Raw genomic sequence first — 227499 nt, forward strand, 5'->3', positions numbered from 1 at the left:
TGCTGACGCACGCGCACTTCGACCACCTCGGCTTCGCGGCCCACGCGTCCCGGGCCGGCGCCCGCATCTGGGCCCATCCCGGCGACCACCGGATCGCCCGTCGCCCCTACCGCTACCAGCCCGGGCGTCCGCGCCTGCTCTACCCGCTGCGCCACCCGGCCTCGGTCCTCGTCCTCGCGCGCATGGTCGCTGCCGGCGCCCTGAAGGTCGAGGGCGTCGCGCAGATCGAGAACCTCCACCCCGGGGCGGACGGTCTTCCCGCCGGCGTCGAGGTCGTCGCGACGCCCGGCCACACCGACGGCCACTGCGTGCTGCTGCTGCCCGACTCCGACGTCGTCTTCACCGGCGACGCGCTCGTCACGCTGGACCCGTACACGGGTCGCACCGGCCCGCGCATCGTGGCGCGCGCCGGCACGAAGGACGCGCGCGGTGCCCTGCGGTCGCTCGACGCGATCGCGGCCACGGGTGCCGGCACGGTGCTGCCGGGCCACGGCGAGCCGTTCCGGCGCGGCGCCGCGGCCGCCGCCGAGTCCGCGGCAGGCGCCGGAGTCGCCTAGTCGCGGTCGCGGTGACTGAACATCTCCTGCACCTGACGACGCATCACCTTGCCGATCTGCGAGCGCGGCAGGTCCTCCACGAACTCGACCCGGCGCGGCAGCGCGTAGCGCGCGAGACGCTGCTCCCCGTGCGCCCGGACCATCTCGACCGAGGGCGTCGCGGCGCCGGACTCCATCACGAACGCCGCGAGCACCTCGTGGTCGCCGGCACGCGTGCTGACGCCCACGACCGCGACGTCGGTGACGCCGGGAAGCAGTCGCAGGTGGTCCTCCACCGTGGACGGGTACACCTTGAAGCCGCCGACGATGATCATCTCCTTGACCCGGTCGACCAGCGTGACCCAGCCGGTCGCGTCGACCTCGACGACGTCGCCCGTGCGCAGCCAGCCGTCCTCGAGCAGCTGGTGGGCCGTCTCCTCGGGCCGGTTCAGGTAGCCCGTGAAGACCTGCGGACCTCGGACCAGCAGCTCGCCGCGGCGGACGCCGCTCTCGTTCGGCCCGACCTCGCGCGTGTGGTCGTCGACGTCGACGATCCGCATGTCGGTGTTGGGGAACGGGACGCCGAGCGTGCCGGGGCGGCGCGTGGGCGCGCACGGGTTGCCGAGGGCGATCGGCGCGCACTCGGTCATGCCGTAGCCCTCGATCAGCAGTCCCCCGGTGAGCCGCTCCCAGCGCTCCACCGTGGCGGGCGGGATCGGCATCGCGCCGGCGAAACCGAGCCGGCACTCCCGGAAACCCTCGGCGGGAGGCTTGCCCGAGGCCTCGGCGGTCGCGGCGATCCGGTCGAACATCGGCGCGACCCCGGCCATGAACGTGGCGGGCCGGCGGCCGAACGCCTGCACGACGGCCGCGGGATCGAAGTTCGGGAACATCACGAGGGTCGCCCCGATGTGGCCGGGCAGGTTGAGGCAGAACGTCAGCCCGAAGGCGTGGAAGAACGGCAGCACGCCGTAGACGGTCTCCTCGCCCTCCCGGAAGCCCGCCCACGCCTGGCCGTGCACGAGGTTCGCCACGAGGTTGCGGTGCGTCAGCATCGCCGCCTTCGGCGTTCCCGTCGTGCCGCCGGTGTACTGCAGCAGCGCGAGGTCGTCGGCCCGAACCGTGGCCGGCGGCACCTCGCCCTGCGCCCCGGCGACGAGATGGTGCCAGTCGGCGATGTCGGACGGCACGGTGCCGAGCAGCGCCTCGCGCTTCGCCCGAGCGGGCTTGAGCGGCAGGCGCAGGAGCAGGCGCGAGAGCATCGGCAGGTCGCGACTGACGTCGACGCTCACCACGGTCTCCAGGGGCGTCGTGGCCCGCGCCGGGAGGACCCGCTCAACGGCCTTGTGCCACACCAGCGCGTGGGTCGCGCCGCAGTCACCGAGCAGGTGCTCGAGCTCGGCCTGCGTGTACGTCGGGTTGAGGTCCACGACGACCGCACCCAGGCGCAGGACCGCGTGGTACGCCACGAGGTGGGACGGGCAGTTCGGCAGCACGAGCGCGACCCGCGATCCCGCGTGCACGCCCAGCCCACTCAGCACCACCATGGCGCGGCGCACGGCCTGCTCGGTCTCGGCGTACGTGGCGGTCGCGCCGAGGAAGTCGGTGGCGATCCGTTCCGGGAAGCGCTGCGCCGATCGCGCGAGTCCTGCCGTCACCGGCTCGTCGGGGATCTCGATCTCCGCCGGGACGCCGGGTCCGTAGTGGACGGCCCACGGGCGCTGGTCGTGCTGCTCCATCATCTCGCCTTCGGCTTCCGGCCAGACGCCCCAGCGGCCTCCGGCGAACCCTTCGAGTCTAGGGACGTCCACGGTCATCGGCCCGACCGCGTCACCGGACCGAGGGCACCCCGTGCCGAGGACACCACAAGGGCGCCGGTCCCGAGCACCAGCGCCCCTGCGGCCGAGACGTGCCTCCCTCAGGAGGCCCGGCGGAACGCCCGGTCCGAGACCTTCACGACCTGCCCGGCACCCTCGATGCCCAGGAAGCCCGCGATCGACCAGGCGGTGGAGTACAGCGACTTGCCCGAGATCACGAGGCCGGTCGGCATCGTCACCTGCGCGTACGTCCGCTTGCCCCACGGGGAGACCTTGACGATCTGCCCGACGGTGGACGGATCGAAGCCGGGTCCGGGCTCACCCTCGGGCATGCCCTCGAGGACCTCGCTCACGTAGATCGTGCCGTCGCGGCGCACCGCCACCCCGGTCGGTGACGTGAAGCCCTTGATGACACGCTTCACCTTGCCCGTCCGGGCGTCGAGCACGTACACGCGACCCTCTCCGGGTGCCTCGCCGGTCAGCGCGGACACGTAGAGCGTGTTGCGCGGACCGTAGGCCAGACCCGTCGGGACCGCGTCGCAGCCCACGGTGCTCGCGTCGTTGTTCGGCCGGCCCTCACAGGCGCCGGTGTTGACGGTCGGCGGGACGAAGAACGTCGAGACCTTGCCCTTCGCGCTCACGCGCAGCACCGCGTTGGCGCCACCGTCGGCCACGAGCACTCCCCCGTGGCGTCCGCGCTCGGCCAGCAGGCTGAAGGGGTTCGACAGCGCGTCCAGGGGCGCACCGTCGGGGCCGAACTGCGTCTGGCCGTCGGGGTTGTACTTCAGCTCGTGCGCCATCAGGTCGGCGAACACGCTCACCTTGCCCTTCTGGGCGACCAGCACCGAGGAGCCGGGGTACGGGCCCGCCGGCGCCGACGGATCGGCCTCGCCGGTCACGATGGCGATGTACTTCCCGACACGGACCGCGCCGCTGGCGGCGTTCGGCCCCAGGCCGCTCACCAGCGTGCGCACCTTGCCCCGGTGGCGCGGATCCACGGAGATGACCCGGCCGGCGCCGGACTCCATGACGAGCAGCCGGTGGCCGACGTCGCGCGAGACTTGGAACGGCCCCTCGAGGCCGTCGGCGACGACGGTGATGGGTCGGTGGGTGGGGCGGTGCTTGCCGTGCGCGGACGCTGACGGTGCGAAGGTGAGGGCGACGGCGGTCGCCGTCGTCGCTGCGGTGAGAACTCTCCATACTGGACGCATCTCGGACTCCTTGAGAGGGGACGGTTTTCCCGAGACGATAATGTGATCTATGTCACACGTATCACGGATGCCGAGCGAGGTGAACCCCTCCCTCGGACCCCAGTCCCGGGGGCGTTCGTCCCTGTAAACCGGTGTTCCCAGAGCCGTCCGCAGAGAATCGACCTAGGCTCGCCGCACGGAGGTGGAACGTGGTCAGGCTTCATGCCGAGGAACGACGCAGGCAGCTGCTGGCTGTCGCGCGCGAGGAGTTCGCGCGGGTCGGACCCGAGGGTGCGCGCATCAGCGACATCGCCAAGCTGGCGGGTGTCAACGTCGCCCTGCTCTACCGCTACTTCGAGTCCAAGGAGCAGCTGTTCGAGGAGGCCGTCGTCGAGCCGATCGACCACCTGCTGCAGGACGTCCTGGCCCAGACCGTCGCCGGGAGCATCAACGGCTCGTCCGAAGCGGTCACGATCTTCTACCGCGGCCTGCTGGAGGTCTTCGTCGAGTACCTCGACCTGTTCAACGTCGTCCTGTTCAGTGACCGCGACAGCGGCCAGGAGTTCTACCTGCGCCGCATCGCGCCGTTCATCGACTCGCTCGCCGAGCACGTACGCGGCGCCGCCGGCACCCTCTGGGCCCAGAACGCCGATCCGGCCCTCTCCTCGCCCATGTGCGTCGGGATGTGCTGGGGCATCGCGATGGACGCGCACTTCCGCGGGGTGGAGCTGGACACCGACGAGGTCGCCCGCGTGCTGACGATGATCACGGTCCAGGGGCTCCGGGGCGAGACGCCTCCGCGCTGACCCTCGCCGTCCACCCGACATCGGCTAGCGTCGCCACCATGAGTGAGAGCGAGCGCTGGCTCGACGACGACGAGGCCGAGGCGTGGCTCGCGCTGGTGTCCATCCTCGAGGTGCTCCCGGCGACCCTGGACTCCCAGCTCGGGCGCGACGCCGACTTGACGTTCTTCGAGTTCCTCGTGCTGGTGCAGCTAGCCGAGACCCACGAGGACTCGATGCGGCTGACCGACCTCGCCACCGCCATGAACACCACCCCGGCACGCCTCTCGCGCGTCGTGACCCGACTGGAGCACGACGGACTGCTGCTGCGGACGGCGAGCCCTGACGACGGACGCTCGCGGCACGCTCGCCTGACCCCGTCGGGCTGGGAGCGACTCGAGGCCGCCTCCCCCGGTCACGTGGACCTCGTCCGCGAGGTCTTCGTCAGCCGACTGACGCGTGAGCAGCTCGGCCAGGTCCGCCGGATCGGCGACCGGCTGCTGGCGGGACTGGACCCCGGTCAGCGCGTGCTCGCGGGCACACGGGGTTCGACCCGTGGCCGCCAAGGACTCTCTCGGTTCCCTGAGCGGCCTCGGGCCGAAGACTGAGATCAGCTGCGATGCACCTTCCAGACCCCGAGCAGGAAGGTCGAGATCGCGGAGGCGATCGCGAGCGCCGTCCAGACGGCGGCCTCCCCCGTGGTCGTCAGCGGTCCTTGCGCCGGCAGCCGGATGAGCTGGACCAGCGACACCACCCACAGGACGGCCATGAGGACCAGGCCGACGTTCATGACCAGCCCACCGAGCGCGGTGGGCCCACCCTCTCGGACCGCATCACCTTCGCGCGCACCTGTGCGGTCGGCCTTCTGGGCGCCACCGCGTCGACTGTGATGCAGGCTGTGTGAGAGGGCCATCCTCGGCGTCCTTCCAGAGAGCGGTAGTTGTATCTACAACTTTCTACTGCGAGTCTATCCCCGGCCGGAGGAACCCACAACCGGAGGAGACTCTCCGCTCCCGAAACCCGCGACGGGTTAGTTTTCGAGTTGTTTGAGGCGGTCGTGGACGTCGGTGGTGTGGTGGGTGTCGGTGCCGGCGGTGCGGTGGAACCAGGTGATGGCGTCTTGGGTGTTGCCGGTGGCGAGGAGGGTGTCGGCGTAGGCGTATCGCAGGCGGGTGACCCAGTCGGAGCGGTTGGTGGTGTGGAGGGGTTCGGTTTCGAGGATGTGGAGGGCGGCGTCGAGGTGTCCGAGGTCGCGGCGGGCGCCGGCGATGACGATGGACAGTTCGGTGTTGCCGGGTTCGTCGAGGTGGGCGCGGGTGGTGGGGTTGTCGTATTCGAGGGCTTTTTCGGGGCGGCCGAGGGCGCGTTCGGCATCGGCCATCATGGGGGCGTAGATGTGGCGGCCGGTCATGCGGCGGGCGGCGCGGAATTCGGCGAGGGCTTCGGCCCAGTTGCCCAGGGCGTAGGCGGTTTCGCCGGTGGCTTCGCGGACGAGGCCGACGCGCATGGCGCGGGCTCGGGCGGCGAGGGCGTGCTTGTGGGCGGTCTCGGGGTCGGTGTGCAGGAGGGTGCCGGCCATGACGAGGTGGCGGGCGACCTTGTCGGCGAGCTTGTCGGGCAGGCCGGAGAGCTCTTGGCGGGCGTGCTTGTCCAGGTCCTTGGCGGAGACGTCGTCGGGGATGGGGGGTCCGTCGTAGATCTTCTGCTCGGCGGTGCGCTCGGGGGCGCTGGGGCGGCCGCCGGAGCGTGGGGCGCCGGAGCGCGAGCCGGCGCCGGAGCGCTGGCCGGGGCCGGAGCGGGAGCCGCCGCCGGAGCGGGAGCCGCCGCCGGAGCGGGAGCCGCCGCCGGGGCGGGAGCCGCTGGTGGGCTTGCCGTCGCGGGAGCTGGGCTTGCCGTCGCGGGAGCTGGGCTTGCCGTCGCGGGAGGTGGGCTTGCCGCTGTTGCGGCTGCTGCTGGTGGGCTTGCCGCGGGTGTTGCCGGGCTTGTTGCCGGGCTTGCCGCCGCGGTTGTTGCCGCCGTTGCGGGGGTTTCGGTCCTGGGCCATGGTGCGGGTTCCTCTCGGGTGCCTGGCCTGGCGCCCGGCTGGGTGGGTGTTCGTGTGCCCCTCCACTGTGGCGGGGTCGGGGCCCGTGCGCCAGCAGGACCACCCGCTCGTTGGGGGTGGTCGGGGGGTGAAATGCAGCAAGGCCGCTCCCTGTTGGGAGCGGCCTCGCGCATCAATGGTTGTCCGGCGACGTCCTACTCTCCCACACCGTCTCCAGTGCAGTACCATCGGCGCTGAAGGGCTTGACTTCCGGGTTCGGAATGTAGCCGGGTATTTCCCCTTCGCCATGGTCGCCGAAACTCTATGGAGATATCAACAAACCTTGGAGAACACTCTCGTGTTCTTCGTGGTTCCCGATCATATCTCGGGAACCTCACAGTGGACGCGTGGCGGTCTTTGTAAGAAACAAGCCCTCGGCCTATTAGTACCGGTCAGCTCCATGCATTGCTGCACTTCTACTTCCGGCCTATCAACCCAGTGGTCTGCTGGGGGCCTTACCTCCTCGAGGGAGTGGGAAACCTCATCTTGAAACATGCTTCCCGCTTAGATGCTTTCAGCGGTTATCACTTCCGAACGTAGCCAACCAGCCGTGCTCTTGGCAGAACAACTGGCACACCAGAGGTTCGTCCACCCCGGTCCTCTCGTACTAGGGGCAGCCTTTCTCAAGTTTCCTACGCGCGCGGCGGATAGGGACCGAACTGTCTCACGACGTTCTAAACCCAGCTCGCGTGCCGCTTTAATGGGCGAACAGCCCAACCCTTGGGACCTGCTACGGCCCCAGGATGCGACGAGCCGACATCGAGGTGCCAAACCATCCCGTCGATATGGACTCTTGGGGAAGATCAGCCTGTTATCCCCGGGGTACCTTTTATCCGTTGAGCGACGCCGCTTCCACATGCCAGCGCCGGATCACTAGTTCCGACTTTCGTCCCTGCTCGAGCTGTCACTCTCACAGTCAAGCTCCCTTGTGCACTTACACTCGAAACCTGATTGCCAACCAGGCTGAGGGAACCTTTGAGCGCCTCCGTTACATTTTAGGAGGCAACCGCCCCAGTTAAACTACCCATCAGGCACTGTCCCTGATCCGGATAACGGACCTAGGTTAGATATCTAGTACGACCAGAGTGGTATTTCAACGATGACTCCACTCGAACTGGCGTCCGAGCTTCACAGTCTCCCACCTATCCTACACAAGTCGAACCAAACACCAATACCAAACTATAGTAAAGGTCCCGGGGTCTTTCCGTCCTGCCGCGCGTAACGAGCATCTTTACTCGTAGTGCAATTTCGCCGAGTTCATGGTTGAGACAGCGCCCAAGTCGTTACTCCATTCGTGCAGGTCGGAACTTACCCGACAAGGAATTTCGCTACCTTAGGATGGTTATAGTTACCACCGCCGTTTACTGGGGCTTAAGTTCTGTGCTTCGCTTGCGCTAACACGTCCCCTTAACCTTCCAGCACCGGGCAGGAGTCAGTCCATATACGGCGTCTTTCGACTTAGCATGGACCTGTGTTTTTAGTAAACAGTCGCTTGGGCCTGGTCTCTGCGGCCTTCAACGCTTCTCGGAGCAAGTCCGATGACGCATCCGGCCCCCCTTCTCCCGAAGTTACGGGGGCATTTTGCCGAGTTCCTTAACCATGATTCTCTCGATCACCTTAGTATTCTCTACTTGACCACCTGAGTCGGTTTGGGGTACGGGCGGCTCTGAATCTCGCTAGATGCTTTTCTCGGCAGCATAGGATCACTCACACTCCACTACGTGGGTGGCATCGGCTCTCAGGCATATGAGTGACGGATTTGCCTATCACTCGCCCTACGACCTTACCCGTGGACTACCATCGCCACGGTTGAGCTACCTTCCTGCGTCACACCATTGCTTGCCTACTACCAGATCGGGTCATGCGCTCTGCCGCACCGTGGTCTCCGAAGAGACGGTAGGTACGGTTTCGGGCACTTAGCATCACTGGATTCAGCATGGGCGATTCAACGCCGGTACGGGAATATCAACCCGTTGTCCATCGACTACGCCTGTCGGCCTCGCCTTAGGTCCCGACTTACCCAGGGAAGATTAGCTTGACCCTGGAACCCTTGGTCATTCGGTGGAAGAGTTTCTCACTCTTCATTCGCTACTCATGCCTGCATTCTCACTCGTGTCGCATCCACGGCTGGGTTACCCCGCCGCTTCGCTCGCGACACGACGCTCCCCTACCGATCCACACGGCTGGACCACGAAGGCCTACCTCATGTGTGAATCCCATAGCTTCGGTGGATTGCTTGAGCCCCGCTAAATTGTCGGCGCGGAATTACTTGACCAGTGAGCTATTACGCACTCTTTCAAGGGTGGCTGCTTCTAAGCCAACCTCCTGGTTGTCTCTGCGACTCCACATCCTTTTCCACTTAGCAATCGCTTTGGGACCTTAGCTGATGGTCTGGGCTGTTTCCCTCTCGACTACGGAGCTTATCCCCCGCAGTCTCACTGCTGCGCTCTCACTTACCGGCATTCGGAGTTTGGTTGAGTTCAGTAAGCTTGTAGGCCCCCTAGCCCATCCAGTGCTCTACCTCCGGCAAGAAACACGCAACGCTGCACCTAAATGCATTTCGGGGAGAACCAGCTATCACGGAGTTTGATTGGCCTTTCACCCCTATCCACAGCTCATCCCCCCAGTTTTTAACCTAGGTGGGTTCGGTCCTCCACGCGGTCTTACCCGCGCTTCAACCTGGCCATGGATAGATCACTCCGCTTCGGGTCTAGATCGTGCAACTCAAGCGCCCTATTCGGACTCGCTTTCGCTACGGCTACGGCACTCGCCTTAACCTTGCTACACAACGCTAACTCGCAGGCTCATTCTTCAAAAGGCACGCTGTCACAGTTCACAAGGAACCGCTCCAACGGATTGTATGCACACGGTTTCAGGTACTATTTCACTCCCCTCCCGGGGTACTTTTCACCTTTCCCTCACGGTACTAGTCCGCTATCGGTCATCGAGGAGTATTTAGGCTTAGCGGGTGGTCCCGCCAGATTCACACCGAATTTCAGGGGTTCGGTGTTACTCGGGATGACGCACAAGAGCCATGAGCTTACGGTTACGGGGATCTCACCCTCTGTGTCGCGACTTTCCAGTCAGCTTCACCTTCACTCATGGTTTATGACTCTTCGACTGTCCGGCAGAACAGTCAGTGCGGTCCCACAACCCCCTGGATGCAACGCCCGCCGGCTATCACACACCCAAGGTTTGGCCTCTTCCGGTTTCGCTCGCCACTACTACCGGAATCACTGTTGTTTTCTCTTCCTGTGGGTACTGAGATGTTTCACTTCCCCACGTTCCCTCCAAACGCCCTATGTGTTCAGGCGCAGGTACTCAGACTTTCCTCTGAGTGGGTTTCCCCATTCGGACATCCCCGGATCACAGCTCGGTTGTCAACTCCCCGGGGCTTTTCGCAGACTCCAACGTCCTTCATCGGCTCTCGATGCCAAGGCATCCACCATGTGCACTTAGTAGCTTGTTGTTACTACAAAGATGCTCGCGTCCACTGTGAAGTTCTCAAAATACGATCGGTCCCGTACCCGGTTCCCCGCCTGCCCCACCCCACAGGGTCGGATGGTTCGAGGAGATGTACGGTCCGAGAGATCCAGCAAGAGATGCTGATCCCTCAGGACCCAACAGTGTGCCTGAGCTGCCACCCACCACCAGGACCGAGGTTCCACGCCCACCCCAAAAGGAGAGCAGTACTGACGGCCCGAGACGGGCAGCAAGTCAAATAATCGACGATCCACTAGTGAGCTGGACCCGCGTCAGACATTCGCTGACGAACGGTGTCCGCCTGGACCAGACAAAGCTGGCCAGATGCTCCTTAGAAAGGAGGTGATCCAGCCGCACCTTCCGGTACGGCTACCTTGTTACGACTTCGTCCCAATCGCCAGCCCCACCTTCGACGGCTCCCTCCACAAGGGTTGGGCCACCGGCTTCGGGTGTTGCCGACTTTCATGACGTGACGGGCGGTGTGTACAAGGCCCGGGAACGTATTCACCGCAGCGTTGCTGATCTGCGATTACTAGCGACTCCGACTTCATGGGGTCGAGTTGCAGACCCCAATCCGAACTGAGACCGGCTTTTTGGGATTCGCTCCACCTCGCGGTTTCGCAGCCCTTTGTACCGGCCATTGTAGCATGCTTGAAGCCCTGGACATAAGGGGCATGAAGACTTGACGTCATCCCCACCTTCCTCCGAGTTGACCCCGGCAGTCTCCTATGAGTCCCCACCATGACGTGCTGGCAACATAGGACGAGGGTTGCGCTCGTTGCGGGACTTAACCCAACATCTCACGACACGAGCTGACGACAGCCATGCACCACCTGTATACCGACCACAAGGGGGCGCCTATCTCTAGGCGTTTCCGGCATATGTCAAACCCAGGTAAGGTTCTTCGCGTTGCATCGAATTAATCAGCATGCTCCGCCGCTTGTGCGGGCCCCCGTCAATTCCTTTGAGTTTTAGCCTTGCGGCCGTACTCCCCAGGCGGGGCGCTTAATGCGTTAGCTGCGGCACGGAGACCGTGGAAGGTCCCCACACCTAGCGCCCAACGTTTACGGCATGGACTACCAGGGTATCTAATCCTGTTCGCTCCCCATGCTTTCGCTCCTCAGCGTCAGGTAATGCCCAGAGAACCGCCTTCGCCACCGGTGTTCCTCCTGATATCTGCGCATTCCACCGCTACACCAGGAATTCCGTTCTCCCCTGCATACCTCTAGTTTGCCCGTATCGTAAGCACGCTCAGGGTTGAGCCCTGAGTTTTCACTCCCGACGCGACAAACCGCCTACGAGCCCTTTACGCCCAATAATTCCGGACAACGCTCGGACCCTACGTATTACCGCGGCTGCTGGCACGTAGTTGGCCGGTCCTTCTTCTGCAGGTACCGTCACTTTCGCTTCGTCCCTGCTGAAAGAGGTTTACAACCCGAAGGCCGTCATCCCTCACGCGGCGTTGCTGGATCAGGCTTTCGCCCATTGTCCAATATTCCCCACTGCTGCCTCCCGTAGGAGTCTGGGCCGTGTCTCAGTCCCAGTGTGGCCGGTCACCCTCTCAGGCCGGCTACCCGTCGTCGCCTTGGTGAGCCGTTACCTCACCAACAAGCTGATAGGCCGCGAGTCCATCCCACTCCGCCGGAGCTTTCCACCACCAGAAGATGCCTTCGATGGTCATATTCGGCATTAGCCAGCGTTTCCACTGGTTATTCCGAAGAATGGGGCAGGTTACTCACGTGTTACTCACCCGTTCGCCGCTCGTGTACCCCCGAAGGGGCCTTACCGCTCGACTTGCATGTGTTAAGCACGCCGCCAGCGTTCGTCCTGAGCCAGGATCAAACTCTCCGTTGAAAAAATCCCAGACACCCGAAAGCATCCGGTCAACAACTAGACAGTTCAACACTGACAAGATCTGACTGCTGGACAGTCATTAATTGTCGGAATTGTCCCTGCAACCCTGCGCGAAACCAACCAAAGGCCGGAATCCTTCAGAGTCGCCGGGGTACTGATAAAAAATTCGTCGACTTTTGACACACTGTTGAGTTCTCAAGGATCAGACGCACACCCACAACCACACCGTCACCGGCACAACCACAGGGGCTCATCCACATTACATCGCCGTTTTCCACCAGGTCAAACCCAGCTCGGTCACGATGCCAGCGCAACGTTTTCCCGCGGCCAGTTTCCGGCTCCCCACAGGGCTCCTGGCGTTAACCGCTTCGGTCTGCGCTTCCCGTTCCCCCGCCGTGCGGAGCAACAAGAAGAACATTACACACACGTCTCCAACCTTGGCAAACCGCCCCCTACGCGTCCTACGTCACACCTGGAATTGCCGGGAAAAACGACTGTCGTCGGCATCGAGGGCCCGAAGGCCCCGCGATGCCGACGACACGGGTGTCATTTCACCGCTGCGGAGCCCAGGTAGGCCTCCTTGACCTCGTCGTTCTGCGAGACCTCTGCCATGGATCCGGTGGCGACGATCGTCCCCTGGTTGAGGACGACCACGCGGTCGGCGAGCGCGTTGACCGCCTGGAGGACGTGCTCGATCATCACGATCGCCACTCCGGCGTCGCGACAGGCGCGGACCTGCTCGATGACGATGTCGACCTCGGCCGGCGTCAGACCGGCCATGACCTCGTCGAGGAGCAGGATCTTCGGTCGCGCGGCCATCCCTCGGGCGCAGTCGACGATTCGCACCATGGCCGTGGGGATGTCGCCCAGCGCACGGGAGCGGTACTGCCACAGGTCGAAGCGCTTGAGCTCCTCCTCGGCGATCTCGTTCGCCCCGCGGTAGGACGACGCGGTGCGGTAGGCCGACATCGCCACGCACTCGAAGACGTTCAGCTCGGCGACGTTGCCCGACACCTGGAAGGTGCGGGCCACTCCCTCGCCGAAGACCCTCGCCGGAGCCATCCCGGTGATGTCCTTGCCGTCGAGCGTGATCGAGCCGGCGTTCGGCGTCAGGTATCCCGACACCAGGTTGACGAGCGTGGACTTGCCGGCGCCGTTCGGCCCGATGAGCGCCGTGACCTGGCCGCTCTCCGCCTCGAACGAGACGTCCGTCAGGACGCGCAGTCCGCCGAACTTCTTCGCCACTCCCCTGACCTCAAGCATGAGCGACCTCCTTCGAGGCCTCGTCGCGTCGTTCGTCCTCGAGGTCCTCGGGGTCCGGGTCGCGCCCGTCGCCGAAGAGTCGCTCGAGCAGGGCGTTCCACATCGGGACGATCCCGTCGGTGCCGTAGCGCACCAGGACGATCACGATCACCGCGTAGAGGATCTGCGTGAAGCTGGAGACGTTCGAGCTGGACACGTCGAACGAGCGCAGCGCCTCCTCCAGGGCGGCGATCCCGATGCCCGCCACGATCGGGCCGGCCAGGGTGGCCGAGCCGCCGATGATCGCGCCGACCATCATCGCGATGCCGATCTCCATCGAGAAGACCGAGTCGTAGCTGACGAAGTTCGTGTACTGGGCCATGAGCGAGCCGCTCACCGCGGTCAGACCCATGCTGAGCCCCATCGCGCCGGCCTGGTTGCGCACCACGTCGATGCCCATGCTCGCGGCCATCTGCGGGTCCTCACGGATGAAGGCGAGCGACCGGCCGAAGCGGGTCCGCTTCACCATCCACGCGGTCCCGATGACCATCAGCGCGAGCAGGACCAGGGCCACGAAGTAGAGCGGCACGGGGTTGGTGAACCACTGCAGATGCAGCAGTCCCTCGTCGGCGGACAGGTTCTGCAGTCCGTCGTTGCCGCCCGTCACCGACCACGAGGCCGCGATGCCCGCGATCGCGAGCGACAGCGCCATGGTGCCGAGCGCGAAGAAGAACGCGTTGACGCCGAAGCGGCTCATGATCAGGCTGACGCCGATGCCGACCGCGGCCGAGACCGCCATGCCCGCGAGGATCGCGAGCCAGACGTTCCAGCCGTGGGTCCACGTCAGGATGGCCACCGCGAACGCGCCGATGCCGAAGCCGGCGACGTGCGCGAGCGAGAGCAGGCCGGTCAGGCCCCCGGCGATGTTCCAGGTGAAGTTGCGCATCGCGAAGATCAGGGCGACGAAGCCGACGCTGACCAGCGGCGACTCGACGACGAACGGGTAGAGGACGGCGCCGACGATCGCCACCGTCGCGATGACGGCATTGATCCGCTTGACGGGCGTGTCGAAGCGCGCGAGGAGCTCGGGGACGCTCATGAGGAGGACACCTTCCGACGCATGACGAGTCCTTGCGGCCGCACGAGGATGACCGCCAGGAAGAGGAGATAGATGGCCGACGTCGCCAGCGAGCCGGAGACCAGGATGCTGCCGGCCGCCTCGGCGATGCCGAGCAGGATGCCCGCGGAGAGCACGCCCCACATGGACTCGCTGCCGCCGACCACCACGACGATGAACGCCTTGATCGTCAGCTCGAGCCCGAGATGCGGCGAGACCGGCTGGAACGGGATGAGCAGGGCACCCGCGATCGCGGCGATCGCCGCGCCCAGCGCGAACGTGGCGCGGTAGACGCGCGTGTAGTTGATGCCCACGTGCACCGCGCCCTCGAGTGACTGCGAGCACGCCCGCATGAGGCTGCCGAACCGCGTCTTGTAGACGAGGAAGGACACGCCGAGCGCGAGCAGCAGGCTGATGACGCCGGCCGCGAGCCGGCCGGAGCCGACCGTCACGCCGAGCACCTGGATGGCGTCGAACGGCCACGGGTTGGCGATCTTCTGGTACGGCTCGGGGAACATGATCTGGAAGAAGTACTGCATCGCCAGGCCGAGGCTGATCGTGATGACCAGCTGGGCGTGACCGGGCTTGTGCAGCGTGGACTCGATGAGGACCCGCTCGACCACGTAGCCGAACGCGCCCGCGACGGCCACCACGACGACGGTCGCCGCGAGGAAGCCCGGCAGGGACGTCGGCCCCACCCACAGCAGCCCGTACATGCCGAGCAGCACGAAGAAGCCGTGCGCGAAGTTCACGACGCGCATCACGCTGAAGATCAGGTACAGCCCCAGGCCGATCAGCGCGTAGATCAGTCCCTGGAGGACCCCCGTCATGAGGATCTGGGTCAGTGTCTGCATCAGACGGTTCCTTTCTCGTCGGCCGCGGGGACCACGCCGAGGTAGCCCGACTCCAGCAGCGGCGAGTCGCGGAGATGGTCGCTCGTGTCGGAGGCGATCACCGCGCCCGCGTCGAGCACGTGCGCCCACGACGCCATCGCGAGCGCCTGGTGCACGTTCTGCTCGACGAGCAGGATGGACAGCCCCGTCTGCGAGATCTCGCGGATCGTGGCCATGATCGAGTCGATGACGACCGGCGCGAGTCCGAGCGAGGGCTCGTCGAGGATGAGCAGTCGCGGCTGCAGCGCCAGGCCGCGGGCGATCGCGAGCATGCTGCGCTCACCGCCGCTGAGCGTGCCGGCGAAGTTCGACGACCGCTCCTGCAGGCGCGGGAAGAGGTCGTAGAGCTCGTCACGCGTGAACCGCGCTCCCCTGCCCTTGTCGCCCTTCGAGCCGACGATGTCGAGGTTCTCCTCGACGGTCATCATCGGGAAGAGCCGGCGCTCCTGCGGCACCACGACGAGACCGTCGTTGACGAGGTCCCAGGGCTTGCGGCCACGGACGTCCTCGCCGAACAGCTCGAACCGTCCGGCCTTGGTGGTCAGGATGCCCAGCACGCCTTCGATGAAGGTGGTCTTTCCGGCACCGTTGGAGCCGACCAGTGCGACCAGGGTCCCGCCCGGGATCGTCAGGTCGACGGACCTGACGATCTCCGAGCGTCCCCGCCACACACTGAACTGCTCGACGAGCAATGCGGTGTCCATGGCGATTTCCTCGTTCCTCGCGCCTCAGCGCTTGGGGTAGACGATCGTGGCGTTGGCGACGTCGTCCGGGAAGACGGGCACGTACTTGCCGTCCTGGATCTGCGTCACGAGACCGACCGCGGCGGCGTTGAAGCCCTGCTCGTCGAAGTCGACGCCGTGGCTGACGATGTACAGGCCGTTGTCGTCGCCGTTGATGCCCGCGATGTCGACCTCGCGCAGCGCCTTGGTGATCGACTCGCGGTCGTCGACGTCGTCGGCGTTGCGCAGCGCCTCGGCGACCACGGCTCCCGCGGAGTAGTAGTACGCGCCGACGCCGTCGGGCACCTGCCCGTCGTACGCCTCCTTGTAGTCGTCGACGAAGCCCTGCGGCGTCTGCTTGGCGTCGTCGCCCGGCTTGAGCTCGGCGGTCCAGTAGTTGCCCGCGACGTCGCCGTCGGCCGCCTCGGCGCCCACCGAGGAGATGAACTGGGAGTTGGTGTTGCCGCCCAGCGAGCCCAGCGTGGCCTTGGGCTGCCAGCCCGAGTCCTGCAGCGCCGGGTAGAACTGGAAGGCGCTCTGCGGGTTGCCGCCGAAGATCAGCAGGTCGGGGTTCGCCGCCTTCGCCTTCGCCACGAGCGGGCCGAAGTCGCTCGTGGAGGCCTCGTCGAAGGTGAGCGTGTCGATCAGCTCGACGTCGGGGAACTCCTTCTCCAGGGTGCCCGCCCAGGCCTTCCCGGCCTCGGGGAACGCGCCGGTGCTGGCGTTGATCATGTACGCGGTCCTGATCGGGTCGCCGGCCTCCTCCGAGCCCTTCATCACGGCACGGACGCCCTGCGCGGACCAGCCCTGGTCGGCCAGGACCGACGGGGCCAGCTTGAAGACGTGCGAGCGGCCCTCGCCGATGATGACGTCGCCGGCCTCCATCGGGACCAGCAGCGGGACCTTGAGCTGGTCGGCCGCCTGGGCGCCCGTCACGGTCAGCGGCGTGGACGAGGCGCCGAGGATCACGTTGACGTCCTCGCCGACGAGACGCCGCATCAGGGCGGGCACCTCCTCGGGCTTGGAGCGGTTGTCCAGGGCCACGACCTCGATGTCGCGACCGTCGATGCCACCGGCCTCGTTGAGGTCCTCGACGGCGAGCTTGAAGGAGTTCAGGCTCTGCACGCCGTACGGGGCGGCGATGCCGGTCAGGGCCGCCACCACGCCCACCTTGATCGGGGCGTCGTCGCCACCCTCGTCGTCTCCACCGGCGCATGCCGAGAGGAGCAGGGTGCCGGCCAGCGGGAGCGCGATGGCCGCCCGCAGCGCCGAGTTGCCTCGGCCTCGTCGTGTCGACTTCATGGTCATCTTCCTTTCGGGGGGTGGTGGGCTGGTGTGCCCGTGACGCTCCGGTGCCGGCCGCTTCATCGGCCACTCCAGATCGGTTCTCTCTTCTCGCGGAAGGCACGAGCGCCCTCCGCGCGGTCCTGGCTGAAGTACGGGCTCGGGCCCGGGTCGAGTCGCAGCGCGGCCGCGATCGGCAGCGAGGAGCCGAGGTTGACCATCGCCTTGTAGCGACGGATGGTGACGGGCGCACGCGAGGCGATGAGGTCGGCCGTGCGCCGCGCGTCCTCCTCGAGCTCGTCCGCCTGAACGGCGCGCGACACGAAGCCGATGCGCTCCGCGTGCTCGGCGTCGAACGGCTCGGCGCCGTAGAGGATCTCGAACGCGTGCGTCGCGGCGACCAGTCGCGGCAGCATCTGGCTGCCGAAGTTCGCGCCCAGCCCGACCTTGGCCTCCGGCAGCAGGAAGCGGGCGTCGTGCGAGGCGATGCGGATGTCGCACGCCATCGCCAGCTCCATCCCGCCGCCGACCACCCAGCCGTCGAGGACGGCGATCGTGGGCTTGCGGCACTCGAGCACGGTCTCGTAGACGTTGCGGGTGGTGCCGTGCATCGGCTCGTACGGACGCGCACCGGCGTCGTCGCCCGCCGCCATCTCCTTGAGGTCGGCGCCGACGGAGAACGCCTTGCGGCTCGTGGACCCGAGGGTCACCGCGCGGACCGAGTCGTCGCGGTCGAGCTCGGCGAACACCTCCACGAGTCGCTGCTGCACCGCGGAGCTGAGCGCATTGAGGCGCTCGGGGCGGTTGAGCCGCACCTCCGCGACCCCGCCGCGCCGCTCGACGAGCAGCTCCTGGTCGATGGTCACCACGGTGCCGACTCCCCCACGCCGCGCGCCGTCACGGCCGGGTGCGGAGGCGTGAGGACCTCCCACAGGCCGGGCGCCTCGGGGAACACGAGTCGCTCGCCGAGGAAGTGCGACCACTCGTGCTGCGTGCCGTACTCGTCCTGCCAGCTCCAGAGCCGCCGCGTGAGCAGGTGCAGGCGGTGCTCCTCGGTGGCGCCGATCGCGCCGAAGACCTGGTGCGCCGACCGGGCGAGGCGACCCGCCTGGATCCCGAGCGTGACCTTCGCGGACGCGGCCGCCAGCACGCGGTGGTCGGGCGCGGCCGCCACGGTGGACTCCACCGCGGCGCGCGTCGCCGCGGCCGCCTGCGCAACCGTGACCACGTGCTGCTGGATGGCCTGGAAGGCGCCGATGGGCTGGCCGAACTGGTGGCGCTGGCCGGCGTACTCGACGACCAGCTCCGCGATCGTGTCCATGGCCCCCGCGGCCGCCGCGGCCCGAAGCAGGGCGCCCCGCGCCCGTGCCTCACGCAGGTCGACGCCCTCGGTCGAGCCGACCTGGGCCGCGCCGACCCGCTGACGCTCGACCGTGACGGTGTCGCGGGGCTCCCCGGCCACGTTCGCGCCCTCCGTCACGTCGAGCGGCTCGAGCGCCACCAGGCGGCGTCCGGACTCCGTCTCGACGAACGCCAGGACGAGCTCGGCGTGACGGGCCCACGGCACGCGCCGCAGGGTGCCCTCGACGACGAGGCCGTCGTCGTCCTGCTCCACGACGGTGAGGACGTCGCCCGTGGAGACCGCCGGCACGACGAGTCCGGCGGGCAGCTTCAGGTCCGCGGCGGACGCGAGCCAGGCCGCGAGGCCCGCCTCGACGAGCGGGAGGCCCAGGGCGTGCGTCCCGACGGCGGTGGCGACGGCGCAGAACTCGGCCAGGCCGACCTCCGGCTCGTCCGGGTCGATGGACGTGTAGCCCTGGTCGTCGAGCGTCGACCACAGGTCAGGGCTCCACGTCGCGATGGCCTCGTGGCCGTCGCGCGCGGCGCGGGCCGTGACGATGTCGTTCAGGGCCGTGAACAGCTCCCGGGAGAGGTCGCTCATGCCGATTCCTTCCTCGAGCGCTGCAGGGACTTCCAGACGACGGTCCGCAGGACCTCGTTCGTCCCGCCGCGGAGCGTGAACGTGGGTGCCGTGATGACCGCGTCGGCCAGCAGCCCCTCGAGTCCCGGCGCGGTCGGGTCCAGCTCGCCACCGACGAGGGTGCGCAGCTGCTCGATCGCCTCCTGCTCGAACTGCGTGCCGAGGTCCTTGACCAGCGCGGCCTCGACGGCCGGGGTCTCGCCCCGGTCGAGCGCCCGGGCGATGGACAGCGACATCGAGCGCAGCGTCATGTACGTGGAGAACGTGCGGCCGAGCGACGTGAGGACGTCGTCCGGGAGGTCGCGGTGACGGAGCTCCTCGTAGAGCCGCGCGAGCACCGGCATCACGGAGAGGAACCGGTCGGGGCCGGAGCGCTCGTGAGCCAGCTCGGACGTCACCTGGTGCCAGCCGTCGCCCTCCTGGCCCAGCACCATCGAGTCGGGCACGAAGACGTCGTCGAAGTGCACCTCGTTGAAGTGGTGAAAGCCGTTCAGCAGCCGGATCGGCGACACGGTCACGCCGTCGGCGCGCAGGTCGACGAGGAGCTGGCTGAGACCGACGTGCTTGCGACCCTCGGCGGGCGAGGTCCGGCACAGCGTCACGACGTAGTCGGCGTACTGGGCCCCGGAGGTCCACACCTTCTGGCCGTTGAGCAGCCAGCCGCCCTCCGTCCGCGTCGCCCGGGTGCGGACGGACGCGAGGTCCGAGCCGCTGTCCGGCTCGCTCATGCCGAGGCAGAACCACACGTCACCCGCGACGATCCGCGGCAGGAACTCGCGCTGGTGCTCCTCGCTGCCGAAGCGGACGAACATCTGGGCGGTCTGACGGTCGCCGACCCAATGGGCGCTGATCGGGGCGCCGGCCGCGAGCATCTCCTCGACGACGACGAAGCGCTCGACCGCCGTGCGGCCGGGTCCGCCGTGCTCCTTCGGGATGGTCATGCCGACCCAGCCCCTCGCGGCGACGCGGCGGCTGAACTCCATGTCGGCCTCGGCGTTGATGCCCAGCCCGACGCCGAGCCCGTTCGCGCGCTCCTGCGCCATGAACTCGCGCACCTCGTCGCGCAGGCGCAGCTCGTCCTCGGTCAGCGGCTCGGCCGCGAAGCGCATCACGCCTGCTCCCGCTGGTGGCGCAGGCGGCGCGCCTGGGTCCACAGCTGGACGCCTCGCTCGACCTCGAGCGCGGCCGCCCACGGCAGCGGGGTGGACTGCGTCTCGAGGTTGAAGCTGCGCTTCGCCCGCCGAGCGACGAGAGGGTCGCGAGCCACGTGCTGCGCGATCTCCAGCGCGGTCTTCTCGGTGTCCTCGTCGGGGACGCAGACGCCGACGAGCCCGAAGCCCTTGGCCTCGCGGCCCGAGACCTCCTGGCTGAAGAGGCCGAGCGTCGCGGCGGCCTCACGACCGGCGAGGCGACGCACGAGGGTGAAGAATCCTCCGCCGGGGTGGATGCCCGCCGCGAGGAAGCCGGCCAGCAGGCGGGCGTCATCGGCGGCGACCCGGAGGTCGGCCGCCAGCGCGAGGTTGAGGCCCGCGCCCACGGCGGCACCGCGGACGGCGGCGATCGTCGGCGCCTTGAGCTCGCCGAAGCGGACGAACGAGCCGTACATCTCGTCGGTGTCGGCGTAGGCCTCGTCGCTGAGCGGGTCGTCGCCGTAGGTCTCGGCCCAGGTCGACGTGTCGGCCCCGGAGCAGAACGTGCCACCCGCGCCCTGGATCACGGTGCAGCCGATCGACGCGTCGGCGTCGATCTCCTCGCACACGGCACCGAGGTCGCGCGCCATCCGCTGGGTCAGCGCGTTCTTGATGCGGGTGTTGTCGACGGTGATCACCGCGACCGCGCCCACGCGGTCCAGGCCGATACGTCCGGTCATGCTGTCTCCCTTTCGAGGGTCATCAGGAAATCGAGGGCGAGCACCGGGCGCTCCGCGCGGTCGAGGACCCGCACGGGGTTCACCTCGAGCTCGCGCAGGGCCGGGCCCGCGATGTCGGCGACGTGGCTCACCCGGGCGACGAGGTCGGCCACGGCGTCCACGTCGAGCGCCGGCGAGCCGCGGAAGCCCGTGAGCAGCGGTGCGGCCTTGAGGTCGAGCAGGAGCGCGCGGGCCCGCGTGGCGTCCACGGGCGCGAAGGTCGTCGCGGTGTCGGCGTAGAGCTCGGTCGCGGTGCCGCCGAGGCCGACCGTCACGAGCGGCAGGCCGCCGTCGGTGCGGGTGACGCCGACGATCAGCTCGACGCCGGCCGGCACCATCTCCTGCACCAGGACGCCCTGCGGATCGTCGGCGGCGAAGTCCTCGAGCATCGTGCGGGCGACGCCGGCGACCTCGGTCGCGTCGAGTCCCAGACGGACGCCGCCGCGCTCGGTCTTGTGGGCGATCCCCGCGGCCTGGATCTTCACGACGTAGGCGCGGTCTGTCCCGAGCGAGAGCGACTCGGCCATCGCGACGTCCGTGACGAGCCGCGCATCGGGCGTCGCGATGCCGGCGGCGGCCAGGATCTCCTGCGCCTGGGACTCGGTCACGGTGCCCGTGAGGTCGTCGAGGAGGCGGCGGACGACGGTCTCGTCGAAGCCCGAGGGCCGTCCGCCGGGCCGGACCGGCGCCGGCACGCGGCGCAGCGACGCGATGGCCCGCATCGCCTGCTCGGACGAGTCGAAGACGGGGACGCCCGCCTCGCGGAGGATCTCGCGACCCTTGACGGTCTGCTCGCGGGCCGCGGCCCAGACCAGGGCGACGGGCTTGCTCACCTGCGGGATCAGCTCGGCGAGTGCCGTGGCCATCGAGGCGGCCAGCTCGCCGGTGACGAGGGTGAGCGCGATGACGATCGCGTCGACCTCCTGCGCGTCGCAGCCGATCCGGCAGACCTCGACGAAGTCGTCGATCTCGCTGGATCGGAAGATCTGCGCCGTCACGTCCACCGGGTTGTCGATCGCGCCGAAGTCGGGCACGAGGGTGGCGAGTCGCTCCTGCGTCTCGGGGCGCAGGTCCTCGATCGTCAGGCCGAGCTCGTGGGCCTTGTCGGCGGCCAGGCTCCCGGCGCCGCCCGAGGTCGTGACGATCACGGTCGACGGCCCGGCGCTGCGGGGCAGGGCGAGGTGGGCGTGCGCGAGACGGACGAGGTCGTCGATGTCGGAGGCCTCGACCACGCCGTGCTCGCGCGCGGCGACCCGGTAGGCACCGTCGTCTCCGACGATCGCGCCGGTGTGGGAGGCCGCCGCCTTCGCGCCGGCGGCGCTCGTGGCCGACCGCAGCACGATCAGCGACGTGTCGAGCTCCTGGGCGCGGGCGGCCAGGTCGCGGAACTCGCTCTCCCCCACTGCGCTCTCGAGGTAGAGCGCGAGCACCTCCGTCTCGGGGAGCTCGACGAGGTGCCGCGCCACCTCGACGGTGGTCAGGTCGGCCTGGTTGCCGGTGCTGACCCAGCTGGAGATCCCGATGCCCTGCTCGCGCGCCATGCTGAGGATGGAGCCGCCGACTGCGCCGCTCTGGCCGACGTACGCGAGGCCGCCGGTGCGCACCGGACCGAGCTCGAGCGCGGCGGTGAAGGTGCCGTAGAGGCGGTGCGTCGTGGACAGCACGCCCTGACAGTTGGGTCCGATGACGCGGACGCCGTGCTCCCGCGCGGCGGCGGTCAGCCCGGCCTGGAGGCGGACGCCCTCGTCGCCGGTCTCGGAGAAGCCGGACGCGAACACGACCGCGGCCCGGGCGCCGGCGGCGGCGACCTGGGGCATGAGCTCGACGGCCGCCCGTCCGGGCACCATCAGCAGCGCGAGGTCGACCGGAGCGGGCAGGCTCGCGAGGTCCGGGAAGCACGGGAGGCCGCGCAGGGTCTCGTAGCCGGGGTTGACCGGGTAGACGTCGCCGTCGAAGCCGAACTCGGTCAGGTACTGCAGGGGGCGGGCGAACGGATTCCCCTCGCGGCCGGACGCGCCGACGATCGCGATGCGACGGGCGTTGAAGAGCGCGTCGATGCCCGGGTCGAGGGACTCCGGTGCGGCGTGGGGAGATGGTGATTCGAGGGCCACGATCCTGCTTCCTGTGCGGGTGGAGCCCTTGACAACCGGACGCTCCACTGTGTTGGCTGTCACACACCAAACATGAATCTGGCGCCACTGTCAACTACCGCCCCCCGGAAAAGGACCCCATGAAGACCATCGCCACCGCAGCCGGCCGACACGTCCCCGTGACCGAGCTCGGACACACGCTCATGCACGAGCACGTCTTCGTGCTGAATGCGGAGATCGAGCGGAACTACCCCGGCCGCTGGGACGAGGAGGTCCGCGTGGCGGACGCGATCGCCAAGCTCGAGTCGGCGTACGACCGCGGCGTGCGGACGATCGTCGACCTCACCGTGGTGGGCCTCGGACGCGACCTCCCGCGCGTGCAGCGGGTCGCCGAGCAGGTGCGGATGAACATCGTCGTGGCCACGGGCCTGTACGCGTACGACGACGTGCCGATGTTCTTCAAGTTCCGCGGACCGGGGCTGCTGATCGACGGCCCCGAGCTGCTGACGGAGTTCTTCGTCAAGGACCTCACCGAGGGCATCGCCGACACCGGGATCACGGCCAGCATCATCAAGTGCGCCACCGACGCCCAGGGCATCACGCCCGGCGTCGAGCGCATCCTGCGGGCGGCCGCCCGCGCCCACCGGGAGACCGGCGCGCCGATCTCCACGCACACGCACGCCCCCACCGAGCGCGGCGCCGACCAGCTCGCCGTCTTCGTCGAGGAGGGCGTCGACCTGTCACGCGTCGTGATCGGTCACTCGGGCGACACGACCGACCTGGACTACCTCGAGCGACTGCTCGACCATGGGGTCTACCTCGGCATGGACCGGTTCGGCCTGGACCTCATGCTCTCCTTCGAGGACCGCGTCGCGACCGTGGCGACCCTGTGCGAGAAGGGCTACGCGGGGCAGCTGGTCCTGGCCCACGACGCCTCGAGCTACACGCACAATTTCGACCTGGATGCCAAGGAGAAGCTGATGCCGAACTGGCACTACGAGCACGTCCACGCGGACGTCCTGCCGGCACTGCGGGACCGCGGCGTGACCGACGAGCAGGTCGAGCAGATGCTGGTGGCCAACCCGGCCGACATCCTGGGATGACGTCAGTCCGGGACGGGGAGCCCCAGCGCCTGCGCCCACATCCGGCTGAGGGTCGTGACCACGGTCTCGGTGTCGTAGTCCTCGTCGAAGACGAGCCACATGTAGCAGAAGTTGCTCACCATCGAGGTCAGCGCGTCGGCCGCGACCTGGGCCGGGAGCGCGGGATCGATGACGCCCGCCTCCTGCCAGCGGCGGATGCCACGCTCGGTGCGCGCCCGGAACATCGTGCGCGTCTCGCGGCGCATGGCCTTGAACTCCGGACTGAAGGTGGCGACCTGCTCGAGGATCATGATCATCCCCGCGTCGGCCTTGTAGCCCTCGACGTACCGGCGGGTCGCCGCCTCGATGCGCTCGTAGGGCGAGGCCCCCTCGGGCAGCCGCGACGCCGCCACCTCGAACATCCGTCCGTTCACCTGCGCGATCGCGGCGCGGAAGATGTCCTCCTTGGAGTCGAAGTAGTTGTAGAAGCTGCCGTTGGCCGTGCCGGCCTCGGTGGTGATGTCGGTGATCTTCGTGTCCAGGAAGCCCTGGCGTGCGAAGACGACCGAGGCCGCATGGAGCAGGTTGTCGCGCGTCCTGCGCCCCCGCTCGGTCAGCTGCTTGTCATGTACCGGTGCCACGTCCGCCCCTCGTCTCCAACGTCTCGCCACTGCGCATTGTGCACGACGCGCGAGCCCGTACGCGGGACCGCGATGGGAACCGATGATAGTTGACAATGGCGCCAGGTTCAACTTACAGTGACCTGCACCACAGAGCACGGCACACCCCTCGCAGCAACGGAGGCCGCATGTCCCACCACCCCACCCCGGAGCAGTCCGCACTGGACGCCTGGCTCGCCGCGTTCGCGTCGGCGCTCGAGCGCGAGGACAGGCAGGCGCTCGCGTCCCTGTTCACCGAGGACGCCGACTGGCGCGACATCGTCGCGTTCACGTGGGACTTCAGCACCGCGGTCGGCCCGGAGGCCATCGCCGACCGGCTGCTCGAGACGAACGCCGAGACGCGCGCCAGCCAGGTGCTCCCGGACCTGACGCGGACGCCGACGTCCCGGGTGCGGCGCGCCGGCGAGGAGGTCGTCGAGGGCTTCCACACGTTCGAGACCTCGGTCGGCCACGGCACGGGCATCGTGCGGCTGCGCGAGGAGCCCGACGGCCGCATGCTCGCCAAGACGCTGCTCACGACGCTGCAGGAGCTCGAGGGCTTCGAGGAGCGGCGCGGCGCCCGCCGTCCCCACGGCACCGCCTACTCGCGCACCTTCGGCGGCCAGAACTGGAAGGACCTGCGCGAGGCCGAGCGCGCCTACGCCGACCGTGACCCCGAGGTCCTGGTCGTCGGCGGCGGACAGGCCGGCCTGACGATCGCGGCGCGCCTGCGCACCATCGGCGTCGACGCCCTGGTCATCGACGCCCACGAGCGCGTCGGCGACGTGTGGCGCAAGCGCTACCACTCCCTCACGCTGCACAACGAGGCGTGGGTCGCGAGCCTGCCCTACCTGGAGTTCCCCGACACGTGGCCGACCTACATCCCCAAGGACAAGCTCGCCGACTGGTTCGAGTTCTACGCCGAGGCGATGGAGCTGAACACGTGGACCAGCACCCGCCTGGTCTCGGGCCGCTACGACGAGTCCGCGGACCAGTGGACGGTCGAGCTGGACCGCGAGGGCACCACGGTGACGATGCAGCCGCGTCACGTCGTCATGGCCACCGGCAGCGTCAGCGGCATCCCGAGCATGCCGAAGCTCCCGGGGCTCGACGAGTTCGCCGGCGAGGTCATGCACTCGAGCCGCTACTCCTCCGGCGCCGAGTTCCGAGGCCGCAGGGCCCTCGTGATCGGCACGGGCACCAGCGGCCACGACGTGGCCCAGGACCTCCACGCCCTCGGCTCGGAGGTCTCCATCGTCCAGCGCAGCTCGACCACCGTGGTGAGCCTGGAGCCGAGCGGCATCTCGGTGTACGCGCTCTTCTCCCAGGGCCTGCCGCTCGACGACGCCGACCTGATCGCGGCGGGCAACTCGTTCCCCACGCTCATCAAGGCGAACCAGCTGCTCGCCCAGCAGATGCTGAAGGACGACGCCGAGCTGCTCGAGCGACTGCACGCCGTCGGCTTCCGGACCGACATCGGCGAGGACCACACCGGCTTCCACCTGAAGTACAACCGCCGTGGTGGCGGCTACTACATCAACGTCGGCTGCTCGGACCTGATCGCCGACGGCGAGGTGGGCCTCATCCAGCACGACCAGATCGAGCGCTTCACCGCCGACGGCGTGCGCCTGCGCGACGGCTCGGTCCTGCCGCTCGACCTCGTGGTGATGGCGACCGGCTACGGCAACCAGCAGGAGGACGTCCGCCGCTACTTCGGCGACGAGGTCGCCGACGCCGTGGGCCCGATCTGGGGCGTCGACGACGGCGGCGAGATGCGCAACATGTGGCGCCGCACGGCCCAGCCCGGTCTGTGGTTCCACGCCGGCAGCCTGGCCGCGTGCCGCGCCAACTCCAAGTACCTGGCCGTCCAGATCAAGGCCGAGCTCGAGAAGATCGCTCCGGCGAGGAGGACCGCATGAAGCTCCAGATCACCGAGGCCCACGACCTCGTCCGACAGGCGATGGCCCGGTTCGGCTACGACGACGCCCAGCAGACGATCATCGCCGACCACCTCATCGACTGCACCGTCCGCGGCTTCGACGTCGGCGGGCTCCCCCGCGCCGCGACCCTCGTCGAGCGGCTCGGCAGGTCCGAGCCGTTCGGCCCGGTCGTCGTCGAGCAGGAGACCGCGTCCAGCATCGCGCTCGACGGCGGCGACCAGCTCGGCTACATCGTGGCCAAGCAGCTGACCGAGACCCTCATCGAGAAGGCCCGGCACGTGCCGGTCGTCGCCGGCACCGCGCGCAACACGTGGTGCACCGGCATGTTCACGTACTACCTCGAGATGGTGACCGCCGCCGGCCTCGTCGGCTTCGTCGCCAGCAGCGGAGGTCCCACGGTCGCGCCGCACGGCGGCACCGAGGGACGGTTCGGCACCAACCCCGTGGCGTGGGGCTTCCCGACGCCCGGCCAGCCGATCATCTGGGACATCGGCACGTCGGCGGCGATGCTCGCCGACCTGTCGTTCGCCATCAAGACCGGCCAGGAGCTCGCTCCCGGCCTCGCCTTCGCGCCCGACGGCTCCCCCACCACCGACGCGGCTGCCGCGCTCGACGGCGGCGCGATCGCCCCGTGGGGCGGCCACAAGGGCTCGGGCCTGGCGATCAGCGCGCAGCTGCTCGGCATGATGTCCGGTGCCGAGACCGATCCACCCTGGCTCACCGACATGGGCTTCTTCATGGTCGTGATGGACCCGAACGCGTTCTCGTCGGACTTCCCCCAGCGCGCCGGCGAGTACGGCGACTGGGTGCGGTCCACGCGTCCGGCCGACCCGGACTCCCCCGTGCGCATGCCCTTCGACCGCTCGGTCGCGACCCGCGACGCCACCTTCGCCGCCGGCGAGATCGAGGTCTCCGACGAGATCGTGAAGCTGCTGCGCGACTTCGTGGAGTCCCCCGCATGAGCGTCCTGTCCGACCTCGAGTCCTCCGACGACCCGGCGGTCCGCCAGGGCCTGGCCACCCGGCGCTCCGTCCTGGGCGAGGCCTACGTGGCCCGCACGCTGGAGCGACCGGCGGAGCCCGGCGACGACCAGCAGCACCTGCTCACGGGGCAGGTGTGGGGCACGCTGTGGAACCGCGAGGCGCTCGACCGGCGGTCCCGGAGCCTCGTCACGATCGCCCTCCTCGTGGCCGGGGGCCACGGGGACGAGCTCGAGGCCCACGTCCTCGGGGGCCTGCGCAACGGACTGACGCCCGAGGAGATCACCGAGGTCGTCATCCACTGCGGCGCCTACTGCGGCGCCCCCGTCGGCCTGGCGGGCATGCGCCGGGTCAAGGCCGCCCTCGCGAGGGAGGCGGCCACCGCCTGACCGGCGGGGTCGTCGTCCCCCTTCACGACGACCCCGCGGGCAGGATCACAGCGAGGCCGGATCGAGGTCCAGGACTGTCCGGTCGAGCGAGGCCAGGAGGTCGAGCTGGGGGTCGACCTTCGGCAGCTCGAAGGCGAAGAAGTAGCGCGTCGCGGCGCGCTTGCCCTCGAAGAACGCGTCGTGGCGCGCCCCCACCGCGAGCAGCTGCTCGAGCCACACCCAGGCGACGACCACGTGGCCGGCGGCCTCGAGGTAGACCGCGGAGTTCGCCAGGGCGACGGCCGGGTCGCCACCGGCCCACAGCTGGCCCGTGACCTCGACGAGGCGGTCGACGCGGGCATCGAGCTGCTTCGCGTAGTCGGCGGTCTCGTCCGCGGCGGCGGCACGCGCCACCGTGGCCTTGATGGTCTCGACGAGGGTCGCCAGCCAGGCGCCCCCTCCGGCGATGACCTTGCGGCCGAGAAGGTCGAGGCTCTGGATGCCGTGCGTGCCCTCGTGGATCGGGTTCAGCCGGTTGTCCCGGTAGAACTGCTCCACGGCGTAGTCGCGGGTGTAGCCGTAGCCGCCGTGCACCTGGATCGCCAGGTCGTTGGCCGCCAGGCACCACTGCGAGGGCCACGACTTGGCGATCGGCGTGAGGACCTCGAGGAGGTCGTGCGCGCGGGTCCGCGCGGCCTCGTCGGCACCGGTGGCCTGCTCGTCGATGAGCCGTGCGCAGTACAGCAGCAGCCCGAGGCCGCCCTCGACGTAGGACTTCTGCGCCAGCAGCATCCGGCGGACGTCGGCGTGCGCGGTGAGCGGCACCATCGGCGCCGACGGGTCCTTCGCGCCGGGGATCCGGCCCTGCGTGCGGGTCTTCGCGTAGTCGAGCGCGTGCAGGTAGCCCGTGTAGCCGAGTGCCACGGCGCCCATGCCCACCGAGATCCGCGCCTCGTTCATCATGTGGAACATCTGCGCGAGGCCCTGGCCCTCGTCGCCCACGAGGTGGCCGACGGCACCGGCCGCGCCGCCGGGGGTGGCGAGACCCTCGCCGAAGTTCAGCAGCGTGTTCGTGGTGCCGCGCCAGCCCATCTTGTGGTTGAGGCCGACGAGGGCGACGTCGTTGCGCTCGCCGAGCGAGCCGTCCTCGTTCACGAGGTGCTTCGGCACGATGAACAGGCTGATGCCCTTGACGCCCGGAGGCGCGCCCTCGACCTTCGCCAGGACGAGGTGGACGATGTTCTCGGTCAGCTCGTGGTCGCCGCCGGAGATCCACATCTTCGTGCCGAACAGGCGGTAGGTGCCGTCCTCCTGCCGCACGGCGCGCGTCGTGATGTCGCCGAGCGACGAGCCGGCCTGGGGCTCGGAGAGACACATCGTGCCGTACCATCGGCCCTCGATCACCGGCACCGCGTACGTCTGCACCTGCTCGGGCGTACCGTGCTCGACGAGCAGGTTGGCGTTGCCGGTGGACAGGAACGGGTACGACGCCGCGGCGGCGCTGGCGGCCTGGAAGAACGCGAACGCACCCTGGCTGACCGTGAAGGGCAGCTGCATGCCGCCCAGGTCGGCGTCGAAGACGCCCGCGGACATTCCCGAGTCGCGGTAGACGGCGAGCGCCTCACCCAGCTCGGCGGGCAGGACGACCTTGCCGTCCTCCCCCACGACCGGCTCGTTGGCGTCGAGCAGACGGTTGATGGGGGCGAACCGCTCGGTGGCGATCGTCTCGGACAGGTCGAGGACCGCGTCGAACGTCTCGCGCGAGTGCTCGGCGTACCGCTCCCGCTCGGTCAGCTCGGCGGCCTTGAGCCAGTCGAACAGAAGGAAATCGACGTCCCGACGGGACAGCACCACGGACATGGGAACTCCTGACTAAGCGCTTGCTTAGTCACACGATAGCCGAGAACGGCTCAGCCGAGCGAGCGGATCTCCTCGCGGAGCAGACCCATCTGCGCATCGAGGTCCGCCGCGGTGCTCGCCACCTCGGTCAGCTTGTCGTGCAGGTGCTCGGGGACGTGCGTGCCGTACTTGTAGTAGATCTGGTGCTCGACGCTGGCCCAGAAGTCCATCGCGATGGTGCGAATCTGCACCTCGACGGGCACGTGGACCGTGCGGTCGGACAGGAACACGGGCAGCTCGATGATGAGGTGCAGACTCCGATAGCCGTTCGGCTTCGGGTTCGCGATGTAGTCCTTCGTCTCCAGCACCGTGAGGTCCTGCTGCTGGGTGAGCATCCGCGCGAACCGGTAGGTGTCCTCGACGAACACGCACGAGACGCGGATGCCGGCGATGTCGCGGATCTGCTCGCGGATCGCGCCGAGGTCACGCGGGCAGCCGACGCGGTCGACCTTCGCCACGAGGCTCTCGAGGGTCTTGAGCCGCGACTTCACGTGCTCGATGGGGCTGTACTCGTGGGCGAGCTCGAACTCCTCGCGCAGGATCGAGATCTTCGTCTCGACCTCGTCGAGCGCGAACTTGTACTCCATGAGGAACGAGGACATCTGCTGCTGCGTCTCGCGCAGGCGGCGCCGGAACTCGACGGGTCCGTGCGGGGCACCGGCCAGCTGGCGCAGGACCCCGATGTCGAGATCGGACGGCTCCTCCGTCCCGCTCTCGGTCTCGCCGGCCGCTGATCCGCTCACGCTCATGCGCCCATCGTGCCCGGTCGACGAAAGCGCGGCGCGCCGATCAACTGCGCCAGTCCTTGAACCCGAGCACGATCAGGCGCATCTGGCGACGCGCGCCCTCGCGGATCCTGGCCTCGAGATCCGGCCGCCCCTCGGGCATCTCGACGACCTCCTCGGCGTTCGCCACCATGTTGCGGACGAAGAGGCGCGAGACCATCTGGACGTCGTCGGCGCTCCAGTTCTCGATGTTGGGCAGCCGCGCCAGGACGACGGCGAGCTCGGAGACGAAGAGATCGAGCTCGTGCCCGATGGCGCGCCGCACGACCTCGGACCCACCGACGCGCTCGCGCGCGACGAAGGCGAAGTCGGCCTTGTTCTCCTTGACGGCGTCGACGAGGATCTCGGCCGCGGCGTCGATGATCTGCAGGAAGACCTCGGGGTCGCGCGAGGCGTCGCGGATCATGGTGCGCAGCGTGCCGAAGCACCGCTCCACCAGCGCGAGGCCCAGCTCGTCCATCGAGGCGAAGTGCCGGTAGAAGGCCGCGGGCACGACGCCGGCGCGCTTCGCGACCTGGCGCAGGCTGGTCTGGGCGAAGCCCTGCTCGCTGCTCAGCTCGAGCGCGGCGTCGAGCAGCGCACCACGCGTGCGCTCCTTCTGCAGCTGACGCGCACTGACGGCCTCGGACACGGCCCCAGCCTAGGGGGACGACGCGCGGGGCAGCCAGACGGTGGATCCCCGGGCGGGCTCACCGTCGCCCGCGGTGCTGTCGCCCGCGCGAGGACTGGGTGAACACGTGTTCCACGACACGGCACGTCGTGTTGACCCACAGGGCCCCTACCTGACATGCTTTGGTGAACAGATGTTCACTGATTGATGACAACCCCGCACCCGACAGGAGTCCCATGGGACTGATCCGCAAGGCCCTGGCCTCATCGGTCGTCGCCAAGGTGACGTCTCCGCACCATCCGGACGACTACCTGACGCTGGTGCACCCCATGCTCACGGTGAAGGCCGTGCGCGGTCGGGTCGTGGACGTCATCCGCGAGACCGGCGCCGCCAGCACCGTCGTCATGCGCCCCAACGGCTCCTGGTCGGGCTTCGTCCCGGGCCAGCACGTCGAGTTCGGCGTCGAGGTCGAGGGCACCCGCCGCGTGCGCGTCTTCAGCGTCTCCAGCTCCGCGGAGCGCAAGGACGGCCTCTTCAGCGTCTCGGTGAAGGCCCACCCGGACGGCTACGTGTCGCAGTTCCTGCATGCCGGGAGCCTCGAGCCCGGCACCGTCGTCTACCTCTCCCCCGCGTCCGGCGAGTTCGTGCTGCCGCAGCAGGTGCCCGACCACGTGCTGCTGATCAGCGGTGGCTCCGGCATCACGCCCGTCATGAGCATGCTGCGCACCCTCGCCGACCGCGGCCACCAGGGCCGCGTCACCTTCCTGCACTACGCGCGCTCGCGCGAGGACGAGATGTTCTCGATCGAGCTCGACGCGCTCGCCCGGCTGCCATTCGTCGACATGGTCCGCGTCTACACGCGCGATCCCGAGCCCGACGCGGAGCTCACCGGCCGCATCACGCTGGAGCACCTCAAGCGCCTGGACCTCGAGCCGACCACGACCCCCACCTGGGTCTGCGGACCGGCCGGCCTCATCGCCACGGTCACCGAGCTCTACGACGAGCTGGGCGCGAGCGACCAGCTCACGGCCGAGTACTTCAAGGTCCCGTCGGTGGACCTCGACGCCGAGGACGCCACCGGCAGCGTCTCCTTCGACGCCAGTGGCGTCGACGCGCCCAACTCGGGCGCCACGATCCTCGAGCAGGCCGAGGCCGCCGGCCTCAAGCCGGCCTACGGATGCCGCATGGGCGTGTGCAACACGTGTGCGGTCAAGAAGCTCCACGGCGCGGTGCGCCACGTCATCAGCGGTGAGGTCTGTGCCGACACCGACGAAACCATCAAGGTCTGCGTCAACGTCCCCGTGGGCGATGTCGCGGTCGACCTCTGAACGGAGAGAACATGTCCCTCTTGCGACGGTCCAAGCCCGCCCCGATCGAGCCGCTGAGCGCCAGTGACCACAACCAGGCCCCGGTGCCGCTGGTCGACGCCTACGACCCGAACCGCCGGTCCACGATCGGTCTCGAGTTCATGACGTACGAGCAGCTCGAGGAGTTCGGTGACGAGCTCGACGCCGTGCGCAAGCGCGTGCTCGACGACCTGGGCCAGAAGGACGCCGACTACATCCGACGCGTCCTGCGCGCCCAGAAGTGGTTCGAGGTGCTGGGCCGCATCGGCATCTTCCTGCCGATCTTCCCGCCCGCCTTCATCGCCGGCGTCATCTGCCTCTCCATCTCGAAGATCATCGAGAACATGGAGATCGGGCACAACATCATGCACGGTCAGTACGACTGGATGAACGACCCGATGATCGACGGCAAGCGCTACGAGTGGGACAACGTCGCCCCGGCCCATGACTGGAAGCACGGGCACAACTACATCCACCACACGTACACGAACATCCACGGCATGGACCGCGACATCGGCTACGGGCTGCTGCGCATCGACGAGGACCAGCCGTGGTACCCCAGCCACCGCTTCAACCTGCCGGCGGCGTTCATGCTGATGATCTTCTTCGAGTGGGGCGTGATGTACCACGGCCTGGAGGTCTCGGACTACATCAACGGCCGCATGAGCAAGGAGGAGTTCAAGGAGCACAAGGCGCGCGCGCTGAAGAAGACGCGCCGCCAGGTCTTCAAGGACTACGTGATCTACCCGGCCCTGGCCCTGCCGCTCGTGCCCATCATGGGCTGGTCCGCTCCCCTGTGGGTGCTGGGCGCCAACGTGGTCGCGAACATCGTCCGCAACATCTGGACGTTCCTCATCATCTTCTGCGGCCACTTCCCCGCGGGCGCCGAGACCTTCATGGAGGAGGACGCGCAGAACGAGAGCCGCGGCCAGTGGTACCTGCGCCAGCTCCTGGGCTCGGCCAACATCTCGGGCTCGAAGCTCCTGCACCTCATGTCGGGCAACCTCTCGCACCAGATCGAGCACCACCTGTTCCCCGACATCCCCGCGCGCCGCTACGCCGAGGTCAGCGTCGACGTGAAGCGCCTCGTGGAGAAGTACGGCCTGCGCTACAACACCGGTCCGCTGCCCAAGCAGCTGCTGAGCGTGGCGCGTCAGCTCGCGCAGTACAGCCGCAAGCCGTCGGACCCCTACAGGGTCGGCAACTCGCCGGAGTCCAAGGCCCTGCGTCGCGCCAAGCGCGAGGCGAAGCAGGCCGCACAGGCTGCCTGATCCTCACTCCTCGCCCTCCGAGGCGCCCCGAATCCCTGGATTCGGGGCGCTTCGTGTTTTCCGTGGTGCATCTTTTCGCTGGCATTCCTGCGTGCTTTCGCGGCGCGTGACGGGTGGGAAGAAAGTGATCACTGACTTTGTAACCACTAGTTGCACTTTCGTTTTCGTGGCTCTAGGTTGTGTGGTGTCTGTCACAGCCGTCTCTCCCGAGGGCACCTCTCGCGTTCTCGACGGGTCGGCTCAACTCCCATAGAAGGACACCCTTGTGAAGAAGATGACGAAGACCGGAAAGGTCCTGGCGACAGGGGCAGCTGCAGCCCTGAGCGCCGGGGCCATCAGTGTGATCGGAGCCGCCAGCGCCAGCGCTGCGGACGTGACGTTGGAGAAGAACTTCCTCTACAAGTGTGAGGTGGTCGCCGGCGGCCTCAACCTGGGCATCCAGGACATCGGCGTCCGCGCCTCGACCGTCGTGCCCGACACGGTGACCCCCGGCCAGGTGATCCCCGAGACGCCGGTCAACATCACCCTCACCATGCCCGAGCTCCTGCGCCAGTCCACGGCGCTGCTGCTCGGTGGCCGCGAGGCTGCGGGTTCGTCGACCGACTCGGCCGTCACCCTGACCACGGGTGGACAGACCACCACGGTCGCGATCCCGAACCTGGGCTCGCCGCGGACGCCGATCCCCCAGACCGCCAACGAGCCGTGGCTGATCCCCGCCACCGGCACCGTGCCGCCGATCACGACCCCGGACTACGCGGTCGACTCGGTGGTCGTGGGCATGCCGGCGACGTTCAACATCGCCGCAACCATCTACAAGGCGGACAACTCCACGATCCCGTCCACCCTCTCCTGCACCGGCCCCGCCGACCTGGCGCTGGGCTCGATCGGTGTGACCGAGCCCACGACGGAGCCCACCACCGAGCCCACGACGGAGCCCACGACGGAGCCGACCACGGAGCCGACCACGGAGCCCACGACGGAGCCGACCACCGAGCCCACGACGGAGCCGACCACCGAGCCCACGACGGAGCCGACCACCGAGCCCACGACGGAGCCGACCACCGAGCCCACGACGGAGCCGACCACCGAGCCCACGACGGAGCCGACCACCGAGCCCACGACGGAGCCGACCACCGAGCCCACGACGGAGCCGACCACCGAGCCGACCACGGAGCCCACGACGGAGCCGACCACCCAGCCGACGACGCAGCCGACGAGCGACCCGGTCATCAAGGTGCCGTTCAAGCTGAAGGGCAGCACCACCATCAAGGCCGGCAACGGCACGGCGCCGCTCAACGGCAAGATCGCGGCCGACTTCAACCTCGCCACGGGCCAGTTCGTCGCCGACCTGACGCTGGACAAGACCCAGGCGAAGCTGAAGGCGCTGGGCTTCCTGCCCGTCGACGCTGACCTGGCCTTCACCTCGGTGGGCAAGACCACCGGTGGCATCAACCTGGCCAACGGCCAGCTGACCGCCAACTCGAAGGTCAACATCCAGATCACGTCGATCAAGTCGTTCGGCCTGAAGCTGGGCGGTGGCAGCAAGTGCCAGACGTCCAAGCCGTCCGACATCACGCTGGCGTCCAACGGCCGCTTCGATCCGCTCCAGGGCGGCTCGGTCTCCAGCACGTACTCGATCGCGAAGCTGCAGGGCTGTGGCCTGCTGAACGACGTCCTGTCGATCTTCGCCTCGGGTCCGGGCAACAAGCTGACCGCGACGCTCGCCCCGTGAGCAGCGTGATCATCACCAGCTGAACCCCGGGGAGGGTCCTGCCGCAGCCGCGGTGGGGCCCTCCCTCGTTCCGACGTGGAAGGCATGACATGAACAGGACGATCCGAGTGGCCCTCGCCGGGGCGGCGATGGGACTCGTGCTCGGCGGGTGCACCGGCTCCGCCGACGAGCCCGAGGCCAAGGCGAAGCCCGCGACGCCTCAGCAGCAGTGGGTCCAGGCGCTGTGCAAGGCGCTGGAGCCGACCACCGCCCCGGTTGAGCCCCCCTCGACCAGCGGCACCGCCGCGGAGTCGCAGGAGGCGATCGTGGGGTTCCTGCGCACGCTGCGCGACCGGCTCGAGGCCCAGGCCACCGTGCTCGACGACGCGGGCGCTCCGCCCGAGGTCGATCCCGCCTCGTTCGACCAGGCGAAGGAGTCCCTCGCCTCCGGCGCGAAGACGCTCCAGGGCGTCATCAAGAACCTCAAGTCCGCCAGCTCCGCCGACGCCGACCAGATGGAGGCCACGCTGCTGCAGGTCAGCGAGTCACTGGCGGAGTCGTCGAGCTACGAAGGTCCCCTGGCCGAGCTGAGCGCGAGCGACGAGGGACTCAAGAAGGCCTTCGAGGACGACGAGACCTGTGCATCGATCATGAGCTGACCCGACCGACGCGTCCTGCGTGCCCCGGTGCCTCAGCGGTACCGGGGCACGTTGCGCTCCGAGGGCTTCGGCCACGGGTTGAACGTGCAGCCGCCCCGACCCTTCGACTGCTGCATCATGACGGGCGCCTTCTGGCCCTTGCCGCCGCACGACTTGTGGTGCCAGCCGAGCCAGTGCCCGGTCTCGTGGTTGACCACCATGTGGCGGTAGCCCAGCAGCGTGGTGCCCTTGGCGGCGTTCCACGCCGGCGACGCGTGCTTCCAGCGCTCCTGGTTGATGATGACGTGGCGGCCGACGCGGCAGCTCCACGTGGACGAGCACGCGCTCGAGTAGGTGGGCACACGCGACGCCTGTGCCAGCACGATGGTCATGGAGCCGCCGGACTTCACGCGCTTGAAGCGGATGCCCGCGGCACGCCAGCCGCGCGGGTCGTCGAGAATCTCGGCGACCTGGCGCTTGAACGTCTTCACGCTCGTGGTCATCTTCCCGTTCGTGACGATCGAGTACTTCACGGTGCGTCGCACGTCGCGCACGTGCTTGACCTTGCGCCACGGCGAGCGCCTCGAGACGGTCGTGTAGCCGGGGCGGCTCACGGTGACCCGCACGCGCAGGGTGCTGCCGACGTCCTGGGCCTTGAGCCGGTACTTCCACCGGTTGGCGCCCTTGATGGGCTTGCCGTTGCGCAGCCACTGGGTGCGGATCTTCAACCCGCCGACCGAGTAGCGGCCGACCGACCGCGTCAGCGTCTTGCCGAACCGGTGGGTGCCCTTCACCTTCGGGTTCTCGAGCACCACGATCCGCTGCGGCGCCGGCTGCGAGGTGGGCGCGACGGCCGCAGGGGCCACGGGCGTGGGGCCGGCCGCCTGGGCGGGCGCCGCCGAGAGCAGGCCCACGGCCAGGACGAGGGGAAGCAGCAGTCGCGCGAGCATGCGCTCAGGCTAACCCGCGGACTCCCGCTCCCCCGCATCGAGACGCGGCGGCCCTCACTCGTAGAAGACGCGCTCCACGACCTGGCGGGCCCGGCGGGTGATCCGCATGTAGTCGTTGACCATCTCCTCGGTGTGGTCCTGCCCGATGCCGAGGATGTGGGCGAGCCCGGTGCGGTCGGCGGCCGTCTCGACCATCGACTCGGCGGGCTTGGCGCGCCACAGCACCACGCCGTTGCGGATGCGGGTGACGAGCCGCCACGAGTCGATCAGCGCCTGGGCGTCGTCGGCCGAGAGGATCTCGGCGTCCGCGGCCGCCTCGAGCGCCTCGATCGTGCGGGTGGTCCGCAGCGCCGGAACGCGGTGCGCGTGCTGCATCTGGAGCAGCTGGATCGTCCACTCGACGTCGGCCAGGCCGCCGCGGCCGAGCTTGAGGTGCGTGTTCGGGTTCGCCCCGCGCGGGAGCCGCTCGGAGTCGACGCGCGCCTTGATCCGGCGGATGTCGCGCTCCTGCGAGGCCGAGAGGCCGCCCTCGGGATAGCGCAGCGGGTCGATGAGGGCCGTGAAGCGCTCGCGCAGGCCGGGGTCGCCCACGGCCGCCTCGGCCCGCAGCAGGGCCTGGGCCTCCCACGTGTCCGACCACTTCGCGTAGTACGCCGCGTAGGCCTCGAAGGTGCGCACGAGCGGGCCGTTCTTGCCCTCGGGGCGCAGGCCGGCGTCGATCTCGAGAGCGGGGTCGGCGCCCGCGGCGCCGAGCTTCTGCCTGATCAGCTGAGCGATCCACAGCGCGCACGCCTTGGCCTCGTCGACATCGGCGCCCTCGACGGGGTCGTGCACGAACATCACGTCGGCGTCGGAGCCGTAGCCTGCCTCGTGGCCGCCCAGGCGTCCCATCAGGACGATCGCGTTGCGGGTGGGCAGCGGACGGTCGTTCTCGAGGGTCCAGGCGGCCTCGGCCGTGGCGAGCGTGGCCGAGATCGTGGCGGTGTTGATCGCCGTCAGCGCCTCGCCCACCTCGGTGACGTCGAGACGGCCCAGCACGTCGGACATCGCCACGCGCGACAGCTCGCGACGCCGGATCCGCCGGACGGCGCGCACGGCGCCCTCGGGGATCTGGTGGCGCTTCGCGGCCAGCGTCATCTCGGTGTCGAGGCGGTCGAGGTCGCGCGGCACGAGCGCCGCGTCGTCACCGAGCAGCGCCACGGCATCGGGCGCGCGCCGGATGAGGTCGGTGACGTATGTGCTGGAGGCCAGCATGTGCGCGAACTGCTGCGCGCCGGTGCCCTCGTCGCGCAGCTTGCGCAGGTACCAGGGCGAGTCGCCGAGCTCCTCGGAGATCTGCCGGAACGCCAGCAGCGCGGCGTCGGGCTGCGGCGACTCGGCGAACCACGACAGCATCGCCGGCAGCAGCGACCGGTGGATCACGGCCCGGCGCGTGACGCCCGACGTGAGCGCGCTGATGTGCGCCATCGCGCCCCTGGGGTCGCTGTAGCCGAGCGCGGCGAGCCGGTCCTCGGCCGCCTGCGTGCTGAGCCTCAGCCGGTCCTCGGGCAATGACGCGACCGCCTCCAGCAGGGGGCGGTAGAAGATCTTCTCGTGCAGACGGCTGACGATGCGCCGGTGCGCCTGCCACTCCTTGACCAGGTTGTCGGCGGGGTTCGTGGTGAAGCCCATGCTCCGGCCGATGCGCCGCAGGTCGTCGAGGTCCTCGGGCACCAGGTGGGTGCGACGGAGCCGGAACAGCTGCATGCGGTGCTCGAGCGCGCGGAGGAACTCGTAGGCCTCCTCCAGCGCCGAGCCGTCGCGCCGCCCGACGTAGCCGCGGTCGGTGAGCGCGTGCAGCGCCTCGAGCGTGTTGGAGCTGCGGATGTTCTCGTCGACGCGCCCGTGGACGAGCTGGAGCAGCTGGACCGCGAACTCGACGTCGCGCAGGCCGCCGCTGCCGAGCTTGAGCTGACGGTCGCGGTGGGCGGCCGGGATGTTCTCGATGACGCGGCGGCGCATGCGGCGGACCTCGGGCACGAAGTCCTCGCGCTCGGCGGCCTTCCAGACCAGCGGCCGCAGCGCCTCGAGGTAGGCGTCGGCGAGCTCGCGGTCGCCCGCGGCGTAGCGCGCCTTCAGCAGCGCCTGGAACTCCCACGTGACCGCCCAGCGGTCGTAGTAGGCCACGTGGCTGGCCAGCGTGCGGGTGAGCGGCCCCTGCTTGCCCTCGGGGCGCAGGTTGGGGTCGACCTCCCAGATCGTGCCCTCGGCCGTGTGGTCGCCGCAGATCCGGATGATCGCGGAGGCCATGCGGGTGGCGGCGGCCGCGGCCCGCTGCTCGTCGGCGCCCGCGACGGGCTCGTGGACGTAGATGACGTCGACGTCGCTCACGTAGTTGAGCTCGTGGCCGCCCGTCTTGCCCATCGCGATGACGGCGAGGCGCACGAGATCCGAGTCGTCCTCCTCGTCCGCCGCGATCCGCAGGGCGGCGCCGAGCGTGGCGACCGCGAGGTCGGAGAGCTCGGCCGACGACTGCGCGAACGTGGTGTGGGCGTTGAGGTCGCGCGCGGCGATCGCGGCGAGCTCGCGGTGGTAGCCCACGCGCAGCGCGTCGGGGTCGTCCACGTCGGCCAGCCAGTCGCGGTACTCCTGCTCGGTGGCGGGCCGCTCGAGCAGCCGCTCCCCCACGAGGTCGCGCACGTACTCGGGGTGCCGACGCCAGAACTCGCCGATCGCCCGGCTGGTGCCCAGCACGATCAGGGTGCGCTGGCGCAGGACGGCGTCCTCCTCCATCGCGGCGACGAGCGCGGGACCCTCGTCGGTCTCGGCGATCGCCACGAGCGACGCGAGCGCGCCGTCGGGGTCGGCCACCGCCACGATCTGGTCGACGAAGTCGGACGAGATCTCGCCGAGCCGCGCCAGGTTCGCGGCGGCGGTCTCGGGGTCGGAGAAGCGGGTGCGGGTCACGCGCTCACAGGACCGGCATCAGCCGGTCGATCTCGAACTGGGTCACCTGCGAGCGGTAGTCCTGCCACTCCGCGCGCTTGTTGCGCAGGAAGAAGTCGAAGACGTGCTCGCCCAGCGTCTCGGCGACGAGCTCGCTGGTCTCCATGGTGCGGATCGCCTCGTCGAGGTTGCGCGGGAGCGGGGCGATGCCCATCGCACGCCGCTCGTTCTCGCTGAGCGACCAGACGTCGTCCTCGGCCTCGGGCGGCAGCTCGTAGCCGTTCTCGATGCCCTTGAGGCCGGCGGCGAGGATGAGCGCGTAGGCCAGGTAGGGGTTGCAGGCCGAGTCGGGGGCGCGCAGCTCGACGCGGGCCGAGCCCGACTTGTGCGGCTTGTACATCGGCACCCGTACCAGGGCCGAGCGGTTGTTGTGGCCCCAGCAGACGTAGTTCGGGGCCTCGCCGCCCCACGCGAGGCGCTTGTAGGAGTTCACCCACTGGTTGGTCACGGCGGTGATCTCGGGCGTGTGCTCGAGGATGCCGGCGATGAACGCGCGGCCGGTCTTGCTCAGCTGGTACTCGGCGCCCGCCTCGTAGAAGACGTTCTCGTCACCCTCGAACAGCGACACGTGCGTGTGCATGCCCGAGCCCGGGTGGTCGGTGAACGGCTTGGGCATGAAGGACGCCCACTTGCCCTGGCTCAGCGCGACCTCGCGGACGATCGTGCGGAAGGTCATGATGTTGTCGGCCATCGACAGCGCGTCGGCGTAGCGCAGGTCGATCTCCTGCTGGCCCGGGCCGCCCTCGTGGTGGCTGAACTCGACCGAGATGCCCATCGCCTCGAGCATCGTGATGACCTCGCGGCGGAAGTCCTGGCTGGCGCCCTGGGCCGTGTGGTCGAAGTAGCCGCTGTCGTCGACCGCGACGGGGCGCGTGCCGGGCTCGGGCTTGCTCTTGAAGACGAAGAACTCGATCTCGGGGTGCGTGTAGAAGGTGAAGCCCGAGTCGGCCGCCTTCGCCAGCGCCCGCTTGAGCACGTAGCGCGGGTCGGCGTACGAGGGGCTGCCGTCGGGCATCGCGATGTCGCAGAACATGCGCGCCGTCGCGGGCGTCTCGCCGCGCCACGGCAGGATCTGGAACGTCGACGGGTCCGGCTTGGCCAGCATGTCGGCCTCGTGCACGCGGGCGAAGCCCTCGATGGCCGAGCCGTCGAAGCCGATGCCCTCCTCGAACGCGCCCTCGAGCTCGGTCGGGGCGATCGCCACCGACTTCAACGAGCCGAGCACGTCGGTGAACCAGAGCCGGACGAAGCGGACGTCCCGCTCCTCGATCGCGCGTAGGACGAAGTCCTCCTGCTTACCCATGCGGTCAGTGTAGGGCCGCCGTCGCGCGGTCCGTGTCGCGGTTTCCGTCACCCGGCTCACGTCCGTCGGACGCCCTAGGCTGGGAGTCGTGCCCCACCTTCGTCTCGCCCTCGCCCAGGTCAACGCCGTCGTCGGAGACATCGACGGCAACCTCGAGCTCGTCCTGCAGCACGCGCGCGACGCGCACGCCGCCGGGGCGCACGTGCTGGTCACCCCCGAGATGGTGCTGACCGGCTACCCGATCGAGGACCTCGCCTACCGCAAGTCGTTCATCGAGCGCTCGCAGGCTGCCGTCGCCACGCTGGCCGAGCGCCTCGCACAGGAGGGCCTGGGCGACCTCGTCGTCATCGTCGGCCACCTCGACCGCGCGACCCACGTGGAGGATCGGCTGGGCGTGCCGAAGAACGCTCCGGTCAACTCCGCCTCGGTCCTCACCGGCGGCGAGGTCGTGACCCGCTACGACAAGCACCACCTGCCGAACTACGGCGTGTTCGACGAGTTCCGCCACTTCGTCGCCGGCGACCGCACCCAGATCATCCAGGTGCACGGCGTCGACATCGCCATCGCGATCTGCGAGGACATCTGGCAGGACGGACCGTCCCAGGCGGCCAAGCACGCCGAGGCCGGCCTGCTGGTCGTGCTGAACGGCTCGCCGTACGAGGCCGCGAAGGACGACGAGCGGCTCGACCTGTGTGCCCGCCGGGCCCGCGAGGGCGAGTGCGCCCTGGCCTACGCCAACCTCGTCGGCGGCCAGGACGAGCTGGTCTTCGACGGCGACTCGCTCGTGGTCGACTCCCGCGGCGAGGTCGTCGCCCGTGCGAGGCAGTTCGAGAGCGAGCTGCTGATCGCCGACCTCGACCTGCAGGCCGCTACCGCCGCCATGCCCGAGCCGGGCACACGGTTCGAGGGCCTGCTGGTCGAGCGCACCGTCATCAGCAGCGAGCCTCTGCCCGCCTACGAGCCCGTGAGCGGCAGCGTCGCCGAGCGATGGGACGACCTCGGCGAGCGCTGGCAGGCGATCGTCCTGGGTCTGCGCGACTACGTCGAGAAGAACGGCTTCACGTCGGTGCTGCTCGGCATGTCCGGCGGCATCGACTCCACGCTCGTCGCCGCGATCGCGTGCGACGCTCTCGGACCCGAGCGGGTCTTCGGCGTCTCCAACCCCAGCGAATGGTCCACCGAGCACTCGCGCTCCGACGCCGCCGACCAAGCCGAGCGCACCGGCCTCGACCTGCGCACGATCGCGATCGCGCCGATCTTCGACGCCTACCAGGACGCGCTCAGCCTCGACGGGATCGCCGAGGAGAACCTCCAGGCCCGCATCCGCGCGGTGATCTGGATGGGCCTGTCGAACCAGGAGAACCACCTGGTCCTGGCGTGCGGCAACAAGTCCGAGCTGGCCACCGGCTACTCCACGATCTACGGCGACGCCGTGGGCGGCTACGCGCCGATCAAGGACGTGCCCAAGACCGTCGTCTGGGAGCTGGCGAAGTGGCGCAACGCCTGGGCCGAGTCCCAGGGCCAGACGCCCCCGATCCCGCCGAACACGATCTCCAAGGAGCCCTCGGCCGAGCTGCGCCCGGGCCAGCGCGACTCGGACAGCCTGCCGCCCTACCCCGTGCTCGACGGCATCCTCGATGCCTACGTCGAGCGCGACCTCGGCTCGGCCGACGTGGTGGCCGAGGGCTTCGACCCCGCGATCGTCGAGAAGGTCATCACGCTGGTCGACCGTGCCGAGTACAAGCGTCGCCAGTACCCGCCGGGCCCGAAGATCAGCAAGCGCAACTTCGGTCGCGACCGGCGCGTGCCGATCACCAGCCGCTGGCGCGAGAGCCTTTGAGGCCTCACTCCGCGCGGACCGACAGCAGGACGCGGATCTCGCCGCCGTCCTCGTCGGTCAGCAGCGGGTAGGTGAGGGTCTCGTCCACGGGCTCCTCCGGCTCCTCCCACGACGCGGTTCCCGGCCGCTCCTCGAGGCGCACCACCACGCGCTCGCCGTCGATGTCGCGAGGGCGCCGGTGGTCGTCGTCGGCGGACTTCGGCCACCACGACTCGTAGAACACGTCGCGACCGGCGACGACGAGGCGGTGCGAGACCGCGGGTCCCACGCTCCCCCATGCGGTGAGGCCGACGCCCTCGACCTCGACCGGCAGGTCGGCGTACGGCGGCTCCCCCAGCACCGGCACGAGCTCGTCGAGCACGAGGCGGGCCTGCTCCGCGTTGACCTCGTTGCCCGCCTCGACGAACGTGCGCACCGACGAGGAGCCCGCGGTGGTGCCGAGCACCGGCAGCGCGAGCACGCCGGCCGCGGCCGCGGTGGTGAGGGTGCGGATCCGGTCGTCGGTCGTGCCCTGGCTTCGCAGTGACGCGCGGGCGCGGTGATACGCCCAGAGCGCCACCGCGAACGTGAAGAAGACGGGTCCCGCCATCGTGAAGTCGAGGTAGACGATCCGCAGGTCGCCGCCGGTGCGCGTGCCCGCCCAGAACGTCGCCGCCACCGCGAAGAGCCCGATGACGACCGCGCTGGTCGCCACGTCGACGTCACGGTCGAGCCGGCGCCGGCGCCGATCCCGCCGACGCCAGACCACGGCGACGATCCCGAGCCCGATCAGCGCAGCGCCCGGGTAGGTGACGTCGCCGGTGTCGCGCCACAGGCGGATCCACGGGAAGACCATGTGGGTCAGGTGGACCCAGGCGTCGCCCGTGGGCGTGTCCTCGGTCTTCTCGGCCGTCGTGAGTGCGGCGATCTCGCCGATGTTGTTCGGCGAGTACGTCAGCACCTCGACCAGCGGTCCCAGCCAGCACACGAACGTGACCAGCAGGGTCCGGGCGACCTCGCCCGGTGCACTGCGGAAGCCCCGCCACCAGCGGCGGATCGTCAGGGCGAGCATCCAGGCGCCCAGCAGGCCGACGATCGGCGTGACGCCCAGGTGTGCCTGCCCGGTCCAGCTGACGCAGACCATCAATAGCGGCCACAGCCCCCGGTGTCCGAGCAGCATCCGCCAGGCGACGGCGAGGCTCGCGAGCAGGCCGAAGACCGTGGGCCACGGGTTCCAGGGCAGCACGAGCACCGAGCCGAACAGTCCGTAGAGGGTGACCGTGGCGCCGACCATGACCAGCAGACCCGGACGTCCTGCGGCGCGGTAGCCCGACCACAGCGACACGGCCACGAACGCGGCGAGCACCAGCGCGCAGCCCAGGAGCAGGCCCCACACCCGCCAGCCCGAGAGCAGGTACGGCAGCCCGATCACGTAGAACTCGAGGGGACCCGGGTGGTAGGCGAACACGCCTTCCACGGTCTGGTCGCTCGTCGAGCGCATGCCCACCAGCGGCCAGTGACCGGTCCAGGCGTCGTGGGCGCGGATCGCGATCATCGCGTCGTCGCCCTGGGGCAGCCAGCCCTCGGTCAGGCGTGAGACGAACCAGACGACGATCGGCACCATCAGCAGTCCGAGCGCGATCCAGAACCAGGCGTGCTCGCGCAGGGCGAGTCGTCGTCCGATCCGGGTGGGGATCGAGGCGGAGGAGGTCGACACGGAGCTCCTGGGCGGGGCGGGTTCGAGGTCCCGAGCAGTCTACGGTCGCCGGGCACCGTTCGCCGGGGGCTACCGTGTGGGCATGACTGAAGAGCCCGCACCGTACGGTTCCCGTCCCACCGCCTCGCCCGACGTGCGCAAGGTCCGCACGCACCACCTCGCGAAGTGGAAGTCCGAGGGTCATCGGTGGGCGATGCTCACCAGCTACGACCAGTACACCGCCCAGCTCTTCGACGAGGCCGGGATCCCCGTGCTGCTCGTCGGCGACTCGGCCGCGAACAACGTCTTCGGCTACGAGTCCTCGCTGCCCGTCACGGTGGACGAGCTGCTGGTCCTGGTGAAGGCCGTGACGCGTTCGGTGCAGCGCACGCTCGTCGTCGCCGATCTGCCCTTCGGCTCGTACCAGCGCGACCCGGAGCAGGCCTACGACACGGGTGTGCGGTTCATGAAGGAGGGGCTCGCGCACGCGGTCAAGCTCGAGGGCGGCGCCGAGATGGCGCCCCAGATCCGCAAGCTGACCGAGGGCGGCATCCCCGTCATGGCGCACATCGGCTTCACGCCCCAGTCCGAGCACAGCCTCGGCGGCTACCGCGTGCAGGGTCGCGGTGACGCCCGCCAGCGGCTGATCGACGACGCACTCGCCGTGCAGGACGCTGGCGCGTTCGCCGTGGTGATGGAGATGGTGCCCGAGCCGGTCGCGACCGAGATCACCTCGACCCTGCGCATCCCCACCGTGGGCATCGGCGCCGGCGCCGGCTGCGACGCGCAGGTGCTGGTCTGGCAGGACATGCTCGGCCTGCGCGCCGGCCGCGCCCCGCGCTTCGTCAAGAAGTACGCCGACCTGCGCAGCGTGATCTCAGGCGCCGTCGAGCAGTTCCAGAACGAGGTCGCCGACGGCTCGTTCCCCGCAGCCGAGCACTCCTTCGAGAGCTGACCACAGGGCCCGCTCGGCCGACCGAGCGGGGTTTCCCGTCACGATGCGGGGGACGTTTCCCCCGCATCGTGACGGTTGCCCCTGTTGACCGGGGAGACTTCGATCAGCCCTCCGGGATCCAGGCCATGGTGTCCGGGTCGGGCCCGATGCGGCGGCTGGCGTCGAGGGCCGAGACGGCACTCATGTCGGCGTCGGAGAGCTCGAAGTCGAACAGGTCGAAGTTCTGCTTCAGGCGCTCCACCGACGAGGCCTTCGGGAACACGATGTCCCCGCGCTGCAGGTGCCAGCGCAGCACGACCTGCGAGACGCTGCGGCCCGTGCTGCTCGCGATCGCCTGGAGCGCCGGGTCGTCGAAGACCTGGCCCTGCGCGAGCGGCGACCAGGCCTCGGTCGCGATGCCGAGCTCGGAGTCGACCGCGCGCAGCTCGTCCTGGGTGAAGTACGGGTGGATCTCGACCTGGTTCACGGCCGGGACCACGGTCGCCTCCTGCACCACGCGACGCAGGTGCGAGGGCTGGAAGTTGGAGACGCCGATCGCACGAGCCTTGCCCGCGGAGTAGACCTCCTCCATCGCGCGCCACGTGTCGACGAAGTCGATGTCGGTCGTCGGCAGCGGCCAGTGGATGAGAAAGAGATCCACGCGGTCGAGCTGGAGCTTCTCCAGCGACTCGTCGAGCGACGAGGCGACCACGGCGGGGTCGTGGCGGTTGTTGTTGAGCTTGGTGGTGACGAAGACCTCGTCGCGCGGCAGTCCGGAGGCGGCGATCGCGGCGCCGACGCCGGCCTCGTTGCCGTACATCTGGGCCGTGTCGATGTGGCGGTAGCCGAGCTCGAGGGCCTCGGCGACCCGGTCCTGCGCGGTCTCCGGCGGCACCTGCCACGTGCCGTAGCCGAACTGCGGGATCTGGACGCCGTTGTTCAGGGTGAGGGTGGGAACGGTCATGCCTCCGACGCTACGGGCTGCACCCGAGCGCCGCACACGCGCAAGCGGCGCCGGCCTACGGCTGCACCAGCACGAGGTCGACGTACCGCTCGTCCCCGGCGACCTGGGTGGCGCCGGCGTCCCGGGCCAGCTCGACCCGGTCGACCACGGCGCCCTCCGGCGGCGGCTCGGGACGGCCGGGATGGCTGTGCACGACCAGCGTGCGGTGTGGCTCGTCGAGGTTTCGCGGGTGCCGGAAGTCGTCCTCGCGCATCCCGTCCACGCGCGCGTCGAAGTACACCTCGTGACCGTCGGCCAGCAGCGCCGCGTAGACCGCCGGGCCGATGCTGACCCACGCGAGACCGCCGACCGTCTCGATCGCGATCGGTCCGTCGGCACCGGCGACCAGCTCGCGCGCCCGGTCGACGACGGGCGCGGCGCGCGCGCTGTCCAGGCGCGCGGCGTCCGACAGCGGACGTGGGAGGAAGAGGAAGGCCGCCACGGCCACCGCGACGGCGACCCGGCCCAGCGTGCGGCGGTGGCGCGACCGCCGGACCCGGCCGACGACGGTCCAGGCCACGAGGGTCAGGGGGACCGCGGCCCCGTAGACGATGTACCAGTCCCGGCCCTCCCCCGCGCGGGTGCCGGCCGCCAGCAGGACGAGCGTGCCGACGAGGGTCAGCGGCACGATCGCGAACGGGCGGCCCGAGGTCAGGCCGCGCCCCCGGCGGCCGGTCCACCACACGACGGCGACGACGCCGACGAGCAGCACGAGGGTGGCGAGCAGTCCGCCGTCCCCGGACCGCGCGACGGTCCACAGCAGGCCGAGGTTGTCGGGCTCGTTCCGGGCGACCTCCACCAGCGGCGCCGCCCAGCAGGCCATCCCCAGGGCCACCGACACCACGAGTGAGCGGCGCGGCAGGTCGAGGCGGCCGCGGCGCCCCAGGAGCACCGAGGCGACCAAGGTGACCACGCCGAGCGAGACGGCCACCGGGGCGACCGCCAGGTGCGACTGCGCCGCGAGCGAGACGGTGACGACGAACCCCGGCCACCACCGGCCGTGTCCGGCCAGGACCGCCCAGGCCGACGCGGTGGCGGCCGCCAGGGCGAACATCGCCACCCACGGGTTCCACGGGGTCACCAGGGAGCTGCCGACGCCCAGCACCAGGACGCCGTTCACGACGGTCATCGTCTGCCGTCCCCGCGCGCCCGCAGCCCGATCGGCGGCGGCGAGCGAGACGGCGACGAGGGCCGCGAGGATCAGGAGCGAGCCGACGACGAGCGCCCACGGCGCGAAGCCGCTCAGCGCGTACAGCGGCGCCAGCAGCTGGAACTGCAGCGGACCGGGATGGTGCGCGTGCACGCCCACGACCGTGGCGCCGCTCGTCGAGGGCATCCCCAGCAGGGGCGTGTGCGCTCCGAGGACGTCGTGCGCGCGCACCGCCTCGACCGCCGTGTCACCGTGCGGGACCCATCCCCCGGCCAGGAGGACGACGGCCCACACCAGCAGCGGGAGGACGAGTGCCGCCCACGCGATCGGCCACCCGCCGCGCGGGGGCCGGTCGGACCGCGTCACTCAGGCGAGCCGGCGGGCGGGGCGTCGTCGTTCCAGTTCGGGTCCTCGTCCCACGCCTTCGACTTCTCGTGCGCGGTCTCGAGGGCACGTGCGGCCTCGGCCTCGGTCTCGTAGGGTCCCAGGCGGTCGGACGCCCGGCAGCCCTCCTCGCCCTCGACGGAGTTGTGCTTCAAGCAGTAGAAGTACGCCATGGGCTCATCGTGCCCGATGCGGGGACCGGACGCCCGGGGGCGCGATTCCGGAGGCACCGCGACACGGATGGACGTGACTCCGAGGGAAGCCCCGGGCCTACACCGACCCGAGGCGCCTCACGCACGACCCGGTGGGTGGCCGGAATCGGGGAGCACGTCTGCGCCCACCTCACCGTAGGCCCGTATCGGCCCGGGCGCTCTCTCAGAGGCCAGACGTGCCACTCGGACGGCGCTGGCGATCTTGACGGCCAGCTGGGCCGTGACGATCACCAGGGCCACGGGCATGCTGCCGATGAGGACGGCGACGATGATCCCGGCATTGTTCAGTGCCTTGGCCGGATGCGACCAGTTGTAGCGGAACACGGTGGGATCGACCTGACTGAAGTAGTTGGGACTCACGATCGGCCACAGCAGGAACGAGAGCGAGAGGAGCTGGTCGATCACCATGAAGTTGACGAGGAACATCCCGATGGGGAGAGCCAGGTCCGGCTCGTGCATCACGAGTCCCGCCGCCAGGATCGCGGTGCTCAGGCGATCACTGCAGATGTCGAACACCGCACCGGCCCTCGTCTCCTGACCCAGCACGCGCGCAGCGAGCCCATCGAGGCTGTCACCGAGCCAGTACGTGAGGTATCCGGCGATCAGCCACGGGACGGGATCCGAGGCGACGAGCGCGGTGACCGCCAGGGCCGCGGCACCCAGAGCGCGGAGCACCGTGATCGCGTTGGGGATCGTCAGAAAGGGACCTGGGCCCGGCAGGTGGTGGGTGGGCGACACCGCCTTGCTCACGTGGCCAACCTACGCGCAACCACTGGCGTGTGCCGGTCGGGAGGACGTCGACCGAACGGCCCCCGGCGAGCCCCACCGCTCCCGGGTCGCCCCGGGGGCGCGAATGAGTCGGCCTGTAAGCCGGATTCTGTCCTGCCGGAGCAGGGGCGGCCATCCATCTGGGATGCCCATTGCTGGACACCTCGGTGCGACCTACCTGCCGCTGAGGACGAGCAGCCCTGCGGCACGGCCCCGCGGACGGGGCCTACTTGGTCTTGCTCCCGGTGGGGTTTACCGAGCCACGACGGTCACCCGCCGTGCTGGTGAGCTCTTACCTCACCGTTTCACCCTTACCCGCACCACCCGAGGGTGGCCGCTGGCGGTCTGTTCTCTGTGGCACTGTCCCGCACGTCGCCGTGGGTGGCTGTTGGCCACCACCGTCGCTCTGTGGAGTCCGGACTTTCCTCGACACCCTCGAGGGATGCCGCGGCCGCCCGACCGACTCATTCGCGCGTCCATCCTATGCCCGCCGGGCCCGCGCCATGACCCGCCCGGTAGGCTGGCGACATCGAAAGGGAGTAGTCCCCAATCGCTGCGTCGACACACTGAGGCCTCGCCTCCGGTGCAGCGGGCCAGGCAACTGGCGGACGAGACTTTCGACCGGATTCGTGTACACGAGCCCGGTCGAGGCTCGTCGTGCACGCAGGGCTCCTCGTCCGGGTGGACGAGGAGCCTTTGTCATGGAAGCAGTCTTCATCGCAGCTGCGCTGGTGTTCGTCGCCGAGCTGGGCGACAAGAGCCAGCTGATGGCGATGACCTTCGCGACGCGCTACCGCGCCCGCACGGTGATCCTCGGGATGGGCATCGCCTGCGCAATCATCAATCTCGCCTCGGCGCTCGTCGGTGAGGCGCTCGGCAACGTCATCCCCGAGAACGTCCTGCAGGTCGTGGCCGGCGCCGTCTTCCTGCTGTTCGCCGCCATCACCGCCTGGTCGCTGCTGAGGACCGAGGACGAGGAGGAGATCACCGTCGTCCCCCACAGCGGGCGCGCCCTCGTGACGGTCGGGCTGGCGTTCGCGCTGGCCGAGCTGGGCGACAAGACGATGTTCGCGACGATGACGCTCGCGACGCAGTACGCGTGGTGGTGGGTCTGGATCGGCAGCACGGTCGGCATGGTCGTCTCGATCACGCTCGCGGTCCTGCTCGGCAAGCAGATTCTCAAGGTCCTGCCGGTGCGCGCCGTGCACGCCGTGGCGGCGCTCCTGTTCGCGGCCCTCGGCATCTGGCTCCTGCTCGGCTGACATAGGGTCGCCACGTGCTGATCGTGCTGCCGCCCTCGGAGGGCAAGACCCGTCCCGAGTCCGGCTCCCCGCTCGATCTCGAGACCCTCTCGTCGCCGCGGCTGAACCGCACCCGCGAGCAGCTGATCAACGCCCTCGTGCGGCTCAGCTCCACGAAGCGGGCCGCCGAGATCCTCGAGCTCGGGCCGAAGCAGGCCGACGACATCGCCCGCAACGCGCGGCTGCGCGAGGAGCCCACCGCGCCCGCGATCGACGTCTACACCGGCGTGCTGTACTCCGAGCTCGGCTGGACCACGCTCGACGAGGCCGCCCAGGAGCGCGGGCGGACCAGCCTGGCGATCGCCTCGGCGCTGTTCGGGCTGCTGCGCCCGCACGACGAGATCCCCGCCTACCGGATGAGTGGCTCGGTCTCGCTCCCCCGGCTCGGCACCGTCGCCAGCCGCTGGAAGCCCGTCGTGCCGAAGGCGCTGGTCGAGCTGGCCGAGGGCGAGCTCGTGCTCGACCTCCGCTCAGGCACCTACGTGGCGCTCGGGCAGGCTCCGACGGGCTCGGTCACGCTGCGCGTGCTGACGGAGGCGAACGGGAAGCGCTCGATCGTCAGCCACAGCAACAAGGCCACCAAGGGCCAGATCGTCCGCCGGGTGCTCGCCGAGGCCGTCGAGGCCAAGGACGCCGAGACGTTCGGTGACGCCCTGCGCGACCTCGGCTGGACCGTCGAGACCTCGGGCCCCGCGCGCCTCGACGTCATCCTGCGCTGACTCGGCCGCGCGAGATGCGCAGGGTCAGGGAGTGACGGAGAAGTTGCGCAGGCTCGGGGTGCCGTCGGGCCACCAGGAGATGGTGGTGATCGAGGCGGGCGCGAGCTCCATCCGATGGATGACGCCCATGTCCGAGCCCAGCGCGAGACGCACCATCAGCTTGATGGGCGTGACGTGGCTGGCCACGACGACCGTCTGACCCGCGTACTGGTGCAGGATCCGGTCGCGGGCCGCCTCGACGCGCGTGGCGACCTCGTCGAAGGACTCGCCGCCCGGCGGCGGGACGGCGGTGGACGACAGCCACTTCTCCAGCTCGGCGGGCCAGCGCTTCATGATGTCGCCGAACGAGAAGCCGTCCCACTCGCCGAAGCCGGCCTCGGCGAAGCCCTCCTCGATGGCGACCGGCAGCCCGAGACGCTCGGCCACCTGCGCGGCGGTCTGGCGCGTGCGCTGCAGCGGCGAGGCCACGATGGCGTCGGCTCCCCCGCGCTCGGCGATCCACGCGGCGGCCCGGCGGGCCTGCTCGACGCCCTCGTCGACCAGCGGCGGGTCCTCCCCGCCGGTGCCGCTGAAGAGCTTGCGCTGCGTGTGGGCGGTGACGCCGTGACGCAGCAGGATGAACGTGGTCGGGTCGCCGTGCATCGAGCCGCGCCAGCCCAGCAGCGGATTCTTGCCCTTCGCGTCCAGCGGCGCGTCCGCCTCACGCGGCTCGGTGAACAGCGCGGGGGCCTCGGGCGGCTCGTCGGCCAGCTGCACCGGCTCGCGGGACTCGAGGGTGGAGACGCGGCCCGGGCGGCCCGCCTTCTCGGCGTCGAGCGCGGCATTGGCGAGGCTGTCCGCACGGGCGTTCTTCGCGCGCGGCACCCAGGTCCACGTGACCGGGCCGAGGTCGCGGACGATCGTCTGCGCCTGCATCGCCAGCGGCTTCATGTCGGGGTGCTTGATCTTCCAGCGCCCCGCCATCTGCTCGATGACGAGCTTGGAGTCCATGCGGACCTCGAGCGGCTCGCCGGCGGCGTGCTCACGCGCGAGCTCGAGGGCGCCGATCAGGCCGCGGTACTCCGCGACGTTGTTCGTCGCGATGCCGATCGTCTCGCCGCGGTCGGCGACGAGCACGCCGTCGCGCAGCAGCGCCGACCCGTAGGCGGCCGGCCCCGGATTGCCGCGCGATCCTCCGTCGGCCTCGGCGACCCAGCCCATCAGACGCCGGACTCGGAGCTGCGGACGAGGATGCGGCTGCACTCGGGGCAGCGCAGCACGGTGTCCTCGGGCTCGGCGGCCAGCTCGCGCAGGTCGGCGCCGTTGATCTCCAGGTGGCAGCCCTGGCAGCGACGTGCGCGCAGCGCGGCGGCGCCGAGGCCACCGTGGTTCGCGGCGACCTTCTGGTAGAGCGCGAAGAGGTCCTCGGGCACGTTCGGCCGGATCGACTCGCGGGCCGCGGACGCCTCCGACGCCTCTGCATCGAGCGCGGCGATCTTCTCGTCGCGTGCGGCGACGAGCGCGTCGCGCGCGGCGGTCTCGGCGTCGAGCGCGGCGACGGCCTCATCCAGCTCGGCCTGCGCGGCCTCGAGCTGCTCCATGACCTCGAGCTCCTCGTCCTCCAGCGTGGAGATCCGGCGGGCCAGGGCCTCGAGCTCGCTCTGCAGGCTGGACAGGTCCTTCGGGTTGGTGATGGCGCCGGAGGCCATGCGGTCCTCGTCGCGCGTGCGCCGCGCCTTGACCTGCTCCACCTCGACGTCGGCCTTCGCCTGCGCCCGCTCGAGGTCGGACACGCGGGTCTGCGCGGCCACCCGGCGGGACTCGATCTCGCGCAGGCGCGCGTCGGACGCGGCGATCTCGGCGTGCTCGGGCAGGGTGTTGCGGCGGTGGGTCAGCTGCGCGAGCGCCGAGTCCTTCTCCTGCAGGTCCAGCAACGCCTGCTGGGCGACCGGTTCAGCCTTCACGTGCGACTCCTCATGACAATGTCCGGCTCCAGGGATCGGTGCCGATCGTGGAGACGTGGGTCTTCACCGTATCGCCCAACTCCTCGCGGACGGCCGCCGCCACGGTCGGCAGCCAGGTCCACTCGGCGGCCCAGTGCGGCACGTCGACGACGGCACACGCACCGGGGCGCTCGAGGTGCTCACTGACGGGGTGGTGGCGCAGGTCGGACGTGACGTAGACGTCGGCTCCGGCGGCCTGCGCCGCGCCCAGCAGGAAGTCGCCCGAGCCGCCGCACAGGGCCACGGTCTCGACGCGCCGGTCGAGGTCGCCGGCGATGCGCGTGGCGCCCGCGTGCGCCGGGAGGCGGGCCCGGACGTGCTCCGCGAACTCGCCCAGCGTCATCGGCTGCGGCAGGCGACCGATGCGACCCGAGCCGCGCTCGCTCGGTCGCGCGGCGAGCGGCCAGAGGTCGTAGGCCGTCTCCTCGTACGGGTGGGCGTCGATCATCGCGGCACGCACCGCCTCGCGGATCCCACGGTCGGCGACGACCTCGACGCGGGTCTCCTCGACCCACTCGACCTCCCCCACCGACCCGATGGCCGGGTCGGCGCCGTCGAGGGGGCGGAACGAGCCGCGACCGGGGCTCTGGAACTGCGCCCGGTCGTAGTCGCCGAGACGACCCGCGCCCGCGTCGTGCATCGCGCCGACGACGCGAGCGGCATCGTCACGCGGCACGTAGACGACCCACTTGTCGAGTGGCGGCTCCGCGTCGCTCTCGAGCGGCCGCACGTCGGTGAGGCCGAGTGCGAGGGCCATCGACTCGCTGACGCCGCGCGGCGCGCAGTCGGCGTTCGTGTGGCACGTGTGCAGCGCGATCCCGTTCGCGATGAGCGTGTGCACGACCCGCCCCTTCGGCGTGGTCGCGGCCACCGACGTGACGCCCTTGAGGTACAGCGGATGGTGCGTGACGACGAGCTGGGCGCCCCGCTCGACCGCCTCGTCGACGACGGCCTGGACCGGGTCGACGGCGAACAGGATCGAGGAGACCTCTGCGTCGGGGTCTCCCACGACCGTGCCCACGGCGTCCCAGTCGTCGGCCCACCGGGGGTCGTAGAGGCCGTCCAGGACGGCGATGACGTCACGCAGCGATGGCATGGGGCGAGTCTGTCACGGCCGTCCGTCAGGCCTGGAAGACCTGGAAGTTCGCCGGCATGCCCGGCTCGATCTCGGTCTCGGGCTCCTTCGTGGTCCACCCGCGGTCGACCGCGCCGGGCGTCTGGGCGATGTCGCCGAACCTCATCGGGAGCCCGGCCGCCCGCAGCGGCTGCGCGCGGTCCATCAGCTGGAAGTGCAGGTGGGGCTCGGACGTGTTGCCCGAGTTGCCCACCTGTCCCAGCACGTCACCCGCGGCGACCCGGTCGCCGACGCGCACCGTCGCGGTGCCCCGCCTCACGTGCGCGTAGAGGGCGTAGGCTCCGTCGCCGTGGTCGACGACCACGCGGTTGCCGATCACCGCGCCGGGTCCGCCGAGGTCGCGCAGGCCGTCGATCACCATCATGTACGCGAAGGCGAGCCACGAGGTGCGCGACAGGTGGTCGCGGCGGCCGTCGACGACCCTCACCACGGTGCCGTCGGCGACGGCGTGGATCGGCTCGCCGAACGAGCTGAACTCCTCGGGCCTCTCGAAGCCTCCGAACACGGGGTACTCGGCCTTCGTCCCCTCGGGGCGCGGATGGATCAGGTCGACGGCATGGGACTGGCCGTAGCCCCGGACCCCGTGACTGGGCACCGACGACGCCGGACTGTGCACCACGGTCCACGTGCCGCGGACGGGACTGGCCACCTCCAGGGGCTCACGGTGGTCCTGCTTCGGTGGCCGCACGAGGCACAGCGCGAACGACACGAGCACGACCAGGCTCGACAGCCCGATGGGGACGTCGAGCAGCAGACCCGCCGCGATGCCCAGCAGGAACAGCCAGGCCCAGAGCGGGAACAGACTGCTGACGACGCGACGCCACGCTCCGGTCTCGCCCATGTCAGGCCACCGTCGCCAGCGCGAAGGGCAGCACCGCGGGCGCTCCGGCCCGCCTCAGCTCACGTGCCGCGACCGTCACCGTCCACCGGCTGTCGACGAGGTCGTCGACGAGCAGGACCGGTCCGTCCACCTCGCGCAGGCGCGCGGCCAGGTCGGCGCCGGCCGCGAACCGTCCCCACACCGACGCCAGCCGGAAGGCGCTGTTGCCACCGGTCTCCGCACGCGGGACGTGGGGGTCGAGGTCGAGCGTGCCCAGCAGCGGCATCCGCCCGAGCCGCGAGATCGTCTCGGCCGCGGACGACACGAGGGTCGGACGCGTGACGGACGGCATCGCGACGACGGCGACGGGTCGCTGCTCCCACGGCCAGTCGCGCAACGCGCGGACGGCGGCGCCGACGAGCGCCTCGGGGATCGGCTGGTCGGGCGCGCCCGCGGCGAACAGCTCGCGCAGCGCACCACCCCAGCCGAGGTCGGTGAGTCGCGCGATGACGCGACCCGTCTCGGCGCGCTCGTCGACCGCGATCCGGCCCTTGACGTCGACGCCGCGGCGGTCGGCCCCGGTGGGCCACTGGCCCCGCGGCTCGATCGGGACGCCGACCCGGTCGAGCGCCTCGGTGGCTCGCCCGACGGTGGCCTCGGGGACGTCCGTCGGGTACCAAGAGCCGGTGCACACGTCGCACCGGCCGCACCGGGTCGCGGACGGGTCGTCGAGGTCGCGCTGGAGCAGCTCCATCCGGCACGTCTCGCCGCGCTCGTACGTGAGCATCGCCTGCTGCTCGTGCTCGCGGGCCGCGGCGATCCGCTGGTAGCGCTCGGCGTCGTAGGTCCAGGGCTGTCCGGTGGCGATCCAGCCACCGCGCACCTTGCGCACGGCGCCGTCCACGTCGAGCACCTTCAGCAGCAGCTCGAGCTGGGTGCGCTTGACGTCGACGAGGGCCTCCAGCGCGGGCGTGGAGATCGGCTCGGACCCGAGCTGGCCGATGACGCGCTCGGCCCGCTCGGGGTCGGGCATCGAGGCCGTGGCGAAGTAGCGCCAGATCTCGCGGTCCTCGGTGCCCGGGAGCAGCAGCACGTCGGCGCGGTCGGTGGCGCGGCCGGCGCGGCCGACCTGCTGGTAGTACGCCACGGGCGACGACGGGGCGCCGAGGTGGACGACGAAGCCGAGGTCGGGCTTGTCGAAGCCCATCCCGAGCGCGCTGGTGGCCACGAGCGCCTTCACGCGGTTGTCCTTGAGCGCCTGCTCGAGCTCCTCGCGCTCGGACGGATCGGTGCGACCGGTGTAGGCGCGCACCTCGTAGCCGGCCTCGCGCAGGAGCCGCGCGGTGTCCTCGGCCGCGGAGACCGTGAGCGCATAGATGATCCCGCTGCCGGTGAGGTCGCCCAGGTGCGCCACGAGCCAGCCGAGCCGCTGCTTGGCGGTGGGCAGGGTGAGCGAGCCGAGCCGCAGCGAGTCGCGCGCGAGGGAGCCGCGCAGCGTGAGCACGTCGCCGCCCAGCTGCTCGGCGACGTCGGCCACCACCCGCGCGTTCGCCGTGGCCGTGGTGGCCAGCACCGGCACGTGCGAGCCGAGGGACTCGATCACGTGGGCCAACCGACGGTAGTCGGGCCGGAAGTCATGGCCCCAGTCGGAGATGCAATGCGCCTCGTCGACCACGAGCAGGCCCATCCGGTCAAGCAGCCGCGGCAGCTGCTGCTCGCGGAAGGTGGGGTTGTTCAGCCGCTCGGGCGAGACGAGCAGCACGTCGATCGTGTCGTTCGCCAGGCGCGACTCGATGTCGTCCCACTCCTCGACGGTGGCCGAGTTGATGGCCGCGGCGCGGACGCCCGCACGCTCGGCCGCGGCGACCTGGTCGCGCATCAGCGCCAGCAGCGGCGACACCAGCACCGTGGGCCCGGCGCCCCGCGCGCGCAGCAGCGCCGTGGCCACGAAGTAGACCGCCGACTTGCCCCAGCCCGTGCGCTGGACGACGAGCGCGCGACGCTGCTGGTCGACCAGCGCGGCGATCGCCTCGAGCTGGCCCTCGTGGAAGGTCGCGTCGGGGCGCCCGGTGAGGGCGCGCAGTCGTTCGAGGGCCTCATCGGCCGTGGTCGTGGCGATCGACGTCATGCACCGATCGTGTCAGGCTCCGCCGACAACGCCTCCGGACCGCTGCATCAGCGGCCCGCGGCGGCCAGCGCGACGTCCAGCCAGGACCGCAGCTGGTCGTCGGTCGCGAGCTCCTCGGACCGGACCGAGAGCCAGCCGTCGCCCATCACCCGTCCGTTCCGCATCGCGGCCGGCTCCGCGCCGGGCCGGGCGAGCGCCTCCGCCCGCGTCGCCGGGTCGACCCGCACCAGCAGGCTCCCGTCGCGACGTGCGGCCACCGTGAGCGCCTCGTCCACCATGAACGACAGTCCGCCGAACATCGTGACCTCGCGCGTCACCCGTCCCGCGAGCTGGTGACGGACCCGGCGCGCCAGCGCCTCCTGCGGCGTCTCGGTCATGGCCCGACCCTCCCACGCGGACGCACGGACGGGAATCCCCGCGACCCCGTGGGCGGCTACGGTCGGGCCGTGACCGACATGAGCCAGTGGCGTGAGGACCTCGATGGCCTCGATCCGACGCAGTGGCCGGAGTACGTGGAGGCGCGATCGGGGCTGCCCGGTCCCCGCGCGAACCTCTCCCTCGTGGGGGTCGCGGCCGAGCGAGCCGACCCCGCCGCCGTCGAGGCGCTGCTCGCCGACGGGCGCGAGTACCCGGCCATGTGCGCGGCCGCCGCCGCCGGGCGCCGGTCGTCCGACCCCTCGGTCGAGGCCACCGCCCGCGCGCTCGCCGACGACGAGCGCTGGCGCGTGCGGGAGGGCGTGGCGATCGGCCTCCAGCTGCTCGGCGACACCGACCCGGGCGCGTGGCGCTCGATCGCGTCTCGCTGGGTCGACGACCCGAGTCCGCTCGTCCAGCGCGCCGCCGTCGCCGCGATCTGCGAGCCCCGCCTGCTGCGCACGAGCGAGACCGCTGCCGCCGCCGTCGACGTCTGCGCGCGGGCGACCCGTCACCTCGCGGCACTCCCGGCAGAGGCGGCCCGCCGGGCCGACGCCCGGACCCTGCGCCAGGCGCTGGGCTACGGCTGGAGCGTGGCGGTGGCGGCCGATCCCGGTGTGGGTCTCGGCGCGTTCCTCGCCCTCGACACCGAGCTGCCGGACGTCGCGTGGATCGTCCGGGAGAACCGCCGCAAGAAGCGGCTGTCGACGCTCCTGTAGGCCCGCAGCCGCGGGGCGCCCGATCCCCGGGCGCCCCGCGACTGCGCCTCAGGTCAGCCGGAGCGTCGTGACACAGGTGGCGTCCTGGTCACCCCGCGTCGACATCGGCACGGTGCCCCTGCTGCCCTCGTGCTCGACGGTGAGCGTCCCGCGGATCCCGCGCGGCACCCACAATCCGACGAAGCCGTTGTCGAACGTCGACCGCGTCTCGCTGAGCACGACCTCGCCGTCGGCCGCCGTGAGCTCGACGCGCAGCGGCGCATTCGCGAGCTCGCCCAGGCACGTGGTGAGGCTGTGGAAGTGGCAGTCGTGCGTGTCGCGACGGTAGGGCGCGACCGACACGTAGACCTCGTCCCGCGGCATCGGCAGCTCCACCTCCCGTCGGCCGTCGCCGAGCACGACGACGTCAGGGCGCACCGAGGCGGTGAGGCCCTCCGGTCGCTCCTGCACGGGCATCGCGTCGAGGCGGTCGATCACCTCCGTCGCGGAGAGCCCGTCCAGGTCGTACCGGGCCAGAAACGCCTCCTCGGCGCCGGCGGCCTTCTCGTCGCCGCCGCCCGAGCACGCGGCGATCGCGAGGAGGCACGCGACCAGCAGGACGAGGACGCCTCGCCGCCGCGCGGTCACGACTGCTCCAGGAGGTCGTTCATCCGCTCGATCTCCAGCAGCTGGGTGGCGACGATCGAGCCCGCCAGGCCCACGGCGTCCGGGTGACGACCGTCGGCGACCTCGCTGCGCGCCATGTCGATCGCGCCCTCGTGGTGCTCGATCATCTGCTCGAGGAACAGTCGCGACGCGCGGTCGCCCTCGGCGTCCTCGAGCGCGGCCATGTCCTGCTCGTCCATCATCCCGGCGCCGTGGCCACCGCCGTGCGACGCGTCGGCCGTCGGAGCGTCCCAGTCCGCGAGCCAGCCGCGCAGCTGCTCGATCTCGGGGGCCTGGGCCTGCTCGATCTCCTCGGCCAGCGCGCGGACCTCTGGATCGATCGCGTCCTTCGCGAGGACCAGGTCGCTCATCTCGATCGCTTGCTCGTGGTGCGGGATCATCATCGTCGCGAACATCACGTCCGCCTCGTTGGCCTCCGCGTCGTCGGCCGGCGCGTCAGCCGACGAGGAGCCGTGACCCCGATGATCGGCTCCGGGCTCGCGTGCATCGTCCGAGCAGCCGCCGAGGGTCAGCGCCGCGAGGAGGGCCAGTGCCGCGGGCGCGGCAGTACGTCGTCTCATGTCTTCTCCGTGTTCGTGAGGGTGTCGGCACGCGCCGTCGTCGGCGCGGCTCGGGCGGGAGGCCCCGTGACGGGTGTCATCAGGGGCCCGACCCATCACGTTCGGCTGATGCAGAGGGCGTGGAGCGAGGGCGCGCGGGACAGGACAGGCAGCGCGATGTCGAGCCGCGCGGGCACGGTCCACGGGCGATGGAGCCACGACGGGAGCAGCCGCGGGAGCGCGAGGACCAGCAGGACGAGCAGGAGCGCCAGGACACAGGCCATGGCCATGCCCAGGTGGCCGCCGACGGCGCACTCGACGCAGCTCGTCGGGCTCTCGGCGGCCGGCACGACGGCGTCGGCCGCGAGGTGCTCCCCCACGTCGTGCGCGGCGTGCGCGACGGCGGGAGCCTGCGCGGCGGGGGTCCCGTGGAGGTTGAGCGTGTGCATGCCCAGCAGGCCGACGATCACACCCGCGACGAGCAGTCCGCCCAGCAGCACGAACCGGATGCGACCCCGGCTCCTCACCGCCTCCACGGACATGCGGCCAGTGTAGGTCGGCACGTCGGTCACGACGACCGGGGCCGAGCGGTCCGGCGACGGGGTGCGGTGGGCGAAGAGGGGCTCGAACCCCCGACCTTCCGGGTGTAAACCGGATGCTCTGACCAGCTGAGCTATTCGCCCCCTCGGCACGAGGACGTGCAGGAGAACGGTAACGCAAGCGACTCGCGTCCCGCCCCGGCACAGAAAAGCCGCGCCGCCGGGGTCTCGGGTCCCCGGCGGCGCGGTAGTTCCATCAAACCAGATCGGCATGGCCGGCGTGAGTGATTTCCACGCGTTGCGGCCTGAAAGTTTGCTGTGGGATTACCCCAGTGACGCAAGTGCCTCACGGTAAGCAGAGAGATCACGAGCCTCGCCGATTCCGTTCTCCACCTTCCAGCGCACGATCCCCTCGCGATCGATCACGTAGGTGCCCCGGGCGGCAGCGCCGGCCTTCTCCTGGAAGATGCCGTAGGCCTTCGAGACGGCGCCGTGCGGCCAGAAGTCGCTCAGCAGGCTGAACTCGTACCCGTCCTGCTCGGCGTAGGCGCGCAGGCTGAACATGTGGTCGCACGAGATCGCCAGGACCTCGGCGTCGACGTCGTTGAAGATCGCGAGGTTGTCGCGGATCTCGCACAGCTCGCCCGTGCAGATCCCGCTGAACGCGAAGGGGTAGAACAGCACGACCACGTTGCGGCCACGCAGGCTCGACAGCGTGACATCCTCGCCGTGCTGGTTCTTGAGGGTGAAGTCCGGTGCGGGCGACCCGATCTCGATGCTCACGGTCACCTCTTGTGCGTGGAGAGCTTGGTGGCGACCCAGTTCGGGCCGACGGCGGACGTCGTGGTGATCGACAGGCCCGCGATGGGGGCGGCCTCACCGATGTCGGCGCCCGAGACGTGTCCCTCGTGACCGACCTTGGGGGTCAGGAGCCAGACGAATCCGCCTTCGGCGACGTCCTGCGTCGCGTCGACGAGGGCGTCGGTCAGATCGCCGTCCTCCTCGCGCCACCACAGGATCACGCCATCGACGACCTCGCCGATGTCGCCGTCCACCAGCTCGCTGCCCGTGTGGGACTCGATGGCGGAGCGGAACTCCGCGTCGGTGTCCTCGTCCCAGCCGAGCTCCTGGATGACGGAGTCAGGTTCGAAGCCCAGCTTCCCCGCGTCCACCGCACCTCCTTCTTCCCTACTGTCCAGTAGGGCGTATCGGTTCCTTGCCGGACTCACACTAGCGAACTCCGGGTGGTTTGATGGAAGGGTCCATCCCGACACCCCAGGGAGTGCACCATGGCCTCATCCGGCCCCGACCGCCCCATCATCCACGGCGGCATGCCCACACAGCTGCCCGACGTGGACCCCGACGAGACGCAGGACTGGCTCCGCTCACTCGACCAGATGGTCGACGAGCGAGGACGCGACCGCGCCCGCTACGTCATGCTGCGCATGCTCGAGAGGTCCCGTGAGCGGGCCGTCGGCATGCCGGCGCTGCGCAGCACCGACTTCATCAACACCATCCCGCCCGAGCGCGAGCCGGAGTTCCCCGGCGACGAGGACATCGAGCGACGCATCCGCTGGAACGCCGCGGTCATGGTGTCGCGGGCGAACCGCCCCGGCCTCGGCGTGGGCGGCCACATCGCCACCTACCAGTCGGCGGCCAGCCTCTACGAGGTCGGCTTCAACCACTTCTTCCGCGGCAAGGAGCACCCCGGCGGCGGCGACCAGATCTACTACCAGGGCCACGCCGCGCCCGGCATCTACGCCCGCTCCTTCCTCGAGGGCCGCTTCGACGAGTCCGCCCTCAACAACTTCCGCCAGGAGAAGTCGCAGGGCGAGGGCAAGGGCCTGCCGTCCTACCCGCACCCGCGACTCATGAGCGACTACTGGGAGTTCCCCACCGTCTCGATGGGCCTCGCGGCGATCAACTCGATCTACCAGGCGCGCTTCAACCGCTACCTGGAGAACCGCGGCATCAAGGACACCAGCGAGCAGCACGTCTGGACGTTCCTGGGCGACGGCGAGATGGGCGAGCCCGAGTCCCTCGGCGCGATCGGCCTGGCCGCCCGCGAGCAGCTCGACAACCTCACGTTCGTCGTCAACTGCAACCTGCAGCAGCTCGACGGCCCGGTCCGCGGCAACGGCAAGGTCATCCAGGAGCTCGAGTCCTTCTTCCTGGGCGCCGGCTGGAACGTCATCAAGGTCGTGTGGGGACGCGAGTGGGACGACCTGCTCGCCCGCGACACCACGGGCGCGCTCGTCAACCAGATGAACCGCGTGCCCGACGGCGAGTTCCAGACCCTCTCGATCGAGACGGGCGCGTACAACCGCGAGCACTTCTTCGGTCCCGACCCGGAGCTGGCCAAGATCGTGGAGCACCTCTCGGACGAGGACATCGAGAAGCTCCCGCGCGGCGGTCACGACTACCGCAAGGTCTACGCCGCGTTCGAGTCGGCCCGCAAGCACAAGGGCCAGCCGACCGTGATCCTGGCCCACACCATCAAGGGCTGGCTGCTCGAGTCGTTCATGGCGCGCAACGCGACGCACCAGATGAAGAAGCTGACGAACGACGACCTGAAGACCTTCCGCGACCGGCTGCGGATCCCGATCACCGACGAGCAGATCGACTCCCCCGACGGCGCCCCGTACTACCACCCGGGCGCCGACCACGAGGACATCCGGTACATGCTCGAGCGCCGACGCGAGCTCGGCGGCTCGCTGCCGTCGCGCATCGTGCGGGCCAAGCCGCTCACGCTGCCCGAGGAGGGCGCGTACGCCGACCTGCGCAAGGGCTCGGGCAAGCAGCAGATCGCCACGACGATGGCGTTCGTGCGGCTGCTGCGCGAGTTCATGAAGGACAAGCAGATCGGCCAGCGGATCGTCCCCATCGCGCCGGACGAGTACCGCACGTTCGGCATGGACTCGATGTTCCCGTCGGCGAAGATCTACAGCCCGCACGGCCAGACCTACGAGTCTGTCGACCGCAAGCTGCTGCTGGCGTACAAGGAGAGCGAGCAGGGCCAGCTCCTGCACGAGGGCATCAGCGAGGCCGGCGCGGCCGCTTCGGCGATCGCGGCCGGCAGCGCGTACGCGACGCACGGCGAGCCGATGATCCCGGTCTACCTCTTCTACTCGATGTTCGGCTTCCAGCGCACGGGTGACTCGTTCTGGGCGATGGCCGACCAGCTCTCGCGCGGCTTCCTCGTGGGCGCCACGGCGGGTCGCACGACGCTCACCGGCGAGGGCCTGCAGCACGCCGACGGCCACTCGCCGCTCATCGCGCGTACCAACCCGGCGGTCGTCCACTACGACCCCGCGTACGCGTTCGAGATCGCGCACATCATGCGCGACGGCCTGCGCCGGATGTACGGCGACTCCGACCACGGCGGCAGCAGCTTCGGCGAGGACGTCATCTACTACCTGACGGTCTACAACGAGCCGATCAACCAGCCGGCCGAGCCCGAGGGCGTCGACGTGGAGGGCATCCTCAAGGGCGCCCACCGCTACGCCGCGTCGCCGATCGAGGGCGACGCCCCCGCGCGCATCCTCGCCTCGGGCGTCTCGGTTCCGTGGGCGCTGCAGGCCCAGGCCACGCTGGCCGAGGAGTACGGCGTCGCCGCCGAGGTCTGGTCGGTCACGTCCTGGAACGAGCTGGCCCGCGAGGCCGAGGCCGCGGAGCGGTGGAACTTCAACCACCTCGCCGAGGAGCCCCGGACGCCGTGGATCACGACGAAGCTCGGCGAGGGCGGCCCCACGATCGCCGTCAGCGACTACATGCGCGCCGTTCCCGACCAGATCTCGCGCTGGGTGCCCGGCACGTGGACCTCGCTGGGCGCCGACGGCTTCGGCTTCGCCGACACCCGCGCGGGTGCCCGCCGCTACTTCCAGATCGACGCCGAGTCGATCGTGGTGGCGGTGCTGGCATCGCTCGGACGCGAGGGTCGGATCGACGCCAAGGTCGCGCAGGAGGCGTTCGACTCGCTGCGGATCGACGATCCCACCGCCGTTGCAGGCGTGAAGCAGGAGGGCGCCGACGCCTGACCCGTTCGGCAGGACGCCTCAGGGTGCTCTCAGCGAGGGCGCCGTAGACTGGTGCGCATGCTCAGACGATGGTGGGACGTGCTGCGCGCGTGGCCGTACACCTTCGGGGTCGCTCTCGCGGCCGGAATCGGCATCACCGCGCTCGTGCTGTCGGCCCAGCTGGGCATCGCGCTGAAGGATCCCGAGGGCTTCCTCGGTCCGGCGTACGTCCGCCTGCCCGTCATGGGCCTGGCGTTCTTCGCCCTGGGCGTCGTGCCGGCCGCGATCCGTCGCGCCGGGTGGCGTCACGCCTTCCGCGGCGCTCGCGAGATCGTGCGCGACGAGTGGACTTGGGGCCGCGTCGCGCACATCGCGACCGGCCTGCTGACGTTCTACATCTGCTACGTCGCCTACCGGAACATCAAGGGCTTCCTGCCCGTCCTGCGCGAGGGCGTCAACTTCGACACGATGCTGTCGCGCTGGGACTACTGGCTGATGTTCGGCAACCACCCCGCCGACGTCATGCACAGCCTGCTGGGCACGGGCATCTCGGCACAGGTGCTGGCCACGGTCTACGTCAGCTACCTCATGCTGATCCCGATCACGCTGGCCGCGTTCCTCGTGCTGAACCGCGACTACACGCTCGGTGCCTGGTACGCCACGGCGCTCTCGCTGAACTGGGTGCTCGGCACCGCCAGCTACTACATCTTCCCCTCGCTGGGCCCGACGTACTCGAACGCGACCCTGTTCGACGACCTGCCCACCACGGGCGTCACCCAGCTGCAGGAGTCGCTGTTCATCAATGCGGCACAGAACTACGAGGATCCCACCGGCGCGCCGATCTGGGGCATCGCCGCATTCGCCTCGCTGCACGTCTCGGTGACCTTCACCGCGGTCCTGTTCTTCCAGCGCACCGACCAGCCGCGCTACCTGCAGATCACCGCCTGGGTCTACTTCGTCCTCACCGTCATCGCGACGATCTACTTCGGCTGGCACTTCATCGCCGACGACATCGCCGGCGCCTTCATCGGCTGGCTCGCGGTGGCGCTGGGCGGCTGGGCCACCGGCAACGGGTTCTGGCACCAGAGGCACCACAAGCTTCAGCTGACGGCGGAGGGCGACTCCGACCCGGCGTCCGACAGCGACACGCTGGCCAACCCGGCCTGATCGCCGCGGCGCAGCAGCGCGCGCCACTTTCCCCGGTGGTACTGCGCCGGCGCCTGGATCCGGCAGAAGTCGACCACGAGCCGGGCGAACTCCTCGGGGTGGTCCTTGTGCGGGAAGTGCCCGGAGTCCTCGAAGACGTGCACGTGGGAGTTCTCCAGCAGCGGCAGCCGCTGGGCGTGGGCCACGGGGATGACGCGGTCGTCGCGTCCCCAGACCACCAGCAGCGGCATCAGTCGGGTCAGGTAGGCGCGGTCGGCCATCGTGACGAACTGGCCGTTCATGTCGAGCACGGTGCGGGTGAGACGGCGGATCGCCAAGGTCGTGGCGGGGTCGGCGAGCCGCTCGTAGATCGCGGCCACCTCGTCGAGGTCGCGCGCCGCCGGGACGCGTGAGAGCGCTCGCAGGGCGCCGCTGGCGACCCCGCGCCACGGCTTGAGCGTGGCCAGGCGCATGCCCAGCCCGACACCCGGCAGCGTGAGGGCGCGGATCAGCGGCGTGACCTCGGGGCCCAGTCCCCCGCTGGAGACCAGGACGACCCGTTCGGTGCGCTCGGGGAACTGGTAGGCGAACTGCATCGCGACGCCGCCGCCGAAGCTGTGACCGGCGACCGTGACCTTGTCGATGCCCAGGATCGTCAGCAGGTCGCGCATGCCGTTGGCGAAGCCGCCGAGCGAGTAGTCGGCGTTGGGCTTGTCGGACTCGCCGTGGCCGAGGAGGTCGGGCGCGATGACGGTGAAGTGCTCGGCGAGCAGGTCCATCACCGGGAACCAGGTGCTGGAGTCGCAGGCCATCCCGTGCAGGAGCAGCAGCGGCGGGCCCGATCCGCGCATCCGATACGCGCGGCGGTAGCCGTGGACCACGACGTAGTCGACGTCGTCCACCGCTCCGCGCTCGGGGGGCCGCACCATTCGCTCATCGTAGGTCAGGTCGTCGCGGGATTCTCGGAGAAGCCCCGTAGACTTCCGGCTGTGACGTCTCGACCTGACCTGCGCCACCCGGCCGCGCGCGCCTTCGGCTGGCTCGCGCTCATCGGCGTGGCGCTGGGCGTCGGGATCGGCCTGTTCTCCGCCGGCGCGCTGACCGCCACGGGCGTCACCTCGGCCGACCTGCCGCCACTGGCGGCTCCCACGAGCGCGCCCACCACGGCGCCGACGCCGACCCCCACCCCGACGCCCGAGCCCGAGCCCGAGGACAAGGGCCCCCAGCCCAAGCTGACGCCCGTCCCGGGCAACCGCGCCGCCCCCGGCGAGCGCTTCGACATCGTCGGCGTGCTGCCGTCGGCCGACAAGGGCGCGCAGCTGCAGATCCAGGTCAAGGACGGCGACGGGCCGTGGGACGACTTCCCCGTCACCGTCGCGGCCACCGACGGCGGTCGCTTCGAGACGAAGATCTACACGTCGCGCACCGGCGAGCGGAAGTTCCGCGTCACCGACAAGGCGTCGGGCGACTCCACGCCCGACATCACCGTCACGATCGGCTGAGCCGGGTCAGATCACCGGGTCAGATCACCTGGTGCAGCCAGCGCACGGGAGCGCCCTCGCCCGCCTGACGGAAGGGCTCGAGCTCGGCGTCCCACTTGACGCCCAGCAGGCCGTCGAGGGCCTCGTCCATCGTGATGTCGCCCTGGGCCGCCTTGACCCGGAACGCCTTGATGCGGTCCTCGGGGATCAGCACGTCGCCGTGCAGGCCGGTCATGGCGTGGAAGATGCCCAGGCTGGGCGTGAAGGAGTAGCGGGCGCCCTCGCTGGTGGCGGTGGGCTCCTCGGTGATCTCGAAGCGGAGCAGGTCCCAGCTGCGCAGCACGGACGTGAGCGCCGCGGCGGTGCCCGACGGGGCCTGCCACGACAGCTCGGCGCGGTAGGTGCCCGGCTCGGCGGGCTGCGGGGTCCATGCGAGGTCGACCTTGCCGCCCAGCACGCCGGCCGCTGCCCACTCGATGTGGGCGCACAGAGCCGACGGTGAAGAGTGCACGAAAAGGACACCCCGCGTCATCGGGGTGCCGGTCCGGACCGTATTCACCGTGTTCATCGGTACCTCCCTAGGTGCGCCTTCCCCAGCGATCTCGGGTGATACCTGTCCCCATTGTGACCCATCCCCAGCACTTCCGACAAGCGTTGCCCCGACGAGCGCCTCACGACGCCCCATCCGCGACCTGTCGGACGTCGGGGACTCCCGCGGAGCGCAGCAGGTCGACGATCTCACGGTCGTCCTCCCACGCCTCCACCACGGTCAGCCCGTCCGAGGCGATGTCTCGTAGCAGCTCGGTCTTGACCACGGTGGCGGGCCGGTAGTCGGCGGCCAGGCGCATGTAGAGGCCGTCCTGGGCGATGCCGTGCCGGTCGAGCCAGTCGAGCGTCAGGTCCCGCCACAGGAACTCCCGGCCCGTCCACAGGACGATCGCCAGACCTCTGCCCCGCGCCTCGTCCAGCGCGGCGTGCACGTCGGCGCGGGTGGGCGCGTCGGCCGACGCCGCGTGGAAGGCGCGGTAGTCGGCGTCGGGCCCGGTCACGAGGTGCTCGATCTGCGAGGTGTCGCACAGCGTGCCGTCGAGATCGAACAGGGCGGCCTCACGGGTCATGGGGCCATCCTGTCAGCGGCGGTCAGCGCACCGGAGCCGCCGCACGGGGTCGCCCCGGATTCTCCGTCGGTCGCCGGACGCCCTGCCGCAGGCGGCGGGCACGGGCGCGGAGGTCGACCCAGGTCGAGTCGCGGACGAAGAGCAGGTCCAGCCCGATCATCGCCAACGAGAAGGGCCACAGCCCGATCAGTGTGGCGACGCCGAGGTGCATCAGGACCAGCGTGACGAGCACGACGATGCGGGTCGGCCGCCACAGGACGGCGAGTGGGAACAGCGTCTGCGCCCACAGTGCCACGAACGTGGCCAGTCCGATCGCCAGGGACGACTGCCACAGCAGCTCGTTCGCGATCGGCTGCACGGCGAAGGCGTCCAGGCGCAGGGCGTAGAAGAGGGCCGTCCCGTCGAGCCACTCCCCTCCCGACAGCTTCCAGAAGCCCGACACGACGTACACGACGAGGATCTGGAACCAGCAGAGCACGAGGCCGACGTTGTGGGCGGCGTTCGCGACGTGGGCCGGCACCCGGCGTCGCCGCGCGCGGCCACGCCGCAGCAGCGCGTCGACCGAGAGGTGGGCGTCGAGATTCGCGAACAGCATGAACAGCAGGGCGAGCCGGATGAGCGTGTCCCCGCCGTTGAGCACGTAGGGGTTGTTCGCCTGCAGCGACACCAGCAGCACCAGCATGACCGGGAGGACGATCCGCGTCCGCAGGCCGATCGTGAAGAGCACCGCCAGGACGACGAGGCCGAAGAAGGCGACCTCGAACAGCAACGGCGAGTCCTTCGGCACCAGGACGTCGAACGTGGCGAAGCCCCGCCGTCTGGCCTCGGGGTCCACCCAGAAGGAGGCGTCGCCCCACAGCAGCTCGCGATCCCGGGCGCTGGGCACGAGAGTCAGCAGGATCGCGACGCCGAGCAGGATCCGCAGGAGCGCGAAGCTCCGCAGGTGGTGCTGGGCCGAGGTCAGCCAGGTCAGCAGGCCGTCGACGCGGGACTGCAGGGTCGTCATGCGGCCTCCTGGAAGACCCAGCCGGCACCGTGCCGCCGAATCAGGTCGCGGTACGCCTCGACGACGCGGGGCTCGACGCTCACGTTCGCCCGGCGCCAGCCGAACGTGGTGGTCGCGGTGCGGAACTGCTGCCGCTCCACGAACCGGTTGGCGAAGTCGTTCGGACGCTGTCGCACCACGCGCCACTGGACGTGCTCGATGGGCCGCCCGAATCCCGCCGTGGCGTACATCGTGGCGTTCCGCATCATCATGTAGTCCATCCGCAGGAAGCGGATGACGTCCGGGTCGCCTGCCCCGAGCCGATCGATGAGCTCAGCGTCGGGCACGGCGCGGGACCCGGCCCCGTCGCCCTCGACGAAGGAGTCCCGGGCGGTCTCGCGCTGGACCTCGTCCAGGGCCTGGTAGCGCTGCAGATACGTGCTGGAGGCGTTCCAGCTGCTCTTCGCGATGCGCGACGGCACCACGTGGCCCGTGACGGCCCGCAGCTCGATGTCGGTGACCGACACCCAGTCCGAGCGCACGAGGTCCCCGGAGTCGTCGCGCCACTGGGCGCGGATCTCGAGGGTGCGGTTGGTCTTGAGGATGTCCGGCGCGAACACGCGCCAGTTCTGGCCGAAGTACGGCAGGACGAGGGACCGCACCTGCTCGCGCAGGGGCGTGCCCTCGGGCGCCACGACCAGGGCGGTCGTCAGCATGACCACCGCAGCGACGATCAGCGCCACGATCCCGGTCCGCCGGACCGGGTCGGCTGCCTTGGCTGACTTCACGAGGGCTCCTGGAGGCGGGGTGTGCGAGGTGAGTGGACGGGCCGGGAGCGCCTGGGAAACGCTCCCGACCCGTCACCACGGGTGGCCGATCAGGCCTTTCCGCGTCGGCGCGACAGCACCATCGCGGTGACACCCAGCGCGACGAGGATGATCGCGCCTGCCACGGAGAGCAGCGAGGAAGTACTGCCCGTGGCCGCCAGGGTGCCCGTGCCGTCGACGCCGCTGCCGCCTGCGCCGTCGAGCGCGTCGGTGCTGTCGACGTCGTTCTCGAGCGCGTCGGCGCCCAGGGCGTCGTCCGCGTCTGCTCCGGCGTCCGTCGCGTCGGCGTCCGTGGCATCCGCGTCGGCGCTCACGTCGGCGTCGGCCCCGGCATCGGTCGCGTCCGTCGCCCCGGCGTCGGTCGCGTCCGTCGCGCCGGCGTCGGTCGCGTCAGTGGCGTCGGTCGCATCCGTCGCATCGGTCGCATCCGTCGCGTCGGTCGCGTCAGTGGCGTCGGTCGCATCCGTCGCATCCGTCGCATCGGTCGCGTCCGTCGCGTCCGTCGCGTCAGTGGCGTCGGTCGCATCGGTGGCGTCCGTGGCATCCGTCGCGTCGGTCGCGTCCGTGGCATCCGTCGCGTCCGTGGCATCCGTCGCGTCCGTGGCATCCGTCGCATCCGTCGCGTCCGTGGCATCCGTCGCGTCCGTGGCATCCGTCGCGTCGGTGGCATCCGTCGCGTCGGTGGCGTCCGTCGCGTCGGTGGCGTCCGTCGCGTCCGCGTCCACCGCGTCCGCGTCCACGGCATCGACCGCGTCCGCATCGGCATCGGCGTCGACCTCGTCGAGCGCCCGCACGGAGGCCGAGCCGAGCTCGATGTCCACGTCGGCGATCTCCGGGAGCACGCTGATCGACAGGGCGCGGACCGTGAAGCTGCCGGCACCGAGGTCGCCGGTGCCGCTGAACGGCGCGGCCGTCGGCTGCGCATTGATCCGCGCGTCGACGACCTGCTCCAGCAGCGGCTCGAGCGCGTCGTCGAGCAGCTCGGTGACGAGCGGCTCGAGCGCCGTGGTCACGGTCGGCTGGACGTCGGCGAGGACCTCGTCGACGGCCGGCTCCAGCGGGGCACCGAGGTCGCCGACCAGTCCGGTCAGCGCGGTGGTGACCGGCGTCAGGATCCCACCGAGGTCGATGCCCAAGAGCTCGAGGCCGCTGACGTCGACCGTCGGCTCGGCGGCGCCGGCCTCACCGAGGAACCCACCGAGGGTGCCGTTGATCGAGACGGGCGCGGTGACGCCCAGCGGCGCCGTGACATCGATGGCGACGTCGAGCTCGGCGTCGTAGACGCCGTCCGTCACCACGTCGACGACCTTGGAGACGAGCGAGTCCGCACCGGGGCCCACGAGGGCGTCGGTGACACCGTCGAGCACCGCGTTCACGACCGGACCGCTGAGGACCTCGGTGTTCGCGGGCAGCTCGTTGAGGTCCTCGACGCCGGCGGCGTCGATGACGAGCTGCGCGAGGTCCACCGTGATGGTGCCGTCGGCCAGGTTGACCGAGACGGAGCCCTCCGCGTTGGACAGCGGCTCGCTCAGCAGCTCGGTGCGCACGGAGTCGACCACGGACTGCGTGTCGATCGAGACCGCGTCGAGCTCGGCGGAGACGAGCGGCAGGGCGTCGATGGTCTCCACGACGTCGCCGACGGCAGTCTCGACCGCTCCTCCGGTGCCGAGCAGGTCCACGAGCGGCTGCAGCGTCGCGCCCACCGCGGTGTCCACGTCGGTGGTCAGCGCCGCGACGAGCGGGCTGTCCACGTTGAGCTCGAGGTCCGAGACGGCGTACTCGCTCGTCACGGTCGGGCCGTCCTTCGCGGCGCGGGCGCCGAGGGCGCCGATCTCGAGAGAGGCGCCGCTGACGAGCTCCTCGACGGCTTCCGCCCCGATGACCTGGCCCAGCAGCCGCGTGACGTCCAGCTGGGCCGGCTCGAAGTCGCCGCCGGCCGCGGTGTCCACGTTCAGCGAGCCGTCCTCGTTGATGAGGCCCGAGGAGGCGACGGCCTCGGTCGGGCTGGGCGCCGCCGACCGGCTCGAGATCGTGCCGAGGTCGCCGAGGTAGAGCAGGCCGTCCCCGCCCTCGGTCGGCGTGATGAGCGGCAGGCTCACGGTGCCGAGGTTCACGTCGACGAGGCCCTCGAGCACCGTGGCGTCGAGGTCGTCGGTGGTGGGCCCCGGGGCGGTGGCGCTGCTCGCGATCGAGCGCGCAGCCCCAGCGACGTCGAGGCCGAGACCCTCCACGAAGAGGCCGTGGCCATGGGCTGCCGCGTCGCCGGCCACGACGACGTCGTCGGCCAGGGCCGAGCTGAGGAGTGCCGTGGGCGCGATGACCACGGCGGCCGCCGTGCCGATCGCGACGGCGCGGGCACGGGTCAGAAGGCCGCGAGACCTTCGGCTGTGTTCGTTCAAGGTTCCCTCGATTCGCTGCGTCGCCGCACGGAGGCTCCGTGCGGGCCGGTGATGCGTGGAGGCGCCTTCCACCTCCCCCGATTTCTTGGACGTTAGGACCAGTTCCGGTGGGGAGCCACGCAGCTGCGTAGTACCGGGTGTGACGTGCGTTACTACTGAGGTTTGATGGGTACGTACGCAGAGACGTGGCGTGGTCGAGCTCCGTAGCACGGGCGATCCGCGCCGCGAATCTAGAATTCGGCATCGGGGTCCGAGGCCTCTCGGACTCTCTCGGGGACAGCGGAAACGGCGTGATGACAGCGAAAACGGACGGTGTGGAGGACCTGCGGGACCTCGCTCTCTCGATCGTCGACGGTGTGCGTGCAGGCTCCAGCGCCCTCGTCACGGGACCCAGCGGCACCGGCAAGTCCAGCCTGCTGCGGACCGTGCAGGACCGGCTCGACGCCGCGGGCGTCGCGGCCCACGCGCTGCGGGCGGATGCCTGGGCGCCCGACCACGACGAGGCGGACGACGCCACGGCCGTCCTGCTCGTCGACGACCTCGAGAGCGCACCGGAGGACCTGCTGAGCCGACTGTCGGCCCACACCGAGCACGGCGGCCGCGTCGTCGCGATGTTCGAGACCGGACGGCATCCCCGCGCGTACTCCACCCGCGCCCTGCGCACCGTGTACGGATCGCACCCGCTGGGTCACAACGCCACCACGGTCCACCGCACGCACCTGACACCCCTCGACGACGAGACCATGGCGCGCTTCCTGCACGCCCACGCCGGCGAGGAGCCGCTCGACTCGCACACGCTGCGCGCCATCACCACCCTCGCCCTCGGGCGTCGGGCCTGGGCGATGGACCTGCTGAGCCTCGCGCGGGCGGAGCAGATCCAGGCCGACCCCTTTCCCTCCATCAACCCGCTGCTCGCTCCCGGTGACGCCCCGCTCCCGGCCCTGCAGAGCCTGCGCGCCTCGCTCGCGACGGTCTCCCCCGAGTGCGCCGCCGCCGCCGTGGCGCTGTCGGGCATCGAGCCGCTCGACGAGCTCGGCCTCGGCGCGCTCGTCGACCCGGCGATCGTCGAGACCCTCACCGTCGCCGGGGTCCTCGTGCCGACCGGAGGGTCCCAGCAGCTGGAGGTCCCCGCCTTCGTCGCCATCGCACTGCGCCAGCGGTCCTCGTTCGACCAGGTGGAGCGGTGCCGGCGCGAGATCGCGACGGGCCTGCTGGGGCAGGAGCTCGTCGGCGTCCCCCTGTCCGAGCGCGACACCCTCTACTGCGTCCGCGCGCTTGCGCCGGACGAGGTACTCGACGCGGACCTCTCCGAGGCTCTTCGTCGACTCGTCGTCCGTGCCGTCACCCGTCTGACCACCTTCGGCGAGGCAGCCCAGGTGCGCGCGGCCGTGCTGAGGCTGGCGGCGCACCGGCTCGAGCTGCCGCCGCTGGCGAGAGCGCGCGCCCTCGCCGCGCTCGGCAACGCGAACGAGGCCGTCCGTGTGGTCGACGCCATCACGGACGACGACCCGGACGTCCGTCTCGCCACCCGTTTCGCCCGCAGCGTCCTGCTCGCCGAGACCGCCGAGGCACCGATGCCCGGTGGCACGGACGACGTCCGCGACCAGGACGCCGCGACCGAGCTCGTCCTGCAGTGGTGGAGTCGGACCGAGCCGCTGGGCGACGCCACGCCCCTCGTGCGGGCCGTCGCGGCCCAGCATCCCGACCCGGGTGTCGCCGCGCTGGCCGCCCTCCTGGTGGACCTCGATGCCGTCTGGGCGGGGCTCGTGCCGCCTCACACCTCGACGCTGCACGCGCCGAATCCGCTGCCCGCGGCGACGATGCCGACCTCGCCGGTCCTGAGCGACGTCACGGGCACGATCCTCGTCGCCCAGGCACTCGTGCTGCTGCTGATCGGCGAGGCCTCGGCGCGCCGAGAGCCACTCCTGGAGCTGGCCGCCCGGCTCCCCGACCAAGACCACCACGAGCGGTGGCTGCGCCACGTCGTCGCGTCCAGCACGGCCGCGACGTTCGGCGAGATGGGCCGGGGACTGCGCGAGTGGCAGCTGTTCGCGGGCTCGGTCCCGCGGCTCGTCCCCGCGCGCCTGCGTCACTACGTCGAGCGGGTCGGCGCGGCGCTGGACGCGGTGTCGGACCCCACGCGCGAGCCCGACGACCTCGAGCGGCTGTCCTCGGAGTACCCGTACCGGATCCTGCTGTACTTCGCCGGCCTGCACGGTCCCCTCCAGGCACTGCGCACGGGACTGGAGCCGAAGGCCGGCGCACTGCCGCTCATCCGCCTGGCGCGCGCCCACCTCGACGCCACGCACGAGCGCAACCCCGCCCAGCTCACGCGGATCGCGGGGATCTTCCGGGAGTACGACATGTGGCTTCCGAGCGCCTACGCGTTCGGCGACGCTCGTCGGATCTACGTGGGTCGGCGCGCCGTGGGCAAGGCGCAGGCCTGCGACGCCGAGCTCGCGTCCGTCCGCGACGAGATCCACCGGAACGCGCCGTGGCTCTCGGCGGACTCCGCCGTCTCGGACCTGCCGGAGACGCTGACCCCACGCGAGCTCGAGGCCGCCCGGCTGGCCGCCCGCGGCCTGCGCAACCGCGACATCGCCGAGGTGCTCGAGTGCGGTGTGCGCACCGTGGAGTCGCACCTCGCGCAGGCTCGCGCCAAGCTCGGCGCGGGCAGTCGCGAGGACCTCGCGCGCCTGCTGCCGCCCGACGAGGACGACTGACCCGCGGCGGCGACGCCACCTGGTGGGGAGGGTGGGGCTCGAACCCACGACCCAAGGATTATGAGTCCTCTGCTCTGACCGGCTGAGCTACCTCCCCCGTCGCGCACGACCCTACAAGTCCGGCTCGTCGGAGCATGAAGAAGGCCCGGTCCTCACTGCGATCGCAGTGAGAACCGGGCCTGTCCCGCTCCCCCGATTGGACTCGAACCAATAACCCTTCGATTAACAGTCGAATGCTCTGCCAATTGAGCTACGGGGGATCGGCTCCTCAAGAGGAGCACGGCGACCAACTCTAGCAAGTCGGCTCCGAAGATGCGAAAGGGCCCTCCCCTCCCGATCGCGCACCTGCCAGCGGGTGAGCCCGAGGTGCTCGGCGACCTCGTCGATCGTCAACCCGACGCCGTCCTCGCACAGCAGGCCGTACCGTAGTCCGACCACCGCGGCGAGGTGCTCGGGCAGGCCGACGAGGAGGTCGTCGCCGGACACGGGCGTCTCGGCGAGCTCGACGACGGGGGCCTCTCGGGGCGGGGCCATCGCTCGGGCGATCCACTGCCAGGCGAACGTCGACAGGCGGGTCCCCCGCTCGGGATCGAACCGGTCGACGGCGAGGATCAGGCCCTCGGCCCCGGCCGCGACGGCCTCGTCGAGGCGCTCGCCGCGGTGACCGAGCCGCAGCGCGTGCAGGGCGACGTTGCGCAGGCCGGCGCAGATGAGCTCCTCGCGTGCCTCACGGTCGCCGGCGACCGCGGCGCGCGCGAGGATCCGTTCGGCGTCCGCGGGGATCGGGACCTGGGCGAGGGCGTGGATGACGAAGGGCGACACCACCCCAACCTCGCGTGCGGGCCGAGGCCGCGACAGGGACTCGCGTCAGGCTGTGGACGGCACCCAGCGGTCGTGCACAGCACTCCCCCGGCCCGGGACTCAGAGGGCGGCGCCGAGCGCGCGCTCGCGCAGGCCGCGGCGACGCTGCTCCAGCTCCACGAGGCGACCGAAGACCTCCTGGTACTCCGGAGCCGTGGGCTCGGTGCGCTGCAGACGCGACTTCACGTCGGTGATCTGACGCGCCAGCGACAGCTCCTGGAGCCGCACGAGCACGGCCGGCACGACCGCGACGGCACCCTGCTCGGACGCGTGCAGCGGCTCGACCGCGGCGACACCGAGCACGCGACGCAGGTCGTCCCCGGGCAGCGAGTCGGCGACGGCGGGCAGCCAGCCCGCGTCCGACTGCTCAGGCAGGCCGCGCGCCACCATGTGCCGCCAGATCTCGCGCGCCACGGGGTGCACGAAGTCGTCGTCGGTCAGGTCGGCCGCGACGGGCCGGGCCACGTGCGGGTACTGCGCGAGCGCCTTGAGGGCCTCGCGCTCGTCGGCGAACTGGGGCGCGCCGAAGCTGGCGAACACCGTGGGCTCGGGGCGCTGCTGGTCGGATTGAGTCGGCCGGGACACCCGCCGGGCTGGCGTCGGCTGCTGGCTCAGCTTCTTCCGTTCGGCGTACACCACGGTCGGGTCGATGCCGACGCGAGCCGCGATCTCTCTCAGGAACGACGCCACCTTCGAATCGTCCCGAACGGCGGCCGTGAGACCAAGAGCTTCACGGACGGCATCAATGCGCTGATCAGCGCGATCGAGGTCATACTTCTCAAGCGTGTTGTCCAGGATGAACCGATAGAGGGGGACGCGGGACGAAATCAGCTCGCGGACGGCCTCGTCGCCATCGTTCAGGCGCAGGTCGCACGGGTCCATGCCTCTCTTCTCGACCGCGACGTAGGTCTGTCCACTGAATTCGTCATCGCCCTCGAACGCCTTCACCGCAGCCTTCTGGCCTGCCTCGTCGCCGTCGAAGGTGAAGATGACCTCGCCGCGGAAGGCGTCGTGGTCGAGCATGAGGCGCCGCATGACGCGCGCGTGCCCCTCGCCGAAGGCGGTGCCGCACGTGGCCACCGCCGTCAGCACGCCGGCCTGGTGGCACGCCATGACGTCGGTGTAGCCCTCGACGACCACCGCCTGGCTCTGCTTGCGGATCGGGTCGCGCGCGAGGTCGATGCCGTAGAGGACCTGGGCCTTCTTGTAGATCGGCGTCTCGGACGTGTTGACGTACTTGCCCTTCATGAAGTCGTCGTCGAACATCCGGCGCCCGCCGAAGCCGATGACCTCGCCCGAGATCTCCTTGATCGGCCACAGCAGGCGGCCCTGGAACGCGTCGAACAGGCCGCGTGCGGACCGGCGGGCCAGGCCGCCGACGATGAGCTCCTCCTCGGTGAAGCCCTTACCGCGCAGGTGCGCCACGAGGGCCTCGCCCGACTTGGGCGCCCACCCCATGCCAAAGAGCTCGGCCGCGGCCTGGTCGAAGCCGCGGTCGGTGACCAGGCGACGGCCCGGCACGGCCTCGGGCGACGACATCAGCTGCTCGGCGTAGAACGAGGCGGCGGCCTTGTGGGCGAGCAGGAGACGCTGGCGCTGGCCGGGGTCGCGGCGCGGGCCCGTGGGCGCGCCGGTCTCCTCGTAGCGCAGCTGGATGCCGTACTTGTCGGCGAGCCGCTCGACGGCTTCGGCGAACGCGAGCCCCTCGATCTCCATGAGGAACTTGATCGCGTCGCCACCCGCTCCGCAGCCGAAGCAGTGGTAGAACCCCTGCGCGGGGCGCACGTTGAAGGAGGGCGACTTCTCGTCGTGGAACGGGCACAGTCCCTTGCGGGCGCCGCCGCCGGCGTTCTTGAGGGTGACGTACTGCTCGACGACCTCGTCGATCCGGATGCGCTCGCGGACGAGTTGGATGTCCTCGTCCTTGATCCGCGCCATGGCGTGATCCTACGCGGCGACGCCACCCCTCGTGGTGGGTCGTCGCGGCTAGCCGAGGAGGCGACGGCCCCACGCGACCGCCGAGGCGTCGGTGAGGCTCGCGACCTGGTCGACGATGACGCGCAGCCGCTGCGCGTCGTCGCTCGCCGCGCGGAAGTCGGCGGCGAACTCGGGCTCCAGCTCGCCCTCGCCCTTCAGCCGCAGGTGGGCCACGATCCCGTGGAGGAGGTCGCGCTGCTGGGCGAGATCGCGGACGCGCGGATCGGCGCGCATCACGTGGTGGGCGGCGAGGGACTTGAGCACGTTGATCTCGTCGAGCGTGTCCCGCGGGACCTCGACGTCGCCCCCGTAGCGGACGAGCGGGTCGGTCCCCCAGCGCTCCACGGTGGCCGCGTAGGCCGCCCCCGCGAACCGGCCGATGAGGGCGCTGGTGAGGCTCTTGAGCACGGCGCGGGCCGGACGGTCGGCGGCGAACGGGGCGGTGGGCCACTCGGGCAGGTCCTGCAGCCGCGTGAGCGCCGCGTCGAGGCGGTCGTCGGTGGCCGAGGCGTCGTACCAGTCGCGCGCCACCTGCCACGAGCCCGGCGTGTCGAGGTCGCCGACGAGGCTGAACCAGCCGCCGAACACGCCGTCCTCGACGTCGTGCACGCTGTACGCGATGTCGTCGGAGAGGTCCATGACCTGCGCCTCGATCGTGAGCCGGCCCTGCGTATCGAGCCACTCGAACACCGGCAGGTCGTCCTCGTAGACGCCGAACTTGGGGGTGTCGCGCTCGCCGCGACGCCACGGGTACTTCACGCAGGAGGCCAGGGTCGCGCGCGTCAGGTTGAGGCCCACGCTGCGGCCGTGCGCGTCGACCGTCTTGGCCTCGAGCCGCGAGAGGATCCGCAGCGTCTGGGCGTTGCCCTCGAACCCGCCGATCGACCCGGCGACCTCGTTCAGCGCCATCTCGCCGTTGTGGCCGAACGGAGGGTGACCGAGGTCGTGCGAGAGGGCGGCGGAGTCGACGATCTCGGGGTCGCAGCCCAGGCTCTTCCCGAGCTCGCGGGCGACCTGGGCGACCTCGAGCGAGTGCGTCAGCCGGTTGCGGACGAAGTCGTCGGTGCCGGCGCCCATGACCTGGGTCTTGCCGGCCAGCCGGCGCAGCGCCGACGAGTGCAGGATCCGGGCACGGTCGCGCTCGAAGGACGTGCGTCCCGAGCGCTTGGGCGGCTCGGCGACGTAGCGCTCGCGCGCCTCGCTCCCGTACCGGTCCACGCCGTCACCCTAGCGAGGCGAGCGGCCCGCCGCGCTCACCAGCGACCGTTGCGCGGGCGAGGCTGACAGGTGGGGCACCGGTAGGACGACCGGTTCATGAACGGCTCGCGCACGATGATCGATCCGCAGCGGTCGCACGGGCGGCCTTCCTGCCCGTACGCGTGCAGCGACCGGTCGAAGTAGCCGCTCTGCCCGTTGACGTTGACGTAGAGCGCGTCGAACGAGGTGCCGCCCTGCTCGAGGGCCTCGGCCATGACGTCGCGGACGTGCCCGATCAGGTCGGTGACCTCGGCGATGCGCAGGCCCTTCGTGTTGCGGGCGTAGTGCAGGCGGCTGCGCCACAGCGCCTCGTCGGCGTAGATGTTCCCCACGCCCGAGACGAGACCCTGGTCGAGCAGCGCGCGCTTGACGCCGGTCTGGCGGCGGCGCAGGCGCGCCACGAACGCGGCGTCGTCGAAGTCGGGGTCGAGCGGGTCGAGCGCGATGTGCGCGATCTCGGTGGGCGGGTCGGTCTCGCTGACCGCCATGCCGCCGAAGATCCGCTGGTCGGCGAACCGCAGCTGGCGGCCGTCGTCGAGGTCGAACGTGATCCGCAGGTGACGCGGTGGCGGGGCGTCGGGGTCGCAGATCAGGGCTTGGCCGCTCATGCCGAGATGGGTCAGGACGCTGGAGCCGTCGTCGAGCGACAGCCAGAGGTACTTGCCGCGGCGGTGGGCGGCCGTGACGTGGCGACCGGTCAGGCGGGCGACGAAGTCGGAGGGTCCGGGGCCGTGGCGGCGGACGGAGCGGGCGTCGAGCACCTCCACCGCGGTGAGGGTGCGACCGACGACGTGGTCGTCCAGGCCGCGCCGGACGACCTCGACCTCAGGAAGTTCGGGCACCGTGGGCGTTCGCGCCGTCGGCGGCCGCCGCGCGTGCGCTGATGGAGCGCCAGGCGATCTCGGCGACCATCTGCTCGGCGTCCTTCTTGGAGCGGCCGGTGCCGCCGTCGAAGCGCTGGTCGTTCAGCACGACCGAGGCGGTGAAGGTCTTGTCGTGGTCGGGGCCGGTGCCCTCGAGGACGTAGACGGGGACGCCGAGTCCGTGCAGGGCGGAGATCTCCTGCAGCGACGTCTTCCAGTCCAGGCCTGCGCCCATCTGGGCGGCGTCGGCGATGACCGGGTCGAAGATCGAGTGGATGACGTCGGCTGCGCGCTCGATGCCGAACTCGACGAAGATCGCGCCGAGCACGGCCTCCATGGCATCGGACAGGATCGAGGGCTTGTTCCGACCGCCGGAGGCCTCCTCGCCGCGCCCGAGTCGGAGGTGGTCGCCGAGTCCGAGCGTGCGAGCGACCTCCGCGAGCGCCTTGGCGCTGACGACCGCTGCACGCAGCTTCGCCAGCTGACCCTCGGGGAGGTCGGGGTGGCCCCGGAACAGCGTCTCGGTGACCACGAGCCCGAGCACCGAGTCGCCCAGGAACTCCAGGCGCTCGTTGTTCGGGATCTGGCCGTTCTCGTAGGAGAACGACCGGTGCGTCAGGGCATGCGTGAGGAGCTCGGGGTCCAGATCAGGGACCCCGAGCGTCTCACTCAGTGCCGCGAGCTCGGGCACGTCGTGCAGGTCAGAGGACCTGACGACGCTCGCCGCGCGCGCCGTACTGGCCGCACTCGGCGCAGGCGCGGTGCGACATCACCTTCGCGTTGCAGGCGGGGTTGGCGCAGTCGACGGTGGCGACAGCCGTCGTCTTCCAGGCAGAACGGCGGTGCCGGGTGTTGCTGCGCGACATCTTCCGCTTCGGGACGGCCACGGTTACTCCTCAGGTCGTTCGGTCAGTTGGGTCAGCGCCGACCATCTCGGGTCGATCGCCTCACCGTGTGTGTGCTCGGGATCGTCCGCGAGTCGCACCCCGCACTCGGGGCACAATCCCGGACACTCCGGATCACACAACGGGTTGTGCGGCAGTGCGAGCACCACCGCGTCCCGCAGGACGGGCTCGAGGTCGAGCAGGTCGTCCTCGAGCTCCAGCTCGTCCTCGCCCGCGTCGTCGTAGAGGTAGAGCTCCTGGAAGTCGACCTCGAGATCGCTCTCGACGCCGATCAGGCAGCGCACACACTCTCCGACAGCATGGGCCGAGGCCGTCCCGGTGGCGAGGACACCGTCCATCACAGCCTCGAGCCGAAGCTCGAGCTCGATGGGCGATCCCTCAGGAACACCGAAGACGTCCAGGCCGAGATCAGCAGGTGCATCGAGGACGAGGTCGTACGACTTCTCGGTCCCGGGTCGACGTCCCAACACCAAGGTGTCGAACACGAACGGTCCCGAAGTCACAACAGCCCCTCATCGAGTGCACCAGAAGATCACGGCCCGCAAACGGGCCAGCGTCGATCCTACCCCGCCGCGCCTCGCGGACGCGAATCGCGGTCGGTGGCGGCGTCGGTTTCCGTCAGCCCTCGGTGCGAAGGTCGGAGGGTGGAGACGGTGGAACCGGACCCGTTCGGGTCCATCCTGCACGCCGACCTCGATGCGTTCTACGCCTCGGTCGAGCAGCGCGACGACCCCGCGCTGCGGGGGCGGCCGGTCATCGTCGGTGGCGGGGTGGTCCTGTCGGGCTCCTACGAGGCCCGCGCCCGCGGCGTCCGCACCGCGATGGGTGGGCGCCAGGCGCTGCGCCTGTGCCCCGACGCGATCGTCGTGCCGCCGCGCTTCGAGGCCTACGTCGCGGCCAGCAAGGCCGTCTTCGAGATCTTCCGCGACACCACTCCCCTGGTCCGGGCGCTGTCGATCGACGAGGCGTTCCTCGACGTGTCGGGCCTGCGGCGCCTGCGCGGTCCGGCCCTGCCGATCGCGCGCGAGCTGCGGCGCCGCGTGCAGGCCGAGACCGGCCTGCCGATCTCGGTCGGCCTCGCCCGCACGCCGTACCTCGCCAAGGTCGCCAGCACGCTCGCCAAGCCCGACGGTCTGCTCGTGGTCCCCCTCGACGACGAGCTCCAGTTCCTCCATGCGCTGCCCGTCGAGCGGCTGTGGGGCGTGGGCGACGTCACGGCCGAGAAGCTGCACGCCGCCCGCCTGCGCACCGTGGCCGACGTCGCGCGGCTCTCCCCCGCAGAGCTCTCGGCGATCGTGGGGCGCGCGGCCGGCCACCACCTGCACGCCCTCGCCCACGGTCGCGACGCGCGCAAGGTCGAGTCCGCGCCGTCGCGCCGGTCCATCGGCGCGCAGCACGCGCTGGGGCGGGCCCGCTTCGAGGCCGCCGACCTCGCGCTGCTCGCGCTGTGCGACAAGGTGGGCCGACGGATGCGCCGGGCCGGGCGCACGGCCGCGACCGTCACGGTGCGGCTGCGGTTCGGCGACTTCCGCCGCTCGACCTCCTCGCGCACGCTCCCCCGCCCCACCGAGAGCACGTCGGTGATCTCCGAGGTCGCCCGAGCCCTGCTCGCGTCGCGCCGCGACGAGATCGACCGCGACGGCATCACGCTGGTGGGCGTCGCCCTGTCGGGGCTCGACGACCATGGCGCGCAGCTGGTGCTGCCGCTCGACGACGAGGCCGACCCGGCGCTCGACCAGACGCTCGACCGCGTCGCGGCGCGCTTCGGGAACCAGGCGGTCCGCCGCGGGAGTCACCTCGGGCGGCGCTGGGAGCCGCGCTCGCCCGTGCAGTGACGGGTCAGTGACCGAAGGCCTCGTCGAGCGCGTTCATCACGTGCTTGGGCACGAGGCCGTTGACGTCGCCGCCGTGGCGCGCGACCTCCTTGACCAGGCTCGAGGCGATGAACGTGTAGTCGGGCGACGTGGGGATGAAGACCGTGTCGATGCCCGTGAGGTTGCCGTTCATCTGGGCCATCTGCAGCTCGTAGTCGAAGTCCGACACCGCGCGCAGGCCCTTGACGATCGCCTGGACGTCGTTCTGGGCGCAGTAGTCGACCAGCAGGCCCGCGTACGAGTCGAGGGTGACGTTCTCCATCTCGGCGGTCGCCTCGGCGATCAGCTCGATGCGGCGCTCGATCGGGAACAGCCCGGCCTTGCTCTCGTTGACCAGGACCACGACGACGACCTCGTCGAACAGGAACGAGGCGCGCTCGATGATGTCGAGGTGGCCGTTCGTGACGGGATCGAAGGAACCGGGGCACACCACGCGCGTCATGTCAGTGACCGTACCAAAGCCGCGTCTCGCCGTACGCCTTGTCCCTCAGCGCGTCGAACCCCTCGGGCCAGGCGAACGGATCGCGGCTGGAACGCTCGACCACGACGACGGCGTCCTCGGCCAGGGACGGCCGCAGCGCGGCGACGATCGAGGCCACCTCGTCGGTCGTGACGGCGTAGGGAGGATCGAGGAACACGAGGTGCCACGGACCGCCCGGCGCGGCCACGAACCGCTGGGCGGTGACCTTGTGCACGCGGGCGGGCGCCTTCAGGTCGGCGACGTTGCGCTGGATCGTGCGGGCCGCGCGGTCGTTCGACTCGACGAGGTCGGCGTGCTGCCCGCCGCGCGACACGGCCTCGAGCCCCAGGGCGCCCGAGCCGGCGAAGAGGTCGAGGACCCGCACCCCGTCGAAGCCGCCGAGCAGCGAGTTGAGCGAGGCGAACATCGACTCGCGCACCCGGTCGGAGGTGGGACGGGTGCCGTCGCCGGGCGGCGTCGCCAGCCGCCTGCCGCCCCAGCGGCCGGCGATGATCCTCGTCATGCCGTCACCGCCGTGAAGGACGCACGGTACGACGGCGACGGCATCGACAGCCGCATGCTCGCTCGCTGGCGCTCGCTCATGCACGCTCCAGGTACTCAGCGCGCTCGGACTCCTCGAGGCGGCGGATCGACGCCTCGAGGTCGGGCGGGACGTCACCCGAGTCCAGCGCGGCCACGGCGGCGTCGCGCGCGTCGGCGATGATCTGCTCGTCCCGCACGACCGACAGCAGCTTGAGGCTGGAGCGGACGCCCGACTGGCGCGCGCCCAGGACGTCGCCCTCGCGGCGCAGCTCGACGTCGAGTCGCGACAGCTCGAAGCCGTCGGTGCTGGCGGCCACGGCGGCGAGGCGCTCGCGGGCCGACGTGCCGGCCGGCGACCCCGTGACGAGCAGGCACAGGCCGGGCTCGGACCCACGACCCACGCGACCACGCAGCTGGTGCAGCTGCGAGACGCCGAAGCGGTCGGCGTCCATGACGATCATCATCGTGGCGTTGGGGACGTCGACGCCCACCTCGACCACGGTCGTCGCGACCAGCACGTCGACGTCGCCGGCCGCGAAGGCGGACATCACGGCGTCCTTCTCGTCGGGCGGCATGCGGCCGTGGAGCCTCCCGAGCCGCAGGCCCGCCAGGGGCCCCTGCTCCAAGGCCTCGGCCAGCTCGACGAGACCGACCGTGGGGCGCTTCTCCTCGGCGTCGTCGTCGGGCGGCGGCTCGACGTCGTCGTCGGCCGTGGCCTCGCCGATGCGCGAGACGACCACGTAGGCCTGACGGCCGCGCCCGACCTCCTCGTGCACGCGCTGCCACGCCCGCTCGAGCCACCCCGGCTGCTCGGCGACGGGCACGACGTTGGACTGGATGGGCTGGCGCCCGGCGGGCAGCTCGCGCAGCGTGGAGACCTCGAGGTCGCCGAAGACGGTCATCGCGATGGTGCGCGGGATCGGGGTGGCGGTCATGACGAGCACGTGCGGGCTCACGCCGTCCGCGGCCGCCGCGCGGTCGGACAGAGCCGACCGCTGCTCGACGCCGAACCGGTGCTGCTCGTCGATGACGACGAGGCCGAGGTCGGCGAACTGCACGGTCTCCTCCAGCAGCGCGTGCGTGCCGACCACGATGCCGGCCTCGCCCGAGACGATGTCGAGCAGCGCCTGCTGGCGGGCCTTCGCGCCCATCGAGCCGGTGAGCAGCCGGATCCGGGTGGCCTCGTCGGCGCCGCCGAGCATCCCGCCCTTCGCCAGGTCGCCGAGCATCCGCTCCATGCTGCGGTGGTGCTGGGTCGCGAGCACCTCGGTGGGCGCCAGCAGGGCGGCCTGCCCGCCGGAGTCGACGACCTGCAGCATCGCCAGCAGGGCGACGATCGTCTTGCCCGAGCCGACCTCGCCCTGGAGCAGCCGGTGCATCGGATGGGTGGCGGCGAGATCCTGGTCGATCTCGGCGGCCACCTGCGCCTGACCCGCGGTGAGCTGGAACGGGAGTCGCTGCTCGAACGCCACGCGAATGCCGTCGCCGCGCCCCGGCCGCGCAAGCGAGCGCCGCTGCGCGGAGTCGGAGCGGCGCCTGGCGAAGACCGCCTGCACCTCGAACGCCTCCTCGAAGCGCAGCCGGGTCTGGGCGAACACCCAGTCCGAGCGCTTCCGCGGACGGTGGATGTACTCGTAGGCCGTGGGCGCGTCGAGCAGGCCGCGCTCGGACCGGACCGCGGCCGGGATGGGCTCGGGGAACACGTCGACGACGTCGAGCGCCACCGTGACGGCGCGCTCGACGTCCCACGTGGTGAGGCCCCCGCCCGCCGGATAGATCGGCATCGCACCGCCGCCACGACCGAGGTCGGCGAGCGTCTTGCCCTCGGGCAGCTCGCGCATGTGGGGCGAGGCCAGCTGGAGGCGCCCCTGGTAGACCGAGACCTCGCCCGACAGCAGCTGCTGGCTGCCGACGGGCGTCTTGGAGACGGCGTACTGGTTGAAGAAGACGGCCTCCATCGTGGCGCGACCGTCCGACAGCGTCACGACCACGCGGAACTTGCGCGGGTTGTTGCGGAAGGGGAGCTTCTTGACGTCGAGGACCGTGGCGACGAACGCCACGACGTGGCCCTCCTCGAGGTCCTCGAACGAGTCGGGGTGCTCGAGGTCGATGTAGCGGCGCGGGAAGTGCCGCAGCAGGTCGCCGACGGTGCGGTGCCCGAACGCCTTCTCGAGCTTCTTGGCCGAGTCCCCCACGACCTTGGACAGGCGGGTGTCGAAGTCGATCGCGGTCATTCCACCGCCAGGAAGAGCGGGTAGGTGTCCTGGTCGCCCTCGATCGTCTCGACGTCGACGTGCGGCGCCTCCTGCTGCACGCGCGCCGCGATCTTCTCGCTCGTGGAGGCGTCGCAGTCGCGGCCCGTGACGAGCGTGACCATCTCGGCGGTGGCGAGGTCGAGCCGCTGGAGCACGTCGAAGGCGACGTCGACCTGCGAGGAGCCGACGATCGCGAAGTCGCCGTTGACGACGCCGAGCACGTCGCCGGCGCTGCACGGGCCGGCCATGGTGATGCCGTCCTCGGCCGCGATCGTGACCGCGCCGTGGCGCGTGGCGCCGGCGGCGTTGGACATCGCGACGACCACGACGTCGAACGGGCGACCGGGATCGTGCACCGCGAGCGCGGTGAGCGCCTGGACCTGCACCGTGGTGGGCAGCACGGCCACGCGGGCCCCGGCGTCGCGGGCCTTCGCGGCGGCGGCCTCGAACATCGCGATGTGGCCGGCGCGGTTGGGCAGCAGGATGACCTCGTCGGCGCCGCTGCCGTCGATCGCGGCGGCGACCTCGGCCACCGTGAGCGACCGGTCTGGCGCGAAGTGCAGCGCCGTGCCGCCCGCACGATGGGTGAGCTCGGCGAGGCCGGGACCCGTGACGGCGCTGAGGATGAGGCGGCCGCCGGCGGGCCGGGCCGGACGCGCGATCTGCTCGGCGAAGTGCGTGACCGAGATCCGGAACGGGGACCCGGCCGCGATGCCGGCCTCGATCGCCGCGCCGACGTCGTCGACGTGGACGTGCACGTTCCACAGCCCCTCGCCGCCCACGACGACGAGCGAGTCGCCCAGCGGCTCGAGCGCGGTGCGCAGCTCGGGGATGCGGTCGTCGGCGGTGCGCAGCAGGTACATGACCTCGTACGACGGACCGTCCTCCCCCAGGTCGGCGCCGGGCTCGACGATCGGGACGGGCACGGTGGCGGGTCGCGGGGTGGGCGTGCGGCCGGTGAGCGCGAAGGCGACGGAGTCGAGGACGACCACGAGCGCGCGGCCGCCGGCGTCGACCACCCCGGCCCGCGCCAGCCGCTCGAACTGCGTGGGCGTCAGCGCGAGCGCCTCGCGGGCGGCGCCGGACGCCACGTCGAACACGCGCTTCGGGTCGTCGTCGTCGGTGGCGGCCTCGCGGGCGGCCCTCGCCGCGGCAGCCGCGACGGTGAGGATCGTGCCCTCCTGCGGCCGGCCGACGGCGGCGTAGGCGGCGGCGGACGCGGCCTCCAGCGCTCCGGCGACGTCGTCGGCGCTGAGCCCGTCGACGCAGCCTCGCAGGACGCGCAGCGAGCCGCGCACGAGCTCGGCCAGGATCGTGCCGCAGTTGCCCCGGGCGCCCATCAGCAGGCCCTCGGCGAACGTGCGCATGAGGTCGAGGGGCGAGGTGTCGGCCGGGAGCGCGTCGATCGCCTCGACGCCCGCCACGAAGGTGAAGTAGGCGTTCGTGCCGGTGTCGCTATCGGGCACCGGGAAGACGTTCAGCGCGTCGATCTCGTCGCGCGACTCCGCCAGCAGCCGGGTGCACAGACGGGCCCACGCGTCGAAGCGCTCGGTGCTGATCCGCAGGGCCATGGGTCGAGACTATCGGGCCGTGGTCGGACTCGATTCGCGCTGGCCGTGTCGCGTCAGGTATGCTCGAGAGGTTGTATTTTTCCCCCGAACGAGTTCAGGAGTGGTCGCCGTGGCAGCCGTCTGCGATGTGTGCGGCAAGGGACCGGGCTTCGGCCACAACGTGTCCCACTCGCACCGACGCACCAAGCGTCGTTTCGATCCGAACATCCAGCGCGTCCGCGCCGTCGTCGAGGGCACCCCGAAGCGGCTCAACGTCTGCACCGGTTGCCTGAAGGCCGGCAAGGTCTCGCGCTGAGACGTTCAGATCTTTCATAGACAACGGCGGCCCTCGGGCCGCCGTTGTCTATTCTCGCGGGGTGACCCGCATCCACGCCTTCACCGATGACGTCCTGGCCGATCACGACGCGGTGGACGTCGCCGCGCTGATCGCCTCCGGGGAGGCCAGCCGCTCCGAGGTGCTCGAGGCCGCCCTGGCTCGCCTCGACCGCGTCAACCCGACGCTCCAGGGGATCAGCCACGACGACCGGGCCCGTGCGATCGTCCGCGCCGAGGAGACCTCGCCCGACGGCGCGCCGTTCGCCGGCGTCCCCTCGCTGATCAAGAACAACACCGACTTCAAGGGCCTGCCCACGCAGCAGGGCTCCGCGGCCGTCCCGCCCGAGCCCGCCGAGCGGCACGAGCCCTTCACCGAGCAGTTCCTCTCCACCGGCGTCAACGTCCTCGGGGCGACCACCCTGCCGGCCTTCGGCCTCACCGCCTCCACGGAGTTCGTCGACCGCGAGCCCACGCGCAACCCGTGGAACCCCGCCTACTCCTCCGGGGCCTCCTCGGGCGGCTCGGCCGCGCTGGTCGCCGCCGGCGTCGTGCCGATCGCGCACGGCAACGACGGAGGCGGCTCGATCCGGATTCCCGCGGCGGCCTGCGGCCTGGTCGGACTGAAGACCACGCGCCACCGGCTCGCCCCGGCCAAGGAGATGGCCGACGCGCCGCTCGACATCGTGGCCAACGGCGTGCTGACCCGCAGCGTGCGCGACACCGCCGTGTTCCTCGCCGCCGCCGAGCGCCACCGCCCGGTCCCCCGGCTGCCCAAGGTGGGTCTCGTGGAGGGACCCGCGGCGCGCCGCCTTCGCGTCGGGCTCGTCACCGAGACGCTCGGCGGGGCGCCGCTGGACGCGGACAGCCTGCGGGAGCTGCGGCGCGTGGCCGACCTCGTCGCGTCACTGGGCCACGAGGTCGTCGAGATGCCGATCCCGGTCGACGCCGCGTTCGAGCGCCACTTCGTGCAGTACTGGCGCACCCTGGCGTTCTCGCTCGACTACGCCGGCCGCTTCGTCCTGTCCCGCGACTTCGACCGCAGCCGGGTCGACCCGTTCACCCACGGCCTGGCCCGGGCGTTCCTGCGCACCTTCTGGCGCACTCCCGGCGCGATCGTCGCCCTCAAGCGGTCGGCGCGCACGTACGGGGAGATCTTCGCCGACCGGGATGTCGTGCTGAGTCCCGTCCTGGGGCACACGACGCCCGAGCTGGGCTGGCTGGATCCGGGCGTCGAGTTCGACGTGGCGTTCGAGCGGCTGCGCACGTACGTGGCCTACACGCCGCTCAACAACGCCTCGGGCGGTCCGGCGATCAGCCTGCCGCTGGGACGCACCTCGACCGACCTGCCGCTCGGCCTGCACTTCTCGGCCGACCACGGCGACGAGCGCACGCTGCTGGAGCTGGCCTTCGAGCTCGAGGCCGCCGCGCCCTTCGCGCGGATCCAGGACTGATCGGCTCCAGTGCCCCGACGGCGAAGCCGTCAGTTCCAGTGCTTGTGGCCGGTGCCGCCCTCGTAGGGCGCGCCGGCCACGGTGACGCCCTCCCCCGCCTTGACGACGCCGATGCGGGTCCAGCCCTCGGGCAGGCTCGCGCTCGTGGGGAACGTGGCGGCCAGTGCGTAGTCGTCGCCGCCGGCCAGCACGAACCGCAGCGGGTCGACGCCGCCGAGCGCGCCGGCGACCGTCTGCACGGCGTCGAGGATGGGGAACGACGCGGGGTCGAGATCGATGGCGACCTTGCTCGCGCGGGCGACGTGGCCGAGGTCGGCCAGCAGGCCGTCGCTGATGTCGATCATCGACGTGGCTCCGCCCTCCGCGGCGGCCGGTCCGGCGGCGTACGGCGGGTGCGGGGCGCGGTGCTCGTCGACGGCGGCCTTGGGCGAGCGGAACCCGCGGCTCAGGGCGCCGTAGCCCGCCGACGCGAGGCCCAGGGTGCCCGCGTACGCGACCTGGTCGCCCACCTGCGCGCCCGAGCGGGTGACCGGACGCTCGGCGTCGCCCAGCGCGGTGATCGAGATGACGATCTGGTCGGCCGCGGACATGTCGCCGCCGACGATCTTGGCGCCGACCTTGTCGCACTCCTCGACCATGCCGCCGATGAGGTCGGCGACCCACTTGACCGGGGTGTCGCCGGGCGCGGCGAAGGCGACGACGAGCGCCGTGGCCACCCCGCCCATGGCGTTGATGTCGGAGAGGTTCGCGGCGACCGCCTTGCGACCGATGTCGGCCGCGGTGGACCAGTCGCGTCGGAAGTGACGTCCCTCGACGAGGATGTCGGTCGCGGTCACGTAGGTGCCGTCGGCGGTGGCGATGTGGGCCGCGTCGTCGCCTGGCCCGACCAGCACGTAGTCGCTCGTGCCCAGGCGGCCCCGGACGAGGTCGATCAGGGCGAACTCGCCCAGTTCCGCAATCGTCTGCTCGCTCACGACGTCATTGTCTCAGCCGCATGCGCCCGACCCCGGGGACTGCGGTAGCGTGTCATGGCCCGGAAGAAAGGACGTCCCCGATGGCCGTTCACGCCTACATCCTCGTCCAGACCGAGGTCGGCAAGGCCGCCGACGTCGCCGCCGCGATCGCCCAGATCCAGGGGGTCGAGCTGTCCGAGGACGTCACGGGTCCCTACGACGTCATCGTCCGCGCCGAGGGTCCCTCGGTCGACGAGCTCGGATCCCTCGTCGTCTCGCAGATCCAGCGCGTCCCCGGCATCACCCGCACGCTGACCTGCCCCGTCGTCCGGATCTGACCTCCGCCCCTCCCGAGATTTGCTCCTTTTTCGACGTTTCAGAGGGTCTGAAACGTCGAAAAAGGAGCAAATCTCGTGCGCGTGCGGGGTGCTGTGGATGAGCTGCGCCGAGGCTCGCCACTCGCGGCAGCCTGTCGGGCATGCCACGGCTCTCCCCTCTTCCCGAGCAGTTCCACCAGACCGTCTTCAGTCGACGCGAGGCGCTCGCTGCCGGACTGACCGACCGCGTCCTCGCCGGCCCACGCTGCGTCAGCGTTGCCCCCGGCTGGTACCGCTACGCCACCACGGAGTCCTCCTTCGAGCTGGAGGCGCGGGCGGGCTTGGCCTGGCTCGGTGACGGTGCGGGTCTGAGTCACACGAGCAACCTCGCGTGGCGCGGCCTCGACCTACGGTCCGCCTCCCCCGTGCACTTGGCCACCCGGCGCCGGATCGATCGGACCGCCGACGGCTACCGTGTCCACCGCTTCCAGGGCTCGCTGTTCCTCGAGGAGGTCGACGGACTCCGCCTGGTCGGCGCTGCTCGCACCTTCGTCGACTGTGGGACGGTGCTGTCCTGGCAGGAGCTGGTCGTCGTCGGCGACTGGATGATCGCGAAGGGGATCGTCGAGCGCCTCGACCTCCTCGGCTTCGTCCATGCCGTGCACTTCGACGGCGTGCAGCGGGCGCGACGGGCGATGGAGTGGGTCCGCGAAGGTTCGGCCTCACCACAGGAGACGCGCGTGAGGCTCCTCCTGGTCCTCGGAGGTCTCCCGGAGCCGGAGCTCAACGGCCTCATCGCCGACGCCCACGGCGGATTCCTCGCCTATGGCGATCTCGTCTACCGCCGGGAGCGGGTCGTCGTCGAGTACGACGGCTGGCAGCACGAGCGCGACGCGCGGCAGCGTCAGCACGACCTGCGTCGGCGTGAGCTGCTGGAAGCCGAGGGCTGGCGGGTCGTCGTGGTCACCGTCGCCGACCTCGCGAACCCGACGATGGTCTTCCGTCGAGTCGTCGACGCCCTCCAACGGGCGAGATGTGCTTGATCTTCTACGTCTCAGCCGGGTTCAGAAGTGGAAAATGGAGCAGATCTCGGGATCAACGGAGGCCGGTGGGGCGCTGGAGCGCCAGCTGGATGAGGCGCTCGACCAGCTCGGGGTAGTCCACGCCGGAGGCGGCCCAGAGCTTGGGGAACATCGAGAACGGGGTGAACCCCGGCATCGTGTTGATCTCGTTGATGACGAGTCCCCCGCCGACGCTGTCGGTGAGGAAGAAGTCCACGCGGGCGAGGCCTTCGCAGCCGATCGCGTCGAACGCCTGGAGGGCGTACTCGCGGATGCGCTGGCGCATCGTCTCGGACAGGTCGGCCGGCACCACGTTGGTGCTCGTGCCGTCGAGGTACTTGGCCTCGAAGTCGTAGTACTCGTGGTCGGTGTCCTCGGCCACGACGATCTCGCCGACCTCGCTGGCGATCGGCATGCCGCGCTCGTCCTGGATGACCGCGCACTCGACCTCGCGCTTGCCGTGCGCGGCGGACTCGACGATGACCTTGGGGTCGAACTTCCGCGCGGTGAGCACGGCGTCCTCGAGCTGGTCCCAGTCGTGGACGGGCGTGACACCCGAGCTGGAGCCGGCGCGCGCGGGCTTGACGAAGACCGGCAGCCCGAGCGCGTGGATGCGCGCCTCGGCGCGGTCGCGCTTGGCGTCCCACTCCCACGGCTGGATCGTCACGTAGGGCAGCTGCGGCAGTCCGGCGGCCGAGAAGACGGTCTTGGTGAACGGCTTGTCCATGCCGACCGAGCTGGCCAGCACGCCCGCGCCGACGTAGCGGACGCCGGCGAGCTCGAACAGGCCCTGGACGGTGCCGTCCTCGCCCCACGGGCCGTGCAGCAGCGGGAAGACGACGTCGAGGTCGCGGATGCGGTCCCACGAGAACGGCGGGAAACCGTCGCGGACCGACGGCAGCGCCCCGGGCTCGAGGTCGTCCCACACGGCGGTCTCCTCGACCCACCGGCCGTCGGGCGTGATGCCGACGGGGACGACGTCGTAGCGGTCGCGATCGATCACGGCGAGGACCTCGCGCGCGGTCAGGCACGAGACGCCGTGCTCACTGGACTGGCCTCCGAAGACGACGGCGATCGTGGTGCGCATCGGCTCGACTCTACCCGCCTGTGACACTGGAACCATGCAGCCCGACACCGTGACCGTCATCGCAGGTCGCCCGGCTCACGAGCCCGGCGCGCCGCTCAACGCCCCCATCACCCTCGCGAGCTCGTTCCACGCGGGCGGCGCGTTCGAGTACGGGCGGCACGCCAACCCGGCGTACGAGTCGTTCGAGAGCGTCGTCGGCGAGCTCGAGGGTGGCCGCGCGCTGGCCTTCGCCTCCGGCATCGCGACCGCGGCGGCCACGCTCGGCCTGCTGGAGCCCGGCGCGGTCGTGGTGCTCCCCCGCCACGGCTACAACGGCACGACGAGCCTCGTGCAAAGCGGGCCGTACGAGGTGCGCCTCATCGACCCGTCCGACACCGCCGGCAGCATCGAGGCGTTCGCCGGGGCCCACCTGGTCTGGCTCGAGTCGCCCACCAATCCCGCGATGGAGGTCGGCGACCTGCCCGTCCTGGTGGCTGCCGCGAAGGAGGCGGGCGCGCTCGTCGCGGTGGACAACACCTTCCGCACGCCGCTGCGCGACCGTCCACTGTCCTACGACGCCGACATCGTGACCCACTCCGCCTCGAAGCTGCTCGGCGGACACAGCGACCTCGTCCTCGGCGTGCTCGCGACCGGCGACGACACGCTGTACGAGCGCCTTCACGACCACCGGTCGCTGCACGGCGCGATCCCGGGCGCGCTCGAGTGCTTCCTGGCCGTGCGCGGCGTGCGCACGCTGGCCGTGCGACTCGACCGCGCCGAGGCCAGCGCCGCCGTGCTCGCGGACCGGCTGAAGGCGCACCCGGCCGTGGCCGAGGTCCGCTACCCCGGGTTCGGCTCGATGGTCTGCTTCGTCGTCGACGACGCCGACCACGCGCAGCGGGCGACGGAGTCCAGCCGCGTCATCACGCACGCGACCAGCCTCGGCGGCGTGGAGTCCACGTGGGAGCGCCGTCGCCGCTTCCCCGCCGAGCCCGAGACGATCCCCGCGGGACTGATCCGGCTCAGCGTCGGCATCGAGGCCGTCGAGGACCTGTGGGCCGACATCGAGGCCGCCCTGGGCTGACGCCCGTCAGCGGGTCTCGGGCTTGGCCGAGCGGCTGATGAGGGCGTTGACGAGCTCGGTGGGCGTCATGTGACCGTCGACGAGCGCGCGGACGTGCTCGACGATCGGCATCTCGACGCCGTGCATCTCCGACAGCTCGGCGACGGACACGCAGGACTTCACGCCCTCGGCGACCTGGCGGGTCTGCGAGGTGATCTCGTCGACCGTCATGCCGCGGCCCAGCTTCTCGCCGAACGTGCGGTTGCGCGAGAGCGGCGAGGAGCACGTGGCCACGAGGTCGCCGAGGCCGGCCAGGCCCATGAACGTCATCGGGTCGGCGCCCATCGCCATGCCGAGGCGGGCCGTCTCGGCCAGGCCGCGGGTGATGACCGACGCCTTGGTGTTGTCGCCGAAGCCGAGGCCGTCGCACACGCCGACGGCGAGGCCGATGATGTTCTTCACCGTGCCGCCGAGCTCGCAGCCGACGACGTCGGTGTTCGTGTAGGGCCGGAAGGCCGTGGTGTGCAGGTACTTCTGCAGCTGGAGGGCCACCGACTCGTCGGCGCACGCCACCACTGCGGCGGCGGGCTCGCGCCGGGCGATCTCCTTCGCGAGGTTGGGTCCCGTGATGACGGCGATCCGCTCGGGACCGGCGCCCGTGACCTCGGCGATGACCTCGCTCATGCGCATGTGGGAGCCGAGCTCGACGCCCTTCATGAGGCTCACCATCACGGCGGACGGCTCGATGAGGTGTCCCCACGACTCGAGGTTGGGGCGCAGCGTCTGGGACGGCACGGCCAGCACGACGATCGCGGCGTCGGCGAGCGCCTCGGCGGGGTCGGTGGTGGCGCGGATCGTGCCCGGCAGCTCCTGGCCCGGCAGGTACTCGGTGTTCTCGTGCCGCTCGTTGATGTTCTCGCACGTCTCCTCGCGCCGCCCCCACAGGTGGACGTCGTGGCCCGCGTCGGCGAGCACGATCGAGAAGGCGGTGCCCCAGGACCCGGCTCCCATGACTGCTGCAGTGACCATCAGCTCTCCTCGTATCGGGTCTTGGGCTTCTTCAGCGTGCGGACGTCGATCCGCGGGGACGTGGGCGACTCGCCCCTGATCTGCGCCTGCAGCGCGGTGATCTCGTCCATGAGCCGCTCGGTGGCGGCGTGGATCTGCTCCTGCGTGGGGTGCTCGCCGAGACCCGAGAGGTCGATCGGCGCGCCGACCCGCACGTGGACGGTCTTGCGCGGGAAGAGGCGGAGCTCGCGGCGGTAGGGCCACATGATCTCCTGCGGTCCCCACTGGGCCACCGGGACGAGCGGGACGCCGCCCGCGTGCGCCGTGCGGACGGCGCCGTCGCGGCCGGACATCGGCCAGCCGCCGGGGTCGCGGGTCATCGTGCCCTCGGGGTAGATCGCCACGACGGATCCGGACTCGACCGTCTGGATGGCCGCGCGCAGCGACTCCGCGGCCGCGCCCGTGCCGCGGTAGACCGGGATCTGCCCCGCCTTGCGCAACAGCCACCCGATCACCGGCACCGCGAACAGCGGGTCCTTCACGAGGAACCGCGGCGGGATGTCGTGGTCGACGAGCCAGTGCCCGAACAGGAACGGATCGGTGTACGACAGATGGTTCACGGCGACGACGAAACCGCCGGAGCGCGGCAGGTGCTCCGCGCCCTTCCAGTCACGCTTCGTGACCACCATGAAGATCGGCCGCAGCACCACGACCACGATCCGCAGCACGGTGGGCAGCGGACGGGTGCGGGACATGGGATGACCCTAGTACGACCCGGAGGCCGTGCCAGTGAACCGTCAGAGCGTCGCGGGCTTGAAGCTCGGACGACGGGACTCGTACGCGGCGATGTCGTCGGCGTGGCCGAGCGTGATGCCGATGTCGTCGAGGCCCTCCAGCAGGCGCCAGCGGGTGTAGTCGTCGATCGTGAACGAGTCCTCGATGCGGTCGACGCCCTCGCCGGCCGAGACCGTGCGCGACTCGAGGTCGACGCTGATCTGCGCGCCCGGGTTGGCCTCGAGGTGCTCCCACAGCGCCGTGACGACCTTGTCGTCGACCTGCGCCGCGAGGAGGCCGGCCTTGCCGGAGTTGCCGCGGAAGATGTCGCCGAAGCGGGGGCTGATGATGACCTTGAAGCCGTAGTTCTGCAGCGCCCAGACGGCGTGCTCGCGCGACGAGCCGGTGCCGAAGTCCGGGCCCGCCACGAGCACCGTGGCGTTCGTGTACGCCGGCTGGTTCAGGACGAACTCCGGGTCGTTGCGCCAGGCGGCGAAGAGGCCGTCCTCGAAGCCCGTGCGGGTGACGCGCTTGAGGTAGACCGCCGGGATGATCTGGTCGGTGTCGACGTTGCTGCGGCGCAGCGGGGCGCCGACGCCGGTGTGGGAGATGAACTTGTCCATGGTGATCGTCCTCAGAGGTCGGCAGGCGAGGCCAGGTGGCCGGTGACGGCGGTGGCGACGGCGACGTCGGGCGAGACCAGGTGCGTGCGGCCACCCTTGCCCTGACGGCCCTCGAAGTTGCGGTTGGAGGTCGAGGCGCTGCGCTCGCCCGGCGTGAGCTGGTCGGGGTTCATGCCCAGGCACATCGAACAGCCCGCGCCGCGCCACTCGGCGCCGGCCTCCTTGAAGACGACGTCGAGGCCCTCCTCCTCGGCCTGCAGGCGCACGCGCACCGAGCCGGGGACGACGAGCATGCGGGTGCCCTCGGCGACCTTCCTGCCCTTGATGAGGTCGGCGGCGCGACGCAGGTCGCTGATGCGGCCGTTCGTGCAGGAGCCGACGAAGACGGTGTCGACCGCGATGTCGCGCATCGGCGTGCCGGCTTCGAGGCCCATGTAGCGCAGGGCGTTCTGAGCGGCCTCGCGCTCGTCGGCGTCGGCGAAGTCGGCGGGGGTCGGGACGACGCCGGACAGCGCCACGCCCTGGCCCGGGTTGGTGCCCCACGTGACCCACGGTGTGACCTTCGAGGCGTCGATCGTGACGACCTTGTCGAACGTGGCGTCCTCGTCGGTGACCAGGCTCTTCCAGTAGTCGACGGCGGCGTCCCAGTCGGCGCCCTGCGGCGCGTGCGGGCGGCCCTCGATGTAGTCGAAGGTGGTCTGGTCGGGCGCGATGAGGCCGGCCTTCGCGCCCCACTCGATGCTCATGTTGCAGATCGTCATGCGCTCCTCCATCGAGAGCGCACGGATCGCCTCGCCGCGGTACTCGACGATGTAGCCCTGGCCGCCGCCGGTGGTCTCCTGCGTGATGAGCGCGAGGATCAGGTCCTTGGCGGTGGAGCCGGCGGGCAGGTCGCCGACGACCTCGACGGCCATCATCTTGGGCTTGGCCTGCGACAGCGACTGGGTGGCGAGCACGTGCTCGACCTCGCTGGTGCCGATGCCGAAGGCGATCGAGCCGAACGCGCCGTGCGTGGAGGTGTGCGAGTCGCCGCACACGATCGTCATGCCGGGCTGCGTCAGGCCGAGCTGCGGGCCGACGACGTGGACGATGCCCTGCTCGATGTCGCCCATCGGGTGCAGGCGCACGCCGAACTCCTGCGCGTTGCGGCGCAGCGTCTCGACCTGCGTGCGCGACACGGGGTCGGCGATCGGCTTGTCGAGGTCGGTCGTCGGAATGTTGTGGTCCTCGGTGGCGAGGGTGAGGTCGGGGCGACGCACGGCGCGTCCGGAGAGGCGGAGTCCGTCGAACGCCTGCGGGCTCGTGACCTCGTGGAGGAGGTGCAGGTCGATGAACAGCAGGTCCGGTTCACCCGGCGCGGAACGGACGACGTGGTCGTCCCAGATCTTCTCGGCGAGCGTCTTGCCCATGATTCACTCTCACTTCGGGGGTTGCGTCTCACAATGCGATACGGCAGTATCAAGACATGGACAACTCTAGCGGAGTCGGCGTTCTCGACAAAGCCGCCCTCGTGCTGGCCGCCCTGGAGCCGGGGCCCGCGACGCTGGCCGGGCTGGTCACGGCCACCGGACTGGCGCGGCCCACGGCTCACCGCCTCGCGGTCGCCCTGGAGCACCACCGGCTCGTCGCGCGCGACATGCAGGGTCGGTTCATCCTAGGCCCGCGCCTGTCCGAGCTGGCCGCCGCTGCCGGCGAGGACCGCCTGCTCGCCGCCGCCGGCCCCGTGCTGGCCCGCCTGCGCGACATCACGGGCGAGTCTGCCCAGCTGTTCCGCCGCCAGGGCGACCACCGCGTGTGCGTCTCCGCGGCCGACCGGCCCACCGGCCTGCGCGACTCGATCCCCGTCGGCAGCCAGCTGACGATGTCCGGCGGCTCGGCCGCCCAGGTGCTGCTCGCGTGGGAGGACCCCGAGCGCATGAACAAGGGCCTCATGAAGGCCACGTTCTCCGCCGCCGAGCTGTCGGCCGTGCGCAAGCGCGGCTGGGCGCAGAGCGTGGGCGAGCGCGAGCCCGGCGTGGGCTCGGTCTCGGCGCCGGTCCGGTCCCCCAGCGGCAAGGTCGTCGCGGCCGTGTCGGTCTCCGGTCCGCTGGAGCGGCTCACCCGCCAGCCCGGCCGCATGCACGCGCCCGCCGTGGTGGCGGCCGCCGAGCGGCTGTCGCAGAACCTGCGCCGCTGACGTCTCGGCGCCGCTCCACTCCTTCAGAAGAGGCCAGGTCGCTCCAGCTCGAGCAGCGTGGTCTTGCGGTCGAGCCCGCCGGCGTAGCCGGTGAGCTTGCCGTTCGACCCGATGACGCGGTGGCACGGCACGACGATCGGGATCGGGTTGGCCCCGTTCGCCGCGCCCACCGCGCGGGAGATGCCGGGCTGGTAGCCCAGGTCGGTCGCGACCTGTCCGTACGTGACGGTCTCGCCGTACGGGATCGTGCGCAGGTAGGCCCAGACCTTCTTCTGGAACTCGGTGCCGTCCGCAGCCACCGGGAGGTCGAACTCGCGGCGGCCGCCGGCGAAGTACTCCTCCAGCTGGTGCTCGGCGGCCTCGAGCAGTGCGTCGTCGACGCGCTCGCCGCGCGGCTCGGCCCCGAAGTCGATCGCGGTGAGCAGCCCGGCGTCGACGTGCAGCCGCAGGCCCCCGATGGGCGAGTCCATCCAGCGTGTCTTCATGCGACCCTCCACAGGTGCAGTGAGGCGTACGACCGCCAAGGTCGCCACCGTTCGGTGCGCGTCCGGTCCAGTCCCTCGCGCGCGAGGACGCGGCGCAGCACGAGGTCGGTGTCGAGCAGGACGTCGGGGTCCCCGAGCGCCCTCATCCTGACGTAGTCGGCGGTCCACGGGCCGATCCCCCGGACCGCGAGCAGCCGCTCGCGCGCGGCCGCGCGGTCGGCTCCGGGGTGCAGGTCGAGGTCGCCCGAGGCCACCGCGTGGGCGACGGCGAGGATCGCGGCGGCACGGCCACGCGGCATCGCGAACTCCTCGGGCGCCGCCTCGGCGACGGACTCGGCCGTGGCGAACGCGTGGGTGAGGCCGTGGCGGTGGGCGAGCTCGAGGTCGACCTCGGTCCCGCGCGAGCGCGCGACCCGACCCAGGATCGTGCGCGCGCCCGCCACCGAGACCTGCTGGCCGACGATCGCGCGCATCACCATCTCGAAGCCGTCGACCTGGCCGGGCAGTCTCATGCCGGGCGCCTCCTGCACGAGACGCGCGAGCAGCGGGTCGGCCGACAGGGCCTCGTCGATCGCGGCGGGATCGGCGTCGAGGTCGAGCAGCCGACGGCACCGCTGCACCGCCGGGGCGAGGTCGCGCAGGTCGGTCAGCTCGAGCTCGGCCGAGACGCGTTCGTCGTGCAGGGTGAGCTCGACCGCGCCGACGCCGTGCGGGAGGTTCAGGACGCGGGCGTACGTACGACCGTCGACCTGCTCGACGCCCTCGATGGCGCGGGGCGCGAACCAGTCGAGGAGCGCGGCTCCCTGGAACGGCGGCCGCAGCGCCAGCTCCAGCTGGATCCGGCCCGCGCCGGGATGGCTGGAGCGGCGCGACCGCGCGCGCAGCTCGCGCGGGGTGAGGTCGAACGACTCGCGGATGGAGTCGTTGAACTGCCGCACCGAGCCGTAGCCCGCCGCGAACGCCACGTCGGCGGCGCGCATCGTCGTGGTCTCGAGCAGGATCCGCGCCGTGCGTGCCCGGTTGCTGCGGGCGATCGCCTGAGGTCCGGCGCCGAGCTCGGTGGTGACGAGCCGGTTGACCTGGCGCTCGCTGTAGCCGAGCCGGTCGGCCAGGCCGCTGACGCCCTCGCGCTCGACGACGCCGTCGCCGATCATCCGGACGGCCCGCGCCACGACGTCGGCCCGGACGTTCCACTCGGGCGAGCCGGGCGTGCTGTCGGGCCGGCAGCGACGGCAGGCGCGGTAGCCCGAGCGCTCGGCGGCCGCCGCCGACGGGTAGAACGTGACGTTCGCCTGCCGGGGCGTGACGGCCGGGCACGAGGGTCGGCAGTAGATGCCCGTGGTGCGCACGGCCGTGAAGAAGACGCCGTCGAACCGGGCGTCGCGCGCGCTCACGGCGCGGTAGCAGTCGCTCGGTTCCATGGCTCCATCCTGACCCACCCGGCATGACAGTTCTCGCGGGAATCGGACACGACCGTCGGCCCTCAGCCCGCGCGGGCGAGAGCGACGTCGTGCCGGTGCTCATGACGGTGGCAGGCACTGCAGAGTCCGACGAGGTTCGCGAGGTCGGTCGGGCCACCGTCAGACCATCGCCGTCGGTGGTGGACGTGGTCGACGGTGTTCCGGCAGTGCTCGGTGGCGCAGCGACCGGCCTGCTGGAACCAGACCGCGTGGCGCTGCTTCGGCGTGGCGTCGCGATGACGGCGACCGACGTCGAGGACCGTGCGGTTGGCCTCGATCCGGTCGACGAGGACCGGCACCAGATCTGCCCCACACGTGAGGTGGGCCAGCAGGTTCGGGCCCACATGGCCGAAGCCCTGCAGGACCGCGGGCTCGACCGGCTCGAACGCGCTGGCGGTGTCCGGCGCGAGGGCACGCTGGAGCGTGCCGGCGTCGACCACGACGTGCACCTGCGGACGGACGGTGCCGTCGGTGGGCAGACCCTCGGCCAGCACCCGGGTGAGCACCAGATCGAGTCCGTCGATGCGCCGCTGCGACGCCGTGCGCCGGTCGCCGGCCTCGCGCGGCACCGCGACGGCGTCGAGCACGGCCTGCAGCTTCGCGCCGACCTCGATGGGCAGAAACCCCGTGACGTGCCAGCCGTCGGGCAGCGGGTTCAGGCTGAGGTGCGCCTTGTCGGCGCCGGCGATCCAGGCCTCGTCCAGCTCCTCGGCGTGCACGACCGAGCGCAGTCGGTCGACGAGCGACTTCACACGCGACGGCGGGTGGAGCTCGGCCACGGCGACGAGGTGCGCCTCGACACGGCGAACCTCGGCCTCGTCGACGTGGGCCAGCGCGAAGGAGAACCGCGCGACGTGCTCGGACGAGACCCGCCCGGCGCGGGCGGCCTCGCCCACCGCCGGCAGCTCGCGCATCGTGACGCCGGCGCGGATCAGCTGGCGCGTGCGGCGGGCGTCCTGGCGCAGCTCGCGGCGCGCCCAGGTGGTGGTGCTGGAGGCGTCCTCGGCGACGAAGGCCTTCGTCCGGTCGATCTCCTCGAGCCGCTCGGCGAGGGCCGCCTCGGCGGCGTCACGCAGGGCCGCCAGCGCGCGAGCCTCGTCGGACACGGAGCACGTCACCGACTGGAGCGCGGACGCGCAGCGGCGCATGACCTCGACCAGCTCCGCGTCCCCCGACTGCATGCGTCGATCCTATCGCTCATATGTTCGATTCATGCGTCCTTTCTCCTCCCGTCTCAATGCGCGGACGTCGCCCGCCTGCGCCGAGCGCACACCGGCCGTTCGCGCCTCACGCGTCACTCTGGCAGGCTCGCTGGTGAACCCCCGAAGCAAGGAGACAGCCGTGCAGCAGGTCAAGGGCGTCATCGCCCGCGCGAAGGACGCGCCGGTCGAACTGGTCACCATCAACGTCCCCGATCCGGGCCCGGGCGAGGCCGTGGTGACGATCCAGGCGTGCGGCGTATGCCACACCGACCTGCACTACCGTCAGGGCGGCATCAACGACGAGTTCCCGTTCCTGCTGGGCCACGAAGCGGCCGGCGTCGTGGAGTCGGTCGGCGAGGGCGTCACCGAGGTCGCGCCCGGAGACTTCGTGGTCCTCAACTGGCGCGCGGTCTGCGGCCAGTGTCGCGCGTGCAAGCGCGGCGACCTCCAGTACTGCTTCGCCACGCACAACGCCAAGCAGAGGATGACGCTCGAGGACGGCACCGAGCTCTCCCCCGCCCTGGGCATCGGCGCGTTCATCGAGAAGACCCTCGTCGCCGCCGGTCAGTGCACCAAGGTCGACCCCGAGGCCCGGCCCGCCGCGGCCGGCCTGCTGGGCTGCGGCGTCATGGCCGGCATCGGGGCCGCCATCAACACCGGCGCCCTCACCCGCGGACGCTCCGCCGCCGTCATCGGCTGTGGCGGCGTCGGCGTCGCCGCGGTCGCGGGTGCGGCCCTGGCCGGAGCCAGCCCGATCATCGCCGTGGACATCGACCCGGCGAAGCTCGAGGCGGCCACCAAGATGGGCGCCACCCACACCGTCGACTCGTCGAAGGTGGACCCGGTCGAGGAGATCAAGCGCATCTGCGCCGAGACCTACGAGGGCGCCGAGGGCGCGGACGTCGTGATCGAGGCCGTCGGTCGCCCCGAGACCTGGAAGCAGGCCTTCTACGCCCGTGACCTCGCCGGCACCGTGGTCCTCGTCGGCGTCCCGACGCCCGACATGACCGTTCCCGAGCTGCCCCTGATCGACGTCTTCGGACGCGGCGGCGCACTCAAGTCCAGCTGGTACGGCGACTGCCTGCCCAGCCGCGACTTCCCGATGCTCATCGACCTGTACCGCCAGGGTCGCCTCGACCTCGACGCGTTCGTCACCGAGGAGATCGGCATCGAGGACGTGGAGGCCGCGTTCGAGAAGATGCACCACGGCGACGTCCTGCGCTCGGTGGTGGTGCTCTGATGGGCGCGCGCCTCGACTACGGCGTCGTCTCGGGCACCTTCAGCCTGGACGGCGAGACGTTCGACGTCGACAACAACGTGTGGATCGTGGGCGACGACAGCGAGTGCGTCCTGATCGACGCGCCGCACGACGTCGACGCGATCCTGCACCTGATCGGCCGTCGCACCCTCACGGCGATCGTGCTGACGCACGCGCACGACGACCACTGCCGCATCGCGCCCGAGCTGCGCGAGCGCACCGGTGCGCCGATCTGGTTGAACCCGGAGGACCGTCCGCTCTGGGAGCTCACGCACCCCGACGCCACCTGGGACGAGGACCTCGTCGACGGCACCGAGATCGCGGTCGCCGGCACCACGCTGCGCGCGATCCACACGCCGGGCCACGCGCCGGGCGCGACGTGCCTGCTGGCGGAGGAGCTGGGCTGCGTCTTCACCGGCGACACCCTGTTCCACGGTGGGCCGGGCGCGACGGGTCGCTCGTACAGCGACGTCGACGTCATCCGCGCGTCGATCGCCGAGCGGCTGTTCACGCTGCCGCCCGAGACCGTGGTGCACACGGGCCACGGCCAGGACACCACCATCGGCGCGGAGCGCGACCGGACGTAGGTCTCGAGAGGCCGGTGAGCCCTCAACCCTTCCCGCCCGACCGCGGTCAGCCGTCAACCGAACGAGGCCCTCTTTCGGTTGACGGCTGACCGGAGGGTGCGCGGAAGGGTTCACCTCTCACCGCCCACCAGCGTGACCCAGAGGGGGCGGACCCTAGTCTGGGCGCGTGAACGCGCGCCTCGGACTGCTGCAGGTCTGCGCGGCGGGCGTGCTGTGGGGCACGGGCGGCCTCGTCGTCACCGTCCTGCACGAGCGCGACGGTGTCGGTGCGATGACCGTCAGCGCGTGGCGCATGCTCATCGCGGCGGTCGCGCTGGTCGCGTTCGTGGTGCTGACGAGGCGCTTCGGGACGGTGCGCACCGTCCTGCGTGAGCACCCCGTGACCGCGATCGTCATCGGCTGCGGCACCGCGATCTACCAGGGCCTCTACTTCGTCTCGGTGCTCATGGTCGGCGTCAGCGTGGCGACCGTGGTCTCCCTCGGACTGGCTCCCGTCCTCGCCGCGACGTGGGAGCACCTGCGCGCGAGGACCCGACCCGGCGTGCGCGACGTCGCGGTCCTCGCGGCCGCGCTGACCGGACTCGTGCTGATCAGCGCGACCGCCGGGCACGGGACCGCCGCCCCCGCCGACCGTCCCGTGCTGGGGCTCGTGCTCGCCGTCGCCGCGGGCGCCACCTACGCCGCCACCACGGTGCTGGGCCACGTGCTGGCGCCGCGTCTCGAGCCCGTCGCCCTCACCACGTGCGCCACCGGTGCGGGTGCGGTGCTGCTGGCACCGTTCCTCGTGCTGGCCGTCGCCTCGGGCGAGCCGGTGGCCGGCACCTCCCCCGGGTCGCTGGCGCTGCTGGCCTACCTCGGCATCGCCACGATGGCGCTCTCCTACGGCCTGCTCTACGCGGGCCTGCGCACCACGTCGGGCTCGGCCGCCACGGTGGCCACCCTCGTCGAGCCGATCTCGGCCGCCGCGCTCGCCGCGGTGGTGCTGGGAGAGCGGCTCGGACCGGCCGGCCTCGTCGGGGCGGTGCTCATCCTGTGCGCCGTGGTCGCGCTGCGCCCCGAGGAGGACCAGCCGGTCGCGGCCTGACCTACTCCGCGACGGCCAGCCGGCCGAAGGCGCTGCGGTGGAACAGCAGCGGTCCCCCGTCGACGCGGTGGTCGACCGCGTGCAGCTCGAGCAGCACGAGGACGTGGTCACCGGCCTCCACCTCCCGGTGGATCGTCGTGTCGAACGTGGCCATGCCGTCGTCGACGAAGATCGCCCCCTCGGGGCTGACGCTGTACTCGATCCCCTCGAAGCGCTGCTCCACCGGGCCCGCGAGCTGCCGGCACAGGGGTCCGTGATGGCTGGCCAGCACCGTGACGCCGAGCCGCTCGGCCCGGCGCAGGTCGGGCCAGGTCTTCGACGTGGCGGCCAGGTTGATGGAGACGAGTGGCGGGTCGAGGCTCACGCTGGTGAAGCTGCTGGCCGCGAGGCCGACGGGCTTGCCGTCGACCTCGGCGGCCACCGCCACCACGCCAGTGGGGAAATTGCCGAACGCCGACCGCAGGCGTCCCGCGTCGAGGTCCTGGTTCGTGGGGAAGAACGCGGTCATGCGACCGCCTGCAGGAGGCCCCGCACGACGGGCCGGGTGGCCTCGAGCCACGGCTCGTACGCGCCGGGGTCGCCGTACTGGGAGTCCAGGACGAACAGGCCCCGGCCCGGGACCGTGGCGCCGAGCTCGGTGAGGACCGGCCGCAGCGTGAGCTCGGGCGCGAGCGCGTGGCCCGGGCCGGCGCCGAGCAGCAGCGGCACCGCCAGCCCGCGCAGTCCCGTGCCGCCGGCGAACCGGTCGAGGAACACCTTGAGCAGTCCCGTGTAGGTCCCCTTGTAGGTCGGCGAGGCCACGACCACGAGGTCGGCCCCCCCGACCTGCGCGACGAGCTCGGTCACCTCGGATGAGCCCCCGTCGAGGACGGCCGGGCCGAGGGTGGCGAGGTCGACCACGAGGTCGGGCTCGCCGCCCGTGAGCTCGCGCGCCACGTGCGTGGCGGCCGAGAGCGTGCGCGAGGCAGCCTTCGGGTTGCCCACGACCACGGCCGTGCGGACGGCGTCTCCGTACTCAGACACTCTGCTGTCCTCAGACACTCTGCTGTCCTCAGACACTCTGTCGTTCTCAGACACTCTGTCGTTCTCAGACAACGTGAGCCTCCTGCTGCGCCTCCGCGCCGTACAGCGAGTTCGGACGGGACAGCCCGAAGTGGTCGCGCAGCGTGGATCCGGTGTACTCGGTGCGGAAGAGGCCGCGATCCTGGAGGATCGGGACGACCTTCTGCGTGAACTCCTGCAGCAGCTGCGGGTAGAGCGGCGGCATGACGTTGAAGCCGTCGGCGGCGCCGTTCTGGAACCACTCGGTGATGATGTCCGCCACCTGGGTGGGCGTGCCGGCGACGACGTGGTGGCCGCGCGCGCCGGCCAGCCGGTGCAGCAGCTCGCGCAGCGTCAGGCGGTCGCGCTCGACGATGTTGGCGATCACCTGCAGGCGGCTGCGGTTGTTGTCGAGGACGTCGCCGGCCTGGCCGAAGACGTCGAGCGGCACGGGCTCGTCGAGCTCGAGGTGCGCCAGCGAGACGCCGGCCAGTCCCTCGAGCTGCGCGATGCCGTAGGCGGGCACGGTCAGCGAGTTCACGTACCGCTGGAGCTCGTCGGCCTCGGCCTGCGTGTCGGCCACGAAGGGGCTGAGGCCGGGCAGGATCTTCACGTCGTCGGGCGAGCGGCCGAACGCCGCCGCGCGCGACTTGATGTCGGCGTAGAACGCCTGCGCGTCGCCGAGCGTCTGGTGGGCGGTGAAGATCGCCTCGGCGTTGCGGCCGGCGAAGGCGCGACCGTCGTTCGACGATCCGGCCTGCACGTAGACCGGACGACCCTGCGGCGAGCGCGGCTGGGACAGGGGCCCCTCCACCTGGAAGTGGTTGCCGACGTGGTGGATCGAGTGGACCTTCTCGGGGTCGAAGAAGCGTCCCGACTCGCGGTCGGCCAGGACGGCGTCGTCCTCCCAGCTGTCCCAGAGCTTCGTGACGACGTCGATGAACTCCTGCGCCCGGATGTAGCGCTCGGACGCGCTGGGCAGCTCGGACAGGCTGAAGTTCCGCGCGACCGCCTCGGACTGGGTGGTCACGATGTTCCAGCCGGCGCGGCCGCGCGAGATCGTGTCGAGCGAGGAGAACAGCCGCGCGAGGTTGTACGGGTCGTAGAACGTGGTCGACGCGGTGGCGATCAGGCCGATCCGCTCGGTCCGCGCCGCGATCGCCGCGAGCCGCGTGATCGGCTCGAGGTGCCCGGCGGGCCGGAACGGGGTGGCCGCCCACAGGCCCGGGGCGTCGGCGAAGAAGATCGCGTCGAACTTCGCCTCCTCCGCGATCTGCGCGTTGGTGGTGTCGAAGTCGATGTCGTGGATGCGGTCGACGGCCGAGTCGGGGTGACGCCACGAGGCCTCGTGGTGGCCGGTGTCGTGCAGGAAGGCGTTGAGGCTGAGCTGACGAGTCATGGGGATCTCTCTTCCGGGAGGAGGGGTCAGAGGGCGCGCCACCGCGAGAAGCGGCGCTCGAGGGCGACGAGTCCGTAGTTGACGGCCACGCCGATGAGGGAGGTGGTGAGGATCGCGGCGTACATCTTCGGGATGAGGAAGTTGAACTGCGCGTAGTTGATGAGGAAGCCCAGGCCGGCGTCCGCGCCGATCATCTCGGCGGCGATGAGCACCAGGATCGCGGCGGCGCCCGAGATGCGGATGCCGGTGAAGATCGTGGGCACGGCCGCCGGGAAGGCCACCTTGCGGAACGTGGCGACGGGCGAGAGCCCGAGCACCCGCGCCGACCGCAGAAGCTGCGGGTCCACGCTGGACACGCCCGCGATCGTCGACAGCAGGATCGGGAAGAAGCAGGCGTAGAGGACGATCGCGATCTTCGAGGTCTCCCCCAGCCCGAGCAGCAGGATGAACACGGGCAGGATCGCCAGCGCCGCGGTGTTGCGGAACAGCTCGAGCGACGGGGTGAAGAACTCGCGCACGGGGCGGTACCAGGCGATCGCGGCCCCCAGCGGGATCGCGATGACGATCGCCAGGGCGAAGCCGATCACCGAGCGCTGCAGGCTCGCCGAGACGTGGCGCCACAGCTCGCCGTCGAGCACCATCGACCACCACTCCTGCAGCACGACGTGCAGCGGCGGGATCGAGTACGCGTCCACCAGCCCGATGCGCGGAGCGAGCTCCCACACCAGGGCGAGGGCGACGAGGCCGGCGGCGCCCCGAGCGACGGCCACCGCACGGTCGCGGCCGGGCGAGGCGGCACGGGCCTTGGCGGCCTCCTCCTGGCGGGGGTTGGGCCGCGCGGCGGTCCGCTCGGTCAGCAGGTCAGACATGGGCCAGCTCCTTCGCGGCGGTCTTCTCGCGCAACAGCGACCAGATGTGGTGCCGGTGCTCGGTGAACGCGGGCGTCGCGCGGACGTCCTCGTCGTGGGCGCCCGACCGGTCGAGGTCGATCGTGACGATCTTCTTGATCCGCCCGGGGCGACCGCTCATGACGGCGACGCGCTGGCCCAGGAACACGGCCTCCTCGATGTCGTGCGTGATGAACACGACCGTCGTGCCGGTGTGCTCCCAGATCCGGACGAGCTCCTCCTGGAGGCGCTCGCGGGTCTGGGCGTCGAGCGCGCCGAACGGCTCGTCCATCAGCAGGACCTGCGGCTGGTACGAGAGGCTGCGCGCGATGGCCACGCGCTGCTTCATGCCGCCCGAGAGCTCGTGCGGGTAGCGGTTCGCGAACTCGCCCAGGCCGACCAGGTCGAGGTACTCGCGGGCGGTCGAGGCCCGCTCGGCCTTCGACAGTCCGCCCTTGGCCTCGAGGGCGAACTCGATGTTCGCCGCGGCCGAGCGCCACGGCAGCAGCGTGTACTGCTGGAACACGACGCTGCGATCGAGGCCGGGGCCCGTGATCGGCGTGCCGTCGACCGTGACCGTGCCGGACGTCGGCGTCGCCAGGCCCGAGATCAGGTCGAGCACGGTGGACTTGCCGCAGCCGGACGGGCCGACGAGGGTCAGGAACTCCCCTGCCCGGATGTCCAGGTCGAGCCCGTCGAGCGCGACGAACTCGCGCAGTTTCCTGTCCTCGTCGCCGCGGACCCAGAAGGTCTGGCCGACGTTCCTCAGCTCGATGCGTGAACTCATGGCTGCCTCCTCAGGCGTTCGGGTTGAGCTCGTTGGTGTAGACGTCGGAGATCTTCAGCTTCTTGGCGTCGATGTCGCCGCGGCTGTCGAGCCAGTCGACCCAGCGGGAGATGTCCTCGTCGTGGATGACGGGCTTGGCGTCGATGCCGAGCGTGCCGGGGAAGTTGGTCTTGATCGGCTCGATGTAGTCGCCGTAGCCCTCCTTCTCCAGGTACGGGAAGTAGACGTCGAAGACCTCCTGCTTGTCGTGGGTCTCGATGAACTCGATCGCCGCGGCGACGCCCTCGACGAGCTGGCGTGAGGTGTTCGGGTTCTTCTCGATGAACTCGTTGCGCAGCGTCAGCCCGCCGCCGGCGTACGGGGCACCGACGACGTCGATGTCGCGGTGCAGCGTGCGGATCTCGTACTGCGCCTCGGTCTGGCGCTTGCCCAGGAAGCTGACGACGGCGGCGTCGATCTTGCCGCTGCCGAGGGCCTCGGGGATGTTGAGCGGCGGCAGCGGGACGAGCGTGACCTTGTCCTGCTCGGCCTGGCTGAGGCCCTCCTGGTCGAACCACGTGTCCAGCACGGCCTCGGCGTTCGCGCCGAGCGTGTTGACGGCGATCTTCTTGCCGACGAGGTCCTTCGCGTCCTGGATCGGCGACTCGTCGAGGACGACGAGCTGCGAGTTCGTGGTCTCGTTCGAGCCGTAGAACGGGATGACCGCCTTGATCGGCGCGCCCGTGGCCACGAGCTGGGCGATCGCGCCGTAGAAGGCGGAGCCGCCGATGTCGGTCTGGTTCGAGACGAGCGCCTGGAGGGCCTGCGGGCCGCCCGTGACGTCGCCGACCCGCTTGAGCGTCAGGCCCTCGAACTCGCCGAGCGCGTCGGCGAGCAGGAACGCGTCGACCGCGCCCGCGTAGCTCTGGTAGCGGATCGTGGTCTCCTCCTTCCCCGAGTCCGCGCCGGCGCTGCCACAGGCGGTCAGGCCCGTCGCGGCGAGCGCGGCGGCCGCGGTGACGACCAGGGTGCGGAGGAACCGGTGGGAACGGACGTGAGTCATGAGTGCCTTCTTCTCGTGAGGGGCGCTGTTGCGTGTCGACGACGCTACGAACGCCGGCACCGGGTCCGGCCCCATCTCACGACGCGGGAGATCACCCGACAGGCGTCGCCGATCACGTAGCGTCGCCCGTCAACGGGGAGGTGAGCATGCGACTGGAGCAGCTCGAATACGTCAGGGCGGTGAGCGAGCAGGGCTCGCTGCGTCGCGCCGGGGAGCACCTGCACGTGTCGCTGCCGGCGCTCAGCGAGGCGGTCACCAAGCTCGAGCGCGAGCTCGGCGTGACGCTCGTCGACCGGCACCGCTCGGGCACCCGCATCAACGGCACGGGACGGGAGCTGCTGCCGCGGATCCTCGAGGTCCTCGACGCCGTCGACCGGCTGCGCGCCGCCGCTCGCGGCGAGTCGCAGTTCCACCGGCCCACGCGCGTCGGCAGTGTCTACTTCGGCGTCACCGCGCTCGTCCTGCCGGCGCTGCGAGGGCACGAGCTCGACCACGAGCACACCTCGGTCGACCTGCGCCAGCTGCGTCACGGCGAGGTCCGCGACGGCCTGCGCGACGGCTCGCTCGATCTCGGCCTCGTGACGCTGCTGCCCGGCGACGACGTGCACCCCGACCTCGTCGCGACCGAGCTGTTCCACGGCCGGCCGGTGGCGGTGCTGCCCGCCGACCACCCGCTCGCGGAGCGCGCCACCGTCACCGTCGACGACCTGCGCCAGGAGGTCTTCGTCGGCGCCCGCCCCGGCTACCTGATGCACCGGGTGGCGCACCGCGTCTTCGGTGACTCGCCGCCGTTGAAGTGGCACACCGCCGACAGCGCCGATGTGTGCCAGCAGATGGTCTCCTCGGGGATCGGCGTCTCGCTCATGCCCGACTTCACGTCCTTCGACCTGCGCGAGGCGAGCACGCGGCTCGCGTTCCGCCCCATCGAGGACGAGGGCACCGTGATCCGGATGGCCCTGCTGCGCCGCCGCGGCGCCCGGCCGACGAAGGCGGCGCAGGACCTCCACGACCTCCTCGTGCACCACGCGACGCGGTACGTCAGCGAGCCGGCCTGACGCCGAGCGCTCCCGTCGTCCGCGGGCTGTGAGACTGGCGGCATGGACACCCTCACGCTGGACGGCCGCACCTTCGCGCTCGAGCGCGCCGCCGAGCCGGACGTGCCCGGCATCGTCGCGCTGCTGACCGACGACGAGATCGGCGCGGGTCGCGAGTCGGTGGATCTCGCGCCCTACGTCGAGGCGTTCCGCGACGTCGACCGGGACGACGCGCACCTCCTGGTGGCGGTCCGCGACGACGACGGCGTGCTCGTCGCGACGATGCAGCTGACGCTGCTGCCCGGGCTGTCGCGCGGCGGGACGAAGCGGCTGCTGATCGAGGCGGTCCGCGTGGCGTCGTCGACCCGCGGCTCCGGGCTCGGGCGCGCCCTGATCGGCTGGGCCCACGCGTGGGGCGCGGCTCGCGGGGCCACCCTCGCGCAGCTGACCTCGGACAAGCGCCGCACCGACGCCCACCGCTTCTACGAGTCCCTCGGCTACACGGCGAGCCACGAGGGGTTCAAGCGGCCCTTGGAGTCCGACGCGCCCTGACGGGGGACGACTCCCTGTGTCGGACCCACCTGCCACAGTGGCCCCGTGCGTCTGCCGTCCGTGCTGCTCTCGCTGCTCTTCGTCCCGCTCGCGGGGTGCGAGCTGCTCGACCTCGTCGAGTCCGCGGGCGACGACGCCGCGGTCGCGCCGGCGCCCACGCTCGAGCCGGCCGAGGCGCGCTCGGCGCTCGACGCCCTGCGCACCGTCGACCGCCGCCCGCGCGTGCCTGCCTACGACCGCGAGGCCTTCGGTCCGGCGTGGCGGGACGTCGACCGTAACGGCTGCAACCAGCGCGACGACGTGCTGCTGCGCGACGCGGTGCCGGGCACCGTCGTCGTCCAGGTGCAGCGCTCGTGCCCGCACGACGTGATCGCGGGGACATGGACGGACCCGTACCACGGCACGCGCCTGGAGTTCGACGACCTCAAGGACCAGCGTCAGGCCCAGGCGATCCAGATCGACCACGTCGTCCCGCTCGCCGAGGCCTGGGTCTCGGGCGCGCACGCGTGGAGTGCCGAGCGACGCTCACGGTTCGCGAACGACCCGCCGTCGCTCGTGGCGGCGGACGGCCCGACGAACGCCTCGAAGGGCTCGCAGGACCCCGCCGGTTGGCGACCGAAGGCCGCCTTCCAGTGCGCCTACGCCACCCGCTGGATCGACGTGAAGCAGCGCTGGGACCTCGCCGTCGACACGAGCGAGGCCCGCGCCCTGGCCTCGATGCTGGACACCTGCCCCACGCCGTCGCCCGCCTGACGCCCTCCGCCGGCGCGGCGGTCAGACGGTGACCGGCGCGCAGGCCGCCGCGGTGGCGACGAGGCGGTCGATGTCGAGGGACGCCGGAGTCGGGCGGGGGTCGTCCACGACGACCCACACCCCGGCTTCGCGGCGGTACTCGGCCGCGCGCTCCCCCGCCACCCAGGCGCGCACGCCGGACAGGAGGCGCTCGACGTCCTCGGCGCGGCTGCCCACGCCGATGCTCGCCCGGACCGCGCCGTCGCCCCAGCCGAGTCGGTCGAGCAGCGGGTGAGCGCAGAACCGGCCGTCACGCACGGACACACCGTGCTCGGCCGCCAGGAACGCCGCCAGCAGACCCGGATCGACTCCCTCGAGGCGGAACGTCACCACGCCGATCGGCTCGGCCGAGTCCGACCAGATCCGCGCGACGTCGACGCCGGGGAGCTCGCGCAGGCCCTCCACCAGTCGCGAGCGCAGCGAGGACTCGTGCGCGGCCACCTCGTCGGGCTCGAGCGACGACAGCGCCTCCGCTGCGGCCGCCAGGGCGACGGCACCGACGAGGTTCGGCGTGCCCGCCTCGTGCCGGGCGGGCCCGTCGGTCCACTCGACGTCCTCGTCGGTGATCCGCCGCACCGCCCCGCCACCGGCCAGGTACGGCTCGATCCCCTCGAGCCAGTCAGGACGGCCCACGAGCGCACCCGCGCCGAACGGGGCATGCACCTTGTGGCCGGAGAAGGCGACGTAGTCGACACCCGACTCGGCCAGCGAGAGCGACCGGTGGGCCAGCAGCTGCGCGCCGTCGACGAAGACCCGCGCGCCGTACCGGTGGGCGAGGTCGACGACCGCGTCGATCGGCAGTGACTCCCCCGTGACGTTCGAGGCGCCCGTGACCGACAGCAGGCTGATCTGACGCCGCGACAGCACCGAGGCGAGCGCCTTCAGGGTGGCACCGACGGTGGCCTGGACCCCGAGCACCTCGCAGCCGCCGAGGCTGCGCCGCCACGGCAGCAGGTTCGCGTGGTGCTCCACGTCGAGCACCAGCACCCGCCCGGGCACCGCGCCCGCCAGCAGGTTGGTGGCATCGGTGGTGTTGCGCGTGAAGATCGTGACGTCGGCGGACCGCGCGCCGACGAACGAGCCGACGGACTCGCGCGCCTGCTCGTACAGCGCGGTCGACACCTGCGAGGCGTAGCCGGCGCCGCGGTGGACGCTGGCGTACCAGGGCAGCACGGCGTTCACGCGCTCGGCGACGGAGGCCAGCGCGGGCGCGCTGGCCGCGCCGTCGAGATTGACGTGACGCACCGACCGGCCGTCGACGAGGGGGACGGTGACGTCGGCGCCCACGAGGGGCAGCAGCGGGCAGTCGGCGTGGGACAGGACAGACGACATGGAGGACCTCCGGGGTGACTCGCGCTTGCCCCGGCCGGTCGGCCGAGGCCCGGTCCTCACCCGGAGCACCCCGCCGCGACGGAGGGTTGCCGACCAGCAAGCCGGGGCTGTGCGTCGAGGACGCGGCTGGCACTCGTGACCGTGGGCGAGAGCCTGCCAGTCGGCTCGGACTACCACGACAAATCTCATCATGCGGACGCCGTCCCATTAGTTGAGATCGTCATTCGGCGCGCTCACCGACCGACAGGATCACCATCAGCGCCCGGGATCCGACCCGCGCCGATCTCGAGGAGGAGCCGCGTGGACACGTGGAACCTGGTGGCCCTGGCCGTGACCTTCGGCCTGTTCGCGGGCGTGTGGGTCCTGGGCCGCATCGGCGTGAACTTCGCCGTGCTGACGATCGGGGCGCTGGTCGTCGGCGCCGCCGTCGGCGTCGTCTTCCGCGACCACGTCGACTACCTCGCACCGCTCGGGCGGATCTACATCAACCTGCTGCTGGCGATCGTCGCGCCGCTGGTGATCGTGTCCATCCTGTCCAGCGTGACGTCGCTCGGCTCCACCGCGAAGCTCCGCACGATCGGCCTCTCGTCCACGGCGTGGCTGCTCGGCATGAACCTCATCGCCATCCTGCTGACGCTCGGGCTCACCCTCGAGCTGGGGATCGGCAAGAACGCCGACCTCGAGACCGCCGGCGTCGACACCCGCTCGCTCGACGAGATCCAGAAGCCGTTCGCCGAGGTCTTCATCGGGTTCTTCCCGACGAACATCGTCAAGGACGTCTCGGAGAACAACATCATCCCGATCATCGTCTTCACGCTGCTCGTCGCGGTGGCCACCGCGGTCGTCGCGGAGCGGTCGCCGAAGACGGTCGCGCCGTTCCTGAACCTCGTCGAGGCCGGCCGCGTCATCATCTACAGGGCCGTCGGCTACGTCATCGCCCTGACCCCCTACGCGGTCCTCGTGCTGACGGCGGGCGCCGCCTCCTCCGCGGTCGGCCGCCGCGACCAACTGCTCTCGCTGCTGGGCCTGCTGGTGGTCGGCTACGTCGCCTGCTTCGTGCACACGTTCGTCGTGAACGCGGTGATCCTGCGCAGCGCCGCCCACGTGAGCCCGCTCGCGTTCTTCCGCAAGATCTTCCCGGCACAGAGCACCGCGTTCACGACGCAGAGCAGCGCCGGCACCCTGCCCGTCACCACCACGGTGCTGACCCAGCGCGTGGGCGTCCCGTCCGACGTCGCCGGCTTCACCGCGCCGCTCGGCACCACGATCGGCATGCCGGGCTGCGCCGGCATCTGGCCGATCATGCTCGCGGTCTACGCCATCAACGGCCTCGGACTGTCCTACGGGCTGGCGGACTACGCGCTGCTCGTCGTGCTGTGCCTCCTGGTGTCGATCGGCACCGCCGGCGTCCCCGGCACCGCCACGATCGTGGCCACCACCGTGCTCACCGCGGCCGGCCTGCCGCTCGAGGTCGTCATCCTCACGCTGCCGATCAGCGCGATCGTCGACATGGCGCGCACGATGACCAACGTCACCGCCGCCGCGGTCGCGGCCACCGTGGTGGCTCGCCGCGTCGGACGTCTCGACGACGACGTGTTCGCCGGCCGCAAGGAGGCCGTCGTCCCGCACGAGGCCTCGGCCAAGGAGCGCCTCGAGGCCGCGGTCGGCGAGATCCCCGTGGCCCGCGGCGTCCCCGTCGGCGCCTGCTCGATCGACGACCGTCCCACCGAGCGCCGTCCGCTCGGCTCCACCCGCTGACCCCGCACCCCCCCCACCGAAGGAGTCCTCGTGACCTCGAAGTCCCTGCGCCTGCCCCGGCCGCTGCACCTGCTCCTGGCGTTCGCGCTCGCGACGACCATCCTGCTCTCCGGACAGGGCCTGCTCGTGCCCGCGAAGGCCGCGAGCATCACCTGGGTCGACGGCGGTGACGACCAGCCGTGCCTCAACGACGACATGGGTCGCGCCCTCGATGCCCTGCCCGCCGACCAGTGGTGCACGCCGATCAGCGGCTGCTACCAGGACGACGACGGCAAGTACGTCCTGCCCAGCCGGAAGACGGGCATCTGGCAGGGCAACCCGAACGACGTGAAGTACGCCGACGAGATCAAGGCCGAGCCGACTCCGAAGCCGACCGCCAAGCCCACGACGAAGCCGACCGCCAAGCCCGTCGCCAAGCCCACCGCGAAGCCGACGACCAAGCCGACGACGAAGAAGTCGGTCGACACGGGTGCGCCGACCACGACCACCGACAGCCTGGGTGTCGACGAGAACGAGGTCGTCGCCGAGGGCGCGCCGTCCGCGCCCGCCGCGCCGGTCCTGACGGTCGACGGCAAGGACGTCACGGTCACGTGGCAGGCCGGCCCCGACGCCGAGCTCGAGAGCGTCACGGGCTACGTCCTGCGCTTCAGCGGCGCCGACCCGGTGCAGCTCGACGCCGCGACCACGACCCACACGTTCTCCGACCTGCCCGACGGCACCTACCGCGCCGCGGTGCGCGCCGTGAACGAGGCCGGCGAGTCGCCGTCCTCTCCGCCGTCGGAGATCGCCACGGTCGGCAAGCCGGTCACCGAGGTCGTCGGCACGGTCGCCGTCACCGGCGACCTCGAGCCCGGCGCCGCGGTCACCGTGACCGGCACCGGCTTCGCCGCCGACGTCCCCGAGCTCACCCTCGAGCTGCACTCCACCCCGGTGGTCCTGGGCACGGTCGCCACCGACGCCAACGGCGGGTTCACGACCGCGGTCACGATCCCCGAGACGGTCGAGGCCGGCGAGCACTCGCTGGTCGTCCTCTTCGACGGCACCGAGATCTCCAGCACGCCGGTCGAGGTCGGCGGTGCCGAGGTGGCCGCGGCCGCCGCGGTGACCGAGGTCGCCGAGACCGTCCCGCCGCACACGGGCCTGGCCATCCTGGTCGTCCTCGCGCTGGCCGGCGTCGCGTCGCTCACGTGGCACGTGCTGACCGGCCGCCGTCGTGCGGCGCGCACGCGACTGGCGGAGGTGATCGCCTGACCACGGCGATGTGCAGGACGGCTGGATCGCCCGACATGCACACGCCCGGCGATCCAGCCCACCGACCCACGAGAACACTCCCCTGAATCGGCCTGCCCAGTGTGGCAGGAGAAAGCGACACCACCATGACCACCTCCCTCCGGCGCCCCGTGCGGCGCGGACTCGCGGCCGCCGCGGTCGGGGCCCTGACGGCCTCGCTGCTGGGCCTGGCGACGACCACCGCGCACGCCGCGGCGCCCGTCCCCTCCCTCGGCGTCACCGTGGACTACTTCGACGACGTGTACGACGACCTCGGCGCGAACAGCGTCTTCGAGACCGTGACGATCGAGCGCTTCGAGTACCTGCTGAAGAACCAGACCGGCAATATCGCCTTCTTCATCGGCGACCCGTCCGACCCGTCGAGCCAAGCCACGATCGCGCACGTCAACCGCGTGGCGAAGGCCCAGGGCATCTCGAAGGTCTACAACTTCACGCCCAAGCTCGATGGCGACACCCTGAACGTCTGGGACCTCAGCCGCTCCGGCCTCAACGAGGCCGGCCGCACGTTCTACGGCAACGTCGGCAACCGGCTGATCACCGACTACCTGAACAAGGACGCGCAGACCTCGTTCACGAAGAACGCGGCCAGCGACCCGTACCTGTTCGTCTACAACAAGGACCGCGTCGACGGCGGTGTCGAGGACCGCATCGTCGCCGCGCTGGGCGGCGCCAAGACCGCAGCCGACCTCGACACCCCGACCGAGGTCGCGGCGTACGAGGACCAGGTCGAGGACGTGCTCGGCAGCGTCTCCAGCTACGCCACCAACACGAACTTCCAGTTCCAGAAGGACGAGGTCAACCGCCGCCACAGCGCGTCGTACCCCACAGCGGAGACGCACGGCGGCCAGATCCTGACCGACGCCGACGGCACGGACGGCTTCCGGATCCAGACGCTCACCTACCCCGAGCTCATCCACCTGCTCGGCAAGCCCGGCGACATCCCGCTGCTGTTCGGCGGCACGTGGTGCCACAACACCCGCGCGATCATCAAGGACGTGAACGCGGACGCCCAGCAGTACGGCGTGAAGACGGTCTACAACTTCGACTTCTCGCTGTTCTCCACCGGCAACGGCGGCTCCGACCTCGGCCACATCCGCGACAACGCGGCCGCGACGACCGAGGACGGCACCCTGAAGGCGTCGCGTCCGTCGCACCTGTACGGCGACCTCGTGAACACGTACCTGCCGAACGCGTCCACGCAGTACCGCACGGCGCAGGACGTCGCCGACCTCGGCGGCGGCAGCGTCAACGCCGTCTCGTACTACCCCGGCGGCGACACGACCAAGGAGCTGCGCCAGGCGCGCAAGATCCAGGTCGGTCACGTGCTGACGTACAACAAGGACCACGTCGACGCGCTCGGCAACCCGGCTCCGGTCGTCGACCAGGCGATCCGTCGCAACGACGACGGCGGACACACCGAGCACATGACCGAGTGGTGGTACGTCGCCGGCCGTGATCTGGAGAAGGGCGACCCGACCCTCCGGGGCGCGCTGAACCCCACCAGCGAGACGGGCGCGAACTCCCTGCAGAGCCAGCGCGCGTTCGCCAAGGAGGCCATCGACGAGATCCACACGGTCTTCCGCGGGTTCGCGAAGCAGGCGCACGCCAGCACCACCAGCGTGGCCGAGGTCGGCCCGGTCTCCGTCGGCGGCACGCCCACGCTCGACGTCTCGGTCGCCGCGGCCGGCTACGCGCCGTTCATCTCGCTGAACTCGGCCAACGCCAACACGCCGCTCGTCTCCGACACCGGCAAGCCGTCCGGCTTCGTCGCTGTCTTCGACGGTGGCCAGAAGGTCGGCCAGGCGCGTCTGAAGCGCAACGGCACCGCCTCGATCGTGCTCCCGGCCCAGCCGGCCGGCGAGACCGACCTGACGGTCCGCTACCTCGGTCGCGGCGACGTGATCGAGCCCTCGCAGGCGTCCGTCTCGTTCGCGGTCGCGGGCGATCCGTCCACCACGACGCTCAGCGTTCCGGCGTCGGTGACCCACGGCGCCGGCGGCTCGGTGACCGCCACGGTCACCGAGGGCGCCACCGGCTCGGTGCGACTCACCGGCCTGCCCGGCGAGCCGCTCACGGCCGCGATCGAGGACGGCACGGCCACCTTCACGCTGCCGGCCACCACGCCGGCGGGTCGCCACTCGCTCGTCGCCCGCTACACCGGTGACGACAAGTACGGCGCGTCGGAGTCCGAGGCGGCGGAGCTCGTCGTCGCGAAGGCGAACGCCACGCTGAAGGCCACGGTCGCCGCGACCCGCTACGGCACGGCTCCGGTCGTCCGGACCACCGTCACCGGTCCCGCGGGCGTCACGCCCACCGGCACCGTCACGGTGACCGCCGGCGGGACGTCGTACGTCGGTCGCCTCGACGCCGCGGGTCGCGCCAACGTCTCGCTGCCGCGCACCCTGACGCCGAAGGCCTACGCGCTGACGATCGTCTACGGCGGCAACGCCAACGTCCGGGCGGCCAGCACCACGGCACGCGTGACGGTGGCCAAGGCGGCCGTGCGAGGCGTCTCTCTGAAGCCCCGCAAGACTGTTCGCGCCAAGAAGGCCACCGTCGCCACGGTGACCGTCACGACGCCGAGCGGCCTGCCCAAGGCGTCGGGCAAGGTCCGGATCGTGCTCAAGCGCGGCTCGAGCACGAAGACCGTCGTCGGCACCGTCCGCTCGGGCAAGGCCACGGTCAAGCTGCCGAAGCTGACGAAGGGCACGTGGAGCGCCAAGGTGTCGTACCTGGGCAACACGGCCTACGCCGGCAAGACCGCCAGCAAGAAGATCAAGGTGAAGGGCTGACCGTCCGACACGAGCGAGGGCCCCGACCGGTGACGGTCGGGGCCCCTTCGCGTCTGGGGGACTCAGGCGGCGCGGGCCGCGAGGTCGGCGCCCGCGGACGTGGCGGCCTCCTCGGCCGTCTTGCGCATGATCGAGGCCATCTCGGTGAACTCGTCGAGGGCCGGGTTCACGCCGACGAGGGTGAACTCTCGCTCCACGACGGTCAGGTCGGCACCCCAGATGTCCACCAGGATCCGGCGCAGGAAGTCGGTGTTGTGGTCCCAGCCCTCGCACGGGGTGCCGGGGCCGTAGGCGCCACCGCGGGTGGTCACCAGGACGGTCGGGGTGCCCTCGAGCAGGCGCGTGCCCTGCGGGGCGCCGGCCAGGGCGACGTCGATCCACGTCTTGGCGTGCTGGGAGATGCCGAAGTTGTAGAGCGGCATCGCGAGGACGGCGAGCGAGGCCTGCTGCAGCTCGTCGGCGACCTGCTCGGCGAGGGCGATCGCCTCGCGCTGGGCGGCGTTGCGGTCCTCCTCGGGCGTGTAGCTGCCGGCGATGGCACCGCTCCACACCTCGGCTCCGAGAGGATGCTGGCCGAGGTGACGGCGCACGACCGGGACCTCGGGCCGGGCGGCGGTGAACTCGTCGAGGACGAGATCGGCCAGCGCGCTGCTGGCGGACACCGGGCCCTGGATGCTGGCGTCGACACGAAGCAGGGTCATGCGGGTCTCCTTGAGTTGAATGTTCAAGTCGACCCTACGTCCAACCTGCTTGAACGTTCAAGCCCAGGGGGTATCCTGTTCTGCGTGACCTCCGACACTGCCCCCTCCGACACGACGGCATCCGTGCGCTGGCTGACGACCGAGCAGCAGGAGCAGTGGCGCGCCCTCTTCGGCCTCCTGTCGACGCTGCCGAGTGCCATCGACGCCCAGCTCAAGCGCGACGCGGGCGTGAACGCGTACGAGTACCAGGTGCTCGCGGCGCTGTCGCAGTCCCCCGGGCACACCATCGGACTCTCCGTCCTGGCCGAGGAGGCGCGCGGCTCGCTGTCGCGGCTCTCCCACGCCCTCACGCGCCTGGAGAAGGCCGGCTGGGTCGAGCGGTGCCCCGCCGCCGAGCCCGGCGGCCGCCGGATGCAGGCACGGCTCACCGAGACCGGCCTGGCCAAGATCGAGGCGATCGCACCCGGTCACGTGCGCGAGGTGCGCCGGCTCGTCATCGACGTGCTGACCGACGAGCAGCTCGCGGCCCTGGGCGACGCCGCCCGCGCGATCGCGGCCGTCGCGGGCGAGGGCGCCGAGACCTGCACCGAGGGCCCGGCCTGCTGAGCCTCCGGCACACGCATCTTGGTACCAAGGCGCCCCTGGGACGACCCGAAGGTCGGAGGATCCGTCCCACCTGCGGCGCATTCCACCCAGAAATGGAGAAGGCCCCCGATCCGAGGATCGGGGGCCTTTCTGCTGGTAGCCCCGACGGGATTCGAACCCGCGCTACCGCCTTGAGAGGGCGACGTGCTAGGCCGCTACACAACGGGGCCAGCAGTGAGAAACGCTACCAGATGCTCTCCAGTAGGTCCTCGCTGGGGTACTAGGACTCGAACCTAGAATGGCGGTACCAGAAACCGCTGTGTTGCCAATTACACCATACCCCATGGGGGTATCGGATCCCTGCCTCGCGGCAGCGCTCCGAACCAAGAGATGACTTTACCGGACACCCTCGCGTGCGCCCAAACCGGGGATGCTCGCGTGTCGTGTGATGCGCGCTTCACCCCAGCGCGGAGCGCCGGATCTTGCCCGTGGCGGTGCGCGGGAGCTCGGCCACGAACTCCACCTCGCGGGGGTACTTCGTGGGCGCGAGGATCGAGCGGCTGAACTCGATCAGCTCGTACTCCGACACCGACGCGTCGGGCTCGAGGACGACGTACGCCTTCGGCGACTGGCCGCGGTACTGGTCGGGGATGGCGACCACGGCCGCCTCGCGGACGTGCGGGTGCGTCATGAGCGCGGCCTCGATCTCGCGCGGCCAGACCTTGAAGCCGCTCGCGCTGATCATGTCCTTGCTGCGGTCGATCACGTAGAACCAGCCGTCGGCATCCATGAAGCCGACGTCGCCGGTGCGCAGCCGACCCCCGCCGAAGACCTCGGCGGTCGACATCGGCTTGTTCAGGTAGCCCGCCGCCACCTGCGGCCCGGAGACGACGATCTCGCCGACCTCGCCGGGCGCCAGGTCGGCACCGTCCTCGCCGACGATGCGGACCGTGGTCCCGAAGACCGGGACGCCGATCGACAAAGTCCGGGTGTCCTCGTCCACGGGCGTGCGCAGACCTCGCGGGACCGCTGCCACCGCCGAGGTCGCCTCGGTGAGGCCGTAGACATTGTGGATCGGCCGGCCGAAGCGCTCCCCCAGGCGCGCGGCCACGTCGGGCTCCACCGGCGCGCCGCCGGACCAGAGCTCACGGAAGCTCGCGAAGTCGTCGGGCGTCACGTCGGGCAGCTCCGCCAGCCCGATGTAGGCGGTGATGACGGCGATCGTGAACTCGGGACGGTGACGGCGGATCGCGTCGAGCACCACGTCGGGGCGCACCCGGTGCGTCAGCACGAGCGTGGCACCGATGCGCAGCGTCACCGCGACGTGCCCGATGAGGCCCGTCACGTGGAAGATCGGGCTCAGCCCCAGCACGACCGCGCCGTCGCGCAGCCGGGCCCACTGCCGGTAGACCGAGGCGTCGAACTCCACGTTGGCGTGCGTGTTCACCGTGAACTTCGACATCCCGGTGGTTCCCGAGGTCGGCACGAACACCGCCGGCCACGCCGGGTCGAGCTCGGTCGCGACCGGGTCGACGCGGGTCGCCACGATCCGCGCCAGCGAGGTGGCGTCGCCACCGACCTGGGCCGGGGAGCCGTCGAAGTCGGTCCGGGTCGTGACGACGACCGGTCGGTCGCGCAGGCGGGACACGCGCGAGCCGTGCACCTGGAGCAGCTCGTCGAGGATCACGACGGCGTCGGCGTCGCACTCGTCCAGCAGGTGACTGAGCTCGGGCGAGGTCGCCAGCGGCGACAGCGGCGCGGCCACGGCACCCAGCTTCCATGCCGCGACGACGGCGACGAGGAACGCGGGGTTGTTCTGCAGCATCAGGGCGACGGTGGAGCCGGGACCGAGCCCGGCGTCGCGCAGGTGCGCGGCGAGCGAGTCCGCCATCGCGTCGAGCTCGGCGTACGTGATCGCGCCGTCGAAGTAGCGCACCGCGACGCGGCCCGGCTGGCGCGCGACCGTGGCGCCGAAGTGGTCCATGAGGGTCAACCCACTGGCCGCGAGGTCGACGTCGCCGTCGGGGTACCAGGCGGTCCAAGGGCGCCCCTCGCCCGCGCTCATGCCGCCGCCCGTGGCCGGACGAGAAGGGCAGGTCGGGCCGGTAGAGTCCGCTGCGTGACCGAGACGTCCGGGGCTCCCACGGTCGGCGCCGCGATCCGCCTCGCGCGCCAGGCAGCGGGCGTCACCCTGCGGGACCTGGCGTCCACCGTGGGCGTCAGCGCGGGCACCATGAGCGCGATCGAGAACGACAAGGTCGGGGTCAGCATCGCCCGCCTCTCGCAGATCGCCTCGGCACTGGGCACCGAGACCGCCCACCTGGTCATGCAGCCTCCCTCGGTGTCTTCCGCCGGGACGCCCCCGTCGCTCGACCGGCCGCGTCCGTGGCGCGCCTCGTCGACGATCCGACTCGACAACGTTACCGCCGCCGCCGTCACGGTGTTCCACGAAGCGGGCTACCACGGCGCCACCATGCGGGCGATCGCCGCGACGGCCCAGCTGAGCGTCGCCGGCGTCTACCACCACCACCGCAGCAAGCACAGCATCCTGGTCTCGGTCTACGACCTCCTGCTCGACGAGTTGCAGGCGCGCGTGGCCGCGGCGGCCGAGGACGGCGCGACCCCGCACGACCGCGTCGTCAACGTCGTCGAGGCCATGAGCACCTTCCGCGAGCAGCACCCCGAGCTGGCTCGCGTGGCGGACTCCGAGCTGCGCAGCCTCGACGAGCCCGAGAGCGGACGGATCGCCGCCCGGTGCCGCGGCGTCTACGACACCCTGTGCGTGCACGCCAACGAGGCCCTGAACACGACCGACGGCGCCCCGCTGTCGGCCGACGAGTTCAGCGCGGCCGTCCTGCGGCTCGCGGGCGTCTCATGGCTGATCCCGCCCGAGATCCGAGGCGGAAGCACGCTTCCCGTCACCCTGGCCGAGGCCGTCCTGCGACGCTGACCGCCGTCGCGTGTTCAGGTCGCCTGAACTGAACACCTGAACACGGAATCAGCGGTTTTGCCGTCAGGACAGCCGTGATTACTGTTCCCTGCGTCACACCCGAACGGTCGTTCAGTGAGTTCAGCCCGGCTGGACCTGAACGGCCCGCTTCACGAGGAACTCGATGTCCGACTCCGTCACCCAGACCCGCCCGCCGTGGCTGTCCGGCTACCCCGAGGGGAAGCCCGAGACCATCGTCGCCGAGTACGCCACGTGCCTGGAGATGTTCGCCGCCGCGGTCGAGCGCGGCGCCGACGCTCCCGCCGTGCGGTACTTCGACGGCACCCTGACCTACGCCGAGGTCGACGCCCTCACCGACGCGATGGCCGCGGTCCTCGTCGAGCGCGGCTTCGTGCCCGGTGACCGCCTCGCGCTGTACCTGCAGAACGACCCGGCGTTCCCCCTCGGCCTCGTCGCGGCGTGGAAGGCCGGCGGCATCGCCGTGCTCATCAACCCGATGAACAAGCAGCGCGAGGTCGGGAACCTGCTTCGCGACTCCGGCGCCGTCGCCCTGCTCACCCTCGACGACCTGTACGCGACAGTGGCCCGCGACGTCGTCGACTCGGGACAGACCTCGGTCACGACCGTCATCACCACCTCGGCGACCGACTTCCAGACGCGGAACGACCCGCGCGTGCTGGGCACCGATGCCGTGGTCACCGAGGGCACCCTGCGGCTCACCGACGTCGCCCGGACGCACGCCGGCCGTCGCGTCCCCGCTCCCGACCTGGGCCCCGACAGCATCGCCGTCCTGACCTACACGTCGGGCACGACCGGCCTGCCCAAGGGCGCCATGAACACGCACGGCGCGATGACGTTCAACACGCAGACCTACCGCGACTGGATGGACCTGCCCGAGGGCGCCGGCGTCCTGGCCATCGCGCCGCTGTTCCACATCACGGGCCTCGTCGGGCACGCCACCCTGGCGATGCTGCTCGGCGGGCCACTGGTCCTCACGCACCGCTTCGAGCCGCTCTCGATGCTCGACGCCATCCGCGAGCACCGGCCCTTCTTCACGATCGGCGCGATCACCGCACTCGTCGCCCTCACCAGCGCCGAGGGAGCCACGCGTGACGACTTCACGTCCCTCGAGGTCGTCTACTCCGGTGGCGCCCCGATCCCGCCGTCCGTCGCCGACCGGATCGAGGAGGAGTTCGGGTTCTACGCCCACAACTTCTACGGCATGACCGAGACCACCTCCCCCACCCACGGCGTCCCCCGCGGCCTGCGGGCGCCCGTGGACCCGGTCTCGGGCGCGCTGGCGGTCGGCTTCCCCGTCTTCAACACGCACGTGCGCGTCGTGGACGAGGACGGAGCCGAGGTCCCCGTGGGCCAGATCGGCGAGTTCGCCACCTCCGGCCCGCAGGTCATCCCCGGCTACTGGAACAACCCGGAGGCCACGGCGGAGGCGATCATCGACCGCGAGCTGCGCACGGGCGACATGGGCTTCATGGACGAGGACGGCTGGTTCTTCATCGTCGACCGCAAGAAGGACATGATCATCGCCTCCGGCTACAAGGTGTGGCCGCGCGAGGTGGAGGACGTCCTCTACTCCCACCCGGCCGTGAAGGAGGCCGCGGTCGTCGGCGTCGCGCACGAGTACCGCGGCGAGACCGTGAAGGCCTACGTCGCCCTGCACTCCGGCGCCGAGGCCACCCCCGACGAGCTCATCGCGTTCTGCCGGGAGCGGATGGCCGCCTACAAGTACCCGCGAGAGGTCGAGGTCCTCGACCGCCTCCCCCAGTCCGTCACCGGAAAGATCCTGCGTCGCGAACTGCGCTGACGCCTCCCCCTCCACTCGACTCACCCACTCCAGAAAGGCCCGGGTCATGACCGACCTCAAGACCGCCGAGATCGCCGGCGCACGCAAGAAAGCCGTGTCCGCCGCTGGCATCGGCAACTTCGTCGAATGGTTCGACTTCGGCATCTACGCCCAGTTCATCACCATCATCAGCATGAAGTTCTTCCCCAGCGACAACCCCACCGCGTCGCTGCTGTCGGGCTTCGCCGCCTTCGCGGTCGGCTTCCTCGCCCGCCCGATCGGCGGCATCATCTTCGGCAACATCGGCGACCGCGTCGGCCGCCGTACGGCCCTGTCCGGCGCCGTCCTGCTGATGTCGGGCGCGACCGTCGCGATCGGCCTCACCCCCAGCTACGAGTCCGTGGGCCTGCTCGCCCCCGTCCTGCTCGTCGCCTGGCGCATCCTCCAGGGCCTGTCGGCCGGCGGCGAGTACGCCGGCTCGGGCAGCTTCATCATCGAGTACGCGCCGTCGCACCGCCGGGCGCTGTTCGGCGCCGTGAACCCGATGTCCGTCGCCCTGGGCACCGCCGCCGGCGCGACCGTGGGCCTGGTCGTGACCCAGTCGATGAACGAGGCGTCCCTCGAGAGCTGGGGCTGGCGCATCCCGTTCATCCTCGCCGGTCCGGTCGGCTTGGTCGGCCTCTACCTGCGCCTGAAGATCCAGGAGACGCCCGAGTTCGAGGCCGTTCGCGAGGCCGCCGCCGAGGCGGTCCACCCGCCGATCGTCCGCGCCTTCCAGGAGGGCCTGCGCCCGATGATCGTCGTCTTCGCCTGGTCGATGGTCACCGCGGTGAGCTTCTACCTGCTCGGCGGCTACATGGTGGCGTACAACACCGAGGAGCTCGGTCTCGGCCGGGTCGACGCGCTGACCTCGTACATCGTCGCGCTGCTGGTCTTCGCGATCTCCTGCCCGCTGACCGGCCTGGCCGCCGACCGCTGGGGTCGGCGTCCGGTCGCCATCGCCGCCGCCATCGGCCTGGCCGTGGCCGTGATCCCGTCGTTCCACATCATGGGCATGGGCGGCCTCGGTGCCACCATGCTCGGCCAGGGCCTCTACGGCATCTTCGCCGGCGCGATCGCGCTGATCACCCCGGTGATCATGGTCGAGCTGTTCCGCCCCGAGATCCGCTACACGGCGAGCGCGCTGGCCTACAACATGGCCTTCGCCCTGCTCGGCGGCACGGCGCCGCTCGTGGCCACGTGGCTGATCGCCCGCACCGGTGACCCGATCTCCCCGGCCTACTACGTGGTGCTGTTCGCCGCGGTCGGCCTGGTCGCGGTGCTGGTGGGCCTGAAGGGCTACTACGCGAAGGACAGCATCCGCTCGCTGCAGATGGGCACCGAGGCCGACAAGGTCTGATCGCCCGGAGACGACGAACGCGGTCCACCCCAGCCGGGGTGGACCGCGTTCTCGTGTGTCAGAGGACGGCGTCGAGGCGTGCGAGCGAGGTCTCGCGGCCCAGCAGCTCCATCGACTCGAACAGCGGCGGGGAGATGCGACGGCCGGTGACCGCGACGCGGACCGGGCCGAAGGCGAGACGCGGCTTGAGGCCGCGCTCCTCGACGAGGGCCTGGCGCAGGGCCGCCTCGATCGACTCGGTGGTCCACGCGTCGAGGCCGGACAGCGCCTCGCGGGCCGCCTTCGCGACCTCGAGGCCGTCCTCGTTGAGCTGCTTGGCGGCGTCGTCGGGATCGACGGCGAAGTCCTCGCCCGCGAACAGGAAGCCGAGCATCTCGGCGGCCTCGGTGAGCAGGTTGCTGCGCTCCTGCACGAGCGGCGCGGCCTGCGTCACGAGCGCCTCGTCGACGCCCTCGGGCAGGTACGGCAGCAGCCGGCGGACGAACTCGTCCGGGGCGAGCAGGCGCACGTGGTCGCCGTTGATCGCCTCGCACTTCTTCAGGTCGAAGCGGGCCGGGTTGGGGTTGACGCGCTCCACCTCGAACGCGGCCACCATCTCCTCGAGCGAGAAGATGTCGCGGTCCTCGGCGATCGACCAGCCGAGCAGGGCGAGGTAGTTCAGCAGGCCCTCGGGCAGGAAGCCCTGGTCGCGGTAGCCGAGCAGGTTCGACTCGGGGTCGCGCTTCGAGAGCTTCTTGTTGCCCGCGCCCATGACGTAGGGCAGGTGGCCGAACCGCGGCGTGAGGCCCGAGCCGACGCCGATCTCGCCGAACGCCTCGTACAGCGCCATCTGGCGCGGGGTGGACGACAGGATGTCCTCGCCGCGCAGCACGTGCGTGATCCCCATGAGCGCGTCGTCGACCGGGTTGGTCAGCGTGTAGAGCGGCTGGCCGTTGGCGCGGACGATCACGAAGTCCTGCACGTTCTCGGCGCCGAACGTGATCTCGCCGCGGACGAGGTCGTCGAAGGTCCAGTCGCGCTCGGGCATCTTGAAGCGGATGACCGGCTGGCGGCCCTCGGCCTCGTACGCCGCCTGCTGCTCGGGCGTGAGGTCGCGGTGCAGTCCGTCGTAGCCGCTCGGGCGGCCGGCGGCGCGCGCGGCGTTGCGGCGCTCCTCCAGCTCCTCGGCGGTGTCGTAGGCCTTGTACGCGAAGCCCGCGTCGAGGAGGCGCTGCGCGACGTCGGCGTAGACGTCCATGCGCTGGCTCTGGCGGTAGGGGCCGTTCGGGCCGCCGACCTCGGCGCCCTCGTCCCAGTCCAGGCCGAGCCATCGCATGACGTCGATCAGCAGGTCGTAGGACTCCTGGGAGTCACGGCTGGCGTCGGTGTCCTCGATGCGGAAGACGAAGCGCCCACCGTGGTGACGCGCGAAGGCCCAGCTGAACAGTGCCGTGCGCGCCATGCCGACGTGCGGGTTGCCGGTCGGCGACGGGCAGAACCGGGCGACCACGTCGCTGCCGGTCGCGGTCGTCCAACGGGTCTCACTCATCTGCCACCACCGGGTTCGTCAGGGTGCCCAGGCCGTCGATCGTCACGGCCACGTCGTCGCCGGCCACCATGGGGCCGACGCCGTCGGGCGTGCCGGTCAGGACGACGTCACCGGGCAGGAGGGTCATGAAGCTGGTCACGTACTGCAGGATCGTGGTCACGTCGAAGACCATGTCCGACGTGCGGCCGTCCTGCTTCGTCTCGCCGTTGAGCGTGGTGCGCACGCGGACGTCGGAGGGGTCGAAGTCGGTCTCGATCCACGGGCCGAGCGGGCAGAACGTGTCGAAGCCCTTCGCACGGGCCCACTGGCCGTCCTTCTTCTGCAGGTCGCGCGCCGTGACGTCGTTGGCCACGGTGTAGCCGTAGATCACCTTGGGCGCGTCCTCGGCCGTGAGGTTGCGGCAGATGCGGCCGATCACGATCGCGAGCTCGCCCTCGAAGTGCACGTTCTGCGACTGCTTCGGGTAGAAGATCGGCTCGCCCGGACCGATCACCGAGGTGTTCGGCTTGAGGAAGATCAGCGGCTCCTCGGGGACGTCGCCGCCCATCTCGGCGGCGTGCGCGACGTAGTTCTTGCCGACGCACACCACCTTGCTGCGCGGGATGACCGGCGCCAGCAGGCGCACGTCCTCCAGCGCCAGCTTCTCGCCGGTGAGCTCCAGCGGAGCGTAGAGGGGGTCCCCCTTGAGAGGGGCGATGATCGGGGTGTCGCCCTCGGTGCCGACGACCCCGAAACGGGGGTCGTCGTCACCGGCGAATCTGGCCACGCGCATGCGCTCCAGACTACCGAGGTCCGCGCGGTCCGCCCGACCCGGACCGCGCCGCTCAGCCCTGCGCGGACTCGGCGAGGGCGAGGGTCCTCACGACGCTCGCCCCGGCGGTCAGGCCCGCCGCCGCGGCACCCAGCACCGAGGCCATCGGCATCGGCAGCTGCTCCACGTGCGCGAGGTCGCCCGCGGCGAAGACGCGCGGGTGGCTGGTCTGGCCGAGGACGTCGATCCGGATGCAGCCCGACGGCAGCAGCTCGAGACCGAGCTGCTCCGCGAACGGGGCCGCCTGGGCGAACGCCGGGTGGACGAACAGGCCCGCCACCTCGACCGGCTCACCGGTCGCGCGGTGCACCCGGACGCCGTCGCCGGTCCGCTCGATCTTCGTGACCTCACCATCCTCGAAGTGCACGAGGCGCGACGCGATCGGTGCCAGCATCGCGGTCATCATCGGCACGTGAGGTCCGGTGCCGGCGAGGCCGATCACGCGACCCGAGAGCTCGTGGCCGTGGCAGAACGGGCACGCCGCGACCTCGCGACCCCACGCCTCCTCCAGGCCCGGGATCGAGCCCAGGTCGTCCTTCAGGCCCGTCGCCAGGATCAGCGTGCGGGCGTGGATCGGGCCGCCGTCGGTCTCGGCCACGAAGCCGTCGCCCTCCTCGCGAACCGCGTGCACCGTGGTGTCGTGGAGCTCGACCGTGCCGTACGCGGCAAGGTCCTCGCGGGCCAGCCGGCGGATCTCGGCCGGCGCTCGACCGTCGTGGGTCACGAAGTTGTGGGCGTGCTCGACCGTGCCGTTGCGGTAGCGGCCGGAGTCGACGAGGACGGCGGTCCGGTGCATGCGGCCGAGCGTGAGCGCGGCCTGCAGCCCGGCCGGTCCGCCGCCGATGACGAGTGCGTCGTACATGGTGTTCCCCTCTCGAATGGAATAACGAGACGAGCCTGCGACTTCAGGTCGACATGAAGTCAAGTCAGTCGATCGGGGACGTCGCCGCGCGGTTCGGGCTCGAGACCCACGTGCTGCGGCACTGGGAGGACGTGGGGCTGCTGCGGCCGGCCCGCGACGGTGCCGACCGGCGCCGTTACGGCGACGACGACCTGGTGCGGGTCGCCGTCATCCTGCGCAGCAAGGCCGCCGGGATGTCGCTCGAGCAGATCGCCGTGCTGCTCGACGAGGAGGCGCCGTCGCGCCACGAGGTGCTGGAGTCCCACCTGGCCGACCTCGACCGGCGCATGCAGGAGATGGAGCGCTCGCGCGAGATGACCGAGCACGCCCTGCGCTGCCGCTCGCACGACATCACCCAGTGTCCGCGGTTCCGCGGCTTCGTCACCGACGTCCTCGCCGGCACGACGCGCTGGTCGCTCGACGGTCCCGCCACCGCTTAGCGACGCGAGATGTGTAGCGGTGTCCACCGGGAATCCGGCCATGTGGCCGAAGAAGCGTGGAGAGCGCTACACATCTCGCCCACCGGAGGCGGGTCGTCAGGCGGAGCCGTAGCGGCGCTGGCGCGTGGCGTACTCCTCCACCGCGGCCCACAGGGCGCGGCGGTCGACGTCGGGCCACGCGATGTCGCTGAACACCAGCTCGGCGTAGGCCGACTGCCACGGCAGGAAGTTGCTGGTGCGCTGCTCGCCGGAGGTGCGCCAGAAGAGGTCGACGTCGGGCATCCACGGCTCGTCGAGGTAGCGCGCGAAGGTGGCCTCGGTGATCTTCTCGGGGTTCAGCCGGCCGGCCTTGACGTCGCGCGCGAGTGCCGCGGCGGCGTCGGCGATCTCGGCCCGGCCGCCGTAGTTCACGCACATCGTCAGGGTGCAGACCGTGTTGTCCTTCGTGAGCTGCTCGGCCTCCTCCAGCTCGCGGATGACGCTGCGCCACAGCCGGGGGCGCCGGCCCGCCCAGCGGACGCGGACGCCGAGCTCGTGCATCTCGTCGCGGCGGCGGCGGATGACGTCGCGGTTGAAGCCCATCAGGAACTTCACCTCGTCGGGCGACCGCTTCCAGTTCTCGGTGCTGAAGGCATAGGCGCTGACGGCCTTGACGCCGATCTCGATCGCGCCCTCGACGACGTCGAACAGCGCCGCCTCGCCGGCCTTGTGGCCCTCGGTGCGCGGCAGTCCGCGCTCCTTCGCCCAGCGGCCGTTGCCGTCCATGACGATCGCGACGTGCTGGGGCACCTGCTCGGGGGCGAGGCGCGGCGGGGTGGCCCCCGACGGGTGCGGGGTGGGGTTTCGGGGCATCAGCGATCCACGTGGGCCAGGGAGCGCAGGCCGCGCTCGAGGTGCCAGGACAGGTAGTTGGCCACGATGCCGCCGGCCTCGCGGCGGGACCGCTCGTCGGCCAGCCCGACCGCGCTCCAGTCGCCCACGAGCAGCGCGGCGAGCAGGGCCACCGTGGTGGCCGACGGGACCGAGGAGCCCGGCACGCGGCAGCCGTCGCACAGCATGCCGCCGGATCCGGCATGGAAGTGGCGGTGCGGGCCCTCGAGGCCGCAGCGGGCGCAGCCGTCGAACGACGGGGCGTAGCCGGCGATCGCGAGCGACCGCAGCTGGAACGAGTCGAGCAGCACGCCGGGCGGCTGGCGGTGCTCGGTGAGCGCGCGCAGCGCCCCCACCAGCAGGTGGTACTGCGGGACCGAGGGCTCGGCGGTGTCGGCGACGAGACGCTCGGCGGTCTCCAGCATCGCCGTGCCCGCCGTGTAGGCGCCGTAGTCGGCGCCGAGGTGCGAGGCGAAGGGGTCGATCGTCACGACCTGGGCGATGACGTCGAGCGAGCGGCCCTCGGCGAACTGCACGTCGACGTGCATGAAGGGCTCCAGGCGCCCGCCGAAGCGGCTGGAGGTCTTGCGGACCCCGCGGCCCACGGCCCGCACGACGCCGCGTCCGCGCGTGAGCATCGTGACGATGCGGTCGGCCTCCCCCAGCTTCTGGGTGCGCAGGACGACACCGGAGTCGCGATAGGTGCCCACCGCTCCATTCTGCCCCAGTCGCGGTCGTCCGCCGGTGTGGCACGCTCGGGTCCATGGACCTGAGCGATCGCCCCCGCGCCCACCTCGGCGTGTGGCCCACGCCCCTGCAGGACGTGGACGGACTCTGGATGAAGCGCGAGGACCTCAGCGGCTTCGGCTTCGGCGGCAACAAGGTCCGCAAGCTCGAGTTCCTGCTGGGCGCGGCGGTCGCCCGCGGCCAGCGCCGCGTGGTCACCTTCGGCGCGCTGCAGTCCAACCACGTGCGCGCCACCGCAGCCGCCTGCGCCCGCCTCGGGCTGCACCTGGACGCCATCGCCGTGCAGGCCGTGCCGCGGACCGACGCGGACTACACGGGCTCGGGCAACGCGTTCCTGACCGAGCTGTTCGGCGCGACCCGCCACGTCGTGGCCGACGACGACGCCGCGGGCGCACTCGCGCTGGAGCTCATGGCCGAGCACGGCGACGACCTCGCCGTGATCCTGCCCGGCGGCTCGGACCGCATCGGCGTCCTCGGTCACGTGGACACCGCGCTCGAGCTGTACAGCCAGCTCGAGTTCGACCCGCACGAGATCGTCGTCGCCGCGTCCACGTGCGGCACCATGGCGGGCCTGGTGATCGGGCTCGCCGCCGCCGAGGTCGACACGGTCGTGCGCGGAGTCTGCGTCTACCACACGCTCGAGCAGACCGAGGCCCAGCTGCGCGACCTGCTGGCGCAGGCGTCCGACGATCTGGGCGTGCCCGTCCCCGACGACGACCGCTGGGTGCTCGACGACTCTCAGCTCGGCGACGGCTACGGCATCCCGTCGCCGGCCGGCCTGGCCGAGATCCACCGCCTCGCCACCACGCGCGGCATCGCGCTCGATCCCGTCTACACGGCGAAGGCGTACGCGGCGCTGCCCGGCGACCCCGAGCTGCGCCGCCGCACGGTGTTCCTGCACACCGGCGGCGGCCCCTCGCTGTTCGCGTACCGCTCCGCGCTGGGCTGACTCAGCCGAAGTCGACGCCCTGCGCGAGCGGCAGCTCGGTGGAGTAGTTGATCGTGTTCGTCGACCGGCGCATGTAGCTCTTCCACGCGTCCGAGCCGGACTCGCGGCCTCCGCCGGTGTCCTTCTCACCGCCGAACGCGCCGCCGATCTCGGCGCCCGAGGTGCCGATGTTGACGTTGGCGATGCCGCAGTCCGAGCCGGTCGCCGAGACGAACAGCTCGGCCTCGCGCACGTCCATCGTGAAGATGGCGCTGGACAGGCCCTGGTCGACGGCGTTGTGCAGCGCGACGGCCTCGTCGAGGTCGCGGTACGTCAGCACGTAGAGCAGCGGCGCGAAGGTCTCGGCGCGCACGATCTCGGTCTGGTCGGGCATGTCGACGATCGCGGGGTGCACGTAGTGGCCACCCTCCACGCCCTCGGCGGTGGTGCCGCCGGTCAGCACGGCGCCGCCGTCGGAGCGCGCCTGGTCGAGGGCCTTGGCGAAGCCGGCCGCGGCGGACTCGTCCACCAGCGGGCCGACGAGCGTCCCGGAGTCCAGCGGCGAGCCGATCGGCAGGGTCTCGTAGGCGGCGACGAGGCGCTGGAGCAGCTCGTCCTTCACCGACTCGTGCACGATCACGCGACGCAGCGACGTGCAGCGCTGGCCGGCGGTGCCGACCGCCGAGAACACGATGCCGCGCACCGCCAGCTCGAGGTCGGCGCTGGGCGCGATGATCGCGGCGTTGTTGCCGCCGAGCTCCAGCAGGCTGCGGCCGAGGCGGGCGGCCACGCGGGGCGCGACCTCCTTGCCCATCCGCGTGGATCCGGTGGCCGAGACCAGCGGCACGCGCGGGTCGTCGACGAGCGCCTCGCCCACCTCGCGGGCGCCGACCACGACCTGCAGCAGGCCCTCGGGGGCACCCGAGCGTCGGGCGGCCTCCTCGGCGAGCGCGCGGCACGCGAGCGCCGTGAGCACGGTCTTCTCCGACGGCTTCCACACGATGCTGTCGCCGCAGACGAAGGCCAGCGCGGCGTTCCACGACCACACCGCGACCGGGAAGTTGAAGGCGCTGATGACGCCGACGACGCCCAGCGGGTGCCACTGCTCCATCATGCGGTGGCCCGGTCGCTCGCTGGCGATCGTCAGGCCGTGCAGCTGGCGCGACAGGCCCACGGCCAGGTCGCAGATGTCGATCATCTCCTGGACCTCGCCGAGGCCCTCGGACAGGATCTTGCCGGCCTCGATCGTCACGAGGGCGCCGAGGTCGTCCTTGTGCTCGCGCAGCAGGTTGCCCAGCTCGCGGACGAACGCGCCGCGAGCGGGAGCCGGCACGGTGCGCCACTCCTGGAAGGCGGCGTGGGCCCGGCCCACGGCCTCGCCCACGGACTGCGCCGTGTCGGCCTGGAGGCGGCCCAGCTCGGAGCCGTCGATCGGGGTGCGGCAGACGATCTCGCCGTCGGCGGCGAACTGCGTGGACGCGCCGATGCGCCCGAAGATCTCGGTGACCTGGTCAGAAATGCTCATGCGTCGATCTTTCCGTGGGTGTCGAAGAGCTGGCCGGAGTGCGTCGCGAGCAGGTCGGTCAGGGAGATGTCCTCCTGCCGGACGAAGCCGGTGGAGGGGAGCTTCCCGGCGGCGACCAGCTCGACGACGGCCACGGCGCTCGCCGCGGTGGTCCAGCTGATGGCGCGCCAGGTCTGGCCGTCGATGTCGATCGGCCGGTAGGCGCGGACGTGGTTGCGTCGGAACGGCTGGCCGGAGTGGATGCCCTCCACCGCGGCGTGCAGGTAGACGACGTCGTCGTTCACCGGCGGCTTGGCGTCCACCAGGATCCGGCCGACGAGCTCGCGCTCGTCGCGCAGGTTGAGCTCCTCGAAAAGGAAGTGCATCTGCTCGAAGTGGCCCGGGTACCGCATCGTCTTGTAGTCCAGGCGCTGCAGGCGGCCCTCGTAGGTCTGGCACATCGTGCCGAGGCCGCCCGAGGTCAGCGCGGCCTCGAGCTCGATGCCGCCGATGACGACGCGCTCCTTCTCGGTCATCGGGGGCACCATGCGGCGCTCGCCGGACCGAACGACCTCGCAGTCGTTGAGGTACTCGTTGACGACGCCCTCGGCCGACCAGTTGAACGCGTAGCCCAGCAGACCCGTGGGGTTCTGCGGCAGCGCGCCGACCTTCAGCTCCATGCTGCGGATCGAGTCGAACGTCGAGGCCAGGCTGGCGCCGACGATGCCGATGAGGCCGGGCGCCAGACCGCACTGGGGGACGAACACGCTGTCGGGGCGGTCCTTCGACAGCTCGATCACGCGGTTCGTCGTGGGGACGTCCTCGGTGAGGTCGAAGTAGTGCACGCCGGTGTCGTGCGCGGCCTCCGCGACGGCGATGTTCAGGTGGTACGGCAGGCACGAGACGACGCCGTCGACCTCGCTCAGCGCCGCGCGCAGCGCGTCGGCGTCGGCGACGTCCAGCACCCGCGTCTGCAGGTTCGGCACCTCCCGCTCGCGCGAGTCGAAGCCGACCACCTTGAACTCCGCGCGCGACAGCAGGTGCGCGACGAGCTCTCCGACCTTGCCGAGTCCGAACACGGCGACGTTCTCAATCCTCACTACCCCATCGTCTGCCTGATGCGGCAGACTGTCCAGCGTAAGTTCTTCTAACGCATTCGGAGGACCACCGTGCGCGACCTGCCCGACCCGAACCGACTGCGGCTCCTCGTGGATGTCGCCCACCACGGCTCCATCGCCGGCGCCGCCCGTGCCAACAGCATCACCCCGTCGGCCGTCTCCCAGCAGATCACCACGCTCGAGCGCGAGTCCGGCGTGCCGCTGCTGGAGCGGCTCCCCCGCGGCGTGGCCCTCACGGCCGCCGGCGAGGTGCTGGCCGAGCGCGGTCGCAGCCTCGTCCGCCTGCTCGAGGCCACCCGCGGCGACATCGACGGCTTCGACGACCACCTCGTCGGCCGGGTCCGCATCGGCACGATCGCCTCGGCCGCGCAGGAGTTCGTGCTGCCCACGCTGACCGACCTGCGCGAACACCATCCCGGCATCGACGCCACCGTCACGGTGGCCGAGCCGCAGTCGAGCCTGGCCGCGCTGCACGAGGGCCGGATCGACCTCGCGCTCGTCGACGTCTACGAGCACGCCCCCATGCCCATCCCGCCGCGGGTGACCGCCACGACCGTGCACCGCGAACCGCTCGTGCTCATCGGGCGCGAGCCGTTCCCCGAGGGCACCACGCTGGCCGACCTCGCGGACGCGCCGTGGGTCATGCCACCCGCCGAGGCGGCGTGCGGCCAGTCGGTCCGCTACGCCTGCCGGCAGGCGGGCTTCGAGCCGCAGGTGCGCTGGGAGACCGACGACCTCCAGTTGCTGTCCCGCGCCGTCGCGGCCGGGCAGGGCGTCACCCTGCTGCCCCAGCTGGCGATCGACGTCGACCGGCGCGGGCTGCACACCGCGGTCCCGGCCGGCGCCCGACTCGGGCGCGAGATCCGCGCGGCCGTGCGCTCCGGCGAGCGCGACCGCCCGCTGCTGCGCGCCATCGTCGAGGCGCTGCGGGCGCGCTGAGCCCTCAGCCGCGCTCGAGCAGCCGGACGATCCCGTCGTACCCGGCGGCTCGCGCGTGCTCCAGCGCCGTCACCCCGTTCTTGTCGGCGATGCCCGTGTCCACGCCGGCGTCGACGAGAAGCCGGACGATCTGCTCGTAGCGCCGCGAGCCGTCGCCGAGGATGACCGCCTCCAGCAGCGCGGTCCAGCCCAGGTCGTTCACGTGATCGAGGTCGACGTCGGTGCGGATCACGCGGCGGATGTAGTCCACGTGGCCGCGCTCCCCCGCCGGGATCGGCGAGAGGCCGCCGTACCGATTCTCGATGGTGAGGTCGGGGCGCGCGGGCAGCAGCGCCTCCAGCATCGCGACGCTGCCCGTCACGCCCGTCACGAGCCACGGCGTGTCGTGCTGGTGGTCGAGCGCGTCCGGGTCGGCACCCATCGCCACCAGCAGGCGGGCCACGGCCACGCTGTCGTGGGTGGAGGCCAGCAGCAGCGGCGTCTGGCGCAGCTCGTTGCGGACCTCGAGGTCGGCGCCGGCACGCAGGGCGAGAGCAGCGGCGTCCGCGTCTCCCTCGCGCGCCGCCGCGAGCAGCCGGCGGCCGGCGACCTCGGGGCCCACCTTCTCGGCGCCCCGGGCCCTCTGCAGCAGGCGCGCCTGCGGCTCGAGCCCGTGCCGCTCGGCCAGCTGCACCGGCGTGAGTCCGTCGCGCCGGGACGCGATCCGCACGTCGGCTCCCCCGGCGACGAGCACGCGCACGGTGTCGACGTACTGGCGCCGGCGCTCGGGCTTGGCGAAGACGAGGGCCTCGTGCAGGCCCACCCAGCCGAGGTTGTTGACGTGATCCGGGTCGGCGCCGGCCTGCAGCAGGCGCCCGACGATCCAGGCGTGCCCGCGCTCGGCCGCGCGGATCACGCCGGTGCCGTCGAACGAGTCGTGCACGTCGAGGTCCGCGCCGTGCCGCAGCGTGAGGTCGAGCAGCGCGCGACGCCCCTCGCTCGCGGCGATGAGGTGGGCACTCTGGACGGTGTCGTCGGTGGCGTTGACGTCGGCGCCGGCGGCGATCAGCCGACGCGCGGCCGTCACGTCGTCGTCCCAGGCGGCGGCGATCAGCCGGGCGTCGAGCTGGTCCTGGTCGAGGTCCATCAGCGGGTCCTTTCGCGAGGGGGACGGGGACGCCGTGGTGGGCGGCGTCGTCGGGGTGGCCGTCGTGCTCGCGGCAAGCCGCTCGGCCCGGTCCTCCCCCGACGCCTGGCAGGCCGCCAGCAGGAGCCCGGCCGAGGCCACGATCGCCGCGAGCGACGCGGTGCGCAGGCTCACGAGACCGGTCCCCGCGTGCGCAGAGCGTTCTCGACCGTGGTCCGCGCGTGGTCCTCCGTGATCCGCCGGGCCCGGTCGGCGTCGCCGCTGGCGATCGCGTCGAACAGCGCGACGTGCTCGGCGTGGATCGGCGCCGGATCGGTGTGCTGCGCGAGCAGCCAGCGGCGACGCTGCGACACCGTGCCCAGCACCTCGTGCGCCATCGTGCCCTCGCCGAGGGCGGCGAGCGCGTCGTGGAACCGGCCGTTGGCCGCGACGGCCGCGTCCAGGTCGCCCCGGTCGATGGCGTCCTGCGCCTCGTCCAGCACCGCGCGCAGGCCGACGAGCCCCTCGTCCGTGACGGTCGCGACGACCTGGCCCACCAGCACGCGCTCGAGGGCGGCGCCGACCTCGGCCAGCTCGGCGATCTGGTCGGGCTCGTAGGCCCGGACCGCGATGCCGCGGGTGTCACGGTCGACCGCGAAGCCCTCCAGCACGAGTGCCTGGAGCGCCTCGCGCACGGGGATCCGCGAGACGCCGAGGTCGGACGCGATCGTCCGCTCCACGAGGCGGGTGCCCGGCGCGTGCGTGCCCGCGATGATCCGCTCGCGGATCAGGTCACGGACGTCGTCGCGCAAGGGGCGGAACGAGGTCGGGGTCGTTGGCATACCAAAACGGTATACCAGCGACCCCGACGTCGGACCTTGCTCGCTCAGCCCACCGGGATGGTGGTGGCCTCCGCGCGGTTGGCGGCGCACACCACGGCACGCAGCGACGCAGTGACGATGTTCTCGTGGATGCCGACGCCCCACACGACCTCGCCGGCGATCTCGCACTCGACGTAGGCCGCGGCCTTCGCGTCGCCGCCCGAGCTGAGCGCGTGCTCGCTGTAATCCAGGACACGGATGTCGGCCCCGGCCTGACGCATGCCGTCGACGAACGCCGCGACCGGACCGTTGCCCTCGCCCTTGAACGAGCGCTCCTGGCCGCGGACGACGAGGTCGACGACCTGCTCGTCGCGTCCGTCCTCGGTGGTGACCGAGGTGAAGCGCGTCAGCGAGTACGGCTCGTCGCGCTCCAGGTACTCGCGCGTGAACGCGCCCCAGATCTCGTCGGGCTGGATCTCGCCGGCCTCGCCCTCGCTCATCGACTGGATCGCGCGGCTGAACTCGATCTGCAGGCGACGCGGCAGGTCGAGCTGGTGCTCGGTCTTCATGATGTACGCGACGCCGCCCTTGCCGGACTGGCTGTTGACGCGGATGACGGCCTCGTACGTGCGGCCGACGTCGTGCGGGTCGATCGGCAGGTAGGGCGCCTCCCACGGCAGCTCGGCGACCGGGACGCCCTGCGCGGCGGCCTGGCGGTCGAGATCCTCCAGGCCCTTCTTGATCGCGTCCTGGTGCGAGCCGCTGAACGCGGTGTAGACCAGGTCGCCCGCGTACGGGTGGCGCGGGTGGACCGGAAGGTTCGTGCAGTACTCGACCGTGCGACGGACCTCGTCGATGTCGGAGAAGTCGATCTGCGGGTCGATGCCCTGGCTGAACAGGTTCATGCCCAGCGTCACCAGGTCGACGTTGCCGGTGCGCTCGCCGTGGCCGAACAGGCAGCCCTCGACGCGGTCGGCGCCGGCCATCATCGCCAGCTCGGTGGCGGCCACGGCGGTGCCGCGGTCGTTGTGCGGGTGCAGCGAGATCGCGACGGCGTCACGACGGCTGATGCTGCGGCTGAACCACTCGATCTGGTCGGCGTACGTGTTCGGCGTGGCCATCTCGACGGTGGCCGGCAGGTTCAGGATGATCTCGCGGTCGCCCTCGGGCTGCCAGACGTCCATGACGGCCTCGCAGACCTCGAGGCTGAACTCCAGCTCGGCGCCCGTGAAGATCTCGGGGCTGTACTGGTAGCCGAACGCGGTGTCGCCCAGCAGCTGCTCGGCGTACTTCATCACCATCTCGGTGCCGCGGGTGGCGATGGCGCGGCACTCGTCGCGGTCGACGTTGAACACGACGCGGCGGAACAGCGGAGCGACCGCGTTGTACAGGTGCACGTTGGCGCGCGGGGCGCCCACCAGCGACTCGACGGTGCGCTCGATCAGGTCCTCGCGGGCCTGCGTCAGCACCGAGATCGTGACGTCCTCGGGGACGGCGCCGCCCTCGATCAACGAGCGGACGAAGTCGAAGTCGGTCTGGCTGGCCGACGGGAAGCCGACCTCGATCTCCTTGTAGCCCATGCGCACGAGCAGGTCGAACATGCGGCGCTTGCGGGCCGGGGTCATGGGATCGATCAGGGCCTGGTTGCCGTCGCGCAGGTCGGTGGAGAGCCAGCGCGGGGCCTGCGTGATCTGCTGGGCCGGCCACGTGCGGTCGGGCAGGTCGATCGGGGTGAAGGGCTGGTAGCGGCCGAACGGCATGCCGGAGGGCTGCTGGGGGGAAACAGGGTTGTTCTTCATGGGAGGTCTTCCTCGGGGATCGTCGAGCGATTCAGCGGCCGGCCATGACTGACTCCGCGCCGAGGGGTCCGACCTTCAGAGGACCTCGACGCGGCGGCGAAGGAGGAGGTTCGCGATCCGCATGATGGGGCCAGCGTAGCACCGGCCGTTCCCGGCGCGGATCGTCCCGGGTGGCTAGGGTCGGGAGCATGGCCGACGACGCACACGCCACGACCGGTTCGTACGTGAAGGCCGGCTCGGCCTTCGACCGGGACATGAACTACATCCCCGACCGCATCACGCGCGACGGCGGCGCCCCTGCGGATGACCGCGCGGGCACCGGCAAGCCGCCCGTGGCCGACGCGCCCACGTGGCCCGTCGAGCCCGGCCGCTACCGGCTCGTCGCCGCGAAGGCGTGCCCCTGGGCCACCCGCGCCCTGATCGTCCGCGACCTGCTCGGACTGCAGGACGTCATCAGCGTGGGCCTCCCCGGCCCCACCCACGACGCCCGCAGCTGGACCTTCGACCTCGATCCCGGCGGCGTCGACCCCGTCCTGGGCATCGAGCGGCTCCAGCAGGCCTACTTCGCGCGCTACCCCGACTACCCGCGCGGCATCACCGTGCCGGCGATGGTCGAGGTCGCCTCGGGTCAGGTCGTCACGAACGACTTCCCGTGGATCACCCACGACCTGTTCTTCGAGTGGCGCGAGCACCACTCCCCCGACGCCCCCGACCTCTGGCCCGCCGCCGTGCGCGACGAGATGGAGGACGTCATGGAGCGCGTGTTCACCGAGGTGAACAACGGCGTCTACCGGTGCGGCTTCGCCGGGTCGCAGGAGGCGTACGACGCGGCCTACGACCGGCTCTGGAGCACGATGGACTGGCTCGAGCACCGCCTTTCCGACCGTCGCTATCTCATGGGCGACGCGATCACCGAGGCCGACGTGCGCCTGTTCACCACGCTCGCGCGCTTCGACGCCGTCTACCACGGTCACTTCAAGTGCAACCGCAACCAGCTCACCGAGATGCCGCACCTGTGGCGCTACGCCCGCGACCTCTACGCACACCCCGCGTTCGGCGGCAACACCGACTTCGAGCAGATCAAGCAGCACTACTACGTGGTGCAGACCGACATCAACCCGACGCAGATCGTGCCGAAGGGGCCCGACACCTCGGTGTGGCTCGAGCCCGTCACCTGAGCAGCGACCGCGGCGCGAGCCGCGCCCACCAGCGCGCCTTGCGGCTGCTGGCGGCCTGCAGCGACTCCACGACGCGCTGCGCCTCCTCGACCCGGGCCGTGCCCGGTCCGGTCCCGGCGTAGCGGTCGCGCTCGACCTGGGCGACGAGCCCGTCGAGGTCGGACCCCGCGACGCCGTGGGACTCGAGCCGGCCCGCGAACACCCGCGGTGTCTCGGTGGGGTCGAGGCCGATGCCGAGGTCGCGCGCGGTGTCGGAGACCTCGCTCCACAGCGGCTCGCTGGATCGCTCGCCCGCGCTCCACCGGCGACGGCGACGCACCTGGCGGACCAGCGCGGGAACCGCGCCGAGCACGGACACCGTGAGCAGCGCCAGCAGGGCGGGCCGCCACGTGGGGCCCGTCTCGCCGGCGGACTGCTGCGCGGACTGCTCGTCCTGCGGGTCGAGGGTCCGCCCGTTCTGGCCGCTCGCCTCGGGAACCTCGGAGTCGGCGTCCGAACCACCGCTCGACTCGACCTCCTCGGCGAACTCGGTGGCCTCGCCGATGCCCGGCGTCGCGTCGAAGGGGATCCAGCCGATGTCGCGGAAGTACACCTCGGTCCAGGCGTGCAGGTCGTCGGAGTCGACGCCGAACGTCGACTCGTCGACCGAACGGCCCAAGAGGCTGTCGCCCGGCGCGTAGCCGACCGCGACGCGCGTGGGCACGTCGAGCACGCGACCCATCACGGCCAGGGTGGACGCGAAGTGCACGCAGTACCCGGTCTGCTTCTCCAGGAACTCCTCCATGACGTCGAGCCCGTTGCCGTCGTAGCCCTCGTCCACCGGCGCCTCGACGGAGTACGAGAAGTCGGTGCGCAGCCAGTCCTGGAGCGCCAGCATGCGGTCGTAGTCGTTGTCCGCGTCGCCGGCGCGCTCGCGGGCCAGCCGCGTGACCAGCTCGGGCACGTCGTCCGGCAGCGAGCGGTACGAGTCGAGAGACCGGCCCGCGTCGCCGGCGTCGCGGACCTGGTCGGCCGTGGGCAGCCGGTCCAGGCTCGTCACGGTGTAGCTCTGGTCCTCGGTCGTGGTGCGACCCTGGGCCCGCACGGTGCTGCCGTCGCGCAGCCACTGCCAGTCACCCTCGAGGCCCTTGATGCTGGTGGCCGGGTACGGCACCGGCAGCAGGCTCGAGCGCAGGCTCTCGATCCGGATGCTGGTGGTGCGCTCCTCGGACGTGATGGTCTCGTCGAGGTCGTCGAGGCCCTCGATGTCGAGGTCGCCCATGACCGGACTGGGGATCCAGGAGCGCCCGCTGAACTGACGCAGCGTCGCGACCTTGAGGTACTGGCCCGTGGTGCCCTCGGTGGAGTACGTCAGGACGCGGCGGGGCTGGGTCTGGCGCAGGTTGCGGCCCAGCTCGATCATCGGGTTGATGCCGGTGCCGAAGACCTGGCTCTCGGCGACGCCGAAGTCGCTCGAGGTGGGGTCGATCTCGGGCCCGACGACCGGCACCACCAGCGCGACGGCCACCGCGCCGACGCCCGTGACGGCCGCGGCCCCGCTCGGGATGACGCCGACATGCGGGGACTCCGACCACCACAGCCACAGCCACGCCACGGCCGTGCCGGCGAACAGCCACCACGGGGGCATCTCCATCGCGATGACGCTGGGGACGACGAGCATCGTCGCCCACAGCAGCCCGAGAAGCGGCACACGCCACGCCTGGCGGGCCACGGCGTCGGACAGCACGAAGATCACGAGGTACGCGATCGCGACGAGCAGCACCACCGAGTCGGGCGGCAGGATCGGCGCGACCTCCTCCACGATCGTGGTCCGGGCATCGCCGAGCATGGACGCCAGCTCGACGAACGAGGACGGCGTGGGGATGCCGAGGACGGTGGTGCCGGGAACGAACATCCACACCAGCCCGAGCACCGCGGCCAGGGCGCCGGCGGGCGTGGCCCACGTGGGCGCGAAGAGGCGCACCACGGCGGTCACCGCCGCGACGGAGACCACGAGCGACAGCACCACGACCACCCAGCGCAGGCCGTCGAACAAGGGCGCGAAGCCGCCGAGCAGCACGGCCGTCGCGCCCAGCACGACCAGCGTGTCGTTGAGCTCGTCGCCGCGGTCGCGCCTCACGCCGGCACCCCCGTCGCCGCGGCCCAGGCGGCCTCCAGGTCCTCGTTCGAGTCGCGGACGACGACGTGCCAGCCGGCCGCGGCGAGGGCGCCGTGGGCGTCCTCGGAGGTGCCGCGGGCGACGAACGCGATCGTGTCGCGCGACGGCACGGCCTGGAGCAGGCGAGCAGCCGAGGTGGAGTCGAGCGAGCCGGTCATGACGAAGGTGGTGCGCTCGCGCGCCGGGATGATCAGGGGCGAGGAGTCGGGCTCGGCGAGCGCCAGCACCACGAGGGCGTCCTGCAGACCGTGGCCGGACTCGAGCGACACCTGCTGGGCGCCGGTGGCGAGGTCGACGTCGAAGCCGCGTCCCCCGTAGTGGGCGACGACCGAGGCGGCGGCCGAGACGCTCCACTCGAAGCCGGCGTGGTCGTGGACGCGCGGGTCGGCGTCGAGGACGACCAGGACGGTGGGCCGCAGCTCGGACTCCTCCTGCCGCACCATCGGCTCGCCGTGGTGGGCGGTGGCCTTCCAGTGCCAGCGCTTCAGGGCGTCGCCCGGCAGGTAGGGGCGCGCGATGACGTCGTCCTGCCCCAGGCCCGAGGTCGGGTGCAGCCGCGTGGCCCCGTCCGTGGCGCCGGCCGGGCCCACCCGCACGTCGAGCGAGTGACGACGCGGCAGCACGATGAAGCGGTCACGGCCGCCCGCGACGAGGGAGCGCTGCACCAGCCCGAAGGCGTCGCCCACCGAGACCGAGAACGGGCCGAGCTCGTGACTCCCGCGACGGCGCCCGGTGACGACGTACTCCACCCGGGCGCGTGGCTCGCCGGTGACGGGGACCGTGCCGGTGGCCGTGCCGAGCACGGTGCTGGGCAGGCGGTCGCGCCAGTGACCCGCGACGACCGGCACGCCCGAGACGACGCCGACGTCCAGTACGACCTCGACCGGCTCGTCGGGCTCGACGATCGCGGGCGTCACGGTGCGGGTGAGCACGAGCCTCGGCCGGGCCAGCACGGCGAGGACCACCGCGACGGCGACGAGCCCGGCGCACAGTCCCGTGACGTAGAGGAGCGCGGGGATGCCGACGAGGGCGGCCAGGGCGAGGCTCACCGCAGCGGCCGCGATCAACGCGATGGACCGTCCGGTGAGCCACATGGTCAGACCGGGACCCGGCGCAGGATGTCCGACACGATCTCGTCGGAGCTCCCGCCACCACGCAGCGGGACCAGGCGGTGGGTCAGCACGAGGGGCGCGAGCTCGACCACGTCGTCCGGCAGGACGAACTCACGGTCGCGGACGGCGGCGAGGGCCTTGGCGGCGCGCACCAGCTGGAGCGTGGCGCGCGGGCTGGCGCCCAGGCGGAGGTCGCCCGACTCGCGCGTGGCGCGGGCCAGGGCGACGACGTAGCGCTCGACCGACTCGGCCACGTGGATGCCGCGGGCATGCGCGATCATCTGCTGCAGGTCGTCGACGAGGATCACCGACTCGAGCAGCGCCGCCGGGTCGCGGGTGTCGCGGTCGCGCAGCATCGCCAGCTCGGCGTCGGTGTCGGGGTAGCCGAGCGAGATGCGCGCCATGAACCGGTCGCGCTGCGCCTCCGGCAGGACGTACGTCCCCTCCATCTCGAACGGGTTCTGCGTGGCCACCACCATGAACGGGCGGGGCAGCGGGTAGGTGGTGCCGTCGACCGAGACCTGGCGCTCCTCCATCGACTCCAGCAGCGCCGACTGGGTCTTGGGCGAGGCGCGGTTGATCTCGTCGCCGACCACGAGGTTCGCGAAGACGGCGCCGGGCTTGAACTCGAACTCCGCGCTGGCCTGGTTGAACACCGAGACGCCGGTGACGTCGGACGGGAGCAGGTCGGGCGTGAACTGGATGCGTCGCACCGAGCCGTCGACCGAGCGGGCCAGGGCGCGGGCGAGCGCAGTCTTGCCGACTCCGGGGACGTCCTCGATGAGCAGGTGGCCCTCGGCCAGCATCACCACGAGGGCAGTCTCGATCGCCTGCTGCTTGCCGTCGATGACCTTGGCCACGTTGTCGAGGACGGCCTGTGCTGCTGCGGCGAAGTCCATGGCCTGATCCTAGGCACACCGAGCAATATCGGACACGCGAACGAACGGACCGGCGGCTACGGTGACGCCATGGCCCGCCTCCTCGTCGTGCAGCACTGTCCCACCCCGCGTCTGACCACCCTCGGCGACGCCGTCCTGGCCGGTGCGCGCGACGACGCGATCGAGGGCGTCGAGGTCGTCGTGCGTTCCGCGCTCGAAGCCACCGTCGAGGACGTCCTGGCGGCCGACGGCTACGTGCTGGGCACGTCGGCGAACCTCGGCTACATCTCGGGCGCCCTCAAGCACTTCTTCGACACGGTCTACAACGACGTGCGCGAGCCCACCGCCAAGCGGCCCTTCTCGTACTGGATCCGCGGTGGCTACGACACGATCGGCGCCGAGCGCGCGATGGAGTCGATCACGACCGGACTGCAGTGGACCCTGGCCGCTCCCCCGCTGGTCTTCACCGGCGATGTCGACCCGCACCTCGACGCGGCCACCGAGCTCGGCGGCACGCTCGCCGCGCTGCTCATGGCCTGATCCGGGCTCCTGCGGCTCGCTAGCGTCGTAGCCACTCCCGCAGGCGGTCGAGCGGCCAGGTCGTGACGATCCGGTCGGGGTCGATGCCACGATCGGCCGCGCGGGCGGCGCCGTGGTCGAGGAAGTCCAGCTGGCCCGGCGCGTGGGCGTCCGTGTCGATCGCGAACAGGCAGCCCAGGTCGTACGCGAGGTCGATCAGCTCGTCCGGCGGGTCCTGGCGCTCCGGGCGGGAGTTGATCTCGACGGCGACGCCGTGCTCGGCGCACGCGCGGAAGACCTGATCGGGGTCGAACTGGGACTGCTTCCGGGTGCCACGCGAGCCCTCGACGAGGCGGCCGGTGCAGTGCCCCAGCACGTCGGTGTGCGGGTTCGAGACCGCGGCGACCATGCGCCGCGTCATCGCCGGGGCGTCCATGCGCAGCTTCGAGTGGACGCTCGCCACCACCACGTCGAGGCGACCGAGGAGGTCGTCGTCCTGGTCGAGCGCGCCGTCGTCGAGGATGTCGACCTCGATGCCCGTCAGCAGGGTGACGTCGGGGAACTGGTCGTTCACGTCGGCGACGACCTCGAGCTGCACCTCGAGACGCTCGCGGCTCAGCCCGTTGGCGACCGTGAGCCGGGGCGAGTGGTCGGTGATGGCCTGGTACTCGCGGCCGCGCCAGACCGCCGCGCGCGCCATCTCCTCGATCGGGCTCCCACCGTCGGACCAGTCGGAGTGGCTGTGCAGGTCGCCCCGCAGCAGGGCCCGGAGCTCGGCCCCGGCCTCGGCAAGAGGTCCGGTGTTGCGCGCGCGGAGGTCGGAGAGGTACTCCGGCACGTCGCCCGAGAGCGCCTGCTCGACGACCGTGGTCGTGCGGGGGCCGAGGCCCTTCATCCGACCCAGCGAACCGTTCCCGGCACGCTCGACGACCTCGTCGGGGGTCAGGTCGGCGAGTGCCGCGGCGGCCTTGCGGAAGGCCTCGACCCGGTAGGTCGACGCACGCTCGCGCTCGAGCCAGAACGCGGTCTCGCGCAGCGCCTCGACGGGGTCCACCCCTCCATCGTGCGGGATGTCCTCGTGAGTCACCAGACCAGTGACGCCGCGATCACGAACATCACGAGGCCGATGACCAGGTCGAGCACCTGCCACGCCCGGGGGCGCGCGAGCAGGGGCGCGAGGCGCGTGGCCCCGAATCCCAGCGACGAGAACCACACGATGCTGCCGACGGAGGCGCCCGCACCGAACCACCAGCGGTCGTCGCCGTGCGTCTGGGCGATCGAGCCGAGCAGCACCACCGTGTCGAGGTAGACGTGGGGGTTGAGCCACGTGAGCGCCAGCGCCTGCAGCACCACGGCACGCAGCGTGGCGGCGGTGCGGCCGGACGCCTCGAGGTGCTCGGGGCGGAACGCGCGCCGGATCGAGCTGATGCCGTACCAGACCAGGAACGCCACGCCGAGCCACGTGACGACGTCGATGAGCCAGCCCGCGCGGTCGATGATCGCCCCGATGCCCGCGACTCCGGCCAGGATCAGCGCGAGGTCCGACACCGCGCAGATGGCGACGACGGCGCCGACGTGGGCACGCCGGATGCCCTGGCGCAGGACGAAGGCGTTCTGGGCGCCGATGACGACGATGAGGGACAGGCCGGTGATCATTCCGGTCACGAAGGCGTTCAGCACCGTTCGACCGTAGGGTCCGTCACCTCGTGAAGTCCAACGAATCTTTCTTCGCATGGTGAAGGAGTGCTTCACTCGATCCATGGACCTCTCCCCCGCCCAGCTGTCGGCCCTGGTGGCGATCGCCGACACCGGCTCCTTCGAGGCCGCAGCCGAGCGGCTTCACGTCACCCCGAGCGCCGTCAGCCAGCGCATCCGTGCGCTCGAGAGCGCCGTCGGCCGGGTGCTCGTGGGCCGCGGGACGCCCTGCGTGCCGACCGAGGCGGGAGCCCCACTCGTGCGGCTCGGCCGCCAGCTCGAGCTCGTCTTCGCAGAGGCACTCACGGACGGGCTGACCGAGGGCCCGACCGACCTCGCGCTGGCGATCAACGCCGACTCCCTGGCCACGTGGTTCCGGCCCGTGCTGGCCGAGATCGCCACGTGGGAGGGTGTCGCGCTGCGGCTGCGCGTGGAGGACGAGGGGCACAGCCACGACCTGCTGCGGCGCGGCGAGGTGGTCGCCGCGGTGACCAGCGACCCCTCCCCCGTGCAGGGCTGCTCGGTGACCCCGCTCGGCACGATGCGGTACCTGCCGGTCGCCCATCCGTCGCTCCTTCGCTCGGGGCGAGCCGACTGGTCGGGCATGCCGATGGTCGTGTTCAACGCCAAGGACCGGCTCCAGCACGAGGAGCTTCGACGCCACACCGAGGTCGCGCCTCCCGCCGTCCACGAGGTCCCGTCATCCGACGACTTCCGGGCCGCGATCGAGGCCGGGCTCGGCTGGGGACTGCTGCCGGAGGCGCAGGCCCGCGCCGGCATCGAGGCGGGCACGCTGATCCGCCTGGGCCGATCGGTCACGCGGGTGTCCTTGTACTGGCAGCGGTGGCGGCTCGACTCCGAGCTCCTCGACCGGCTCAGCGACGCCGTGTCCACCCACTCACCCGGTCGATGAACCCGTCTCGCATCGCGGGAAGGACGGCGTGAATTGACTTTATGTTCGAACACCTGTTCTATGATGAGGCATGCTCAGGGCCCGCACCGACGACGAGGCGTTCGCCGACGTCCGCCGCGAGCAGGCCCGCGCCGAGTACGCCACGTGGAATCTCATCCTGGGCCACTTCGAACGCGCGACGAAGCTCATCGACGCAGCCGACCAGCCGTCGATCTCCAAGCAGCACGGCCGCAGCGCCGTGGTGCTCGACATGGCCCAGCAGCTGGCGATCTCCGAGCAGCGGGCGTGGGGCATCCTGCACGACGCCCGCACCCTGCGCGACCACACGCCATGCGTCTGGGCCACCTTCCGCGTCGGTCGCATCGACGCGGCGAAGGCTGGCGCGATCGCCGCCACGGTGGAGAGGCTGCGCACCGCCGAGGCCGTCGCCGCCGTCGACGCATCCGTGGTCGACTACGCCGAGACGCACACGGTCGGCGAGCTCCGCTCGTGGCTGCGGCGTCTGCGCGCCCGCCTCGAGCCCGACGAGGTGGCGCACGAGTCGGCACGCGCCGTGGAGGAGCGTCGCGTCAGCGTCACTCACCTCGACGACGGCACCAGCTGGCTGAACGCGCTGTTGCCCACCGGCGTGGCCGTGGTGGTGGCCGAGCGCCTCCGTCGTGCGGCGAAGGCGCTGCCCGCCGTCGACCCCGAGACGGGCGAGCGCGACCGCCGCACCCGTGACCAGAAGCAGGCCGACCTCGTAGCCCACTGGCTCACGTCGTGTGAGGGCACCGCGACCGATGTCCGCGCCGAGGTCGCGATCAGCATCGCGGCCACCGACCTCATCGGGCTCACGGACGGCCCGGGCCTCACTCTCGACGGCGAACCGGTCGGTGCCGCGTGGGTGCGCGAGCTGGCGCAGTCCGAGCACACCGTGCTGCGGCGGCTGGTGCTCGACGCGGCCGGCACCGTGCTCGACTCGACGGTTCTGGCCTACCGGCCCCCGGAGTCACTGCGGCAGGCCCTGCGCTGGAGGGACGGCGCCTGCCGGGTCGTCGGCTGCCGGGCTCCTGCCGGCTCGACCGACCTCGACCACGAGCTAGCCTACGACCGGGGCGGCACCACCTCGGCCGACAACCTGCGCTGCCTGTGCCGACGGCACCACAACATGAAGTCCCACGGACACCTCGACGACCGTCACCTCGACGGGCCGATGGCCCACGTCGAGCCGTACCGCGTGGCCTAGAAGCCGAGCTTGCGCAGCTGGCGCGGGTCGCGCTGCCAGTCCTTGGCCACCTTGACGTGCAGGTCGAGGTGCACGGGCGTGCCCAGCAGCCGCTCGATCTGCGAGCGCGAGTCGATGCCGATCTGCTTGAGGCGGGCGCCCTTCTTGCCGATGATGATGCCCTTCTGGCTGTCGCGCTCCACGTACACGTTGGCGCGCACGTCGAGCAGCGGCTTCTCGGCGGGACGGTCCTCGCGGGGCACGACCTCCTCGACCACGACCGCCAGCGAGTGCGGCAGCTCGTCGTGGACTCCCTCGAGCGCGGACTCGCGGATGATCTCGGCGATCAGCGTCTCCTCGGGCTCGTCCGTGAGCTGACCCTCGGGGTACAGCGGCGGGCCCTCGGGCAGCGTGTCGATGAGGAGCGAGCCCAGCAGCTCGACCTGCTCGCCGGAGACGGCGGACACCGGCACGACCTCGTGCCAGGACAGGCCCGCTTCAGCGCCGGCGGCGGCGATCTCGGTCAGGTGCTCGGCGAGGCGGGCGGGCGTCACGAGGTCGGTCTTCGTGGCGATCGCGATGACCGGCTTGCGGCGCAGCGCCGCGATCTCCTTGATGAGGAAGCGGTCGCCCGGGCCGATCTTCTCGTTGGCCGGCAGGCACATGCCCACGGTGTCGACCTCGGCCCACGTGGTGCGGACCAGGTCGTTGAGGCGCTGTCCCAGCAGGGTGCGGGGCTTGTGCAGGCCGGGGGTGTCGACGAGGACGAGCTGGGCGTCCTCGCGGTGGACGAGGCCACGGATGACGTGGCGCGTGGTCTGGGGGCGCGAGGACGTGATCGCGACCTTGCCGCCCACGAGGGCGTTGGTCAGCGTGGACTTGCCGGCGTTGGGCCGGCCGACGAAGCAGGCGAAGCCGGAGCGGAACTGGCTCATGTCGACAGCACCGTGTCGACGGCGCCCGCCGGATCGGCGACCACGACGGTGACGCCGGCGCCGCCGAACTCGATCACCGAGTCGAGGCCCACCGGAACGTCGCCCTCGGTGACCAGCGCGGCGGCCTCCAGGCCCTTCGCGCCCGACGAGACGGCCATCGCGACGGCGAGGTCGAGCGCGGACACCCGCAGCGTGTCGAGGTGGACGGTGGCAGCGGCGTAGGTGCGGCCGTCGAGGTCACGCACGGCGGCCCCCTGGGCCACTCCGAGACGGGCACGAGAGGTCCGGGCGAGCGTCACGAGCTTCGCGTCCTCGGAGGTCAGGTCCATGCGACGAATGTACCGGCCGGGCTCAGGCCTCGGCCGTGACGTCCAGCGGCTCGACGCGCGAGACGACGACCCGGCCGATGCGGTTGCGGCGGCCCTGGGGCGCCTGGGCCTCGAGGCGCAGGCCGTCGACCTCGACGACCGAGCCCGGGATCGGGACGGTGCCGAGGTGCTTGGCCATGAGGCCGCCCACGGAGTCGACGTCCTCGTCCTCGACGGGGATGCCGAAGAGCTCCTCGAGGTCGTCGACGTCGAAGCGGGCGCTGACGCGCCAGGCGCCGTCGGACAGCTGCTCGCGCTCATCGGGCTCGTCGTCGTACTCGTCGGTGATCTCGCCGACGATCTCCTCGAGGATGTCCTCGATCGTCACCATGCCGGCGGTGCCGCCGAACTCGTCGATCACGATCGCCACGTGGGTGCGCTGCGCCTGCATCTCGCGCAGCAGGTCGTCGGCGTGCTTGGTGTCGGGCACGTAGACGCACGGGCGGCAGATCGAGTCGACCTTCTCGGTGGTCTCGGCCGCGTGATTGTCGAAGACGCGCTTCGTGACGTCCTTGAGGTACGCCATGCCGATGACGTCGTCGAGGTTCTCGCCGATCACGGGGATGCGCGAGTAGCCGCTGCGCAGGCCCAGCGACATCGCCTGGCGCAGCGTCTTGTGCTTCTCGATGTAGACCAGGTCGGGGCGCGGCACCATGACCTCGCGGACGATCGTGTCGCCCAGCTCGAACACGGACTGGATCATCTTGGACTCGTCGGACTCGATCACCGAGCTGGCGGCGGCGAGGTCGACGAGCTCGCGGACCTCGACCTCCGACGCGAACGGGCCCTCGGCGAAGCCGCGGCCCGGGGTGAGCGCGTTGCCCAGCAGGATCAGCAGCCGCGGGACGGGACCCAGCAGCACGGTCAGCCAGATCACCGGCGCGGCGGAGGCCACGGCGATGCTCTCGGAGTGCTGCCGGCCCAGCGTGCGCGGCGCGACGCCGATGACGACGAACGACACCACCGACATGAGACCGGCGGCGATGAGGACGTTCTGCCAGTAGCCCTCGACCTCGTCGGCGACGATCGCCGCGACGAGCACGATGCCCGTGGTCTCGGCCAGCATGCGCAGGAGCAGCACGGAGTTCAGGTAGGGCGCCGGGTCCTCGAGGATCCGCGCGAGGCGCTTGGCGCCGCCGACGCCCGCCTCGGTGAGCTCGTCGGCGCGGGCGCGCGAGAACGTGGAGAGGGCCGCCTCCACCGCCACCAGCACGCCGGCCAGCACCACGAGGAAGACGGCCAGGGCTATGGCTGGACCACTCATCTCAGCTCTCCCGGAGGGCCGGGTCGGCCCACTCGAGCAGCAGGCGGCCCTGGATGCCGAACATCTCGGCGTGCTCCTCGGGCTCGGCGTGGTCGTAGCCCAGCAGGTGCAGGATGCCGTGGACGGTGAGCAGCGCCATCTCGTCGTCGCGGTCGTGACCGGCGGCCGGGGCCTGCTGCTCGGCGACCTGAGGACACAGCGCGATGTCGCCGAGGTAGCCCGCGTCGCGCTCCTCGTCGTCGCGGCCCGGCGTCAGCTCGTCCATGGGGAACGAGAGCACGTCGGTGGGGCCCTTCTTGCCCATCCACTGCTCGTTGAGCACGGCGATCGTGTCGACGTCGACGAGGCGCAGCGTCATCTCGGTCTGCGGGTGCAGGCGCATGCGGCGCATGACGAACCGGCACAGCGAGGTGAGGGCCGCGACGTCGACGTCGTCGACCCCGGACTCATTGAGGACGTCGACGGTCATGCGCTCCCCCGGCGGCGTCGGCGCGTCCGCGACCGTTCGCCTCGTACTGGTCATAGGCGGCGACGATGCGCCCGACCAGCTTGTGGCGGACGACGTCGTGGCTGGTGAGCCGGCTGAAGTGCACGTCGCGCACGTCGTCGAGGATCTGCTGCACCACGCGCAGGCCGCTGGTGGCGCCACCGGGCAGGTCGACCTGCGTGACGTCGCCCGTGACGACCATCTTCGAGCCGAAGCCCAGGCGGGTGAGGAACATCTTCATCTGCTCGGCGGTGGTGTTCTGCGCCTCGTCGAGGATGATGAACGCGTCGTTGAGCGTGCGGCCGCGCATGTAGGCCAGCGGCGCGACCTCGATGACGCCCGACGTCAGCAGCTTGGGGATCGACTCGGGATCGAGCATGTCGTGCAGCGCGTCGTACAGCGGACGCAGGTACGGGTCGATCTTCTCGCTGAGGGTGCCCGGCAGGTAGCCCAGCCGCTCGCCGGCCTCGACCGCGGGCCGGGTCAGGATGATCCGGGTGACCTCCTTGGCCTGCAGCGCCTGCACGGCCTTGGCCATCGCGAGGTAGGTCTTGCCGGTGCCGGCGGGACCGATGCCGAAGACGATCGTGTGCTCGTCGATCGCGTCGACGTACTTCTTCTGGTTGAGCGTCTTGGGGCGGATCGTGCGGCCGCGGTTCGACAGGATGTTGAGGCTCAGCACGTCGGCCGGGCGCTCCTGCGTCTCGGTGCGCAGCATGCCGATGCTGCGCTCGACCGTCTCGGACGTGAGCGCCTGCCCGGTGCGCAGGATCGTGACGAGCTCGTCGAGGAGTCGCTCCACGAGGGCGGCCTCGGCGGGCTCGCCCGTGATCGTGACCTCGTTGCCGCGGGCATGGATCCGGGCGTCGAACGCCGCCTCCATGAGACGCAGGAACTCGTCGGCGGGCCCGAACAGGGAGACCAGGGGCACGGATGCGGGAATCGTCACCGTGTGCCGCGGCGGTGCAGTGTCGTCAGTCATACCCCTCCAGCGTAGCGTCAGGCCAGGAACAGCTTCGAGACGTCGACGCCTGCGAGCAGGTGCACGTGCGCGTGGAAGACGGTCTGTCCCGCGTTCGCCCCGGTGTTGAACACCAGGTTGTAGTCCTCGTACCCCTCCTGCGTGGCCACCACACGCGTCTGCGCGAGGAGCTCGGCCGCGACGACCGGCTCGGCCGAGGCGAGCGAGGCCGCGTCGGGCTCGTGGACCTTCGGCACCACGAGCACGTGGACGGGCGCCTTCGGGTTGATGTCGCGGAACGCGATCGTGTGCTCGGACTCGGCGACGATCTCGGCCGGGATCTCCCCGGCGACGATCTTGCAGAAGATGCAGTCAGCAGCCATGGGGCGACTCTAGCGACCCGCCGCGGCCTACTTGAAGGCGTCGCGGATGCGGCCGAAGACGCCGGAGCGGGAGTGGTGACCCACGACCGGGTCGACGTGCTCCTCGCCGCGGGACGCGGCCAGCTTCTCCAGCAGCTCGCGCTGCTCGGCGTCGAGGTCGCGCGGCGTCTCCACCACGACCTGCACCGTGAGGTCGCCGCGTCCCGAGCCACGCAGGCGCGGGACGCCGTGGCCGCGCGCCACGACGGTCTCGCCCGACTGCGTGCCGGCGGGCACCTCGATCGCGACGGTCCGCTGGTCGGCCTCGACGTCCTCGCGGTCGGCGTCGATCGTGGGCAGGTCGATGCGGGTGCCGAGCGCGGCGGCCGTCATCGGCACCGTGATCTGGCAGGCCAGCGCGTCGCCCTGACGCGTGAAGACGGGGTGACGCGCCACCTTGATCTCGATGTAGAGGTCACCGGCGGGGCCTCCCCCGGCGCCGACCTCGCCCTCGCCCGCGAGCTGGATCCGGTTGCCGTCGTCGACACCGGCCGGCACGTTGACCTGCAGGCTGCGGCGCGAGCGGACCCGGCCCTCGCCGTTGCACTCGCGGCAGGGGTCGGGGATGACGGTGCCGTAGCCGTGGCAGGTGGGGCAGGGGCGCGAGGTGCGGATGTCGCCGAGCAGCGAGCGCTGGACGTGGTGGACGCTGCCGTGACCGTGGCAGGTGCCGCACGTGACCGGCTCGGAGCCGGCGTTCGCGCCGGAGCCGTCGCAGACCTCGCACGTGACCGCGGTGTCGACCTTGATCTCGCGCTGGACGCCGAACGCCGCCTCGGCGAGGCTGACCGAGAGGCGCAGCAGCGCGTCCTGGCCACGCTGGGTGCGCGGGCGCGGGCCGCGCGACGACGTCTGGCCGAAGAACGCGTCCATGATGTCGTCGAAGCTGAAGCCCTGGCCGAAGCCGCCGCCCATGCCGCCGCCGGCCGACAGCGGGTCGCCGCCACGGTCGTAGATCGACCGCTTCTGGGGGTCGGACAGCACCTCGTAGGCGGTCGTGACCTCCTTGAAGCGCTCGGCGGCGTCGGGGGCGTCGCTCACGTCGGGGTGCCACTTGCGGGCCGCCTTGCGGTAGGCCTTCTTCAGCTCCTCCGGGGTCGCCTCGCGCGACACGCCCAGCAGTTCGTAGTAGTCCAAGATCTCTTCTCTTTCGCAGTCCGAGGTGGAGCGCTCAGCCGTCGGCGAGGATTCGCCCGACGTAGCGGGCGACGGCGCCGACGGCGGCCATCGTGGCGGGGTAGTCCATGCGGGTCGGCCCCATCGTGCCCAGCTGGGCGAAGGACTCCCCGTCGGGTCCGTAGGTGCTGGAGACGACGGCCGTGCCCGACAGGTCGTCGCGTCCGGTCTCGCGGCCGATCCGCACGTGCGGGCCGACCGTGGCCTCGCCCAGCAGGTGCAGCAGCACGACCTGCTCCTCCATCGCCTCCAGCACGGGGCGGATGGCGGTGTCGAAGTCGGCGCCGAAGCGGGCCAGGTTGGCGGTGCCACCGACCGCGACGCGCTCGTCGGACCGCTCGTTGGAGAACGTGTTGGCCAGCGTGGTGACGATCGCCGAGACGACGGGGCGGTCGTCGACGTCGAACGTGTCGATCAGCTCGGCCAGGCGCAGCGAGGCCTCGGGCAGGCGCTCGCCGAGGGTGGCCCGCACGAGGCGCGACTTGAGGTCGCCCAACAGGCCCTCGCCGGGGGTCTGGGCGAGCTCGACGATGCGCTGCTCGACGCGGCCGCTGCTGGTGATGACCACGATCAGCACGCGCGAGCCCTCGAGCGCGACGAGCTCGACGTGGCGCACCGTCGACCGGGTCAGCGACGGGTACTGCACGATCGCGACCTGGTTGGTCAGCTGGGCGAGGATCTTCACGCTGCGCATGACGATGTCGTCGACGTCGATCGCGCCGGACAGGAAGGTCTCGATCGCGCGGCGCTCGGCGCCCGACAGCGCCTTGACCTCGGCGAGCCGGTCGACGAACATCCGGTAGCCCTTGTCGGTGGGGATCCGGCCGGCGCTGGTGTGCGGCGCGGTGAGGTACCCCTCGTCCTCCAGGGCGGCCATGTCGTTGCGGATCGTGGCGGGCGAGACGCCGAGGCGGTGGCGCTCGACCAGCGCCTTCGAGCCGACGGGCTCCTGCGTGGCGACGTAGTCCTCGACGATGGCTCGCAGGACGTTGAGCCGGCGGTCCTCGATCACGCTGTCACCTCCCACGCTGCTGGCACTCGACCCTGACCAGTGCCAGTCTAGCGAGGCCGTCGAGGGCGGTGTGCCTGCACGAACGGCGTCCGCGGACATGGCAACCTGTCGGGGTGAGTGAGGTCTCCGTGCGCCCCGACGGCGCGATCGAGGTCGTCGACGGGGACCAGGTCCTGGTCTACACCCCCTACGCCGTGACCGCCCCCGACGGCACCACCGTCGCGCACGAGTCGCGCGGCGGCTCGATGGCGTCGGTCTGGGCCGGCGCCGTCGGCGAGGCGTTCGTCGAGGTCTCGCACCTGGGCCATGGGCCCGAGGGCGGCGAGCTCGTCATGGTGGTCACCCGCCCCGGTCACGCGCCCGAGGTCGCGCTCGGCGCTCTCGTCACCGACGAGATACCGGCCGAGGTCCCCGAGACCTGGCCCGCCGCGGTCGACCTCGCGATCGGCCTCATCGCCGGCGACACGCTCGACAGCGGCACGAAGGACGACGTCGAGGACTTCCACCAGCGACTCCTGGGCGTGTGGTTCGGCCATGGCTGACCGCTACGGGTCCGACGTGCTCTCCGGCGACTGGCGCCGGCCCGCCCGAGGCCGCTCCACCGAGCTGGCCGCCGATCCCGGCCTGGTCGTCGAGGAGGCCTCCTCCGGCTTCGTCGGCGAGATCATGCGTGTCGAGCGCGACCTCGGCACCGTGGAGCTGGAGGACCGCCGGATGCGACGCAAGGTCTTCCCGCTCGGCCCCGGCTTCCTCATGGAGGGCAAGCCCGTCGTGCTCGTCGCGCCCACGCCGAGGGTCGCCGCCGCGCCCACCCGCACCGCCTCGGGCTCGCGCGTCGCGGCCGACACCCGCGCGAAGGTCGCGCTGCCCAGCCGCATCTTCGTCGAGGGTCGTCACGACGCCGAGCTCGTCGAGAAGGTCTGGGGCGACGACCTGCGCGCCGAGGGCGTGGCCGTGGAGCACCTCGGCGGCATCGACGACCTCGCGGGCATCGTGCGCGACTTCTCCCCCGGCCCGAAGCGCCGCCTCGGCGTCCTCGTCGACCACCTCGTGCCCGGCTCGAAGGAGCAGCGCCTCGCCGACGCCGTCGCCCACGTGCCGCACCTGCTGGTGGTGGGTCACCCCTACGTCGACGTGTGGCAGGCCGTGAAGCCGCAGCGCCTCGGCATGGACGCGTGGCCCACGATCCCCCGCACCATCGAGTGGAAGAAGGGCATCTGCGCCCACCTCGGCTGGCCGCACGCCGAGCAGGCCGACATCGCGCGGGCGTGGAAGGCGATCCTCGGCCGGGTCGACTCCTGGACCGACCTCGAGCCGGCCTTCCTGGGGCGGGTCGAGGAGCTCATCGACTTCGTCACGCAGCCGGCGTAGTCGGGCGCCGCAGCAGCTCCCACTTCCACAGCGCCACCGACAGCAGGCCCAGCAGGATCGGGCCGCCGATCGTCACGATGCGCCACACGAAGAATCCTGCGATGACGCCCTCCTCGTACACGTCGGTGCCGACGCTGAGGAGGGTCGCGATGACCACGGCGTCGAGGATGCCGATGCCCGAGAACGGGAACAGCGTGAGCGGGTAGGCGACGAGGAACGCCACGACGACCTCGATCGCGGGCACCTGCTGCGCGTCCACCCCGACGAACCGGAGCGACGCGACGAGCAGCGTCGCGTCCACCAGCACCATGGCCGTCAGCGCGAGCAGCGAGCGCGGCAGCGCCCGCGGCACCCGCCCGATGACCTGGCGACGGAAGCCGGCCGCCGACTCCGCCCAGGCCTCGCCCGAGACCTTCGGCCGCACCCGGGCCACGAGGTCGCCGGCCCGGCGCGCGAGCGCGGCCGTGAACGCCTCGCCACGGAACGCCAGCCACAGCGCCCCGAGGATCGCGACGCTCACGAGCATGCTCGGCAGGGCGCCGAGCAGCTCACCGAGGTGGAACGTGCCGAGGAGGATCATCAGCAGGCTGCCCAGCACCGGCGCCCCGAACCGCACGACGTAGAACGAGAGCGTGTTCATGATCGAGCCGGCCACCGCGGCGGGCAGCGCGATCCCCCAGGACGTGAAGATCGCGAACCTCATCACGTAGTCCGCCGGGGGCGGCGCGACCGTGGTCATGAGGATCGCGGCCTGGTCGTTCTGCATCGCCCGCCACGACGGGAGACCGTCGATGAACAGCGCCAGCGGCAGCGCGTTGAGCCACTGCCGCAGCAGCAGCCCGAGGCACAGCACCAGCAGCTGCCACGCCTCGAGGCGGGCGAGCGAGGACCGGACGCCCTCCCAGTCGATCTCGTCCGCGAGGCTGATCCCGACGACCAGGACCAGCAGCGTCAACCCGACGGTGACCGCGAAGCGCAGCCAGCGGCGGCGCGGCTCAGCCGTCGAGGGGCTCACGGATGATCGGGCACGTCATGCAGTGCCCGCCCCCGCGGCCGCGCCCGAGCTCGGCTCCGACGATCTCGATGACCTCGATGCCGGCCTTGCGCAGCAGCGAGTTCGTGTGGGTGTTGCGGTCGTAGGCCACCACGACGCCCGGCTCGAGGGCGACGAGGTTGTTGCCGCTGTCCCACTGCTGGCGCTCGGTGTCGTACTCGCTGCCGCCCGTCTCGACGACCTGGAACTTCTCGATGCCCAGCGCGTCGGCGACCACGTCGAGGAACGGGGTGTCCTCGTGGTCGATGACCTCGATGCCCGGGAGACCCTCGCCCGGCAGCACGGTGAACGCGTGGATCGTGTTCACGATGTCGGGGTAGATCGTCACGACGTCGCGGTCGGCGAACGTGAACACCGTGTCGAGGTGCATCGCGGCGCGCAGCTTCGGCATGCCGGCGACGATCACCTTCTCGGCGGCGCCCTGGTCGAACAGCGACTTGGCCAGCTGGGTGATGCCCTGGCGCGACGACCGCTCGCTCATGCCGATCAGCACGACCCCGTTGCCGGGGACGAGGACGTCGCCGCCCTCGACCGTGGCGGTCCCCCAGTTGACCTCGGGGTCGCCCCACCAGACCTTCGAGCCGGCGAAGTCGGGATGGAACTCGTAGACCGCCTTCATCAGCAGCGTCTCGTCCTTGCGCGCCGCCCAGTACAGCGGGTTCAGCGTGACGCCGCCGTACACCCAGCACGTGGTGTCGCGCGTGTAGAGCGTGTTCGGCAGCGGCGGCATGAGGTACTCGTGGCCGCCGTGCGCCTCCCGCACCAGCGCGCGGTATCCCGGCGCAAGCTCGCGCGGCAGGTCGCGGGTGGAGAGGCCTCCGATGAGGAAGCGGGTCAGCTCGTCGGCGGGCAGGTCGTCGAGGTAGCCGCGGGTCTCCTCCACGAGCCCGACGCCGACCTCGTTCGCGACGATCTTGCGGTCGAGCAGCCAGGCCCGGGCCGCGCGGTCGGCCATCGTGTCGGCGAGCACGTCGTGCAGCTCGACGACCTCGACGTCCCGCTCGCGCATCTTCCCCACGAAGTCCTCGTGGTCGCGCTGCGCGTTCTGCACCCACAGCACGTCGTCGAAGAGCAGGTCGTCGCAGTTCGACGGCGTGAGTCGCTCGTGCGCGAGACCCGGCGCGCAGACCAGGACCTTCCGCAGTCGACCGACCTCGGAGTGGACGCCGTAGGCGTCGGACGGGTTCGTCATGGGGCTCCTTCGGGACGTGGCATCACAGCGTGATCCAGCCGGTGACGAGTGCGAACAGGGCGACGACGGCGCCCATGAAGATGATCGCGCACAACGCCCCCTCCGACACGGTGAAGATCCGCAGACGGCGTTCGAAGCGCGCGATGACGTAGAGCAGCACCGCGGGCGCGTAGAGCAGGCACGACAACAGCAGGAACTCCAGACCTGCGGCGACGAAGAGGAAGATCGCGTACGCGGTGGCGACGCCCGCGAAGACTCCGTGCTTCACCCGCTCGGAGGAGTCCTCCTCGTAGGTCTCACCCGACAGGGTCAGCTTCAGCGCGTAGGCCGCCGCCAGCAGGTACGGCACGAGCGCGAGGCTCGTGGTGAGGTCGAGCATGAAGTTGAGCGAGTCGTCGACGAACAGCGTCAGCGCCAGCAGGGCCTGCACGCCGATCGTGGTCGCGATGAGCGCGGCGATCGGGGTTCCCGAGGCGTTCTCGCGGCCGAGGAACCGCGGCATGTCGTTGCTGCGGGCGGGGACGAACGCGACCTCGGCGGCCATCAGGGTCCACGCGAGGTAGGCGCCGAGCACCGACACGATGACACCCGCGCTGATGAACCACTCGCCCCACGGGCCGACGGTCTCCTCGAAGAGACCCACCATCGACGGCTGCCGGGTGTTCGCGATCTGCGACTGCGGGAACGCGCCGTACGACACGAGGGTGACGAGCGAGAAGATCGCCAGCACGCTCAGGAAGCCCACCACCGTGGCCTGGCCGACGTGCTCGCGCCGCTGGGCGTAGCGGGAGTAGACGCTCGCGCCCTCGATGCCGATGAAGACGAAGGTCGTGACGAGCATCGTGTTCTTGACCTGCTCGGTCATCGAGCCGAGGTCGCCGTAGGCGAAGAAGTTCTCGCTGAACGTGCCCGCGTCGAAGCTCAGGCCCAGCACCACGATGAACACGAGGATCGGGATGATCTTGAAGATCGTGACGAGGCGGTTGATGACGGCCGCGTCGCGGACGCCGCGCGCGATGAGGACGTGGAACACCCACACGCCGGCGGACGAGATCGCGACCGCCAGGATCGTGTCGCCGTCGCCGAACTCCGGGAAGAACGCGCCGATCGTCGCAGTGATGAAGACCCAGTAGAAGGCGTTGCCGGCCATCGTGCTGGCCCAGAAGCCGACCGCGGAGTTGAAGCCGACGTAGTCGCCGAACCCGGCCTTGGCGTAGATGAACACGCCGGAGTCCAGCTCGGGCTTGCGCACCGCGAGGGCCTGGAAGCAGAAGGCCAGCATGAGCATGCCGGTGCCGGCGATCGTCCACGCGATGAGGGCGCCCGCGACGCCCGTGGCCGTGCCGAAGCGCGCCGGCAGCGAGAAGACCCCGGCTCCGACCATGGAGCCGATGACCATCGCGGTCAGGACCGGGCGGCTGACCTTCGAGGTGGTGACCTCCACGTCCCCCATGGGGCGAACGTAGCGCAGCCGACAGGGTGCCGAACAGACCTCAGAGGTCGCCGACAGCCTCAAGGACCACACGGTCGGCCATGAGGCGGCCCGTGCGGGTCAGCACCACGCGGTCGCCGCGCGGCTCGAGCCAGCCCGCGTCGACGAACCGGCTCACGTCGCCGAGCAGGCTCGGCTCGATCCCCTCGGCCAGGCGGATGCGCAACATGACGTCCTCGAGGTGACGCGCATCGGCGTCGGGACGCTCGCCGTCGGCACGGGGCGACTCCCCCGCCGTGAGCCGCTGCGCGTAGGCGGCGGGGTGCTTGACGTTCCACCAGCGCTCACCGTCGACGAACGAGTGCGCGCCGGGTCCGACGCCCCACCACTCGCCGCCGTTCCAGTAGCCGACGTTGTGACGGCACTGTGCCGCCTCGTCGCGAGCCCAGTTCGACAGCTCGTACCAGCGCAGCCCCGCGGCCTCGAGCAGGTCGTCGGCCAGCAGGTACTTGTCCGCGGTCTCGTCGTCGTCGGGCATGACGACCTCACCGCGACGGACCTTGCGGGCGAAGGCGGTGCCGTCCTCGACGATCAGCGCATAGGCGCTGATGTGGTCGGGCTCCATCTCCAGCGCCGCCTCCATGGTGTGACGCCAGTCGTCCATCGTCTCGGTGGGCGAGCCGTAGATGAGGTCGAGGCTGACCTGCTCGAAGCCGGCCTCGCGCGCCCAGGCCACGGCCTGCGGAACGCGCTCGGGATCGTGCGTGCGGTCGAGCACCGACAGGACGTGCCGCACGGCGGACTGCATGCCGAACGAGATCCGGGTGAAGCCGCCCTCGCGCAGCTCGGCGAGCGAGGCGGGCGAGACGCTGTCGGGGTTGGCCTCGGTGGTGACCTCGGCGCCGGGGGCCAGCCCGCCGCGCGCGTCGACCGCCTTCAGGAACCGCACGAGGTCACCCGCAGGCACCTGCGACGGCGTGCCGCCGCCGACGAACACCGTGTCGACCGTGCGCTCGGGCACGAGGTCGAGCTCGCGCAGCGCCGCCTGGATGTAGGTGGTGCGCGACGCACCGACCACGTCGGGCCCGCCGAGCTCGTCGGCGGTGTACGTGTTGAAGTCGCAGTAGCCGCACCGCACCGAGCAGAACGGCACGTGCAGGTAGATGCCGAACGCCACGCACCAAGGGTACGTGGCGGCCCGTCAGGCCCCGGCGTAGAAGCCGTCGAGCACGTCGGCGTAGCGCTCCTCGACGACCCGGCGCTTGACCTTCATGCTCGGCGTGATCTCCCCGGACTCGATCGACAGGTCGTGATCGAGGACGGCCCACTTCTTGATCGTCTCCCACGGGTTGAGCTTCGCGTTGAGCTCCTCCACGTCCTGCGCGATCTGCTGCTGGATGCCGGGCGAGGACACGATCTCCTGGTAGGACTTGCCGGCCATGCCGTGGTGCTCGGCCCAGCCGTCGACGGCGTCGGGGTCGAGCGTGATGAGCGCCGAGCAGAACTTGCGGTCGTTGCCGTGCACCACCATCTGGCTGGCCAGAGGGCACACCGCCTTGAAGATGCCCTCGATGTGCGACGGCGCGACGTACTTGCCGCCCGAGGTCTTGAAGAGGTCCTTCTTGCGATCGGTGATCCGCAGGAAGCCGTCGGCGTCGAACTCGCCGATGTCGCCGGTGGCGAGCCAGCCGTCGTCGGTCAGCGCGGACGCCGACTCGGTCTCGAGGTTGTGGTAGCCGCGCATGACGTTCGGGCCCTTGATGAGGACCTCGCCGTCCTCGGCGATCTTGACCTCGGAGCCGGGGAACGGTCGGCCGACGGTGCCGATCTTGAAGTCGTCGGGGTGGGCCACGACGGCGCCGGCCGACGTCTCGGTCAGGCCGTAGCCCTCCAGCACGAGGATGCCGGCGGCGTGGAACCATTCGGCGATGTCGGTGGAGAGCGAGGCGGCGCCGGAGATGAAGAACCGGACGCGCCCGCCGAAGCGGTCGCGGACCTTGGAGAACACGAGCCTGTCGGCGATCGCGTGCTGCACCTTCAGCGGCAGGGGCACGGGCTTGCCGGCCCGGGTGAGGCGCGAGACCTGCAGGCCGACGCGCTCGGCCCAGTGGAAGAGCTTGAGCTTGGGGCCGCCCTCCTCCTCCATCATGCCGACGATGCGTCCGTAGGCCTTCTCGAAGATGCGCGGCGCGGCGCCCATGAACGTGGGCTTCACGACCGCGAGGTTCTCGACGATCTTCGGCACGCGGCCGTCGACCGCGCACGGGAAGCCGACGGCGAGTTGCGTCGTCAGCAGCACCTTGCCGAACGAGTGCGCCATCGGCAGCCAGCGGTACTCGAGGTCGTCGATGGAGAGGAAGCCGGGCGCGGCCACGGCGGCGCCCTCGTAGGTCCAGCAGTCGTGCACGAGGCGAACGCCCTTGGGACGGCCGGTGGTGCCCGACGTGTAGATCAGGGTGGCCAGGGACTCGGGGCCCGTGGCCGCGATGCGCTCCTGCACGACGCCCGGGTGGTCGGCGAGGTGCTTCTCGCCGAGGTCCAGCAGGTCCTGGAACGAGATGACCCAGTCGCCGTCGGTCTCGCCCTCGTAGACGACGACCTTGGCCACCTGCGGCAGCTCGGCGCGGCCCTCGCGCAGCTTCGCGACCTGGCTGTCGTCCTCGGCGAAGACGACGCGGCTCTCGGAGTCGGCCAGGATGTAGACGACGTCGTTCGTCACCGTGCTGGGGTAGACGGTGGTCGTGGCCGCGCCCGCGGAGTTGATGGCGAGGTCGGACAGGATCCACTCGATGCGCGTGCCCGACGCGATCGCGACGCGCTCCTCGGGCTCGATGCCCAGGGCGACGAGGCCCGCAGCCAGCTTCGTGACCTTCTCGCCGGACTGGGTCCAGGTCAGCGAGTGCCAGTTCTCGTCGGCATCGGGGTAGCGGAACGCCTCGCGGGGACCTGACGCGTCGACGCGGCTGAAGAACAGCTCACCGACGCTGCGGGCGCGGTTCTGGACGATCGTGAGTTGGTCGGCGGCGGAGACGGACATTGGAGAGCTCCCGGGGGACGGTCGACACTGTGATGCCCGTCACCCTACCCGCGCGTACGGGCCACGCGGGTGTTTCTCGTCACAGTTGGCCCCGAGGGCTTAGGACTGCTTGGCGTCCCCGGTGGAGAGGGCGGCGATGAACGCCTCCTGGGGGACCTCGACGCGACCGACCATCTTCATGCGCTTCTTGCCCTCCTTCTGCTTCTCCAGCAGCTTGCGCTTGCGGCTGATGTCGCCGCCGTAGCACTTGGCGAGGACGTCCTTGCGGATCGCGCGGATGTTCTCGCGGGCGATGACGCGCGCGCCGATGGCGGCCTGGATCGGCACCTCGAACTGCTGGCGCGGGATGAGCTCCTTGAGCTTGCCCGCGAGCGCGACGCCGTACGTGTAGGCGCTGTCGCGGTGGACGATCGCGCTGAACGCGTCGACCACCTCGCCCTGCAGCAGGATGTCGACCTTCACCAGGTCGGCGGCCTGCTCGCCGGCGAGCTCGTAGTTCAGCGAGGCGTAGCCCTTCGTGCGCGACTTCAGCGCGTCGAAGAAGTCGAACATGATCTCGCCCATCGGCAGCGTGTAGCGGATCTCGACGCGGTCCTCGGACAGGTAGTCCATGCCGCCGAGCTGGCCGCGTCGCGCCTGGCAGAGCTCCATGATCGTGCCGATGTAGTCCGAGGGCGCCAGGATCGTGGCCGAGACGACGGGCTCGTAGACCTTCGCGATCTTGCCCGAGTTCGGGTACTCGCTCGGGTTGGTGACGACGTGCTCGCTGCCGTCCTCGAGCTCGATGCGGTAGACCACGTTGGGCGCCGTGGAGATGAGGTCGAGGTTGAACTCGCGCTCGAGCCGCTCGCGGACGATCTCCAGGTGCAGCAGGCCCAGGAAGCCGATGCGGAAGCCGAAGCCCAGTGCGCCGGACGACTCGGGCTCGTAGACCAGCGCCGCGTCGTTGAGCTGCAGCTTCTCCAGCGCGTCGCGCAGGGTGGAGAAGTCGTCGCCGTCGATCGGGTACAGGCCGGAGAACACCATCGGGTTCGGGTGCTGGTAGCCGCCGAGCGGTTCGGAGGCCGGCTTCGTGGCCGACGTGACGGTGTCGCCGACGCGGCTCTGGCGGACCTCCTTCACGCCGGTGATGAGGTAGCCGACCTCGCCCACGCCGAGGTGGTCCTCCTTGACGGGCTCGGGGCTGATCACGCCGACCTCGAGCATCTCGTGGACCGCGCCGGTGGACATCATCTTGATCTTGTCGCGGTGGCTGAGCTTGCCGTCGACCACGCGGACGTAGGTCACGACGCCGCGGTACGTGTCGTAGACGGAGTCGAAGATCAGCGCACGCGGCGGGCCGTCGGGATCGCCCTCGGGCGGCGGGACCTCGTCGACGATGAGGTTCAGCAGCGCCTCGACGCCCTGGCCGGTCTTGGCCGAGACCCGCAGCACGTCGTCGGGGTCGCCGCCGATGATCCCGGCGATCTCCTCGGCGTACTTCTCGGGCTGCGCGCCCGGCAGGTCGATCTTGTTGAGCACCGGGATGATGTGCAGGTCGGCGTCCATCGCCAGGTAGAGGTTCGCCAGCGTCTGCGCCTCGATTCCCTGGGCCGCGTCGACCAGCAGGATCGCGCCCTCGCACGCCTCGAGCGAGCGGCTCACCTCGTAGGTGAAGTCCACGTGCCCGGGCGTGTCGATCATGTTGAGCACGTAGGTCGTGCCAGCGTCGTCGCCGTCGGACTTCGTGAACGGCATCCGCACGGCCTGGCTCTTGATCGTGATGCCGCGCTCGCGCTCGATGTCCATCCGGTCGAGGTACTGGGCGCGGGCGGCGCGCTCGTCCACGACGCCGGTCAGCTGCAGCATGCGGTCGGCGAGGGTCGACTTGCCGTGGTCGATGTGCGCGATGATGCAGAAGTTCCGCAGCAGGTCGGGCGGCGTCGACCCCGGGGCCGGGGCGGTGGTGGGGCGCGTCATGGTGAGATCCATTGTCCACGACCCGCACAGGGGTCGTGACAGCCGATCAGCGCCAGGCGTACGCGATCACGACGTTGACGAGCACGAGGGCCGCCACGACGTGTCCCCACGGGTTCGGCGCGGGGAGCTTCTGCTTCATGAACGCCAGCGCGGTGGCGACCGCGGCGATGACGAGCTTGACGCCCACCTTCGCGTTGTTCGGGTCGTGGACGGCCTCGCTGGCCGAGCCGATGCCGGTCAGCACGATGCCGATGACCAGGGCCGTGGCGACGGCGTGCGCCATGCCCTTCGGGACGCGCGGAGCCTTGAGGGACATGGCCCACAGGACGAGGGCCGCGACCCAGCACGCGATGTGGACCCAGACCAGGATGTCGTAGAGGAGCTGCACGCCCGTAGCCTACGAGACGCACCGGATTTGAGGACCGACCGTCACCGCTGGTAGCATTGACGATTGCGTGTCCAGCCCACCGTACGACGGGCTCGGACGCGACCAGACTTCTCATCACCCAGAACGACGAAAGAACAGGTTTGCCGTGGCGAACATCAAGTCGCAGATCAAGCGCAACCGGCAGAACGAGGCCGCGCGCGAGCGCAACAAGTCCGTGCGCTCGGCACTGAAGACCTCGGTTCGCCGCTTCCAGGAGGCCGTCGAGGCCGGCAACGCCGACGAGGCGAAGGTCCTCGCCGCCGACACCGCGAAGAAGCTCGACAAGGCTGCTTCGAAGGGTGTCATCCACAAGAACCAGGCTGCGAACCGCAAGTCGGCGATCGCCAAGAAGGCCGCCGCTCTCTGAGCTCCGCCTCGAACGCCCCGCACCGGATGGGTGGCGGGGCGTTCGTGCGTTCGGGAGTCAGCCGCGCGAGCGCGCGACCGCGATGTCGATGATCATCCGCTCGACCGCGTGACCCGGCTCGGCCGAGCCGCCCTTGACCGCGAGGTCGGCGCGGGCGACGGCGTCGAGCGCCTGGCGCAGGGACGCCTCGGTCCAGCCACGAGCGCTCTGGCGCAGCGTGCGGATCTTGAACGGCGGCGCGCCCACCTCGCGGGCCAGGTCGGCGTCGCGCAGGCCGGGGTCGGCCGTGGCGACGCGCGCCAGCTGGCGAAGGCCGGACGCGAGCGCCGCGGTGATGAGCAGCGGCGCGACCTTCGCGGCCTCGGCCCACCGGGCCCGCTCGAGCGCGAGGTCGAGGCGCCCGTCGAGGGCCGCGTCGGCGATCTCGTAGCCGCGCACCTCGGCGCGCCCGCCGAAGTACCGTCCGACGACCGCGGCGTCGAGCCGCTCCCCCTCGGCGAGGGTGGTGACCAGCTGGTCGACGGCCGCGGCCAGGGACCGCAGGTCCGAGCCGACCGCCGCCACGAGCAGCGCCGCGCCCTCGTCGTCGATCGCTCGGCCGCGCGAGCGCGCCTCCTGGCGCACCCACGCGATGAGGTCGCGCTCGTACTTCGGCGCCTGTTGGGCGACCTCGCTGACGGCCGCGGTCTTGCGCAGCTTGTCGAGCAGGCCCTTGCCCTTCGCTCCCCCGCCGTGCACCAGCACGACGGCCGTGTCGTCGGACGGCGACGCGGCGTACTGGAGCAGCTCGGCGGCGACCTGCTCGCCGAGGTCCTGCAGGTCGGTGAGGACGACGGCCGTGGCCTGGCTGAACAGCGACGCGCTGGTGAGCGCGGTGAACTCGCCCGGGGTGAGCGAGGAGGCGGACGACTCGGCGATCTCGGCCTCGGGCGCCGCCTCGCGGACCTGCGCGACGGCCTGGCGCCGGGCACGGTCGGAGAGGAACTCGGAGTTGCCGGTGACCAGCAGGATCTTGCCGAACGGGTTCGCCACGTCCCGAGAATAGGTCACCGCGCCGACACGACGAGTCTCCCGTTGCGATCGACCACCGCGACCGTGCCCGAGGTGTCCGTGCGCCACACCGAGACCCCGTGCGAGGCCAGCTCGTCCAGGGCCGCCCCGGTGGGATGACCGTGCGGGTTGTCGGCGCCCACGCCGATCAGCGCGACCGTCGGCGCGACCCTCTCGACGAGCCCCGGCCACTGGTCGGCGCTGCCGTGGTGCGCCACCTTCAGCACGTCGGCGGCCAGGTCGGGGTGGAGGCGGCCGAGCCCCCGCTGGGCCTCCTCCCCCAGGTCGCCGGTGAACAGGACGCGGTGCCCGCGAACGGTGGCCCGCAGCACCACGCTCACGTCGTTGCGCGCCTCGGGCGGGACGCGCTCGGCGTCGGTGCGCGGCCAGAGGACCTCGAGGCGCACGTCCCCGACCTGAAGCGTGCTGCCCGACAGGAGGCGGACTCGGCGCGCGGCCGGCACGCCCGGGCCGCCGGACGGACCGTCGCCGAGCACCTCGACCTCGCGCCCGCGGACCGCGCCGCGCCAGCCCTCGACGTGGTCGGCGTCGCCGTGGGTGAGCACGAGCAGCGGGATGCGCTCGACACCCAGCTCGGTGAGGCAGCGGTCGATCGGTCCGGGCTCCTGCCCGACGTCGACGACGATCGCCTCGCCCGGCCCCGTCGGCACGACGAACCCGTCGCCCTGGCCCACGTCGCACGCCACCACCACGACGTCCCGTGGCGGCCATCCGGGCGTCGGCGTCCGCACGATCGCGACGAGCAGGCCGAGGGTGACGCCGACGGTCAGGGCCGGTCGACGGACGAGCCACCAGAGGGCGACGCCGAGCGCCGGCACCAGTGGCAGCAGCGTCCACCACGGCCACGGCCACGCGACCGAGGCGCCTGGGACGGACGCGCCGACGCGGGCGACCGCGACGATCACCGAGGCCGCACCCCACGCGACGGTGCCGGGGACCGACGCGACGGGCGCCCAGACGAGGTCGAGGAGTCCCGCGACGAGCCCCGCCACCGTGGCGGGCGCGACGGCGGGGGCCACGACGACGTTCGCGAAGACCGCGACCAGGGAGACCTCGCCGCTCAACGACGTGACGACCGGCAGGCAGGCGAGGTGAGCCGCGATCGGCACGGCCACCGCCGTGGCGAGTGGCCCGGGCAGCCAGCGGAGGCGACGGGCCAGGGATGGCGCGAGGGCGATGATGCCGGCCGTGGCGCAGACCGACAGGACGAACCCCGCGCTCGTCGCGAGCCACGGGTCCAGCACGACCAGCGCGATCACGGACCACGCGAGCGCCCGCAGACCCGCGCCCGTGCGACCGACGAGGAGACCGGCGAGAGCGACCGATCCCATCACCGCCGCCCGCAGCACGCTGGGCTCCGGTCGTGCGACGAGCACGAACGCGACCACCGTGAGGGCGCCCGCCGCGAGCACCACGCGGCGGGACGCGCCGACGGCCTTGAGCCCCAGCAGCACGATGCCCAGCACGATCGTGAGGTTCGCGCCGGAGACGGCGAGCAGGTGGGTGAGCCCGGTCGTCGCGAACTCCTCGCGGGTCCGGTCCGACAGTCCGGTCTCGTCGCCGGCGACCAGGGCGGGGACGAGCGCCGCGGCCTGGTCGTCGCGGTGGTCGACACCGTCGCGGACGCCGTCGCGCACGACCTCGCTCCAGCGCCACCACCACGGCCCCGAGCCGACGCTGCGCCACTCGCGCACCCGCAGGACCGCCGCCTCGTCCCGGCCGTCGGCGGGCGCGAGCTCGGCGCGCACCGCCAGCCGCGTACCGGTGACGAGCGACTGCGACCCCTCGACGAACGCCGTGGCGCGCACGCGCACCTCCCACGTGCGACCGCGGGCCTCGACGACGCGCACCATCACCGGGACGACCGTGCCGGGACCCGAGGGCGCGCGGTAGACGCGACCGTCCTGGCGCACCTGGACCTCGGCGCGGACGGTGGTCCCCCGCTCGGCGAGTGCCGTGACGGGCGACGCCTCCACCGCCGTCACCCGCCAGCCGCACGTGACGGCGACCACCACGAGGGCGGCGGCGGGGAACGCGAGCACCGGGCGTCGCCAGCCGAGGGCGAGGACCACCGCGCCGGAGAGAGCGGCGCCGAACGCCCACGGGGGCGCCGCGTGCGAGAGCGCCGCGGCGGCCGCCCAGACCGCGAGCGCGGCCGGGACGACCCTCAGGTCAGAGCGCGACCCGGTCACGCAGGTCGGCCAGGGTCGCCTCGCCGATCCCCTTCACGTCGAGCAGGTCCTCGACCGACCGGAACGGACCGTTCTCGTCGCGCCACGACACGATCGCCGCGGCGGTCACGGGGCCGACGCCGGGCAGGGCGTCGAGGGCGACGACGTCGGCGGAGTTGAGATTGACGGTCGCGGGGGCGTCGTCACCTGCGGGTGCCGCACCCGCGGAAGGTCCGCCCACCACGACCTGCTCGCCGTCGCTGAGGACGCGCGCGAGGTTCAGCGAGGCGGTGTCGACCTTGCCCTTCGTGCCGCCGGCGGCCTCGATCGCCTCGTGCACGCGCGAGCCCGGCGGCAGCGTGACGATGCCGGGACGTCGCACCCGCCCCGCCACGTCGATGACGAGGGTCGCGGGTGCGGAGGCCGCAGGAGCGCCCTCGCTCACGGCCACCGGCGTCGGGTCGGGCACGGCGACCTCCTGCGGTCGGCCGGCCAGCAGCCACCACACGACGAGGACGGCCGCCGCGCCTCCCACGACCCCGGCGAACCGGACGTGGACGGGTCGCAGCACGCGGCGCGGCTTGCGGCGCCGGCCCGGTGGCGGGCGGTCGGGATCGGGGAGCGTCGCGTCGAACGTCGCGGCCAGCTCGGCCAGGCGCTGCCGTGCGACCTGGGCGCGGGTCTCGGGCGGGACGGGAACCATGCCGCGACCCTAGGAATCCCCGGCCTCGGCGCGGAACCCGTCATCGCGCGCCTGTGGAGCGCCGCGACGGGTTGGACCCGCCTGTGGATCAGCGGGCGCTGACGGTGACCGCGATCATCCCCGGACCGACGTGGGCGCCGATGTCCGCGCCGACCTCGTCGACGGGGATCTCGGGACGGTCCAGCTGCTGCGCGAGCGACTGGGCGACGCGGACCGCGACGGGCTCGCTCGCCAGGTGCAGCACGCCGATGTCGTAGTCGCCGGCGTAGCCGCGGACGGCCTCCACGGCGAGCGCCTCCACGCGGGCGAGGGCCTTCGACGACGTGCGGACCTTCTCCAGCGGCGTCACCTCGCCGTCCTCGAGCGTGAGGATCGGCTTCACCGCGAGTGCCGAGCCGATGAGGGCGGCGGCCCGACCGATCCGGCCGCCGCGGCGCAGGTACTCGAGCGTGTCCACGTAGAGCAGCACGCGGGCCGAGCGGGCGGACGCGACGGCCGCCGCCTCGACCTCCTCGGCCGTGCCGCCGGCGTCGCGGGCGCGAGCCGCGGCACCCGCGGCGAAGCCCGTGGCCAGACCGGCCTGCATCGTGTCGACGACGCGGACGGGGACGTCGACGCGGTCGGCGGCCAGGCGCGCGGCGTCGACCGTGCCGGAAACCTTCGAGCTGATGTGGACCGAGACGATCTCGTCGACGCCGGTGGACGCGAGCGCCCGGTAGACGGCCTGGAAGGTCTCGGGCGAGGGTCTCGACGTGCTGACGGGCACGTTGTCGGCCAGCGCGTCGGCGATCATGTGCGACGTGACGTCGACGCCCTCGGTGTAGACGCGCGCGCCGATGATGACGGTCGTGGGCACGACGGTGATGCCCTCGCGCGCCGCGTCGTCGGGATCCAACGACGCGGTCGAGTCGGTGACGACGGCCACGGTCATGCTCGTGACCCTATCGAGATCAGTACACGTCCTTCGCGTAGCGCCCCTCGTCGGCGAGGCCCGCGAGCCAGTCGCGCGCCGCCTCGCGGCCCAGCCCACCGTGCCGCTCGGCAAGGTGCAGCAGGGTGGCCTCGACGTCCTTGGCCATGTGCACGCGGTCGCCGCACACGTAGAGGTGGGCGCCCTCGTCGAGCCAGCGCCACAGCTCGGCGCCGTGCTCGCGCATCCGGTCCTGCACGTAGACGCGACGGTCCTGGTCGCGCGAGAACGCGGTGTCGAGGCGGGTCAGGACGCCGTCGTCGCGCCACCGCTCGAGCTCCTCGCGGTAGAGGAAGTCGGTCTGCTCGTGGCGATCGCCGAAGATCAGCCAGTTCCGGCCCGGCTCCCCCGCCATCGCGCGGTGCGCCAGGAAGCCGCGGAACGGCGCGATGCCCGTGCCGGGACCGACCATGATCGCCGCGGCGTCCGGGTCGGCGGGCGGCCGGAAGTGGCGCTGGCGCTGCACGTGGACCCGGACGTCGTCCGCGCGGTCGGCGAGGAAGCCCGAGCAGATGCCGTGGCGCTCCGGACCGTGCACGCGGTGGCGCACGACGCCCACGGTCACCTGCACCTCGTGCGGGTCCTCCAGCGGGCTCGAGGAGATCGAGTACTGCCGCGGCGTGAGCGGCCGCAGGACGTCGAGCCACTGGTCGAGCCGGGCGAGGGTCGGGTGGTCGTGGAGGAGGTCGACGACCTGACGGCCCCACGCCCACTCCTGCACGGCGAGGCGGTCATCCGGGTCGGGCAGGCCGGTGAGCGTGCCGCGGTGGCGTTCGATCACGAGCCGGACGACCGCCGGTGTGATCGTCACGGGGTCGTACCGGTCGGCGAGGGCGTCGGCGAGGCGCACGGGCTCGCCGTCGGAGTCCACGACGGCGTCGCCGTCGAGGCCGGTGAGGGTGAGCCAGGCGTCGACGTACGCCGGGTCGACCCTCGGCGACACGGCCAGCGCGTCGCCGGGCTCGTACGTGAGCGAGTCGTCGGGCAGGTGGAAGCCGAACCGGCGCACCTCCTTCGACGAGCCCGGCGCGGTCAGCAGCTCGTTGCGGGTGAGTCGGGTCATCAGGGAGGGCCTGCGCGCGGGCGTGACAGGGGGTGCGTCCGTCGCGCCGAGGGCGCGGCCGACCGCCTCGAGCCAGGCGGCAGCGGGCCCGTCGTACGCCGGCTCGCACTCCGTGCGCGGGGCGAGCCGTCGGCCTCCGAGCTCGGCCAGCCGCTCGTCGAGGCGCCGCCCGAAGCCGCAGAAGTCGGCGTAGGTGGAGTCCCCGAAGGCCAGCACGCTGAAGCGCAGGTCCTCCAGCCGGGGTGCGTCCGGCGCGACGAGACGGCGCCAGAGGCCGACCGCCTCGGTGGGCGGATCGCCGTCGCCCGTGGTGCTGGTGACGAACAAGACGGTGCCGCGCAGGTCGCCGGCGTCGCGCATCGAGCGGTGCACCGTCGAGACGCCGCGGGCGCGGAGCAGCTCGACCAGCTGCGGCGCGTGGTCCTCCACGCGGCCGGTCTGCGAGGCCGTGAGGACCATGACGTCCGCGTCGCCGGACTCCTCCTCGGGAGCGAGGGCGGCCAGCACCTCGGCGAACCACCCGCGCACCTCCGGACCGACCGGCGCAGAGGCCGGTAGACCGGCGTGCGTCCTCGCCGCGAGGAATCCCGCGAGCCAGGCCGTCTCGGCCTCGGACGTGGGCCGCGGCGGCGTGACGGGCAGCCGGATCGGGGCACGCTCGAGCCGCACCGCGCAGTACTTGAACTCGGGCTGGAGCGAGTCGGGGTCCACCGCGTCGTACGTGACCGCGTTGACGGCGAGCCGCTCCCCCGTCATCTCGCCCCAGTGGATCGGCGCGAAGCACGTGCCGGGCAGCACGCGATCGGTGACGACGGCCGGCAGCTCGACGGTCCCGCGGCGCGAGACGACCCGGACCGACGAGCCGTCGCCGATCCCGAGCGCAGCGGCGTCGTCGGGGTGGACCTCGACGAAGGGGTCGGGGTTGAGCCGGTTGAGTCGCGCGACCTTCCCGGTCTTGGTCATGGTGTGCCACTGGTGCGGCAGGCGCCCGGTGTTGAGGACCACCGGGAACCGGTCGTCGGGCAGCTCGGCCGGCGCGAGGTGCGGCCGGGCGTGGAACACGGCGCGGCCGTCGGGGGTCGGGAACCGGACTACCCCGTCCTCGACGTAGCGGATCGGGTTGCGCCGCTCGCCGTCCGGCGGACACGGCCACTGGAGCGGGCCCTCGCGCAGGCGGTCGTAGTCGGCGCCGCGCAGGTCGTAGCCCGTGGCGGGGTTGGCGAAGGACCGGATCTCGTCGAACACCTCCTCGGCGCTGTCGAAGGCGAACGCCTCGCCGAACCCCAGTCGCGTGGCGATGTCGGCGATGAGCCGCCAGTCCGGGCGGGCGTCCCCCGGCGGCGACCCGGCCGGCTGGCACAGCGTCAGGTTGCGCTCGGAGTTGACCATGACGCCCTCGGCCTCGGTCCAGAGCGCGGCGGGCAGGGCGATGTCGGCGTGCGTGAGCGTCTCGTTCTCGGCGTAGGCGTCCTGCACCACGACGACGTCGGCGGCGGCCAGCCCGGCGAGCACGGTGGAGCGGTTCGCGACAGAGTGCACGGGGTTCGTGCAGATGATCCACGCGGCGCGGACCTCACCCGCGGCCAGCTGCTCGAAGAGGTCGATCGTGCCGCGGCCCACCTCGTCGCGGATCGTGCCGGGCTCGAGCCCCCACGCCTCCTCGACGAACGCCCGGTCGGCGGGCGAGACGACGGAGCGCTGGCCCGGCAGGCCCGGCCCCATGTAGCCCATCTCGCGTCCGCCCATCGCGTTCGGCTGGCCCGTGAGCGAGAAGGGACCGGACCCGGTGCGGCAGATCGCACCGGTCGCGAGGTGCAGGTTGACCAGCACGTTGGTGTTCCACGTGCCGTGCGTGGACTGGTTGAGGCCCATCGTCCAGCAGCTCATCCAGTCGTCGGCGGCGGCGATCCAGCCGGCGAGGGTGCGCAGGTCGTCGGCCGCGACGCCGCTCGTGGCGGCGACGGAGTCCGGGTCGTACGCGGCCACCATCGCCTCGACGTCCTCCCAGCCGCGGGTGTGGTCCGCGACGAACGCGCGATCCACGGCGTCCGTCGCGATGAGCTGGTGGAGCAGCCCGTTGAGCAGGGCGAGGTCGGTGCCGGGGCGGACCTGCAGGAACAGGTCGGCCTTCTCGGCGGTCGCCGTGCGCCGCGGGTCCACGACGACGAGACGCGCTCCGGCCTTGACCCGCTCCATCATCCGCAGGAACAGGATCGGATGGGCGTCGGCCATGTTCGAGCCGATGACCAGGAACAGGTCGGCGTGGTCGAAGTCGTCGTACGAGCCCGGCGGACCGTCCGCGCCCAGGGACTGCTTGTAGCCCGTGCCCGCGCTGGCCATGCACAGCCGCGAGTTCGACTCGATGTTGACCGTGCGCAGGTAGCCCTTGGCCAGCTTCGTCGCGAGGTACTGCGCCTCCAGCGACATCTGGCCCGAGACGTACAGCGCGACCGCGTCGGGTCCGTGCTCGTCGATCACGGCGCGGAAGCGGGCGGCCGCCTCGTCGAGCGCGGCCTCGATGCCGACCTCGACCCGGTCGGCCGCGCGGTCGGAGCGGATCGAGGCCTTCTCCATCCGTCCCGGTGCGGCGAGCAGGTCGGCCGTCGTCGCGCCCTTCGTGCACAGCCGGCCTGCGTTCGCGGGGTGGTCGGGCGTGCCCGCCGCGCCGGTGACGAGCACCTGGTCGTGGCGTCGCTCGACCTGCAGGGTGAGGCCGCAGCCCACGCCGCAGTACCCGCAGACCGTGCGCACCACGTCAGACCGCCGTCGCCAGCTCGCGAGCCCGGGCCTGGTCGTACCGCTCGAGCACGAGACGGACGAGGCGCTCGTCGGGCGTCCGCTCGTCGAGCAGCGGTGCGGTGACGACGTCCGCGCCGGTCCGACCGAGCGCGTCGTGGAAGTGCCCGGGAGCCAGCAGGTGGCTCGCGACCAGGACCCGACGGCCGGGACGGCGGACCGAGGTCACGACCTCGGCCAGCGGCGTGCCGCAGTGCCCGACGTGGCCGAGCGCGACCTCGCGGTCGAGCCGGAGCGAGAGATCACGGGCGGTCGCCCGGAGGTCGGCGAGAGCGCGCGGATCGCTGGAGGCGGAGGCGCCCAGGACCACGACCTCGTCGGGCGCGAGCCCCTCGTCGTGCAGCCGCGAGACGAGCACGTCGATGACGGCCGCGTGCGGGCCGAGCGGCGCGGCAGCGGCGTGAGCCGGGCGCCGCGCGACGACGCCCGCGATGTCGTGGTGCACGTGGTAGCCCGCCGAGAGCAGCAGCGGCACGACGACCGCCGGACGGTCACCGAGCCACGCGGCGACCTCGGGCAGCGCCGGCTCCTGCACGTCGACCCACGTCGGGACCACCTCGAGACCCGAGGCGTCCCGGACGGCGTCCACCAGGGCGGTGACGGCGGCGGCCCCGCGCTCCGAGCGGGTGCCGTGACTGCAGGCGATCAGGACGGGCATGCTCATGCGGGCCTCTCCAGAGTGTGCGGTTCGAGTCGGTAGCCGCGCTTGACGACGGTGCCGACGAGGCGGCGGTCGCCGAGCGCCTCGCGCAGCCGGCCGACGGCGACGTCGGCGGCGTGGGGGTCGGCCGTGGCGCGCGGCAGGACAGCCAGCACCTGCTCGCGGGTGAACACGGCTCCGGGCTCGGAGGCCAGGAGTCGCAGCACGGCCAGCCCGGCGGGCGGCAGCGGCAGCACCTCGTGGTCGAGGGTGGCCGCGGTGGCGTGCACGCGCAGACGGCCGGTGGCGACGTCGATGCCGAGGTCGTCACGGCCGAAGTGCACGACGACCGAGCGGACGAGCGCGCCGAGACGGCCCCGGTCGGGCACGAGCGGGTCGAAGCCGGCGACGAGGAGCGGCTCCGCGGTGACGGGTCCGACCGCGGCCAGCACGAGCCGGCCCTCCCCCGCCAGCTCGAGCAGCTCGGGCAGCACGCCGAGCTCGCGCACGACGCGCAGCCACGCGCTGGCGCCGGGCGCCGAGGTGAAGACGATGGCGTCGAAGCCGCCGCAGGCCGCGTCGCGGACCGAGCGCTCGACAGCCTCGGGGTCCGGCGGCGGGCCCCAGCGGTAGACGACCAGCGGCACGGTCGAGGCTCCGGCACCGGAGACGGCGGACTCCAGTCCGTCGTCGCCCGCGCCGTGGTGCTGCACGGCGATCCGCAGCCCGTCGACGCCCTCCGCGACGAGGTACTCGGCCATCTCGCGCGAGGTCTCGGACTCCGCGACCCAGTCGGCCACCAGCCCCGCGGCCTGGATCGCGCCGCGCGCCTTGGGCCCGCGCGCGACGATGCGGGCGCCGGCCAGCACCTCGTGCAGCGGCTCGAGCAGATCGACCGACTCGGCCGTCTCCAGCCAGCTGCGGAAGCCGATCGCGGTCGTCACGACGACGATGTCGGGACGGTCGTCGATGAGCTCCTGCGTGCGCGCGACGAGCGTGGCCTCGTCGATGTGCGCCTCGACGCCCAGCGTCGCCGCCGTGTGGACCTGCGCGCCGCGCCGCACGAGCGCGCTGGCCAGATCGGTGGCGCGGCGCTGCGCGGTGACGAGGATCCGGGTCCCGGCGAGCACCGGCCCGTGAGGGGTCACGCGCCCTCCCGGCGCAGCCAGACGACGTCGTCGACGACCCGCACGTCCCAGCGTCCGAGCGTGACCTCGGGCTCGTCGAGGCACACGCCGGTGCGCAGGTCGAACACCTGCTTGTGCAGCGGCGAGGCCACCGTCGGGACGTCGCCGCGGGACCCGACGAGGCCGCGCGCGATGACGTTCGATCCCGTGAACGGGTCGCGGTGGCCCACCGCGAGGATCTCGCCGTCCTGGAGGCGGAAGATCGCCACCTGATCGCCGTCGACGAGAGCCGCCGCGCCCCGGTCGACCCAGAGCCGATCGACCGTGCACACCGCGGTCCACGCCGTCTCCGACACGGCGGCGCTCATGAGACGGCCTCCGTCCGGACGGGCAGGCGGTCGCCGGCGATCACGACCGGGTCGGCGGGCCGGCGCTGACCACGCTCCTCGACGTAGGCGAGGTCCGGGTCGGGCGTGTCCGGCGCATTCACGAAGGAGCCGAACTGGGCCAGCTTCTCGGGATCGGCCAGCGTCTGCGCCCACTCGTCCGCGTAGCTCTCGACGTGCTCGGCCATCTGCGCGTCCAGCTCGGCGCCGATGCCCAGGGAGTCCTTCAGGACGACGTCGCGGACGTGCTCGATCCCGCCCTCGATCGACTCGATCCACGGCGCCGTGCGCTGGAGCCGGTCGGCCGTGCGGACGTAGTAGAGCAGGAAGCGGTCGATGGCCCGCACGAGCTCCTCGGTGGTGAGGTCCTCGGCGAACAGCTGCGCGTGCCGGGGCGTGAAGCCGCCGTTGCCGCCGACGTACATGTTCCAGCCGTGGTCGGTGGCGATGACGCCCACGTCCTTGCCGCGCGCCTCGGCGCACTCGCGCGCGCACCCGGAGACGCCGAGCTTGATCTTGTGCGGCGAGCGCAGGCCGCGGTAGCGCAGCTCGAGCTCGACCGCGAGGCCCACCGAGTCCTGCACGCCGTAGCGGCACCAGGTCTGGCCGACGCACGACTTCACGGTGCGCAGGCTCTTGCCGTACGCGTGCCCCGACTCGAAGCCCGCGTCGACGAGGCGCCTCCAGATCGCCGGCAGCTGGTCGATGCGGGCGCCGAAGAGGTCGATCCGCTGTCCGCCCGTGATCTTCGTGTAGAGCCCGAAGTCGGCGGCGACCTGACCGATGACGATGAGGCCCTCCGGGGTGATCTCGCCGCCGGGGACGCGCGGGACCACCGAGTACGTGCCGTCCTTCTGGAGGTTGGCCATGACGTGGTCGTTCGTGTCCTGCAGTCGGGCGTTCTCGCGGTCGAGCACGTGGCCGCGGCCCAGGCTCGACAGGATCGAGGCGGCGACGGGACGGCAGATGTCGCAACCGTGACCCCGCCCGTGCCGCGCGATCAACTCGCTGAACGAGCCGATCCCGGTGGCCCGCACGACCTCGTACAGCTCGGTGCGGCTGAGGTCGAAGTGCTCGCACAGGGCGTTGCTGACGGTGATGCCCTGCGCCTCGAGCTCGGCGTTCACGATCGTCTTCACGAGCGGCACGCACGAGCCGCAGCTGGTGCCGGCCTTCGTGCACGCCTTCACACCCGCCAGGTCGGTGCACTCGCCGCCGCTGATCGCGCAGCGGATCGCGCCCGCGGACACGTTGTTGCACGAGCACACCGTGGCGGTGTCGGGCAGCGCGCCGGTCGACGGCGGCTCGATGCCGTCGGGCATCAGCCACGCGGCGGGGTCGCTGCCGAGCTCGGCAGCGACCATCGGGCGCAGGCTCGTGTACGCCGAGGCGTCGCCGACGAGCATGCCGCCGAGCAGCGTGCTCGCGTCGTCGCTCATGACGAGCTTCTTGTAGACGCCGGCGAGCGGATCGGCGTAGACGACCTCGAGGCTGCCGCCCTGCGCGGCGAACGCGTCGCCGAAGCTGGCGACGTCGACGCCCATCAGCTTGAGCTTCGTGGAGAGGTCCGCGCCGGTGAACGCGGCCGAGCCACCGAGCAGCCGGTCGGCGACGACCTCGGCCATCGTGTAGCCCGGACCGACGAGGCCCCAGACGCGATCGGCGATGCAGGCGACCTCGCCGATCGCCCAGATGTGCTCGTCGCTCGTGCGGCAGGAGTCGTCGGCCATCACGCCCCCGCGCGGGTGGACCTCGAGTCCGGCCTCGCGGGCCAGCTCGTCGCGTGGCCGCACTCCGGTGGCGTAGACGACGACGTCGGCGGGGATCGTCTCGCCGTCGGCGAACGTCATCCGGCCCACCTTCTTCGTCCCGCGTCCCGTGCGCAGGGACTTCGTCGCGGTGGACGTGCGGACCTCGACGCCGAGCCCCTCGATGAGGCGGCGGAGCGCCTGGCCGCCGGCGAGGTCGAGCTGGACGGGCATGAGCCGGTCGGCGAACTCGACCACGGTGCACTCGGCGCCCAGCTCGCGCAGGGCGCCGGCCGCCTCGAGACCGAGCAGGCCGCCGCCGATGACGACGCCGCGCGCCGGGTGGCCCAGCTGCTCGCCGCGGTCGCGCACCCACGTGCGCAGCTCGGTGACGTCGTCGACCGTGCGGTAGACGAAGCAGCCCGGCAGGTCCGACCCGTCCACGGGCGGCACCGCGGCGTACGAGCCGGTGGCCAGGACGAGCTCGTCGTAGTGCTCCTCGCGACCGTGGACCGTGACCGTCCTCGCCTCGCGGTCGATCCCCGAGACCCGCGCGTTGCGGTGCAGTCGCACGCCGGGGGTGCGCCACAGGGCCTGGTCGCCGAGCAGCAGCTCGTCGGGATCGGCCACCGTGAAGAAGGAGGTGAGCGCGACGCGGTCGTACGGCGGACGGCTCTCCTCACCGAACACGTCGATGTCCCACTGCGCCGTGGCGCCGCGCTCGACGAGGGCCTCCACGAGGCGGCGGGCGACCATGCCGGCGCCGGCGACGATCAGTCTCTTGCGTGTCATACCTCCAGCGTCCGTGGCTCAGGTTTCCGGCCCGACACCTCGATGTAACAACCGATGACATCGGTCTCACGATCGTCACCTGACGACTGTGAGGAGAACGTTCCCGCCCGGTTACCGGCAGGCGCGGGCGGCCGAAACGCGCCGTTCCTACGGTCGTGGCCATCCGAGCAGCCCTGCGTCAGGAGTCGTGATGACCACCGTGAGAACCGACCTGCAGACCTCCTCCCTCGTCCACCGGCCCGGCCGGTGGATCGACGGCTGGGATCCCGAGAACGAGGTCCAGTGGGCCGCCGAGGGTCGCCCGATCGCACGGCGCAACCTCACCGTGTCCGTGTTCGCCGAGTTCTTCGGCTTCATGATGCTGGGCGTGTGGAGCGTGGTCGTCCCGAACCTGGGCACGGCCGGCTTCTCCTACTCGACCGACCAGCTCTACTGGCTGATCGCGCTGCCGGGGCTCGCGGGCGCGGCCATGCGCGTGCTCTACACGTTCATGGTGCCGGTTTTCGGCGGGCGGAACTGGACCGTGATCTCGGCCCTGCTGCTGCTGATCCCCGCGCTCGGGCTCGCCTGGGCGGTGAGCGACCCGACCACGCCGTTCGCGGTGATGCTGCTGGTCGCCTCCCTGGCCGGCCTCGGCGGCGGCAACTTCGCCTCGTCGATGGTGAACATCTCGTTCTTCTACCCGCAGCGCGAGAAGGGCAAGGCGCTCGGCATCAACGCCGCCGGCGGCAACCTCGGCACCGGCGTCGTGCAGCTGGTGGTGCCGCTCATCATCACGACCGGCGCCGGCGTCGCCCTCGAGCGCGCGGGACTGATCTTCGTGCCCGCCGCCATCATCTCGGCGCTCGCGGCCCTGCTGCTCATGAACAACCTGTCCAACACGAGCTCCGACCTGCGCAGCTACGCGCTGGCCGTCCGCAACCCCCACACGTGGGTCATCTCGTTCCTCTACATCGGCACGTTCGGCTCGTTCCTGGGCTTCTCGCTGACCTTCCCCACGCTCATGAAGGCGATGCATCCCGACGTGCCGATCGCGATGGCATTCCTCGGCGCCGCCACCGGCGCGCTCATGCGACCCCTCGGCGGCGCGCTGGCCGACCGGTTCGGCGGCACCCGCGTGACGATGGCGTCCTACGTCGCGATGGCCGCGGGCGTGATCGGGCTGGTGCTGACGCTCGAGGATGCCTCGTTCGCGCTCTTCCTGGCCCTGTTCCTCGTGCTGTTCGGCGCGGCCGGCGTGGGGAACGGCTCGGTCTACCGGATGATCCCGATCGCCTTCCAGATCGGCGCGCACGACGACGACGCCCGAGCCCGCGGGCACCGCGCCGCCGCGGGCTGCATCGGTATCGCGGGCGCCGTCGGCGCGCTCGGCTCGTTCTTTGTGCCGCGCACCTTCGCCGAGCTCGGCATCACCGGTGGCCTGTGGGCCTTCGCCGCCGTCTACGCGGTCATGCTCGTGGTCGCCTGGGGCGTCTACGCGCGACCCGGGACCGACACCCACGCGGCCCGCGTGTGATCAGACGACGATGCTGACGAGCTTGGGGGCGCGGACGATGACCTTGCGGATCTCGCGGCCGTCGATCGTGCGGACCACGTTCGGCTCGGCCAGCGCGAGGGCCGTGAGGTCCTCGTCGCTGATGTCGGCGGCCACCTCGAGCTTGCCGCGCACCTTGCCCTGGATCTGCACGACGCACGTGACCAGGTCCTGGATGAGGTACTGCTCGTCGGCGACGGGCCACGGCTCGTAGGTGAGCGTGTCCTCGTGGCCCAGGCGCGACCACAGCTCCTCGGCCAGGTGCGGGGCCAGCGGGGCCAGCATCAGCACGAGCGGCTCGATGATCGTGCGCGAGCGCACCGACGACTTGGTCAGGTGGTTCGTCAGCTCGATGAGCTTGGCGATCGCGGTGTTGAACCGCAGCTCGCCCATGTCCTCGGTGACGCCGGCGATGGCCTGGTGCAGGGCACGCAGCGACGCGGTGTCGGGCTCGGTGTCGTCGGCGACGACCTCGCCCGTCTCCTCGTCGACGACGAGGCGCCACACGCGCTGCAGGAAGCGCTGCGAGCCGACGACCGCACGGGTCTCCCACGGACGGGAGACGTCCAGCGGACCCATGCTCATCTCGTACACGCGGAACGTGTCGGCGCCGTAGGCCTCGTACATCTCGTCGGGCGTGACGACGTTCTTGAGGCTCTTGCCCATCTTCCCGTATTCGCGGTTGACGGGCTTGCCCTCGTGGAACCAGGCGCCGTCGCGCTCCTCGACCTCGTCGGCGGGCACGTAGGTGCCGCGCTCGTCGGTGAAGGCGTACGCCTGGATGTAGCCCTGGTTGAACAGGCGGTGGAACGGCTCCTCACTGCTCACGTGGCCGAGGTCGAACATCACCTTGTGCCAGAAGCGCGCGTACAGCAGGTGCAGCACCGCGTGCTCGACGCCGCCGACGTAGAGGTCGACACCGCCGGTCTCGCCGGGCGCCTTCGGGCCGAGCCAGTAGCGCTCGTTCTGCGGATCCGCGAGGACGTTCGCGTTGTGCGGATCGGTGTAGCGCAGCTCGTACCAGCTGGAGCCGGCCCAGTTGGGCATCGTGTTGGTCTCGCGGCGGTAGCGCTTCGGGCCGTCGCCGAGGTCCAGCTCGACCTCGACCCACTCGGGCACGCGCGCCAGCGGCGGCTCGGGCTCGCTCGTGGCGTCGTCGGCCTCGAAGGTCTTCGGCGAGTAGTCGGGCACCTCGGGCAGCTCGACCGGCAGCATCGACTCGGGCAGCGCGATCGCGCGGCCGTCCTCGTCGTAGACGATCGGGAACGGCTCGCCCCAGTAGCGCTGGCGGCTGAACAGCCAGTCGCGCAGGCGGTAGGTGGTGGTGCCCTCGCCGACGCCGCGCTGCTCGAGCCACGCGATGATCGCGGCCTTCGCGTCGTCGACCGTCAGGCCGTCGAGGCTCACGCCCTCGTCGCCGAACACGCCGGTGTTGTCGGAGTTGATCGCGACGCCCGCACCCGTCCAGGGCAGGACCTCGTCCTCGGGCGCCTGGACCACCGGCGTGATGCGCAGGCTCAGCTCGGTGGCGAACTCGAAGTCGCGCTCGTCGTGGCCGGGCACGGCCATGATCGCGCCCGTGCCGTAGCCCATGAGGACGTAGTCGGCGATGAAGACCGGGACGGCCTCGCCGTTCACCGGGTTGGTGGCGAAGGAGCCGGTGAAGACGCCCGTCTTCTCCTTGTTCTCCTGGCGCTCGACGTCGGACTTCGCCGCGGCCGTGCGGCGGTACTGCGCGATCGCGGCGACCGGGTCGGGCGCACCGCCGGTCCAGCGCTCGTCGACCGCCTCGGGCCACGTCTCGGCGGCCAGCCGGTCGACCATCGGGTGCTCGGGCGCGAGCACCATGTAGGTGGCGCCGAACAGCGTGTCGGGGCGCGTGGTGAAGACCTCGATCGGGCCCGCGGCCGACTCGAAGCGCACCTGGGCGCCGTGCGAGCGGCCGATCCAGTTGCGCTGCATGAGCTTGACCGGCTCGGGCCAGTCGACGCGATCGAGGTCGTCGATCAGGCGGTCGGCGTAGGCGGTGATGCGCATCTGCCACTGGCGCAGGCTGCGCTTGAAGACCGGGAAGTTGCCGCGCTCGCTGCGACCCTCGGCCGTGACCTCCTCGTTCGCCAGCACCGTGCCCAGCCCCGGGCACCAGTTGACCGGGGACTCGCTGATGTAGGCCAGGCGGTGCTCGTCGATCACGGCGGGGTCGTCGGTGCCCAGCTGCTCGATCAGCTCGCTGATGGGGCGGGCCTTCCCCTGCTCGGGGTCGTACCAGGAGTTGAAGATCTGCAGGAAGATCCACTGCGTCCAGCGCATGAACTCGGGCTCGATCGTGGCGAACGAGCGGCGCGCGTCATGGGCCAGGCCCAGGCGGCGCAGCTGGCGCCGCATGTTGGCGATGTTCTCCAGCGTGGTCTCGCGCGGGTGGCGACCGGTCTGGACGGCGTAGATCTCGGCGGGCAGGCCGAACGCGTCGTAGCCGAGGGCGTGCAGCACGTTGTCGCCCTGCATGCGGCGGAAGCGGCCGACGACGTCGGTGGCGATGTAGCCCAGCGGGTGGCCGACGTGCAGGCCGGCGCCCGAGGGGTACGGGAACATGTCCATCAGGAAGTACTTCGAGCCGCCGGCGTTGTGGCGGTCGTCGTCGAGCGCGAGGTCACCGACCGGGTTGGGGGCCTCGAACGTGCCCTCGGCCTCCCAGCGGTCCTGCCACGCCGTCTCGATGCGGCCGGCGTACGCGCTGGTGTACCGGTGTGCGGCGCCGTCGGCTGCCGCGCCCTCCTGGGTGTCCTGGTTGCTCACCGACCTAGGTTACCCGCCGGGCTCGGGCGCCCGCCGTCGCGTCAGGAGTTGCCGAGGGCACAGAAGGTCTCCACCTTGCGGGTGGGACCGGAGACGATCAGCTCGTCGGTCGCCTCGATCGAGGTCTCGGGGCGGGCGTAGGTGAAGTCCTCGCCGCGCCGCTTGACGCCGACGACGGTGACGCCGAACTTCGCTCGCAGCTGCGACTCCAGCAGCGTGCGCCCGGCGGCCAGCTTCGGCGCGCGCGTGCGCGCGATCGAGAAGCCGTCGTCGAACTCGATGTAGTCGATCATCGCGCCGGTGACCATGTGCGCCACGCGCTCGCCCATCGCCGACTCGGGACGCACCACGTGGGTGGCGCCGACGCGCTCGAGGATCCGGGCGTGCTTGGCGTTGATGGCCTTGGCCCACACCTCCGAGACGCCGAGCTCGACGAGGCTCAGCACGGTCAGGACGCTGGCCTCGATGTCGGTGCCGATGCCCACGACGGCGCGGTCGAACTGCTCGGCGCCGATCTGGCGCAGCGCCTCGGTGTCCGTGGTGTCGGCCGAGACGACGTGCGTGAACTCGCTGGCGAAGCGCTGCACGAGCGCGGCGTCCTCGTCGACGCCGAGGACGTCGTGGCCGAGGCGGACCAGCGAGCGCGCGACGGCCGAGCCGAAGCGGCCCAGGCCGACGACCAGGACCGGGGCGGTGAGGGGGTCGTTGTTAGCCAATGATCGGTTGCTCCTCGGGAAGGTGATACCTGGCGACGCGGCGCCGCAGCACGAACGCCGAGGCTGCCGTAATGGTGCCGACTCGGCCGATGAACATCAAGACGATGAGGACGAGCTGGCCCGCGACGTTGAGCTCGGGGGTCAGGCCCGTGGACAGGCCCACGGTGCCGAACGCGGACGTCGACTCGAAGAGTCCTTCCGACAGCGGGACGCCCGCGACGATCATGAGGGCCATCGCGCCGCCCGTGACGAGGCCGACGGCGATGAGCGCGATGCTGAGCGCCGTGCGGATCGTGCGCGCGTTGATCGCGCGCGAGCCGATCCGCACCTGCTCCTCGCCGCGCAGCTCGGCCAGGATGACGTACGCCAGCAGCAGGAACGTGGTGATCTTGATGCCGCCGGCCGTGGAGGCGCTGCCGCCGCCGATGAACATCATGACGATCGCGGTGAAGAGCGTGACGGGCTCGACCTGGCCCCAGTCGAAGCTGTTGAGGCCGCCCGACCGCGGCATGATGCCGCCCTCGATGCCCGTGACCAGCTTGTCGATGGGGCTGAGGTCGCCGATCGTGGCGGCGTTGTTCCACTCGACCACGACGAACATCGTGGAGGCGATGGCCAGCAGCGCCAACGAGCCCCACACGGTCAGCCGGGTGTGGATCGTCCACGTCTTCGGGGAGCGCCACTCCTGGTAGAGCTCGGCGAGGACCGGGAAGCCGACACCGCCGGCGAACACGGCGACCGAGATCGGCAGGATCACGGCGTAGTCGCCCGCGTAGCTGGTGAGGCTGTCGGGGTGCAGCGAGAAGCCCGCGTTGTTGAACGCCATGACCGCGTCGAACACGCCGTGCCACAGCGAGTAGGCGAACGAGTCGAAGTAGTACGTCGCGTAGCGGATCGTGAGGATGATCGCCGTGATGCCCTGGAAGATCAGGGTCGTGATCGCGACGCGCTTGAACAGGGGGCCGACGTCGCCCAGGCTCACGACGTGCATGTCGGTCTGGGCCGCCAGCCGCGTGCGCAGGCCCAGCCGCCCGCCGACGAACAGGCCGAGCAGCGTCGTCATCGCGATGATGCCGATGCCGCCGATCTCGACGAGCACGATGATGATGCCCTGCCCGATCGGCGACCAGTAGGTGCCCGTGTCGACCACGGCCAGGCCGGTCACGGTGACGGCGGACGCCGAGGTGAAGAAGGCGTCCATGAACGACGGGTCCTCCTCGCCCGCACGGGCGAAGGGCATCAGCAGCAGCAGCGTGCCGACCACGATGAGGGACAGGAACGTCAGCGGCAGCAATCGCACGGGGTGGGCGATCGACGCCGGGAGACGGAAGCGACGGCGCCAGGGCACGCCCCGACGGTACACCCGCCCCAGCCGTCACACCCGGTAGATTGCGGACCATGGCTTCCCCGGCGCATTTCGTCCGTGCCCTCGTGACGCGTCTGGGTCGCAGCTCGGAGCTTCCGGGCCTGCTGCTGGTCAACGGAACGATCCTGCTGGCCCTGCTGCTCGTGGTCCTCGACCTCGACCTGGCCGCCGTGATCGCCCTGCTCGTGTCCACCGCCGCCGAGTGGTGGCTCGAGCGCCGCTCCCCCGTCTCCTCGATGCTGCTGAGGCAGGCGTCGGCGGGCCCGCCGCTGCGGTTCGCCCTGCGCGTCATCGTCGCCGCGGTCGCCTCCACGCAGTTCGCCGACGGCCCCGCCCTGCACGCGTTCCTGCTCGTCGCGCTGCTCATGATCACGGTGCTGTGCGTGCGCGCGCTGCACGCCGAGTACCGCCGCATCGGCCCTCTCAAGCCGATGCGCACGCGGCACATCCCCGGCGACACGTACATCGAGGAGGAGCCGCAGAGTCGCCCGCTCCTGGTCACCGTCGCCCAGCTCGGCGCCCTCGCGCCGGCCGTGCTCGGCGCCCCGTGGTGGGCCGTCCTGGCCGTCGGAGCCGCGGCCGTGGCGCTCGTGCTGGCGGGCACCGTGCCCGAGCTGCTCACCAGCTGGCGGATGCGCACGGCCAAGCGTGCCACCGGCTTCACCCCCCAGCTCTCGTCCGTGCAGCGGTTCATCGACGAGTACCGGCCCGAGGTGGTGGTCCACCTGTCCGGACCCGATACCGCGGCCTACCAGATCAACACGTGGATCGAGGCGCTCGAGGCGCTCGACCAGCGGGTCATGGTGGTCCTGCGCGACCACCCGCTGTTCGAGAGGATGGCAGCCTCGAAGCTGCCCACGCTCTCGCTGCCGGCTCCCGGCGAGCTGCTCATGCTCGACTTCTCGACGGTCAAGGTGGCGCTCTACCCGGCCAACACCGGCAACAACATCCACCTGCTGCGGCTGCCCACGATGATGAGCGCCTTCATCGGCCACGGCGACAGCGACAAGAGCGCCTCGAACAACCCGTTCTCACGGGTCTACGACGAGCTCTGGGTGGCGGGCGAGGCCGGCGCCGACCGGTACCGCCGGTCCGGCATGCACATCCCCGAGGACCAGTTCCGCTTCGTCGGTCGCCCGCAGGTGCACGCGATCGAGCCCACGCCGCGCATCGGCGAGCAGGAGATCCCGACGGTCCTCTACGCGCCCACGTGGGAGGGCGTCAACCAGCACCAGGAGTACTCCTCCCTGCGCGCGATCGGCGTGCAGCTGATCGACGCGCTGCTGGCCGACGGCTCGGTCCGCGTCGTCTACAAGCCGCACCCGTTCACGGGCCAGCGCGACGCGAAGTACCGCGTGGCGCACGCCGTGATCAGCCGCCGCCTCGACGACGCCAAGGCACGCACCGGGATCGACCACCGGGTCGTCACGGGTGGCGCGCTGACCGGCTGGATGAACCAGTCCACGGCGCTCGTCAGCGACATCTCCAGCGTGCTCTCGGACTGGCTCGCCGGCGAGAAGCCGTACGCCGTCTTCAACCACGAAGGCTCCTCGACCAAGCAGTTCCGCGAGGACTACCCGTCCAGCGCCGCGGCCACGATCCTCGGCCCGCAGGCCACGGGGGTGGAGGAGCTCCTCGACGTCGTCACGGGTCGCGCCCCCGACGTGCTCGCGGAGTACCGCTCGAAGCTGGCGACCTACCTGCTCGGCTCGCCCGAGCAGCGCACGCTCGAGGCGTTCCGCGCCGCGGTCACGGCGTTCGTGGAGCGATCGGACGCCGAGCGCGCGATCTACCGCTGAGCGCCAGGAGCAGCAGGCCGGCGACGGAGGCCACCGCTCCCCCGGCCACGAGTCCCGGCCCGGGACCGCCGGTGGACGCCAGGCCCGAGCCACCGCCCGTGGTGCCGCCGGAGCTCCAGTAGTACGCGTCGTCGTCAGTCGTGTCGCCGTCCGAGTCGATCGCCGTCGGCTGGGTGGTCGGGACGGTGGTCGGCGTCGTGGTCGGGACGGTGGTGGGCTCGCTCGTCGGCTCCGTGGTCGGCTCCGTCGTGGGCTCGGTGGTGGGCTCCGTCGTCGGCTCGGTCGTGGGCTCCGTGGCCGGCTCGCAGTCGATCACTCCCTGGAACGGGAAGTCGTGCACCTCGCGCACCGTGCGCCCGGCGAAGCTGAGGTGGTCGAAGCTGCGCGCGATGACGTTGCCCTCGATGTTGCCGTGCGCGTACCAGTCGAGGTCGGCGCGCGGGGCGTAGATCGTGCCCTCGAGGGTGTCGGAGTTCTCGATCTGCAGCGACGTCGCGTCGGGGAAGTTCCACAGGATGAAGGGCGCGTTCGCCCCGCCGATCCCCGCGAGATTCGGCATGGACCCGGCGAAGTCGCCCGTCACGTTGATCACGAGCGGCGTCCCGGGGCCCGGCCGCGGGTCGTTGAACGTGATGCTCGTCAGGCCGTCGAGCTCGGCGGAGGTCAGGTTGAGCACGTTGGTGGTGCCGGCGGTCAGCGACACGTAGGCCTGCTGGCCGACGGGCACGGGCCGCGTGAGCGGATCGCCGTTCGCACTGGTGAGGGTGACGTTCTCGACGCACGCGCCGATCTCGGTGGACAGCGTGCGGTACTGCTCGAAGGCGCCGTCGAAGTCCACCTCGGGCACGGGCTGCGTGAACTCCGCGACGGTCTGCGCCGTCTGGACCTCGAGGCGCGGGATGTAGTCGGCCGTCTGGCCCTGCGGCACCGCGACCGCACCGGGACCGCCGACGAACGCGTCGTAGGTGGAGTCGTCCATCACCCGGGCCTGGCCCCCGATGATCCGCAGGATCGCGCCGGAGCCGGCGGCCGGGAACGTGAGCCCTCCCCCGACGTAGAGCGCGACGTCCTGCGGAGTCGGCGCCGCCCCTGCCAGGACGTTGTAGTTGCGGCGGAACGTCACGTCGCCGCCGACGGCCATCGTGCCCTCGGCCTCGTCGGCCTCGAGGATGGCGTCGCCCTCGACGAAGATCAGGAAGTTGGCGTTGGCCGGATCGGCGGAGTCGACCACGACCGGATTGACCGGCCCGACGGCCCACGCGGGACTCGTACTCCACAGGCCCGCACCGGTCGCCATCGTCAGGATCCCGACGACGGCGAGTGCTCGACCAGCGGTGCGCAGCGCCACCCGTTCAGCGTAGGTGGGATTCACGGATCCGTCATCAGGGCCGATAGCCTGTCGTGGTGAGTTCGACGACCAGCCCTCTCGCGATCGCCATCGTCACGTTCAACCGCTCCGCCCTGCTCGACGAGCTGCTGCAGAGCGCCTCCACGATGACGACCGCGCCCGATCGCATCGTCGTCGTCGACAACGCGAGCACCGACGACACGCAGGAGGTCGTCACCCGCTGGCAGGCCAAGCTCGGCCCTGACGTGCTGGTGAACCACCGCATGGAGACCAACACCGGCGGCGCCGGCGGCTTCAGCGAGGGCACCAAGGTCGCCCTCGAGCTGGGCGCCGAGTGGGTCTGGCTGATGGACGACGACGTCGAGATCCTCCCCGACGCCCTCGAGCGCTTCGCGCCCTGGATGGAGCGGTTCAAGGTCATCCACGGCCGCCGCTACGACGTCGACGGCACCCCCTTCTACTGGCAGGCCAAGTTCAACCAGTTCCTCGGCGTGCCGCTGCCCTACTCGGTGCGCACCTTCAACACCGACGGCTACGCCGTCACCAACTCCGGCACCTTCGAGGGCATGCTCGTGCACGCCGACGTCGTGCGCCGGATCGGACTGCCCGATCCCCGCTTCTTCATCTCGTGGGACGACGCGATCTACGCGTGGCTCGCCTCGCTGGAGACCGAGGTCGTCTACGTCGACGAGTTCGTGCTGCAGAAGAAGCGCGAGCAGAAGCAGGTCAGCCTCGGCGTGCGGCACCTCAACGACTCCAGCCCGCTGGCGAAGTACCACGTCATGCGGAACCGGGCCTACGTCGGCCGCTACTTCGCCGAGCACGGCCGCCTGAACAAGCCGGGCTTCGCCCTCGGCACCGCGCTCACGTTCGCCAAGGAGATCGTCCGGCTCATCGTGGTCGAGCGCTCCTTCAAGGGCTTCTCCTCACTGGTGAAGGGCTGGCGCGACGGCCGGAGGATCTGGGCCGACCGCACGTGGCAGCCGATGCCCGCGCTGGAGGGCGGCACGCATGACTGACGTCCTCGTCGTCGGGTCGGGCTTCTTCGGCCTCACCGTGGCCGAGCAGCTGGCGAACGACCCCGGTCTCACGGTGCACGTCATCGACCGCCGCTCGCACCTGGGCGGCAACGCCTACAGCGAGGCCGAGCCCACCACCGGCATCGAGATGCACCGCTACGGCGCGCACCTGTTCCACACCTCCAACGAGCGCGTGTGGGAGTACGTCAACCGCTTCACGACCTTCACGGGCTACCGCCACCACGTCTACTCGACGTACCGCGGCGAGGTGTACCCGCTGCCGATCAACCTCGGCACCATCAACCAGTTCACCCGCTCGTCGATGGGACCCGACGAGGCCCGTGCGTGGGTGGCCGAGCAGGCCGGCATCGGCCTGTCGGGCGGCGCCGCCGCGGCGACGAACCTCGAGGAGAAGGCGATCAGCCTGATCGGGCGGCCGCTCTACGAGGCGTTCATCCGCGGATACACGGCCAAGCAGTGGCAGACCGACCCCACCGCGCTCTCGGCGGACATCATCACCCGGCTGCCCGTGCGGTACACGTACGACAACCGCTACTTCAACGACACGTACGAGGGCCTGCCGACCGACGGCTACACGGCGTGGCTCGAGCGCATGGCCGACCACCCGAACATCACGATCGGCCTCGACACCGACTTCTTCGACGAGTCCCAGCCGTTCAACAAGGCGGCCACCGTCGGGCAGCTGCCGGTGGTCTACACCGGCCCGCTCGACCGCTACTTCGACCACGCCCACGGCCCTCTCGGCTGGCGCACGCTCGACTTCGAGTCCGAGGTGCTGCCGATCGGCGACTTCCAGGGCACGCCGGTGATGAACTACGCCGACGAGGAGATCCCGTACACGCGGATCCACGAGTTCCGGCACTTCCACCCCGAGCGCGACTACCCGTCCGACGCCACCGTGATCATGCGCGAGTTCAGCCGCTTCGCGACCGCCGGCACCGACGACGAGCCGTACTACCCCGTCAACACCGCCGACGACCGCACGGCGCTGAAGGCCTACCGCGAGCTCACGGCCGGCGAGTCCGACGTGCACTTCGGCGGGCGCCTGGGCACCTACCAGTACCTCGACATGCACATGGCGATCGCGTCGGCGCTCTCGATGGTCGACAACGTCCTGAGGCCGGGGCTCGTCCGTGGCTGAGTCGCGGGTCGGGATCGTCGCCCGGCTCCGCCAGTGGGCGATCGCACGCCTGCGCCGCTCGCGCTTCCTGCCCGTCGGCATGCCCGACAAGCGCACCGACGAGCACCGGCTCGGCCGGGCGTTCACCCAGTCGGTGCTGCTCTACTTCCCCAACGGCGCCGACGCGCTCTACCAACTGCGGCCGTGGTTCCGAGCGTTGCAGGCGCTCGACGCGGCGCACGGCGTGGTCGCGGTGTTCAAGGACTCCCGCACGGCCGCGCTGGTGCGCGCCGAGTCGGGCCTCGACTGCGTCACCCTCGCCCGCTACGGCCAGCTGGACGAGATCCTCGCGCTCAGCGACGTGAAGCTGGCGCTCTACGTCAACCACGACCCGATCAACTTCGAGTGCCTGCGGTTCACGTCGCTCGTGCACGTCTACCTGGGCCACGGCGACAGCGACAAGGGCGTCTCGGTGTCCAACCAGGTCAAGGCCTACGACCTGTGCTTCCTCGCGGGCCAGGCGGCGCTCGACCGCACCGACGTGGGCGTGATGCTCTACGACGCGCAGTCCCGCTCGGTGCTCATCGGCCAGCCGCAGCTGGACGCGCCCGCGCCCGCACCGCGCCCTGACCCGCAGCGCCCCACCGTGCTCTACGCCCCCACGTGGGAGGCGTCGCAGCCGTCGGTCTCCTACGGCTCGCTGCTGACCCACGGCGCCGCGATCCTCGACGCGCTGTCGGGCACGTACCGCGTCGTCTACCGGCCGCACCCGCTGAACGGCGTCATCGACCCGGCCTACGGCGAGGCCGACGCGGCGATCCGCGAGCGCGCCGACCGCGTGGACACCGACGTGCCGCTCGAGCAGTCGTTCGCCGACGCCGACCTGCTGGTCACCGACGTCTCGGCCGTCACCCTGAACTGGCTGCCCAGCGGCAAGCCCGTGCTGGTCTGCCGACCGCGCGTGCCGGTGCCGCCGTCGCGCCTCATGGACACGCTGCCGCTGCTGGACGAGGAAGCCGACGTGGCGGCGCTCGTGGCGCAGCACCTCGCGGCCGACCCCGGTGCCGCGGCCCGCGGCGAGCTGCTCGAGTACTACCTCGGCGACACCACCCCCGGTGCCGCGACCGAGCGCTTCCTGCAAGCGTGCGGCGACGCGATCGACCTGCGCGACCGCACCTGGGCGTCCCACCGTCGGCGCGGCGCCACCGGTCCCTGACGGAGACGGATCCTTCGACCTTCGGGTCGCCCCGGCGACGCCTTGGTACCAAGATCCGTCGCCCTCGACGGGATCAGGCCCTCTGGCGGGGCACCAGCAGGGCCACGAGCGCACCGGCGAAGGCCGCGCCCGCGCCGATCACGAAGCACAGCTGGAACGCACCCTTGTCCGGGATCGCGTAGCCGGCGAAGTCGACCGTCTTGCTGGTCAGCACGGCGGCCATGACGGCGCCGGCGATCGTGGTGCCGACCGAGCGCATCAGCGCGTTGAGGCCGACCCCCGAGCCGGACTCGGACTCCGGGACGTTGTCCAGGATCAGGGTGGGCATCGCGGCGTAGCCGATGCCGACGCCGGCGCACGCGACCAGCGAGCCCAACATGAGCTCCCACGGCGCGTTCATGAGGAACAGCGTCACGAGATAGCCGACGCCCAGCACCGTGGCACCGACCGAGAGCGTGATCCGCGCGCCTACCGTGGTGATGAGCCTGCTCGACACGGGCGCGAAGAACATCATCATGAGACCGCCGGGAGCCATCCACAGGCCCGCCTGCAGGATCGTCTGACCGAGGCCGAATCCGGTCTCCTCGGGCATCTGCAGCAGCTGCGGCAGGACGATCGACTGGGCCATCATGCCGAAGCCGATGAGCACGGCGGCGAGGTTCGTGAACAGCACCGGCGGGTTCGCGCTCGTGCGCAGGTCGACGAGCGGGTCGTCGTGACGCAGCTCGAACCACCCCCACAGCAGCAGGACCACGACGCCGCCGATGATCGAGCCGAGCGTGCGGCCGTCGGTCCAGCCCCACTCGCTGCCCTTGCTGACGCCGATCAGCGCCGAGACCAGGCCGATCGCGAGGCCCGCGACGCCGACGACGTCGATCCGGGCGGGGTGCTCGTCGTGGATGCCCGGGACGACGACCAGCGTCGCGGCGAGGATGACCGCCGCGAGGACGGATGAGAACCAGAACAGCGCGTGCCACGAGTAGTCCTGCGCGATCCAGGCGGCCAGCGGCAGGCCGAGGGCGCCGCCGACACCGAGGGTCGCGCTGACGGCGGCGACGGCAGTGGCGCGCTTCTCCACCGGCGCGACCTCGCGCACCATGCTGATCGCGACGGGGATGTAGCCCATCGCCATGCCCTGGAGGGCGCGGCCGACGAGGAACGGCGCGAGCGAGCTCGAGAGCGCGGCGATGAGCGAGCCGAGGACGAGGATGCCGGCGGACCCGACCATGACCTTCTTCTTGCCGTACATGTCGGCGAGGCGGCCGGTGACCGGCATCGTCACCGCGGCGGCGAGCAGCGTGGCCGTGACGGCCCACGAGGCGTTGCCGGGGTCGGTGCCCAGCAGGCGCGGCAGGTCGCTCTGGATCGGGATGACGAGCGACTGCATGAGCGCGCCCGCGAGACTGCCGAAGCAGAGCACGAGGATGACGGCGAGCGGCGGGAAGCGCGTGTCGACGGGCTCGTCGACGACGGAGTGTGAGCGCATGGGAGGTCCTGTCCGAACAGCGATGTGTAGTCTACACAAGCAACCTGTGTAGACTACACATGGAGATCGTCCCCCGCCGCATCGGAGTCCGCATGACCTCCCTCACAGAGTCCGCCCGCGCCGCTCCTGCATGGGCCGCCCTCCGCGGGATCGCCCGCTTGGAGCGGGGTCGCCGTGCCGCCGAGAGCGTCAGGTTCGGGCACGCCGACGGACGCCTGCTGTGGATGTTCTCCGACGGCCGGCCGCGGACGCTGCGGGAGATCGCCGACGAGCTCGCGTTGGAGCAGTCCACCGTGAACCGCCAGGCCAACGCGGCACTCAAGGCCGGCCTGCTGACACGGTCGCGCGAGCCCGGCCAGAACGCCTGGCACTTCAGCGCCAGCGAGGCGGCGCTCGAGGACTTCTCGCGCGAACTCCAGGACCACCTCGCGCTCCTCGACCGTGCCCTGCAGGCGCTGCCCGAGGGCGAGCGAGCGCGGTTCCTCGAGCACTTCGACACCTTCGCCACCGCCTACAGCGAGGCTGCCGTCGAGGGCTGACCTCGGCCTAGAATCGCGGCATGCACCGGATCTTCACCACGAGCGTCGCCTCGGTCTACCCCCACTACGTCGCCAAGGTGGAGAAGAAGGGGCGCACGAAGGCCGAGCTCGACCAGGTCATCGAGTGGCTCACCGGCTTCGACGAGGCCGCGCTGCAGAAGCACCTCGACGCCGAGACCACGTTCCAGGACTTCTTCGCGCAGGCGGACCTCAACCCCAGCGCCACCCTCATCACCGGCGTCGTCTGCCACGTGCGCGTCGAGGAGGTCGAGGACCCGCTCATGCAGCAGATCCGCTGGCTCGACAAGCTCGTCGACGAGCTCGCCAAGGGCAAGGCGATGGAGAAGGTCCTGCGCGCCTGAGCCGTCAGCGCGGCGACCAGCCGAAGTCGCGGCCCGCCCGCGCCACGAGGCGGTCCAGCACCGGGGCGTCGTCCGCGATCGGCACCGCCGGTCCGAACAGGCCGGGCGTCCCGCCCGGGTCGAACGACTCGACGAAGCCCAGGCACGCCGCCGCGGTGGCGTCGTCGAGGACGTACTCCTGACCCGTCGCGCGCGCGAGGTCCCAGCCGTGCAGGACGACCTCGTCGAGCGCCACCAGCCCCGCCGCGGCACCCGGCAGGTCGACGCCGCCCGCACGGGTCATCCCCTCCCAGGCCGACGCCTCCCTCCACGCGTTCACCAGGCGCGGCACGTGCTGCTCCAGCTCGACCTCCCAGCCCTCGCCCGCGCTCGGGGCGGCGTCGGGGTCCGGAGCCGTGTCGGTCAGCGGTCCGAACTCCTTGTCGGCGGCCGCGCGGAACGCCTGGGTGAGCCCGACGACGTGGTGCAGGAGCTGGCCGACGGTCACCCCCTCGCACGGCGTGGGGCGATGGAAGTCCTGGTCGGTGATGCGGGAGGCGGTGCGCAGGAGCGCGTGGCCCGCCGGCTCCAGATCGACTCTGCTCATCTCCGCAGTCTCGCCGGGTGTGGCGCTGCGCGGAACCCACGGCGCTGGGCACGGTGCGAGATCATCGAGAGATGGACACCCGGGAGCGGCTCGAGGACGAGCGACGGCGGACGCTGCGGCAGCTCGCCAGCCTGACGCGCGACTTCGACGCGGTCGTCGAGGCCTCGCTCGACTCCAACGCCGACGACGAGCACGACCCGGACGGCTCGACGATCGCCTTCGAGCGGTCGCAGGTGGACTCCCTCATCCAGCAGTCCCACCGACACCTCGCCGAGGTCGATGCTGCGATCGAGCGCCTCGATGCGGGAGCCTATGGGACATGCGAGACATGTGGACGACCGATCGCCCCCGCGCGACTCGAGGCACGACCGACGGCGCGGCAGTGCATCGCCTGCGCGTCGGCGCGACGCTGAGCCGGACGGAGGACCCGCGATGACGTGGCCCCGGGTCGACGGCCTGCGCGGGCTCGAGCTCGGCTCCCCCGGCGAGCTGCGCGCCCGCCTGAACGGGCTCGTCCTGGCGGGTCAGAAGCGCGCCACCGCGGGCCTGTTGAGCGAGTACGACGAGGAGAGCGAGGATCTCGAGCACGTCGGCGAGCGACTGGCGCTACTCGACGACGACGGGAACCGCATCGGCACGGTCGAGGTCACGGATCTGACGATCCACCCCTTCCTCGAGATCCCGTGGGAGTTCGCCGCCGCCGAGGGCGAGGGCGACGCCGACCTCGACGAGTGGCGCACGGGCCACCGCCGCTTCTGGGCCGCCGCCGGCACACCCGTCGAGGACGACACCCTCATCGCGTGCATCCGGTTCACGCTGGTCTGACTCGGTCCCGCGCGTCCCGCGCGCGAGATGTGTAGCGGTATGCACCGAAATTTGGGGTTCGGGACCGAAACTCGGTGGATACCGCTACACATCCGGCGGACCGTGTCACGCCGGCGGGAGGGCGAGGCCGAGCTGCTGGTAGAGCTGTTCGATCCGAGACTCGACGAGCGGGCCCTCCTCGTCGAGGATCGCGTGAAGCCTGCGCGGCCAGACGACGTCGATCTCGCGGATGCGGAAGTCACCACCGAACACCGGCCACGACGCCTCGATGAAGCAGAGGACCCCACGCAGGGGGACGTCGGAGCCAACGATCTCGCGCAGGACGCCGAGCTGCTTCTCAACACCCTCCACCAATGGGGTTCGGTTGCGGCCACCGACGAACAGCCGCTCGGTGCGAGGTCGGACGACTCCACCCTCGACCCGTAGCACGGGCCGCTGGTCGACGTACCGCTTGGGGTCGATGACCCAGACCCCGGCTGGCGTGACGACGATGTGGTCGATGTTCGCCCGACTGCCCGGAATGCGACGGTCGTGCAGCACGCGCAGCCGATCCGACGCCTTCCGCTCGAGGGCTGCGCCCAGCTGCTCCTCGCCCGTGGCTCCGGTGGCCCAGGACTTGGTCGACCGTCGCTCACTTCCGAGGGCCAGACGGAGGCGCGCGGTCCTGGGATGCCGGTCGCGGATCGCCTGCTCGTCCTTGGCCCTGCGGCGCAGGTACTCGCGTCGCGCGGACGCGCCGGGCGTGCCCGGATCGACGACGGGCGGCTCGGCCGTCGTGTCCTCGCTGCAGTCGACACACCGCACCGTCTGCGATGCACGTTCGTAGACGGCCAGCGTCCTCGCCGCCAACTCGAGGCCACACAGGCGACAGGTCCCGGCATAGCGGAGCCGCATCTGCTTCTGAGGGGCGATCTCGGCGGTCATCCCGCGACTGTAGGCGCGGATCGGCGGCGCGTCCCACGAATCACCCCAGACAAACGAGACCGGCGCCCCGAGGGGCGCCGGTCCGGTGGGTGGTGCGTTCAGCGGTTGATCGGGCTGCGGCCGAAGGCGAGGCCGGCGAAGACGACGATCAGCCACAGGCCGCTCACGACGCCGGGGAATCCCGGGAGGCCGAAGGCGGCGACGGTGATGACGACCGGCAGGATCGGCAGGATGCTGAAGACGCCGATCCAGCGGGAGACGAGGCGCTCCTTGAGGGACATCCAGATCACGGCGGCCGCGGCGACGGTGACGCCGAGGTAGCCGATGTAGGCGCCGAAGTCATTCAGCACGAACAGGACGTAGAGACCCTCGGCGTCGAAGGCGCCCGCCTCGTTGCCGGTGTAGAGGCCGAACGCGCCGCGCCAGCCGTAGCCGAGCGACAGGGCGCCCGCCGCGGCGGTCAGCGCCAGCGGGACGACCCGCGCGGCCGTGCTGGCCAGCGCCCGCGGCTCGACGTGACGACGCCACGCAGCCGCGAGGAAGAGCAGCAGACCCACCGTCAGGTAGCCGACGATGACGCTGGCGTGCGCCTTGCCCGTGCTGACCTGCTCGACGACGGCCTGGCTGTACGGGGTGTCGATGTCCCAGCCCGACGGGTGGATGTCCAGCGCGAGCGTGGCGACGATGCTGCCGATGCCGGCGGCGACGCCCAGCAGCGGCCAGCGGCCTCGTCCGACGGTGGCGGGCTCGGCCTGCGGGTGGGGCGCGGTGGTGGCGGTCATGGTGGGTCCCTTTCTGGAGGATCACGGATCTGTTCTCGGTGACCCGAAGCTAGGTCGGGACGCGTCCCGGGCAGGAGGGACGAGGACCCCCGATCGCCCGGGATTCCTGCCCGGATCGGGCCCGGGCCACCGCCGCTGCGTGCCACGATGTGCTCGTGTCCCGCCTGACCGATCCGCAGCTGCGCCACCTGGCGGCCGCCTGCGTGGTCGTGTCGCTGGTGTGCTCGGCGGGCGCCGTCGCGCTGCACGTCGTCGCGCAGGCGCGCTCCCCCGAGGTCCCGGTCTTCGCGTGGTCGAACCTCGCGTTCGGCGCGACGTGGCCCCTCGCCGGGCTCGTCGTCGTGCGCGCCCAGCCCCGCAACCGCTGCGGCTGGCTGCTCGTGGGCACGGCGTGGATCTCGGTCTACCAGCTGCTCGGCGAGTACAGCATCTGGAACGCCTACGTCTCCGAGCTGCCGTTCGCCGCGTTCACCGACTGGACGTCGATGTGGGGCTTCGCGGCCTACGTCCTGGTGCTGCCCCTCGTGCCGCTGCTGTTCCCCGACGGAAGACTCCCCTCGCCGCGCTGGCGGCCGTTCGCCTGGTCGATCGTCGTCGCTGCGGCGGCCGTCGCGGTCTGCCGCATGCTGGTCCCCGGCCGCAGCGACATCGACCCGAACGTCTACAGCCCGCTCGACCTCCCCGTCCCCGACGCGCTCAACTACGTCGTCCTGATCTCGGCGATCTACTGCAACCTCGTGGGCATCCCGGTGGCCATCGTCGCGGTGCTGCGACGCATCCGCCGGTCGGTCGGCGTCGAGCGGACGCAGCTGCAGTGGCTCGCGCTCGGCGGCGTCTTCGTCCTGGTGTCGCTGCTGCTCTCGGCCGTGCCCGACACCCACCCCGCCGTGTTCGCGATCGGTCTGCTGGGCGTGCCCTTCGCCATCGCCGTCGCGATCGTGCGGCACCGGCTGTTCGACATCGACGTCGTCCTCGGCCGGTCGCTGGTGTTCGTCGTCGTGCTCGCGGTCGTGATGGCGTGTGGTGCCTGGCTGCTGCTGCGGCTGGACCCGGAGGTCGCCGGGACGCGCCGCGGCATCTTCCTCATCGCGGCCCTCGCGGTGGCGGCGGTGCTGCTGCGGGCGGCCGCGCAGCACGGGGTGGACCGCTGGCTGTTCCCCGAGCGCGAGAGCTCGCGCCTGCTCGGCCGCCGCATCGCCGCGGCCATGTCGGGCTCGACCGAGCCGCGCGAGGCCCTGCGCGAGCTGGTCGCGGCCGTGCGCACCACGATGCGTCTGCCGTACGTCGGCTTCAGCGGGCCCGGCCTCGCCTCGGTCGAGAGCGGCCGACGGCCCGAGCACGTCGTGGCCCTCGACGCCGTCACGATGGGGCGCGAGGTCGGCCTGCTCGAGATCGGCCCACGCCGCGAGGGCGAGGGCTTCACGCGCCAGGAGCGCCAGGTGCTCGACGAGTCGGCGGCCCAGGCAGGGATGCTCGCGTACGCGGCCGGACTCGTGGCCGACGTGCAGCGCAGCCGCGCCTCGATCGTCGGCGCGCGCGAGGAGGAGCGCCGCCGCCTCCGCAACGACCTGCACGACGGCGTCGGGCCCTCCCTCGCGGCCATCGCCCTGCAGGCCGACGTGCTGGCCCACCAGCTCTCCGACAGCGACCACGGCGAGCACGCGGTGCTGATCCGCGACCGCCTGCGCGAGACCGTGGCCGACGTCCGCTCGGTCTCGCACGGCCTGCGCCCGCCGATCCTCGACCAGGTCGGGCTCGAGGAGTCGCTGCGCCAGCTCGTCGCCGGCATCGAGCCGATCGTCGGCGAGGCCGACGTCGACGACCTGGGCGACCTGCCCGCGGCGGTCGAGGTGGCGGCCTACGCCATCGCGGCCGAGGCCGTGACGAACGCGGTGAAGCACAGCGCCGCCTCGCGCGTGCGCCTCGAGGCCCGTCGAGGCGACGGCGTCCACGTGACGGTCGCCGACAACGGCCGCGGGCTGCCCGCCCACCCGCGCGCCGGCGTGGGCCTGACGAGCATGCGCCAGCGCGCCGCCGAGCTCGAGGGAACGATCGAGCACCGCCCCACCCCCGGCGGCGGCACCACCGTGCACCTCTCGATCCCGCTGCCCGAGGAGCGCCCATGACCACCGTCCTCGTCGTCGACGACCACGAGCTCTTCCGCGCCGGGATGCTGGCCGTCCTCGGCAGCCTGCCCGGGATCGAGGTCGCGGGCGAGGCCGCCACCGGCGAGGAGGCGCTCGAGTCCGTGGCGCGGCTGCGGCCCGACGTGGTGCTGATGGACCTGCGGATGCCCGGCATCGGCGGCCTCGCCGCCACCGGGCGGATCACCGAGCGGCACCCGGACACCAAGGTCGTGGTGCTGACCATGAACGAGGACCCCGACTCGGTCTTCGCCGCCCTGCGCGCCGGCGCCCGCGGCTACCTGCTGAAGGAGTCGGGTGCCGACGACGTCCACCGGGTCGTCGAGGGCGTGATGCGCGGAGAGGCCGTGTTCGGCCCGAAGGTGGCCGAGCACGTGGTGCGGTTCTTCGCCGGAGGCGGGAGCGCACCGGCGACGTCGGCGTTCCCGCACCTCACCACCCGTGAGCGGGAGGTCCTCGACCTGATGGCGCGCGGACTCGACAACGCCAGCATCGCCCGACAGCTGTTCCTCTCGGAGAAGACCGTGCGCAACCGGGTCAGCGACATCCTCGCGAAGCTCCAGGCCGGCACCCGCGCCGAGGCCGTGGCCCGGGCGCGCGACGCCGGCATCGGCGAGGACTGACCGCCGCGGAACGCAACGGTGCCCCGGCCTCTCGGCCGGGGCACCGTCACTTCCCCAATTCCCCCCTCACGCGACCGGCGCTACTCGCCCCTCACAGCGTCCCGCACCGTCCGCGCCACACCAGCGCTCCACCCGCGCCGAGCAGCGCGAGCATGAGCGCGACGAGCCCGAGGCCGAGGTCGGCGCCGGTGCGGGGCAGCTGCCCGTCCGACTCCTCGGCGTTCGGCTCGCTGGCGTCCGGTCCCCCAGAACCGGACTCGTCGGTGACCGGAGTGTCCTCGCCCTCCGGGTCCTGCTCTCCCCCGGTGCCGCTCTCGACCGGCTCCGGCTTCACGACGACGCCGGCGTCCCACGTCGGGTCGATGCCCTGTGTGGCCGCGATCTCGCGGTGCTCGTAGTCGCCCGTGAGCGCCGTGTTCGAGTCGTCGAGGACGATCTCGATCGTGAGCCCGTCCGCGGGGTTCGCGTCCGAGTCCGCGGCGTCGTCGTCACCGGCGTCGCGCTTGGTGAACTCGTACGTCCGCTGCTGCTCGGGCGTCAGCGTGAACCGCACCCGGTAGGTGCCCGCGGGCAGCTCGTCGAACGCGTACCGGCCGTCACGGTCGGTCGTGGTCGTCGCCAGGACGGTGCCGTCCGTGTCGAGCAGCTCGACCTTCACGCCGGGCAGCGACTCTTCACCGGGGCCCTGGACGCCGTCCTTGTCGGTGTCGATCCAGACCCGGTCGCCGATCGCGTAGGTCTTCGTCACGAAGCCGAAGTCCAGCGTCGGGTCGCGGTCGCCGTCCTCGTGCAGCTCGCCGGGAACCGTGGTGGCCTCCCAGGTCGACGAGTCGAGCACGCGGTCGCCCATGCCGGGACGCGTCGGGACGTACGGTCGCAGCGCCTCGGCGGACTCCTCGCGGTCGATCCGGACGGTGTACGTCTGGTCGCCCGTCAGCGCCGGGAGGTGGTCGAACGTGTACCGGCCGTCGGCGTCGGTCGTGACCGGACGCACGGGCTGGCCGAACACGTCCACCACGGGCTCGCCGTCGGGACCGACCAGCTCGAGCACGACGCCCTCGATGCCGGGCTCTCCCTCGCCCTGGCGGCCGTCGCGGTCCTCGTCCACCCAGACGAAGTCGCCGACCGACACCGAGCGCACCGGCACGATCTCCGCGGACGTGTCACCGATCCGGTTGACGATCGGGGCCGACGCGTCGGTGACCTTCACGGCCACGTAGGCCGCGAGCGTGCCGCCCGCCTGCAGGCGGGTGCCGTCCTTCTGCTTGATCGTCACGGTGCCCGCGTCGTGCGAGGCGACGAGGTTGCCACCGATGTCGACCGGTCCCGCGCTCGCGCCGGCGGCCGTGGCCTTGTCGTCCTCGTCGACGAAGCCGAGGAACTCGACCGCGTCGGGCAGGACGTCGACGACCGGCAGGATCGCGACCTGGTCGTAGCTGCCGTGCGGGATGAACTCGATGCGGTAGACGTACTCGTCCTGCACGAGCGAGCCCGCGCCGTCCATCTGCGCCGAGAGGGACGCGACCCACTCCTGCTTCACGGTGTCCCAGACCCGCTTGCGGACCTCGGCCTCGTCGCCGTACGACGTGGCCTCGCTGACGGTCTCGGACCAGTGGAGGGGCTTGTCGTCGAGGCCCAGGAGCGTGGCCTTGTTCTTGATCGTCTTCGTCTCCTTGCCCTCGAACGCCTTCGTGGTCAGCGCGATCGTGACCTGGAAGCGCTTGTCGGCCCCACGCGAGGTGACGATGGCGTCGCCCGCGGCGTTGAGCTCGATGACGAGGTCGCCGTCGGCGCTCTTGCGCAGGTCGAAGTGGGAGGCGTTCAGCGCGACGCCGTCGTAGCTGCCGGAGACGCTCACGCTGGAGAGGTCGCCCAGGTCGTAGACGTCGGCGTCCACGTGGTCGACGATCCGGCTCTCGCGCACGTCGATGCCCTTGCCTGCGGCGACGGTGAACGTGTAGTCGACGGTCACGGACTCGCCCGGGTCGACGGCCTTCTGGCGCGGCGCGCCGGTCTTGCTGAAGACGCTCGGGTCGTTGATCCCGCCGGTGGTGTCGGGCAGGACGACCACCGTGACGTCGCGGGTCGACGTGTGCGGGTTGCCGTCGCGGTAGTGGAAGTCCGCGACGTTGCGCCAGCGGAACGGGGTCGCGTCCTTGATGGTCGTGCTGCCCGCGACGGTCAGTCCGTCCACGGAGTTCAGCTGCGCCTTGACCGCGATGGACGCGTTCGTCGTCGTGTCCTTGCCGACGTTGACCAGCAGGCGCTGGCCGTCCACGCAGTACTGGCCGACGAACTCGTTGTCCGCGAACGCGGCGGGGGTGGCGGGGCAGGTCTCGGCCTTCGTCAGCGTGATGCCGGTGGCGGTGATGAAGTCACCGGCGTCGGTGCGCCACGCGGCCTGGGCGGGGAGCGTGTCGCTGATGACGACGTTGCGCGCGAGCACCTTGTTCGGGTTGCTGCCGTCCCAGCCGCGCAGGTCGGCCTTCAGCGTGTAGGTGATCTCGGCCGGCGGCTCGAGGTTCCCGGACTCGTCCTTGACCACGTTCTTCGCGCTCCAGTCCGCGGTCTTGCCGAAGAGCGAGCCCACGTTCGGACCGGGGTTCGGGTTGGCCACCGTGTGGCGCAGGCGGACGCCCGTCTGGCGCTCGACCGTGGCCGAGCCGAAGGTGGCCGTGTTCGTCAGCACGGTCTCGAACTGGCCGTAGCCATCGGTGAGCCGGTCGAGCTGCGCCTGCAGGAGTGCCTCGATCGCGGCCACGTCGGTGACCCGGGCCTTGTAGGTGATCGCGAGGATCGACGGTCCGGGCACGTCCACGGTGCCGGCGAAGGTCTGTCCCGAGACGGTGGGCGCGAACGCGAAGGGACCGGTCCTCTTGTTGAGTCCGTCCTCGTCCCAGCTCGTGATCTCGCCGGCGAACGAGCCGGCGACGTAGCCGAGGCCGGCGGGGAGACGGTCGGCGATCTCGAAGTCGTCGCGTGCCTCGGGCGAGTTCACCCGCAGCGTGTAGGTGAGGTCCTGGTCGACGATCTCCGGCTTCAGCCTCACGGTGCCGTCGACGACGGTCACGAAGCTGTCGAGGTTGCCGGGGGTCACGCCCTTGGAGAAGCCCTCCGTGACGTTCGCGAACTCGTCGCCGCGGTCGCGGATGATGACGTCGATCGAGCTCTCCTCGCCGTCGACCTTCCACACGATCTTCTCGGTGGAGCTGCCGTCGACCTCGTCGACCGTCAGCTTCAGGTCGAAGACGCCCTGGTTGACGCCCGTCGGCCACGGGTCCTTGAAGGTGATGGCCACCGAGTTGCCGTCCTGCGTCACGGACTCGATCGCCGTGTTCGCCGACGGGACTCCGGTGAGCTGGACGTTCGTGCCGAGGTCGAACTCGACCGTCGAGCCGGGGGTGACGTCGGTGTTGTACTGCACGCGCAGCGTCAGCACGTCGCCCTCGGTGACCACGTCCGTGCCGTGGTAGGTCGCGCCGTTCAGCAGCAGGCTGGAGGTGATCCCGGAGGTCGCGGCGATCGCAGGCAGCGCCAGCGCGGTAAGCAGCAGCGCCAGCGCCGCCACGACCGCGGCCCTTACGGCCGGCAGGGTTCGTCTCATCGGTGTCTCGTCCTTCGTGGTGAGGCGTGCATCCGCGGAGTCCGCGAACGCTGGTTACGCCTACTGGAGTGACGAGCCCGGAAATCTCGCGCGAAAACCGCGCGGATGTGGGCCTGTTCACATCGGGGCGAAACGAGACCTTTGTTCCGCATGGTGAAGTAACGTGACGCGCGAACGGGAGGAGAGCGGGGTCGACGGGACCCGCTCACGAGGCGATGACGGAACTGGAGACGCACGCCGCGATCCCTGACGCCGAGCTGGTGGCAGGGGTGCGGTCCGGCGACGATCAGTCGATGGCGGAGCTCTACGCACGCCACCACCCCGACGCCCTGCGCGTCGCCCGCATCGTCAGCCGCGACACCGACGCCGACGACCTCGCCGCCGAGGCCTTCGCCCGCGTGGTCACCCGGATCGCCGACGGCGGCGGCCCCACCAGCGGGTTCCGCGCCTACCTGCACACCGTCATCCGCAACCTCAACCTCGAGCGCCGTCGCCGGGCCGGCCGCGAGCAGGCCGCGTCCGACAAGCCGTGGCTGCTGGACTCCGTGGACGAGACGGAGCCCGGGCCCTTCGAGGCCGAGGTCGATGCCGACCGCGCCGCCCGCGCCCTGCGCTCGCTGCCCGAGACCTGGCAGAAGCTGCTGTGGCGCCTCGACGTCCAGGGCAGCAAGCCGGCCGAGGTTGCGCGCGAGCTCGAGGTGCCCGTCACCACCGTGTCCAGCACGGTCTACCGCGCCCGCGAGGGCCTGCGCGTGGCGTACCTCGAGCAGCACGTGCCGCCCGCCGACGACGACCGGTGCGAGTGGACGCGGGCCCGGCTCAGCCGGCTCGCCCGCGGCAGCCTCACCTCGCGCCTCACCGCCAAGGTCCACCAGCACCTGAGCGAGTGCGCCGACTGCTCCGCCCTCTACGACGACCTGCACCGCCTCAACACGAAGCTGGGCGCCGTCGTCTGGCCGCTCGTGCTCGCGGGCGGCGTGTCCGCCGGCGCGTTCCCGTGGTCGGCCCCGGCGACAGGTGTCGTCACCCCCCACGGCTCGGGTTCGTCGGGCTCGGGCGGTGGCGGGGCGTCCGGTGGCGCCGGCTCGGCCGGCGCGGCGGGTTCGGCCGCGGCCTCCGGAGGCGTCCTCGCGGCCGTGCCCGCGATCGCCGTGGCCGTGGGAGTCGTCGCCGCCGTGGCCGCGGGGGTGGTCCACCTCGCGAACGACCGTGCGGAGCTGCCCGTCGACGTGGCCGCTCCCCTGCTCGCGCCCGCCGTGGAGGCCGACCCCCTGCCGGCGGAGACTCCCGCGCCCGACGACGCGGCGACGCTGCTGTCCTCGCCCCTGATCGTGACCGATGCGCCCACCGACCCGGCGCCCACGGACGTGACGCCGGTCGACGACCCTCCGCCGGCGCCCACGCCCACACCCGACCCGGAGCCCGTCACCGACCCGGATCCGACGCCGACCCCGACACCCACGCCCACCCCGGAGCCCACCCCCGAGCCGACCCCGGAGCCCACTCCCGAGCCGACCCCGGAACCGACTCCCGAGCCGACGCCGGAGCCTCAGCCGGAGCCGGTGGACCTCGGCGTCGGCGACCCGACGCTCGTCCAGACCGGCGACGAGACGTCCTGGGAGCTGACCGTGCCGATCCTCGCGACGGAGGGCGCCGCCGCGGCGCCGTTCACCCTCGCGGTCGACCTCACCATGAACCAGGTCACGGGATTCGTCGCGCGGCGCTCCCCCGGGTGGGACTGCGGGCCGATCGAGGCCGGCGACTCGAGCGGCAACCCGTACTTCTTCCTCCAGGTGCGCTGCCAGTACGCCTACCAGCCCGGCCAGGACGTGACGCCACTGCAGCTGGCGTTGATGGCCGTGTCGCCGTCGGGGACCGTCACCGTCTCGGGCGAGGGCAACGCCGATCCTGACTCGTCGTCGAACACGCGCACCTTCTGACCGCGGCCCGGACGGCGGCGCTCAGCGCTTCCCGTCCTCGTCGTCGTGCTGTCCCTCGCCGAGCGACGCCATGACGTCGAGCAGCTCGTCCTGGAGGCCCTGGCCCAGCTCGCCCCAGCCGGGCTCGTAGCCGTAGAGCTCGCGCAGGGACTCGGCCGAGCGCTGCCCGTCGAGGATGTCGATGTCGTCGGCGTTCATGAGGCCGGGGTGCACGACGCCGACCGCCTCGGAGACCTTCAGCAGGTCGCGCCGCAGCGACAGGACGTAGTTCGCCAGCCGCTCCTTCTTCAGCGTGGGGTCGAGGCCGCGCGTGTACCGCGGATTCTGCGTCGCGACGCCCACCGGGCAGTGGTCGGTGTGGCACTTCTGCGCCTGGATGCAGCCGATGGAGAGCATGGCCTCACGGCCGACGTTGACCATGTCCGCGCCGAGCGCGAACGCGACCAGCGCGTTCTCGGTGAGGCCCAGCTTCCCGGCGCCGATGAACGTGAGGTCATCGGTCAGCCCGGCCTCGGCGAAGCGCTTGTAGACCTCGGTGAACGCGATGCGGAACGGGTAGGCCACCGAGTCGGCGAAGATCATCGGCGCCGCGCCCGTGCCGCCCTCGCCGCCGTCGACGTTCACGAAGTCGACGCCGCGCTGCCGCGGCTCCATCCGCTCGACGAGCTCGTCCCAGAACGTCATGTTGCCCACGGCGGACTTGATGCCGACCGGCAGCCCGGTGGCGTCGGCGACGGTCTCGACGAAGTCCAGCATCGAGTCGACGTCGTCGAAGGCGGTGTGGCGGCTGGGCGAGGCGCAGTCGACGCCCTCGGGGATGCCGCGGATGCCGGCGATCGTGCGGTCGACCTTCGCCGCCGGCAGCATGCCGCCGAGGCCGGGCTTCGCGCCCTGCGACAGCTTGATCTCGATGGCGCGCACGGGCGCGGACTGCACGAGGTCGACGAGGCGTCCGAGGTCGAAGCGGCCCTGCTCGTCGCGGCAGCCGAAGTAGGCGGTGCCGATCTGGAACACCAGGTCGCCGCCCTGCCGGTGGGCCGGCGCGATCGAGCCCTCCCCCGTGTTCTGCAGGCAGTCGGCGATCGCGGCGCCCGCGTTGAGCGCCGTGATGGCCGGCGCGGACAGCGCCCCGAAGCTCATGCCCGAGATGTTCACGACCGACGCCGGACGGAACGCGTGGCGCCGTCCGCGCGGACCTCCGAGCACCTTCGCCGAGGGCAGCGGCATCCCCTCGCCGCCGTGCGGGGCGGTGGTCGCCCCGGGGCCGGTGAACGTGCGGTGCTTGATGATCGGGTAGCCGACCACGCGCTCCACGTCGTTGTCCGTGCCGAACCCGAAGTAGTTGTTCTCGCCCTTCGCGCTGGCGTAGACCCAGCGCCGCTGGTCGCGCGAGAACGGGCGCTCCTCGTCGTTGCTCGTGACGATGTACTGGCGCAGCTCGGGACCGACCGTCTCGACCCAGTAGCGGAAGTGGCCGATGACCGGGAAGTTCCGCAGGATCGCGTGCTTCTTCTGCGTGAGGTCGTAGGCGACGACGCCTCCGAGCGCCGCGGCCGCCATGCCGGCGAGCTTCGCGCCCGCGCGAGTGCCTGGTTCCATCCCTCAGGTCTAGCCCCGTGGGACCCCGCTGTCGACTCGAGGCTCGGGGAGAAGTCCGCCGCCGGGGGCGCCGGGCCCGTGACGCAGCTCGAGGTCACGCCCGCGCAGGCGCTCGCCGCAGTGCGAGCAGGTCAGCTCGGCGTGCGCGACGTGCTCGCAGGAGGTGTGCACGAGCTCCACCGGAGCACCGTCGGGCGCGAGCCACTTGTCGCCCCACTGGCGCAGCATCGTGAGGGCGGTCCACAGCTCGCGGCCCTTCGGGGTCAGCACGTACTCGGACCGAGGCGGCCGCTGCGAGTACTCGACCTCCTCCAGCACGCCGTGCTCGACGAGGGTCTGCAGGCGGGCCGACAGGACGTTGCGCGCGATCCCGAGGCGCGACTGGAACTGCTCGAAGCGGGTCACACCCATGAGGGCGTCGCGCAGGATCAGAGGCGTCCACCACTCGCCGATCACCTCGAGGCTCTGGGCGATCGAACAGTTCATGTCGGAGAAGCTGCTGCGGCGCATGCCCCCAGCGTAGTCAGTTGCACCATGCAACGCACTAGGCCTAGTGTGCGTTTCGTGACGCAACTGACAGAACGTCCCACCTCGCCCCGCCTCGTCATGGCGGTCGTCGCGGTCGGCGTCCTCCTCTCCGGCTTCGACCTGTTCATCGTCAACGTCGCCCTCGGGGACATCGCGGTCGCGCTCGGCGTGAGCGACCTCGCCGACCTGTCGTGGATCCTCAACGCGTACGCGATCACCTTCGCCGCGCTGCTGGTGCCGGCCGGGCGGATCAGCGACCGCATCGGCGCCAAGCGCGGCTTCCTCGGTGGGCTGCTGCTGTTCACGGCCGCCTCCGCGGCCTGCGCCTTCGCCCCCGGCCTCGCCGGACTCGTCGCCTTCCGCGTCGTCCAGGCGGCCGGCGCGGCGCTGATGATCCCCTCGTCGCTGGGGCTCGTCCTCACCGCGTTCCCGCCCGAGGGCCGCCAGGGCGCCGTGCGACTGTGGGCCGGACTCGGCGGCATCGGCGCCGCCCTCGGACCCGTCGTCGGTGGCGTCCTGGTGCACGCCGACTGGCGGTGGGTCTTCCTCGTCAACATCCCCACCGGCCTCGTGGCGGCGTTCGTCGGCTGGCGCGTGCTGCCCGACGCACCGGGCGACCGGGGCCGGGCGCCCGGACTCGTCGGCGCGCTGCTCCTGACCGTCACCGTCGCGGCGCTCGTCCTCGTCCTGGTCAACGGGCCGGAGTGGGGCTGGACGTCAGGTCGCACCCTGGCGTTCGCCGCCGTCACGGTCGTCGGGCTCGCCCTCAACGTGGCCGCGGTGACCCGCGCGGCCGACCCGCTCGTCAGCCTCGACGTCCTGCGGGCGCCGCACTTCGCGTCGACGAGCCTCACCCTGCTCACGTTCCACGTCGCGTTCGGCGCGATGCTGCTGTCGATCGTGCTGTGGCTGCAGGAGGTCTGGGAGCTCTCGGCACTCGAGGCCGGCCTCGCGATCGCGCCGGGACCGCTGCTCGTGCCGTTCGTCGCGGTGTACGGGGGCCGGCTCGTGGCGGCGATCGGCCCGCGCGCCGTCATCGCGCTCGGCGGCGCGGTCTTCGCGGCGGGCGTGGCTTCGTGGGCGGTCCTCGCCGGCGCCTCCACCTCGTACGCCGCGACCGTCCTGCCCGGCATGCTGCTGACCGGCGTCGGCGTCGGCCTCGTCGTCCCGCCCTCGATGGCGCTCGGGACCAGCGAGCTGCCGCCCGACCGTCGTGGCACCGGCTCGGCCATCCTGCAGACCGCCCGACAGGTCGGCATCGCCGTCGGCGTGGCGGTGCTGGTCGCCGTCCTCGGGGCGCAGTCCCCCGGCGCGGAGGCGTTCGAGGCCGCGTGGTGGGCGACGGCGGTCTTCGCGCTCGCGTCCTCCGTCACCGTGATGGCAAGGGAGCCCCGATGACCATCACGACCTCGCCCGGCATCGCCGACGTGCTCTCGGGGGACGACCTCGACCTGCGGCCGTTCCACGGGTTCGGCGGACTCCAGGGCGGCATCGTCGCCGCCATCGCGCTGCGCGAGATGCGTGCCGTCGCCGGTCCGGGCCTCGTCCCGGTCGAGCTGACCGCGCACCTCGTCCGTCCTGTCGACGCGCGCCTCGGCGTGGCAGCCGAGGTGACGCACCGCGGCCGCGCCGTGACCGTCGTGTCGGCCACGGCCTCCTCCGGCTCACGCACGGCCGCCGTGGCCACCGCCGTAATGGGCTCGACGCACCGCGCCGGCGTGCCCACGACCCGCGTGCAGGCACCCGCGGTCGACCACCCGCTCGCCACCGCGCGCCCGTTCGTCGTGCCGCCCGAGTTCGTGCCGATCAGCACGCGCATCGAGATCCGTCCGGCCACCGATCCACTGCCGTTCTCGGCCTCGCCCGAGCCGAATCTGCGCGCGTGGATCCGGCTCGCGGAGGAGGTCGCGGACCCGTGGGAGCGCCTGCTCGTGCTGGCCGACGCACTCGCCCCGTCGCTCTCGGCGGTGATGACCGAGCTGCGCACGATGCCCACCGTGCGCACGACGGTGCGGTTCACGCCCGAGGTCGCCACGGAGGAGTTCTCGTGGGTGCTCGTCGACGCCGTGACCGTGGACGCCAGCGATGACGGCTGGCTCACCGAGAACATCACGATCTGGACGCCCGACGGGACTCCCCTGGCCACGTCGTCGCAGCTGCGGGCGGTCCGCTGAGAGCCCGTCCGGCACTAGGCTCGCGGGCGTGGCTACTCCCTCCTCCCTCGGCTTCGCGGCCGCGATCGGCGGTCTCGCCGGTGCCGCCCTGTCGGCCCGCCGCGGGGCGCGCTCGGTGGCGCTGTCCGCCCTCGCCGGGGCCGCCGGGCTCGTCGCGTCGGAGGCCGTCGCCCGCGCGCGCCAGCAGCCCGACGAGATCCCCGGGCTCTGGCACCGCATCGTCGTGAGCGGTGCGCTGGCCGCGCCGCTCGGCTGGGCGGCCGAGCGGGCCGGTGCCGGTCCCGGCGCGATCGGCACGGCCGCGGGCGCCGCGGTGGGCGCGCTCGGCGTGCGACCGCAGAAGGTCCTCATGGGTCCGGTGGTCGGCGCGGGCGTCGGACTGGTCCTGAGGCGTGCGGGGTCGCCCGGTGCCGTGGTCGCCACGACCGTCGTCGTCGCCCAGCGCTGCCTCGCCAATCTGCTCTTCCGCGACGCGCAGGTGACCTTGCTGGCCGAGCGCGCGCGCACCGCCGACCTGCCGTTCGTGGTCGCCCGCCGGTCGCGCTCGCGCTACATCGGCACGGGCTACGTGCGCGAGCTGGCCGAGGAGCTCGGCGGGACGTACACCGCGGATCGTCGCGACACCGGCATCGTGGCGAGCCTCGACACCTTGGCCGGCCCCGGGTTCGACCCGGCCGTCGTCCACCCGCTGGTGCGCGAGTTCTACGAGCACACCACGGACTTCGCGCTCGACATCGTGCCCCGGTGGCGGGCCTGGGTCCGGCCCGGCTACCTCCTGTACCGGTCCGCCGTGGCGCAACCGCTCGGCCAGGCGATCATGCCGATGAACCAGCGCGAGGCGCAGCGCGGCGTCCGCAGCCGGATCGACACGATCAGCGGCGTCGACGGCGCCGTGTCCGTGCGCGGCTGGATCCGATCGTTCGCCGATGACGACCGGCCGATCATGCTCGGGATCTACACGACCTACGTCCACGACGGTCGCGGCTACGTCAGCGTGGGGTTCCCCCTGCCGGAGGGCAGCTTCACCGCCACCCTGCGCCCGAGGGCGCGACGCGACGGCGGCCTCACCCTGAGCAGCCGCGTCAAGGACGGCCAGGCCGGGCACTACCTCTCCTACGTCGACACCGAGGCGGACGAGCTGACCACCCTCGCCGTGCCGGGCTTCGAGGAGCAGCTCGACGTGTTCGTCGAGGACGGCGCCCTGCGCGCCGAGCACGCCTTCCGGGTCTTCGGCTTCCCGTTCCTCACGCTCGACTACCGCATCACGCGAAAGAACCCCGCTCCGAGCGGCCATTGACCGAGGCCCGGACGAGGCGCACCGTGGAGGCGTGGCTCGCACGCTCGAGGCCGACTACCTCGTGGTGGGCGCCGGCGCCATGGGGATGGCCTTCACCGACGCCCTGGTCGACCACGCCGACGCCCGGGTCGCCCTCGTCGACCGCCGTCACGGCGTCGGCGGGCACTGGCTCGAGGCCTACCCGTTCGTCCGCCTGCACCAGGCCTCCGCGTTCTACGGCGTCGCGTCGACGCTGCTCGGCGGCGGGCAGCTGCAGCAGCACGGACCCGAGGCCGGCCTCCAGGAGCGCGCCACACGGACCGAGATCTGCCGGTACTACGAGCAGGTCCTCGCCCGGCTGCTGGAGACGGGACGGGTCGAGCTGATCACCAGCAGCGAGTACGCCGACGGCGCCGTGGTCTCGCGCGTCTCGGGACGACGCACCGAGGTGCCGGGCGGCTGCCGGGTCGTCGACGCCCGCTACCTCGCGCCGAGCATCCCCGCCGAGACGCCACCACCCTTCGAGGTCCTCGACGGCGTTCGAGTCGTGCCGGTCAACGCGCTCCCCCGCCTGGAGGACGTGCCCGACGAGCTCGTCGTGGTGGGAGCGGGCAAGACCGCCACGGATGCCTGCATCTGGCTGCTCGCGCAGGGCGTCGATCCCGACCGGATCACGTGGGTGCGTGCCCGCGAGCCCTGGATGTTCAACCGTGCCGTGATCCAGCCGGACCCGGCGATCTTCCTGGGCATGGTGGCCGACCTGATGGAGTCGGCACGGGTGGCCGAGTCCCTCGACGACCTCTTCCTGAGGCTCGAGGATCACGGCATCATGCTGCGAATCGACCGCTCGAGAGTGCCGACGATGGCGAAGGCACCGACGCTGGCCACGTGGGAGCTCGAGCAGCTGCGCACCGTGGAGAACGTGGTCCGTCACGGTCACCTCGTGGCGGTCGCGCCCGGCGAGCTGAGGTTCGCCGACGCCACGGTCGCGGTGGAACGTGACGCCCTCGTCGTGCACTGCGCCGCGGACGGCCTGAAGTACCCGCCGCTCGTGCCCATCTGGGGCCCGCGCGCGATCACCCTCCAGCCCATCCGGGCCGGCTTCCCGTGCTTCGGCGCCGCCCTCGCGGGCTACGTGGAGGCGACCCGCGACGACGACGCGGAGAAGAACCGCCTGTGCCCGCCCACGCCGTACGGCGACTCGCTCGCCGCGTGGGTGCGGATGACCGTCCTGGGCACGCGCGCCGCCGCGTCGGCGACCTCCGCCCCCGACGTGAAGGCGTGGGCGAACGACGTACCGCTGAACCCGACGCGGATCCCCGCCGGGTACCCCGCCTCACCCGCTCTCGACGACGCGCGGGAGCGGATCGCGACGCACACCGTGCCGGCCATCGAGCGGCTGCTGCAGCTGGCCTGACGCTACGAGCGCGGCAGCACCGTCAGCACGCGCGCGACGTGGTCGGCGAACTCCTGCATGAAGTCCTTCAGGAACGCCGCCGTGGACTCGCTCGTCACCTCGCCATCGTCCTGGATGAGCCCCGGCGGAGCGGTGATGTACGCCTCCGGCGCGGTCATCTGACGGGCGTTGCAGAAGCTCAGCACCGAGCGCAGGCTCTGCTGGCCCACGGCCGTGCCGATCTGGCCCGGCGAGGCGCCGATGACCGCGGCCGGCACGTGGTCGAACGAGTTCTGGCCCCAGGGCCGCGAGGCCCAGTCGATGGCGTTCTTGAGCGCGCCGGGGATCGAGCGGTTGTACTCCGGCGACACGAACAGCACGGCATCCGAGGAGGCGATGGCGTCCTTGAGCGCCTGGGGCTCCGGCGGGTACGCGCTGTCGAAGTCGGGACTGTAGAGCGGAAGGTTGCCGATCGGCAGCTCGGTGAACTCCAGGCTCTCCGGCGCGAGCCGGATGAGCGCCCGGCTCAGCGCCCGGTTGAGCGAGGTCGAGGAGAGGCTGCCGACGAAGTAGCCGACGCGGTACTGGGACATGGATCCTCCTGCGGGCTTTTCCTCAGGCTCGCACGCGCGACACGCTTCCGACACCCCGGAAGCCCGCCGCGGGTCCACAATGGCCAGTAAGGCCCCCGAGGCTGCCGAAAGGAAGCGTGAGATGACGAAGTATCTGATCTCGTTCACCGAAGGCGCGATGGACGTGTCCGAGGAGGAGCTGCCGGAGGTGGTCCGCGCCGCCCACGCGGTGGTCGCCGAGGCCAAGGACGCGGGCGTGTGGATCCTGGGCGGGGGGCTGAGGCATCACGACGAGACGACCATCGTCACGCCCGAGCGCAAGATCATCGACGGCCCCGAGCCCGGGGTCAACGGAGCGATCGCCGGGTTCGCCCTGATCCAGGTGCCCACCTACGAGGAGGCCCTGGAGTGGGCCGCGGAGTTCGCGGCCGCGTGCCGCTGCGACCAGGAGGTCCGCGAGTTCCTCACCGAGTCGCATCGCTAGGCGTCGACGCGCGCGTGCGGAGCCGAGGCTCGCCGGTGCGGTGCATCTCGCCGACGTCGTGCGTGATGTCGTCGAACTCGATCTCGACGTAGGTGAACCAGCCCTTCGGGTCCTGCCAGCGGCCGACCCCCGAGGTGATGACGTGGCGCCCGTCGGCCGCCGTGTGGCCCGCGAGCGGGGTCGACCAGGCCTGGCGGTCGAACGACCTCCCGTCGGCCGAGGCGCGGAACCGGTCGTGCGAGACGAAGTTGACGAGGCGGTCGCCGTCGAAGGTGAGAGTCGCCTCGACCTTCCGGCCTCCGTTCGTGAACACGCCGCGGACCTGCCGGTCGTCGAGCGCCGTCCACTCGATCGGCGCGCCGACGATCGCCCCGGGGGCCAGCACGACGAGGTCGTTGAAGACCGTTACGGTCTCGCCCTGGTCCATCTCGGGTCCGGCCGCGTCGACGACCGTGGACACCGAGAGCACCTTCGCGCACATCGAGGCGGTGGCGCCGGCGTACGCGTGCAGCACCAGCACGGGCAGCCCGGCGCGGCTCGTCTCCAGCAGGAAGAACCGCCGCGGGTCGGCGCCGAACGTGTTGACCTGCTTGCCCGTGATCGACATCCACGCGGCGTCGGGGCCACTGCGGATCCGGCCGTGGAAGTCGGCGCGGACGCTCGTGGGCCGCGGCCGGCCGACCGCGCCCGACGCCCGGACATAGGCCGCGATCCGTGCCGGGAGGTCGCGCAGGTCCTCCTCGGTCACGACCCGCGCGTCCGTCCCGACCGCCTCGAGCGCGTCGTCGACGTGTCGGTGCCACTGCGCGTGCAGGCTGAAGGGCCCGCGCAGCAGGAACGAGTAGACGGCGACCAACAGCAGGAAGACGTTCACGACCGTCCCGCCGCTCGACACGTCCCACGAGGTGAGGATCGCGGCCTGCGAGACGAGCGCCGCGACCACGGCGAGCAGCCACCAGCCGACCACCCGTCCGAGGGCGGCGAACAGTGCGGTGACGAGCAGCAGGATCGCCGCGGCGAGCCACAGCAGGCCGAGCCCGTTCGACGGCTCCAGGGTCGGGTCGTCGGCCCAGCCGAACCGCTCGGCGGCGCCCAGGAGATGGATCAGGCCGTGCACGGTCACGATGATCACCACGGCCCAGCGAAGGAGATTCGTCATCGTGATCAGCTCCTGCTCCCACTGTGCTCCCGAACGGGCTCACTCGCACATGGTCCGCGCGGATGACCGATTCCCCGGTTGTCACACTCGGGCCGCGCCGAACGTCGAGGGAGTGACCGACGAACGTGGAAGGGTGATCACCGTGGACCAGGACGAGCAGTTCGAGGCGGAGCGACCGCGGCTCGTGTCGATCGCGAGCCGCGTGCTCGGGGACCCGGCCGAGGCGGAGGACATCGTGCAGCAGGCGTGGCTGCGACTGCACGGGACCGAGACCGAGATCGACAACCTGCCGGCCTGGCTGACCACGGTCACCACGCGGCTGTGCCTCGACCGGCTCCGGTCCCGCACGCCGCAGCCGGTGGACGACCTCGACCCCGGCGAGACCGTGGACGACCCCGCCGACGACGTGGCGCTGGCCGACACGGTCGGCATCGCGCTGAGCGTCGTTCTCGACCGGCTGACGCCGGGCGAGCGCGTCGCGTTCGTGCTGCACGACTCGTTCGGCTTCGAGTTCCCCACGATCGCGCAGCTGCTCGACACGACGCCGGCCGCGGCGCGCAAGCTCGCCTCGCGGGCCCGCGCGAAGGTCCGGCAGCCGGCGGCCGAGGACGCCCTCGCCGACTGGGAGGTCGTTGACGCGTTCATGGCGGCGGCGAAGAACGGCGAGTTCGACCGGCTGCTGCAGCTGCTGGCTCCCGACGCCGTCGTCACGGCGGACGACGCGGCGATCCTCGTCGGCACCCCCGAGCGGATCGAGGGACGCGGCGACGTGGCGGCGTTCTTCAACGGCAGCGCCCACGCAGCGCTCCCCGTGTTCGTCGAGGACCGGCCCGGCACCGCTTGGTTCCACCTCGGCGATGCGAAGGTCGTCTTCGACTTCACCGTGGCCGACGGCCTCGTGCGGGGCATCACGTTCCGCGCCGCACCCGAGGTGCTCGAGCAGGTCGTGCGCCGCGACGGCGCCGATCCGCGCTGAGTGGTCACACTCGCGCCCTCCCGATCGTCAGACGAGTAGAAGAACCGCTTCGAAGGAGAACACCATGAAGACCATGACGTGCCGCGAGCTCGGCGGCCCCTGCGACCTCGAGCACCGCGGCGAGACGGCCGACGACGTCATCCAGGCCCAGGACAAGCACCTCAAGGACGCCGAGAAGTCCGGCGACGCCATCCACCAGGCAGCGCGCGACGCCATGAAGGGTCGCTGGCGCCACCCCAAGAAGTCCCTCGGCTGGTACAACGACATGAAGAAGGCGTTCGCCGACAAGCCCGAGGACTGACCGCACGGCTTCTCGGCGTCTCCCGGGGCACCATGAGTCATGGCCACGCGCTTCGACGACCACTTCGACGGTCCGGACCTCGACCGCTCGGTGTGGCTGCCGCACTATCTCCCGGCGTGGAGCTCCCTCGACGCCACCGCGGCGGACTACTCGGTCACCGATTCCTGCCTGACCCTGAGGATCGGCCCGGACCAGGGCCTCTGGTGCGAGGGCGACCACGAGCCGCCGCTGCGAGTGTCCGGCGTGCAGAGCGGCAACCACTCCGGTCCGGTCGGCAGCACGCGGGGCCAGCAGCCGTTCCTCCCAGGCCAGCAGGTCCGGGAGGAGCAGGCCGAGCTCTGGGGCTGGACCCCGCGGCTGACCGGACTCGAGATCACCGCGCGCATGAACCTCTCCCCTCGCTCGATGGCGTCGTGCTGGCTGGTGGGTCGCGAGGTCGACCCGCGGGAGTGCGCCGAGATCTGCGTGTTCGAGGTCTTCGGCGACACGATCGTCGCCGGCGAGTCGGCTGAGGTCGGCGCCGGACTCCACGCGTTCCGCGACCCGGTAGCCCCCGAGGACTTCGCCACCTCACGGGTGCCGATCGACGTGAGCCGCTTCCACACCTACGGCCTGGAATGGACGCCCGACGAGGTCAGCTTCTCGGTCGACGGTCGCCTCCTGCGCACCTGCCCGACCCCGCCGCGCTACCCGATGCAGGTCATGCTCGCGGTGTTCGACTTCCCCGAGCGCGGCGGCCCCGATGAGGCCGCCCACGTGCCCAACCTCGTCGTCGACCGCATCCGTGAGACCCCGTGAGAGATCCCTCCGTACCGACGCGACCGAACTGCTGGCGAGCGGGTTCGTGCAGGTCTACCGTGGCCTGATGCGCCGTACTTGGGGGATCCTGCTGCTCGTCCTCGCGCTGAGCGCGACCGCCGCGCCCGCCGTGGCGCAGACGAAGACCACGAGGGACCCCCGCGGCGGCGGATCGAGCCTGCTCGACATCCACCGCGTGAAGGTCACGAACAACGCCAAGGGCGTGCGGATCACGGTCACGATCGACCCTGTCGACTGGGTGACCTCCAGTCCACTGGGCGACTTCCGGATGCTCATCGACACCAAGAAGGGCGGCGGCGCCGAGTTCGCGGAGGCCTTCGGGATGCCGGGCGACGGCGGGTTCTCCGCGCGCCACGGCTCGAAGCGGTTCAAGAAGAGCTGGCGCACCTACCCGTCGGTGGGCCGGTGCGGCAGGACCGTCGCCGAGAGCTGGGACGTCCAGAAGGGCGTCATCACCGTCCACATCCGCCCGAAGAAGGGCTGCCTGTACCACCCGAAGCTAGTCCGTGTGAACCTCCGCACGCAGCAGAGCGGCTACTACGAGGGCACCACGTTCCATCCCAACGACCCGCCGCTCGTCGACCACCTGCCGGCCAGCGGCGCGTACACCCCGTGGGTCCGTTACACCCGGAGGTGACCGCGCGGGACTGCACCGTCCCGGACTAGCCGCGGCCCGAGACGACCTCGTGAGCCATGCGTCGCAGCGTGGTGAGCACGGGCTCGTAGAGCAGCGTGCCGACCACCAGCCGCTCGGCCGCGACGATCGGGTCGGTCTCGGCCACGACGCGTGGGACGTCGACGGCGGCCACGGACTCGGCCGCCCGGAGGTAGGCGTCGAGGACCTCGTCCGTGGCCGGGAAGTCGAGCTGCTCCAGCGTGTCGAGGGCGGCGGCGAGCGTGCGGCGGTGAGGGCTCTGCGCCTCCAGGTGCCAGTCATGCCGCGCGAGGAGGGCGTCGACCTGCTCGCGCGAGTCGTCCGAGGGGTTCTCGGCGACGGGCGTCGAGAGCGGCCACTGGGCGATCCCGCGGGCCTCGTGCTCGGAGACCGACGCGTCGAGCGCCGCGACGACCGCCCGCACCTCGTCGAGGGCAAGTCCGGCGACCTCCGTCAGGGCGCGGACCAGCCGCAGCCGGCGCAGGTGCGACTCGTCGTAGCGGGCCCACGTGGCGCCCTCGGTCTCGCCCGGAGGGACCAGGCCGGCGCGCAGGTAGTACTTGATCGTCGCGGTCGACAGGCCGCTGCGGGCGGAGAGCTCGGCGAGGCGCATGGGGACATCTTGACAGATCGGATAGTCCAGGTCTCCAATAAATGGGATAGTTCCACTATCCGAACATTGGAGCCCCCATGGAATCCCTGCTCTCCGACGACTCGCGGCAGCTCGCCGGCATCCTCTTCCTCGCGCTCGTCACGGTGGAGACCGGCGGCCTGTACATGGTGCGCATCGTCACCGGCCGCGAGGACGTCACTGCCTTCCAGGAGAAGTTCGCCCGGGCCGGTCACGCCCACGCCGGCGTCCTGCTCGTCCTCGCCCTGGTCTGCCAGCCGTTCGTCGACGCCACCACACTCACCGGGATCTGGGAGTGGCTCGCCCGCACAGGCGTCGCGGTCTCGGCCCTGCTCATGCCGGGCGGCTTCTTCTTCGCCTCGATGGGCCGGGGACGCACGCGGCCGAACGCGCTGATCGCGCTCGTCTTCGGCGGTGCCGCGCTGCTGGCCGTCAGCCTCACGACCCTCGGCATCGGCCTGCTCACGGCGTGACGGGGCGCAGGTCAGGCCCCGCCGAGCTCCATCGCCTCGCGAGCGATCGGCGGCGGCGCATGGAAGTCGAAGGCACGGAACAGCACCGCGTGGTCGACGCCCATCCGGCGACCCTGCATCGCCGTGATGCCCGTGATCATCGGGCGCGGCGGCGGGTGGCCGGGGATCCCGGCGAGGTACTGGCCGTGCGCCTCCAGCGACGCGATGCCGCGCTCGAGCGGCTCGCCCGTCACGTCGACTCCGTGGGTGGGACGGTTGTCGCCCGAGACCAGCAGCCAGCGCGGCGACCACGGCTCGAGGCCCTCGGCGAGCAGCTCGGGGAACACCCAGCGGTTGCCGGCGTCGCGCAGGCCGTCGATCGCCGCGAGACCGGCGACGCGGTGATCGGCCTGGTTCAGCCCCGCGACGAACTCGACGTCCCACGAGCCCACCAGCACCGCGTCCGGGCGGAAGCCGCGGATCGACATGGCGATGTCGCGGCGCATCGCCAGGGAGTACTCCAGGATCCCGTCCGGGTAGTCCAGGAAGTCGACCTGCGACACGCCCACGACCTCGGAGGCGGCGATCTGCTCGTCGCGACGCAACTCGGCGGTCTCCTTCGGCGACAGCGCGTCCATGCCCGCCTCGCCACGGGTCAGCAGGAGGTAGGCGACGTCGACGCCCTCGCTCGTCCAGCGCGCCACGGCCGAGGACGTGCCGTACTCGACGTCATCCGGGTGGGCCACGACGCACAGGATGCGCTCGAACGCGTCGTCGGGGAACGGCGGGAGCAGCTCGTCTGCGCTCATTCTCGGAATGTACGCCCGGGCGCGCGCGGCGTACATCCCTCATAGGGTGGGCGTCATGTCCGACGTCTGGCCGCTCGTGCATGCCGAGCGCGAGGCGCTCGTCGCCGACCTCGGGCAGCTGCCGGAGTCCTCGTGGGAGCTGCCCTCGCTGTGCGACGGATGGACCGTGCACGACGTCGCGGCGCACCTGGTCGACACCGCGTCGACGACACGGGTGGGCTTCGTCGCGGGACTCGTCCGGGCGCGGTTCGACTTCCATCGCCAGAACGAGCGGGGCGTCCGCCGCCATCGCGGCGCGAGTCCTCGCGAGACCCTGCGCCGCCTGCGCGACGTCGCGCACCGGACCTCCACGCCGCCGGCGCCGCTCGACAGCCGCCTCGTCGAGGAGGTCGTCCATGGCGAGGACATCCGCCGGCCTCTGGGACTGGTGCGCGCCTACCCGCAGGAGGCGGTCGTGCGCGCGTTCCGTCTCCAGGAGCGCACGACCGTGGCGTTCGGCGGCGGCAAGGAGCACCTCACGGGCGTCCGCATGACTGCCACGGACGCCGACCTGGTGGCGGGCGACGGGCCCGCGGTCCGAGGACCGGCGCTGTCGCTGCTGCTCGCCCTCTCCGGTCGCCGCGTCGCCCTCGACGACCTCGACGGTCCGGGGGTCGAGCTGCTCGCGAATCGCCTCAGGGACGGATGACCACGCGGCCGAGGGGCTGACCCGACGTCGACGCCTCACCGAACGTGGTGCGCGAGCCGCAGGACGGCGTCCGCGACAGGTGCGCCGAACATCACGGCGTCGTTGTGGTCGCCGGTCAGCACGACCCGCTCGAACAGCGAGGGTGCACCGTCGGCGACGCGCTCGCTGAGCTCGGTCGGCACGACCGTGTCGTGGTGGCCGTGGATCACCGTGACGGGCACGTCGCTGGCGGCCAGGTGCTCCGAGACCGGGAAGCGGTCGCGCAGCAGCATCCGCACCGGCAGCCACGGGTAGTGGTGCGCACCGACGTCGGCCAGCTCGGTGAACGGCGAGCGCAGCACGATTCCCGCCGGTGTCGTGCGCGCCTGCAGCGCGGCGACCACGCCCGAGCCGAGGGACTCGCCGAACAGGATCGTGCGATCGGCCGGGTACCCGAGGTCGGCGAGCGCCTCGAGGGCGGCGTCCGCGTCGGCCGCGAGCCCGTCCTCGCTCGGGCGCCCCGGGTTGCCGCCGTAGCCGCGGTAGTCCATCAGCAGGACCGCGAGACCGCGCCGGCTCAGCTCCTCCGCGAGACCCGTGCGACTCAGCCGGTTGCCCCCGTTGCCCGGAGCCAGGAGCACCGCCAGACCCGTGTCGGTCTCGGCCGCCGGAACGAACCACGCACCCAGCTCGAGCCCGTCCGCGGTGCTCAGCGTGACGTCGCGCGCGCCGGGGACCGCCTCCGCCGCCGCGGGCACCGGCTCCGCGTCGGGGAAGTAGATCAGCTGGCGCTGCAGCGCCCACACGGCCGCCACCCCCATCCCGACCAGCACCAGCGCCACCGCGAGGGCCCGGACGAGCCATCGGCGAGACGGGCTGGTCATGCCTCATGCTCACCGTCCGCGGCCCGCTCGGCAAGCACGCCGAGCGGCGGCAGCCTTGGCAGGACCCGCCTAGGCTGAACCCAGTTCCCACTCCTGGAGGTCCCCGATGAAGTGCCCCAACGACGCGACGACCCTCGTGATGAGCGAGCGGTCCGGCGTGGAGATCGACTACTGCCCCGAGTGCCGGGGCGTGTGGCTCGACCGCGGCGAGCTGGACAAGATCCTCGAGCGCGCCGAGCAGGACGCCACCCGCACGGCCGCGCCGCAGCGGGACGACCGCTACGCGCCGCGCCCGTCGTACGACGACCGGGACCGCCGCTACGACGACCGCAGCAGCGGCTACCGGGGCAAGAAGAAGAGTCACTGGCTCGGCGAGCTGTTCGACTGAGCCATGCGCCGGCCAGCCGCGCTGCGTGACGCCTACCGGGCGAGTGGTGCGGACCGCCCGTTCGGCGACCCCCTCCCCGCGCACGGCGTCGCGATGGAGGGCTACTTCTGGAGGTTCACCGACCCCGCCTCCGGGCGCGTCCTGATCGCCCTCGACGGGGTGAACCGCGCGGCCGGCGGCACGTGGTCGACGCTCGGCGTGGCCTCCCACCCGAACGGGTTCCTGCGCACGACGGCGCACCCCGTGGGCGAGGCGGACGCGAGCGGGCTCGGCGTCGTCTCCGGAGTCGCCTTCCGCGGCTCGCCCGACCGCCTGCACGTCGATCTCGGACCCGACGCGCGGATCGACGTCGAGGTCCGGCAGCCGGTGCCGTGGCCGCGCCGCAGCCTCGGCGGCTCGAGCATCTTCCAGGCCGTCCCGGGCCTCAACCAGTACTGGCACCCGTGGCTGCTCGGCGGCTCGGCCCACGGCGAGGCGGTCGTCGGCACGCAGACCTGGGAGCTCGACGGCTGGCAGGTCTACGGCGAGAAGAACTGGGGCAAGGGCGGCTTCCCCGACGCGTGGTGGTGGGGCCAGGCGCAGGGCTTCGAGGACCCGTCGGTGTGCGTCGCGTTCGCGGGTGGCGAGGTCTCGGCCGGCCCGCTGCGCACGACCGTGACGGCCGTCGTCGTGCTGCTGCCCGACGGGCGGCTCGTGCGGCTCGGCGACCCGGTCGTGTCGCCGGTGCGCGCCGAGGTCAGCGACGAGCGCTGGTCCCTGCGCGGCCGCAGTGCCCGCTGGCGGATCGAGATCGAGGGCTGGGGCGACCTCGCCGCCGCCCACGTGCTGCCGGTGCCGCTGCCCCGCGAGCGCCGCAACGTGCCCGGCGCGATCGAGCACCTCGGCGCCCGGATGCACGTCACGGTCCACCACCGCGACCGGCTGGTGTGGCAGGGCGAGTCCGGCCTCGCCGCGCTGGAGCATGGCGGAATCGACCGTGCCCGCGCCGAGGTGACTCGACGCGGGCACGGGGAGGAGGCGGTGGACGCGCCCCCGGTGGGGCTCAGAGAGCCGTGACGACCTGCTCGTGCTCGAGGCGCGGGAGGCGGTCGAACCAGGCGTTCTCGCCCGGGTGGCCGATGTTGACGACGACCATCGTCTTGTAGCCGGTGCCGGCCAGCAGGTCCTCGTCGATGCCCTCGGCGTCGAAGCCGGTCATCGGGCCCGCGGCCAGGCCGGCGGCGCGCACGCCCATGATGAAGTAGCCGATCTGCAGACCGGCGTTGAGACGAGCCGTGGCCTCGCGCGCGACCGGGTCCGGGAACCAGCCTTTGGCACCCTCGGCGTGCGGGAAGACGGTGGGCAGGTGCTCGTTGAAGTCGGTGTCCGCGGCGAGGATGGCCACCAGCGGGGCGGCGGCCGTCTTGTCGCGGTTGCCATCGGCCATGTGCTTCAGCAGGCGCGCGCGGGCGTCGTCGCTGCGGACGAGGACGATGCGCAGGGGCTGCGAGTTCATCGCGGTCGGACCGAACCTCACGAGGTCCTGGATGGCCGCGACCTGCTCGTCGGTCACCGGCTCGTCGGTGAAGGAGTTCGCGGTGCGGGCCTGACGGAACAGCAGGTCCTGGGCGTCTGACGAGAGCTCGAGAAAATCGTTCATGATTCAACTAACGTCTGCTCGGGGCTCGAACCTTCCCGAGCGCGCACGTGTCCCTTCTCACGTGCGCCGCAGGCTCATGCGCTCGCGGTGCGCAGGCGGACCTCGCGCTCCATCCGCTTCTCGTGACGCTCGCGTCCCTTGATGGCCTCGCGCTCACGGCTCTTCGGCGGCGCCTTCGTCACGAGGTCGTCGAGCAGACGCCGGGTGGCCTCCGCGATCTCGTCGACCGCGCGGTCGAACGCCTCCTGGTTGGCGCGCGACGGCTTCGTGGACCCGCTGACCTTCCGCACGAACTGCAGCGCGGCCTCGCGGACCTCCTCGTCCGTCGTCGCCGGCTCGAAGTTGTGGAGGACTCGGATGTTGCGGCACATGCCTCGACGGTAACCCCGCGGGGGCGTGCCGAACAGGCCCGCATCTTGCGACGATGGGCGCCATGAGCGCGCTCTCACCGCGGCTGGCCGCAGTCCTCGAGGCGCTGCCGCTCGCGCCGGGTCTGCGGGTGCTCGAGATCGGCGGAGCGCCCGGCCCGCTCGCCCGCGCGATGGCCGCCCGGGTCTCCCCCGGCGGCTTCGTCCTCGTGGTCGACCGCTCGCAGCGGGGTGTCGCGGCCACCCGCACCGCCTGCGCCACCGAGATCGCGGCGGGTGTCCTCGGCGTGCGCCACGCGTCCGCCGAGTCGTTCAGGCTCGAGCCCGGCGAGGACCCGTTCGACCTCGTCGTCGCCAACCGGGTCGGCGCCCTCGACGGACGTCACCCTGCCCTCGCAGACGCCGCCCTCGCCGCAATCCGCGCCGCGACCACCCCCGGCGCCCCGCTCTACGTGGACGGCCGACCCGTCGCAACTCTCTGATCAGATGGAGCACGGACAGCGGACCTTCACGGAGCGACAGATCTGAGACGTCAACGAGCCAGTCCGACTCGACCGGTTGCCCTCTGAGCTCGAATGAGCCGTTCTGCGACCGGCACCCGCTTTGACACGTAGTTTCTTGCTCGTGATCACACCTCCTCCCGGCTCCCGAGATTCCAGCGACGTCCATACGCCGGCAGAAATCGTCGCGCGGATGCGCCGGCGGGCGTGGATCCTTCGGGGCGGAGCACTGCTGATCGTAGGTGCGATCGTCGTTCTCTTTCCCAAGTTCGACGACGTCGGTCCGGATCGACACCCGGCAGCAGGCATCGATGACGCCAACACCAGGACTGAAGCCACCACCGCTAGCGAAGAGCCGTCGACGCCTGGCCCGGCTGATGAGGCGGACCTCGCTCCTGAGGCTCCTCCCGTCGCACCGGATGCGCCTGATGAGCCGAAGGACTCGGAGGCTGACAACGATCTCAACCTCGCCCACGACGACATAGCCCGTCTGGGCCGCGCGGCCGACATCTATGGCTACGGGCTGGGTCCAGGAACGTCACTTGACTACGACCAGGCGACGAACTTCGCCTACGCCGTCACTTTGACTTGCGACGGGTGGCGAGATGGCAACCTCTCCTTCGAGGATTCGGTGAGCGAAGACGTGATGTCAGGGGCGTCCGAAACCGACGCAATCGCGATGAATCGCTACTTGGAGTCGACGTTCTGCCCCGCGTACGAAGCAGCCGGCAACTAGTCGAACCCGCGGGACGCCGAACCCGACGGTGGGACAGTAGGCCCATGGTGGACGGTTACTCCCTGCACGGAACGGCCCCCGACGAGGTCGCCTACCTGCGCCTGCGCGAGGCGTCGGGGCTCACGCCGAAGCGCCCCGACCAGGCCGGCCCGGCGCTCGCCGGCGGCTGGGCGGCGTGCCACGTGGTGCACGAGGCCAGTGGCGAGACCGTGGCGATGGGCCGCGTCATCGGCGACGGCGGCTGGTACTTCCACGTCGTCGACATGGCCGTGCTGCCCGACCACCAGCGCCGCGGGCTCGGCGACCTCGTCCTGTCGCACCTGCTCGACGTGATCGCCACGGACGCTCCCCCGGGCGCCTACGTCTCGCTGATGGCCGACCCGCCCGGCCGCCGCCTGTACGAGCGCCACGGGTTCGTCGACAGCGCCCCGAGGTCGGTCGGCATGGTCCTGGCGGACGAACGATGAGGCATTCCGCCCCGCTCGGCTACCCGAATGCCTCATCGTTCGTCCCCGGGGCACCTCAGGGACGCGCGAGGGTGGCCGCGTCCGTGTTCGCGCCGCAGACGACGACCGCGACGCGCTCGCCGGGCCCCGGCACGTAGCGGCCGGAGTGCAGCGCGGCGTAGGCCGCGGCGGCACCGTGCTCGGACGGCACGCGGAACTCGTCCCACAGCGCCGTCCGGGCTGCGACGATCTCGTCGTCGGTGACCATGACCGGGACCGGCGCCTCGGCCTCGACGGCCGAGAACGCGAGATCGCCGAGCCGGCGCGCGCCGAGTGAATCCGAGGCCACGCCGGAGACCGCGACGTCCACGGGTCGCCCGGCGTCGATCGCGCGGTGCATCGTCGGGCACTGCTCGGGCTCGACCACCACGACGCGCGCCCGGCCCAACGCGGACGCCGCGACG

At 71.4% G+C, this 227499-nt stretch carries 208 protein-coding genes, 5 tRNA genes, 3 rRNA genes, 1 other RNA gene, 1 pseudogene and 1 riboswitch (2 of these 219 only partly in view); of the genes and pseudogenes, 78 read left to right on the forward strand and 140 right to left on the reverse strand.

The genetic code is table 11. The annotated features are described in order from the left end of the window. Positions 1-557, forward strand: the 3' portion of a protein-coding gene (locus O3S82_RS10830) for an MBL fold metallo-hydrolase (RefSeq protein ID WP_269302786.1). Its footprint begins 232 nt before the window's first position; 557 of the gene's 789 nt are visible here — the last part of the coding sequence; its start codon lies beyond the left edge, outside the window; the stop codon is at positions 555-557. Here O3S82_RS10830 and O3S82_RS10835 read toward each other — a convergent pair. Further along, the gene (locus tag O3S82_RS10835) at positions 554-2353 is read right to left on the reverse strand and encodes an AMP-binding protein (RefSeq protein WP_269302787.1); all 1800 of its coding nucleotides are present in this window, start codon (positions 2351-2353) and stop codon (positions 554-556) included. The genes O3S82_RS10830 and O3S82_RS10835 overlap by 4 nt on opposite strands. A gap of 101 nt (positions 2354-2454) precedes the next feature. Beyond that, the gene (locus tag O3S82_RS10840; RefSeq protein WP_269302789.1) at positions 2455-3564 is read right to left on the reverse strand and encodes a ScyD/ScyE family protein; all 1110 of its coding nucleotides are present in this window, start codon (positions 3562-3564) and stop codon (positions 2455-2457) included. Between the two features lie 188 nt (positions 3565-3752). On the opposite strand from O3S82_RS10840, the gene O3S82_RS10845 reads away from it, so the two are divergent. Further along, positions 3753-4349: a TetR/AcrR family transcriptional regulator gene (locus tag O3S82_RS10845; protein WP_269302791.1), complete on the forward strand. Its 597-nt coding sequence runs from the start codon at positions 3753-3755 to the stop codon at positions 4347-4349. Between the two features lie 38 nt (positions 4350-4387). Further along, entirely contained in the window at positions 4388-4933 is a 546-nt protein-coding gene (locus tag O3S82_RS10850) for a MarR family winged helix-turn-helix transcriptional regulator (protein ID WP_179423995.1), read from the forward strand. Positions 4934-4935: 2 nt separating this feature from the next. On the opposite strand, the gene O3S82_RS10855 is transcribed toward O3S82_RS10850, so the two are convergent. From O3S82_RS10855 to O3S82_RS10925, 15 genes are all read right to left on the reverse strand, one after another. Continuing rightward, the gene (locus tag O3S82_RS10855) at positions 4936-5115 is read right to left on the reverse strand and encodes a hypothetical protein (RefSeq protein WP_179423994.1); all 180 of its coding nucleotides are present in this window, start codon (positions 5113-5115) and stop codon (positions 4936-4938) included. Positions 5116-5355: 240 nt separating this feature from the next. Beyond that, positions 5356-6369 (reverse strand): tetratricopeptide repeat protein, encoded by a 1014-nt coding sequence (locus O3S82_RS10860; RefSeq protein ID WP_269302794.1) that lies wholly within the window; start codon positions 6367-6369, stop codon positions 5356-5358. Positions 6370-6550: 181 nt separating this feature from the next. Next, positions 6551-6667: ribosomal RNA gene (gene rrf / locus O3S82_RS10865) — 5S ribosomal RNA — on the reverse strand. A gap of 103 nt (positions 6668-6770) precedes the next feature. After that, a 23S ribosomal RNA gene (locus O3S82_RS10870) occupies positions 6771-9877 on the reverse strand. Between the two features lie 349 nt (positions 9878-10226). Next, positions 10227-11745 (reverse strand): 16S ribosomal RNA (locus tag O3S82_RS10875). The 16S, 23S and 5S rRNA genes sit together here, the layout of an rRNA operon. A gap of 546 nt (positions 11746-12291) precedes the next feature. Continuing rightward, the gene (locus O3S82_RS10880) at positions 12292-13008 is read right to left on the reverse strand and encodes an ABC transporter ATP-binding protein (RefSeq protein ID WP_269302796.1); all 717 of its coding nucleotides are present in this window, start codon (positions 13006-13008) and stop codon (positions 12292-12294) included. After that, positions 13001-14086 carry a branched-chain amino acid ABC transporter permease gene (locus O3S82_RS10885; RefSeq protein WP_269302799.1) on the reverse strand — a complete coding sequence of 362 codons (1086 nt, stop codon included), beginning with the start codon at positions 14084-14086 and terminating at the stop codon, positions 13001-13003. The genes O3S82_RS10880 and O3S82_RS10885 overlap by 8 nt, the downstream gene beginning before the upstream one ends. Beyond that, complete coding sequence (locus tag O3S82_RS10890; protein WP_179423991.1) at positions 14083-14958, reverse strand: branched-chain amino acid ABC transporter permease; 876 nt, start codon at positions 14956-14958, stop codon at positions 14083-14085. The genes O3S82_RS10885 and O3S82_RS10890 overlap by 4 nt, the downstream gene beginning before the upstream one ends. Further along, complete coding sequence (locus tag O3S82_RS10895) at positions 14958-15701, reverse strand: ABC transporter ATP-binding protein (RefSeq protein WP_179423989.1); 744 nt, start codon at positions 15699-15701, stop codon at positions 14958-14960. The genes O3S82_RS10890 and O3S82_RS10895 overlap by 1 nt, the downstream gene beginning before the upstream one ends. A 24-nt stretch (positions 15702-15725) precedes the next feature. After that, positions 15726-17021 (reverse strand): ABC transporter substrate-binding protein, encoded by a 1296-nt coding sequence (locus O3S82_RS10900; protein WP_179423987.1) that lies wholly within the window; start codon positions 17019-17021, stop codon positions 15726-15728. Positions 17022-17083: 62 nt separating this feature from the next. Continuing rightward, complete coding sequence (locus O3S82_RS10905) at positions 17084-17872, reverse strand: enoyl-CoA hydratase/isomerase family protein (protein WP_269302802.1); 789 nt, start codon at positions 17870-17872, stop codon at positions 17084-17086. Next, on the reverse strand, positions 17866-18945 hold the full coding sequence (locus tag O3S82_RS10910) for an acyl-CoA dehydrogenase family protein (RefSeq protein WP_269302803.1): 1080 nt from the start codon (positions 18943-18945) through the stop codon (positions 17866-17868). Before O3S82_RS10910 ends, O3S82_RS10905 begins: the two co-directional genes overlap by 7 nt. Next, on the reverse strand, positions 18942-20093 hold the full coding sequence (locus O3S82_RS10915) for an acyl-CoA dehydrogenase family protein (protein ID WP_179428003.1): 1152 nt from the start codon (positions 20091-20093) through the stop codon (positions 18942-18944). Before O3S82_RS10915 ends, O3S82_RS10910 begins: the two co-directional genes overlap by 4 nt. After that, positions 20093-20854: an enoyl-CoA hydratase/isomerase family protein gene (locus O3S82_RS10920; RefSeq protein ID WP_269302804.1), complete on the reverse strand. Its 762-nt coding sequence runs from the start codon at positions 20852-20854 to the stop codon at positions 20093-20095. Before O3S82_RS10920 ends, O3S82_RS10915 begins: the two co-directional genes overlap by 1 nt. Next, a complete protein-coding gene (locus O3S82_RS10925; RefSeq protein ID WP_269302806.1) occupies positions 20851-23004 on the reverse strand; it encodes an acetate--CoA ligase family protein in 2154 nt (717 codons plus the stop codon). The genes O3S82_RS10920 and O3S82_RS10925 overlap by 4 nt, the downstream gene beginning before the upstream one ends. A gap of 119 nt (positions 23005-23123) precedes the next feature. Between O3S82_RS10925 and O3S82_RS10930 the strand changes: the two genes are divergently transcribed. Further along, positions 23124-24086, forward strand: coding sequence for a phosphotriesterase family protein (locus tag O3S82_RS10930; RefSeq protein ID WP_269302808.1), 963 nt, complete (start codon positions 23124-23126; stop codon positions 24084-24086). A 2-nt stretch (positions 24087-24088) separates the two neighbouring features. Here the strand turns inward: O3S82_RS10930 and O3S82_RS10935 are convergent, their stop codons facing one another. Continuing rightward, the gene (locus O3S82_RS10935; RefSeq protein ID WP_179423977.1) at positions 24089-24706 is read right to left on the reverse strand and encodes a TetR/AcrR family transcriptional regulator; all 618 of its coding nucleotides are present in this window, start codon (positions 24704-24706) and stop codon (positions 24089-24091) included. Between the two features lie 167 nt (positions 24707-24873). Here O3S82_RS10935 and O3S82_RS10940 point away from each other — a divergent pair, with 167 nt between their 5' ends. Genes O3S82_RS10940 through O3S82_RS10950 form a run of 3 tightly spaced genes read left to right on the forward strand, consistent with a single transcriptional unit; the run spans position 24874 to position 28033 of the window. Beyond that, positions 24874-26643, forward strand: a complete 1770-nt coding sequence (locus tag O3S82_RS10940; RefSeq protein WP_269302810.1) for a flavin-containing monooxygenase — start codon at positions 24874-24876, stop codon at positions 26641-26643. After that, positions 26640-27626, forward strand: coding sequence for an Ldh family oxidoreductase (locus O3S82_RS10945; RefSeq protein ID WP_269302811.1), 987 nt, complete (start codon positions 26640-26642; stop codon positions 27624-27626). Before O3S82_RS10940 ends, O3S82_RS10945 begins: the two co-directional genes overlap by 4 nt. Beyond that, complete coding sequence (locus tag O3S82_RS10950) at positions 27623-28033, forward strand: carboxymuconolactone decarboxylase family protein (protein WP_179423971.1); 411 nt, start codon at positions 27623-27625, stop codon at positions 28031-28033. The genes O3S82_RS10945 and O3S82_RS10950 overlap by 4 nt, the downstream gene beginning before the upstream one ends. Before the next feature lie 45 nt (positions 28034-28078). Here O3S82_RS10950 and O3S82_RS10955 read toward each other — a convergent pair whose 3' ends face one another. From O3S82_RS10955 to O3S82_RS10965, 3 genes are read right to left on the reverse strand one after another with little or no spacing between them, the layout of a single operon-like run. Further along, positions 28079-29872 carry an acyl-CoA dehydrogenase gene (locus O3S82_RS10955; protein ID WP_269302812.1) on the reverse strand — a complete coding sequence of 598 codons (1794 nt, stop codon included), beginning with the start codon at positions 29870-29872 and terminating at the stop codon, positions 28079-28081. A 50-nt stretch (positions 29873-29922) separates the two neighbouring features. After that, positions 29923-30660, reverse strand: a complete 738-nt coding sequence (locus O3S82_RS10960; protein ID WP_179423967.1) for a GTP pyrophosphokinase — start codon at positions 30658-30660, stop codon at positions 29923-29925. Positions 30661-30700: 40 nt separating this feature from the next. After that, the gene (locus O3S82_RS10965) at positions 30701-31327 is read right to left on the reverse strand and encodes a TetR family transcriptional regulator (protein ID WP_179423965.1); all 627 of its coding nucleotides are present in this window, start codon (positions 31325-31327) and stop codon (positions 30701-30703) included. Between the two features lie 215 nt (positions 31328-31542). Here O3S82_RS10965 and O3S82_RS10970 point away from each other — a divergent pair, with 215 nt between their 5' ends. The 3 genes and pseudogenes from O3S82_RS10970 to O3S82_RS17360 form a co-directional block, all read left to right on the forward strand. Then, the gene (locus O3S82_RS10970) at positions 31543-32634 is read left to right on the forward strand and encodes a ferredoxin reductase (RefSeq protein ID WP_269302814.1); all 1092 of its coding nucleotides are present in this window, start codon (positions 31543-31545) and stop codon (positions 32632-32634) included. Between the two features lie 11 nt (positions 32635-32645). Then, positions 32646-33923 (forward strand): fatty acid desaturase family protein, encoded by a 1278-nt coding sequence (locus O3S82_RS10975; protein ID WP_179423963.1) that lies wholly within the window; start codon positions 32646-32648, stop codon positions 33921-33923. Between the two features lie 274 nt (positions 33924-34197). Then, positions 34198-34791 (forward strand): annotated as a pseudogene (locus tag O3S82_RS17360) (DUF6801 domain-containing protein); the annotation flags it as partial. Here the strand turns inward: O3S82_RS17360 and O3S82_RS17365 are convergent. Continuing rightward, positions 34734-35741: a glycine zipper domain-containing protein gene (locus O3S82_RS17365; protein ID WP_442864730.1), complete on the reverse strand. Its 1008-nt coding sequence runs from the start codon at positions 35739-35741 to the stop codon at positions 34734-34736. The pseudogene O3S82_RS17360 and the gene O3S82_RS17365 sit on opposite strands and share 58 nt — an antisense overlap. Positions 35742-35744: 3 nt before the next feature. Between O3S82_RS17365 and O3S82_RS10985 the strand changes: the two genes are divergently transcribed. Further along, positions 35745-36293 carry a hypothetical protein gene (locus tag O3S82_RS10985; protein ID WP_179423959.1) on the forward strand — a complete coding sequence of 183 codons (549 nt, stop codon included), beginning with the start codon at positions 35745-35747 and terminating at the stop codon, positions 36291-36293. A gap of 32 nt (positions 36294-36325) precedes the next feature. Here the strand turns inward: O3S82_RS10985 and O3S82_RS10990 are convergent, their stop codons facing one another. Genes O3S82_RS10990 through O3S82_RS11000 form a run of 3 tightly spaced genes read right to left on the reverse strand, consistent with a single transcriptional unit; the run spans position 36326 to position 41510 of the window. Then, positions 36326-37222 carry a DUF3152 domain-containing protein gene (locus O3S82_RS10990; protein ID WP_179423957.1) on the reverse strand — a complete coding sequence of 299 codons (897 nt, stop codon included), beginning with the start codon at positions 37220-37222 and terminating at the stop codon, positions 36326-36328. A gap of 54 nt (positions 37223-37276) precedes the next feature. After that, on the reverse strand, positions 37277-40168 hold the full coding sequence (locus O3S82_RS10995; RefSeq protein WP_269302820.1) for a bifunctional [glutamine synthetase] adenylyltransferase/[glutamine synthetase]-adenylyl-L-tyrosine phosphorylase: 2892 nt from the start codon (positions 40166-40168) through the stop codon (positions 37277-37279). A gap of 4 nt (positions 40169-40172) precedes the next feature. Then, on the reverse strand, positions 40173-41510 hold the full coding sequence (locus O3S82_RS11000; protein WP_179423953.1) for a glutamine synthetase family protein: 1338 nt from the start codon (positions 41508-41510) through the stop codon (positions 40173-40175). A gap of 88 nt (positions 41511-41598) precedes the next feature. Here O3S82_RS11000 and O3S82_RS11005 point away from each other — a divergent pair, with 88 nt between their 5' ends. Then, positions 41599-43350, forward strand: a complete 1752-nt coding sequence (locus O3S82_RS11005; protein ID WP_269302822.1) for an NAD+ synthase — start codon at positions 41599-41601, stop codon at positions 43348-43350. Between the two features lie 4 nt (positions 43351-43354). On the opposite strand, the gene O3S82_RS11010 is transcribed toward O3S82_RS11005, so the two are convergent. Further along, positions 43355-45046 (reverse strand): hypothetical protein, encoded by a 1692-nt coding sequence (locus O3S82_RS11010; RefSeq protein WP_269302824.1) that lies wholly within the window; start codon positions 45044-45046, stop codon positions 43355-43357. 82 nt (positions 45047-45128) lie between these two features. Between O3S82_RS11010 and panB the strand changes: the two genes are divergently transcribed. Next, positions 45129-45980 (forward strand): 3-methyl-2-oxobutanoate hydroxymethyltransferase, encoded by an 852-nt coding sequence (gene panB / locus O3S82_RS11015; protein WP_179423947.1) that lies wholly within the window; start codon positions 45129-45131, stop codon positions 45978-45980. A 103-nt stretch (positions 45981-46083) separates the two neighbouring features. On the opposite strand, the gene O3S82_RS11020 is transcribed toward panB, so the two are convergent. The 5 genes from O3S82_RS11020 to rnpB form a co-directional block, all read right to left on the reverse strand. Then, complete coding sequence (locus O3S82_RS11020; protein WP_269302827.1) at positions 46084-46923, reverse strand: aldo/keto reductase; 840 nt, start codon at positions 46921-46923, stop codon at positions 46084-46086. A 55-nt stretch (positions 46924-46978) separates the two neighbouring features. Then, entirely contained in the window at positions 46979-48478 is a 1500-nt protein-coding gene (locus O3S82_RS11025; protein WP_269302829.1) for a hypothetical protein, read from the reverse strand. Continuing rightward, positions 48475-48669, reverse strand: coding sequence for a hypothetical protein (locus O3S82_RS11030; protein ID WP_179423942.1), 195 nt, complete (start codon positions 48667-48669; stop codon positions 48475-48477). The genes O3S82_RS11025 and O3S82_RS11030 overlap by 4 nt, the downstream gene beginning before the upstream one ends. A gap of 117 nt (positions 48670-48786) precedes the next feature. Further along, positions 48787-49458, reverse strand: a complete 672-nt coding sequence (locus tag O3S82_RS11035; protein ID WP_269302831.1) for a CDP-alcohol phosphatidyltransferase family protein — start codon at positions 49456-49458, stop codon at positions 48787-48789. A gap of 100 nt (positions 49459-49558) precedes the next feature. After that, positions 49559-49943: RNase P RNA component class A (gene rnpB / locus O3S82_RS11040), an RNA gene on the reverse strand. A gap of 234 nt (positions 49944-50177) precedes the next feature. Between rnpB and O3S82_RS11045 the strand changes: the two genes are divergently transcribed. Then, positions 50178-50738 (forward strand): TMEM165/GDT1 family protein, encoded by a 561-nt coding sequence (locus tag O3S82_RS11045; protein ID WP_269302833.1) that lies wholly within the window; start codon positions 50178-50180, stop codon positions 50736-50738. A 14-nt stretch (positions 50739-50752) separates the two neighbouring features. Continuing rightward, positions 50753-51496 (forward strand): YaaA family protein, encoded by a 744-nt coding sequence (locus tag O3S82_RS11050; RefSeq protein ID WP_179423937.1) that lies wholly within the window; start codon positions 50753-50755, stop codon positions 51494-51496. Between the two features lie 24 nt (positions 51497-51520). Here O3S82_RS11050 and O3S82_RS11055 read toward each other — a convergent pair whose 3' ends face one another. The 6 genes from O3S82_RS11055 to O3S82_RS11080 are packed head-to-tail and all read right to left on the reverse strand — an operon-like array spanning position 51521 to position 57938. Further along, positions 51521-52696 (reverse strand): bifunctional RNase H/acid phosphatase, encoded by a 1176-nt coding sequence (locus O3S82_RS11055; protein WP_179423935.1) that lies wholly within the window; start codon positions 52694-52696, stop codon positions 51521-51523. Continuing rightward, entirely contained in the window at positions 52696-53439 is a 744-nt protein-coding gene (locus tag O3S82_RS11060) for a zinc ribbon domain-containing protein (RefSeq protein ID WP_179423933.1), read from the reverse strand. Before O3S82_RS11060 ends, O3S82_RS11055 begins: the two co-directional genes overlap by 1 nt. A gap of 10 nt (positions 53440-53449) precedes the next feature. Beyond that, entirely contained in the window at positions 53450-54574 is a 1125-nt protein-coding gene (locus O3S82_RS11065; protein ID WP_269302836.1) for a Nif3-like dinuclear metal center hexameric protein, read from the reverse strand. Positions 54575-54599: 25 nt separating this feature from the next. Then, a complete protein-coding gene (locus tag O3S82_RS11070; RefSeq protein ID WP_269302837.1) occupies positions 54600-55454 on the reverse strand; it encodes a M23 family metallopeptidase in 855 nt (284 codons plus the stop codon). Position 55455: 1 nt separating this feature from the next. Next, complete coding sequence (locus tag O3S82_RS11075; protein WP_269302839.1) at positions 55456-57561, reverse strand: RecQ family ATP-dependent DNA helicase; 2106 nt, start codon at positions 57559-57561, stop codon at positions 55456-55458. Between the two features lie 47 nt (positions 57562-57608). Continuing rightward, the gene (locus O3S82_RS11080) at positions 57609-57938 is read right to left on the reverse strand and encodes a TfoX/Sxy family protein (RefSeq protein WP_269302841.1); all 330 of its coding nucleotides are present in this window, start codon (positions 57936-57938) and stop codon (positions 57609-57611) included. Between the two features lie 78 nt (positions 57939-58016). On the opposite strand from O3S82_RS11080, the gene O3S82_RS11085 reads away from it, so the two are divergent. Next, the gene (locus O3S82_RS11085) at positions 58017-58694 is read left to right on the forward strand and encodes a HEAT repeat domain-containing protein (protein ID WP_269307058.1); all 678 of its coding nucleotides are present in this window, start codon (positions 58017-58019) and stop codon (positions 58692-58694) included. Positions 58695-58742: 48 nt separating this feature from the next. Here O3S82_RS11085 and O3S82_RS11090 read toward each other — a convergent pair whose 3' ends face one another. From O3S82_RS11090 to O3S82_RS11115, 6 genes are all read right to left on the reverse strand, one after another. Next, on the reverse strand, positions 58743-59321 hold the full coding sequence (locus O3S82_RS11090; protein ID WP_269302844.1) for a CueP family metal-binding protein: 579 nt from the start codon (positions 59319-59321) through the stop codon (positions 58743-58745). Further along, positions 59318-59920 carry a DUF305 domain-containing protein gene (locus O3S82_RS11095; RefSeq protein WP_269302846.1) on the reverse strand — a complete coding sequence of 201 codons (603 nt, stop codon included), beginning with the start codon at positions 59918-59920 and terminating at the stop codon, positions 59318-59320. The genes O3S82_RS11090 and O3S82_RS11095 overlap by 4 nt, the downstream gene beginning before the upstream one ends. A gap of 95 nt (positions 59921-60015) precedes the next feature. Further along, a complete protein-coding gene (locus O3S82_RS11100) occupies positions 60016-60441 on the reverse strand; it encodes a DUF6153 family protein (RefSeq protein WP_269302848.1) in 426 nt (141 codons plus the stop codon). A 67-nt stretch (positions 60442-60508) separates the two neighbouring features. After that, positions 60509-60582, reverse strand: a tRNA-Val gene (locus O3S82_RS11105). Between the two features lie 180 nt (positions 60583-60762). Further along, positions 60763-61221, reverse strand: coding sequence for a peroxiredoxin (locus O3S82_RS11110; RefSeq protein ID WP_269302850.1), 459 nt, complete (start codon positions 61219-61221; stop codon positions 60763-60765). A 2-nt stretch (positions 61222-61223) separates the two neighbouring features. Further along, positions 61224-61610, reverse strand: coding sequence for a DUF3052 domain-containing protein (locus O3S82_RS11115; protein ID WP_179423914.1), 387 nt, complete (start codon positions 61608-61610; stop codon positions 61224-61226). A gap of 117 nt (positions 61611-61727) precedes the next feature. On the opposite strand from O3S82_RS11115, the gene aceE reads away from it, so the two are divergent. Both aceE and O3S82_RS11125 read left to right on the forward strand, forming a co-directional pair. After that, complete coding sequence (aceE, locus tag O3S82_RS11120) at positions 61728-64475, forward strand: pyruvate dehydrogenase (acetyl-transferring), homodimeric type (protein WP_269302852.1); 2748 nt, start codon at positions 61728-61730, stop codon at positions 64473-64475. 57 nt (positions 64476-64532) lie between these two features. Next, positions 64533-65621 carry a phosphatase PAP2 family protein gene (locus O3S82_RS11125; protein ID WP_223302965.1) on the forward strand — a complete coding sequence of 363 codons (1089 nt, stop codon included), beginning with the start codon at positions 64533-64535 and terminating at the stop codon, positions 65619-65621. On the opposite strand, the gene O3S82_RS11130 is transcribed toward O3S82_RS11125, so the two are convergent. Next, the gene (locus tag O3S82_RS11130; RefSeq protein WP_179423910.1) at positions 65555-66529 is read right to left on the reverse strand and encodes an alpha/beta fold hydrolase; all 975 of its coding nucleotides are present in this window, start codon (positions 66527-66529) and stop codon (positions 65555-65557) included. The genes O3S82_RS11125 and O3S82_RS11130 overlap by 67 nt on opposite strands. Positions 66530-66589: 60 nt before the next feature. On the opposite strand from O3S82_RS11130, the gene O3S82_RS11135 reads away from it, so the two are divergent. Continuing rightward, the gene (locus tag O3S82_RS11135; RefSeq protein WP_179423908.1) at positions 66590-67102 is read left to right on the forward strand and encodes a hypothetical protein; all 513 of its coding nucleotides are present in this window, start codon (positions 66590-66592) and stop codon (positions 67100-67102) included. Between the two features lie 19 nt (positions 67103-67121). Here O3S82_RS11135 and O3S82_RS11140 read toward each other — a convergent pair whose 3' ends face one another. The 5 genes from O3S82_RS11140 to O3S82_RS11160 all read right to left on the reverse strand — a co-directional run bounded on the left by O3S82_RS11140 (position 67122) and on the right by O3S82_RS11160 (position 72410). Continuing rightward, complete coding sequence (locus O3S82_RS11140; protein ID WP_442864639.1) at positions 67122-67592, reverse strand: DUF3145 domain-containing protein; 471 nt, start codon at positions 67590-67592, stop codon at positions 67122-67124. 160 nt (positions 67593-67752) lie between these two features. Beyond that, positions 67753-68199, reverse strand: coding sequence for a phosphatase domain-containing protein (locus O3S82_RS11145; RefSeq protein ID WP_269302857.1), 447 nt, complete (start codon positions 68197-68199; stop codon positions 67753-67755). A 22-nt stretch (positions 68200-68221) separates the two neighbouring features. Beyond that, complete coding sequence (locus O3S82_RS11150) at positions 68222-69205, reverse strand: HTTM domain-containing protein (protein WP_269302859.1); 984 nt, start codon at positions 69203-69205, stop codon at positions 68222-68224. Continuing rightward, positions 69202-69972: a DUF5819 family protein gene (locus O3S82_RS11155; protein WP_269302861.1), complete on the reverse strand. Its 771-nt coding sequence runs from the start codon at positions 69970-69972 to the stop codon at positions 69202-69204. Before O3S82_RS11155 ends, O3S82_RS11150 begins: the two co-directional genes overlap by 4 nt. Before the next feature lie 89 nt (positions 69973-70061). Further along, entirely contained in the window at positions 70062-72410 is a 2349-nt protein-coding gene (locus O3S82_RS11160; protein ID WP_269302863.1) for a choice-of-anchor G family protein, read from the reverse strand. A 314-nt stretch (positions 72411-72724) separates the two neighbouring features. On the opposite strand from O3S82_RS11160, the gene O3S82_RS11165 reads away from it, so the two are divergent. Further along, positions 72725-75133: a helix-turn-helix transcriptional regulator gene (locus O3S82_RS11165; protein ID WP_269302865.1), complete on the forward strand. Its 2409-nt coding sequence runs from the start codon at positions 72725-72727 to the stop codon at positions 75131-75133. A gap of 20 nt (positions 75134-75153) precedes the next feature. Here O3S82_RS11165 and O3S82_RS11170 read toward each other — a convergent pair. From O3S82_RS11170 to O3S82_RS11205, 9 genes are all read right to left on the reverse strand, one after another. Further along, positions 75154-75230: transfer RNA gene (locus O3S82_RS11170), tRNA-Met, on the reverse strand. 90 nt (positions 75231-75320) lie between these two features. After that, positions 75321-75393: transfer RNA gene (locus O3S82_RS11175), tRNA-Asn, on the reverse strand. Continuing rightward, positions 75356-75958 carry a sigma factor-like helix-turn-helix DNA-binding protein gene (locus O3S82_RS17370; protein ID WP_396336567.1) on the reverse strand — a complete coding sequence of 201 codons (603 nt, stop codon included), beginning with the start codon at positions 75956-75958 and terminating at the stop codon, positions 75356-75358. Before O3S82_RS17370 ends, O3S82_RS11175 begins: the two co-directional genes overlap by 38 nt. Before the next feature lie 96 nt (positions 75959-76054). After that, positions 76055-77932 carry a DNA primase gene (gene dnaG, locus O3S82_RS11180; RefSeq protein ID WP_179423896.1) on the reverse strand — a complete coding sequence of 626 codons (1878 nt, stop codon included), beginning with the start codon at positions 77930-77932 and terminating at the stop codon, positions 76055-76057. 48 nt (positions 77933-77980) lie between these two features. Then, positions 77981-79189 carry a deoxyguanosinetriphosphate triphosphohydrolase gene (locus tag O3S82_RS11185; protein WP_179423894.1) on the reverse strand — a complete coding sequence of 403 codons (1209 nt, stop codon included), beginning with the start codon at positions 79187-79189 and terminating at the stop codon, positions 77981-77983. Positions 79190-79224: 35 nt separating this feature from the next. Continuing rightward, positions 79225-80070, reverse strand: coding sequence for a bifunctional DNA-formamidopyrimidine glycosylase/DNA-(apurinic or apyrimidinic site) lyase (gene mutM, locus O3S82_RS11190; RefSeq protein WP_269302869.1), 846 nt, complete (start codon positions 80068-80070; stop codon positions 79225-79227). After that, entirely contained in the window at positions 80054-80782 is a 729-nt protein-coding gene (gene rnc / locus O3S82_RS11195; RefSeq protein ID WP_269302871.1) for a ribonuclease III, read from the reverse strand. The genes mutM and rnc overlap by 17 nt, the downstream gene beginning before the upstream one ends. 10 nt (positions 80783-80792) lie before the next feature. Beyond that, positions 80793-80978 carry a 50S ribosomal protein L32 gene (gene rpmF / locus O3S82_RS11200; RefSeq protein WP_179423890.1) on the reverse strand — a complete coding sequence of 62 codons (186 nt, stop codon included), beginning with the start codon at positions 80976-80978 and terminating at the stop codon, positions 80793-80795. Positions 80979-80980: 2 nt separating this feature from the next. After that, positions 80981-81481: a YceD family protein gene (locus O3S82_RS11205; protein ID WP_269302873.1), complete on the reverse strand. Its 501-nt coding sequence runs from the start codon at positions 81479-81481 to the stop codon at positions 80981-80983. A gap of 159 nt (positions 81482-81640) precedes the next feature. Here O3S82_RS11205 and dinB point away from each other — a divergent pair, with 159 nt between their 5' ends. Then, a complete protein-coding gene (gene dinB / locus O3S82_RS11210; protein ID WP_269302875.1) occupies positions 81641-82831 on the forward strand; it encodes a DNA polymerase IV in 1191 nt (396 codons plus the stop codon). Between the two features lie 4 nt (positions 82832-82835). Here the strand turns inward: dinB and coaD are convergent, their stop codons facing one another. The 4 genes from coaD to O3S82_RS11230 are packed head-to-tail and all read right to left on the reverse strand — an operon-like array spanning position 82836 to position 87699. Next, the gene (gene coaD, locus O3S82_RS11215; protein WP_179423886.1) at positions 82836-83312 is read right to left on the reverse strand and encodes a pantetheine-phosphate adenylyltransferase; all 477 of its coding nucleotides are present in this window, start codon (positions 83310-83312) and stop codon (positions 82836-82838) included. Between the two features lies 1 nt (position 83313). Further along, positions 83314-84009 (reverse strand): 16S rRNA (guanine(966)-N(2))-methyltransferase RsmD, encoded by a 696-nt coding sequence (gene rsmD, locus O3S82_RS11220; RefSeq protein WP_331283436.1) that lies wholly within the window; start codon positions 84007-84009, stop codon positions 83314-83316. Further along, positions 83930-86107: an ATP-dependent DNA helicase RecG gene (locus tag O3S82_RS11225; protein WP_269302878.1), complete on the reverse strand. Its 2178-nt coding sequence runs from the start codon at positions 86105-86107 to the stop codon at positions 83930-83932. Before O3S82_RS11225 ends, rsmD begins: the two co-directional genes overlap by 80 nt. Beyond that, entirely contained in the window at positions 86104-87699 is a 1596-nt protein-coding gene (locus O3S82_RS11230; protein WP_269302880.1) for a DAK2 domain-containing protein, read from the reverse strand. The genes O3S82_RS11225 and O3S82_RS11230 overlap by 4 nt, the downstream gene beginning before the upstream one ends. A gap of 109 nt (positions 87700-87808) precedes the next feature. Between O3S82_RS11230 and rpmB the strand changes: the two genes are divergently transcribed. Continuing rightward, the gene (rpmB, locus tag O3S82_RS11235) at positions 87809-87994 is read left to right on the forward strand and encodes a 50S ribosomal protein L28 (protein WP_078701430.1); all 186 of its coding nucleotides are present in this window, start codon (positions 87809-87811) and stop codon (positions 87992-87994) included. A 61-nt stretch (positions 87995-88055) separates the two neighbouring features. Then, complete coding sequence (locus O3S82_RS11240; protein ID WP_269302887.1) at positions 88056-89465, forward strand: amidase; 1410 nt, start codon at positions 88056-88058, stop codon at positions 89463-89465. A gap of 29 nt (positions 89466-89494) precedes the next feature. On the opposite strand, the gene O3S82_RS11245 is transcribed toward O3S82_RS11240, so the two are convergent. Next, positions 89495-90439, reverse strand: a complete 945-nt coding sequence (locus tag O3S82_RS11245; protein ID WP_269302889.1) for a thiamine-phosphate kinase — start codon at positions 90437-90439, stop codon at positions 89495-89497. An 80-nt stretch (positions 90440-90519) separates the two neighbouring features. On the opposite strand from O3S82_RS11245, the gene O3S82_RS11250 reads away from it, so the two are divergent. Both O3S82_RS11250 and O3S82_RS11255 read left to right on the forward strand, forming a co-directional pair. Then, complete coding sequence (locus O3S82_RS11250) at positions 90520-90756, forward strand: Lrp/AsnC ligand binding domain-containing protein (RefSeq protein WP_179423876.1); 237 nt, start codon at positions 90520-90522, stop codon at positions 90754-90756. A 140-nt stretch (positions 90757-90896) separates the two neighbouring features. Beyond that, entirely contained in the window at positions 90897-91778 is an 882-nt protein-coding gene (locus O3S82_RS11255; protein ID WP_269302891.1) for a DUF559 domain-containing protein, read from the forward strand. Positions 91779-91830: 52 nt separating this feature from the next. On the opposite strand, the gene O3S82_RS11260 is transcribed toward O3S82_RS11255, so the two are convergent. Then, entirely contained in the window at positions 91831-92883 is a 1053-nt protein-coding gene (locus O3S82_RS11260; protein WP_179423872.1) for a D-alanine--D-alanine ligase family protein, read from the reverse strand. A gap of 34 nt (positions 92884-92917) precedes the next feature. On the opposite strand from O3S82_RS11260, the gene O3S82_RS11265 reads away from it, so the two are divergent. Then, the gene (locus O3S82_RS11265) at positions 92918-93946 is read left to right on the forward strand and encodes a trans-sulfuration enzyme family protein (protein ID WP_269302894.1); all 1029 of its coding nucleotides are present in this window, start codon (positions 92918-92920) and stop codon (positions 93944-93946) included. 6 nt (positions 93947-93952) lie between these two features. Here the strand turns inward: O3S82_RS11265 and O3S82_RS11270 are convergent, their stop codons facing one another. From O3S82_RS11270 to leuC, 4 genes are read right to left on the reverse strand one after another with little or no spacing between them, the layout of a single operon-like run. Beyond that, on the reverse strand, positions 93953-94954 hold the full coding sequence (locus O3S82_RS11270) for an NAD(P)H-dependent glycerol-3-phosphate dehydrogenase (RefSeq protein ID WP_179423869.1): 1002 nt from the start codon (positions 94952-94954) through the stop codon (positions 93953-93955). Next, a complete protein-coding gene (locus O3S82_RS11275) occupies positions 94954-95688 on the reverse strand; it encodes a lysophospholipid acyltransferase family protein (protein WP_179423867.1) in 735 nt (244 codons plus the stop codon). The genes O3S82_RS11270 and O3S82_RS11275 overlap by 1 nt, the downstream gene beginning before the upstream one ends. A gap of 42 nt (positions 95689-95730) precedes the next feature. Further along, entirely contained in the window at positions 95731-96330 is a 600-nt protein-coding gene (leuD, locus tag O3S82_RS11280; protein WP_269302897.1) for a 3-isopropylmalate dehydratase small subunit, read from the reverse strand. Positions 96331-96341: 11 nt separating this feature from the next. Further along, positions 96342-97739: a 3-isopropylmalate dehydratase large subunit gene (gene leuC, locus O3S82_RS11285; protein ID WP_179423863.1), complete on the reverse strand. Its 1398-nt coding sequence runs from the start codon at positions 97737-97739 to the stop codon at positions 96342-96344. Positions 97740-97795: 56 nt separating this feature from the next. On the opposite strand from leuC, the gene O3S82_RS11290 reads away from it, so the two are divergent. Next, the gene (locus tag O3S82_RS11290) at positions 97796-98506 is read left to right on the forward strand and encodes an IclR family transcriptional regulator (protein ID WP_078698542.1); all 711 of its coding nucleotides are present in this window, start codon (positions 97796-97798) and stop codon (positions 98504-98506) included. Between the two features lie 23 nt (positions 98507-98529). Here the strand turns inward: O3S82_RS11290 and O3S82_RS11295 are convergent, their stop codons facing one another. From O3S82_RS11295 to O3S82_RS11305, 3 genes are all read right to left on the reverse strand, one after another. Further along, complete coding sequence (locus O3S82_RS11295; protein ID WP_269302903.1) at positions 98530-98991, reverse strand: methylated-DNA--[protein]-cysteine S-methyltransferase; 462 nt, start codon at positions 98989-98991, stop codon at positions 98530-98532. Next, positions 98988-100412: an AlkA N-terminal domain-containing protein gene (locus O3S82_RS11300; RefSeq protein WP_269302905.1), complete on the reverse strand. Its 1425-nt coding sequence runs from the start codon at positions 100410-100412 to the stop codon at positions 98988-98990. Before O3S82_RS11300 ends, O3S82_RS11295 begins: the two co-directional genes overlap by 4 nt. A gap of 62 nt (positions 100413-100474) precedes the next feature. Then, positions 100475-101632, reverse strand: coding sequence for an HNH endonuclease (locus O3S82_RS11305; RefSeq protein ID WP_269302906.1), 1158 nt, complete (start codon positions 101630-101632; stop codon positions 100475-100477). A 160-nt stretch (positions 101633-101792) separates the two neighbouring features. Between O3S82_RS11305 and O3S82_RS11310 the strand changes: the two genes are divergently transcribed. The 3 genes from O3S82_RS11310 to O3S82_RS11320 all read left to right on the forward strand — a co-directional run bounded on the left by O3S82_RS11310 (position 101793) and on the right by O3S82_RS11320 (position 104582). After that, entirely contained in the window at positions 101793-102893 is a 1101-nt protein-coding gene (locus tag O3S82_RS11310; RefSeq protein ID WP_269302907.1) for an S-(hydroxymethyl)mycothiol dehydrogenase, read from the forward strand. After that, positions 102893-103498: an MBL fold metallo-hydrolase gene (locus O3S82_RS11315; RefSeq protein WP_269302908.1), complete on the forward strand. Its 606-nt coding sequence runs from the start codon at positions 102893-102895 to the stop codon at positions 103496-103498. The genes O3S82_RS11310 and O3S82_RS11315 overlap by 1 nt, the downstream gene beginning before the upstream one ends. Before the next feature lie 166 nt (positions 103499-103664). Then, positions 103665-104582, forward strand: a complete 918-nt coding sequence (locus O3S82_RS11320) for a DMT family transporter (protein WP_269302909.1) — start codon at positions 103665-103667, stop codon at positions 104580-104582. A 1-nt stretch (position 104583) separates the two neighbouring features. Here the strand turns inward: O3S82_RS11320 and O3S82_RS11325 are convergent, their stop codons facing one another. From O3S82_RS11325 to O3S82_RS11350, 6 genes are all read right to left on the reverse strand, one after another. Then, positions 104584-105090, reverse strand: coding sequence for a flavin reductase family protein (locus O3S82_RS11325; RefSeq protein WP_269302910.1), 507 nt, complete (start codon positions 105088-105090; stop codon positions 104584-104586). Beyond that, complete coding sequence (locus O3S82_RS11330; protein WP_269302911.1) at positions 105087-105605, reverse strand: NADPH-dependent FMN reductase; 519 nt, start codon at positions 105603-105605, stop codon at positions 105087-105089. Before O3S82_RS11330 ends, O3S82_RS11325 begins: the two co-directional genes overlap by 4 nt. A gap of 64 nt (positions 105606-105669) precedes the next feature. Then, the gene (locus O3S82_RS11335) at positions 105670-107022 is read right to left on the reverse strand and encodes an LLM class flavin-dependent oxidoreductase (protein WP_269302912.1); all 1353 of its coding nucleotides are present in this window, start codon (positions 107020-107022) and stop codon (positions 105670-105672) included. 26 nt (positions 107023-107048) lie between these two features. Continuing rightward, positions 107049-107891: an ABC transporter permease gene (locus tag O3S82_RS11340; RefSeq protein WP_179423843.1), complete on the reverse strand. Its 843-nt coding sequence runs from the start codon at positions 107889-107891 to the stop codon at positions 107049-107051. After that, positions 107884-108696, reverse strand: coding sequence for an ABC transporter ATP-binding protein (locus O3S82_RS11345; RefSeq protein WP_269302913.1), 813 nt, complete (start codon positions 108694-108696; stop codon positions 107884-107886). The genes O3S82_RS11340 and O3S82_RS11345 overlap by 8 nt, the downstream gene beginning before the upstream one ends. A gap of 10 nt (positions 108697-108706) precedes the next feature. Beyond that, the gene (locus tag O3S82_RS11350) at positions 108707-109738 is read right to left on the reverse strand and encodes an ABC transporter substrate-binding protein (protein ID WP_269302914.1); all 1032 of its coding nucleotides are present in this window, start codon (positions 109736-109738) and stop codon (positions 108707-108709) included. A gap of 146 nt (positions 109739-109884) precedes the next feature. On the opposite strand from O3S82_RS11350, the gene O3S82_RS11355 reads away from it, so the two are divergent. Genes O3S82_RS11355 through O3S82_RS11365 form a run of 3 tightly spaced genes read left to right on the forward strand, consistent with a single transcriptional unit; the run spans position 109885 to position 112077 of the window. Continuing rightward, on the forward strand, positions 109885-110793 hold the full coding sequence (locus O3S82_RS11355) for a LysR family transcriptional regulator (RefSeq protein WP_179423837.1): 909 nt from the start codon (positions 109885-109887) through the stop codon (positions 110791-110793). Positions 110794-110835: 42 nt separating this feature from the next. Beyond that, complete coding sequence (locus tag O3S82_RS11360; protein WP_269302915.1) at positions 110836-111324, forward strand: GNAT family N-acetyltransferase; 489 nt, start codon at positions 110836-110838, stop codon at positions 111322-111324. Between the two features lie 45 nt (positions 111325-111369). Continuing rightward, positions 111370-112077: an HNH endonuclease family protein gene (locus O3S82_RS11365; RefSeq protein ID WP_269302916.1), complete on the forward strand. Its 708-nt coding sequence runs from the start codon at positions 111370-111372 to the stop codon at positions 112075-112077. Between the two features lie 21 nt (positions 112078-112098). Here O3S82_RS11365 and O3S82_RS11370 read toward each other — a convergent pair whose 3' ends face one another. Next, a complete protein-coding gene (locus tag O3S82_RS11370; RefSeq protein WP_269302917.1) occupies positions 112099-113448 on the reverse strand; it encodes an aminotransferase class V-fold PLP-dependent enzyme in 1350 nt (449 codons plus the stop codon). Positions 113449-113464: 16 nt separating this feature from the next. Beyond that, positions 113465-113589: riboswitch (SAM riboswitch) on the reverse strand. 159 nt (positions 113590-113748) lie between these two features. On the opposite strand from O3S82_RS11370, the gene O3S82_RS11375 reads away from it, so the two are divergent. From O3S82_RS11375 to O3S82_RS11385, 3 genes are all read left to right on the forward strand, one after another. Further along, positions 113749-115206: a dicarboxylate/amino acid:cation symporter gene (locus O3S82_RS11375; RefSeq protein ID WP_269302918.1), complete on the forward strand. Its 1458-nt coding sequence runs from the start codon at positions 113749-113751 to the stop codon at positions 115204-115206. A 30-nt stretch (positions 115207-115236) separates the two neighbouring features. Continuing rightward, positions 115237-116457 (forward strand): fibronectin type III domain-containing protein, encoded by a 1221-nt coding sequence (locus O3S82_RS11380; RefSeq protein WP_269302919.1) that lies wholly within the window; start codon positions 115237-115239, stop codon positions 116455-116457. Between the two features lie 125 nt (positions 116458-116582). Next, on the forward strand, positions 116583-119288 hold the full coding sequence (locus tag O3S82_RS11385) for an Ig-like domain-containing protein (RefSeq protein WP_269302920.1): 2706 nt from the start codon (positions 116583-116585) through the stop codon (positions 119286-119288). Positions 119289-119350: 62 nt separating this feature from the next. Here O3S82_RS11385 and O3S82_RS11390 read toward each other — a convergent pair whose 3' ends face one another. Continuing rightward, complete coding sequence (locus O3S82_RS11390) at positions 119351-119989, reverse strand: FMN-dependent NADH-azoreductase (protein ID WP_269302921.1); 639 nt, start codon at positions 119987-119989, stop codon at positions 119351-119353. Between the two features lie 84 nt (positions 119990-120073). Here O3S82_RS11390 and O3S82_RS11395 point away from each other — a divergent pair, with 84 nt between their 5' ends. Next, on the forward strand, positions 120074-120595 hold the full coding sequence (locus O3S82_RS11395) for a MarR family winged helix-turn-helix transcriptional regulator (protein WP_269302922.1): 522 nt from the start codon (positions 120074-120076) through the stop codon (positions 120593-120595). 133 nt (positions 120596-120728) lie between these two features. Here the strand turns inward: O3S82_RS11395 and O3S82_RS11400 are convergent. From O3S82_RS11400 to O3S82_RS11410, 3 genes are all read right to left on the reverse strand, one after another. Continuing rightward, positions 120729-120804, reverse strand: a tRNA-Glu gene (locus O3S82_RS11400). 42 nt (positions 120805-120846) lie between these two features. Further along, positions 120847-120918: transfer RNA gene (locus O3S82_RS11405), tRNA-Gln, on the reverse strand. A gap of 113 nt (positions 120919-121031) precedes the next feature. Continuing rightward, positions 121032-122639: a class I adenylate-forming enzyme family protein gene (locus O3S82_RS11410; RefSeq protein ID WP_269302923.1), complete on the reverse strand. Its 1608-nt coding sequence runs from the start codon at positions 122637-122639 to the stop codon at positions 121032-121034. Positions 122640-122693: 54 nt separating this feature from the next. Here O3S82_RS11410 and O3S82_RS11415 point away from each other — a divergent pair, with 54 nt between their 5' ends. The 3 genes from O3S82_RS11415 (at position 122694) to O3S82_RS11425 (ending at position 126724) form a co-directional block, all read left to right on the forward strand. Beyond that, a complete protein-coding gene (locus O3S82_RS11415) occupies positions 122694-123524 on the forward strand; it encodes a TetR family transcriptional regulator (protein WP_269302924.1) in 831 nt (276 codons plus the stop codon). A gap of 163 nt (positions 123525-123687) precedes the next feature. Beyond that, positions 123688-125346, forward strand: a complete 1659-nt coding sequence (locus tag O3S82_RS11420; RefSeq protein WP_269302925.1) for a class I adenylate-forming enzyme family protein — start codon at positions 123688-123690, stop codon at positions 125344-125346. A gap of 46 nt (positions 125347-125392) precedes the next feature. After that, a complete protein-coding gene (locus O3S82_RS11425; protein ID WP_269302926.1) occupies positions 125393-126724 on the forward strand; it encodes an MFS transporter in 1332 nt (443 codons plus the stop codon). Positions 126725-126782: 58 nt separating this feature from the next. On the opposite strand, the gene gltX is transcribed toward O3S82_RS11425, so the two are convergent. Genes gltX through O3S82_RS11440 form a run of 3 tightly spaced genes read right to left on the reverse strand, consistent with a single transcriptional unit; the run spans position 126783 to position 129925 of the window. Then, on the reverse strand, positions 126783-128252 hold the full coding sequence (gene gltX / locus O3S82_RS11430; RefSeq protein ID WP_269302927.1) for a glutamate--tRNA ligase: 1470 nt from the start codon (positions 128250-128252) through the stop codon (positions 126783-126785). Continuing rightward, a complete protein-coding gene (locus O3S82_RS11435; RefSeq protein ID WP_179423810.1) occupies positions 128245-129024 on the reverse strand; it encodes a fumarylacetoacetate hydrolase family protein in 780 nt (259 codons plus the stop codon). The genes gltX and O3S82_RS11435 overlap by 8 nt, the downstream gene beginning before the upstream one ends. 52 nt (positions 129025-129076) lie before the next feature. Continuing rightward, the gene (locus O3S82_RS11440) at positions 129077-129925 is read right to left on the reverse strand and encodes an NAD(P)/FAD-dependent oxidoreductase (protein ID WP_269302928.1); all 849 of its coding nucleotides are present in this window, start codon (positions 129923-129925) and stop codon (positions 129077-129079) included. 53 nt (positions 129926-129978) lie between these two features. Here O3S82_RS11440 and O3S82_RS11445 point away from each other — a divergent pair, with 53 nt between their 5' ends. Next, positions 129979-130404: a MerR family transcriptional regulator gene (locus tag O3S82_RS11445; RefSeq protein ID WP_179423806.1), complete on the forward strand. Its 426-nt coding sequence runs from the start codon at positions 129979-129981 to the stop codon at positions 130402-130404. Between the two features lie 96 nt (positions 130405-130500). Here the strand turns inward: O3S82_RS11445 and O3S82_RS11450 are convergent, their stop codons facing one another. Both O3S82_RS11450 and recO read right to left on the reverse strand, forming a co-directional pair. Further along, complete coding sequence (locus O3S82_RS11450) at positions 130501-131256, reverse strand: isoprenyl transferase (protein WP_179423804.1); 756 nt, start codon at positions 131254-131256, stop codon at positions 130501-130503. Next, on the reverse strand, positions 131256-131984 hold the full coding sequence (recO, locus tag O3S82_RS11455) for a DNA repair protein RecO (RefSeq protein ID WP_179423802.1): 729 nt from the start codon (positions 131982-131984) through the stop codon (positions 131256-131258). Before recO ends, O3S82_RS11450 begins: the two co-directional genes overlap by 1 nt. 53 nt (positions 131985-132037) lie before the next feature. Here recO and O3S82_RS11460 point away from each other — a divergent pair, with 53 nt between their 5' ends. Next, positions 132038-132970 carry a 1-aminocyclopropane-1-carboxylate deaminase/D-cysteine desulfhydrase gene (locus tag O3S82_RS11460; protein ID WP_269302929.1) on the forward strand — a complete coding sequence of 311 codons (933 nt, stop codon included), beginning with the start codon at positions 132038-132040 and terminating at the stop codon, positions 132968-132970. Position 132971: 1 nt separating this feature from the next. On the opposite strand, the gene amaB is transcribed toward O3S82_RS11460, so the two are convergent. Continuing rightward, positions 132972-134474, reverse strand: coding sequence for an L-piperidine-6-carboxylate dehydrogenase (gene amaB, locus O3S82_RS11465; protein ID WP_179423798.1), 1503 nt, complete (start codon positions 134472-134474; stop codon positions 132972-132974). Continuing rightward, on the reverse strand, positions 134471-135553 hold the full coding sequence (locus O3S82_RS11470; RefSeq protein ID WP_269302930.1) for a saccharopine dehydrogenase family protein: 1083 nt from the start codon (positions 135551-135553) through the stop codon (positions 134471-134473). Before O3S82_RS11470 ends, amaB begins: the two co-directional genes overlap by 4 nt. A 69-nt stretch (positions 135554-135622) precedes the next feature. Here O3S82_RS11470 and O3S82_RS11475 point away from each other — a divergent pair, with 69 nt between their 5' ends. Beyond that, positions 135623-136510, forward strand: a complete 888-nt coding sequence (locus O3S82_RS11475; RefSeq protein ID WP_269302931.1) for a LysR family transcriptional regulator — start codon at positions 135623-135625, stop codon at positions 136508-136510. A gap of 4 nt (positions 136511-136514) precedes the next feature. Here the strand turns inward: O3S82_RS11475 and O3S82_RS11480 are convergent, their stop codons facing one another. The 3 genes from O3S82_RS11480 to leuA are packed head-to-tail and all read right to left on the reverse strand — an operon-like array spanning position 136515 to position 140235. Further along, positions 136515-137810 carry an ankyrin repeat domain-containing protein gene (locus O3S82_RS11480; protein WP_269302932.1) on the reverse strand — a complete coding sequence of 432 codons (1296 nt, stop codon included), beginning with the start codon at positions 137808-137810 and terminating at the stop codon, positions 136515-136517. After that, on the reverse strand, positions 137807-138457 hold the full coding sequence (locus O3S82_RS11485; protein WP_269302933.1) for a GntR family transcriptional regulator: 651 nt from the start codon (positions 138455-138457) through the stop codon (positions 137807-137809). Before O3S82_RS11485 ends, O3S82_RS11480 begins: the two co-directional genes overlap by 4 nt. Positions 138458-138501: 44 nt before the next feature. Further along, entirely contained in the window at positions 138502-140235 is a 1734-nt protein-coding gene (gene leuA / locus O3S82_RS11490; protein ID WP_179423791.1) for a 2-isopropylmalate synthase, read from the reverse strand. Between the two features lie 188 nt (positions 140236-140423). On the opposite strand from leuA, the gene O3S82_RS11495 reads away from it, so the two are divergent. Further along, the gene (locus O3S82_RS11495) at positions 140424-141413 is read left to right on the forward strand and encodes a glutathione S-transferase C-terminal domain-containing protein (RefSeq protein ID WP_179423789.1); all 990 of its coding nucleotides are present in this window, start codon (positions 140424-140426) and stop codon (positions 141411-141413) included. Here the strand turns inward: O3S82_RS11495 and O3S82_RS11500 are convergent. From O3S82_RS11500 to O3S82_RS11510, 3 genes are read right to left on the reverse strand one after another with little or no spacing between them, the layout of a single operon-like run. Next, positions 141406-143532, reverse strand: coding sequence for a transglutaminase TgpA family protein (locus tag O3S82_RS11500; RefSeq protein WP_269302934.1), 2127 nt, complete (start codon positions 143530-143532; stop codon positions 141406-141408). The genes O3S82_RS11495 and O3S82_RS11500 overlap by 8 nt on opposite strands. After that, complete coding sequence (locus O3S82_RS11505) at positions 143529-144665, reverse strand: DUF58 domain-containing protein (RefSeq protein ID WP_179423785.1); 1137 nt, start codon at positions 144663-144665, stop codon at positions 143529-143531. The genes O3S82_RS11500 and O3S82_RS11505 overlap by 4 nt, the downstream gene beginning before the upstream one ends. Before the next feature lie 2 nt (positions 144666-144667). Continuing rightward, positions 144668-145582 (reverse strand): AAA family ATPase, encoded by a 915-nt coding sequence (locus O3S82_RS11510; protein ID WP_179423783.1) that lies wholly within the window; start codon positions 145580-145582, stop codon positions 144668-144670. A 69-nt stretch (positions 145583-145651) separates the two neighbouring features. Here O3S82_RS11510 and O3S82_RS11515 point away from each other — a divergent pair, with 69 nt between their 5' ends. Next, positions 145652-146101, forward strand: a complete 450-nt coding sequence (locus tag O3S82_RS11515) for a flavodoxin family protein (protein ID WP_269302936.1) — start codon at positions 145652-145654, stop codon at positions 146099-146101. A 19-nt stretch (positions 146102-146120) separates the two neighbouring features. Here O3S82_RS11515 and O3S82_RS11520 read toward each other — a convergent pair whose 3' ends face one another. Continuing rightward, positions 146121-147134, reverse strand: coding sequence for a PHP domain-containing protein (locus O3S82_RS11520; RefSeq protein ID WP_179423779.1), 1014 nt, complete (start codon positions 147132-147134; stop codon positions 146121-146123). A 29-nt stretch (positions 147135-147163) separates the two neighbouring features. Further along, a complete protein-coding gene (locus O3S82_RS11525) occupies positions 147164-147760 on the reverse strand; it encodes a LysE/ArgO family amino acid transporter (protein ID WP_269302939.1) in 597 nt (198 codons plus the stop codon). A 79-nt stretch (positions 147761-147839) separates the two neighbouring features. On the opposite strand from O3S82_RS11525, the gene O3S82_RS11530 reads away from it, so the two are divergent. Both O3S82_RS11530 and O3S82_RS11535 read left to right on the forward strand, forming a co-directional pair. Continuing rightward, a complete protein-coding gene (locus tag O3S82_RS11530) occupies positions 147840-148688 on the forward strand; it encodes a LysR family transcriptional regulator ArgP (RefSeq protein ID WP_269302940.1) in 849 nt (282 codons plus the stop codon). A 70-nt stretch (positions 148689-148758) separates the two neighbouring features. Beyond that, the gene (locus O3S82_RS11535; protein ID WP_269302942.1) at positions 148759-149916 is read left to right on the forward strand and encodes an HNH endonuclease signature motif containing protein; all 1158 of its coding nucleotides are present in this window, start codon (positions 148759-148761) and stop codon (positions 149914-149916) included. Here the strand turns inward: O3S82_RS11535 and era are convergent. From era to hrcA, 8 genes are read right to left on the reverse strand one after another with little or no spacing between them, the layout of a single operon-like run. Next, complete coding sequence (era, locus tag O3S82_RS11540; protein WP_179423771.1) at positions 149913-150830, reverse strand: GTPase Era; 918 nt, start codon at positions 150828-150830, stop codon at positions 149913-149915. The two genes, O3S82_RS11535 and era, sit on opposite strands and share 4 nt — an antisense overlap. Continuing rightward, a complete protein-coding gene (locus O3S82_RS11545) occupies positions 150827-151159 on the reverse strand; it encodes a cytidine deaminase (protein WP_179423770.1) in 333 nt (110 codons plus the stop codon). The genes era and O3S82_RS11545 overlap by 4 nt, the downstream gene beginning before the upstream one ends. 22 nt (positions 151160-151181) lie before the next feature. Beyond that, a complete protein-coding gene (locus O3S82_RS11550) occupies positions 151182-152462 on the reverse strand; it encodes a hemolysin family protein (RefSeq protein ID WP_179423768.1) in 1281 nt (426 codons plus the stop codon). A 1-nt stretch (position 152463) separates the two neighbouring features. Then, positions 152464-152931 carry an rRNA maturation RNase YbeY gene (ybeY, locus tag O3S82_RS11555; RefSeq protein ID WP_269302947.1) on the reverse strand — a complete coding sequence of 156 codons (468 nt, stop codon included), beginning with the start codon at positions 152929-152931 and terminating at the stop codon, positions 152464-152466. After that, positions 152909-153931, reverse strand: coding sequence for a PhoH family protein (locus O3S82_RS11560; RefSeq protein ID WP_179423764.1), 1023 nt, complete (start codon positions 153929-153931; stop codon positions 152909-152911). The genes ybeY and O3S82_RS11560 overlap by 23 nt, the downstream gene beginning before the upstream one ends. Positions 153932-153948: 17 nt before the next feature. Continuing rightward, complete coding sequence (locus O3S82_RS11565; protein WP_269302949.1) at positions 153949-154293, reverse strand: histidine triad nucleotide-binding protein; 345 nt, start codon at positions 154291-154293, stop codon at positions 153949-153951. A gap of 27 nt (positions 154294-154320) precedes the next feature. After that, positions 154321-155469: a molecular chaperone DnaJ gene (gene dnaJ, locus O3S82_RS11570; RefSeq protein ID WP_218845727.1), complete on the reverse strand. Its 1149-nt coding sequence runs from the start codon at positions 155467-155469 to the stop codon at positions 154321-154323. A 34-nt stretch (positions 155470-155503) separates the two neighbouring features. Beyond that, complete coding sequence (gene hrcA / locus O3S82_RS11575; RefSeq protein WP_269302950.1) at positions 155504-156520, reverse strand: heat-inducible transcriptional repressor HrcA; 1017 nt, start codon at positions 156518-156520, stop codon at positions 155504-155506. A 113-nt stretch (positions 156521-156633) separates the two neighbouring features. Here hrcA and O3S82_RS11580 point away from each other — a divergent pair, with 113 nt between their 5' ends. Then, positions 156634-157062 (forward strand): hypothetical protein, encoded by a 429-nt coding sequence (locus O3S82_RS11580; RefSeq protein WP_269302951.1) that lies wholly within the window; start codon positions 156634-156636, stop codon positions 157060-157062. Continuing rightward, entirely contained in the window at positions 157055-157891 is an 837-nt protein-coding gene (locus tag O3S82_RS11585) for a DUF3097 domain-containing protein (RefSeq protein ID WP_269302952.1), read from the forward strand. The genes O3S82_RS11580 and O3S82_RS11585 overlap by 8 nt, the downstream gene beginning before the upstream one ends. Here the strand turns inward: O3S82_RS11585 and O3S82_RS11590 are convergent. The 7 genes from O3S82_RS11590 to O3S82_RS11620 form a co-directional block, all read right to left on the reverse strand. Beyond that, on the reverse strand, positions 157875-158906 hold the full coding sequence (locus O3S82_RS11590; RefSeq protein WP_269302953.1) for a lysylphosphatidylglycerol synthase domain-containing protein: 1032 nt from the start codon (positions 158904-158906) through the stop codon (positions 157875-157877). The genes O3S82_RS11585 and O3S82_RS11590 overlap by 17 nt on opposite strands. Beyond that, positions 158887-160137 carry an arginine deiminase gene (locus O3S82_RS11595; protein WP_269302954.1) on the reverse strand — a complete coding sequence of 417 codons (1251 nt, stop codon included), beginning with the start codon at positions 160135-160137 and terminating at the stop codon, positions 158887-158889. The genes O3S82_RS11590 and O3S82_RS11595 overlap by 20 nt, the downstream gene beginning before the upstream one ends. 22 nt (positions 160138-160159) lie before the next feature. Beyond that, positions 160160-161590, reverse strand: coding sequence for a basic amino acid/polyamine antiporter (locus O3S82_RS11600; protein ID WP_269302955.1), 1431 nt, complete (start codon positions 161588-161590; stop codon positions 160160-160162). Positions 161591-161630: 40 nt separating this feature from the next. Continuing rightward, entirely contained in the window at positions 161631-162746 is a 1116-nt protein-coding gene (gene hemW / locus O3S82_RS11605; RefSeq protein ID WP_269302956.1) for a radical SAM family heme chaperone HemW, read from the reverse strand. Positions 162747-162770: 24 nt separating this feature from the next. Then, positions 162771-164606 (reverse strand): AMP-dependent synthetase/ligase, encoded by a 1836-nt coding sequence (locus O3S82_RS11610; RefSeq protein ID WP_269302957.1) that lies wholly within the window; start codon positions 164604-164606, stop codon positions 162771-162773. A 99-nt stretch (positions 164607-164705) separates the two neighbouring features. Continuing rightward, the gene (gene lepA / locus O3S82_RS11615) at positions 164706-166565 is read right to left on the reverse strand and encodes a translation elongation factor 4 (RefSeq protein WP_179423744.1); all 1860 of its coding nucleotides are present in this window, start codon (positions 166563-166565) and stop codon (positions 164706-164708) included. Positions 166566-166611: 46 nt separating this feature from the next. Beyond that, positions 166612-166953 carry a hypothetical protein gene (locus O3S82_RS11620; RefSeq protein WP_179423742.1) on the reverse strand — a complete coding sequence of 114 codons (342 nt, stop codon included), beginning with the start codon at positions 166951-166953 and terminating at the stop codon, positions 166612-166614. 145 nt (positions 166954-167098) lie between these two features. Here O3S82_RS11620 and rpsT point away from each other — a divergent pair, with 145 nt between their 5' ends. Beyond that, complete coding sequence (gene rpsT, locus O3S82_RS11625) at positions 167099-167359, forward strand: 30S ribosomal protein S20 (protein ID WP_179423740.1); 261 nt, start codon at positions 167099-167101, stop codon at positions 167357-167359. A gap of 57 nt (positions 167360-167416) precedes the next feature. Here the strand turns inward: rpsT and holA are convergent, their stop codons facing one another. The 9 genes from holA to nirB all read right to left on the reverse strand — a co-directional run bounded on the left by holA (position 167417) and on the right by nirB (position 180826). Continuing rightward, positions 167417-168391, reverse strand: a complete 975-nt coding sequence (gene holA, locus O3S82_RS11630) for a DNA polymerase III subunit delta (RefSeq protein WP_269302960.1) — start codon at positions 168389-168391, stop codon at positions 167417-167419. 14 nt (positions 168392-168405) lie between these two features. Next, positions 168406-170622: a ComEC/Rec2 family competence protein gene (locus O3S82_RS11635; protein ID WP_269302961.1), complete on the reverse strand. Its 2217-nt coding sequence runs from the start codon at positions 170620-170622 to the stop codon at positions 168406-168408. Further along, positions 170603-171304: a ComEA family DNA-binding protein gene (locus tag O3S82_RS11640; RefSeq protein ID WP_269302962.1), complete on the reverse strand. Its 702-nt coding sequence runs from the start codon at positions 171302-171304 to the stop codon at positions 170603-170605. The genes O3S82_RS11635 and O3S82_RS11640 overlap by 20 nt, the downstream gene beginning before the upstream one ends. A gap of 88 nt (positions 171305-171392) precedes the next feature. Next, positions 171393-172235, reverse strand: a complete 843-nt coding sequence (locus O3S82_RS11645) for a DegV family protein (RefSeq protein ID WP_269302964.1) — start codon at positions 172233-172235, stop codon at positions 171393-171395. Positions 172236-172254: 19 nt separating this feature from the next. Then, on the reverse strand, positions 172255-176091 hold the full coding sequence (locus O3S82_RS11650) for a bifunctional nitrate reductase/sulfite reductase flavoprotein subunit alpha (protein WP_269302966.1): 3837 nt from the start codon (positions 176089-176091) through the stop codon (positions 172255-172257). Position 176092: 1 nt separating this feature from the next. Continuing rightward, on the reverse strand, positions 176093-176797 hold the full coding sequence (locus O3S82_RS11655; protein ID WP_269302967.1) for a sirohydrochlorin chelatase: 705 nt from the start codon (positions 176795-176797) through the stop codon (positions 176093-176095). Then, complete coding sequence (locus tag O3S82_RS11660; protein ID WP_269302969.1) at positions 176794-177921, reverse strand: uroporphyrinogen-III synthase; 1128 nt, start codon at positions 177919-177921, stop codon at positions 176794-176796. Before O3S82_RS11660 ends, O3S82_RS11655 begins: the two co-directional genes overlap by 4 nt. Further along, entirely contained in the window at positions 177918-178268 is a 351-nt protein-coding gene (nirD, locus tag O3S82_RS11665) for a nitrite reductase small subunit NirD (protein WP_179423726.1), read from the reverse strand. The genes O3S82_RS11660 and nirD overlap by 4 nt, the downstream gene beginning before the upstream one ends. Further along, positions 178265-180826 carry a nitrite reductase large subunit NirB gene (nirB, locus tag O3S82_RS11670; protein WP_269302970.1) on the reverse strand — a complete coding sequence of 854 codons (2562 nt, stop codon included), beginning with the start codon at positions 180824-180826 and terminating at the stop codon, positions 178265-178267. The genes nirD and nirB overlap by 4 nt, the downstream gene beginning before the upstream one ends. A 190-nt stretch (positions 180827-181016) precedes the next feature. On the opposite strand from nirB, the gene O3S82_RS11675 reads away from it, so the two are divergent. Next, positions 181017-182342, forward strand: coding sequence for an MFS transporter (locus tag O3S82_RS11675; RefSeq protein WP_269302972.1), 1326 nt, complete (start codon positions 181017-181019; stop codon positions 182340-182342). On the opposite strand, the gene leuS is transcribed toward O3S82_RS11675, so the two are convergent. The 3 genes from leuS to O3S82_RS11690 are packed head-to-tail and all read right to left on the reverse strand — an operon-like array spanning position 182343 to position 187220. Then, positions 182343-185156: a leucine--tRNA ligase gene (gene leuS, locus O3S82_RS11680; protein ID WP_269302973.1), complete on the reverse strand. Its 2814-nt coding sequence runs from the start codon at positions 185154-185156 to the stop codon at positions 182343-182345. Between the two features lie 41 nt (positions 185157-185197). Then, positions 185198-185872: a potassium channel family protein gene (locus tag O3S82_RS11685; protein WP_179423718.1), complete on the reverse strand. Its 675-nt coding sequence runs from the start codon at positions 185870-185872 to the stop codon at positions 185198-185200. Further along, positions 185865-187220 (reverse strand): TrkH family potassium uptake protein, encoded by a 1356-nt coding sequence (locus tag O3S82_RS11690; protein ID WP_179423716.1) that lies wholly within the window; start codon positions 187218-187220, stop codon positions 185865-185867. Before O3S82_RS11690 ends, O3S82_RS11685 begins: the two co-directional genes overlap by 8 nt. Before the next feature lie 50 nt (positions 187221-187270). Here O3S82_RS11690 and O3S82_RS11695 point away from each other — a divergent pair, with 50 nt between their 5' ends. Next, complete coding sequence (locus O3S82_RS11695; protein WP_269302975.1) at positions 187271-189037, forward strand: CDP-glycerol glycerophosphotransferase family protein; 1767 nt, start codon at positions 187271-187273, stop codon at positions 189035-189037. Here the strand turns inward: O3S82_RS11695 and O3S82_RS11700 are convergent. Next, a complete protein-coding gene (locus O3S82_RS11700; protein WP_269302976.1) occupies positions 188988-190385 on the reverse strand; it encodes a choice-of-anchor A family protein in 1398 nt (465 codons plus the stop codon). The genes O3S82_RS11695 and O3S82_RS11700 overlap by 50 nt on opposite strands. Positions 190386-190441: 56 nt before the next feature. On the opposite strand from O3S82_RS11700, the gene O3S82_RS11705 reads away from it, so the two are divergent. The 3 genes from O3S82_RS11705 to O3S82_RS11715 are packed head-to-tail and all read left to right on the forward strand — an operon-like array spanning position 190442 to position 193761. Then, positions 190442-191404, forward strand: a complete 963-nt coding sequence (locus O3S82_RS11705; protein WP_218845725.1) for a glycosyltransferase — start codon at positions 190442-190444, stop codon at positions 191402-191404. After that, complete coding sequence (glf, locus tag O3S82_RS11710; RefSeq protein ID WP_269302978.1) at positions 191397-192566, forward strand: UDP-galactopyranose mutase; 1170 nt, start codon at positions 191397-191399, stop codon at positions 192564-192566. Before O3S82_RS11705 ends, glf begins: the two co-directional genes overlap by 8 nt. Continuing rightward, positions 192559-193761 (forward strand): CDP-glycerol glycerophosphotransferase family protein, encoded by a 1203-nt coding sequence (locus O3S82_RS11715; protein WP_269302980.1) that lies wholly within the window; start codon positions 192559-192561, stop codon positions 193759-193761. Before glf ends, O3S82_RS11715 begins: the two co-directional genes overlap by 8 nt. 73 nt (positions 193762-193834) lie before the next feature. Here the strand turns inward: O3S82_RS11715 and O3S82_RS11720 are convergent, their stop codons facing one another. Beyond that, positions 193835-195247, reverse strand: a complete 1413-nt coding sequence (locus tag O3S82_RS11720) for an MFS transporter (protein WP_269302982.1) — start codon at positions 195245-195247, stop codon at positions 193835-193837. A gap of 59 nt (positions 195248-195306) precedes the next feature. Between O3S82_RS11720 and O3S82_RS11725 the strand changes: the two genes are divergently transcribed. Further along, on the forward strand, positions 195307-195786 hold the full coding sequence (locus O3S82_RS11725) for a MarR family transcriptional regulator (RefSeq protein WP_269302984.1): 480 nt from the start codon (positions 195307-195309) through the stop codon (positions 195784-195786). 20 nt (positions 195787-195806) lie between these two features. After that, positions 195807-196148, forward strand: coding sequence for a DUF2200 domain-containing protein (locus O3S82_RS11730; protein ID WP_179423700.1), 342 nt, complete (start codon positions 195807-195809; stop codon positions 196146-196148). 4 nt (positions 196149-196152) lie between these two features. Here O3S82_RS11730 and O3S82_RS11735 read toward each other — a convergent pair whose 3' ends face one another. Further along, the gene (locus tag O3S82_RS11735; protein ID WP_269302986.1) at positions 196153-196734 is read right to left on the reverse strand and encodes a TIGR03086 family metal-binding protein; all 582 of its coding nucleotides are present in this window, start codon (positions 196732-196734) and stop codon (positions 196153-196155) included. A 71-nt stretch (positions 196735-196805) separates the two neighbouring features. Between O3S82_RS11735 and O3S82_RS11740 the strand changes: the two genes are divergently transcribed. Together O3S82_RS11740 and O3S82_RS11745 are read left to right on the forward strand one after the other, a co-directional pair. Continuing rightward, positions 196806-197147: a TraR/DksA family transcriptional regulator gene (locus O3S82_RS11740; protein WP_269302987.1), complete on the forward strand. Its 342-nt coding sequence runs from the start codon at positions 196806-196808 to the stop codon at positions 197145-197147. A gap of 19 nt (positions 197148-197166) precedes the next feature. Next, positions 197167-197559, forward strand: coding sequence for an ASCH domain-containing protein (locus tag O3S82_RS11745; protein ID WP_269302989.1), 393 nt, complete (start codon positions 197167-197169; stop codon positions 197557-197559). A gap of 105 nt (positions 197560-197664) precedes the next feature. Here the strand turns inward: O3S82_RS11745 and O3S82_RS11750 are convergent, their stop codons facing one another. Together O3S82_RS11750 and O3S82_RS11755 are read right to left on the reverse strand one after the other, a co-directional pair. Next, complete coding sequence (locus O3S82_RS11750) at positions 197665-198483, reverse strand: nuclease-related domain-containing protein (protein ID WP_269302991.1); 819 nt, start codon at positions 198481-198483, stop codon at positions 197665-197667. 98 nt (positions 198484-198581) lie between these two features. Further along, positions 198582-199265 (reverse strand): hypothetical protein, encoded by a 684-nt coding sequence (locus O3S82_RS11755; RefSeq protein WP_269302994.1) that lies wholly within the window; start codon positions 199263-199265, stop codon positions 198582-198584. A 155-nt stretch (positions 199266-199420) separates the two neighbouring features. On the opposite strand from O3S82_RS11755, the gene O3S82_RS11760 reads away from it, so the two are divergent. Together O3S82_RS11760 and O3S82_RS11765 are read left to right on the forward strand one after the other, a co-directional pair. Continuing rightward, entirely contained in the window at positions 199421-201391 is a 1971-nt protein-coding gene (locus O3S82_RS11760; protein WP_269302995.1) for an ATP-binding protein, read from the forward strand. Beyond that, positions 201388-202032, forward strand: a complete 645-nt coding sequence (locus O3S82_RS11765) for a response regulator transcription factor (RefSeq protein WP_269302997.1) — start codon at positions 201388-201390, stop codon at positions 202030-202032. Before O3S82_RS11760 ends, O3S82_RS11765 begins: the two co-directional genes overlap by 4 nt. A gap of 91 nt (positions 202033-202123) precedes the next feature. Here the strand turns inward: O3S82_RS11765 and O3S82_RS11770 are convergent, their stop codons facing one another. Further along, the gene (locus O3S82_RS11770; protein WP_269302999.1) at positions 202124-205636 is read right to left on the reverse strand and encodes an SdrD B-like domain-containing protein; all 3513 of its coding nucleotides are present in this window, start codon (positions 205634-205636) and stop codon (positions 202124-202126) included. A 215-nt stretch (positions 205637-205851) separates the two neighbouring features. Between O3S82_RS11770 and O3S82_RS11775 the strand changes: the two genes are divergently transcribed. Next, positions 205852-207576 (forward strand): sigma-70 family RNA polymerase sigma factor, encoded by a 1725-nt coding sequence (locus tag O3S82_RS11775; RefSeq protein ID WP_269303000.1) that lies wholly within the window; start codon positions 205852-205854, stop codon positions 207574-207576. A 21-nt stretch (positions 207577-207597) separates the two neighbouring features. Here O3S82_RS11775 and O3S82_RS11780 read toward each other — a convergent pair whose 3' ends face one another. Both O3S82_RS11780 and O3S82_RS11785 read right to left on the reverse strand, forming a co-directional pair. Continuing rightward, positions 207598-209175: an FMN-binding glutamate synthase family protein gene (locus tag O3S82_RS11780; protein WP_269303002.1), complete on the reverse strand. Its 1578-nt coding sequence runs from the start codon at positions 209173-209175 to the stop codon at positions 207598-207600. Between the two features lie 9 nt (positions 209176-209184). Next, positions 209185-209685: a winged helix-turn-helix transcriptional regulator gene (locus O3S82_RS11785; RefSeq protein WP_179423681.1), complete on the reverse strand. Its 501-nt coding sequence runs from the start codon at positions 209683-209685 to the stop codon at positions 209185-209187. Positions 209686-209739: 54 nt separating this feature from the next. Here O3S82_RS11785 and O3S82_RS11790 point away from each other — a divergent pair, with 54 nt between their 5' ends. Genes O3S82_RS11790 through O3S82_RS11805 form a run of 4 tightly spaced genes read left to right on the forward strand, consistent with a single transcriptional unit; the run spans position 209740 to position 214570 of the window. Continuing rightward, positions 209740-211101: an MFS transporter gene (locus tag O3S82_RS11790; RefSeq protein WP_269303004.1), complete on the forward strand. Its 1362-nt coding sequence runs from the start codon at positions 209740-209742 to the stop codon at positions 211099-211101. Next, positions 211098-211877, forward strand: coding sequence for an acyl-CoA thioesterase (locus O3S82_RS11795; RefSeq protein ID WP_269303006.1), 780 nt, complete (start codon positions 211098-211100; stop codon positions 211875-211877). Before O3S82_RS11790 ends, O3S82_RS11795 begins: the two co-directional genes overlap by 4 nt. Before the next feature lie 28 nt (positions 211878-211905). Then, positions 211906-213174 carry a hypothetical protein gene (locus tag O3S82_RS11800; protein ID WP_269303007.1) on the forward strand — a complete coding sequence of 423 codons (1269 nt, stop codon included), beginning with the start codon at positions 211906-211908 and terminating at the stop codon, positions 213172-213174. A gap of 31 nt (positions 213175-213205) precedes the next feature. Then, complete coding sequence (locus O3S82_RS11805; RefSeq protein ID WP_269303009.1) at positions 213206-214570, forward strand: NAD(P)-binding protein; 1365 nt, start codon at positions 213206-213208, stop codon at positions 214568-214570. Between the two features lie 2 nt (positions 214571-214572). On the opposite strand, the gene O3S82_RS11810 is transcribed toward O3S82_RS11805, so the two are convergent. Continuing rightward, positions 214573-215142: an NADPH-dependent FMN reductase gene (locus O3S82_RS11810; RefSeq protein ID WP_269303011.1), complete on the reverse strand. Its 570-nt coding sequence runs from the start codon at positions 215140-215142 to the stop codon at positions 214573-214575. A gap of 121 nt (positions 215143-215263) precedes the next feature. Here O3S82_RS11810 and O3S82_RS11815 point away from each other — a divergent pair, with 121 nt between their 5' ends. Next, the gene (locus O3S82_RS11815) at positions 215264-215605 is read left to right on the forward strand and encodes a YciI family protein (protein ID WP_179423669.1); all 342 of its coding nucleotides are present in this window, start codon (positions 215264-215266) and stop codon (positions 215603-215605) included. Here the strand turns inward: O3S82_RS11815 and O3S82_RS11820 are convergent. Continuing rightward, positions 215586-216764 (reverse strand): DUF6544 family protein, encoded by a 1179-nt coding sequence (locus O3S82_RS11820; RefSeq protein WP_179423667.1) that lies wholly within the window; start codon positions 216762-216764, stop codon positions 215586-215588. The two genes, O3S82_RS11815 and O3S82_RS11820, sit on opposite strands and share 20 nt — an antisense overlap. Positions 216765-216897: 133 nt before the next feature. Between O3S82_RS11820 and O3S82_RS11825 the strand changes: the two genes are divergently transcribed. The 4 genes from O3S82_RS11825 (at position 216898) to O3S82_RS11840 (ending at position 219497) form a co-directional block, all read left to right on the forward strand. Beyond that, positions 216898-217740 carry a sigma-70 family RNA polymerase sigma factor gene (locus O3S82_RS11825; protein WP_269303015.1) on the forward strand — a complete coding sequence of 281 codons (843 nt, stop codon included), beginning with the start codon at positions 216898-216900 and terminating at the stop codon, positions 217738-217740. 64 nt (positions 217741-217804) lie between these two features. Continuing rightward, complete coding sequence (locus tag O3S82_RS11830) at positions 217805-218041, forward strand: DUF1059 domain-containing protein (RefSeq protein WP_179423665.1); 237 nt, start codon at positions 217805-217807, stop codon at positions 218039-218041. A 39-nt stretch (positions 218042-218080) separates the two neighbouring features. Further along, positions 218081-218839 carry a glycoside hydrolase family 16 protein gene (locus tag O3S82_RS11835; protein WP_269303019.1) on the forward strand — a complete coding sequence of 253 codons (759 nt, stop codon included), beginning with the start codon at positions 218081-218083 and terminating at the stop codon, positions 218837-218839. Positions 218840-218906: 67 nt separating this feature from the next. Further along, positions 218907-219497 (forward strand): hypothetical protein, encoded by a 591-nt coding sequence (locus O3S82_RS11840; protein WP_269303021.1) that lies wholly within the window; start codon positions 218907-218909, stop codon positions 219495-219497. Positions 219498-219522: 25 nt separating this feature from the next. On the opposite strand, the gene O3S82_RS11845 is transcribed toward O3S82_RS11840, so the two are convergent. After that, the gene (locus O3S82_RS11845) at positions 219523-220128 is read right to left on the reverse strand and encodes a MerR family transcriptional regulator (protein WP_269303023.1); all 606 of its coding nucleotides are present in this window, start codon (positions 220126-220128) and stop codon (positions 219523-219525) included. A gap of 77 nt (positions 220129-220205) precedes the next feature. Between O3S82_RS11845 and O3S82_RS11850 the strand changes: the two genes are divergently transcribed. Next, a complete protein-coding gene (locus tag O3S82_RS11850) occupies positions 220206-220619 on the forward strand; it encodes a hypothetical protein (protein WP_269303025.1) in 414 nt (137 codons plus the stop codon). Positions 220620-220630: 11 nt separating this feature from the next. On the opposite strand, the gene O3S82_RS11855 is transcribed toward O3S82_RS11850, so the two are convergent. Beyond that, positions 220631-221407 (reverse strand): PIG-L deacetylase family protein, encoded by a 777-nt coding sequence (locus O3S82_RS11855; RefSeq protein WP_179423655.1) that lies wholly within the window; start codon positions 221405-221407, stop codon positions 220631-220633. 55 nt (positions 221408-221462) lie between these two features. Here O3S82_RS11855 and O3S82_RS11860 point away from each other — a divergent pair, with 55 nt between their 5' ends. Continuing rightward, positions 221463-222095, forward strand: coding sequence for a maleylpyruvate isomerase family mycothiol-dependent enzyme (locus O3S82_RS11860; protein WP_269303027.1), 633 nt, complete (start codon positions 221463-221465; stop codon positions 222093-222095). A gap of 35 nt (positions 222096-222130) precedes the next feature. Here O3S82_RS11860 and O3S82_RS11865 read toward each other — a convergent pair whose 3' ends face one another. After that, on the reverse strand, positions 222131-222958 hold the full coding sequence (locus tag O3S82_RS11865) for an alpha/beta hydrolase (RefSeq protein WP_269303028.1): 828 nt from the start codon (positions 222956-222958) through the stop codon (positions 222131-222133). A 106-nt stretch (positions 222959-223064) separates the two neighbouring features. On the opposite strand from O3S82_RS11865, the gene O3S82_RS11870 reads away from it, so the two are divergent. Together O3S82_RS11870 and O3S82_RS11875 are read left to right on the forward strand one after the other, a co-directional pair. Next, on the forward strand, positions 223065-223346 hold the full coding sequence (locus tag O3S82_RS11870; RefSeq protein WP_179423649.1) for a TFIIB-type zinc ribbon-containing protein: 282 nt from the start codon (positions 223065-223067) through the stop codon (positions 223344-223346). Between the two features lie 3 nt (positions 223347-223349). Beyond that, on the forward strand, positions 223350-224402 hold the full coding sequence (locus O3S82_RS11875) for a tocopherol cyclase family protein (protein WP_269303031.1): 1053 nt from the start codon (positions 223350-223352) through the stop codon (positions 224400-224402). Here O3S82_RS11875 and O3S82_RS11880 read toward each other — a convergent pair. Next, positions 224389-224985, reverse strand: coding sequence for a malonic semialdehyde reductase (locus O3S82_RS11880; protein WP_269303033.1), 597 nt, complete (start codon positions 224983-224985; stop codon positions 224389-224391). The genes O3S82_RS11875 and O3S82_RS11880 overlap by 14 nt on opposite strands. Positions 224986-225059: 74 nt before the next feature. Beyond that, the gene (locus O3S82_RS11885; protein ID WP_179423643.1) at positions 225060-225356 is read right to left on the reverse strand and encodes a DUF2277 domain-containing protein; all 297 of its coding nucleotides are present in this window, start codon (positions 225354-225356) and stop codon (positions 225060-225062) included. A 62-nt stretch (positions 225357-225418) separates the two neighbouring features. Between O3S82_RS11885 and O3S82_RS11890 the strand changes: the two genes are divergently transcribed. The 3 genes from O3S82_RS11890 (at position 225419) to O3S82_RS11900 (ending at position 227056) form a co-directional block, all read left to right on the forward strand. Continuing rightward, positions 225419-225835 carry a methyltransferase domain-containing protein gene (locus tag O3S82_RS11890; RefSeq protein WP_269303036.1) on the forward strand — a complete coding sequence of 139 codons (417 nt, stop codon included), beginning with the start codon at positions 225419-225421 and terminating at the stop codon, positions 225833-225835. A 142-nt stretch (positions 225836-225977) separates the two neighbouring features. Continuing rightward, complete coding sequence (locus O3S82_RS11895; protein ID WP_269303038.1) at positions 225978-226589, forward strand: hypothetical protein; 612 nt, start codon at positions 225978-225980, stop codon at positions 226587-226589. 44 nt (positions 226590-226633) lie between these two features. Further along, positions 226634-227056, forward strand: a complete 423-nt coding sequence (locus O3S82_RS11900; RefSeq protein WP_269303040.1) for a GNAT family N-acetyltransferase — start codon at positions 226634-226636, stop codon at positions 227054-227056. 55 nt (positions 227057-227111) lie between these two features. Here O3S82_RS11900 and O3S82_RS11905 read toward each other — a convergent pair whose 3' ends face one another. Beyond that, on the reverse strand, positions 227112-227499 hold the 3' portion of the coding sequence (locus O3S82_RS11905) for a threonine/serine dehydratase (RefSeq protein WP_269303042.1). 545 nt of this gene lie beyond the right edge of the window; the window shows 388 of its 933 coding nt (coding positions 546-933); its start codon lies off the right edge, out of view — the gene reads right to left on this strand; the stop codon is at positions 227112-227114.

The organism is Aeromicrobium sp. HA (genome assembly GCF_027171405.1).
Taxonomy (GTDB): Bacteria; Actinomycetota; Actinomycetes; order Propionibacteriales; family Nocardioidaceae; genus Aeromicrobium; species Aeromicrobium tamlense.

Bases quoted from the DNA above. Each gene is read 5' to 3' on its own strand.
- O3S82_RS11900 (WP_269303040.1), top strand. From the start codon at position 226,634: ATGGTGGACGGTTACTCCCTGCACGGAACGGCCCCCGACGAGGTCGCC.
- O3S82_RS11085 (WP_269307058.1), top strand. From the start codon at position 58,017: ATGAGCCAGTGGCGTGAGGACCTCGATGGCCTCGATCCGACGCAGTGG.
- O3S82_RS11600 (WP_269302955.1), bottom strand. From the start codon at position 161,590: ATGGGGGACGTGGAGGTCACCACCTCGAAGGTCAGCCGCCCGGTCCTG.
- O3S82_RS11735 (WP_269302986.1), bottom strand. From the start codon at position 196,734: ATGAGCAGAGTCGATCTGGAGCCGGCGGGCCACGCGCTCCTGCGCACC.
- O3S82_RS11030 (WP_179423942.1), bottom strand. From the start codon at position 48,669: ATGGCGTACTTCTACTGCTTGAAGCACAACTCCGTCGAGGGCGAGGAG.
- O3S82_RS11020 (WP_269302827.1), bottom strand. From the start codon at position 46,923: ATGACCGTTCCCACCCTCACCCTGAACAACGGCGTCCAGATCCCGCAG.
- O3S82_RS11340 (WP_179423843.1), bottom strand. From the start codon at position 107,891: ATGTCTGACCTGCTGACCGAGCGGACCGCCGCGCGGCCCAACCCCCGC.
- O3S82_RS11610 (WP_269302957.1), bottom strand. From the start codon at position 164,606: ATGTCCGTCTCCGCCGCCGACCAACTCACGATCGTCCAGAACCGCGCC.
- O3S82_RS11485 (WP_269302933.1), bottom strand. From the start codon at position 138,457: ATGCCAACGACCCCGACCTCGTTCCGCCCCTTGCGCGACGACGTCCGT.
- O3S82_RS11355 (WP_179423837.1), top strand. From the start codon at position 109,885: ATGCGACTGGAGCAGCTCGAATACGTCAGGGCGGTGAGCGAGCAGGGC.
- O3S82_RS11435 (WP_179423810.1), bottom strand. From the start codon at position 129,024: ATGCGCGTGGCCAGATTCGCCGGTGACGACGACCCCCGTTTCGGGGTC.
- O3S82_RS10970 (WP_269302814.1), top strand. From the start codon at position 31,543: ATGGGACTGATCCGCAAGGCCCTGGCCTCATCGGTCGTCGCCAAGGTG.
- O3S82_RS11845 (WP_269303023.1), bottom strand. From the start codon at position 220,128: ATGCGCCTCGCCGAGCTCTCCGCCCGCAGCGGCCTGTCGACCGCGACG.
- O3S82_RS11390 (WP_269302921.1), bottom strand. From the start codon at position 119,989: ATGACCCTGCTTCGTGTCGACGCCAGCATCCAGGGCCCGGTGTCCGCC.
- O3S82_RS10910 (WP_269302803.1), bottom strand. From the start codon at position 18,945: ATGAGCGACCTCTCCCGGGAGCTGTTCACGGCCCTGAACGACATCGTC.
- O3S82_RS11745 (WP_269302989.1), top strand. From the start codon at position 197,167: ATGACGTGGCCCCGGGTCGACGGCCTGCGCGGGCTCGAGCTCGGCTCC.
- O3S82_RS11410 (WP_269302923.1), bottom strand. From the start codon at position 122,639: ATGAGCGCGGGCGAGGGGCGCCCTTGGACCGCCTGGTACCCCGACGGC.
- O3S82_RS17365 (WP_442864730.1), bottom strand. From the start codon at position 35,741: ATGCCTTCCACGTCGGAACGAGGGAGGGCCCCACCGCGGCTGCGGCAG.
- O3S82_RS11425 (WP_269302926.1), top strand. From the start codon at position 125,393: ATGACCGACCTCAAGACCGCCGAGATCGCCGGCGCACGCAAGAAAGCC.
- nirB (WP_269302970.1), bottom strand. From the start codon at position 180,826: ATGACACGCAAGAGACTGATCGTCGCCGGCGCCGGCATGGTCGCCCGC.
- O3S82_RS11720 (WP_269302982.1), bottom strand. From the start codon at position 195,247: ATGCGCTCACACTCCGTCGTCGACGAGCCCGTCGACACGCGCTTCCCG.
- O3S82_RS11255 (WP_269302891.1), top strand. From the start codon at position 90,897: ATGCCACGGCTCTCCCCTCTTCCCGAGCAGTTCCACCAGACCGTCTTC.
- O3S82_RS11730 (WP_179423700.1), top strand. From the start codon at position 195,807: ATGCACCGGATCTTCACCACGAGCGTCGCCTCGGTCTACCCCCACTAC.
- O3S82_RS11225 (WP_269302878.1), bottom strand. From the start codon at position 86,107: ATGACCGCGATCGACTTCGACACCCGCCTGTCCAAGGTCGTGGGGGAC.
- O3S82_RS11080 (WP_269302841.1), bottom strand. From the start codon at position 57,938: ATGACCGAGACGCCGCAGGAGGCGCTGGCGCGCCGGGTCCGTCACCAG.
- O3S82_RS11815 (WP_179423669.1), top strand. From the start codon at position 215,264: ATGACGAAGTATCTGATCTCGTTCACCGAAGGCGCGATGGACGTGTCC.
- O3S82_RS11385 (WP_269302920.1), top strand. From the start codon at position 116,583: ATGACCACCTCCCTCCGGCGCCCCGTGCGGCGCGGACTCGCGGCCGCC.
- O3S82_RS11000 (WP_179423953.1), bottom strand. From the start codon at position 41,510: ATGGGTAAGCAGGAGGACTTCGTCCTACGCGCGATCGAGGAGCGGGAC.
- O3S82_RS10975 (WP_179423963.1), top strand. From the start codon at position 32,646: ATGTCCCTCTTGCGACGGTCCAAGCCCGCCCCGATCGAGCCGCTGAGC.
- O3S82_RS11420 (WP_269302925.1), top strand. From the start codon at position 123,688: ATGTCCGACTCCGTCACCCAGACCCGCCCGCCGTGGCTGTCCGGCTAC.
- O3S82_RS10900 (WP_179423987.1), bottom strand. From the start codon at position 17,021: ATGAAGTCGACACGACGAGGCCGAGGCAACTCGGCGCTGCGGGCGGCC.
- O3S82_RS11325 (WP_269302910.1), bottom strand. From the start codon at position 105,090: ATGACCGCGTTCTTCCCCACGAACCAGGACCTCGACGCGGGACGCCTG.
- O3S82_RS11560 (WP_179423764.1), bottom strand. From the start codon at position 153,931: ATGACTGACGACACTGCACCGCCGCGGCACACGGTGACGATTCCCGCA.
- O3S82_RS11890 (WP_269303036.1), top strand. From the start codon at position 225,419: ATGAGCGCGCTCTCACCGCGGCTGGCCGCAGTCCTCGAGGCGCTGCCG.
- O3S82_RS10990 (WP_179423957.1), bottom strand. From the start codon at position 37,222: ATGCTCGCGCGACTGCTGCTTCCCCTCGTCCTGGCCGTGGGCCTGCTC.
- lepA (WP_179423744.1), bottom strand. From the start codon at position 166,565: ATGACGCGCCCCACCACCGCCCCGGCCCCGGGGTCGACGCCGCCCGAC.
- O3S82_RS11820 (WP_179423667.1), bottom strand. From the start codon at position 216,764: ATGACGAATCTCCTTCGCTGGGCCGTGGTGATCATCGTGACCGTGCAC.
- O3S82_RS10895 (WP_179423989.1), bottom strand. From the start codon at position 15,701: ATGGACACCGCATTGCTCGTCGAGCAGTTCAGTGTGTGGCGGGGACGC.
- O3S82_RS11785 (WP_179423681.1), bottom strand. From the start codon at position 209,685: ATGCGCCGCAGCAGCTTCTCCGACATGAACTGTTCGATCGCCCAGAGC.
- aceE (WP_269302852.1), top strand. From the start codon at position 61,728: ATGGCCTCATCCGGCCCCGACCGCCCCATCATCCACGGCGGCATGCCC.
- O3S82_RS11865 (WP_269303028.1), bottom strand. From the start codon at position 222,958: ATGACCAGCCCGTCTCGCCGATGGCTCGTCCGGGCCCTCGCGGTGGCG.
- O3S82_RS11450 (WP_179423804.1), bottom strand. From the start codon at position 131,256: ATGCCCCGAAACCCCACCCCGCACCCGTCGGGGGCCACCCCGCCGCGC.
- O3S82_RS11445 (WP_179423806.1), top strand. From the start codon at position 129,979: ATGAAGTCAAGTCAGTCGATCGGGGACGTCGCCGCGCGGTTCGGGCTC.
- O3S82_RS11315 (WP_269302908.1), top strand. From the start codon at position 102,893: ATGGGCGCGCGCCTCGACTACGGCGTCGTCTCGGGCACCTTCAGCCTG.
- O3S82_RS11345 (WP_269302913.1), bottom strand. From the start codon at position 108,696: ATGAGTTCACGCATCGAGCTGAGGAACGTCGGCCAGACCTTCTGGGTC.
- O3S82_RS11595 (WP_269302954.1), bottom strand. From the start codon at position 160,137: ATGACGAACCCGTCCGACGCCTACGGCGTCCACTCCGAGGTCGGTCGA.
- O3S82_RS11875 (WP_269303031.1), top strand. From the start codon at position 223,350: ATGCGCCGGCCAGCCGCGCTGCGTGACGCCTACCGGGCGAGTGGTGCG.
- O3S82_RS11250 (WP_179423876.1), top strand. From the start codon at position 90,520: ATGGCCGTTCACGCCTACATCCTCGTCCAGACCGAGGTCGGCAAGGCC.
- O3S82_RS11260 (WP_179423872.1), bottom strand. From the start codon at position 92,883: ATGCGCACCACGATCGCCGTCGTCTTCGGAGGCCAGTCCAGTGAGCAC.
- O3S82_RS10855 (WP_179423994.1), bottom strand. From the start codon at position 5,115: ATGAACGTCGGCCTGGTCCTCATGGCCGTCCTGTGGGTGGTGTCGCTG.
- O3S82_RS11740 (WP_269302987.1), top strand. From the start codon at position 196,806: ATGGACACCCGGGAGCGGCTCGAGGACGAGCGACGGCGGACGCTGCGG.
- O3S82_RS11335 (WP_269302912.1), bottom strand. From the start codon at position 107,022: ATGACTCGTCAGCTCAGCCTCAACGCCTTCCTGCACGACACCGGCCAC.
- O3S82_RS11300 (WP_269302905.1), bottom strand. From the start codon at position 100,412: ATGGAACCGAGCGACTGCTACCGCGCCGTGAGCGCGCGCGACGCCCGG.
- O3S82_RS11130 (WP_179423910.1), bottom strand. From the start codon at position 66,529: ATGGTGCGGCCCCCCGAGCGCGGAGCGGTGGACGACGTCGACTACGTC.
- O3S82_RS10945 (WP_269302811.1), top strand. From the start codon at position 26,640: ATGAAGCTCCAGATCACCGAGGCCCACGACCTCGTCCGACAGGCGATG.
- O3S82_RS11885 (WP_179423643.1), bottom strand. From the start codon at position 225,356: ATGTGCCGCAACATCCGAGTCCTCCACAACTTCGAGCCGGCGACGACG.
- O3S82_RS11230 (WP_269302880.1), bottom strand. From the start codon at position 87,699: ATGGCCCTGCGGATCAGCACCGAGCGCTTCGACGCGTGGGCCCGTCTG.
- O3S82_RS11775 (WP_269303000.1), top strand. From the start codon at position 205,852: ATGACGGAACTGGAGACGCACGCCGCGATCCCTGACGCCGAGCTGGTG.
- O3S82_RS11460 (WP_269302929.1), top strand. From the start codon at position 132,038: ATGGACCTGAGCGATCGCCCCCGCGCCCACCTCGGCGTGTGGCCCACG.
- era (WP_179423771.1), bottom strand. From the start codon at position 150,830: ATGAGCCAGTTCCGCTCCGGCTTCGCCTGCTTCGTCGGCCGGCCCAAC.
- O3S82_RS11755 (WP_269302994.1), bottom strand. From the start codon at position 199,265: ATGACCGCCACCACCGCGCCCCACCCGCAGGCCGAGCCCGCCACCGTC.
- O3S82_RS10920 (WP_269302804.1), bottom strand. From the start codon at position 20,854: ATGACCGGACGTATCGGCCTGGACCGCGTGGGCGCGGTCGCGGTGATC.
- O3S82_RS11880 (WP_269303033.1), bottom strand. From the start codon at position 224,985: ATGAACGATTTTCTCGAGCTCTCGTCAGACGCCCAGGACCTGCTGTTC.
- dnaG (WP_179423896.1), bottom strand. From the start codon at position 77,932: ATGGCGCGGATCAAGGACGAGGACATCCAACTCGTCCGCGAGCGCATC.
- O3S82_RS11045 (WP_269302833.1), top strand. From the start codon at position 50,178: ATGGAAGCAGTCTTCATCGCAGCTGCGCTGGTGTTCGTCGCCGAGCTG.
- O3S82_RS11855 (WP_179423655.1), bottom strand. From the start codon at position 221,407: ATGAGCGCAGACGAGCTGCTCCCGCCGTTCCCCGACGACGCGTTCGAG.
- O3S82_RS11530 (WP_269302940.1), top strand. From the start codon at position 147,840: ATGGACCTCTCCCCCGCCCAGCTGTCGGCCCTGGTGGCGATCGCCGAC.
- O3S82_RS11360 (WP_269302915.1), top strand. From the start codon at position 110,836: ATGGACACCCTCACGCTGGACGGCCGCACCTTCGCGCTCGAGCGCGCC.
- panB (WP_179423947.1), top strand. From the start codon at position 45,129: ATGACTGAAGAGCCCGCACCGTACGGTTCCCGTCCCACCGCCTCGCCC.
- O3S82_RS11810 (WP_269303011.1), bottom strand. From the start codon at position 215,142: ATGTCCCAGTACCGCGTCGGCTACTTCGTCGGCAGCCTCTCCTCGACC.
- O3S82_RS10880 (WP_269302796.1), bottom strand. From the start codon at position 13,008: ATGCTTGAGGTCAGGGGAGTGGCGAAGAAGTTCGGCGGACTGCGCGTC.
- O3S82_RS11275 (WP_179423867.1), bottom strand. From the start codon at position 95,688: ATGTCCCGCACCCGTCCGCTGCCCACCGTGCTGCGGATCGTGGTCGTG.
- gltX (WP_269302927.1), bottom strand. From the start codon at position 128,252: ATGAGTGAGACCCGTTGGACGACCGCGACCGGCAGCGACGTGGTCGCC.
- O3S82_RS10915 (WP_179428003.1), bottom strand. From the start codon at position 20,093: ATGCGCTTCGCGGCCGAGCCGCTGACCGAGGACGAGCTGCGCCTGCGC.
- O3S82_RS11515 (WP_269302936.1), top strand. From the start codon at position 145,652: ATGGCCCGCCTCCTCGTCGTGCAGCACTGTCCCACCCCGCGTCTGACC.
- O3S82_RS11850 (WP_269303025.1), top strand. From the start codon at position 220,206: ATGGAATCCCTGCTCTCCGACGACTCGCGGCAGCTCGCCGGCATCCTC.
- O3S82_RS11270 (WP_179423869.1), bottom strand. From the start codon at position 94,954: ATGGTCACTGCAGCAGTCATGGGAGCCGGGTCCTGGGGCACCGCCTTC.
- O3S82_RS11095 (WP_269302846.1), bottom strand. From the start codon at position 59,920: ATGAGACGACGTACTGCCGCGCCCGCGGCACTGGCCCTCCTCGCGGCG.
- O3S82_RS11835 (WP_269303019.1), top strand. From the start codon at position 218,081: ATGGCCACGCGCTTCGACGACCACTTCGACGGTCCGGACCTCGACCGC.
- leuD (WP_269302897.1), bottom strand. From the start codon at position 96,330: ATGGACAAGTTCATCTCCCACACCGGCGTCGGCGCCCCGCTGCGCCGC.
- O3S82_RS11510 (WP_179423783.1), bottom strand. From the start codon at position 145,582: ATGGACTTCGCCGCAGCAGCACAGGCCGTCCTCGACAACGTGGCCAAG.
- O3S82_RS11055 (WP_179423935.1), bottom strand. From the start codon at position 52,696: ATGGGCTGGGTCGCCGAGGCCGACGGAGGATCGCGCGGCAATCCGGGG.
- O3S82_RS11150 (WP_269302859.1), bottom strand. From the start codon at position 69,205: ATGACGACCCTGCAGTCCCGCGTCGACGGCCTGCTGACCTGGCTGACC.
- O3S82_RS11290 (WP_078698542.1), top strand. From the start codon at position 97,796: ATGGACAACTCTAGCGGAGTCGGCGTTCTCGACAAAGCCGCCCTCGTG.
- amaB (WP_179423798.1), bottom strand. From the start codon at position 134,474: ATGAGCATTTCTGACCAGGTCACCGAGATCTTCGGGCGCATCGGCGCG.
- O3S82_RS11655 (WP_269302967.1), bottom strand. From the start codon at position 176,797: ATGAGCATGCCCGTCCTGATCGCCTGCAGTCACGGCACCCGCTCGGAG.
- O3S82_RS11440 (WP_269302928.1), bottom strand. From the start codon at position 129,925: ATGTACGACGCACTCGTCATCGGCGGCGGACCGGCCGGGCTGCAGGCC.
- nirD (WP_179423726.1), bottom strand. From the start codon at position 178,268: ATGAGCGCCGCCGTGTCGGAGACGGCGTGGACCGCGGTGTGCACGGTC.
- O3S82_RS10850 (WP_179423995.1), top strand. From the start codon at position 4,388: ATGAGTGAGAGCGAGCGCTGGCTCGACGACGACGAGGCCGAGGCGTGG.
- O3S82_RS11265 (WP_269302894.1), top strand. From the start codon at position 92,918: ATGCAGCCCGACACCGTGACCGTCATCGCAGGTCGCCCGGCTCACGAG.
- O3S82_RS10950 (WP_179423971.1), top strand. From the start codon at position 27,623: ATGAGCGTCCTGTCCGACCTCGAGTCCTCCGACGACCCGGCGGTCCGC.
- O3S82_RS11765 (WP_269302997.1), top strand. From the start codon at position 201,388: ATGACCACCGTCCTCGTCGTCGACGACCACGAGCTCTTCCGCGCCGGG.
- O3S82_RS11675 (WP_269302972.1), top strand. From the start codon at position 181,017: ATGACCACCGTGAGAACCGACCTGCAGACCTCCTCCCTCGTCCACCGG.
- O3S82_RS10885 (WP_269302799.1), bottom strand. From the start codon at position 14,086: ATGAGCGTCCCCGAGCTCCTCGCGCGCTTCGACACGCCCGTCAAGCGG.
- O3S82_RS11695 (WP_269302975.1), top strand. From the start codon at position 187,271: ATGGCTTCCCCGGCGCATTTCGTCCGTGCCCTCGTGACGCGTCTGGGT.
- O3S82_RS11065 (WP_269302836.1), bottom strand. From the start codon at position 54,574: ATGCCATCGCTGCGTGACGTCATCGCCGTCCTGGACGGCCTCTACGAC.
- O3S82_RS10940 (WP_269302810.1), top strand. From the start codon at position 24,874: ATGTCCCACCACCCCACCCCGGAGCAGTCCGCACTGGACGCCTGGCTC.
- leuC (WP_179423863.1), bottom strand. From the start codon at position 97,739: ATGGGCAAGACGCTCGCCGAGAAGATCTGGGACGACCACGTCGTCCGT.
- O3S82_RS11495 (WP_179423789.1), top strand. From the start codon at position 140,424: ATGGCCGACGACGCACACGCCACGACCGGTTCGTACGTGAAGGCCGGC.
- O3S82_RS10890 (WP_179423991.1), bottom strand. From the start codon at position 14,958: ATGCAGACACTGACCCAGATCCTCATGACGGGGGTCCTCCAGGGACTG.
- O3S82_RS11125 (WP_223302965.1), top strand. From the start codon at position 64,533: ATGCTCAGACGATGGTGGGACGTGCTGCGCGCGTGGCCGTACACCTTC.
- O3S82_RS10835 (WP_269302787.1), bottom strand. From the start codon at position 2,353: ATGACCGTGGACGTCCCTAGACTCGAAGGGTTCGCCGGAGGCCGCTGG.
- O3S82_RS11075 (WP_269302839.1), bottom strand. From the start codon at position 57,561: ATGACGTCGATCGCCACGACCACGGCCGATGAGGCCCTCGAACGACTG.
- O3S82_RS11295 (WP_269302903.1), bottom strand. From the start codon at position 98,991: ATGAAGACACGCTGGATGGACTCGCCCATCGGGGGCCTGCGGCTGCAC.
- O3S82_RS11780 (WP_269303002.1), bottom strand. From the start codon at position 209,175: ATGGAACCAGGCACTCGCGCGGGCGCGAAGCTCGCCGGCATGGCGGCC.
- O3S82_RS11870 (WP_179423649.1), top strand. From the start codon at position 223,065: ATGAAGTGCCCCAACGACGCGACGACCCTCGTGATGAGCGAGCGGTCC.
- O3S82_RS10955 (WP_269302812.1), bottom strand. From the start codon at position 29,872: ATGTCCGTGGTGCTGTCCCGTCGGGACGTCGATTTCCTTCTGTTCGAC.
- O3S82_RS11305 (WP_269302906.1), bottom strand. From the start codon at position 101,632: ATGCAGTCGGGGGACGCGGAGCTGGTCGAGGTCATGCGCCGCTGCGCG.
- O3S82_RS11545 (WP_179423770.1), bottom strand. From the start codon at position 151,159: ATGGACCTGACCTCCGAGGACGCGAAGCTCGTGACGCTCGCCCGGACC.
- O3S82_RS11145 (WP_269302857.1), bottom strand. From the start codon at position 68,199: ATGACCCGTGAGGCCGCCCTGTTCGATCTCGACGGCACGCTGTGCGAC.
- O3S82_RS10985 (WP_179423959.1), top strand. From the start codon at position 35,745: ATGAACAGGACGATCCGAGTGGCCCTCGCCGGGGCGGCGATGGGACTC.
- O3S82_RS11535 (WP_269302942.1), top strand. From the start codon at position 148,759: ATGCTCAGGGCCCGCACCGACGACGAGGCGTTCGCCGACGTCCGCCGC.
- leuA (WP_179423791.1), bottom strand. From the start codon at position 140,235: ATGAAGAACAACCCTGTTTCCCCCCAGCAGCCCTCCGGCATGCCGTTC.
- O3S82_RS11830 (WP_179423665.1), top strand. From the start codon at position 217,805: ATGAAGACCATGACGTGCCGCGAGCTCGGCGGCCCCTGCGACCTCGAG.
- O3S82_RS10860 (WP_269302794.1), bottom strand. From the start codon at position 6,369: ATGGCCCAGGACCGAAACCCCCGCAACGGCGGCAACAACCGCGGCGGC.
- O3S82_RS11645 (WP_269302964.1), bottom strand. From the start codon at position 172,235: ATGACCGTGGCCGTCGTCACCGACTCGACCGCGTCGTTGGATCCCGAC.
- O3S82_RS11770 (WP_269302999.1), bottom strand. From the start codon at position 205,636: ATGAGACGAACCCTGCCGGCCGTAAGGGCCGCGGTCGTGGCGGCGCTG.
- glf (WP_269302978.1), top strand. From the start codon at position 191,397: ATGACTGACGTCCTCGTCGTCGGGTCGGGCTTCTTCGGCCTCACCGTG.
- coaD (WP_179423886.1), bottom strand. From the start codon at position 83,312: ATGACGCGCGTGGTGTGCCCCGGTTCCTTCGATCCCGTCACGAACGGC.
- O3S82_RS11725 (WP_269302984.1), top strand. From the start codon at position 195,307: ATGGAGATCGTCCCCCGCCGCATCGGAGTCCGCATGACCTCCCTCACA.
- O3S82_RS11370 (WP_269302917.1), bottom strand. From the start codon at position 113,448: ATGTCGTCTGTCCTGTCCCACGCCGACTGCCCGCTGCTGCCCCTCGTG.
- ybeY (WP_269302947.1), bottom strand. From the start codon at position 152,931: ATGACCGTCGACGTCCTCAATGAGTCCGGGGTCGACGACGTCGACGTC.
- O3S82_RS11350 (WP_269302914.1), bottom strand. From the start codon at position 109,738: ATGACTCACGTCCGTTCCCACCGGTTCCTCCGCACCCTGGTCGTCACC.
- O3S82_RS11070 (WP_269302837.1), bottom strand. From the start codon at position 55,454: ATGGGCGAGACCGGAGCGTGGCGTCGCGTCGTCAGCAGTCTGTTCCCG.
- O3S82_RS11840 (WP_269303021.1), top strand. From the start codon at position 218,907: ATGCGCCGTACTTGGGGGATCCTGCTGCTCGTCCTCGCGCTGAGCGCG.
- O3S82_RS11750 (WP_269302991.1), bottom strand. From the start codon at position 198,483: ATGACCGCCGAGATCGCCCCTCAGAAGCAGATGCGGCTCCGCTATGCC.
- O3S82_RS11640 (WP_269302962.1), bottom strand. From the start codon at position 171,304: ATGGTTCCCGTCCCGCCCGAGACCCGCGCCCAGGTCGCACGGCAGCGC.
- O3S82_RS11550 (WP_179423768.1), bottom strand. From the start codon at position 152,462: ATGAGTGGTCCAGCCATAGCCCTGGCCGTCTTCCTCGTGGTGCTGGCC.
- O3S82_RS10930 (WP_269302808.1), top strand. From the start codon at position 23,124: ATGAAGACCATCGCCACCGCAGCCGGCCGACACGTCCCCGTGACCGAG.
- O3S82_RS11565 (WP_269302949.1), bottom strand. From the start codon at position 154,293: ATGGCTGCTGACTGCATCTTCTGCAAGATCGTCGCCGGGGAGATCCCG.
- O3S82_RS11860 (WP_269303027.1), top strand. From the start codon at position 221,463: ATGTCCGACGTCTGGCCGCTCGTGCATGCCGAGCGCGAGGCGCTCGTC.
- O3S82_RS10960 (WP_179423967.1), bottom strand. From the start codon at position 30,660: ATGAGCGTGAGCGGATCAGCGGCCGGCGAGACCGAGAGCGGGACGGAG.
- O3S82_RS11100 (WP_269302848.1), bottom strand. From the start codon at position 60,441: ATGTCCGTGGAGGCGGTGAGGAGCCGGGGTCGCATCCGGTTCGTGCTG.
- O3S82_RS11585 (WP_269302952.1), top strand. From the start codon at position 157,055: ATGGCTGACCGCTACGGGTCCGACGTGCTCTCCGGCGACTGGCGCCGG.
- O3S82_RS11505 (WP_179423785.1), bottom strand. From the start codon at position 144,665: ATGTGGCTCACCGGACGGTCCATCGCGTTGATCGCGGCCGCTGCGGTG.
- O3S82_RS11795 (WP_269303006.1), top strand. From the start codon at position 211,098: ATGACCATCACGACCTCGCCCGGCATCGCCGACGTGCTCTCGGGGGAC.
- O3S82_RS10840 (WP_269302789.1), bottom strand. From the start codon at position 3,564: ATGCGTCCAGTATGGAGAGTTCTCACCGCAGCGACGACGGCGACCGCC.